This is a genomic window from Leifsonia shinshuensis (assembly GCF_031456835.1).
In the GTDB taxonomy this organism is placed as follows: Bacteria; Actinomycetota; Actinomycetes; order Actinomycetales; family Microbacteriaceae; genus Leifsonia; species Leifsonia shinshuensis_C.
The window spans coordinates 1178632-1405123 of sequence record NZ_JAVDVK010000001.1 but is presented as its reverse complement, the minus strand read 5'-3'; the positions used below and the strand labels follow the sequence as shown (position 1 = coordinate 1405123).

The 226492-nt window shown below is 70.8% G+C and carries 219 protein-coding genes, 1 other RNA gene, 1 pseudogene and 2 riboswitches (2 of these 223 running past the window's edge); of the genes and pseudogenes, 148 read left to right on the top strand and 73 right to left on the bottom strand.

Features of this window, described 5'->3' with window-relative positions:
• Window positions 1-1001, top strand: partial view of a cellulase family glycosylhydrolase gene (locus J2W45_RS06870; protein ID WP_310130119.1) — the 3' portion only. 940 nt of this gene lie to the left of the window's left edge; 1001 of the gene's 1941 nt are visible here — the last part of the coding sequence; the start codon falls outside the window, past its left edge; it ends in the stop codon at window positions 999-1001.
• Between the two features lie 190 nt (window positions 1002-1191).
• Window positions 1192-2244: a hypothetical protein gene (locus J2W45_RS06865; protein ID WP_310130116.1), complete on the top strand. Its 1053-nt coding sequence runs from the start codon at window positions 1192-1194 to the stop codon at window positions 2242-2244.
• A 16-nt stretch (window positions 2245-2260) separates the two neighbouring features.
• Here the strand turns inward: J2W45_RS06865 and J2W45_RS06860 are convergent, their stop codons facing one another.
• On the bottom strand, window positions 2261-3736 hold the full coding sequence (locus J2W45_RS06860) for a helix-turn-helix domain-containing protein (RefSeq protein ID WP_310130112.1): 1476 nt from the start codon (window positions 3734-3736) through the stop codon (window positions 2261-2263).
• 122 nt (window positions 3737-3858) lie between these two features.
• Between J2W45_RS06860 and aceA the strand changes: the two genes are divergently transcribed.
• Together aceA and aceB are read left to right on the top strand one after the other, a co-directional pair.
• On the top strand, window positions 3859-5184 hold the full coding sequence (gene aceA, locus J2W45_RS06855; RefSeq protein WP_310130107.1) for an isocitrate lyase: 1326 nt from the start codon (window positions 3859-3861) through the stop codon (window positions 5182-5184).
• 50 nt (window positions 5185-5234) lie between these two features.
• The gene (aceB, locus tag J2W45_RS06850; RefSeq protein WP_310130104.1) at window positions 5235-6896 is read left to right on the top strand and encodes a malate synthase A; all 1662 of its coding nucleotides are present in this window, start codon (window positions 5235-5237) and stop codon (window positions 6894-6896) included.
• A 13-nt stretch (window positions 6897-6909) separates the two neighbouring features.
• Here the strand turns inward: aceB and J2W45_RS06845 are convergent, their stop codons facing one another.
• The 12 genes from J2W45_RS06845 to J2W45_RS06790 all read right to left on the bottom strand — a co-directional run bounded on the left by J2W45_RS06845 (window position 6910) and on the right by J2W45_RS06790 (window position 18857).
• Window positions 6910-7275, bottom strand: a complete 366-nt coding sequence (locus J2W45_RS06845; protein WP_310130103.1) for a DUF488 domain-containing protein — start codon at window positions 7273-7275, stop codon at window positions 6910-6912.
• 35 nt (window positions 7276-7310) lie between these two features.
• Window positions 7311-8240 (bottom strand): PfkB family carbohydrate kinase, encoded by a 930-nt coding sequence (locus J2W45_RS06840; protein ID WP_310130102.1) that lies wholly within the window; start codon window positions 8238-8240, stop codon window positions 7311-7313.
• Entirely contained in the window at window positions 8233-9267 is a 1035-nt protein-coding gene (locus J2W45_RS06835; protein WP_310130097.1) for an ADP-ribosylglycohydrolase family protein, read from the bottom strand. The genes J2W45_RS06840 and J2W45_RS06835 overlap by 8 nt, the downstream gene beginning before the upstream one ends.
• Window positions 9264-9833: a peroxidase-related enzyme gene (locus J2W45_RS06830; RefSeq protein WP_310130093.1), complete on the bottom strand. Its 570-nt coding sequence runs from the start codon at window positions 9831-9833 to the stop codon at window positions 9264-9266. Before J2W45_RS06830 ends, J2W45_RS06835 begins: the two co-directional genes overlap by 4 nt.
• Before the next feature lie 126 nt (window positions 9834-9959).
• Window positions 9960-11453: an MDR family MFS transporter gene (locus J2W45_RS06825; protein WP_310134948.1), complete on the bottom strand. Its 1494-nt coding sequence runs from the start codon at window positions 11451-11453 to the stop codon at window positions 9960-9962.
• Window positions 11454-11595: 142 nt separating this feature from the next.
• Complete coding sequence (locus tag J2W45_RS06820) at window positions 11596-12372, bottom strand: PRC and DUF2382 domain-containing protein (protein WP_310130090.1); 777 nt, start codon at window positions 12370-12372, stop codon at window positions 11596-11598.
• An 81-nt stretch (window positions 12373-12453) separates the two neighbouring features.
• Window positions 12454-13122 (bottom strand): hypothetical protein, encoded by a 669-nt coding sequence (locus J2W45_RS06815; RefSeq protein ID WP_310130088.1) that lies wholly within the window; start codon window positions 13120-13122, stop codon window positions 12454-12456.
• A gap of 127 nt (window positions 13123-13249) precedes the next feature.
• Window positions 13250-14410 carry a cysteine desulfurase family protein gene (locus J2W45_RS06810; protein WP_310130086.1) on the bottom strand — a complete coding sequence of 387 codons (1161 nt, stop codon included), beginning with the start codon at window positions 14408-14410 and terminating at the stop codon, window positions 13250-13252.
• A complete protein-coding gene (gene nadC, locus J2W45_RS06805; protein WP_310130084.1) occupies window positions 14407-15261 on the bottom strand; it encodes a carboxylating nicotinate-nucleotide diphosphorylase in 855 nt (284 codons plus the stop codon). The genes J2W45_RS06810 and nadC overlap by 4 nt, the downstream gene beginning before the upstream one ends.
• The gene (nadB, locus tag J2W45_RS06800; RefSeq protein ID WP_310130082.1) at window positions 15255-16841 is read right to left on the bottom strand and encodes an L-aspartate oxidase; all 1587 of its coding nucleotides are present in this window, start codon (window positions 16839-16841) and stop codon (window positions 15255-15257) included. The genes nadC and nadB overlap by 7 nt, the downstream gene beginning before the upstream one ends.
• A gap of 1 nt (window position 16842) precedes the next feature.
• Window positions 16843-18138, bottom strand: a complete 1296-nt coding sequence (gene nadA, locus J2W45_RS06795) for a quinolinate synthase NadA (RefSeq protein ID WP_310130079.1) — start codon at window positions 18136-18138, stop codon at window positions 16843-16845.
• Window positions 18135-18857, bottom strand: a complete 723-nt coding sequence (locus J2W45_RS06790) for an NUDIX hydrolase (protein ID WP_310130075.1) — start codon at window positions 18855-18857, stop codon at window positions 18135-18137. Before J2W45_RS06790 ends, nadA begins: the two co-directional genes overlap by 4 nt.
• 320 nt (window positions 18858-19177) lie before the next feature.
• On the opposite strand from J2W45_RS06790, the gene J2W45_RS06785 reads away from it, so the two are divergent.
• The 4 genes from J2W45_RS06785 (at window position 19178) to gcvP (ending at window position 24363) form a co-directional block, all read left to right on the top strand.
• Window positions 19178-19528, top strand: coding sequence for a hypothetical protein (locus J2W45_RS06785; protein ID WP_310130072.1), 351 nt, complete (start codon window positions 19178-19180; stop codon window positions 19526-19528).
• A gap of 69 nt (window positions 19529-19597) precedes the next feature.
• Window positions 19598-19692, top strand: a riboswitch (glycine riboswitch).
• Between the two features lies 1 nt (window position 19693).
• A riboswitch (glycine riboswitch) is annotated at window positions 19694-19795 on the top strand.
• Window positions 19796-19860: 65 nt separating this feature from the next.
• Complete coding sequence (gcvT, locus tag J2W45_RS06780; RefSeq protein WP_310130069.1) at window positions 19861-21054, top strand: glycine cleavage system aminomethyltransferase GcvT; 1194 nt, start codon at window positions 19861-19863, stop codon at window positions 21052-21054.
• Window positions 21055-21056: 2 nt separating this feature from the next.
• Window positions 21057-21431: a glycine cleavage system protein GcvH gene (gene gcvH / locus J2W45_RS06775; RefSeq protein WP_310130066.1), complete on the top strand. Its 375-nt coding sequence runs from the start codon at window positions 21057-21059 to the stop codon at window positions 21429-21431.
• A gap of 16 nt (window positions 21432-21447) precedes the next feature.
• Window positions 21448-24363, top strand: coding sequence for an aminomethyl-transferring glycine dehydrogenase (gene gcvP / locus J2W45_RS06770; RefSeq protein ID WP_310130062.1), 2916 nt, complete (start codon window positions 21448-21450; stop codon window positions 24361-24363).
• Window positions 24364-24478: 115 nt separating this feature from the next.
• On the opposite strand, the gene J2W45_RS06765 is transcribed toward gcvP, so the two are convergent.
• Window positions 24479-25273 (bottom strand): CPBP family intramembrane glutamic endopeptidase, encoded by a 795-nt coding sequence (locus J2W45_RS06765; protein WP_310130060.1) that lies wholly within the window; start codon window positions 25271-25273, stop codon window positions 24479-24481.
• 248 nt (window positions 25274-25521) lie between these two features.
• On the opposite strand from J2W45_RS06765, the gene J2W45_RS06760 reads away from it, so the two are divergent.
• The 3 genes from J2W45_RS06760 to J2W45_RS06750 all read left to right on the top strand — a co-directional run bounded on the left by J2W45_RS06760 (window position 25522) and on the right by J2W45_RS06750 (window position 30044).
• Window positions 25522-27312, top strand: coding sequence for an ABC transporter family substrate-binding protein (locus J2W45_RS06760; RefSeq protein ID WP_310130058.1), 1791 nt, complete (start codon window positions 25522-25524; stop codon window positions 27310-27312).
• 189 nt (window positions 27313-27501) lie between these two features.
• The gene (locus J2W45_RS06755; RefSeq protein ID WP_310130054.1) at window positions 27502-29034 is read left to right on the top strand and encodes an ABC transporter permease; all 1533 of its coding nucleotides are present in this window, start codon (window positions 27502-27504) and stop codon (window positions 29032-29034) included.
• Window positions 29034-30044 (top strand): ABC transporter permease, encoded by a 1011-nt coding sequence (locus J2W45_RS06750; protein ID WP_310130049.1) that lies wholly within the window; start codon window positions 29034-29036, stop codon window positions 30042-30044. The genes J2W45_RS06755 and J2W45_RS06750 overlap by 1 nt, the downstream gene beginning before the upstream one ends.
• 29 nt (window positions 30045-30073) lie before the next feature.
• Here J2W45_RS06750 and J2W45_RS06745 read toward each other — a convergent pair whose 3' ends face one another.
• Complete coding sequence (locus tag J2W45_RS06745) at window positions 30074-30700, bottom strand: PH domain-containing protein (protein ID WP_310130047.1); 627 nt, start codon at window positions 30698-30700, stop codon at window positions 30074-30076.
• A gap of 50 nt (window positions 30701-30750) precedes the next feature.
• On the opposite strand from J2W45_RS06745, the gene J2W45_RS06740 reads away from it, so the two are divergent.
• The 3 genes from J2W45_RS06740 (at window position 30751) to J2W45_RS06730 (ending at window position 35227) form a co-directional block, all read left to right on the top strand.
• Window positions 30751-32613: an ABC transporter ATP-binding protein gene (locus J2W45_RS06740; protein WP_310130045.1), complete on the top strand. Its 1863-nt coding sequence runs from the start codon at window positions 30751-30753 to the stop codon at window positions 32611-32613.
• 107 nt (window positions 32614-32720) lie between these two features.
• Window positions 32721-34646 (top strand): translational GTPase TypA, encoded by a 1926-nt coding sequence (gene typA, locus J2W45_RS06735; RefSeq protein ID WP_089909748.1) that lies wholly within the window; start codon window positions 32721-32723, stop codon window positions 34644-34646.
• A gap of 116 nt (window positions 34647-34762) precedes the next feature.
• Entirely contained in the window at window positions 34763-35227 is a 465-nt protein-coding gene (locus tag J2W45_RS06730; RefSeq protein WP_310130043.1) for a hypothetical protein, read from the top strand.
• 36 nt (window positions 35228-35263) lie between these two features.
• On the opposite strand, the gene efeB is transcribed toward J2W45_RS06730, so the two are convergent.
• From efeB to efeU, 3 genes are read right to left on the bottom strand one after another with little or no spacing between them, the layout of a single operon-like run.
• Entirely contained in the window at window positions 35264-36601 is a 1338-nt protein-coding gene (gene efeB, locus J2W45_RS06725) for an iron uptake transporter deferrochelatase/peroxidase subunit (RefSeq protein WP_396427072.1), read from the bottom strand.
• A 4-nt stretch (window positions 36602-36605) separates the two neighbouring features.
• Complete coding sequence (gene efeO / locus J2W45_RS06720) at window positions 36606-37787, bottom strand: iron uptake system protein EfeO (RefSeq protein ID WP_310130042.1); 1182 nt, start codon at window positions 37785-37787, stop codon at window positions 36606-36608.
• Window positions 37788-37831: 44 nt separating this feature from the next.
• A complete protein-coding gene (gene efeU / locus J2W45_RS06715) occupies window positions 37832-38695 on the bottom strand; it encodes an iron uptake transporter permease EfeU (protein WP_310130041.1) in 864 nt (287 codons plus the stop codon).
• Between the two features lie 97 nt (window positions 38696-38792).
• Between efeU and J2W45_RS06710 the strand changes: the two genes are divergently transcribed.
• From J2W45_RS06710 to J2W45_RS06690, 5 genes are all read left to right on the top strand, one after another.
• Window positions 38793-39182 carry a DUF6113 family protein gene (locus J2W45_RS06710; RefSeq protein WP_310130039.1) on the top strand — a complete coding sequence of 130 codons (390 nt, stop codon included), beginning with the start codon at window positions 38793-38795 and terminating at the stop codon, window positions 39180-39182.
• 38 nt (window positions 39183-39220) lie between these two features.
• Complete coding sequence (fdxA, locus tag J2W45_RS06705; protein ID WP_310130037.1) at window positions 39221-39541, top strand: ferredoxin; 321 nt, start codon at window positions 39221-39223, stop codon at window positions 39539-39541.
• Window position 39542: 1 nt separating this feature from the next.
• Window positions 39543-40661 carry a succinyldiaminopimelate transaminase gene (gene dapC, locus J2W45_RS06700; protein ID WP_310130036.1) on the top strand — a complete coding sequence of 373 codons (1119 nt, stop codon included), beginning with the start codon at window positions 39543-39545 and terminating at the stop codon, window positions 40659-40661.
• A 214-nt stretch (window positions 40662-40875) separates the two neighbouring features.
• On the top strand, window positions 40876-42147 hold the full coding sequence (locus J2W45_RS06695) for a citrate synthase (RefSeq protein WP_310134943.1): 1272 nt from the start codon (window positions 40876-40878) through the stop codon (window positions 42145-42147).
• A 72-nt stretch (window positions 42148-42219) separates the two neighbouring features.
• On the top strand, window positions 42220-44832 hold the full coding sequence (locus J2W45_RS06690; protein WP_310130035.1) for a penicillin acylase family protein: 2613 nt from the start codon (window positions 42220-42222) through the stop codon (window positions 44830-44832).
• Window positions 44833-44916: 84 nt separating this feature from the next.
• Here the strand turns inward: J2W45_RS06690 and J2W45_RS06685 are convergent, their stop codons facing one another.
• Window positions 44917-45540, bottom strand: coding sequence for an SACE_7040 family transcriptional regulator (locus J2W45_RS06685; protein WP_310130034.1), 624 nt, complete (start codon window positions 45538-45540; stop codon window positions 44917-44919).
• A gap of 117 nt (window positions 45541-45657) precedes the next feature.
• Here J2W45_RS06685 and J2W45_RS06680 point away from each other — a divergent pair, with 117 nt between their 5' ends.
• From J2W45_RS06680 to J2W45_RS06645, 8 genes are all read left to right on the top strand, one after another.
• Window positions 45658-47265: a carboxyl transferase domain-containing protein gene (locus tag J2W45_RS06680; RefSeq protein WP_310130032.1), complete on the top strand. Its 1608-nt coding sequence runs from the start codon at window positions 45658-45660 to the stop codon at window positions 47263-47265.
• Between the two features lie 5 nt (window positions 47266-47270).
• Complete coding sequence (locus J2W45_RS06675) at window positions 47271-49400, top strand: acetyl/propionyl/methylcrotonyl-CoA carboxylase subunit alpha (RefSeq protein ID WP_310130030.1); 2130 nt, start codon at window positions 47271-47273, stop codon at window positions 49398-49400.
• 35 nt (window positions 49401-49435) lie between these two features.
• On the top strand, window positions 49436-50641 hold the full coding sequence (locus J2W45_RS06670; RefSeq protein ID WP_310130028.1) for an acyl-CoA dehydrogenase family protein: 1206 nt from the start codon (window positions 49436-49438) through the stop codon (window positions 50639-50641).
• A 70-nt stretch (window positions 50642-50711) separates the two neighbouring features.
• A complete protein-coding gene (locus tag J2W45_RS06665; RefSeq protein ID WP_310130027.1) occupies window positions 50712-51473 on the top strand; it encodes a CoA transferase subunit A in 762 nt (253 codons plus the stop codon).
• Window positions 51470-52117 (top strand): CoA transferase subunit B, encoded by a 648-nt coding sequence (locus J2W45_RS06660; protein WP_310130026.1) that lies wholly within the window; start codon window positions 51470-51472, stop codon window positions 52115-52117. Before J2W45_RS06665 ends, J2W45_RS06660 begins: the two co-directional genes overlap by 4 nt.
• Window positions 52117-52659, top strand: a complete 543-nt coding sequence (locus J2W45_RS06655; protein WP_310130024.1) for a MaoC family dehydratase — start codon at window positions 52117-52119, stop codon at window positions 52657-52659. The genes J2W45_RS06660 and J2W45_RS06655 overlap by 1 nt, the downstream gene beginning before the upstream one ends.
• Before the next feature lie 35 nt (window positions 52660-52694).
• A complete protein-coding gene (locus tag J2W45_RS06650) occupies window positions 52695-53528 on the top strand; it encodes an HpcH/HpaI aldolase/citrate lyase family protein (RefSeq protein WP_310134940.1) in 834 nt (277 codons plus the stop codon).
• Between the two features lie 341 nt (window positions 53529-53869).
• Window positions 53870-55012: an aldo/keto reductase gene (locus J2W45_RS06645; protein WP_310130022.1), complete on the top strand. Its 1143-nt coding sequence runs from the start codon at window positions 53870-53872 to the stop codon at window positions 55010-55012.
• Window positions 55013-55389: 377 nt separating this feature from the next.
• Here J2W45_RS06645 and J2W45_RS06640 read toward each other — a convergent pair whose 3' ends face one another.
• Window positions 55390-55974 carry a TetR/AcrR family transcriptional regulator gene (locus J2W45_RS06640; RefSeq protein WP_310130020.1) on the bottom strand — a complete coding sequence of 195 codons (585 nt, stop codon included), beginning with the start codon at window positions 55972-55974 and terminating at the stop codon, window positions 55390-55392.
• Between the two features lie 138 nt (window positions 55975-56112).
• Between J2W45_RS06640 and J2W45_RS06635 the strand changes: the two genes are divergently transcribed.
• Both J2W45_RS06635 and J2W45_RS06630 read left to right on the top strand, forming a co-directional pair.
• A complete protein-coding gene (locus tag J2W45_RS06635; protein ID WP_310130018.1) occupies window positions 56113-57471 on the top strand; it encodes a M16 family metallopeptidase in 1359 nt (452 codons plus the stop codon).
• 39 nt (window positions 57472-57510) lie between these two features.
• A complete protein-coding gene (locus J2W45_RS06630) occupies window positions 57511-58113 on the top strand; it encodes a histidine phosphatase family protein (protein WP_310130017.1) in 603 nt (200 codons plus the stop codon).
• A gap of 21 nt (window positions 58114-58134) precedes the next feature.
• On the opposite strand, the gene J2W45_RS06625 is transcribed toward J2W45_RS06630, so the two are convergent.
• Window positions 58135-58629, bottom strand: coding sequence for a GNAT family N-acetyltransferase (locus tag J2W45_RS06625; protein WP_310130015.1), 495 nt, complete (start codon window positions 58627-58629; stop codon window positions 58135-58137).
• A gap of 68 nt (window positions 58630-58697) precedes the next feature.
• On the opposite strand from J2W45_RS06625, the gene dapB reads away from it, so the two are divergent.
• Both dapB and J2W45_RS06615 read left to right on the top strand, forming a co-directional pair.
• A complete protein-coding gene (dapB, locus tag J2W45_RS06620; RefSeq protein ID WP_310130014.1) occupies window positions 58698-59504 on the top strand; it encodes a 4-hydroxy-tetrahydrodipicolinate reductase in 807 nt (268 codons plus the stop codon).
• Window positions 59501-59956 (top strand): tetratricopeptide repeat protein, encoded by a 456-nt coding sequence (locus J2W45_RS06615; RefSeq protein ID WP_310130013.1) that lies wholly within the window; start codon window positions 59501-59503, stop codon window positions 59954-59956. Before dapB ends, J2W45_RS06615 begins: the two co-directional genes overlap by 4 nt.
• On the opposite strand, the gene J2W45_RS06610 is transcribed toward J2W45_RS06615, so the two are convergent.
• Together J2W45_RS06610 and J2W45_RS06605 are read right to left on the bottom strand one after the other, a co-directional pair.
• A complete protein-coding gene (locus tag J2W45_RS06610; RefSeq protein WP_310130011.1) occupies window positions 59953-60849 on the bottom strand; it encodes a TIGR01777 family oxidoreductase in 897 nt (298 codons plus the stop codon). The two genes, J2W45_RS06615 and J2W45_RS06610, sit on opposite strands and share 4 nt — an antisense overlap.
• A 13-nt stretch (window positions 60850-60862) precedes the next feature.
• On the bottom strand, window positions 60863-61288 hold the full coding sequence (locus tag J2W45_RS06605; RefSeq protein ID WP_310130010.1) for an OsmC family peroxiredoxin: 426 nt from the start codon (window positions 61286-61288) through the stop codon (window positions 60863-60865).
• Between the two features lie 178 nt (window positions 61289-61466).
• Here J2W45_RS06605 and dapA point away from each other — a divergent pair, with 178 nt between their 5' ends.
• The 13 genes from dapA (at window position 61467) to dapF (ending at window position 75399) form a co-directional block, all read left to right on the top strand.
• Window positions 61467-62444, top strand: a complete 978-nt coding sequence (gene dapA / locus J2W45_RS06600; RefSeq protein WP_310130008.1) for a 4-hydroxy-tetrahydrodipicolinate synthase — start codon at window positions 61467-61469, stop codon at window positions 62442-62444.
• Between the two features lie 82 nt (window positions 62445-62526).
• Complete coding sequence (locus J2W45_RS06595; protein WP_310130006.1) at window positions 62527-64203, top strand: ribonuclease J; 1677 nt, start codon at window positions 62527-62529, stop codon at window positions 64201-64203.
• A gap of 65 nt (window positions 64204-64268) precedes the next feature.
• On the top strand, window positions 64269-64760 hold the full coding sequence (locus J2W45_RS06590) for a GNAT family N-acetyltransferase (protein WP_310130005.1): 492 nt from the start codon (window positions 64269-64271) through the stop codon (window positions 64758-64760).
• A gap of 69 nt (window positions 64761-64829) precedes the next feature.
• Window positions 64830-67709 (top strand): FtsK/SpoIIIE family DNA translocase, encoded by a 2880-nt coding sequence (locus J2W45_RS06585; protein WP_310130003.1) that lies wholly within the window; start codon window positions 64830-64832, stop codon window positions 67707-67709.
• A gap of 5 nt (window positions 67710-67714) precedes the next feature.
• Window positions 67715-68338 (top strand): CDP-diacylglycerol--glycerol-3-phosphate 3-phosphatidyltransferase, encoded by a 624-nt coding sequence (pgsA, locus tag J2W45_RS06580; RefSeq protein WP_310130001.1) that lies wholly within the window; start codon window positions 67715-67717, stop codon window positions 68336-68338.
• Window positions 68325-68834 carry a CinA family protein gene (locus J2W45_RS06575; protein ID WP_310130000.1) on the top strand — a complete coding sequence of 170 codons (510 nt, stop codon included), beginning with the start codon at window positions 68325-68327 and terminating at the stop codon, window positions 68832-68834. The genes pgsA and J2W45_RS06575 overlap by 14 nt, the downstream gene beginning before the upstream one ends.
• A 158-nt stretch (window positions 68835-68992) precedes the next feature.
• On the top strand, window positions 68993-69304 hold the full coding sequence (locus J2W45_RS06570; protein WP_310129998.1) for a helix-turn-helix domain-containing protein: 312 nt from the start codon (window positions 68993-68995) through the stop codon (window positions 69302-69304).
• Window positions 69305-69388: 84 nt separating this feature from the next.
• The gene (locus J2W45_RS06565) at window positions 69389-69613 is read left to right on the top strand and encodes a DUF3046 domain-containing protein (RefSeq protein ID WP_310129996.1); all 225 of its coding nucleotides are present in this window, start codon (window positions 69389-69391) and stop codon (window positions 69611-69613) included.
• 174 nt (window positions 69614-69787) lie between these two features.
• Entirely contained in the window at window positions 69788-70861 is a 1074-nt protein-coding gene (gene recA, locus J2W45_RS06560; protein WP_310129995.1) for a recombinase RecA, read from the top strand.
• Window positions 70862-71132: 271 nt separating this feature from the next.
• Entirely contained in the window at window positions 71133-71771 is a 639-nt protein-coding gene (locus J2W45_RS06555; protein ID WP_310129994.1) for a regulatory protein RecX, read from the top strand.
• A 121-nt stretch (window positions 71772-71892) separates the two neighbouring features.
• Complete coding sequence (miaB, locus tag J2W45_RS06550) at window positions 71893-73536, top strand: tRNA (N6-isopentenyl adenosine(37)-C2)-methylthiotransferase MiaB (RefSeq protein WP_310129992.1); 1644 nt, start codon at window positions 71893-71895, stop codon at window positions 73534-73536.
• Between the two features lie 23 nt (window positions 73537-73559).
• Entirely contained in the window at window positions 73560-74510 is a 951-nt protein-coding gene (miaA, locus tag J2W45_RS06545) for a tRNA (adenosine(37)-N6)-dimethylallyltransferase MiaA (protein ID WP_310129990.1), read from the top strand.
• Window positions 74511-74520: 10 nt separating this feature from the next.
• Entirely contained in the window at window positions 74521-75399 is an 879-nt protein-coding gene (dapF, locus tag J2W45_RS06540) for a diaminopimelate epimerase (protein WP_310129989.1), read from the top strand.
• Between the two features lie 111 nt (window positions 75400-75510).
• Here the strand turns inward: dapF and J2W45_RS06535 are convergent, their stop codons facing one another.
• Window positions 75511-76122, bottom strand: a complete 612-nt coding sequence (locus J2W45_RS06535) for a class I SAM-dependent methyltransferase (protein ID WP_310129988.1) — start codon at window positions 76120-76122, stop codon at window positions 75511-75513.
• 65 nt (window positions 76123-76187) lie between these two features.
• On the opposite strand from J2W45_RS06535, the gene hflX reads away from it, so the two are divergent.
• The 4 genes from hflX to J2W45_RS06515 all read left to right on the top strand — a co-directional run bounded on the left by hflX (window position 76188) and on the right by J2W45_RS06515 (window position 81782).
• Complete coding sequence (gene hflX / locus J2W45_RS06530; RefSeq protein ID WP_310129987.1) at window positions 76188-77735, top strand: GTPase HflX; 1548 nt, start codon at window positions 76188-76190, stop codon at window positions 77733-77735.
• Window positions 77736-77975: 240 nt separating this feature from the next.
• Entirely contained in the window at window positions 77976-78956 is a 981-nt protein-coding gene (locus tag J2W45_RS06525; protein ID WP_310129984.1) for a methylenetetrahydrofolate reductase, read from the top strand.
• On the top strand, window positions 78953-81301 hold the full coding sequence (gene metE, locus J2W45_RS06520) for a 5-methyltetrahydropteroyltriglutamate--homocysteine S-methyltransferase (protein ID WP_310129982.1): 2349 nt from the start codon (window positions 78953-78955) through the stop codon (window positions 81299-81301). The genes J2W45_RS06525 and metE overlap by 4 nt, the downstream gene beginning before the upstream one ends.
• A 133-nt stretch (window positions 81302-81434) precedes the next feature.
• Entirely contained in the window at window positions 81435-81782 is a 348-nt protein-coding gene (locus J2W45_RS06515) for a metallopeptidase family protein (protein WP_310129980.1), read from the top strand.
• Window positions 81783-81789: 7 nt separating this feature from the next.
• Here J2W45_RS06515 and lexA read toward each other — a convergent pair whose 3' ends face one another.
• Window positions 81790-82467, bottom strand: a complete 678-nt coding sequence (lexA, locus tag J2W45_RS06510; protein ID WP_310129979.1) for a transcriptional repressor LexA — start codon at window positions 82465-82467, stop codon at window positions 81790-81792.
• Between the two features lie 246 nt (window positions 82468-82713).
• Between lexA and J2W45_RS06505 the strand changes: the two genes are divergently transcribed.
• The 11 genes from J2W45_RS06505 (at window position 82714) to J2W45_RS06455 (ending at window position 92856) form a co-directional block, all read left to right on the top strand.
• Window positions 82714-83094 carry a LysM peptidoglycan-binding domain-containing protein gene (locus tag J2W45_RS06505; protein ID WP_396427071.1) on the top strand — a complete coding sequence of 127 codons (381 nt, stop codon included), beginning with the start codon at window positions 82714-82716 and terminating at the stop codon, window positions 83092-83094.
• Between the two features lie 61 nt (window positions 83095-83155).
• Complete coding sequence (locus J2W45_RS06500; RefSeq protein ID WP_310129976.1) at window positions 83156-84301, top strand: histidinol-phosphate transaminase; 1146 nt, start codon at window positions 83156-83158, stop codon at window positions 84299-84301.
• Window positions 84298-84900 (top strand): imidazoleglycerol-phosphate dehydratase HisB, encoded by a 603-nt coding sequence (hisB, locus tag J2W45_RS06495; RefSeq protein WP_310129974.1) that lies wholly within the window; start codon window positions 84298-84300, stop codon window positions 84898-84900. Before J2W45_RS06500 ends, hisB begins: the two co-directional genes overlap by 4 nt.
• Window positions 84897-85538, top strand: a complete 642-nt coding sequence (gene hisH, locus J2W45_RS06490; RefSeq protein WP_310129972.1) for an imidazole glycerol phosphate synthase subunit HisH — start codon at window positions 84897-84899, stop codon at window positions 85536-85538. Before hisB ends, hisH begins: the two co-directional genes overlap by 4 nt.
• 70 nt (window positions 85539-85608) lie before the next feature.
• Window positions 85609-86355: a bifunctional 1-(5-phosphoribosyl)-5-((5-phosphoribosylamino)methylideneamino)imidazole-4-carboxamide isomerase/phosphoribosylanthranilate isomerase PriA gene (priA, locus tag J2W45_RS06485; RefSeq protein ID WP_310129971.1), complete on the top strand. Its 747-nt coding sequence runs from the start codon at window positions 85609-85611 to the stop codon at window positions 86353-86355.
• Entirely contained in the window at window positions 86339-87286 is a 948-nt protein-coding gene (locus J2W45_RS06480; RefSeq protein WP_310129969.1) for an SseB family protein, read from the top strand. The genes priA and J2W45_RS06480 overlap by 17 nt, the downstream gene beginning before the upstream one ends.
• A 24-nt stretch (window positions 87287-87310) precedes the next feature.
• On the top strand, window positions 87311-87529 hold the full coding sequence (locus tag J2W45_RS06475; RefSeq protein WP_310129967.1) for an SCO4848 family membrane protein: 219 nt from the start codon (window positions 87311-87313) through the stop codon (window positions 87527-87529).
• Between the two features lie 4 nt (window positions 87530-87533).
• The gene (locus J2W45_RS06470) at window positions 87534-88100 is read left to right on the top strand and encodes an HhH-GPD-type base excision DNA repair protein (RefSeq protein WP_310129965.1); all 567 of its coding nucleotides are present in this window, start codon (window positions 87534-87536) and stop codon (window positions 88098-88100) included.
• Window positions 88101-88396: 296 nt separating this feature from the next.
• Complete coding sequence (locus tag J2W45_RS06465) at window positions 88397-91804, top strand: TM0106 family RecB-like putative nuclease (protein WP_396427070.1); 3408 nt, start codon at window positions 88397-88399, stop codon at window positions 91802-91804.
• 114 nt (window positions 91805-91918) lie between these two features.
• Window positions 91919-92323 (top strand): helix-turn-helix transcriptional regulator, encoded by a 405-nt coding sequence (locus J2W45_RS06460; RefSeq protein WP_310129961.1) that lies wholly within the window; start codon window positions 91919-91921, stop codon window positions 92321-92323.
• A gap of 110 nt (window positions 92324-92433) precedes the next feature.
• The gene (locus J2W45_RS06455) at window positions 92434-92856 is read left to right on the top strand and encodes a VOC family protein (RefSeq protein ID WP_310129959.1); all 423 of its coding nucleotides are present in this window, start codon (window positions 92434-92436) and stop codon (window positions 92854-92856) included.
• Between the two features lie 12 nt (window positions 92857-92868).
• Here J2W45_RS06455 and J2W45_RS06450 read toward each other — a convergent pair whose 3' ends face one another.
• Genes J2W45_RS06450 through J2W45_RS06440 form a run of 3 tightly spaced genes read right to left on the bottom strand, consistent with a single transcriptional unit; the run spans window position 92869 to window position 95437 of the window.
• Complete coding sequence (locus J2W45_RS06450; RefSeq protein ID WP_310129957.1) at window positions 92869-93768, bottom strand: sucrase ferredoxin; 900 nt, start codon at window positions 93766-93768, stop codon at window positions 92869-92871.
• Window positions 93765-95171 carry a cupin domain-containing protein gene (locus J2W45_RS06445; protein ID WP_310129955.1) on the bottom strand — a complete coding sequence of 469 codons (1407 nt, stop codon included), beginning with the start codon at window positions 95169-95171 and terminating at the stop codon, window positions 93765-93767. The genes J2W45_RS06450 and J2W45_RS06445 overlap by 4 nt, the downstream gene beginning before the upstream one ends.
• The gene (locus J2W45_RS06440) at window positions 95171-95437 is read right to left on the bottom strand and encodes a BatC protein (RefSeq protein ID WP_310129953.1); all 267 of its coding nucleotides are present in this window, start codon (window positions 95435-95437) and stop codon (window positions 95171-95173) included. Before J2W45_RS06440 ends, J2W45_RS06445 begins: the two co-directional genes overlap by 1 nt.
• Window positions 95438-95660: 223 nt before the next feature.
• Between J2W45_RS06440 and J2W45_RS06435 the strand changes: the two genes are divergently transcribed.
• Genes J2W45_RS06435 through J2W45_RS06425 form a run of 3 tightly spaced genes read left to right on the top strand, consistent with a single transcriptional unit; the run spans window position 95661 to window position 98328 of the window.
• On the top strand, window positions 95661-96608 hold the full coding sequence (locus J2W45_RS06435) for a MetQ/NlpA family ABC transporter substrate-binding protein (protein WP_310129952.1): 948 nt from the start codon (window positions 95661-95663) through the stop codon (window positions 96606-96608).
• Window positions 96608-97672 (top strand): methionine ABC transporter ATP-binding protein, encoded by a 1065-nt coding sequence (locus J2W45_RS06430; RefSeq protein WP_310129950.1) that lies wholly within the window; start codon window positions 96608-96610, stop codon window positions 97670-97672. The genes J2W45_RS06435 and J2W45_RS06430 overlap by 1 nt, the downstream gene beginning before the upstream one ends.
• Window positions 97669-98328: a methionine ABC transporter permease gene (locus J2W45_RS06425; protein ID WP_310129948.1), complete on the top strand. Its 660-nt coding sequence runs from the start codon at window positions 97669-97671 to the stop codon at window positions 98326-98328. Before J2W45_RS06430 ends, J2W45_RS06425 begins: the two co-directional genes overlap by 4 nt.
• Before the next feature lie 25 nt (window positions 98329-98353).
• On the opposite strand, the gene J2W45_RS06420 is transcribed toward J2W45_RS06425, so the two are convergent.
• Window positions 98354-99628, bottom strand: a complete 1275-nt coding sequence (locus tag J2W45_RS06420) for a citrate synthase (protein WP_310129947.1) — start codon at window positions 99626-99628, stop codon at window positions 98354-98356.
• 9 nt (window positions 99629-99637) lie between these two features.
• Between J2W45_RS06420 and J2W45_RS06415 the strand changes: the two genes are divergently transcribed.
• Window positions 99638-100810, top strand: a complete 1173-nt coding sequence (locus J2W45_RS06415; RefSeq protein WP_396427069.1) for a citrate/2-methylcitrate synthase — start codon at window positions 99638-99640, stop codon at window positions 100808-100810.
• Window positions 100811-100823: 13 nt separating this feature from the next.
• On the opposite strand, the gene J2W45_RS06410 is transcribed toward J2W45_RS06415, so the two are convergent.
• Window positions 100824-102374: a bifunctional phosphatase PAP2/diacylglycerol kinase family protein gene (locus J2W45_RS06410; RefSeq protein WP_310129942.1), complete on the bottom strand. Its 1551-nt coding sequence runs from the start codon at window positions 102372-102374 to the stop codon at window positions 100824-100826.
• Between the two features lie 56 nt (window positions 102375-102430).
• Between J2W45_RS06410 and J2W45_RS06405 the strand changes: the two genes are divergently transcribed.
• Both J2W45_RS06405 and J2W45_RS06400 read left to right on the top strand, forming a co-directional pair.
• Window positions 102431-102874: a hypothetical protein gene (locus J2W45_RS06405; RefSeq protein ID WP_310129941.1), complete on the top strand. Its 444-nt coding sequence runs from the start codon at window positions 102431-102433 to the stop codon at window positions 102872-102874.
• Between the two features lie 119 nt (window positions 102875-102993).
• Window positions 102994-104277 (top strand): MFS transporter, encoded by a 1284-nt coding sequence (locus J2W45_RS06400; protein ID WP_310134936.1) that lies wholly within the window; start codon window positions 102994-102996, stop codon window positions 104275-104277.
• 21 nt (window positions 104278-104298) lie between these two features.
• Here the strand turns inward: J2W45_RS06400 and J2W45_RS06395 are convergent, their stop codons facing one another.
• Window positions 104299-106791 carry an ATP-dependent DNA ligase gene (locus J2W45_RS06395; protein WP_310129939.1) on the bottom strand — a complete coding sequence of 831 codons (2493 nt, stop codon included), beginning with the start codon at window positions 106789-106791 and terminating at the stop codon, window positions 104299-104301.
• A gap of 88 nt (window positions 106792-106879) precedes the next feature.
• Here J2W45_RS06395 and ku point away from each other — a divergent pair, with 88 nt between their 5' ends.
• Both ku and J2W45_RS06385 read left to right on the top strand, forming a co-directional pair.
• Window positions 106880-107839, top strand: coding sequence for a non-homologous end joining protein Ku (ku, locus tag J2W45_RS06390; RefSeq protein ID WP_310129937.1), 960 nt, complete (start codon window positions 106880-106882; stop codon window positions 107837-107839).
• Entirely contained in the window at window positions 107836-108807 is a 972-nt protein-coding gene (locus tag J2W45_RS06385; RefSeq protein ID WP_310129935.1) for a DNA topoisomerase IB, read from the top strand. Before ku ends, J2W45_RS06385 begins: the two co-directional genes overlap by 4 nt.
• Before the next feature lie 11 nt (window positions 108808-108818).
• Here J2W45_RS06385 and J2W45_RS06380 read toward each other — a convergent pair whose 3' ends face one another.
• Window positions 108819-110237, bottom strand: coding sequence for an MFS transporter (locus tag J2W45_RS06380; protein ID WP_310134935.1), 1419 nt, complete (start codon window positions 110235-110237; stop codon window positions 108819-108821).
• A 313-nt stretch (window positions 110238-110550) separates the two neighbouring features.
• Here J2W45_RS06380 and J2W45_RS06375 point away from each other — a divergent pair, with 313 nt between their 5' ends.
• Window positions 110551-111462 (top strand): sigma-70 family RNA polymerase sigma factor, encoded by a 912-nt coding sequence (locus tag J2W45_RS06375; protein ID WP_310129933.1) that lies wholly within the window; start codon window positions 110551-110553, stop codon window positions 111460-111462.
• A gap of 87 nt (window positions 111463-111549) precedes the next feature.
• On the opposite strand, the gene J2W45_RS06370 is transcribed toward J2W45_RS06375, so the two are convergent.
• Window positions 111550-111891: a DUF7882 family protein gene (locus J2W45_RS06370; RefSeq protein ID WP_310129932.1), complete on the bottom strand. Its 342-nt coding sequence runs from the start codon at window positions 111889-111891 to the stop codon at window positions 111550-111552.
• Between the two features lie 92 nt (window positions 111892-111983).
• On the opposite strand from J2W45_RS06370, the gene J2W45_RS06365 reads away from it, so the two are divergent.
• Window positions 111984-113513 carry an SDR family oxidoreductase gene (locus J2W45_RS06365; RefSeq protein ID WP_310129930.1) on the top strand — a complete coding sequence of 510 codons (1530 nt, stop codon included), beginning with the start codon at window positions 111984-111986 and terminating at the stop codon, window positions 113511-113513.
• Here J2W45_RS06365 and J2W45_RS06360 read toward each other — a convergent pair.
• Window positions 113452-114120 (bottom strand): MarR family winged helix-turn-helix transcriptional regulator, encoded by a 669-nt coding sequence (locus J2W45_RS06360; RefSeq protein ID WP_310129928.1) that lies wholly within the window; start codon window positions 114118-114120, stop codon window positions 113452-113454. The two genes, J2W45_RS06365 and J2W45_RS06360, sit on opposite strands and share 62 nt — an antisense overlap.
• A 73-nt stretch (window positions 114121-114193) precedes the next feature.
• On the opposite strand from J2W45_RS06360, the gene J2W45_RS06355 reads away from it, so the two are divergent.
• The 6 genes from J2W45_RS06355 to J2W45_RS06330 are packed head-to-tail and all read left to right on the top strand — an operon-like array spanning window position 114194 to window position 119462.
• On the top strand, window positions 114194-115327 hold the full coding sequence (locus J2W45_RS06355; protein WP_310129926.1) for a polyprenyl synthetase family protein: 1134 nt from the start codon (window positions 114194-114196) through the stop codon (window positions 115325-115327).
• The gene (locus J2W45_RS06350; RefSeq protein ID WP_310129924.1) at window positions 115324-116310 is read left to right on the top strand and encodes a phytoene/squalene synthase family protein; all 987 of its coding nucleotides are present in this window, start codon (window positions 115324-115326) and stop codon (window positions 116308-116310) included. The genes J2W45_RS06355 and J2W45_RS06350 overlap by 4 nt, the downstream gene beginning before the upstream one ends.
• On the top strand, window positions 116307-117899 hold the full coding sequence (gene crtI, locus J2W45_RS06345) for a phytoene desaturase family protein (protein ID WP_310129922.1): 1593 nt from the start codon (window positions 116307-116309) through the stop codon (window positions 117897-117899). Before J2W45_RS06350 ends, crtI begins: the two co-directional genes overlap by 4 nt.
• The gene (locus J2W45_RS06340; RefSeq protein ID WP_310129921.1) at window positions 117896-118267 is read left to right on the top strand and encodes a lycopene cyclase domain-containing protein; all 372 of its coding nucleotides are present in this window, start codon (window positions 117896-117898) and stop codon (window positions 118265-118267) included. The genes crtI and J2W45_RS06340 overlap by 4 nt, the downstream gene beginning before the upstream one ends.
• Window positions 118264-118587 carry a lycopene cyclase domain-containing protein gene (locus tag J2W45_RS06335; protein WP_310129918.1) on the top strand — a complete coding sequence of 108 codons (324 nt, stop codon included), beginning with the start codon at window positions 118264-118266 and terminating at the stop codon, window positions 118585-118587. Before J2W45_RS06340 ends, J2W45_RS06335 begins: the two co-directional genes overlap by 4 nt.
• On the top strand, window positions 118551-119462 hold the full coding sequence (locus tag J2W45_RS06330; protein ID WP_396427068.1) for a prenyltransferase: 912 nt from the start codon (window positions 118551-118553) through the stop codon (window positions 119460-119462). The genes J2W45_RS06335 and J2W45_RS06330 overlap by 37 nt, the downstream gene beginning before the upstream one ends.
• A gap of 28 nt (window positions 119463-119490) precedes the next feature.
• Here J2W45_RS06330 and J2W45_RS06325 read toward each other — a convergent pair whose 3' ends face one another.
• The gene (locus tag J2W45_RS06325; RefSeq protein ID WP_310129915.1) at window positions 119491-119871 is read right to left on the bottom strand and encodes a glyoxalase superfamily protein; all 381 of its coding nucleotides are present in this window, start codon (window positions 119869-119871) and stop codon (window positions 119491-119493) included.
• Window positions 119872-120020: 149 nt separating this feature from the next.
• Between J2W45_RS06325 and J2W45_RS06320 the strand changes: the two genes are divergently transcribed.
• The 3 genes from J2W45_RS06320 to J2W45_RS06310 all read left to right on the top strand — a co-directional run bounded on the left by J2W45_RS06320 (window position 120021) and on the right by J2W45_RS06310 (window position 122686).
• A complete protein-coding gene (locus J2W45_RS06320; RefSeq protein WP_310129913.1) occupies window positions 120021-120968 on the top strand; it encodes a DnaJ domain-containing protein in 948 nt (315 codons plus the stop codon).
• Window positions 120969-121239: 271 nt separating this feature from the next.
• Window positions 121240-122184: an Ig-like domain-containing protein gene (locus tag J2W45_RS06315; RefSeq protein ID WP_310129912.1), complete on the top strand. Its 945-nt coding sequence runs from the start codon at window positions 121240-121242 to the stop codon at window positions 122182-122184.
• Window positions 122185-122296: 112 nt separating this feature from the next.
• Window positions 122297-122686: a VOC family protein gene (locus J2W45_RS06310; RefSeq protein ID WP_310129911.1), complete on the top strand. Its 390-nt coding sequence runs from the start codon at window positions 122297-122299 to the stop codon at window positions 122684-122686.
• Window positions 122687-122714: 28 nt separating this feature from the next.
• Here J2W45_RS06310 and J2W45_RS06305 read toward each other — a convergent pair whose 3' ends face one another.
• Window positions 122715-123008, bottom strand: a complete 294-nt coding sequence (locus J2W45_RS06305; protein WP_310129910.1) for a hypothetical protein — start codon at window positions 123006-123008, stop codon at window positions 122715-122717.
• A gap of 96 nt (window positions 123009-123104) precedes the next feature.
• On the opposite strand from J2W45_RS06305, the gene J2W45_RS06300 reads away from it, so the two are divergent.
• Window positions 123105-123938: a DUF1295 domain-containing protein gene (locus tag J2W45_RS06300; RefSeq protein WP_463675610.1), complete on the top strand. Its 834-nt coding sequence runs from the start codon at window positions 123105-123107 to the stop codon at window positions 123936-123938.
• On the opposite strand, the gene J2W45_RS06295 is transcribed toward J2W45_RS06300, so the two are convergent.
• Entirely contained in the window at window positions 123860-124366 is a 507-nt protein-coding gene (locus J2W45_RS06295; RefSeq protein WP_310129905.1) for a hypothetical protein, read from the bottom strand. The two genes, J2W45_RS06300 and J2W45_RS06295, sit on opposite strands and share 79 nt — an antisense overlap.
• 32 nt (window positions 124367-124398) lie before the next feature.
• Between J2W45_RS06295 and J2W45_RS06290 the strand changes: the two genes are divergently transcribed.
• The 7 genes from J2W45_RS06290 (at window position 124399) to J2W45_RS06260 (ending at window position 128644) form a co-directional block, all read left to right on the top strand.
• Window positions 124399-124881 (top strand): hypothetical protein, encoded by a 483-nt coding sequence (locus tag J2W45_RS06290; protein ID WP_310129903.1) that lies wholly within the window; start codon window positions 124399-124401, stop codon window positions 124879-124881.
• A gap of 1 nt (window position 124882) precedes the next feature.
• Window positions 124883-125281 carry an RNA-binding S4 domain-containing protein gene (locus tag J2W45_RS06285; RefSeq protein ID WP_310129901.1) on the top strand — a complete coding sequence of 133 codons (399 nt, stop codon included), beginning with the start codon at window positions 124883-124885 and terminating at the stop codon, window positions 125279-125281.
• Window positions 125281-126129, top strand: a complete 849-nt coding sequence (locus J2W45_RS06280) for a DUF72 domain-containing protein (protein WP_310129899.1) — start codon at window positions 125281-125283, stop codon at window positions 126127-126129. The genes J2W45_RS06285 and J2W45_RS06280 overlap by 1 nt, the downstream gene beginning before the upstream one ends.
• Before the next feature lie 9 nt (window positions 126130-126138).
• Window positions 126139-126771, top strand: coding sequence for a CDP-alcohol phosphatidyltransferase family protein (locus tag J2W45_RS06275; RefSeq protein ID WP_310129897.1), 633 nt, complete (start codon window positions 126139-126141; stop codon window positions 126769-126771).
• Window positions 126764-127270: an FHA domain-containing protein gene (locus tag J2W45_RS06270; RefSeq protein WP_310129896.1), complete on the top strand. Its 507-nt coding sequence runs from the start codon at window positions 126764-126766 to the stop codon at window positions 127268-127270. Before J2W45_RS06275 ends, J2W45_RS06270 begins: the two co-directional genes overlap by 8 nt.
• A complete protein-coding gene (gene ftsR, locus J2W45_RS06265) occupies window positions 127270-127959 on the top strand; it encodes a transcriptional regulator FtsR (protein WP_310129894.1) in 690 nt (229 codons plus the stop codon). The genes J2W45_RS06270 and ftsR overlap by 1 nt, the downstream gene beginning before the upstream one ends.
• 133 nt (window positions 127960-128092) lie before the next feature.
• The gene (locus tag J2W45_RS06260) at window positions 128093-128644 is read left to right on the top strand and encodes a MerR family transcriptional regulator (RefSeq protein WP_310129892.1); all 552 of its coding nucleotides are present in this window, start codon (window positions 128093-128095) and stop codon (window positions 128642-128644) included.
• Between the two features lie 142 nt (window positions 128645-128786).
• Here the strand turns inward: J2W45_RS06260 and J2W45_RS06255 are convergent, their stop codons facing one another.
• Complete coding sequence (locus tag J2W45_RS06255; RefSeq protein ID WP_310134934.1) at window positions 128787-129596, bottom strand: ParA family protein; 810 nt, start codon at window positions 129594-129596, stop codon at window positions 128787-128789.
• A 79-nt stretch (window positions 129597-129675) separates the two neighbouring features.
• Here J2W45_RS06255 and J2W45_RS06250 point away from each other — a divergent pair, with 79 nt between their 5' ends.
• The 4 genes from J2W45_RS06250 to J2W45_RS06235 all read left to right on the top strand — a co-directional run bounded on the left by J2W45_RS06250 (window position 129676) and on the right by J2W45_RS06235 (window position 136023).
• Window positions 129676-133080: a pyruvate carboxylase gene (locus tag J2W45_RS06250; protein WP_310129891.1), complete on the top strand. Its 3405-nt coding sequence runs from the start codon at window positions 129676-129678 to the stop codon at window positions 133078-133080.
• Between the two features lie 109 nt (window positions 133081-133189).
• Window positions 133190-134551 carry a MinD/ParA family ATP-binding protein gene (locus J2W45_RS06245; RefSeq protein WP_310129890.1) on the top strand — a complete coding sequence of 454 codons (1362 nt, stop codon included), beginning with the start codon at window positions 133190-133192 and terminating at the stop codon, window positions 134549-134551.
• Between the two features lie 110 nt (window positions 134552-134661).
• Window positions 134662-135153 (top strand): peptide deformylase, encoded by a 492-nt coding sequence (gene def / locus J2W45_RS06240; protein WP_310129888.1) that lies wholly within the window; start codon window positions 134662-134664, stop codon window positions 135151-135153.
• Window positions 135154-135177: 24 nt separating this feature from the next.
• On the top strand, window positions 135178-136023 hold the full coding sequence (locus J2W45_RS06235) for an NAD-dependent epimerase/dehydratase family protein (protein WP_310129885.1): 846 nt from the start codon (window positions 135178-135180) through the stop codon (window positions 136021-136023).
• Window positions 136024-136081: 58 nt separating this feature from the next.
• Here J2W45_RS06235 and J2W45_RS06230 read toward each other — a convergent pair whose 3' ends face one another.
• The gene (locus J2W45_RS06230) at window positions 136082-136318 is read right to left on the bottom strand and encodes a hypothetical protein (protein WP_310129884.1); all 237 of its coding nucleotides are present in this window, start codon (window positions 136316-136318) and stop codon (window positions 136082-136084) included.
• Between the two features lie 126 nt (window positions 136319-136444).
• Here J2W45_RS06230 and J2W45_RS06225 point away from each other — a divergent pair, with 126 nt between their 5' ends.
• Entirely contained in the window at window positions 136445-137131 is a 687-nt protein-coding gene (locus tag J2W45_RS06225) for a hypothetical protein (RefSeq protein ID WP_310129883.1), read from the top strand.
• Window positions 137132-137144: 13 nt separating this feature from the next.
• On the opposite strand, the gene J2W45_RS06220 is transcribed toward J2W45_RS06225, so the two are convergent.
• Complete coding sequence (locus J2W45_RS06220; RefSeq protein WP_310129882.1) at window positions 137145-138968, bottom strand: AMP-dependent synthetase/ligase; 1824 nt, start codon at window positions 138966-138968, stop codon at window positions 137145-137147.
• 144 nt (window positions 138969-139112) lie between these two features.
• On the opposite strand from J2W45_RS06220, the gene J2W45_RS06215 reads away from it, so the two are divergent.
• The 3 genes from J2W45_RS06215 (at window position 139113) to J2W45_RS06205 (ending at window position 142217) form a co-directional block, all read left to right on the top strand.
• The gene (locus J2W45_RS06215) at window positions 139113-140063 is read left to right on the top strand and encodes an ROK family glucokinase (protein ID WP_310129881.1); all 951 of its coding nucleotides are present in this window, start codon (window positions 139113-139115) and stop codon (window positions 140061-140063) included.
• 27 nt (window positions 140064-140090) lie between these two features.
• Window positions 140091-140780: a lysophospholipid acyltransferase family protein gene (locus J2W45_RS06210; RefSeq protein WP_310129879.1), complete on the top strand. Its 690-nt coding sequence runs from the start codon at window positions 140091-140093 to the stop codon at window positions 140778-140780.
• Between the two features lie 108 nt (window positions 140781-140888).
• The gene (locus tag J2W45_RS06205; protein ID WP_310134933.1) at window positions 140889-142217 is read left to right on the top strand and encodes a class II 3-deoxy-7-phosphoheptulonate synthase; all 1329 of its coding nucleotides are present in this window, start codon (window positions 140889-140891) and stop codon (window positions 142215-142217) included.
• 111 nt (window positions 142218-142328) lie between these two features.
• Here J2W45_RS06205 and pknB read toward each other — a convergent pair whose 3' ends face one another.
• Window positions 142329-144230: a Stk1 family PASTA domain-containing Ser/Thr kinase gene (pknB, locus tag J2W45_RS06200; protein ID WP_310129877.1), complete on the bottom strand. Its 1902-nt coding sequence runs from the start codon at window positions 144228-144230 to the stop codon at window positions 142329-142331.
• An 86-nt stretch (window positions 144231-144316) separates the two neighbouring features.
• Window positions 144317-145438 carry a lytic transglycosylase gene (locus J2W45_RS06195; RefSeq protein WP_310129875.1) on the bottom strand — a complete coding sequence of 374 codons (1122 nt, stop codon included), beginning with the start codon at window positions 145436-145438 and terminating at the stop codon, window positions 144317-144319.
• 151 nt (window positions 145439-145589) lie between these two features.
• Between J2W45_RS06195 and J2W45_RS06190 the strand changes: the two genes are divergently transcribed.
• The gene (locus J2W45_RS06190; RefSeq protein ID WP_310129874.1) at window positions 145590-145931 is read left to right on the top strand and encodes an Rv2175c family DNA-binding protein; all 342 of its coding nucleotides are present in this window, start codon (window positions 145590-145592) and stop codon (window positions 145929-145931) included.
• 15 nt (window positions 145932-145946) lie between these two features.
• On the opposite strand, the gene J2W45_RS06185 is transcribed toward J2W45_RS06190, so the two are convergent.
• Complete coding sequence (locus tag J2W45_RS06185) at window positions 145947-147077, bottom strand: polyprenyl synthetase family protein (RefSeq protein ID WP_310129872.1); 1131 nt, start codon at window positions 147075-147077, stop codon at window positions 145947-145949.
• A gap of 78 nt (window positions 147078-147155) precedes the next feature.
• Between J2W45_RS06185 and J2W45_RS06180 the strand changes: the two genes are divergently transcribed.
• From J2W45_RS06180 to dnaE, 21 genes are all read left to right on the top strand, one after another.
• The gene (locus tag J2W45_RS06180) at window positions 147156-147536 is read left to right on the top strand and encodes a DUF3040 domain-containing protein (RefSeq protein ID WP_310129871.1); all 381 of its coding nucleotides are present in this window, start codon (window positions 147156-147158) and stop codon (window positions 147534-147536) included.
• A 239-nt stretch (window positions 147537-147775) separates the two neighbouring features.
• Window positions 147776-148207, top strand: coding sequence for a division/cell wall cluster transcriptional repressor MraZ (mraZ, locus tag J2W45_RS06175; protein WP_310129869.1), 432 nt, complete (start codon window positions 147776-147778; stop codon window positions 148205-148207).
• 117 nt (window positions 148208-148324) lie between these two features.
• Window positions 148325-149311, top strand: coding sequence for a 16S rRNA (cytosine(1402)-N(4))-methyltransferase RsmH (gene rsmH, locus J2W45_RS06170; RefSeq protein WP_310129868.1), 987 nt, complete (start codon window positions 148325-148327; stop codon window positions 149309-149311).
• A complete protein-coding gene (gene ftsL / locus J2W45_RS06165) occupies window positions 149308-149964 on the top strand; it encodes a cell division protein FtsL (protein WP_310129866.1) in 657 nt (218 codons plus the stop codon). Before rsmH ends, ftsL begins: the two co-directional genes overlap by 4 nt.
• A 17-nt stretch (window positions 149965-149981) precedes the next feature.
• A complete protein-coding gene (locus J2W45_RS06160; RefSeq protein WP_310129864.1) occupies window positions 149982-151724 on the top strand; it encodes a peptidoglycan D,D-transpeptidase FtsI family protein in 1743 nt (580 codons plus the stop codon).
• 26 nt (window positions 151725-151750) lie between these two features.
• Window positions 151751-153295, top strand: coding sequence for a Mur ligase family protein (locus tag J2W45_RS06155; protein WP_310129863.1), 1545 nt, complete (start codon window positions 151751-151753; stop codon window positions 153293-153295).
• The gene (locus J2W45_RS06150; RefSeq protein WP_310129861.1) at window positions 153296-154738 is read left to right on the top strand and encodes a UDP-N-acetylmuramoyl-tripeptide--D-alanyl-D-alanine ligase; all 1443 of its coding nucleotides are present in this window, start codon (window positions 153296-153298) and stop codon (window positions 154736-154738) included.
• Window positions 154735-155850 carry a phospho-N-acetylmuramoyl-pentapeptide-transferase gene (mraY, locus tag J2W45_RS06145; RefSeq protein WP_310129859.1) on the top strand — a complete coding sequence of 372 codons (1116 nt, stop codon included), beginning with the start codon at window positions 154735-154737 and terminating at the stop codon, window positions 155848-155850. Before J2W45_RS06150 ends, mraY begins: the two co-directional genes overlap by 4 nt.
• Window positions 155847-157412 (top strand): UDP-N-acetylmuramoyl-L-alanine--D-glutamate ligase, encoded by a 1566-nt coding sequence (murD, locus tag J2W45_RS06140; protein WP_310129857.1) that lies wholly within the window; start codon window positions 155847-155849, stop codon window positions 157410-157412. Before mraY ends, murD begins: the two co-directional genes overlap by 4 nt.
• A complete protein-coding gene (gene ftsW, locus J2W45_RS06135) occupies window positions 157375-158655 on the top strand; it encodes a putative lipid II flippase FtsW (protein ID WP_310129855.1) in 1281 nt (426 codons plus the stop codon). The genes murD and ftsW overlap by 38 nt, the downstream gene beginning before the upstream one ends.
• Window positions 158652-159722: a UDP-N-acetylglucosamine--N-acetylmuramyl-(pentapeptide) pyrophosphoryl-undecaprenol N-acetylglucosamine transferase gene (locus J2W45_RS06130; protein WP_310129854.1), complete on the top strand. Its 1071-nt coding sequence runs from the start codon at window positions 158652-158654 to the stop codon at window positions 159720-159722. Before ftsW ends, J2W45_RS06130 begins: the two co-directional genes overlap by 4 nt.
• A 66-nt stretch (window positions 159723-159788) precedes the next feature.
• Window positions 159789-161234 (top strand): UDP-N-acetylmuramate--L-alanine ligase, encoded by a 1446-nt coding sequence (gene murC / locus J2W45_RS06125; RefSeq protein ID WP_310129853.1) that lies wholly within the window; start codon window positions 159789-159791, stop codon window positions 161232-161234.
• A 139-nt stretch (window positions 161235-161373) separates the two neighbouring features.
• A complete protein-coding gene (locus tag J2W45_RS06120; protein ID WP_310129851.1) occupies window positions 161374-162294 on the top strand; it encodes a cell division protein FtsQ/DivIB in 921 nt (306 codons plus the stop codon).
• Window positions 162295-162437: 143 nt separating this feature from the next.
• Window positions 162438-163616: a cell division protein FtsZ gene (ftsZ, locus tag J2W45_RS06115; protein WP_310129849.1), complete on the top strand. Its 1179-nt coding sequence runs from the start codon at window positions 162438-162440 to the stop codon at window positions 163614-163616.
• A complete protein-coding gene (locus tag J2W45_RS06110; RefSeq protein WP_310129848.1) occupies window positions 163582-164283 on the top strand; it encodes a YggS family pyridoxal phosphate-dependent enzyme in 702 nt (233 codons plus the stop codon). The genes ftsZ and J2W45_RS06110 overlap by 35 nt, the downstream gene beginning before the upstream one ends.
• 64 nt (window positions 164284-164347) lie before the next feature.
• Window positions 164348-164875 carry a cell division protein SepF gene (locus J2W45_RS06105; protein ID WP_310129846.1) on the top strand — a complete coding sequence of 176 codons (528 nt, stop codon included), beginning with the start codon at window positions 164348-164350 and terminating at the stop codon, window positions 164873-164875.
• Window positions 164876-164949: 74 nt separating this feature from the next.
• Window positions 164950-165246 carry a YggT family protein gene (locus tag J2W45_RS06100; protein ID WP_310129844.1) on the top strand — a complete coding sequence of 99 codons (297 nt, stop codon included), beginning with the start codon at window positions 164950-164952 and terminating at the stop codon, window positions 165244-165246.
• Window positions 165247-165392: 146 nt separating this feature from the next.
• Window positions 165393-166208 carry a DivIVA domain-containing protein gene (locus tag J2W45_RS06095; RefSeq protein WP_310129842.1) on the top strand — a complete coding sequence of 272 codons (816 nt, stop codon included), beginning with the start codon at window positions 165393-165395 and terminating at the stop codon, window positions 166206-166208.
• Between the two features lie 31 nt (window positions 166209-166239).
• Window positions 166240-166848 (top strand): signal peptidase II, encoded by a 609-nt coding sequence (gene lspA, locus J2W45_RS06090; RefSeq protein ID WP_310129841.1) that lies wholly within the window; start codon window positions 166240-166242, stop codon window positions 166846-166848.
• A complete protein-coding gene (locus tag J2W45_RS06085; RefSeq protein WP_310129840.1) occupies window positions 166848-167768 on the top strand; it encodes an RluA family pseudouridine synthase in 921 nt (306 codons plus the stop codon). The genes lspA and J2W45_RS06085 overlap by 1 nt, the downstream gene beginning before the upstream one ends.
• 24 nt (window positions 167769-167792) lie before the next feature.
• Window positions 167793-171308: a DNA polymerase III subunit alpha gene (gene dnaE, locus J2W45_RS06080; RefSeq protein WP_310129838.1), complete on the top strand. Its 3516-nt coding sequence runs from the start codon at window positions 167793-167795 to the stop codon at window positions 171306-171308.
• A gap of 83 nt (window positions 171309-171391) precedes the next feature.
• On the opposite strand, the gene J2W45_RS06075 is transcribed toward dnaE, so the two are convergent.
• A complete protein-coding gene (locus tag J2W45_RS06075; protein ID WP_310129834.1) occupies window positions 171392-171922 on the bottom strand; it encodes a flavin reductase family protein in 531 nt (176 codons plus the stop codon).
• Window positions 171923-171982: 60 nt separating this feature from the next.
• Between J2W45_RS06075 and hisD the strand changes: the two genes are divergently transcribed.
• The 3 genes from hisD to J2W45_RS06060 are packed head-to-tail and all read left to right on the top strand — an operon-like array spanning window position 171983 to window position 174851.
• Window positions 171983-173293 carry a histidinol dehydrogenase gene (hisD, locus tag J2W45_RS06070; protein ID WP_310129833.1) on the top strand — a complete coding sequence of 437 codons (1311 nt, stop codon included), beginning with the start codon at window positions 171983-171985 and terminating at the stop codon, window positions 173291-173293.
• A 16-nt stretch (window positions 173294-173309) separates the two neighbouring features.
• Window positions 173310-173780: a transcriptional regulator NrdR gene (gene nrdR, locus J2W45_RS06065; protein ID WP_310129832.1), complete on the top strand. Its 471-nt coding sequence runs from the start codon at window positions 173310-173312 to the stop codon at window positions 173778-173780.
• Window positions 173781-173807: 27 nt separating this feature from the next.
• Window positions 173808-174851, top strand: coding sequence for a quinone-dependent dihydroorotate dehydrogenase (locus J2W45_RS06060; RefSeq protein ID WP_310129829.1), 1044 nt, complete (start codon window positions 173808-173810; stop codon window positions 174849-174851).
• Here J2W45_RS06060 and J2W45_RS06055 read toward each other — a convergent pair.
• Window positions 174819-175778, bottom strand: a complete 960-nt coding sequence (locus tag J2W45_RS06055; RefSeq protein ID WP_310129828.1) for a ribonuclease HI family protein — start codon at window positions 175776-175778, stop codon at window positions 174819-174821. The genes J2W45_RS06060 and J2W45_RS06055 overlap by 33 nt on opposite strands.
• A 1-nt stretch (window position 175779) precedes the next feature.
• Entirely contained in the window at window positions 175780-176373 is a 594-nt protein-coding gene (locus J2W45_RS06050) for a DUF3043 domain-containing protein (RefSeq protein WP_310129826.1), read from the bottom strand.
• Between the two features lie 41 nt (window positions 176374-176414).
• Here J2W45_RS06050 and J2W45_RS06045 point away from each other — a divergent pair, with 41 nt between their 5' ends.
• From J2W45_RS06045 to J2W45_RS06025, 5 genes are all read left to right on the top strand, one after another.
• Entirely contained in the window at window positions 176415-177881 is a 1467-nt protein-coding gene (locus J2W45_RS06045) for a dipeptidase (protein ID WP_310129824.1), read from the top strand.
• 77 nt (window positions 177882-177958) lie between these two features.
• Entirely contained in the window at window positions 177959-178315 is a 357-nt protein-coding gene (gene erpA / locus J2W45_RS06040) for an iron-sulfur cluster insertion protein ErpA (protein ID WP_064109297.1), read from the top strand.
• Between the two features lie 169 nt (window positions 178316-178484).
• A complete protein-coding gene (gene ctaC, locus J2W45_RS06035; RefSeq protein WP_310129821.1) occupies window positions 178485-179384 on the top strand; it encodes an aa3-type cytochrome oxidase subunit II in 900 nt (299 codons plus the stop codon).
• Window positions 179385-179393: 9 nt separating this feature from the next.
• Window positions 179394-181142, top strand: coding sequence for an aa3-type cytochrome oxidase subunit I (ctaD, locus tag J2W45_RS06030; RefSeq protein ID WP_310129820.1), 1749 nt, complete (start codon window positions 179394-179396; stop codon window positions 181140-181142).
• 2 nt (window positions 181143-181144) lie between these two features.
• On the top strand, window positions 181145-181567 hold the full coding sequence (locus tag J2W45_RS06025; RefSeq protein ID WP_310129818.1) for a cytochrome c oxidase subunit 4: 423 nt from the start codon (window positions 181145-181147) through the stop codon (window positions 181565-181567).
• A 299-nt stretch (window positions 181568-181866) separates the two neighbouring features.
• Here J2W45_RS06025 and J2W45_RS06020 read toward each other — a convergent pair whose 3' ends face one another.
• The 5 genes from J2W45_RS06020 to ctaE all read right to left on the bottom strand — a co-directional run bounded on the left by J2W45_RS06020 (window position 181867) and on the right by ctaE (window position 187026).
• On the bottom strand, window positions 181867-182682 hold the full coding sequence (locus tag J2W45_RS06020) for a putative RNA methyltransferase (protein ID WP_310129817.1): 816 nt from the start codon (window positions 182680-182682) through the stop codon (window positions 181867-181869).
• Between the two features lie 113 nt (window positions 182683-182795).
• Window positions 182796-184412: a cytochrome bc1 complex cytochrome b subunit gene (gene qcrB, locus J2W45_RS06015; protein WP_310129816.1), complete on the bottom strand. Its 1617-nt coding sequence runs from the start codon at window positions 184410-184412 to the stop codon at window positions 182796-182798.
• Complete coding sequence (gene qcrA, locus J2W45_RS06010; protein ID WP_310129814.1) at window positions 184409-185476, bottom strand: cytochrome bc1 complex Rieske iron-sulfur subunit; 1068 nt, start codon at window positions 185474-185476, stop codon at window positions 184409-184411. The genes qcrB and qcrA overlap by 4 nt, the downstream gene beginning before the upstream one ends.
• Window positions 185477-185518: 42 nt before the next feature.
• Window positions 185519-186358 carry a cytochrome bc1 complex diheme cytochrome c subunit gene (gene qcrC / locus J2W45_RS06005; RefSeq protein ID WP_310129812.1) on the bottom strand — a complete coding sequence of 280 codons (840 nt, stop codon included), beginning with the start codon at window positions 186356-186358 and terminating at the stop codon, window positions 185519-185521.
• Window positions 186359-186381: 23 nt separating this feature from the next.
• Window positions 186382-187026 carry an aa3-type cytochrome oxidase subunit III gene (gene ctaE, locus J2W45_RS06000; RefSeq protein WP_310129810.1) on the bottom strand — a complete coding sequence of 215 codons (645 nt, stop codon included), beginning with the start codon at window positions 187024-187026 and terminating at the stop codon, window positions 186382-186384.
• Between the two features lie 132 nt (window positions 187027-187158).
• Between ctaE and trpD the strand changes: the two genes are divergently transcribed.
• From trpD to dhaM, 4 genes are read left to right on the top strand one after another with little or no spacing between them, the layout of a single operon-like run.
• A complete protein-coding gene (gene trpD, locus J2W45_RS05995; protein ID WP_310129808.1) occupies window positions 187159-188208 on the top strand; it encodes an anthranilate phosphoribosyltransferase in 1050 nt (349 codons plus the stop codon).
• 23 nt (window positions 188209-188231) lie between these two features.
• Window positions 188232-189230: a dihydroxyacetone kinase subunit DhaK gene (dhaK, locus tag J2W45_RS05990; protein ID WP_310129807.1), complete on the top strand. Its 999-nt coding sequence runs from the start codon at window positions 188232-188234 to the stop codon at window positions 189228-189230.
• Between the two features lie 52 nt (window positions 189231-189282).
• Entirely contained in the window at window positions 189283-189915 is a 633-nt protein-coding gene (gene dhaL, locus J2W45_RS05985; RefSeq protein ID WP_310129805.1) for a dihydroxyacetone kinase subunit DhaL, read from the top strand.
• Entirely contained in the window at window positions 189912-190628 is a 717-nt protein-coding gene (gene dhaM / locus J2W45_RS05980) for a dihydroxyacetone kinase phosphoryl donor subunit DhaM (RefSeq protein ID WP_310129803.1), read from the top strand. The genes dhaL and dhaM overlap by 4 nt, the downstream gene beginning before the upstream one ends.
• Before the next feature lie 33 nt (window positions 190629-190661).
• Here the strand turns inward: dhaM and J2W45_RS05975 are convergent, their stop codons facing one another.
• On the bottom strand, window positions 190662-191165 hold the full coding sequence (locus tag J2W45_RS05975) for a GNAT family N-acetyltransferase (RefSeq protein ID WP_310129801.1): 504 nt from the start codon (window positions 191163-191165) through the stop codon (window positions 190662-190664).
• A gap of 2 nt (window positions 191166-191167) precedes the next feature.
• On the bottom strand, window positions 191168-192466 hold the full coding sequence (locus J2W45_RS05970; protein ID WP_310129799.1) for an aspartate aminotransferase type Ic: 1299 nt from the start codon (window positions 192464-192466) through the stop codon (window positions 191168-191170).
• Between the two features lie 63 nt (window positions 192467-192529).
• Between J2W45_RS05970 and J2W45_RS05965 the strand changes: the two genes are divergently transcribed.
• Complete coding sequence (locus J2W45_RS05965) at window positions 192530-193174, top strand: DUF1345 domain-containing protein (protein WP_310129797.1); 645 nt, start codon at window positions 192530-192532, stop codon at window positions 193172-193174.
• Window positions 193175-193177: 3 nt separating this feature from the next.
• On the opposite strand, the gene J2W45_RS05960 is transcribed toward J2W45_RS05965, so the two are convergent.
• Window positions 193178-193660, bottom strand: coding sequence for a dihydrofolate reductase (locus J2W45_RS05960; RefSeq protein WP_310129795.1), 483 nt, complete (start codon window positions 193658-193660; stop codon window positions 193178-193180).
• Window positions 193657-194463, bottom strand: coding sequence for a thymidylate synthase (locus J2W45_RS05955; protein WP_310129793.1), 807 nt, complete (start codon window positions 194461-194463; stop codon window positions 193657-193659). The genes J2W45_RS05960 and J2W45_RS05955 overlap by 4 nt, the downstream gene beginning before the upstream one ends.
• 59 nt (window positions 194464-194522) lie before the next feature.
• Between J2W45_RS05955 and J2W45_RS05950 the strand changes: the two genes are divergently transcribed.
• The 4 genes from J2W45_RS05950 to rnpB all read left to right on the top strand — a co-directional run bounded on the left by J2W45_RS05950 (window position 194523) and on the right by rnpB (window position 198903).
• Entirely contained in the window at window positions 194523-196730 is a 2208-nt protein-coding gene (locus J2W45_RS05950) for a purine-cytosine permease family protein (RefSeq protein WP_310129791.1), read from the top strand.
• Window positions 196731-196824: 94 nt separating this feature from the next.
• Window positions 196825-197643, top strand: a complete 819-nt coding sequence (locus tag J2W45_RS05945) for a Nif3-like dinuclear metal center hexameric protein (protein WP_310129789.1) — start codon at window positions 196825-196827, stop codon at window positions 197641-197643.
• Window positions 197644-197731: 88 nt separating this feature from the next.
• Window positions 197732-198466 (top strand): zinc ribbon domain-containing protein, encoded by a 735-nt coding sequence (locus tag J2W45_RS05940; RefSeq protein ID WP_310129787.1) that lies wholly within the window; start codon window positions 197732-197734, stop codon window positions 198464-198466.
• A gap of 67 nt (window positions 198467-198533) precedes the next feature.
• Window positions 198534-198903: RNase P RNA component class A (gene rnpB / locus J2W45_RS05935), an RNA gene on the top strand.
• Window positions 198904-198907: 4 nt separating this feature from the next.
• On the opposite strand, the gene J2W45_RS05930 is transcribed toward rnpB, so the two are convergent.
• From J2W45_RS05930 to map, 4 genes are read right to left on the bottom strand one after another with little or no spacing between them, the layout of a single operon-like run.
• Window positions 198908-199627: a response regulator gene (locus tag J2W45_RS05930; RefSeq protein ID WP_310129786.1), complete on the bottom strand. Its 720-nt coding sequence runs from the start codon at window positions 199625-199627 to the stop codon at window positions 198908-198910.
• Window positions 199624-202167, bottom strand: a complete 2544-nt coding sequence (locus J2W45_RS05925; RefSeq protein WP_310129785.1) for an ATP-binding protein — start codon at window positions 202165-202167, stop codon at window positions 199624-199626. Before J2W45_RS05925 ends, J2W45_RS05930 begins: the two co-directional genes overlap by 4 nt.
• A gap of 5 nt (window positions 202168-202172) precedes the next feature.
• Window positions 202173-203006, bottom strand: a complete 834-nt coding sequence (ppgK, locus tag J2W45_RS05920; RefSeq protein WP_310129783.1) for a polyphosphate--glucose phosphotransferase — start codon at window positions 203004-203006, stop codon at window positions 202173-202175.
• A gap of 29 nt (window positions 203007-203035) precedes the next feature.
• The gene (map, locus tag J2W45_RS05915; protein ID WP_310129781.1) at window positions 203036-203902 is read right to left on the bottom strand and encodes a type I methionyl aminopeptidase; all 867 of its coding nucleotides are present in this window, start codon (window positions 203900-203902) and stop codon (window positions 203036-203038) included.
• A gap of 12 nt (window positions 203903-203914) precedes the next feature.
• Here map and J2W45_RS05910 point away from each other — a divergent pair, with 12 nt between their 5' ends.
• Window positions 203915-204124 carry an SPOR domain-containing protein gene (locus tag J2W45_RS05910; RefSeq protein ID WP_285116406.1) on the top strand — a complete coding sequence of 70 codons (210 nt, stop codon included), beginning with the start codon at window positions 203915-203917 and terminating at the stop codon, window positions 204122-204124.
• On the opposite strand, the gene panB is transcribed toward J2W45_RS05910, so the two are convergent.
• From panB to J2W45_RS05895, 3 genes are read right to left on the bottom strand one after another with little or no spacing between them, the layout of a single operon-like run.
• A complete protein-coding gene (gene panB, locus J2W45_RS05905) occupies window positions 204121-204972 on the bottom strand; it encodes a 3-methyl-2-oxobutanoate hydroxymethyltransferase (protein WP_310129778.1) in 852 nt (283 codons plus the stop codon). The two genes, J2W45_RS05910 and panB, sit on opposite strands and share 4 nt — an antisense overlap.
• A gap of 46 nt (window positions 204973-205018) precedes the next feature.
• Window positions 205019-205405 carry a type II toxin-antitoxin system VapC family toxin gene (locus J2W45_RS05900; RefSeq protein WP_310129777.1) on the bottom strand — a complete coding sequence of 129 codons (387 nt, stop codon included), beginning with the start codon at window positions 205403-205405 and terminating at the stop codon, window positions 205019-205021.
• A complete protein-coding gene (locus J2W45_RS05895) occupies window positions 205402-205662 on the bottom strand; it encodes a hypothetical protein (RefSeq protein ID WP_310129776.1) in 261 nt (86 codons plus the stop codon). Before J2W45_RS05895 ends, J2W45_RS05900 begins: the two co-directional genes overlap by 4 nt.
• A 102-nt stretch (window positions 205663-205764) precedes the next feature.
• Here J2W45_RS05895 and glnA (J2W45_RS05890) point away from each other — a divergent pair, with 102 nt between their 5' ends.
• Window positions 205765-207102: a type I glutamate--ammonia ligase gene (gene glnA, locus J2W45_RS05890; RefSeq protein ID WP_310129774.1), complete on the top strand. Its 1338-nt coding sequence runs from the start codon at window positions 205765-205767 to the stop codon at window positions 207100-207102.
• A gap of 10 nt (window positions 207103-207112) precedes the next feature.
• Window positions 207113-210139: a bifunctional [glutamine synthetase] adenylyltransferase/[glutamine synthetase]-adenylyl-L-tyrosine phosphorylase gene (locus J2W45_RS05885; protein ID WP_310129771.1), complete on the top strand. Its 3027-nt coding sequence runs from the start codon at window positions 207113-207115 to the stop codon at window positions 210137-210139.
• Window positions 210140-210205: 66 nt separating this feature from the next.
• Here J2W45_RS05885 and J2W45_RS05880 read toward each other — a convergent pair whose 3' ends face one another.
• Window positions 210206-211441, bottom strand: coding sequence for an RNA polymerase sigma factor (locus tag J2W45_RS05880; protein ID WP_310129769.1), 1236 nt, complete (start codon window positions 211439-211441; stop codon window positions 210206-210208).
• A 37-nt stretch (window positions 211442-211478) separates the two neighbouring features.
• Window positions 211479-211907, bottom strand: coding sequence for a YciI family protein (locus J2W45_RS05875; protein WP_310129768.1), 429 nt, complete (start codon window positions 211905-211907; stop codon window positions 211479-211481).
• 178 nt (window positions 211908-212085) lie between these two features.
• Here J2W45_RS05875 and J2W45_RS05870 point away from each other — a divergent pair, with 178 nt between their 5' ends.
• The 5 genes from J2W45_RS05870 (at window position 212086) to J2W45_RS05850 (ending at window position 214532) form a co-directional block, all read left to right on the top strand.
• Window positions 212086-212562 carry a hypothetical protein gene (locus tag J2W45_RS05870; protein ID WP_310129767.1) on the top strand — a complete coding sequence of 159 codons (477 nt, stop codon included), beginning with the start codon at window positions 212086-212088 and terminating at the stop codon, window positions 212560-212562.
• Window positions 212563-212632: 70 nt separating this feature from the next.
• Window positions 212633-212914 (top strand): type II toxin-antitoxin system RelE/ParE family toxin, encoded by a 282-nt coding sequence (locus tag J2W45_RS05865; protein WP_310129765.1) that lies wholly within the window; start codon window positions 212633-212635, stop codon window positions 212912-212914.
• A 5-nt stretch (window positions 212915-212919) separates the two neighbouring features.
• On the top strand, window positions 212920-213234 hold the full coding sequence (locus J2W45_RS05860) for a HigA family addiction module antitoxin (RefSeq protein ID WP_310129763.1): 315 nt from the start codon (window positions 212920-212922) through the stop codon (window positions 213232-213234).
• 514 nt (window positions 213235-213748) lie between these two features.
• Complete coding sequence (locus J2W45_RS05855) at window positions 213749-214177, top strand: hypothetical protein (RefSeq protein ID WP_310129762.1); 429 nt, start codon at window positions 213749-213751, stop codon at window positions 214175-214177.
• Window positions 214178-214196: 19 nt separating this feature from the next.
• Window positions 214197-214532, top strand: a complete 336-nt coding sequence (locus tag J2W45_RS05850) for a helix-turn-helix domain-containing protein (protein ID WP_310129760.1) — start codon at window positions 214197-214199, stop codon at window positions 214530-214532.
• Here the strand turns inward: J2W45_RS05850 and J2W45_RS05845 are convergent.
• Window positions 214529-215122 carry a hypothetical protein gene (locus J2W45_RS05845; protein WP_310129758.1) on the bottom strand — a complete coding sequence of 198 codons (594 nt, stop codon included), beginning with the start codon at window positions 215120-215122 and terminating at the stop codon, window positions 214529-214531. The two genes, J2W45_RS05850 and J2W45_RS05845, sit on opposite strands and share 4 nt — an antisense overlap.
• A 115-nt stretch (window positions 215123-215237) precedes the next feature.
• Window positions 215238-215354, bottom strand: a pseudogene (locus tag J2W45_RS18420) (helix-turn-helix domain-containing protein); the annotation flags it as partial.
• Between the two features lie 170 nt (window positions 215355-215524).
• On the opposite strand from J2W45_RS18420, the gene J2W45_RS05840 reads away from it, so the two are divergent.
• From J2W45_RS05840 to J2W45_RS05830, 3 genes are all read left to right on the top strand, one after another.
• Window positions 215525-216028 (top strand): Z-ring associated ZapG family protein, encoded by a 504-nt coding sequence (locus tag J2W45_RS05840; RefSeq protein ID WP_310129756.1) that lies wholly within the window; start codon window positions 215525-215527, stop codon window positions 216026-216028.
• Window positions 216029-216350: 322 nt separating this feature from the next.
• Window positions 216351-217010, top strand: a complete 660-nt coding sequence (locus J2W45_RS05835) for a hypothetical protein (protein WP_310129754.1) — start codon at window positions 216351-216353, stop codon at window positions 217008-217010.
• Between the two features lie 307 nt (window positions 217011-217317).
• Window positions 217318-217521, top strand: coding sequence for a hypothetical protein (locus tag J2W45_RS05830; protein ID WP_310129752.1), 204 nt, complete (start codon window positions 217318-217320; stop codon window positions 217519-217521).
• A gap of 42 nt (window positions 217522-217563) precedes the next feature.
• Here J2W45_RS05830 and J2W45_RS05825 read toward each other — a convergent pair whose 3' ends face one another.
• Together J2W45_RS05825 and J2W45_RS05820 are read right to left on the bottom strand one after the other, a co-directional pair.
• Entirely contained in the window at window positions 217564-217695 is a 132-nt protein-coding gene (locus J2W45_RS05825) for a hypothetical protein (RefSeq protein WP_310129750.1), read from the bottom strand.
• A 98-nt stretch (window positions 217696-217793) separates the two neighbouring features.
• Window positions 217794-218588 (bottom strand): hypothetical protein, encoded by a 795-nt coding sequence (locus J2W45_RS05820; RefSeq protein WP_310129749.1) that lies wholly within the window; start codon window positions 218586-218588, stop codon window positions 217794-217796.
• Between the two features lie 101 nt (window positions 218589-218689).
• Between J2W45_RS05820 and J2W45_RS05815 the strand changes: the two genes are divergently transcribed.
• A complete protein-coding gene (locus J2W45_RS05815; RefSeq protein WP_310129747.1) occupies window positions 218690-219370 on the top strand; it encodes a tyrosine-type recombinase/integrase in 681 nt (226 codons plus the stop codon).
• Window positions 219371-219386: 16 nt separating this feature from the next.
• Here the strand turns inward: J2W45_RS05815 and glnA (J2W45_RS05810) are convergent, their stop codons facing one another.
• On the bottom strand, window positions 219387-220811 hold the full coding sequence (glnA, locus tag J2W45_RS05810; RefSeq protein WP_310129745.1) for a type I glutamate--ammonia ligase: 1425 nt from the start codon (window positions 220809-220811) through the stop codon (window positions 219387-219389).
• 172 nt (window positions 220812-220983) lie between these two features.
• Here glnA (J2W45_RS05810) and J2W45_RS05805 point away from each other — a divergent pair, with 172 nt between their 5' ends.
• Complete coding sequence (locus J2W45_RS05805; RefSeq protein ID WP_310129743.1) at window positions 220984-221406, top strand: RDD family protein; 423 nt, start codon at window positions 220984-220986, stop codon at window positions 221404-221406.
• 314 nt (window positions 221407-221720) lie between these two features.
• Window positions 221721-222053 carry a hypothetical protein gene (locus J2W45_RS05800; protein ID WP_310129741.1) on the top strand — a complete coding sequence of 111 codons (333 nt, stop codon included), beginning with the start codon at window positions 221721-221723 and terminating at the stop codon, window positions 222051-222053.
• Window positions 222054-222165: 112 nt separating this feature from the next.
• Here J2W45_RS05800 and J2W45_RS05795 read toward each other — a convergent pair whose 3' ends face one another.
• From J2W45_RS05795 to lipB, 3 genes are all read right to left on the bottom strand, one after another.
• The gene (locus J2W45_RS05795) at window positions 222166-222861 is read right to left on the bottom strand and encodes a DUF4191 domain-containing protein (RefSeq protein WP_310129740.1); all 696 of its coding nucleotides are present in this window, start codon (window positions 222859-222861) and stop codon (window positions 222166-222168) included.
• A gap of 62 nt (window positions 222862-222923) precedes the next feature.
• The gene (gene lipA, locus J2W45_RS05790; RefSeq protein ID WP_310129739.1) at window positions 222924-223913 is read right to left on the bottom strand and encodes a lipoyl synthase; all 990 of its coding nucleotides are present in this window, start codon (window positions 223911-223913) and stop codon (window positions 222924-222926) included.
• On the bottom strand, window positions 223910-224569 hold the full coding sequence (gene lipB / locus J2W45_RS05785) for a lipoyl(octanoyl) transferase LipB (protein WP_310129737.1): 660 nt from the start codon (window positions 224567-224569) through the stop codon (window positions 223910-223912). Before lipB ends, lipA begins: the two co-directional genes overlap by 4 nt.
• Before the next feature lie 460 nt (window positions 224570-225029).
• On the opposite strand from lipB, the gene J2W45_RS05780 reads away from it, so the two are divergent.
• Complete coding sequence (locus J2W45_RS05780; RefSeq protein ID WP_310129735.1) at window positions 225030-226265, top strand: hypothetical protein; 1236 nt, start codon at window positions 225030-225032, stop codon at window positions 226263-226265.
• Between the two features lie 4 nt (window positions 226266-226269).
• Here J2W45_RS05780 and sucB read toward each other — a convergent pair whose 3' ends face one another.
• A protein-coding gene (gene sucB, locus J2W45_RS05775; RefSeq protein WP_310129734.1) for a 2-oxoglutarate dehydrogenase, E2 component, dihydrolipoamide succinyltransferase crosses the window boundary here: on the bottom strand, window positions 226270-226492 show its final stretch. Its footprint extends 1346 nt past the window's final position; the window shows 223 of its 1569 coding nt (coding positions 1347-1569); its start codon lies beyond the right edge, outside the window; its stop codon occupies window positions 226270-226272.

Genomic DNA, 226492 nt, shown 5'->3' with positions numbered 1-226492 from the left:
TCACCGACCGGCACGGCAACCCCAAGCCGCCGCTGCGGGAGCTCGCCCGCTTCGCCGCGGATCTCGCGGCGATCGACCTGCCGTCGGTGCGTCGCGCGCCGGTCGACGCCGCGCTGGTGGTGCCGTCGCACCTGGCCGAGGACTACCCGTTCACCCAGGAGGAGGAGCGGGCGCACATCGTGGCCACGGGGGAGCAGGCGTATGTCGCCGCGCACGAGGCGCACATCCCCGTCGCCGTCGTGCGCGAGAAGGAGGACGGCGGCCTGCCGACCGGGTACGGGCTGTACCTGCTGCCGTCGGTCAAGCAGCTGTGTGCCACCTCGTGGCAGCAGCTCGTCGCGCTCGCGCGCGACGGGGCGACCGTCTACGCGTCCTACTCGCACGGGCCGAGCGGTGTGCAGCGCGGACCGTGGTGGGCGCACACCGAGGAGCTCTTCGGCGTGCGGATGGACAGCGCCTACGGACTCGCCGAGCCGGTGACGGACGACACCGTCGTGCTGCGCTTCACCGAGGCGTTCGGACCGTTCGCCGCGGGCACGGAGCTGCGGTTCGCCGCGGCCGGCAACGAGAACGGGCGCACGTACCTCCCGGTGCGCGCGACCTCCGGCCGGGTCGTCGCGGTGGATGCGCACGGGCGCCCCGCGATCGTGGTCGCCGACCACGGGGCCGGACGGGCGGTGCTGTGCGCGTATCCGCTCGAGTTCTTCGCGTCCGCCCGGGCGCGGGTGAACCCGGAGCAGACCTGGCGGCTGTACGACGCGCTCGCCGAGGTGGCGGACGTGGAGCGGGATGTCCGGCTGGACGACCCGCGCGTCTTCACCGACACGCTGGTGCACGAGGACGGCCGCCGCTTCGTCTTCTTCGTGTCGCAGCACGAGACGCCGGTGACGATCACGGCGTCCGTCGCCGGAGGCGAGCTCCGCACCCTCGACGGCGACCCGTCCGCCGCGATCGACCTGCCGCCCTACGGCGTCGCGCTCCGCCTCCTCGCCCTCGACTGACCCGCGCCCCCGTCCCCTCCGCCCTCGCTCTCGCCTCCGCCCTCCGTCGAGTACACGAAAAGTGCACGCTTCACCGGCGTGTCGCGTGCACTTTTCGTGTACTCGACGGAGGGGGAGGGGCGGGATGCGCGGGGCGCGTCATAAGGCGGGGCGCGGGTGCGTCTGGGTGGGTGTGCAGGAAATACTCTCGATGGACGTGTCCCCGGTCGTCGCGCGGTTGCGCGCGGCCACGGCCGAGAAGCTCGCGCTCGGCGCCGCGGCCGCGGCGGCGCTCGTCGCCGCCGGCGTCGCGCTCCTGGTGTTCCTGATCGGCGACCATCGCCTCGACATCGCGGGGGACCGGTCCGTCGGGCAGGTCACCGCGATCGCGGGGGCGGCCGCCACGGCGCTGGCGTACGCCGGCGGACGGGTCGCGGTGCTCCGCTCCCCGCACGTCGGTCCCCGGCTGGAGCACCGCAGTCGCAGCGCGTTCGCGGTCGCCGTGTTCGAGACCGCTGCGGTGGCCCTCGCGCACGCCCTCGTGATCGGGCTGGTCTGGACGATGGCCGCCGACATCCTGTCGCGCAGCTTCGCCGAAGCGCCCGTCTACGCGCTCGAGGCCGTCGCGATCGTCGGTCCGGCCGTCGGCCTCAGCGCGTACATCGCCTTCTCCTCAGCGGTGCACATGACGCCGATGCTGCTCTCGTCGGTGCTCACCGTGTTCCTCACGGTCGGCGCGATGACATCGATGCTGACCGCATCGGACCGCTTCTGGTGGAAGGAGAACCTGAGCTCCCTCGGAACCCACCTCGACCTCTCCGGCCTGACCTTCAACGCGACGCTGGTCGTGGCCGGTGTGCTGGTGACGGCCATGGCACGCATGTCCACCCTCCACCCGGGCCGCTTCCTGACCCGCGGCGAGATCCTGGTCCGGGTCGCGCTGATCGCCCTCGGCGTGCTGCTGGCCTGCGTCGGCCTCGTGCCCGTCAACGTTTCCGTGCTCATCCACAACACGGTGGCGACCGGGATGGCCGTGGTGTTCTGCGCGCTCGCCGTCGGGATCCGGTGGGCCCTCCCGCGGATGCCGTTCCTCTTCGTGGCGATGGGCTGGGCGATCGTGGCGGCCATCGGCGTCTCCGCGGTGCTGTTCGCGGTCGGCTACTACAACCTGACCGCGGTGGAGCTCGTCGCGTCCCTCGCCATCTTCGCCTGGATCATCGTGTTCCTGCGGGTGTTCGGCGCGCTGCAATCCGACGCCGCATAGAACCGCCGCAACCACCTCAGGATGCGGGCGCGTGGCGGTCGAGGAACGCGTACACCTCGGTCGCGTCGACGCCGGGGAACGTCCCGGTCGGCAGGGCCGCGAGCAGTGACGTGGGCGTCCGCGCGGCCGGCCACGCCATCCCCTCCCACCGCTCCGCGAGCGCTCCCGGCGGGCGGCGGCAGCACGACTCGTCCGGGCACCGCGACACCGCGCGGTTCGGCGTCTCCCGGCCGCGGAACCACTTCACGTGGGCGAACGGCACGCCGACGCTGACCGAGTAGTCGCCCTCCTTGGCCTTCTCGACCCGTGACGTGCACCAGAACGTGCCGGTCGGCGTGTCTGTGTACTGGTAGTACGGGCTGAACCGGTCGGCCACGTCGAACACCGTCCGCGCCGTCCAGCTGCGGCACACCGGCGTCCCCTCGACCGCGCCGAGCGCATCCGACGGGAACACGACCGCGTCGTTCTCGTACGCCTTGATGATGGTGCCCGACTCGTGCACCTTCATGAAGTGCACCGGGATGCCGAGCCGCGCGGTCGCCAGGTTGGTGAACCGGTGCGCCGCGGTCTCGTAGGTGACGGCGAAGGCGTCGCGGAGGTCCTCCATGGAGATGCGCCGGAAGTTCTTGGCCTCGCTGAGGAAGGCGACCGCATCCTTCTCCGGAAGCAGCAGCGCCGCGGTCAGATAGTTGGTCTCGATGCGCTGCCGCAGAAAATCGGCGTAGTTTCGCGGCTCGTCGTGGCCGAGCACGTGCGAGGCGAACGCCTGCAGGATGGGGGAGCGGGAGTCGCGCGACGGCGACTGCTCGGTCGGCAGGTAGATGCGCCCGTTGCGCCGGTCCGTCACCGAACGGGTCGAGTGCGGCAGGTCGCCGACGTAGTGGAGTGCGTAGCCGAGGTGGTCGGCCATGTCCGTCACCGTCTGGTGCGAGACCGGTCCGCCGGTGTGGCCGACGGCGCCCAACAGGTTCGCCGCTATGGCCTCCAACTCGGGGAAGTGGTTGTCCCGCGCGCGCATGGTCGCGCGCAGCTCCGCGTTGGCCCGGCGCGCCTCCTCGGGAGTCGCCGCGCGCTCGCGGTGCAGCCGCTCGACCTCCTGATGCAGGGCCAGGATGGCCTGCAACGTCGCGTCGGGCACGGTGCGGCCGACGCGCACCGGGTCGATCCCGAGGGAGGCGAACACCGGTCCGCGCTGCGCCCGCTCGACCGCGATCTCGAGCGCCGCGCGCTCGTCGGGCGCCTCGGGGGCGAGCAGGTCGTCGACCCTCACGTCGAGCGCGGAGGCGATCGCGCGCAGCAGCGCCAGCCGCGGTTCCCGGTTGCCGTTCTCGATGGTGGAGACCTGCGAGGGCGCGCGGTCTACCGCCGCGGCCAGCGCCTCCAGGGTCAGCCCGCGCTGCTGACGGAAGGCGCGGATGCGGCGGCCGAGCGTGAGCGCGTCGGCCGCGGGGCGGTCGTCCTGCACGTCCTCGATGACGGTCATGCTCGCCATGCTGACACTCCGGGGAAGTTCTGGCAAACAGAAGAACGGGCGTATTTCTGTCGACCGATCCGGTCGGGAGGCCTTCCAGCGGGCGAAGGATCGAGGCAACCGATCGACCGATGGAGGTCCCGATGAGCACCCCGAACCGTCCCGAGAACAGCGCCCGCCCGGGCGACACCACCCAGACGGCCGCCGAGCTGCAGCTCGAGTGGGATGCCGACCCGCGCTGGTCCGGCATCCGCCGCGACTACACCGCCGACGACGTCGTCGCCCTGCGCGGCCCGGTCCGCGAGGAGCAGACCCTCGCCCGCCGCGGCGCCGACCGTCTCTGGGAGCTGACCCAGCGCGACAGCACCACTGACGACCCGCGGTGGGTCGCGGCGCTCGGCGCGCTGACCGGCAACCAGGCCGTGCAGCAGGTGCGCGCCGGGCTCGAGGCCATCTACCTTTCCGGCTGGCAGGTCGCCGCCGACGCGAACCTCTCCGGCCAGACCTACCCCGACCAGAGCCTGTACCCGGCGAACTCCGTCCCGGCGGTGGTCCGCCGCATCAACAACGCCCTGCTGCGCGCCGGCCAGATCGAGGGAACCGACGGAGCGGTGAGCGACTGGATGGCGCCGATCGTCGCCGACGCCGAGGCCGGCTTCGGCGGCCCGCTGAACGCCTACGAGCTCATGCACTCTATGATCCAGGCGGGCGCCGCAGGCGTCCACTGGGAGGATCAGCTCGCCAGCGAGAAGAAGTGCGGGCACATGGGCGGCAAGGTGCTCATCCCGACCGGGCAGCACATCCGCACCCTCAACGCCGCCCGTCTGGCCGCCGACGTCGCCGGGGTGCCGACGATCGTCATCGCACGCACCGACTCCCTCGCCGCGACCCTGCTGACGAGCGACCACGACGAGCGCGACCGTCCGTTCCTCACCGGGACGCGGACGGCCGAGGGTTTCTACGAGGTGCGGAACGGCATCGAGCCGGTCATCGCCCGCGGGCTGGCCTACGCCCCGTACGCCGACCTGCTGTGGGTGGAGTCGGCCGAGCCCGACCTGGAGCTCGCCCGCCGGTTCGCGGAGGCGGTGCACGCCGAGCATCCCGGCAAGCGGCTGGCGTACAACTGCTCGCCGTCGTTCAACTGGCGCAGCCACCTCGACGACGCGACCATCGCCCGATTCCAGCGGGAGCTCGCCGCGATGGGATACGCCTTCCAGTTCATCACGCTGGCCGGGTTCCACGCCCTCAACCACTCCATGTTCACGCTCGCCCGGGACTACCGCGCCCGGCAGATGAGCGCGTACGTCGACCTGCAGGAGGCCGAGTTCGCCTCCGAGGCCGACGGCTACACCGCCACCCGCCACCAGCGGGAGGTCGGCACCGGGTACTTCGACCGCGTGGCGACCGCGCTCAACCCCGACAGCGCGACGCTCGCCCTGGTCGGCTCCACCGAGGAGCACCAGTTCTGACCGGGCCGTTCGGCACACGAACCGGCTCTCACACCTGAAGGAGACGCATCATGATCGAGATCACCGGGCCGCGCGACGCCGCGACCGACACCATCCTGACGCCGGAGGCCCTCGCCTTCGTCGACCACCTGCACCAGACCTTCGCGGCGCGCCGGCAGGAGCTCCTGGCGGAGCGCGCCCTCCACCGGGCGCAGGCCGGCAACGGCCGCGACCCGGGCTTCCTCAGCAGCACGGCCGCCGTCCGCGAGGACGAGCACTGGCGCGTCGCCGGGGCGGGGCCGGGCCTCGAGGACCGGCGGGTGGAGATCACCGGCCCCACGGATCCGAAGATGGCCATCAACGCCCTCAACTCCGGCGCGCGTGTCTGGCTGGCCGACTTGGAGGACGCGACGAGCCCGACCTGGGAGAACATCGTCGGCGGCCAGTGGACGCTGCACGACGCCGTGCGCGGACGCCTCGCCTTCACGAGCTCCGAAGGCAAGCAGTACCGGGTCACGACGCCCCAGGAGCACACGCCGACGATCGTGATGCGGCCCCGCGGCTGGCACCTGGTCGAGAAGCACCTGGCGTTCACCGACCGGGCCGGGCGCACCGCTCCGGCCAGCGCGTCGCTCACCGACTTCGGTCTGTACTTCTGGCACAACGCCCAGGCCCTGGTGGATGCGGGGCGCGGCCCGTACTTCTACCTCCCGAAGCTCGAATCGCACCGCGAGGCGCGGCTGTGGAACGACATCTTCGTCTTCGCCCAGCAGCGCATCGGGATGCCGGTGGGCACCGTGCGCGCGACCGTGCTGATCGAGACGATCCCGGCGGCCTTCGAGATGGAGGAGATCCTGTTCGAGCTGCGCGACCACTGCGCGGGCCTCAACGCCGGACGCTGGGACTACATCTTCTCGATGATCAAGACGTTCCAGGGCCGCGGGCGCCGGTTCGCGTTCGGCGACCGCGACGGGATCACCATGACGGTCCCGTTCATGCGGGCGTACACGGAGCTGCTGGTGGCGACCTGCCACCGGCGCGGAGCCCACGCGATCGGCGGCATGAGCGCGTTCATCCCGAACCGGCGCGACCCGGAGGCGACCGAGCGGGCGCTGCAGCGGGTCGCCGAGGACAAGCGGCGCGAGGCCGGGGACGGCTTCGACGGGACGTGGGTGGCGCATCCCGACCTCATCCCGACCGCGCTCGCCGAGTTCGACGCCGTGCTCGGCGACCGGCCGAACCAGGTCGCGCGGCGCAGGGACGACGTGCACGTGACCGCCCACGACCTGCTGCGCGTCGATGGCGCGGCAGCCACCGTGACGGATGCGGGGGTGCGGTCGACCGTCTCCGTCGCCCTCCGCTACATCGAGGCGTGGCTGCGCGGGACGGGCGCCGTCGCGATCGACGGGCTGATGGAGGATGCGGCGACCGCGGAGATCTCGCGCTCGCTGCTGCGGCAGTGGATCGACAACCGCGTCGTGACCGTCGAGGGGACGGCCGTGGATCGGGTGTCCGTGTCGCGCATCCTCGACGAGGAGCTCGACCGGCTGGATGCCGACGGCACCCGGTTCGCGGACGCCGCCGAGCTGCTGCGGGAGGTGTCGCTGGGGGAGGAGTTCCCGACGTTCCTCACCATCCCCGCGTACGCGCGGTTCCTGGTCGACGGTCCGCAGAACGCGGACGCCTCGGTAGGCGCTGCGTCGGGTGGGGCGGAGCTGCCGCTCGCCGGCTGATCCGGGCCGCACGTCACGGGTGGTGCTCGAGGAAGTCCTCGAGCACCTTCCCGTGGTTCAGCTCCAGATCGCGGACCCCCACCAGGAACGTCACCAGCGGATGCGCCGCGAGCAGTTCCCGGAGCTCGTCGACCGCCGGGTTCGTCGCCAGCTCCTGCTCGTAGCGGGCGCGGAACTCGTCGAACACCTCCGCCTCGCCGGACGGGGACGGGTCGCGGTGGAACCAGCGCCGCAGCTCCGTCGAGGGGGCTACGTCTTTCAGCCACACATCCACGGCGGCCCGCTCCTTGGTGAGCCCGCGCGGCCAGAGCCGGTCGATCAGGATGCGGAACCCGTCGTCGGGGCTCGGCGGGTCGTACACGCGCTTCACGGTGATCATGTGAACTCCTCGGATGCGGCTCGGATGTCGGTGCCTCAGTGCGTGTCGAGCAGGGCGTCCGTCTCGGCGGCCGTCGGCGCCGTGGCGGGGCCCGGACGGGTCACGGCGATGGCCGCGGCCGCGTTCGCCCGGCGGGCGGCGTCGACGGGTGCGTCGCCGCGGGCGAGCGCCGCAGCGAGCACGCCGCCGAAGGCGTCGCCCGCCCCGGTCGTGTCGACGGCCGTCACCGGGAACGCGGGCAGGTGCGCGGGCGCCGGATCGCCGGTGGCGACCCAGCAGCCGGACGCTCCGTCACGGACGACGGCGACCGCGCCGTCGCGGAGCATCCCGCGCAGGGCGCCCGCGGCGGGGGCGGGATGGGCGTGGGCGCGCAGCAGGCGCGCCTCGCGGGCGTTCGCGCTGAGCACGTCGGTGCGGCGCAGCACGGACTCCAGCAACTCGGGGTCGAGGGATGCCACGAGCGGGGACGGGTCGAAGACCACGCACGCCTCCGGCGGCAGTTCCGCCAGCCAGCCCGCGACGGCCGGACCCGCGGACGCGTGCGCGAGGCTGTAGCCGGAGACGTACACGACGTCACCGGGGCGCGGACGTACGGTGTCGAGATCGGCGCGCGACAGCATCCCCTCGGCGCCGGCGGCCGTGACGAACGTGCGCTCGGCATCGTCGTCGACGAGGACGACGCAGTAGCCGTTGTCCGCCGTCTCGAGCGGAGGGTTCGTCACAGAGATCCCCTCGCGCCAGAGGGCCTCGGCGACGACCTCGCCGAACGGGCCGCTGCCCGAGCGGCCGGCGAAGACGACCTCCGCCCCGTCGCGGGCGGCGGCCGCCATGACGTTGAAGCCTCCGCCTGCGACCATCCGGGCGCCGGACGCGAGGATGTCCCCGCCGCGTTCGGGCAGAGCGCCCACCCGCAGCAGGAGGTCCACCACGACCGTGCCGGTGTAGAGCACGCGCCCGTCAGGCATGACGCCTCCGCACCCGCAGCAGGCCGTCGACCAGCGGTTCGAGGTCGAGCGCATTGACGCGACGTACCGTGTCGAGCGCCGTGCGCGGCCAGTCGGCGGCGCCGGTCGCGCCGAGGACCGCCCCCGCCATCGCGGCGATGGTGTCCGTGTCGCCGCCGAGGCTCGCGGCGCGGCACAGCGTGTCCCACGCGGCGTCGGGGTCGGGATGGGCGGGGTCGCCGTTCGCCGCCGTCACCGCGACGAGCGCCAGGGCGGCCACCACCGACTCCTGGGCGGCGACGGAGGTGCCGATCACGTCGGCGAGGGCGTCGTCCTGGCTGCGCGGGTCGAGCCCGAGCAGGTGGGGGACCGCCCACTCGAGCCGCGCGGCGATGTCGCCGCCGGCGACCCAGTGGCCGCGGCGCGCCCCTTCGCGGGCGGCCGCGACGGCCACGTCGAGAGCCTCCGGCGTCTCCGCTCCGTCCACTCCGGCGCTGACCGCCGCACCGACGGCCGCCGCGCCCGCGATGCCGATCCCGGTGTTGTGGGTCAGGGCGCTGACCGAGACGACCGCGTCGACGAACGCGCGGAGCGGTTCGACGGGCACGGCGATGCCGACCGGCGTGATCCGCATGGCGGCGCCGTTCGTCGCGCCGAAGCGTCCCGCCTCCTCGGGCGGCATGCCGTCCTGCAGCCGCTGCAGCGCCGCGCGGGTGCTGGGGCCGAGCAGGTCGAGGGAGCCGCGCGCCTCCATGGTGCGCTCCCAGCCGAGCAGCTCCGCCGCGAGGACGCCGGGACGCACGCTGCCGTCGCCGTCGATCAGCAGCCGGGCGAGCAGCACGGCCTGCTCGGTGTCGTCGGTGATCGAGCCGGCAGGCATCTCGGCCGCGATCTGCTGGTGCGGCCCGGCGGCGACGAGTCCGCGGATCCGCCCGTGGTCGGCGGCGATGCGCTCGCGGGACATCGACTGCGTGGGCATGCCGAGCGCGTCCCCGAGGGCCAGCCCCTGGAGCGCGGCGAGCGCGCGGGCGCGCGCCGTGTCCCTCACAGCGGCGCCAGCAGTGCGCCGCGGAGCCGATCGCTGACGTCCGCCGGCACGTCGACGGCGGCGCCGAGCGCCTGGATGGCCCGGCTGAAGTAGTTGCGCGCTGCCGCGGCGAGGGTGATGTCGACGATCTCGCGGTCGGTGAAGCCCAGGTCGCGCAGGCGAGCCGTGTCGGATTCCGTGATCGTGTGCGCCTCGGTGCTGATCTTCTCGGCGTACTCCATCATGGCGACCTCGGCCTCGCTCAGGCCGGCGTCGTGGTAGTCGCGGGCGATGCGCTCCAGCTCGTCCACATCCATGAACGTGAGGCACTTGTGCCCGTGCGCGAGCCGGCAGTGGGTGCTGTGCAGCGCTTGGGCCGCCGCGAGCGTGACCAGTTCGTAGCGGCGCTTGCCGAGGTTCGGAGTGATGGTGCGCATCAGGTCCTCGAAGGCCCGGAACGCCTCCGGGTTCATGCTCATCACCCGGGTGTAATCGGCGACGTATCCGTGGTCTTCGAGGTCTTCGGCGTAGAGCTCGGCGACCTCGCCGGTCGCTTCGGACGGTTCGACGGTGCGGATGTAGGACACAGTGCCTCCTTGCGTTCGGTCGCCCCCATTGTGCCGCTGCGACCCCGCCGGGAGCCAGCGGCCCGGCCGTCGGCGACGTCCGCGTCAGCGCGCGTGGGTCCGCGCGCGTGGGTCAGTGCGCGTGGGTCAGTGCGCGAACGCCGCCTCCGCGGGGACGTCCGCCGGCTTGCGGATGAAGAAGGAGCCGACCACCGCGAACAGCGAGATGATCGCCCCCGCGACGAAGGCCGCCCGGATCCCGCCCGCCTGCGCCGCATCCACCGATGCCCCGCCGCTCGCCAGCGCGGTCGCCTGCAGCGTGAGCACCGCGATCAGGAGCGCAGTGCCCGCCGCGCCGCCGACCTGCTGGATCGTGCCGAGGATCGCGCTGCCGTGGGAGTACAGGTGCGGCGGAACCGCCCCGAGGCCCGCCGTGAACAGCGGGGTGAACATCATCGCGAGCCCGAGGCTCATGGTGACGTGCGCCGCGACCACCATGCCGACGGGCGTGTGCTCGGTGACCATCGTCAGCGACCAGAGCACCAGGCTGACCAGGATGGAGCCCGGAACGACCAGCACGCGCGGGTCGAAGCGGTCGTAGAGCCGCCCGACGAACGGGGCCGCGAGTCCCATGATCAGGCCGCCCGGAAGCAGGATGAGGCCCGTCGCGAGGGTGTCGAGGTGCAGCACGTGCTGCAGATAGAGCGGCAGCACGATGATCACGCCGAACATGGACGCCGTCGTGATCGCCATGAGCACGATCGAGACGGTGAAGATCGGGAACTTGAAGGTGCGGAGGTCGAGCAGTGCGCGGTCGGAGCGCTGCAGGATGAGCTGCCGCGTGATGAACGCCGCGAGACTGAGCACGCCCACCGTGAGCGATCCCCACAGCATCAGCGGGCTGGCGGCAGAGCCCCCGGACTCGCCGGAGAGCGTCAGCCCGTACACCAGTCCGCCGAAGCCGAATGCGGACAGGATCACGGACAGTACGTCGATGCGCACCTTCTGCGTCTCGGTCACGTTCTCGACGAAGCGCATGCCGATCAGCAGCATGACGAGTGCGATCGGGAGCACGATCAGGAAGATCCAGCGCCAGGCGAGGAAGTTGAGGATCAGGCCCGAGATCGTCGGGCCGACCGCGGGTGCGACCGAGATGACGATCGAGACGTTGCCCATGGTGCGTCCGCGGAGCGCCGGCGGCACCAGCGTCATGAGCGTCGTCATGAGCAGCGGGATCATGATGGCCGTGCCCGAGGCCTGCACCACGCGGGCGGCGACGAGCACGCCGAAGCCCGGCGCGAGGGCGGCGGACAGCGTGCCGAGCGAGAACAGCGACATGGCCGCGATGAACATCTGCCGCGTGGTGTAGCGCTGCAGCAGGATGCCCGTGATCGGGATGACCACGGCCATCGTCAGCATGAAGGCAGTCGACAGCCACTGGGCAGCGAGGGCGTCCACGTGGAGGTCGTCCATCAGCTTCGGGATGGCGACGGTCATGATCGTCTCGTTGAGGATCACGACGAACGTGGCCGCCAGCAGCAGCCAGATCACCCGCTGGTCGCGGGGGGCGATGCGCGCGGGCCCCGCCGACGCTGAAGGCGCGGCGCTGCGGTCGATCGCCACGGCGTCGACGGAAGGCACTGGTGAGGTCTTCTCAGTCACCGGTCCACAGTATCGGCGGCCGCCGACATCGTGGGTGTCGTCCGTGTGAACTGTGGAGAAGTTCGCTGAGCGCAGAAAAGGGGAGGGCGCCCGACGGACGCCCTCCCTCTCTTCGCGACGATCAGACGCCGGAGCCGCGCCCCTCGCCCTCCACGTCGATGCGCTCCTTGCGCACATCCTCGTTCACCGTCTCCGTGCCGGTGACCGTCTCGGAGTCGAGGCGCACGCGCTCGACCGGCACGGTCTCCTTGTCGACCACGGGACGCTCCTCGTGCAGGACGACCTCGTGCTCCTCCTCGCTGAGCTCCGGACCGTCCAGGGCCTCTCCGACGTTGGCGTCCGTGATGGGCTCGCGCTCCACCCGGACCTCCTCGCGGGTGACCGGCACCTCCACCTGCTGGTTCTCGGTGACGACGTACTTCCGCAGTCGTGCCCGGCCGGTCTCGACCCGCTCGGTGCCGACGTCGAGCCGCTCCTCGGAGCGCGTCATGGCGTCGTCGGTGTTCGGACCGGACGTGTCGTGACCCGCCCCGGCGGTGGTCGCCGTTCCGGTCGTGGCGTCCGCAGTGCCGAGGCCGGAGGTCGTGCCGTTCCCGCGGTAGTACGAGTAGAGCTGCTCCTCCTCCTGGGGGCTCAGCTCGGCGTCGTCCTCGATGCGCGGCGCATCCTTCACGACCGCCTTCTCGAACGGCACGCGGAGCCCGTCCGGCTCTTCGACAGCGTCGTCGAGAGGCACGAAGCTCTCGGAGGTGCCGAACAGGCCGGTCCGCACCGACGCCCAATTCGGCCGGCCGGTGGACGGGTCGACGTAGATCTGTCCGACGCTCCCGATCTTGTCCCCGTCGCGATCGATGACCTTGGTCCCGATGAGTGCGGCGATGTTGTTCTCGTTGATCATGTGGTTCTCCTCGTGTGCTTGTGCCCGCCGCGGCGAGCTTCTGCCCCGCTCGTGCGGTCCCGTCTCCGGGACTCGCCGTGCCTAGCGACCGAGTCCCACCCGGTCGACACGACGGTGGTAGCGCATGCCCGCGATTCCGCCCAGGATGGCGCCCCCGAGGCTGACGACCGCGACGATGATCGCCGTGATGACGCCCGTGAGGGTCACCGATCCTTCGGTGAGGGGGATGCGCGGGAAGCTGTTCAGGGTGCCCAGCACGTTGTACTGGCTGCCGAGGACCAGGCTGAGCACGGCCACGACGACCGCGATGATGACGGCCCACAGCCAGACGGCGATGCCCTGCTTCGCGCCGTCGAACCGGGCCATGCGCCCGGCGACGTAGCCGCCGCAGTAGTAGGCGACGAACAGGATGACGGCGAGCGCGATCGCACCGATGATGCCGACGGTGGAGGCGTTCTTGTTGGCCTGATCGACCGCGTTGTCGGTGTCTCCGCCGGAGGCTCCGAGGCCCACGGCCGCACCGGCCGCCGCGACGATCGCCGTGAGCAGGACGGCTGTTCCCGTTGCGGTGAGCCAGCCGAAGAAGGCGGAACCGAACTTCATCCCGCCGAACTCGCTCTTCTCCCGCTCCAGCACGTCGTTGCGGAGCGTGTGGGTCCGGTCCACGGGAACGGCGGCGCCCGTCGAATCCCGGTCGTAGACGGCGTCACCGGGCTCCCGGTGTTCGGCTGCCGGCGTCGGCTCGGTCATGATGTCCTCTTCCCTGGTCGCCCGCGGATGCGGGGCTCTCGGTTGGGGAGGACGGTAGGCGGCGCGCAGAGGCGGGCACAGACGGTTGATTTACGGGGGATACCGGAGGACTCTGACGCCTGCCGCCCTAGTGCGCGCCGCGGGGTCCGTCGCCGAGCCGGCTCACTGCGCGGACCGCCTCTCCGACCGCCGGCCCCACCGCGGCGAGCCGCTCCGCCGTGACGTCCGGACCCCAGGAGAAGCGGACCGCGGTACGCGCCACATCCTCCGGGTAGCCGAGCGCGAGCAGCACGTGCGAGGCGTCCTCGCTGCCCGCCGCGCACGCCGACCCGCTGGAGGACACGACACCGCGGCGCTCCAGCTCCAGCAGCACGGCCTCGCCGTTCACGCCCGGGAACACGAAGGACGCCGTGCCGGGGAGCCGCTCCGTCGGGTGCCCGGTCAGCTCCGCTCCCGGCGCCTCCGCAAGGACCGCCGCGACGAACGCGTCCCGTGCCGCCGCGGCCGCCGCCGCGCGCTCCGCGAGTCCGTCCGCGGCCAGTCGTGCGGCCGTCGCCAGGCCCACCGCCCCCGCCACGTTCTCCGTGCCGGAGCGCCGCCCGCGCTCCTGACCGCCGCCGTGCAGCACCGGCTCCAGGGGGATGCGCCCCCGCACGAACAGCGCGCCGATGCCTTTCGGGGCGCCCAGCTTGTGGCCCGAGACGCTCAGCGCATCCACCCCCAGGGTCCCGACGTCGAGGGGCAGCCAGCCGGCCGCCTGCACCGCGTCGGTGTGGAACGGGATGCCGTGCTCGTGCGCCAGAGCCGCGAGCTCGGCGACCGGTTGAACCGTCCCGACCTCGTTATTGGCCAGCATGACCGACGCCAGCGTCGTGTCGGGCCGCAGGGCCGCCGCGAAATCGTCGGGGGCGACGAGCCCGTCGCGGCCGACCGGCACGAACGTGACCGAGAAGCCGTGCAGCCGCACCAGGTGGTCGACCGACTCCAGCACGGCCTCGTGCTCGATCGGGGTGGTGACGACGTGGCGTCCGCGCGGGTTCGCCAGGGCGATTCCCTTGACGGCCAGGTTGTCCGCCTCCGTCCCGCCCGACGTGAAGACGACCTCGGAGGCGCGGCAGCCGAGCCACGCGGCCACGGCCGCGCGGGCGTCCGCGAGCGCGCGGGCCGCGGACTCGCCGACGCCGTGGTGGCTGGACGGGTTGCCGAAGTCCCCGGTCAGGTACGGCCACATCGCCTCCAGCACCTCCCGGCGCACCGGGGCGGTGGCTGCCGCGTCCAGGTAGATCACTCGACCACCACGTCGAGCCCCAGGTCGAGCGAGCGGACGCTGTGCGTGAGCGCGCCCGACGAGATCACGTCGACCCCGGTCTCGGCGATGTCGCGGACGGTGGCGAGGCTCACATTGCCGCTGGCCTCGACGATCGCCCGCCCCGCGATGAGCGCGACGCCCTCGCGCAGCTCGTCGAGGGAGAAGTTGTCCAGCATGATCGTGTCGACGCCGGCGGCGAGCACCGGCTCGATCTGGTCGATCCGGTCGACCTCGACCTCCAGGTGGGTGGTGTGCGGCAGCTGCTCGCGCACCTGGCGCAGGGCGTCCGTGAGCGACAGCCCGGTCTGGGCGGTGAGCACGGCGAGGTGGTTGTCCTTGGCCATCACCGCGTCCGAGAGCGAGTAGCGGTGGTTCCTTCCGCCGCCCGCGCGCACGGCGTGGCGTTCGAACGCGCGGAGTCCCGGCGTCGTCTTGCGGGTGTCCACGATGCGGGCGGAGGTGTGCGCCACCTCCGCGACGAAGGCGGCGGTGAGCGTCGCGATCCCGCTCATCCGCTGCACGAAGTTGAGGGCGACGCGCTCGCCCTGCAGCACCGACCGGGCCGGCCCGGTCACGGATGCCAGGGTGTCCCCGGCCGCGAAGGCCGTGCCGTCGGCGACGCGCAGGTCCACGTCGACGGCCGGGTCGGTGAGCGTCATCGCCGCGGCGAACACCTCCCCGCCGGCGAACGTGCCCGGCTCGCGGGCCACCAGGTGGGCGGTCGCGGTCGCGGACTCCGGGATGAGCGTCTGGCTCGTGATGTCGCCCCACGGCGCATCCTCGGTGAGGGCCGCCTGGACGACGGTGTGGATGATCTGGCGGGTCAGCATGCTGCGGGCACCTCGAGTCGGGTCGGCTGCGAACGGTCGGCGCCGATGCCGGGGAGCGCAGCGCCGGGGAGGACGGTGTGGACGGGCGCACCCTCGTCAGGCAGCGGGAAGTCGGAGCGGAAGTGCGCGCCGCGCGACTCCTCCCGGCGGAGCGCCGCGGCGACGACGAGGCGGCCGAGGGTGAGGAGGTTGGCGTCCTCACCGGGCTCCGGCAGCTGCGTCGCGGCGAGCTCGGCCGCGGCCGCCTCCAGCTGGGCGCCGTCACGGTGCAGCCCGGCGGACTGCCACAGCAGTTCGGCGAGTCGCGCACGGTCGAAGCGCCGGGATGCGGCGGTGGTCGTCTCGGAATCGGGGAGCGTTGCGATCGCGCCCTCGCGCATCCACTCGGGCGTCTCCGTCCACGGTGCGTCGATGGCGCCGGCGGCCCGGTGCGCGAACACGAGGCCCTCCAGCAGCGAGTTCGACGCCAGGCGGTTCGCGCCGTGGGTGCCCGTGCAGGCGACCTCTCCGACCGCGAACAGTCCGGGCACCGTCGTCCGGCCCTCGACATCCGTCGCGACGCCGCCCATGGCGTAGTGCGCCGCCGGTGTCACCGGGATCGGCCGGCGGCCCCAGTCGTACCCGGCGGCGCGGGTGGCGGCGTCGATGGTCGGGAAGCGGCGCGCCAGGAAGGCGCCGCCGAGCGCCGTCGCATCCAGCAGCACCGGACGTCCGCCCTGCGCCGCCATCTCCACCGCGATGCCACGGGCCACCACGTCGCGCGGGGCGAGTTCGGCATCCGGATGCACGTCGGTCATGAAGCGCTCGCCGCGGGCGTTGCGCAGCACCGCGCCCTCGCCGCGAACGGCCTCCGAGACGAGGAACGCCCCGGCGCCGGCGGGCGCGGACGCCGTGTAGAGGGCGGTGGGATGGAACTGCGTGAACTCCAGGTCGGCCAGCGCCGCGCCGGCGCGCCAGGCCGCGGCGACGCCGTCCCCGGTCGCCACCGCGGGGTTCGTCGTGTGCGCGTACAGCCGCCCCCAGCCTCCGGTGGCCAGCACGACCGCATCCGCATCCAGCTCGACCGCCCGGTCGTCGATGCGCAGCGCCACGCCCGTCGCGTGCCCGTCGCGCACCAGGACGTCGGCGAGGAACGCCCGCTCGACGATCGCGATCCCGGCCGCGCGGACTGCGGCCACGAGCGCCCGCTCCAACTCCGCCCCTGTCGCGTCGCCGCCCGCGTGCAGCACGCGGGCCGACGAGTGGGCGGCCTCCAGCCCGCGGGCGAAGCCGTCGCCGTCGCGGTCGAAGGCGGCGCCCAGCGCGATCAGTTCGCGCACGCGCTCCGGGCCGTCCGCGCACAGCGCCTCGACCGCCTCCCGGACGTTCAGGCCCGCCCCGGCGCGCAGCGTGTCGGCGACGTGGGCCGCCACGCTGTCGTCCGGGAAGAGTGCCGCGGCGATCCCGCCCTGCGCGTAGCGGGTGCTGCCGTCGCTCAGCGCGGCCTTGGTCACGATCGCGACCGCGTGCCCGAGCGCGTGCGCCCGCAGCGCGGCCGTGAGACCGGCGATGCCGCTCCCGACGACGACCACGCGGCTCATGTCACGCCGCCATCGTGGTGTCGGGCCGCGCGGCGAGCATCCGCTCCAGGGCCACCCGTGCGGGCGCGGCGACCGTCTCGGGAACCGCCACCTGGTTCACGACCTCGCCGCGCACCAGTGCCTCCAGCACCCACGCGAGGTAGCCCGGGTGGATGCGGTACATCGTCGAGCACGGGCAGACGACCGCATCGAGGCAGAAGATGGTGTGCTGCGGGAACTGCGCCGCCAGCCGCTGCACCAGGTTGATCTCGGTGCCGATCGCGAACGTCGACCCGGCCGGCGCCGCCTGGATCGCCTTCACGATGTAGTCGGTCGAGCCGTACTCGTCGGCCGCATCCACCACATCCATCGGGCACTCGGGGTGCACGATCACGCGGACGCCCGGGAACTCGGCCCGCGCGTGCTCGATCTGACCGACCGTGAAGCGCTTGTGCACCGAGCAGAAGCCGTGCCAGAGGATGACGCGCGCGTCCTGCAGGGTGGACGCGTCGGTGCCGCCCCAGGCCTTGCGCGGGTTCCACAGCGGCATGCGCCCGAGGGGCACGCCCATCGCCTTCGCGGTGTTGCGGCCCAGGTGCTGGTCGGGGAAGAAGAGGACGCGCTGCCCGCGCTCGAACGCCCACTCCAGCACCGTGGCGGCGTTGGAGGAGGTGCACACGATCCCGCCGTGCTCGCCGCAGAACGCCTTGAGCGCCGCCGACGAGTTCATGTAGGTGACCGGGATGACCGGCACGCGGCCGTCCGCATCCGGTTCGGTGCCGTACAGCTCCTCCAGCTGCTCCCAGCACTCCTGCACCGAGTCGAGGTCGGCCATGTCGGCCATCGAGCATCCGGCCGCCAGGTTGGGGAGGATGACCCGCTGGTCCGGGCGGGACACGATGTCCGCCGTCTCCGCCATGAAGTGGACGCCGCAGAACACGATCGCCTCGGCCTCCGGTCGCGCCTTCGCCGCGTTGGCCAGCTGGAACGAGTCGCCCACGAAGTCGGCGTACTGCACGACCTCGTCGCGCTGGTAGAAGTGGCCCATCACGGCCACCCGGTCGCCGAGGGTCTGCTTGGCGGCGCGGATGCGGTCGCCGAGCTCCTGGGCGGAGGCGGTGCGGTACTCCTCGGGCAGCTCGCCCTGCCGCGGCGCGTCCGCCGGGATGGGGTCGCCGAGCGAGGCGCCGGGCCCGTACGAGGGCGCCAGCCGGTCGAACTCCCAGGGGGCGTCGGCGAGCTCCGGCGTGCAGGTCTCGCCGTCGAGCTGGCCCGACGCGATCAGCCGGATGGTGGTGTCGACCGAGGCGATGGTCATGCGCTTCTTCCTTCGAACGGATGCTGCTGGCGGGGGAGCGGCCCCGCGTCGGCGAGGTCGATGGTGTCGTTGTAGCGGTACAGCCGCGGCGGCCGGTGCGGAGTGCCGGTCAGGTACTCGTCGGTCGCGACGACGGTGCCGGACGCCTCGATGGTGCGGCGGAAGTTGGCGGGATCGAGGGGCCGGCCGAGCACGGCTTCGTGCACGCCGCGCAGCTGGGCCAGCGTGAAGCGCTCGCCGAGGAAGGCGAGGGCGATCCGCGAGTACTCCATCTTGGTGCGGAGCCGCCAGAGCGCGTACTCGACGATGACGTTGTGGTCGAAGGCGAGCTGCGGCAGCTCGTCGGCCGGGAACCAGCGCACGTTCTGCCCGACGCTCGCGCGCTCGGCCTCGTCGCTGCGCACCAGCGCCCAGTACACGACGGACACGACGCGCTCCGCGCCGGGGGAGCGGTCCGGGTCGCCGAACGCGTACAGCTGCTCCAGGTAGCTCGGCGTGAGCCCGGTCGTGTCGTCGAGGGTGCGCGCGGCGGCGTAGGCGAGGTCCTCCCCGACGCGCAGCGGGCCGCCCGGCAGCGCCCAGCGCCCGTCGAACGGCTCGCGGATGCGGCGCACGAGCGGCAGCCACACCTGGGGGACTCCGCCGGTCTCGTCATCCGACCGCAGCGCGAAGATGACCGTCGACACAGCGAGCTTCGCGCTTTCGTGCTGTTCGGCCATGGTCACCCTCCGTCCCTAAGAGTCAACATTACCTTAACTTCGCAACCATCTTAGTGTCACCACAACCCGAACACCAAGCGCTACGTCTCGTCGGGTCGCGATTTGTGCCAAATCGCGGTTATGCGCCCGCCATAACCACGATTTGGCACAAATCGTGCGGGGGATGGGGCAGCGGGGGAGGCGGTGGAGCGGCCCGGAGTTATGAAAGTAATTTCGTGCTACATAAAGGTCTCCACTCGGATAGGTTGCGACTGAAGCCTCGGTCTTCCACGCCATGCCGCTCGGCCCGAAGTTCCGTCGCTATCGAGAGGAGTCCCGGAATGCCTGACGACGACATCGACTACGAAGCGCTCATCGCGGAGCTGACCGACCCCGATAAGCCGCTGACCCCGACCGGCAAGGCACTCTACGGCGAGGAGGCCGCGCGCGCCGGTCGCGAGATGCTGCTGCGAGAGTACGGCAGCGAGGAAGCGCTCGAACCGGCCCTGAAGCCGGGTCGGCCCGGTCTGGGGTCTGCGGGCGACGGCCCGTCGCCGACCGTGCGGGCCCGCGTCTCCCGGCATGACTTCGATGAGCTGGCGAAGCTCAAGGCGCGCACCGGCCGCACGGAGGCCGATCTGCTGCGCGAGGGCGTCCACCTGCTCCTGGAGCGCTACAAGACCGCGAGTTGACCGGCAGGCGAGCGCCCGCATCCGGAACCGGATATGCTGGCCGGACATCCAACTGAATACCGGGCCAACGAGGTCGATGCGGGAGAGCCGGGCGCGCGAGCGGACGGCACCGAAGGAGCAATCCTCCCCGACAATCTCTCAGGTACGCGTACCGCATCGGACTGGCCACTCTGAAAAGCAGGACGGCGCCCGCCGTCCTCGCCCACGGTGAAAGCCACGCTCCTCACGGGACGCGGTGAAACTCTCAGGCCGGATGACAGAGGGGGAGTTCTTCCCGGGAGCGGTCACGCTCCCGCAGCCCCCGGCCGCTCGGCCGGCGAATCGGAGAACTCATGACCTCGCAGCAGAGCCAGCCGTCCGACCGGCAGACCGGCGAACGCACCTCCCCGCTCCACGACGCGCACAGCGCGGCCGGCGCCTCCTTCACCGACTTCGCCGGCTGGCAGATGCCGGTCCGCTACTCGTCCGACCTGGCCGAGCACCACGCGGTGCGTACCGCCGCCGGGCTCTTCGACCTGTCGCACATGGGCGAGATCGTGCTCATCGGCCCGGAGGCCGGGGAGGCGCTCGACTACGCCCTCGCGGGCCGGCTGTCGGCCCTCGCCGTCGACCAGGCGAAGTACAGCCTCCTGCTGTCCCGCTCGGGCGGCATCATCGACGACCTCGTCGTGTACCGCACCGGCGACGACCGCTACATGGTGGTGGCGAACGCGTCCAACCGGGATGCCGTGGCCCAGGAGCTGCGCGACCGCACCGCGCCGTTCGACGTCGAGGTGTTCGACGAGTCCGACGACATCGCGCTGATCGCGGTGCAGGGTCCCGCCGCCCTCTCCGTCCTGCTCGCGACCGCCGGCCTCTCCGCCGACGCCGGAGCGCTGGGCGGCGCCGACTTCGGCGAGCGCCTCTCGGCCCTCAAGTACTACTGGTCGCTCCCGGCCGAGTTCGAGACGCATCCCGTGCTCATCGCCCGCACCGGCTACACCGGCGAGGACGGCTTCGAGCTGTACCTGGCGCCCGACAACGCCCGCGCCCTGTGGGATGCGCTGCTCGAGGCGGGCGCCGCCCAGGGCCTCGTCCCGGCCGGTCTCGCCAGCCGCGACACCCTCCGCCTCGAGGCGGGGATGCCGCTGTACGGCCACGAGCTCGGCCTCGACACCATGCCGGCGCAGGCGGGCCTGGGCCGGGTCGTGAACCTCGCCAAGGAGACCGACTTCGTCGGCCGCGCCGCCAGCGAGGAGGGCCCCGACGCCGAGGCCCGCGTGCTCGTCGGGCTGGTGGGCGAGGGCAAGCGCGCCGCGCGCGCCGGCTACCCCGTGTACGCGAAGGACGTGGCCGACGGCGAGGACGCCGCGGTGGGCGTCGTCACCTCCGGCGCGCTGTCGCCGACGCTGGGCGTCCCCATCGCGATGGCCTACGTGGCCCCGCAGCTCGCCCGCGAGAACACCGTGCTCCATGTGGATGTGCGCGGCACGCGCCTCCCGTTCACCGTCACCGCCCTCCCCTTCTACAGCAGAAAGAAGCGCTAGCCATGGCCGCAGAACGAGACCTGAAGTACACGCCCGAGCACGAGTGGCTCCTGGTCGAGGGCGACGTCGCGACCGTCGGCATCACCTCCTACGCCGCCGAGAAGCTGGGTGACGTGGTGTTCGTCGAGCTGCCCGAGGAGGGCAGCGACGTGACCGCCGGCCGCGTGGTCGGCGAGATCGAGTCGACGAAGTCGGTCGGCGAGCTGTTCGCGCCGGTCGACGGCGTCGTCGCGGAGGCGAACTCCGCCGTCGTCGACGCGCCCGAACTGGTCAACTCGGACCCGTTCGGCGAGGGCTGGCTCGTCAAGGTCCGCTTCAGCGCCCTGCCCGACAACCTCCTGAGCTACGACGAGTACGCCGCCCTGACCGGCGAGTAAGGTTCCGACCCCTCACATGACCGACCTCTTCCCGACGCGTCACATCGGCACCGATGGCGACGCGCAGAGCACCATGCTGTCCGCGATCGCCGCGGCGGCCTCCCGTGACTGGAGCTCCGTCGAGGAGCTCGTCACCGCCGCCGTCCCCGAATCGATCCGCGTCGACGGCGACCGCACCCCGGCGCTCCCCGCGCCGCTGGGGGAGCGGGCCGCCCTCCGCGAGCTCCGCGCCATCGCCGCGCGCAACACCGTCAACCGCAGCCTCATCGGCCTCGGCTACTACGGCACGATCACCCCGGCGGTGATCAAGCGCAACGTGCTCGAGAACCCGGGCTGGTACACGGCGTACACGCCCTACCAGCCGGAGATCTCGCAGGGGCGCCTCGAGGCGCTGATCAACTTCCAGACGATGGTCTCCGACCTGACCGGGCTGGACACGGCCAACGCGTCGATGCTCGACGAGGGCACCGCGGTCGTCGAGGGGATGCTGCTTGCGCGCCGCGCATCCAAGGCGAGGTCCGCACGCTTCGTCGTCGACGCGGACACCTTCCCGCAGACGCTCGCCCTGCTGCGCAACCGCGCGGACGCGGTCGGGATCGAGCTGGTCGTGCTAGACCTGGCGTCGTTGCCGTCCGACGCCCCCGAGCTGTCGGACGCGTTCGGCCTGTTCGTGCAGTACCCGGGCGCCTCCGGGCGGGTCTGGGACCCGTCCGCCGCCATCCGCACCGCCAAGGACGCGGGCGCCGTCGTGGTGGCCGCCGCCGACCTGCTGGCGCTGACGCAGCTGCGCAGCCCCGGCGAGCTCGGCGCCGACGTGGCGGTCGGCACCAGCCAGCGCTTCGGCGTCCCCATGGGCTTCGGCGGCCCGCACGCCGGCTACATGGCTGTCCGTAAGGGCCTCGAGCGGCAGCTGCCGGGCCGTCTGGTCGGTGTGTCGCAGGATGCCGTCGGCAAGCCCGCGTACCGGCTCACCCTGCAGACGCGCGAGCAGCACATCCGCCGCGAGAAGGCGACCTCCAACATCTGCACCGCTCAGGTGCTGCTCGCCGTGATGGCCGCGATGTACGCCGTCTACCACGGACCGGCGGGCCTGCGCGCGATCGGGAGCCAGGTGCACCTGTCGACCGTCGCCCTGGCGGACGCCCTGCGCGAGTCCGGCGTCGAGGTCGTGTCGCGTTCGTTCTTCGACACGCTCCAGGTCGAGGTGGACGACGCCGCCACGGTCGTGCGCCGCGCCCACGAGCGCGGATTGCTGCTGCACGTGACCGACGCGGGACTCGTCTCGCTGAGCGTTGACGAGGAGTCGGCCGCCGACCTGCGCGACGGCGTCTTCCCGCTCGCCGAGCTGATCGAGGCGCTCGGCGGCACGGTCGAGGGCGAGGCGGTTCTGCCGGCCGCGACCGAGGCATCCTTCGACCCGGCGCTCGTCCGCGAGTCCGCCTACCTCAGCCACCCGGTGTTCAACACGCATCACAGCGAGACCGCGATGATGCGCTATCTGCGCCTGCTGCAGGACCGCGACTACGCGCTCGACCGCGGCATGATCCCGCTCGGCTCGTGCACCATGAAGCTGAACGCGGCGACCGAGATGGAGGCCGTCACCTGGCCCGAGTTCGCGGCGCTGCATCCCTTCGCCCCCGCCGCGGACGTCGCCGGCTCGCTCGAGCTGATCGACCAGCTCGAGGGCTGGCTGGCCGACGTCACCGGCTACGACACGGTCTCCCTGCAGCCGAACGCCGGCAGCCAGGGCGAGCTCGCCGGGCTGCTCGCGATCCGCGGGTACCACCGCTCGCGCGGCGACCTGCAGCGGACGGTGTGCCTCATCCCGCAGTCCGCCCACGGCACGAACGCGGCATCGGCCGTGCTCGCCGGCATGAGCGTCGTGGTCGTCGCCACCGACGAGCTCGGCAACGTCGACCTCGACGACCTGCGCGCCAAGATCGCGGACCATGCGGACACGCTGGCCGCGCTGATGATCACCTACCCGTCGACGCACGGCGTCTACGAGCACGAGGTCGTGGCCATCACGCAGGCGGTGCACGACGCGGGCGGCCAGGTGTACGTCGACGGCGCGAACCTCAACGCGCTGCTCGGCTACGCGCGGTTCGGGGACTTCGGCGGCGACGTCAGCCACCTCAACCTGCACAAGACCTTCTGCATCCCGCACGGCGGCGGCGGACCGGGCGTCGGCCCGGTCGCGGCCAAGGCGCACCTCGCGCCGTTCCTGCCCGGGCACCCGCTCGCGCAGGACGCGACGCACCCGCTCGCCGGCGGCGGCCGGGTCGAGCACGGCGGCGCGCCGGTCTCGGCGGCGCCGTACGGCAGCCCGAGCATCCTGCCGATCAGCTGGGCGTACGTCCGGATGATGGGCGCGGAGGGGCTGAAGGATGCGACCGGTGCGGCCGTGCTCGCGGCCAACTACGTCGCCGCGCGGCTGCGGGAGCACTTCCCGGTGCTCTACGCGGGCGAGGACGGGCTGGTCGCGCACGAGTGCATCCTCGACCTGCGTCCGCTCACCGAGCGCACGGGGGTGACCGTCGACGACGTGGCCAAGCGCCTGATCGACTACGGCTTCCACGCGCCCACCATGTCGTTCCCGGTCGCGGGCACCCTCATGGTGGAGCCGACCGAGAGCGAGGACCTCGCGGAGCTCGACCGTTTCGTGGCCGCGATGATCGCGATCCGCGCCGAGGCCGACGCCGTCGCGGCGGAGGACTGGCCGTCCGACGACAACCCGCTCCGCAACGCGCCGCACACCGCGGAGGCCGCCGTCGCATCCGACTGGAGCCACCCGTACTCCCGCGAGCAGGCCGTGTACCCCGTCCCGGCCCTCGTCCGCGCGAAGTACTGGCCTCCCGTGCGCCGCATCGACCAGGCCTACGGCGATCGCAACCTTTTCTGCGCCTGCCCCCCGACCGAGGCCTTCGCCTAGCCGCACCCCCACCGTCGAGTACACGAAAAGTGCACGGAATCGCCCCGATTTCGTGCACTTTTCGTGTAGTCGGCGAAGGGGCCGACGGAGGGGGAGAGCCTGAGAGCGGAGCGGGTCAGGCGAAGATGGCGGGCCAGAGGGCGACGGCGAGGGGGTAACCGACGAACGAGACGATGTCGATGATCGTGTGCGCCACGACGAGCGGCATCACGCGGCCCCAGCGGGTGTAGCACCAGCCGAAGACGACGCCCATGATCGCGTTGCCGACGAACGGGCCGAAGCCCTGGTACAGGTGGTAGCTGCCGCGCAGGACGGCGGCCCCGAGGATGATCATCCATGTACCCCACCCGAGCTGCCGCAGCCGGGTGAACAGGTAGCCGACGACGATCACCTCCTCCTGCAGCGCGGCCCGCAGGGCGGCGAGGATGAGCACCGGCACCGTCCACCAGTGGGCGTTCAGCGTGGAGGCTTCCACCGTCACGGTCAGGCCTAGGATGCGGCCCAGGGCGTAGAAGAGGATGCCGGGGATCCCGATCACGAGGAAGAGCAGCGCCCCGCCGCCCAGGTCGCGCGCGGGACGAGTCAGGTCGAGCCCGATCCGGCGGAAGCCGCTGCGCTGCGGCTGCCAGAGCAGGTAGATCACCAGCGCGACCGCGAACAGCGGGAACAGGTTGCCCAGCACCTGGTACAGGAAGTCGAAGACCTCCCGGCTGGACTGGCTGGGATTGACCTCGGCCTTCTGCTGCGACAGCGGCGTGCTCTGCGTCGCGCGGTCGACGATCGTGATGACGGAGTAGATCGCGGACTGCCCGAGCGAGAGCCCGAGGACGATCGCGACCTCCCACCAGAGCCGCGGCCGGGACTCCCGTGGAACAGCGACCTCGGCCGACCAGGTGCGCGTCTCGCTCATGGGGACATCCTGCCAGCCCCGCCGTCCCGCCGGCGTCACCGCCAAATGGATGGATCGTTGCATTGCACGGCCGAATCCATCGTTTTTGTGCGCTTCGCGCAGGAATCCGCCGACTGAGTTACCACTATGTAACGTTTTCCCGACCTGTTTTGCAATCGCTGGCGACGATACCTAGGGTCATTCTTATCCCGCGCGGGACAGGCACTCTCGCACGCCTGCACCGTCGCACACTTCGCACAGGAGGAACATTGCACATCAACGGAAGAAGGGTGAGGTACGCGGTCAGCGCGGTCGCCGTCGCAGGCGTCGCAGCACTCGCACTGTCGGCCTGCACCACGTCCGGCAGCACCAGCACCTCGTCCGCTGCCAAGGGCGGCACCGTGACGGTTGCGGTCGTCAACGACTTCACCTCGTTCAACTCGCAGACGCCTCAGGGCAACCTGGACACCAACGGCCAGGTCGGCTACCTGAACGGATCGTACGGAACCGGTTTCCAGTACATCGACAACAACTACAAGATCGTGCACGACGACAAGTTCGGCACGTTCGAGAAGACCTCGGACGACCCGCTGACCGTCAAGTACACGCTCAACAAGGACGACAAGTGGTCCGACGGCCAGCCCGTCACCGCTGACGACATGATCCTCGCCTGGGCGATCGCCTCCGGTCACTACGACTCGGCGAAGTTCGACGACGAGGGCAACGTCTCCAGCGGCACGCAGTACTTCCAGATCGCAGGCTCGACCGCCGGCGTCGACGCCACCGACTTCCCGACGGTGAGCAACGACAACCGCACGATCACCCTGAAGTACGAGACCCCCTACGTGGACTGGGAGCTCGTCAACCCGATCGCGCAGCCCGCGCACATCGTCGCCAAGAAGGCGGGCCTCTCCTCGGCCGCCGACCTGACGAAGCTGCTCAAGGGCCTGCCGAAGGGCGACCCGGCCAACCCGGCGCCGGCCGACCCGACGCTGAAGAAGGCGGCGGACTTCGTCAACACCGGCTACGACGTCACGGCGTTCCCGACCGACAAGGACCTGCTGGTCTCCTCCGGCCCGTTCGTCGTCTCGTCGTGGACCCCGGGCCAGTCGCTCACGATGACCCCGAACAAGTACTACGCCGGCGGTCTCAAGCCGAACGTGGACAAGATCGTGTTCCGCATCATCCCGGACGCGAACGCCCAGGTCACCGCTCTCCAGAACGGTGAGGTCGACATCATCAACCCGCAGGCGTCCGCCGACACGATCACCGCGCTCAAGCAGACCAGCGCGAAGATCCTGACCGGTGCGCAGGCGTCGTACGACCACCTCGACCTGAACTTCGGCTCGCCGGTCTTCGCCGACGCGAAGGTCCGTGAGGCGTTCCTGAAGACGATCCCGCGTCAGCAGATCCTCGACTCGATCGTCACCCCGGTCGACTCGAAGGCCAAGGTCCTGGACTCGCAGATCTTCCTGCCGAACCAGGAGCAGTACGAGGGCAGCGTCAAGCAGAACGGCTCCGACAAGTACAGCAAGGTCGACATCGACGGCGCCAAGGCGCTCCTCGCCGGTGCCACCCCGACCGTGCGCATCCTGTACAACACGAACAACCCGAACCGTGTCGACGAGTTCCAGTCGATCCAGGCCTCGGCCGCCAAGGCCGGCATCAAGGTCGTCGACGCCGGCTCGCCCGACTGGAGCAAGCTGCTCCCGGGTGGCGACTACGACGCCTCGCTCTTCGGCTGGATCAGCCCGGGTGCAGGCACCACGCAGCTGCCGCAGGTGTTCGCCTCGCAGGGTGGCGGAAACTACAACCGCTACACCGGCACCAACGACCTGGCGCTCAAGTCGCAGACCACCCTGGACAAGGATGAGCTGACGAAGATCGAGTACCAGATCGACAAGAAGGCCTTCGCCGACGCGTACGGCCTGCCGCTCTTCCAGCTGCCGGGTGTCTTCGCGACCACCTCGCGCGTGCAGGGCGTGAAGTACAACGGCGGGCAGTCCGGCCCGTTCTGGAACTTCTGGGAGTGGACCGTCAAGTCGTCCTCCTCGAAGTAACAGCTCCGTAAGCGAGAGTGCCCGGGTGAACCCCGGGCACTCTCCTGCGGCGGGGCGTCGGTTCAGGCCGGCGCCCCGTATCATGTAGTCGGTGGACGCGATCCGTCCGCCCCGTGAGATACGCGCCTGGCGGCACCCCCTCCGCCGCACCCCCGATCGGCGCGTCCTGTCAGTGAAGGTTTTGAACCTATGGCGAGTTTCATCCTGAGGCGCCTCCTGGTCTCAGTACTCATCATCATCGCCGCTTCGTTCCTGATGTACATGCTGGTGGCCTACAGCGCCGACCCGCTCCAGGACCTGCGAAGCAGCAATTCCCCCAACAAGACGCAGCTCATCAACGCGCGCATCCAGCTCCTGCAGCTGGATGTGGTGCCCCCGCTGCGCTGGCTCCTCTGGCTCGGCGGCGCCGCCAAGTGCCTCATCCCGTTCGCCAACGCGTGCGACCTCGGTTCCACCATCTCCAACGCGAAGGTGACCGACATCCTCCCGCAGGCGCTCGGTTCGACGGTGCAGCTGGTCACGGTCGCCCTGATCCTCGCGATCCTCCTCGGTGTCACCATCGGCATCGTCACCGCCCTGCGGCAGTACAGCGGACTCGACAACGTCGTCACGTTCCTCAGCTTCTTCCTGTACTCGCTCCCGGCGTTCCTCGTGGCGGTGCTCCTCAAGGAGTTCGTGGCCATCGGCTTCAACAACTTCCTGGCGCATCCGGTCATCCCGTGGTGGGTCGCGCTGATCATCGGCATCGTCGCCGGCCTGATCTGGCAGTCGTTGATCGGCGGCGACCGGCGACGGCGGCTCATCACCTTCGTCGTCTCCACCGTCGCGACGGCCGGCGTGCTCCTGCTGATGTCGGTGATGAACTGGTTCCTCTTCCCGGGCCTCGGCCCGGTGGTGATGATCATCCTCATCGGCGCGACCGTGATCGGCACCACGGCGCTGATCTCGGGCCTGCAGAACCGGCGCGCCCTGATCGCCGCGGGCATCACCGGCGCGGTCAGCCTGGTCTGCTACTTCGCGCTGCAGCCGCTGTTCGACGTCTCGACCGTCGGTACCATCGTGATCCTCGCGATCGTGTCGATCATCGTGAGCCTGGCGATCGGCTGGTTCGTCGGCGGGTACGACCGCGGCCAGAACATGCGCATCGCCGTCATCGTGGCGATCGTGTCCGGCTTCTTCATCATCGTCGACCGCTTCATGCAGGCCTGGCCGCAGTACTTCCAGGACACCAACGGCCGCCCGATCGCGACCGTCGGCTCGTCCACGCCGGGCCTCGACGGCGACATGTGGGTGACCGGGCTCGACACGTTCACGCACCTGCTGCTGCCGACGATCGCGCTGCTCCTGATCTCGTTCGCCTCCTACACGCGCTACTCGCGGGCCGGGATGCTCGAGGTGCTCAACCAGGACTTCATCCGCACCGCGCGCGCCAAGGGCCTCCCCGAGCGCACCGTCGTCGTGCGGCACGCCTTCCGCAACATGCTCATCCCGATCACGACCCTCGTCGCCTTCGACGTGGGCGCCCTGCTCGGTGGTGCGATCATCACCGAGAAGGTGTTCGCCATCCCCGGCATGGGGTCCCTGTTCAACCTGGGCCTCAGCCGCGGTGACCTCAACCCGGTCATGGCGTACTTCCTCGTGATCGCGGCGATGGCCATCCTGTTCAACTTCCTGGCAGACCTCGCGTATGCCGCCCTCGACCCGAGAGTGAGGGTCCGCTGATGTCCACCGACACCCGTATCGCCGACGAGCTGCAGGCCCCTTCGGCTCCGCCCGTGAGCCAGGGCAAGCTCATCTGGAAGCGGTTCCTCTCGAACAAGATCGCCGTCGCCAGCGCGGTCCTGTTCATCCTGATCCTGATCTTCTCGATCTCCGCGATCGGCCTCGGCCCGATCCACGGCTGGTGGAAGTACACCTACACCGAGCTGAACGACCAGGTGCAGCAGGGCGCCCCCACGTGGGAGCACCCGTTCGGCCAGGACCGCATCGGCAAGGACTACTTCGCCCTCACGATGCGCGGCATCCAGAACTCGATCCTCGTCATGATCGTGCTCGGCCTGATCGCGAGCGTCGTCGGCGTCGTCGTCGGCGCCGTCGCGGGCTACTTCCGCGGCGTGGTCGACGCGATCCTGATGCGCATCACCGACGTCTTCATCGTCATCCCGGCGCTGGTGATCGGCTCGGTCGTCGGCCACATCTTCGGCGGCCTCGGCGCGTTCTTCCTGGCGCTCATGCTCGGGTTCTTCTCGTGGATGGGCATCGCCCGACTCGTGCGCGGCGAGTTCCTGTCGCTGCGCGAGCGCGAGTTCGTGGAGGCGGCCCGTGTAGCCGGCGCCTCGGACAGCCGGATCATCTTCAAGCACATCCTGCCCAACGCCATCGGCGTGGTCATCGTGGCCTCGACGCTGATCATGGCCTCGGCCATCCTGCTCGAGACCGCGCTGTCGTACCTCGGCTACGGCATCCAGCCGCCGGACGTGTCGCTGGGCCTCCTGATCAGCTCGAACCAGTCGGCGTTCCAGACGCGGCCGTGGCTGTTCTGGTGGCCGGGTGCGTTCATCGTGACGCTCGCGCTGCTGGTCAACTTCGTCGGCGACGGTCTGCGCGACGCGTTCGACCCGCGCCACCGCCGGTTCAACCTGCGCAAGATGCGCGAGCAGGAGCCGGAGGAGGGCGAAGGCGACGGCGGTACGCCGCGCACGGGAGCAGCCCTCGCGGAGGACGTGCTGTGACGCTCGGCACCGTCGCGCTGCTCCCGGCCTCAGGCCAGGAGCAGGGCGGCGACGCTGCCGGCCGCGAGCAGCACCAGCGCGATCAGCGACGCGACGTGCCAGCGGATGCCGACCGGCGTCTCGTCGGCCCGTCCGGCCTCGATCGCGCCCGACTCCTGCAGGTCCGCCCAGCGGCGGCGCACCACTTCGGCGGCGGCTCCCGACTCGGTGGCCAGCAGGTCGCCGGGGCGGCGCAGGCTGTCGTCGACGCTCGGCCGGCCGACGCGGCCCTTCGTCTCGGTGCGGGTCGCGCGGAGCGTGCGGGTCGTCCCGGGAGCGGGCGCGGACCACACCGGGAACTTGCGGCCCGGCGTGTAGAGCGTGAGCGCGTACTTGGTGTCGACGGCGATCAGCGCCTCCCACGGGATGCTCACGGTCTGCGTCACGTTGACGAGCGTCAGTCCCTCGTCGGCCACGACGAGCAGCGGGCGCCACAGCATGGCCCAGGCGATGAAGGCGAACAGCGCGACCGGCACGATGTAGAGCAGCCGGGCGTCGTGGACGCTGACCAGCAGGCCGACGGTCAGGGCGGCAGCGGCCGCCCAGATCAGAACGGCAAGGACCCGGTTGAACCGGGACACGAAAACCTCGCGTCCGGCGGGGGAGACGTAGGGCATGGGTCCATGCTCTCATCCCGCCGGAACGCCCCCGAAAGGAACCACGAATCATGACCGAGACCACAACGGGTCGGGCGACGGCCGCGACCGGCGGCCCCGTCCTCGAGGTGACCGGCCTCTCCGTCGACTTCGGTGTGGACAACATGTGGGTGCCCGCCGCGAAGGACCTGAACTACCAGATCAAGGCGGGCGAGGTGCTCGCGATCGTCGGTGAGTCCGGCTCCGGCAAGAGTGCGAGCTCGATGGCGATCCTCGACCTCCTGCCGAAGAACTCGCGCGTCCGCGGATCGATCAAGCTCGACGGGCGCGAGCTCACCGGGCTCAGCCAGCCGCAGATGCGCCGGGTGCGCGGACGCCAGGTCGCCGTGATCTTCCAGGAGCCGATGACGGCGCTGAACCCCGTCTACACCGTCGGCTTCCAGATCGTCGAGACGCTCCGCATCCACTTCGGGATGTCGCCGCACGAGGCGAAGGAGCGCGCGCTCGAGCTGCTCGCCATGGTCGAGCTGCCGGACCCGAAGAAGGCATTCAACTCGTACCCGCACCAGCTCTCCGGCGGCCAGCGCCAGCGCGCGATGATCGCCCAGTCGATCTCGTGCGATCCGAAGCTGCTGATCGCCGACGAGCCGACCACCGCGCTCGACGTGACCGTGCAGGCCGAGATCCTGGAACTGCTGCGCAGCCTCCGCGACCGCCTCGACAGCGCGATCCTGCTGATCACGCACGACATGGGCGTCGTCGCCGACCTCGCCGACAACATCGTGGTCATGCGCAAGGGCGACATCGTGGAGGCCGGGACGGTCGCCGACGTGTTCGCCGAGCCGAAGCACCCCTACACGATCGCGCTCCTCGACGCCGTGCCGCACCTCGGCCAGCGCGAGGACGAGGAGATCGATACGACGGCCGCCCTCGCCGCCGGGACCGAGCACCCCGACGCCTCGTTCACCGAGCGCATCCGCGCCAACGAGCGCGCCGCTCAGGCGGAGCACGAGAAGGCCGAGATGGACAAGCGCCAGGTCGTCGTCGACTTCCGGGATGTGGCCATCGAGTACCCGAAGCACGGACGCGTCCCCGCGTTCCGCGCCGCGAGCAACATCGACCTCAAGATCCACGAGGGCGAGGTCGTCGGTCTGGTGGGCGAGTCGGGCTCCGGCAAGACGACGCTCGGCCGCGCCGCGATCGGGCTGCTGCCCATCCACTCGGGCCAGCTCGTGGTCGCCGGGCAGGACATCAGCAACGCCGGCCGCGACGAGATCCGCAAGCTGCACCGCAACGTGGGCATCGTGTTCCAGGACCCGTCGTCGTCGCTGAACCCGCGCCTCCAGATCTCCGACTCGATCGCCGAGCCGCTGCGGCTCGCGAAGGGCCTGAAGGGGGCGGAGCTCTCCAAGGAGGTCGACCGCCTGCTCGACAGCGTCGAACTGCCGCGCGCCTACCGCAGCCGCTTCCCGCACGAGCTGTCCGGCGGCCAGAAGCAGCGCGTCGGCATCGCCCGCGCGCTGTCGCTGAAGCCGCAGGTGCTGATCGCCGACGAGCCGACCAGCGCGCTGGACGTGTCGGTGCAGGCGCGTGTGCTTCAGCTGATGCAGACGCTGCAGAAGGAGATGAACTTCGCCTGCCTGTTCATCACCCACGACCTCGCGGTCATCGACGTGCTGGCCGACCGCATCGCCGTGATGCACCACGGCCGCCTGGTCGAGGTCGGGACGCGGGATGAGATCCTGCGCTACCCGAAGGAGGCGTACACGCAGCGCCTGCTCGCAGCCGTGCCGCTCCCGGACCCGGAGCAGCAGCGCGCCCGCCGCGCCCTGCGCCTGGAGCTGCTGGCCGCAGGCGCCGACGAGACGGGCGCCGTGCCGGCCGTGCCGCAGGAGCCGCAGCAGCCCGAGCCGCCCGTCGCGCAGGGGCTGTAACAACTGGGCTGTAGCTCGCTGACAGCGGACTCAGGAGAAGGGGAGCGGATCCACGATAGAATGGACCGTTCCCCTTCTTCCTTCTGACGAGAGTCGAGTCCTTAAGCATGTCCGAGAACGCCGTCGCCCGCCGCGATGATCTGCGCAATGTCGCAATCGTCGCCCACGTCGACCACGGCAAGACCACGCTGGTCGACGCCATGCTCAAGCAGACCAACTCCTTCGACGCGCACGCGCACGTCGAGGAGCGGGCCATGGACTCCAACGAGCTGGAGCGTGAGAAGGGCATCACGATCCTCGCCAAGAACACGGCGATCTCGTACAAGGGCAAGCACGCCCCGAACGGCCCCATCACCATCAACGTGATCGACACTCCGGGCCACGCCGACTTCGGCGGCGAGGTCGAGCGCGGCCTGTCCATGGTCGACGGCGTCGTGCTGCTGGTGGATGCGTCCGAGGGCCCGCTGCCGCAGACCCGCTTCGTGCTGCGCAAGGCGCTCGAGGCGAAGCTGCCCGTCATCCTCGCGGTCAACAAGACCGACCGCGGCGACGCCCGCATCGACGAGGTCGTCGGCGAGAGCCAGGATCTGCTCCTCGGCCTCGCGAGCGACCTCTCCGACGACGTGCCCGACCTCGACCTCGACGCCATCCTCGACGTCCCCGTGGTCTACGCGTCCGGCCGCGCCGGCGCCGCCAGCCGCAACAAGCCGGCCAACGGCGAGCTGCCCGACAACGACGACCTGGAGCCGCTGTTCGAGGCGATCCTGGAGCACATCCCGGCGCCGAGCTACGACCCCGAGGCCCCGCTGCAGGCGCACGTGACCAACCTCGACGCCTCGCCGTTCCTCGGCCGTCTCGCGCTGCTCCGCATCTTCAACGGCACCCTCAAGAAGGGCCAGACCGTCGCCTGGGTGCGCCACGACGGCGACGTGCACAACGTGCGCGTGACCGAGCTGCTGATGACGAAGGCGCTCGACCGCTACCCGGCCGAGTCCGCAGGCCCCGGCGACATCGTCGCCGTCGCCGGTTTCGCCGACATCATGATCGGCGACACCCTGGCCGACCCCGACGACGTCCGTCCGCTTCCGGCCATCCACGTCGACGAGCCCGCGATCTCGATGACCATCGGCACCAACACCTCCCCGCTCGTCGGCAAGGTGAAGGGCCACAAGCTGACCGCCCGCATGGTGAAGGACCGCCTCGACCGCGAGCTCGTCGGCAACGTGTCGCTGCGCGTGCTCGACATCGGCCGTCCGGACGCGTGGGAGGTGCAGGGCCGCGGCGAGCTGGCGCTGGCCATCCTCGTCGAGCAGATGCGCCGCGAGGGCTACGAGCTGACCGTCGGCAAGCCGCAGGTGGTCACCAAGAAGGTCGACGGCAAGACGTTCGAGCCGTACGAGCACCTGACCATCGACGCCCCCGAGGAGTACCTCGGCGCGATCACGCAGCTGCTCGCCGCCCGCAAGGGCCGCATGGAGAACATGGCGAACCACGGCACCGGCTGGGTCCGCATGGAGTTCATCGTGCCGTCGCGCGGCCTGATCGGCTTCCGCACCGAGTTCCTGACCACCACCCGCGGCACCGGCATCGCGAACGCGATCTCGCACGGCTACGACGAGTGGGCCGGTCACATCGTGACCCGCAGCAACGGCTCGATCGTGGCGGACCGCGCCGGCGTGGTGACCCCGTTCGCCATCATCGCGCTCCAGGAGCGCATGACGTTCTTCGTGAACCCCACGGAGGAGGTCTACGAGGGCATGGTGATCGGCGAGAACTCGCGCGCCGACGACATGGATGTGAACATCACCAAGGAGAAGAAGCTCACCAACATGCGCTCCTCCACGGCCGACACGTTCGAGTCGATGACGCCGAGCCGTCAGCTCACGCTGGAGGAGTCGCTGGAGTTCGCCCGCGACGACGAATGCGTCGAGGTGACTCCGGAGGCCGTCCGCATCCGCAAGGTCGAGCTCGACGCGACCGCCCGCGGCCGTGCCGCCGCGCGCCTCAAGCGCCAGGACGCCGCGGCCGTCTGACGCCCGCACCCGTCATCGAGGGGTCGCGACACGCCGTTATGGCACATCCATAACGGCGTGTTGCGGCCCCTCGTTCGTGCACGCACGGGTGGGTGGGCGTCCGGGAGAATGAACGTATGAAACGTCGCCTCGCCCTGCCGCTCGCCGCCGTGCTGCTCGTCGCCGCAGCCCCCGCGCTCACCGCGTGCAGCTTCCAGAGCGTGGTGAAGGATGTGTCCGGCGGCAACGTCGACGTCGGCGGCACGTCCATCCCCACCGACTTCCCGAAGGACGTGCCGCTCGCGAGCGCCGACGTCGTCTTCGCCGCCGGCCTCGGCTCCGGCGACGACAAGGTGTGGAACGTGACGGTGAAGGTCCCGGACGGCGAGGCGTACAGCTCGATCGAGAAGCAGCTCACCGACGCCGGGTTCAGCGGCGACTTCGGCGCCCGCGGCGCGAACGGGGGAGGGACGGGCACGTTCAGCAACGGCTCCTACGGCGTCCTCGTCGTCGTCACGGACGCCGGGAGCAACGGCTGGGTCGCCAACTACTCCGTCTCGAAGGGCAAGGCGCCGAGCCCGACGCCGACCGCCGGCTCCTGAGCGGATCGCGGCACAGCGGCGAACCGGGCTCCGCGACTACGCGAACAGCCCCGCCCCGACGAACGACCCCTCGCTCGCGCCCGGCGGCACCGCGAACACGCCCGACCCGACGTGGCGGACGTACTCGTTCATCAGGTCGTTGGCGGCGAGCCGCTGCTGGATCGGGATGAACTGCATGCGCGGGTCGCGCTGGAACGCGATGAAGAACAGCCCGGCGTTGAGCCGCCCGAGCTCGTCGTTGCCGTCGACGAAGTTGTAGCCGCGCCGCAGCAGCTGCGCCCCGCCGTTCATGGTGGGATGCGCGAGCCGCACGTGCGAGTCGGGGTCGATCTTGGTGCCGCCGTCCTTCGCCAGCGCGAGGAAGTTCGGCGCGGTGAACTCGGTGCCGCCGGAGAGCGGTGCGCCCTCGCCCTTGTCGCGGCCGATGATGCGCTCCTGCTCGCCGAGCTGCTGCCGGTCCCAGGTCTCGATGACCATGCGGATCTTGCGCGCGACGAGGTACGAGCCGCCGTGCATCCACTCGGCGCCGTCCGCCCGCGATGCCCACACCTGGTCCTCGACGACCGACTGGTCCTCGGACTTGATGTTGGCCGTGCCGTCCTTGAACCCGAAGAGGTTGCGCGGCGTGGCCTGCGCCCGCGAGGTGGACGACGTACGGCCGAAGCCGAGCTGCGACCAGCGGATGGCGGCGCGGCCGAACGCGATGCGCGAGAGGTTGCGGATGGCGTGCACGGCCACCTGGGGGTCGTCGCTGCACGCCTGCACGCACAGGTCGCCGCCGCTGATCGCCTCCTGGAGCGCGTCACCGGGGAACCGGGGGAGGTCGACGAGCGCTTCGGGGCGGCGCGACGCGATCCCGAACCGGTCCTGCCCGGTCGCGGTGCGGAACAGGCTCGGGCCGAAGCCGAACGTGAGCGTCAGGCCGCCGGGCGGGAGGTCGAGCGCCTCGCCGGTGTCGTCCGGCGGGGCGTCGGAGGGGCCGGACGCCGGGCCGTACTTCCCGGCGGGGCGGCCCTGCGTCATCCGCGCGGCCGCGACCGTCCAGTCCTGCAGCAGCTCCTTCAGGCCCTCGCGGTCGAGGCCCGGCGAGACGTCGAAGGAGGCGAAGTGGAGGCGGTCCTGCGCGGGAGTGGTGATGCCGGCCTGGTGGGCGCCGTAGAACGGGTAGGTGGCGGAGGCCGTGGTGGTCGCCCCGAGCACGGTGCGGTCGGCGGCGACCCCCGCGCCGATGCCGGCGAGACCGGCCCCGACCGTCACGCCGGCGAGCCCCAGCATGCCGCGGCGGGACAGCCCGCGGCGCCCGGAGTCGTGCGCGGTCTGCTCGGTCGCGGCGCTCTGGGGGCCCGCGGCGTCGTCGGTCGGGTGGTCGGTCACGCGGCTACTTGACGATGATCGAGGTGAGGCGGCTGAGCGGCTCGCTCAGCGCGTTCACCTGGTCGGACAGCTGCTTCACCTGGTCGGTGCTCAGCTCGGTGTAGCTGACGAAGCCGTCGCCGGACTTGTACTGGGCGAGCGTCGTCGCGATCGTCGTGAATTCGGTGTCGAGCTTCGAGACCACGTCGGCGCCCTGGCTGCCCTTCTTCGCCGCGATGTCGCGGACGACGCCGTACGCCACCTGGGCGCCCTCGAGGTTGGCCTGGAAGTCCTGCAGGTCGGTGTGCGAGAAAGCCTCCTCCTCGCCCGTGATCTTGGAGCCGGCGACCTCCTCCATCAGCCCGATCGCCCCGTTGGAGATCTGGTCGATGGTGAGGGTGAAGTCCTTGGCGTGCACGAGGTCGTACAGCTTCTGCGTGTCCGAGACGAGCTGATCGGCGAGCTGCGTGCGCGTGGCGGCGTCGGCCGGCGTGTACCCGGCGGGAGCCCACAGGTCCTTCTCGATGCGGTGCCACCCGGTCCACTGCTGGCCCTGCGCCAGGTCCGCCTCGCGGAGGTCGAGCGCCGGGTCGAGGTCGCCGAACTGCTCCGCGGTCGGCTCGATGCGCTCGTAGTAGGAGCGGGCGCTCGCGTACTGCGCGCGGGCGGCCGCCAGGTCGCCGCCGGAGTAGGCGGCGGCGAACGACTTCGTCGCGGTGAGGAGGGCGCCCGCCTGATCCTTCACGTAGCCGGTGTAGTTGCCGACGGCCTGGGACACCTGGGCGCTCTCGCTCTGCGAGACCGTGCGGCCGGATCCCTTGGTCACGGTGAAGGCCGCGACGTGGGCCGGGTCGCCGACCATGCCCTTCCGGCAGGCCGAGAAGTAGTCGCCCTCGGCGAGCTGCACGACATAGTTGACCGTGGTGCCCGGCCCGATGTTCTCCTTCTCGCCGACGATGCGCAGCTTGTCCTCCGCGAGCAGCTCGAACTCGTTGACGTCGCTGCCGGTGTTGGTCACCTGGAAGGTGATCGGGCCGGCCTCGGCGGTGTTCGTCGAGACCGTGCACTTGCCGTCGCTGAGCGTGACCGCGATCGCCTCGGCGGTGGCGTCGGCCTTGTTCGGAACGCATCCCGTGAGCGCGAGGGCGAGCGCGGCGGCGCCGGCCAGGGATCCGGTGACGGCGGCGAGCGGACGGAGTCGGGGCATGGAGGTGCTCTGCTTTCTGGTGGGACGGCCGGAGGGCGGGGGAGTCAGGACGCGATCGGGGCGTGCGCGGCCGTGGCGGGGGTCTTCGCCGGGGCGGCGGGCCGGGCGGATGCGCGGTGCTGGCGGACGTAGAAGTAGCCGACGACGGCGAGGTAGGCGATCCAGGCGAACACCTGGAGCCAGGTCGGCGACGGGTTGAAGTTGACGATGCCGGCGGCGAGGGTGCCGTACCAGCTGGAGGAGGGGATGAGGCCGCTGATGTCGTAGGCGTGCGCTTCGCCGCCCGGGATGAGGCCGGCCTCCTGCAGGTCGCCCAGGCCGTAGGCGAAGACACCGGCGGCGACGAGGATGAGGAACGCGCCCGTCCAGGTGAAGAACGCGCCGAGGTTGATCTTGACCATGCCGCGGTAGAGCAGGAAGCCCAGCACCGCAGCGGTCAGGAGGCCGAGGATCGCGCCGACGGCCGGCTCCCACGTCCCGCCGGTGCTGGCGACGGTCGCCCAGACGAACAGCGAGGTCTCGATGCCCTCACGGCCGACGCTGAGCATCGCGAGCAGCACGACGCCCCAACCGGCGCCCACGAGAGCCGAGTCGAGCCGGCTGTGCAGGGTGGACTTCATGGTGCGGGCGGTCTTGCCCATCCAGAACACCATCCAGGTGACGAACCCGACCGCGACCAGCGAGAGGGAGCCGCCGAGGATCTCCTGCGCCTGGAAGCTCATCCCGTAGGGGCCCCAGGTGAGCGCCGCGCCGATGGCCAGCGGCACCACGAGGGCGATCCCGACGCCGATCCACAGTTTGGACAGCACGTCCGTCCGGCCCAGTTTGACGACGTAGGCGATCAGGATGGTGACGATCAGCGCCATCTCGAGGCCTTCGCGGAGGCCGATGAGGTAGTTCGCGAGCACGGGGGACCTTGTCGGTGTGGGGGATGAGGTTGGTAAGGCTAACCTTACCCATCGAGACTAAATCAGGACCCTGCGAGTGTCCAGTTAGGATGCGAGAATGCTCAGCCGGATCGTCAGCGCCGTCCTGCTCGTCCTGACGGGCGCCGTGTTCGGCGTGATCGGGACGATCGCCCACCAGGCCTCCGTGACGTGGGGGGTCACCATCCCGCTCGGGCTCATCGGCGCGCTCGCCGCCTTCGCCGCCCTGCTGACCGGGCTCCGCCTCCTCGGCCACAGCCGGCTGCCCGCCCTGCTCGCCGCGCTCGGCGCGATCGCCGTCATCCTGCTCTTCACCCAGCAGAGCGCGGGCGGCTCGGTGCTCATCCCGAACAACCTGGCCGGGCAGGTCTGGCTGGTCGGCACCATCCTCATCGCGGCCATCGCCATCGCCTGGCCGGACGTGCGCGGACACCGCCCGACGGACGCCGCTTCGCGCGCGACGGCATAAGCTAGCAGGGTAGCTCTCGTGAAGGGATCCGAACCACTGTGACCTATGTCATCGCTCTCCCGTGCGTCGATGTGAAAGACAGGGCCTGTATCGACGAATGCCCGGTCGACTGCATCTACGAGGGCGAACGGTCGCTCTACATCCACCCGGACGAGTGCGTCGACTGCGGGGCCTGCGAGCCCGTCTGCCCGGTCGAGGCCATCTACTACGAGGACGACCTGCCCGAGGAGTGGAAGGACTACTACAAGGCGAACGTCGAGTTCTTCGACGACATCGGCTCGCCCGGCGGCGCCTCGAAGATCGGCGTGATCCAGAAGGACCACCCGGTCATCGCCGCGCTGCCCCCGCAGGCACACTGAAATGCCGCTCCAGGAGCTCCCGGACTACCCCTGGGATCTCATGGCGCCGTACGCCGAGCGGGCGAGGTCGCACGCAGACGGCGTCGTCGATCTGTCCATCGGCTCGCCGGTCGATCCGACGCCCGACCTGATCCGGGAGGCGCTGGCCGCGGCCACGGACGCGCACGCGTACCCGCAGACCGTCGGCACGCCGGCGCTCCGCGAGGCGATCGTGGACTGGTTCCAGCGCCGCCGCGGCGTGCGCGGCCTGACCGTCGAGAACGTCCTGCCGACCATCGGCTCCAAGGAGCTGGTGGCCCTGCTGCCCTTCATGCTCGGGCTTGGGGAGGGCGACACCGTCGTGCACCCGCGCGCCGCGTACCCGACCTACGCCATCGGCGCCGCGATCGCGGGCGCGACGGCGCTGGCGAGCGACGACCCGGCCGAGTGGCCGGAGGGCACGAAGCTCGTCTGGCTGAACTCCCCGGGCAACCCGGACGGCCGCATCCTGACCGTGCACGAGCTGCGCGCGGCCGTCGCCCGCGCCCGCGAGCTGGGCGCCTACATCGCCAGCGACGAGTGCTACGCCGAGCTCGGCTGGGAGGCGCCGTGGGATGCGGAGCGCGTGCCGAGCATCCTCGACCCGCGGGTGATCGGCCAGGACCGGCGGAACGTGCTCGCGGTCTACTCGCTCAGCAAGCAGTCGAACCTCGCCGGGTATCGCGCCGCCTTCGTGGCCGGCTGCCGGCAGATCATCGAACGGCTGGTGAACGTGCGGAAGCATGCGGGGCTCATGCTCCCGGCGCCGCTGCAGGCGGCGATGGTCACGGCCCTCGGCGACGAGGAGCACGTGGAGGCGCAGAAGGCCCGGTACCGGGCCCGCCGCGAGGCGCTCAAGCCGGCGCTCGAGGCCGCCGGGTTCCGCGTCGACCGCAGCGAGGGCGGCCTCTACCTGTGGGCGACGGAGGGACGCGACGCCTGGGACAGCATCGGACGGCTCGCCGACCGCGGCATCCTCGCCGGGCCCGGCCACTTCTACGGCGACTTCTACCCGCAGCACGTCCGGCTGTCGCTGACGGCGACCGACGAGCGGATCGCGGCGGCCGCAGACCGGCTGCGCGGCTTTGGAGACTCCCTCTAACGGCATCCGCGGGCCTTTGCCCGATGCCACAGTTGTCGCCCGCGTTCGTTAGGCTGTATCGGCAGGCCCGACTAGCGGACGGCTCTGTCGCAGCGCTGCCACACCCGGCGCGCGCACGAATCACCAGCCATGAGGCGATATCCCACCAGGAGGCGTTGTGAGCGGACTCGGCACCGAGAGCACCGGCACCGAGAGAGCGGCGGCCGAGACCGAGCTGGCGACCGCGTCGCTCAGCTACCCGGGCGGCACGGCCGAGTTCCCCATCCGGCCGAGCGTCGACGGCGCGTCGAGCATCGACTTCTCGTCGCTGACCAAGCAGACCGGGCTCACCAGCCTCGACTACGGCTTCGTCAACACGGCGGCCACCCGCTCGTCGATCACCTACATCGACGGCGAGCAGGGCATCCTGCGCTACCGCGGCTACCCGATCGAGCAGCTGGCCGAGAAGTCGACCTTCCTCGAGGTGGCGTGGCTGCTGATCCACGGCGAGCTGCCGTCGGAGACCGAGCTGGCCGACTTCGACGAGCGCATCCGCCGTCACACGCTCCTCCACGAGGACCTGCGCCGTTTCTTCGACGCCCTGCCGCACGACGCGCACCCGATGTCGGTGCTCTCGAGCGCGGTGTCGGCCCTGTCGACCTTCTACCAGGACTCGCTCAGCGTCAGCGACCCGGAGCAGGTGGAGCTGTCGACCATCCGGCTCCTCGCCAAGCTGCCGGTGATCGCCGCGTACGCGCACAAGAAGAGCCTCGGCCAGGCGTTCCTCTACCCGGACAACTCGCTGAGTTTCGTCGACAACTTCCTGCGCCTCAACTTCGGCACCCTCGCCGAGCCGTACGAGGTCAACCCGGTGCTGTCCCGCGCCCTGGAGCGCCTGCTCATCCTGCACGAGGACCACGAGCAGAACGCCTCCACCTCGACGGTGCGGCTGGTCGGCTCCACCCAGGCGAACCTGTTCGCGTCCGTCTCGGCCGGCATCAACGCCCTCTACGGCCCGCTGCACGGCGGCGCCAACGAGGCGGTGCTGCAGATGCTCGCGGGCATCCGCGACTCGGGCGAGAGCGTCCAGAAGTTCGTGGAGCGGGTCAAGAACAAGGAGTCCGGCGTCAAGCTGATGGGCTTCGGTCACCGCGTCTACAAGAACTTCGACCCGCGCGCCAAGCTCGTGAAGCAGTCCGCCGACGAGGTGCTCGAGGCGCTCGGCGTGCACGACCCGCTGCTCGACATCGCCAAGGAGCTCGAAGAGGTCGCGCTCGCGGACCAGTACTTCATCGACCGCAAGCTGTATCCGAACGTCGACTTCTACACGGGCGTCATCTACAAGGCCATGGGCTTCCCGACCCGGATGTTCACGGTCCTGTTCGCCATCGGCCGCCTCCCGGGCTGGATCGCCCACTGGCGCGAGATGAACCTCGACCCGCAGACGAAGATCGGCCGCCCGCAGCAGCTCTACGTCGGTTCGCCGGAGCGCACGCTCGACCGCTGATCCCCGGGTCGGAGATCGACCGGTCGGCGCGCTACGCTCCTGAGTGACGGCGCAGCCCGACGAAGGAGCGATGTGGGCGACGACACCCCTCGGCTGAGACGGCACCATCGGGTTCTGCGAGCGGTGGGCGTCGTGCTCGCGGTGCTGCTCGTCATCCTCGTCGTCGCGGGCGGCGTGGGCGTCTGGACGGTCACGCGCTCCTTCCCGCAGACCTCCGGGTCGGTGGATGTGCCGGGTCTCACGAAGCCGGTGACGGTGACGCGCGACAGCGCCGGGGTGCCGCAGCTCACCGCATCCACCGCCGACGATCTGTTCCGCGCGCAGGGCTACGTGCACGCGCAGGACCGCTTCTGGGAGATGGACTTCCGGCGCCACGTCACGGCCGGCCGGCTCTCCGAGCTGTTCGGCGCGAGCCAGGTGCCGACGGACACGTTCATCCGCACGCTCGGCTGGCGGCGCGTCGCCGAGCAGGAGGTGAAGCTGCTCGACCCGACCTCGCTGCGCTATTACCAGGACTACGCGGACGGGGTGAACGCGTACCTGAAGCGGCACTCGGGCGCCGAACTGTCGCTCGAGTACGCGGTGCTCGGGCTGCAGAACCCGTCGTACCGTCCTGCGCCCTGGACGCCGGCGGACTCCGTCGCCTGGCTCAAGGCGATGGCCTGGGACCTGCGGTCGAACCTCGAGGACGAGATCGACCGGGCGCTGCTCGCGACGAAGCTGAAGCCCGAGCAGATCGCCGAGCTCCACCCCGGCTACCCGTACAGCAGCCACCCGACGATCACCGACCAGGGCGGCGGGAACCCCCGCACGGTCACGCCGGAGAGGTCGCCGGATGCGATCGCGTCGGATGCGTCGGCGTCGCCGCCGTCCGGGCCGGACGCGACGGCGGACCCCGCGTCGTACGCCGCCCAGCTGGCGCAGGTGGCCGAGAGCGTGGACGCGCTTCCGCAGCTGATGGGACCGGCGGGCGACGACATCGGCTCGAACTCGTGGGTGGTCGCCGGCGCGCACACCGCGAGCGGCAAGCCGCTGCTCGCCAACGACCCGCACCTCGGCGCCGCCCTGCCGTCGGTCTGGTACCAGATGGGCCTGCACTGCGCGACGGTCGGACCGGAGTGCCCGTTCGACGTCGCCGGCTTCAGCTTCTCCGGTTTCCCCGGCGTCATCATCGGCCACAACGACCGCATCGCGTGGGGGTTCACCAACCTGGGCCCGGATGTCGCAGACCTGTTCGTCGAGAAGGTCACGGGCGACACGTACGAGTACGACGGCGCGCAGGTGCCGCTGGAGAAGCGCACCGAACGCATCCGGGTCGCGGGCGGGAAGGATGTCGTCATCACCGTACGGTCGACGCGGCACGGACCGATCGTCACCGACATCGGCGACGCCTACGCCGTCATCGCGAAGGACCAGGCCGGGAAGCTCGGCGTGCCTGCCCCGAAGTACCAGCTCTCGCTGGCGTGGACGGCGCTCACGCCGGGAACCACGGCCAACGCCATCTTCGCGTTCGACACCGCCCGAGACTGGACCGCCTTCCGCGCCGCCGCCCAGCAGTTCCAGGTGCCGTCGCAGAACCTCGTCTACGCCGACGTGGACGGGCACATCGGCTACCAGGCGCCCGGCCTCATCCCCGTCCGCGCCGCGGGCGACGGCACGATGCCGGAGCCGGGATGGACGAGCCGCTACGGCTGGACGGGCACCATCCCGTTCGATCAGCTGCCGTCGGTGTTCGACCCGCCCTCCGGCTACATCGTCACCGCCAACAACGCGGCCGTCGGCCCCGGTTTCCCGGTGCTGATCACGGCGGACTGGGACCACGGCTACCGCGCGAACCAGATCGAGGTGCGCCTGGCGGGGCTGCTCGCGGGCGGCCGGGAGGTCACCGGCGCGGACATGTCGGCGATCCAGGCCGACACGTACGACGCGAACGCCGCGAACCTCGTGCCGGTGCTGCGGGCGGTCGCGGCGAAGCCGGACGCGTCCACCGACCTGCAGCAGGCCGCCCGGCTGCTCGACGGCTGGGACTACCGCGACCGGGGCAGCAGCGCCGCGGCCACCTACTTCGCGGTCTTCTGGAAGGAGCTGCTGCACGACGCATTCGCGCGCAAGATCCCGGCGGCCACGGCGCCGACCGGAGGCGACCGCTGGTTCGCCGTGGTGGAGTCGCTGCTCTCGCAGCCGGACTCGTCGTGGTGGGCGGACTCCGACCTCGGCACCACCGACCGCGACTCGATGATCGCCTACGCCGCGGGGAAGGCCTGGGGTGAGACGCGCCGCCTGCTGGGCGGCGACCCGGCGGGCTGGCGCTGGGACAGCCTCCACACGCTGACCTTGACGAACGCCAGCTTCGGCGAGTCGGGGATCGCTCCGATCGAGTGGCTGTTCAACCGGGGCCCGTGGCATGTCGGCGGGGGCTCGAGCGTGGTGGATGCGACCGGCTGGGACGCGACGGCCGGCTTCGCCGTCGAGCGGGTGCCGTCGATGCGCATGGTGGTGGACCTCGCCGACTTCGACCGGAGCACGTGGATCAACCTGACCGGCGCCTCCGGGCACGCGTTCGACGCGCACTACACCGACCAGACGGACCTCTGGGCGACCGGCCGCACACGGCCGTGGCCGTTCACGCCCGCCGCGGTGACGAAGGCGGCCGACCAGACGCTGACGCTGCGCCCCGGGCGCTGAGCGGCGCCGCGCCGCGACCATTCGTGCCGAATGCCGGCTTGCGGCGCCGGGAGTGAGGATTCGTGCCGAATGTCGGCCCTGCGGTCACTCCGAGGTGAGGGCGGCCCAGGCCATCCGCTCGAGCACCGGGCGGACGGCGTCGGGCGCGACGTGGGCGGAGCCGACGCGCGCGGTGTGCGGAGTCGAGTTCAGGAGGCCGAAGGTGCCCTGCACGCGCACGCGCAGCTCGTCGTCGGCGAGGGCGGGGTGCAGCTGGCCGAGCACGCGCATCCACACCTCGACGTAGCGGCGCTGCAGCCGGCGGACCTGGCGTCGCGCCGAGTCGGGCAGGGCGTCGAGGTCGCGGTCCTGCACGCGGATCGTGTCCGGCTCGCCGAGGGCGAAGTCGATGTGGAAGCCGATCAGCGCGCGGAGGGCCGCCTCGGCGTCCGGGTCGGCGCCCGAGACGTCCTCGCCGCCGGAGAGCAGCCGCTCGCTGACTCCGACGAGGAGCGCTTCGAGCACCGCCTGCTTGGACGAGAAGTGGCGGTAGACCGCGGGCCCGCTGACCCCGACGGCCGAGCCGAGGTCTTCGATCGAGACGCCGTTGAACCCGCGCTCGGCGAACAGCGTCGCCGCTGCCTCGAGCAGCGCGGCGCGCCGGTCGGCCTTGGCCTGGCTGCGCTGCGTCGGCCGCTCGAGGGGCTCGGCGGGTTCGGTCTGGGTCATCGTCCTCGATGGGGTCGGGCCGCCCGGGAGGCGGTGCTGGACTTTTCGGTTAATGAACACTAACCTAAAACCGAGTTAGTGACCACTAACCGACTGTCGATGACGACACGGAGCAGTATGCCGACCCTGACCAGCGAGGCGTCCGCCACGGACGCCCGGTTCGAGCAGAACGACGTCGACCAGCGCGAGCTCGTCGCCGACCTCCGGCGGCGGCTGCAGGTCGCCGCGGCGGGCGGCCCGGAGCGCGCCCGCGAACGCCACGTCGCACGCGGCAAGCTCCTGCCCCGCGACCGCATCGACGCGCTGCTCGACGAGGGGAGTCCGTTCCTCGAGCTGGCGCCGCTGGCCGCGACCGGGATGTACGGCGACGAGAGCCCCGCCGCCGGCGTGATCGCCGGGATCGGCCTCGTCGCCGGCCGCCACGTGATGATCGTGTGCAACGACGCCACGGTCAAGGGCGGCACGTACTACCCGATGACCGTGAAGAAGCACCTGCGGGCGCAGGAGGTCGCGCTCGAGAACCGGCTGCCCTGCATCTACCTGGTCGACTCCGGCGGCGCCTTCCTGCCGATGCAGGACGAGGTGTTCCCGGACCGCGACCACTTCGGCCGCATCTTCTACAACCAGGCGCGGCTGTCCGCCGCGAAGATCCCGCAGATCGCCGCCGTGCTCGGCTCCTGCACCGCGGGAGGCGCCTACGTGCCCGCGATGAGCGACGAGACGGTGATCGTCCGCAACCAGGGCACGATCTTCCTCGGCGGGCCGCCGCTCGTGAAGGCGGCCATCGGCGAGATCGTCACCGCCGAGGAGCTGGGCGGGGGCGACCTGCACGCGCGGACCTCCGGCGTGGTCGACCACCTGGCCGAGGACGACGAGCACGCGCTCGCCATCGTCCGCGACATCGTCGCGACGCTCCCGCCGCCCGCTGAGCCGGCCTGGCAGGTGCTGCCCGCGACCGCGCCCGCCGCCGACCCGGACGAGCTGTACGGCGTCGTCCCGGTCGACGTGCAGGCGCCCTACGACGTGCACGAGGTGATCGCGCGGATCGTCGACGGCAGCGGGTTCGAGGAGTTCAAGCCCGATTACGGCACGACGCTCGTCACCGGGTTCGCGCGCATCCACGGCCACCCGGTCGGCATCGTCGCCAACAACGGCGTGCTGTTCAGCGAATCGGCCCTGAAGGGCGCGCACTTCATCGAGCTGTGCGACCAGCGCGGCATCCCGCTACTCTTCCTGCAGAACATCAACGGCTTCATGGTCGGCCGCGACTACGAGGCCGGTGGCATCGCCAAGAACGGCGCCAAGATGGTCACCGCGGTCGCCACCACCCGCGTCCCCAAGCTGACCGTCGTGATCGGCGGCTCGTTCGGGGCGGGCAACTACTCGATGTGCGGCCGCGCGTACTCACCGCGATTCCTGTGGATGTGGCCCGCCGCGCGCATCTCGGTGATGGGAGGCCAGCAGGCGTCGAGCGTGCTGGCCACGGTCAAGCGCGACCAGCTGGAGGCGCGGGGCGAGGACTGGTCCGCCGAGGACGAAGCCGAGTTCCGAGCCCCGATCGCCGCCCAGTACGAGGAGCAGGGCAACCCGTACTACTCCACCGCCCGGCTCTGGGACGACGGCGTGATCGACCCGGCCGACACCCGCACGGTGCTCGGGCTCGCCCTCGACGTGATCGCGCGCTCGCCGCTCCCCGACACGGCCTTCGGCCTCTTCCGGATGTGATCCCCGTGACCAGGACCCCCTTCTCCACCGTGCTCGTCGCCAACCGCGGCGAGATCGCGTGCCGCGTCATCCGCACCCTGCAGCGGCTCGGCATCCGCTCGGTCGCCGTCTACAGCGACGCGGACCGGGACGCCCCGCACGTGGCGCTCGCCGACGTCGCCATGCGCATCGGTCCCGCTGCGGCGCGCGAGAGCTACCTCGACGTCGACGCCATCGTGGAGGCCGCGCGGCGCACCGGCGCCGAGGCCGTGCATCCCGGCTACGGGTTCCTCTCCGAGAACCCCGCGCTCGCCGAGGCGTGCGAGCGGGCGGGCATCGTGTTCGTCGGACCCGGCGTGCACGCGCTCGAGGTCATGGGCGACAAGATCACCGCGAAGCACGCGGTCGCCGAGTACGACGTGCCGACCATCCCGGGCATCGCGGAGCCGGGTCTGGGCGACGACGACCTGATCGCGGCGGCGGAGCGGATCGGGTACCCCGTGCTCGTCAAGCCGTCCGCGGGCGGCGGCGGCAAGGGGATGCAGGCCGTGCGCTCGGCGGACGAGCTGCCGGAAGCGCTGCGCGCCGCCCGGCGCGTCGCCGCCGCGGCGTTCGGCGACGACACCCTGTTCCTCGAACGGCTCGTGTCGTCGCCGCGGCACATCGAGGTGCAGGTGCTGGCCGACCGCCACGGCGGGATCGTGCACCTCGGCGAGCGGGAGTGCTCGCTCCAGCGCCGTCACCAGAAGGTGATCGAGGAGGCGCCGTCCCCGCTGCTCGACGAGACCACCCGAGCGCGCATCGGCGAGGCCGCGTGCCGCGTCGCGGCCAGCGTCGGCTACACGGGGGCCGGGACCGTCGAGTTCCTGGTGTCGGCCGAGTCGCCGGACGAGTTCTTCTTCATGGAGATGAACACGCGGCTCCAGGTCGAGCATCCCGTCACAGAGTTGGTGACCGGGCTCGACCTGGTGGAGCAGCAGCTGCGGATCGCCGCGGGGGAGCCGCTGTCGTTCGGGCAGGCCGATGTGCGGCTGCACGGGCACGCCGTCGAGGCGCGCGTCTACGCGGAGGACCCGGAGCGCGGCTTCCTCCCGGCGGCAGGGCGCGTGCTCGCCCTCCGCGAACCGTCGGGAGAGGGCATCCGCGTCGACAGCGGCATCGCCGCCGGCGTCCCGATCGTCACCGACTACGACCCCATGCTCGCCAAGGTGATCGCCTGGGGCGACGACCGCGACCAGGCGCTCGCGCGGCTGCGCGGCGCGCTCGCCGCCACGAGCATCCTCGGCTCGGTCTCGAACGTTTCGTGGCTGGCCGACCTGGTCGCGGACGACGACGTGGTCGCCGGGCGGATGGACACCACGCTGATCGACCGCCGGTTCTCCGAGCGCGCGCCCACGGCCGCGAGCGAGGACGAGTTGGTCGGCGCAGCGCTGCTGGCCCACCACGATCGGTCGCAGGAGTCCGCCGCGGTCGCTCCGCTGTGGGCGGCGCCCACGGGATGGCGGCTCGGCCGCCCGCGCCCGGTGCGCTACGACGTGGACGGCGTCACCGTCACGGTCGAGGGGCCGCCCGAAGCGGCCCGCGTCGCCATCGCGGACGGGGACGCGCGACCGGCCGCGCTCCGCCTGCGCGACCCGCAGCATCCCGGCGAGCCCGCCGTCGCCCTGCTCGACCTCGACGGCCGCACGCTGCGCTTCGACGTCGCCCGCGACGGCGCGACCGTGTGGCTGGCGCGCGACGGACGCGCCCGCCCGCTGCGCCTGCGCGACCGGGCCACCCGGCTCGCCGAGCGGCTCGCCGCGCTCGACCGCGGTGACGCGGCTGCGCATCCCGAGCTCCGCTCGCCCATGCCCGGGACGGTCGTCGCCGTGCCGGTCGAGGGAGGCGCACGGGTCGCGGCCGGGGACACCGTCGTCATCGTCGAGGCGATGAAGATGGAGCACCGCCTGGTCGCGCCCGTCGCGGGCACCGTGACCGTGCACGTCGCCCCCGGCGACCTGGTGCGGCTCGACCAGTTGGTCGCCCGGGTCGACGCGGACGACGACGCCGCCGACGACGCCACCGCCGATGACGCCACCACCGACATCCCCACCACCGATGTGCCGCCCCAGGAGGCGGACGCGGAGCCGGCACCACCGGCCGCCGCACAGCGATAGGCCCCACGAGAGCCACAGGAAGAGACAGGAATCCGATGACCATGCAGATGGACCGCCCGGCCGACACCGAAGTGGCCGGCTTCGAGCTCACCGACGAGCAGCGCCGCCTGCGGGACGAGGTGCGCGACTTCGCGGACACCGTCGTCGCCCCCGCCGCGTACGAGTACGACACCAAGCGCAGCCTGCCGTACGACATCATCGCCGAGATGGGCCGGATGGGCCTGTTCGGCCTCCCCTTCCCGGTCGAGTACGGCGGACAGGGCAAGGACTACCTGTCGCTGTGCCTCGCGGTCGAGCAGCTCGGCCGCGTCGACCAGTCCATCGGCGTCACCCTGGAGGCCGGCGTCGGCCTCGGCGCGATGCCGATCTTCCGCAGCGGCTCCGAGGAGCAGAAGCAGCAGTGGCTGCCCATGCTCGCGAAGGGGGAGGCGCTCGCCGGCTTCGGGCTCACGGAGGCCGAGGCGGGGTCGGATGCGTCCGGCACCAAGACGACGGCGGTGTTGCGCGACGGCGAATGGGTGATCAACGGCACCAAGCAGTTCATCACCAACTCCGGCTCCGAGATCACGCGGCTGGTCACGATCACCGCCGTGACCGGCGAGGAGCGCCGTGCCGACGGGTCGATCAAGAAGGAGCTCTCCGCGATCATCGTCCCGTCCGGGACGCCCGGCTTCGTCGCCGAGCCCGTCTACGACAAGGTCGGCTGGCACACCTCCGACACGCACCCGCTGACGCTCACCGACGTGCACGTCCCCGCGAAGAACCTGCTGGGGGAGCGCGGTCGCGGCTACGCCAACTTCGTCCAGACCCTCGACGAGGGCCGTGTCGCGTTCGCCGCCCTCTGCACGGGTGCGGCGCAGGGCTGCCTGGAGGAGGCCATCCGCTACGCCAAGAGCCGCAATGTCTTCGGCCGGCCGATCGGCTCCAACCAGCACATCGCCTTCAAGATCGCGCGTATGCAGGCCCGCGTCCACACCGCCCGCCTCGCCTACTACGACGCGGCCTTCAAGCTGATGGCCGGCCGGCCGTTCAAGATGGAGGCCTCCATCGCCAAGCTGGTCGGCAGCGAGGCGGCCATGGACAACGCCCGCGACGCGACCCAGATCTTCGGCGGCTACGGGTTCATGAACGAGAACCCGGTGGCGCGGCACTACCGCGACTCGAAGATCCTGGAGATCGGCGAGGGCACGAGCGAAGTGCAGATGCTGGTGATCTCGCGCGCGCTGGGCTTCAGCGCCTAGCCTGGACCGGCGCGGCCCGCAGGCGGACCTCCGCCCGCGGGCCGCGCGACCTCGACGAGGAGGAGGACGGATGATCGACAAGACGGTGGCGACGGCCGCGGAGGCGGTCGCCGACATCCCGGACGGCAGCACCCTGGCCGTCGGCGGATTCGGGCTGTGCGGCATCCCGAGCGCGCTCATCCAGGCGCTGCTGGAGTCGGGGACGACCGACCTGGAGGTCGTGAGCAACAACTGCGGTGTGGACGACTGGGGTCTCGGGCTGCTGCTCGCCGAGCACCGCATCCGCAAGATGATCAGCTCGTACGTCGGCGAGAACAAGGAGTTCGCCCGGCAGTTCCTCTCCGGCGAGCTGGAGGTGGAGCTCACTCCGCAGGGCACGCTCGCCGAGAAGCTCCGCGCGGGGGGCGCCGGCATCCCGGCCTTCTACACACCGGCGGGCGTCGGAACGCAGATCGCCGTCGGCGGCCTGCCGCGCCGCTATGCGCCGGACGGGTCGGTGGCGGTCGCCAGCGAGCCCAAGGAGGTGCGCACCTTCGACGAAGCCGAGTACGTGCTCGAGCACTCGCTCCGGCCGGAGTTCGCGCTGGTGCACGCGGCGAAAGGCGACCGGCACGGCAACCTCGTCTTCCACGCCGCGGCCATGAACTTCAACCCGCTGGCCGCGATGGCCGGCCGCATCACCATCGCCGAGGTGGAGGAGCTGGTCGAGCCGGGCGAGCTCGACCCCGGCCAGGTGCACTGCCCGGGCATCTTCGTGCAGCGCGTCGTCCACGCGCCCGACGTGGAGAAGCGGATCGAGCGGCGCACCGTCGCCGGAGGGAGCGCACGATGAGCCTCACCCGCACCGAGCTCGCCGCGCGCGTGGCGAAGGAGCTCCGCAACGGCCAGTACGTCAACCTCGGCATTGGGATGCCGACGCTCATCCCGAACTACATCCCGGAAGGCGTCGAGGTCATCCTGCACTCGGAGAACGGCGTGCTCGGCGTCGGCCCGTACCCCGCCGACGACGCCGTCGACCCGGACCTCATCAACGCGGGCAAGGAGACCGTCACAGTGAACCGCGGCGCCGCCTTCTTCGACTCGTCGCTGTCGTTCGGGATGGTGCGCGGCGGCCACGTCGACCTGGCCGTGCTCGGGGCGATGGAGGTGTCCGAGACCGGCGACCTCGCCAACTGGATGATCCCCGGCAAGATGGTGAAGGGGATGGGCGGCGCGATGGACCTGGTGTTCGGCGCGAAACGGCTCATCGTCATGATGGAGCACGTCGACAAGGAGGGGCGGACGAAGATCCTGCGCGAGTGCACCCTCCCGCTCACCGGCACCGGATGCGTGGACCGGATCATCACCGACCTCGCCGTGATCGACGTCACCGACGACGGGCTGGTGCTGCGCGAGACCGCGCCGGGTGTGACGGTGGATGAGGTGGTCGCGGCGACCGGAGCGCCGCTCCGCGTGGACCTGGAGGAGGCGGCCTGATGCGCGAGATCGAGCAGCGCGGGCTCTACTACGAGGAGTTCGAGCCGGACACGCGTTACCTGCACCGGCCGGGCCGCACGGTGACGGAGGCCGACAACGTCCTCTTCACCACCCTGACGATGAACACGCAGGCGCTGCACCTGGACGCCGCCTGGTCGGCCCGCCAGCCGTTCGGGGAGCGGCTGGTCAACTCCATGTTCACGCTGGCGACGATCGTCGGCGCCTCGGTGACGCAGCTCACGCAGGGCACGATCGTCGCGAATCTCGGCTTCAGCGAGGTGAGCTTCCCGCATCCGCTGCACCACGGCGACACGCTGTACTCGGAGACGGTCGTGCTGGCCAAGCGGCTGTCCGCATCCCGCCCCGGCCAGGGCATCGTGACGCTGGAGCACACCGGGCGCAACCAGGACGGGGTGATCGTCGCGACGGCGACCCGCCAGGTCATGGTGTGGTGCCGGGATGCGGCGTCGGTGCCGTCGGACCCGGCGCGCGACGCGGACGCCCTCGACCCGGGCGCGGCGGAGCCGGACGGGATCCTGTGACGGGGGAGGGGGCTGCGTTCGTCGCGGGCAGGGGCGTGCCGGGCGCGGATGGGCCGGGCGCGGCGCGGCCGTTCCCGTGGGGGCCGGCGCTGCTGTTCTGCCCGGCCGACCGGCCCGAGCGGTACGCCAAGGCGCTGGAGCGCGCGGATGCGGTGATCCTCGACCTCGAGGACGCCGTCGATCCCGTCCGGCGCGCGGACGCCCGGGAGGCGCTGGTCGCGTCGGACCTCGACCCGTCGCGGGTGATCGTCCGTGTCAATCCCGCGAGCAGCGACGACCACGCCGCCGACCTCTCGGCACTGGCAGCCACCCCCTACCGCGCCGTCATGCTCCCGAAGGCCGAATCGGCCGCCGACCTCGCGGCCCTCGACCGCTACGACGTCATCGCGCTGTGCGAGACGGCCGCCGGAGTGCTCGCGGCACCCACGCTCGCTCGGCAGCGGTCCGTTCTTGCACTGATGTGGGGCGCGGAGGACCTCGTCGCCTCGCTCGGCGGAACCTCCAGCAGGCACGCGGACGGGACGTACCGCGATGTCGCCCGCCACGCGCGGTCGTCGGTGCTGCTCGCGGCGGCCGCCGCCGGCATCCACGCCGTCGACACGGTCCATCTCGACATCGCCGACCTGGCCGGTCTCGCGGCCGAGGCGGAGGATGCGGTGGCCGTCGGATTCGCGGCGACCGCGTGCATCCACCCCGGTCAGGTGGAGACGATCCGCGCCGCGTACCGGCCCGATCCGGACGAGGTGGAGGCCGCCCGCGCGCTGCTCGCGGCGGCCGAAGAAGCGGGCCGGGGAGTGTTCCGGTACGACGGCCGGATGGTCGACGGACCGGTGCTCGCGCACGCCCGGGCGGTGCTCCGCCGTTCGTGATGAAACTGTGACCAAGGTTTCCTCCGAGGTTCACCCGTTTCGTCCTTCCCACGTCGGTGGCATGACGTAATCTGCAAGTGTTCACTAGGGAATCGAACGGTCTCGAATCGATTCGAGTGAGCACTGAGGACGAGGCGAGACGGGTACGTCGGGGAGGGGGAGAGATGCCACAGCTGCTTCCCCTGCGCCTGCTCGAGTCGGTCGGGTTGCGGAGTTCGGAGAGCCGGCGGGCTGCGGCTGCGGCGGCCGCCGTGTCCGCATCCGCTGATGCCGACGCGTCGGCGGTCGACGCTGCGTCTGTTGCCTCCGCGCCTTCGGCCGCGTCTGTTGTCGATGGCGTCGTGGCCGATTCCGCTGCCGCGGCTGCCGCGGCTGCCGCGGCTGCCGCTACCGATGTCGCCGCGGCCGGTTCCGCCGCCGCGTCCGCACCGACTCGGACGGTCGCCCGCCGGAAGGCCCCGGCGGCGCCCTCGCGGCGCGAGCTGGCCCGCTCCGGCACGGCCGAACCGCCGACCGGCGTGATCGACGTCGACCCGGCGATCGAGAGCACCGGCCCGCTGTCCATCATCGCCAAGCGCCGCATCGGCGAGAGCGACATGGCCGTGTACCCGCTGTCGCTGGGCGCGAGCGTCTTCGGCTGGACAGCCGACGGCGACACCTCGTTCGCCATCCTCGACCGCTTCGCCGAGCTCGGCGGTGACTTCATCGACACCGCCGACAGCTACGTCGGGGGCCGCAGCGAGCTGCTGATCGGTTCGTGGATGCGCGAGCGCGGCAACCGCGACCGCGTCGTCGTCGCCACGAAGGTCGGACGCCACCAGGAGAACCCCGGCCTCGGCTCCGTCAGCATCGTCCGCGCCGTGGAGGCGTCGCTCGAACGGCTGAAGACGGACCACATCGACCTGCTGTACTTCCACGACGACGACCCCGAGACGCCGCTGGAGGACAGCCTCGCGACGGCCGAGTGGCTGATCGAGAGCGGCAAGGTGCGCTACCTGGCCGCCTCGAACTTCAGCGCGGACCGCCTGATCGAGGCTCGCATCCTGGCGTCCGCCGGTCTGCCGAAGTTCGTCGCCATCCAGAACCAGTACAACCTGATGCACCGCACCGAGTTCGAGAGCGCGCCGCGGATCGTCGCCGCCGCCCAGGGTCTCGCCGTGATGCCGTACTACGCGCTGGCGAACGGCTTCCTGACCGGCAAGTACCGCACAAAGAGCGACCTGACGGCCGGCGCCCGGAGCGTCCGTGCGTCCGCCTACGTGAACCGTCGCGGCCAGCGCGTCCTGGCCGTGCTCGACCGCATCGCCGCCGAGCACCGCGTCGCCCCCGCGAGCATCGCGCTCGCCTGGCTGCTCGCCAAGCGCACCATCGTCGCCCCCGTCGCGAGCGCCAGCCGCCCCGACCAGGTGGACGCCCTGATGGCCGCCGCCGGCATCCGCCTCACCCGCTCCCAGATGCTCGACCTCGACCGCGTCTCCGAGTAGCGCGCCCGGCGCCGCGCCCCGCCGCGCCCTCGCCGCGCCCGCGCCGCCGCTGGCGCGTCTGCGCCCGTCCGTAACGTCTGCGCCCGCGCGCCGCGCCGCACACGTTCCGCGACGCCGCAGTCGCGCCGCGCCGCGCATCCCGGTCCGCCGTCTCGCGGCGCATCCCGCGATCGCGGGGCTCAACACGCCGTTATGCGGCGGCCGTAACGGCGTGTTGCGACCCCTCGTTCGCGCTGCGGAGGAGCGGCGGACGCTCTGGCAGCGTGGGCGCCCGTACGTCACGTGTGCGGCCGCGCGACGGCGCGCAGACGTGACGCAGCACCGCAGTCAGCAGCGCGGGCGGCGGGCGGCGGGCAGCGGCGGCAGCGCCGCGGGCCCTACGCCTCGCCGAGGATGCGGTCGAGCGCGCGGTGCAGGGCGGCGCCCGCCGCGATGGGGTCGCCGACGTAGCCGCCGGCGAGGGCGCCGTCGCGGGCGAGGATGAGGTCGTCGGCCGCGTCGCCCGGGCGGGGGTGCCCGATCTGGCGGAACAGTTCCTCGATGCGGTCGGCGTACCAGTCGCGGTGGGCCGTGACGGCGACGCGCACCGGGTCGGTCTCGTCGGAGAACTGGGCGGCGGCGTTGATGAAGGGGTCGCCGTGGAAGCCGGGGCGGACCGCCTCGTCGTTGATCGCATCCACCAGGGCGCGGGCGATGTCGCGCGGGTCCTGGTACTTCGTCTCCGCCTCGGCGAACCACTCGCGCACCTGACGGTCGCGGCCCTCGACGTAGGCGATGATGAGCAGGTCCTTCGAGCGGTAGTGCTTGTAGAAGGTGGCCTTGGTGACGCGGGCTCCCGCGATGATGCGGTCGACGCCGACCGTGTGGATGCCCTCCTGGTAGAAGAGCTCGTCGGCCGTCGCGAGGATCTTGACCTTCGACGGCGCGGGCGGCCGGATGGTCGCTCGGGCACTTACGACCATCCGGACGACTCCTTCTGCTGGGGGAGGCGATAGCGCCTCCGGGCTGCGTGTGATCCGAGTATACAGTAGACAGAAGAGTCTGTTTGTCCTCTTTTTCTCAGGCGGGGCCCGGCGGCCCGCTGGCGTAGGGTGGAGGGGATGAACAGCGCAGTCGACCTTCCCCTCGGTGTGGCCGACCTGACGTTCGCCGCATCCGGCGAGGCTCTCGTCCGCCGGACCATCCTGCCGAGCGGCGTCCGCATCCTCAGCGAGCAGGTGCCCGGCGCCCGCTCCGCGACCCTCGGCTACTGGGTCGCCGTGGGCTCCCGCGACGAGACCGACGGCACGCCGGGGCATCCCGGATCCCTCGGCTCCACCCACTTCCTCGAGCACCTGCTCTTCAAGGGCACGCGCACGCGCACGGCGCTCGACATCGCGGTCTCGTTCGACTCGGTCGGCGGGGAGCACAACGCGATGACGGCCAAGGAGTACACCTGCTACTACGCCAAGGTGCAGGACCGCGACCTCGCCATGGCCGTCGAGGTCATCGGCGACATGCTGACCTCGTCGGTGCTCGACCCGGCTGAGTTCGAGAACGAGCGCGGCGTTATCCTCGAAGAGCTCTCGATGGCGGAGGACGACCCGGGCGACGTCGCGAACGAGCGGATGTTCCAGGCCGTGCTCGGAGCGCATCCCCTCGGCCGGCCGATCGGCGGCCGCCCCGACACCATCCACGCCGCGACGCGCGACGGGGTCTGGGAGCACTACCGCGCCAACTACCGGCCTCAGGATCTGGTGGTCACCGCCGCGGGAGCCGTCGACCACGACCTCCTGGTCGCGGGTGTCGAGAAGGCCCTCGTCTCCGCCGGCTGGGATCTCGACCTCGCCGCGCAGCCGGTGGACCGCCGCGCAGGCGGCGCCGCCGAGATCACGCGCGGCAGCGCGATCGTGACCGTGCAGCGTCCGACCGAGCAGGCCAACCTCTTCGTCGGGATGCCCGGCATCATCGCGACCGACGAGCGCCGCACCACGATGAGCGTGCTCAACTCGGTGCTGGGCGGCGGGATGTCGAGCCGGCTGTTCCAGGAGGTGCGCGAGCGTCGCGGCCTCGCCTACGCCGTCTACTCGTTCTCCGGCTCCTACTCCGACGCCGGCGTCTTCGGCCTGTATGCCGGATGCGCCCCCGCGAAGGCGCGCCAGGTCACCGAGCTGATGCTCGACGAACTTCGCCGCCTCGCCTCCGACGGTGTGACGCCCGACGAGCTGCGCCGCGCGGTCGGCCAGCTGTCCGGGGGCGCCGCGCTCGCGCTGGAGGACTCCGACACCCGCATGTCCCGGCTCGGCCGGGCCGAGATCACCCTGGGCGAGTTCGCCGACCTGGATGAGAGCCTCCGCCGCCTGCACCTCGTCACCGCCGACGATGTGCGCGACCTCGCCGCCGACCTGGCGGGACGGCCGGTCTCCGTCGCCGCGGTCGGGAGCGTGACCGACGACGTGTTCGCCGGTCTCGCTCCCTGAGCCGCCCCCTTCTGTTCCGTCTTCCGAAAGGTCCCATCCGTGCCCCACTACCTCTACCTCGTGCGCCACGGCGAGCAGCAGGATGCCGAGCACGGCCTGCCGGACGGCCCGCTCTCGCCGCGCGGCAAGCGCCAGGCGCAGCTCATCGCCGAGCGGCTCAGCGGCATCCCGTTCACCTCGATGTACCACTCGCCGCTGAACCGCGCGGCCGAGACGGCCGCGATCATGGCGGAGCGGATGCCCGCGCTCGAGCCGCAGCCGTCCAGCCTGCTGTTCGACTGCATCCCGTCGGGGCCGACGCCGGACATGCCGAAGGCGTTCGAGTCGTTCTTCGGTCCGGTCACCGAGGCCGAGATCGAGGCCGGGCGGGCGCAGATGGACGACGCCGTCCACGAGTTCCTCACCCCGGCGATGGGCGACCGGCACGACCTGCTGGTGACGCACAACTTCGTGATCGGATGGTTCGTTCGGCACGTCTTCGACGCCCCGGACTGGCGCTGGCTGGGTCTCAATCAGGCCAATTGCGGTCTCACGATCATCCGCGTGCGCTCGGCGAAGCCCCCGGTGCTCGTCGTGCACAACGACCTCGGGCACCTGCCCGTCGAGCTGCGCACCGGACTGCCGGAGCTCCAGCCGGTCTAGGCCCGGAATGGCCGCGCGGCGCTACGCGAGCCGCTTGCGGAACCAGTCGGTCGCGTTCGGATTGTCGTTGTAGGGCTGGATGCTCTCATAACCGTGGGACCGGTAGAGGCCGCCGGCCGCCTCCAGGCTCGAGTTGGTGTCGAGCACGACCTCGGTCGCGCCGAAGCCGCGCGCCCGCTGCTCCAGCTCGGAGAGGATCGCCCGGCCGTAGCCGTTGCCGCGACGGGCGGGCGCGACCCACAGGTGCTTGATCTCGTAGCGGACGATCGGCGCGGCGTCCTCGGTCTCCGCGAGCGGCACGCGCAACTCGCGGACGCCGCCGCAGCCGACCTCCACGCCCTCGTCGTACGCCAGCAGGAACACCCCGTTCGGCGCCACGAACTGGCCCGGGTCGGGGAAGGCCGTGCGGTACGCGCCCTGCACTGAGGGGAAGGTCTCGGCGCGCTCGGCGAAGTAGTCGGAGAGCATCCGGTGGGCGGTCGCGTCGGTGACGGCGACGTCTGCGAAAGACACCATCGACCCAGGGTATAGCCGCCCCACCGGTCACGGCGTGAAGGCGCAGCCCCGACGGTAGGCTGGGGGACGTGAGCATTCGCGTGGCCGTCGCCGGAGCGACTGGAAAACTGGGAAGCGTGGCGGTGCGCCTGATCGAGCAGGCCGACGACCTGGAGCTGGTGGCCCGGCTCGACTCCCGCTCACCCCTCGACGACATGCTCGGCGCCGACGTGCTGGTCGACATGACCCTGCCGCAGGTGAGCCCGGGCATCGTCGCCTTCGCCGTCGACCACGGGCTCAACGTCCTGGTCGGCACCTCCGGCTGGTCGGCGGACCGCATCCTCGACCTGGAGCGCCGCGTCGCCCAGCACGAGGGCCGGGGCGCGGTCGTCATCCCGAACTTCTCGCTGGGATCCGCTCTGGGAACGGCGTTCGCGACCGTTGCCGCGCGGTTCTTCGACTCGATCGAGATCGTGGAGATGCACGGCGCCGGCAAGGTCGACTCGCCCTCGGGCACCGCGGTCCGCACGGCCGAGCTCATCGGAGCAGCCCGCGCCGCGAAGGGGCCGGTGGAGGCGCCGCACTCGGACCAGCGGGCCCGCGGCCAGCAAGTGGCCAGCGTGCCCATCCACAGTCTCCGGATGCGCGGCGCGGGCGCCCAGCAGCAGGTGATCTTCGGCGGTCCGGGGGAGCAGCTGACCATCCGCCACGACGCCACCGGCGGCGAGGCGTACGAGCGCGGCATCCTGCTCGCGCTGCGTGCCGCGGCGACCGCGACCGGGGTGACGGTCGGCCTCGACAAGCTCATCGACCTCGGTATCGCCGAGCCGAGCGGCGAGCCCCCGCGCCCGACCGTGCGCGACGCCGGCGACGACGGCACCGACCCCACGCGATGAGGAACCGCCTCGCCGCGCTGCTGATGGCGCTGCTGCTCCTGGTGTACCTGGTGCTGGTGACCCAGCGCGCCGTGCTGCTGATCGCGACCGGGGAGCCGGTCGGCGTCGCGATGGGGATCGCGCTGTTCGTGCTGCCGGTGATCGCCGCGTGGGCGATCGGCCGGGAGCTGCTGTTCGGGATGCGCACCGAGCAGCTGGTGAAGCGGCTCGACGCCGAGGGCGGTCTGCCGGTCGAGGACCTGCCGACGCGGGCGAGCGGCCGGCCGTTGCGGGATGCGGCGGACGAGCAGTTCCCGCAGTACCGCGCCGAGGTGGAGGCTGCGCCCGAGAGCTGGCGTGCCTGGTTCCGGCTGGGGCTCGCCTACGACGCCTCGGGGGACCGGCGACGAGCTCGCGAGGCGCTGCGCCAGGCCATCCGGCTGGAGCGCGCGGAGGCGAAGGCGGCGCGCTAGGCCGCGCGCACCTCCACGAGCCGGTCCATCGCATCCTGAACGGTCTCGTCGCGGAAGACGAAGCCGTCGTCGAGCAGCTTGCGGGGCACGACCAGCTGGTCGGCGAGCAGCAGCTCCCTGCCGGCGTCTTGCAGGGCGAGCTCGATCGCGAACCGCGGCACGGGGACGAAGTACGGCCGCCGGACCGCTTCCGCCAGCGCTCGGACCAGCTCGCCGGCCGTCGCCGGTGTCGGTCCGGCGATGTTGACCGGCCCCTCGAGCGCGGAGCCGAGCAGGTGCACGATGGCCGCGGCCTCGTCGTGCAGGCTGACCCAGGGCCAGTGCTGACGGCCGCTCCCCAGCGGACCGGCCAGCCCCGCCTTCGCGATCGGGAGGAGCGGCTTCATCGCCCCGCCGCGTCCGACGACGACGCCGGTCCGGGCGAGCGCGACGCGCGTCGCGGAGGGCGCGAGCCGGGCCGCCGCCTCCCACGCGTCCACGACGTCGGACAGGAAGCCACGGCCCTTGCCTGCGGCCTCGGTGAGCTCCTGGCCCGGCCGGTCACCGTAGTAGCCGACCGCCGAACCGCTGACGAAGACGGCGGGCGGGCTGTCGGCGCGGCGCATCCCGTCGGCGAGGGTGCCGGTCGCCTGCAGGCGGGAGGAGAGGATGCGGCGCTTGGTCGCGCGCGTCCACGGCAGGTGCTGCAGCGAGGCCCCCGACAGGTTGATCACACCGTCCGCCCAGTCGAAGAGGGCGCTGTCGACGGTCCGGGCCGCCGGGTCCCAGCGGAACTCGTCGGGGGCGGACGGCTCGCGGCGGACGAGCCGCCGCGCCTCGTGACCCGCCTCGGCGAGCTGCGCGCGCAGCTCGCCGCCGATCATGCCGGACGCGCCGGCGAGCAGCACCTTCATGGCCGGGCGGCGATCAGGCGAGCGTCGCGTCGAGGGTGATCGGGATGCCGACCAGGGCGCGCGAGACCGGGCAGGTGCTCTTGGCCTCGTCGGCCAGCCGCTGGAAGTCGTCCTCCGAGAGGCCGGGCACGGTGGCCGTGACCCGCAGGTGGCTGCCGGTGATGCCCTGGGCCGGGTCGAAGGTGACGGCGGCGCTCGTCCGGATGCTCTCCGGCGCGTTGCCGAACTGCGCCAGCACGTTGGAGAACGCCATGGAGAAGCAGGCTGCGTGCGCGGCTCCCAGAAGCTCTTCGGGGGTGGTGACCTCGGCGCCGCCCTGCGAACGCGCCTTCCAGTTGACGGCCAGCTCGGCGGCGTGGGACGAGTCGAGGGTGACCGTGCCCGATCCGCTCGTCAGATCGCCGTTCCAGACGGTGGTGGATTCGCTGGTGACTGCCATGGAGACCTCCTCGAGACGCCGGGCCGCCGTGTGCGGCCGGGCGCGACCCACACTACTGACGGGCCCCGACACCGTCACCCCGTGCTGGCCGGATTCCCCACAGGTACGCAGTTACGCCCTCTTTCCACAGACATGGCGGAAGTGTCGCCCCGCGACGGCGAACCGATAGCCTGGTGCCATGTCATCCCCCGCGAACCCGTTCGGCCAGGTGCTCGTCGCCCTGGTCACACCGTTCACCGCCGACGGCGAAGTGGACTGGGCCGCGGTCGAGAAGCACATCGACGACGTCATCCAGGCGGGCGCCGACGGCATCGTCGTCACGGGCACCACCGGCGAGACGTCGACGCTGACCGACCCGGAGAAGCTGCGGCTGGTCGAGGTCGGCAAGTCGGTGGCCGACGGGCGCGCCAAGATCATCACCGGCGGCGGCTCCAACGAGACGGCGCACGCCATCCAGCTCTACCAGCAGAGCGAGAAGGCCGGGGCGGACGGCGTCATGGTCGTCACCCCGTACTACAACAAGCCGACGCAGGCGGGCATCCTGACCCACTTCCGGATGATCGCCGACGCGACCGACCTGCCGGTGATCCTCTACGACATCCCTGGCCGCACGGGCGTGCCGATCCGCTACGAGACCATCCTCCGCATCGCCAAGCACCCCAATGTCCTGGCCATCAAAGACGCGAAGGGCGACTTCAGCGAGGTCAGCCGCGTGCTCAACCAGACCGACCTGATGTACTTCTCGGGCGACGACGCCAACGTGCTGCCGCACCTGTCGATCGGCGCGAGCGGCCTGATCGGGGTCACCGCAAACATCGCGGCGACTCCGTACCGGCAGATCGTCGACGCGGTCAACGCCGGCGACCTCGCCACCGCGACCGCCGCCCACAAGAAGCTCGAACCGCTGGTGCGCGCGGTCATGACCCACGTGCCGGGCACCGTCGCGGCCAAGTACATCCTCCACGGCCTCGGCCGCATCTCCAGCCCGCGCGTGCGACTGCCGCTCGTGGGCCCGGAGGAGTGGGAGGCCGCCCAGATCGAGGACGAGCTCGACCTGGTGAAGGACATCCCCGGCGTCGACTTCTCGAACTTCCGTCCCGACCGCAACGCGGCCGCGGGCGGCGCGCTCCCGAAGATCGCCGGGACCACTCGCTGACCGCCGCCGCGGGCGGCTGAAGACATTCGCGGGAGCACGAAGCCCCGCACCCACACGCAGAAACACAGAAAGAGGAGGGCACATGCCCAATCCCGTCGCCGAGCCGCCCGCGCTCGAGCCAGGAACGCTCCGCATCATCCCGACGGGCGGTCTCGGCGAGATCGGCCGCAACATGACCGTCTTCGAATACGAGGGCAAGCTGCTCATCGTCGACTGCGGCGTGCTGTTCCCCGAGCAGGACCAGCCCGGGGTCGACCTGATCCTCCCCGACTTCGCCCCGGTCCGCGACCGGCTCGACGACGTGGTGGGCGTCGTGCTCACCCACGGGCACGAGGACCACATCGGCGCCGTTCCCTACCTGCTGAAGCTCCGGCGCGACATCCCCCTGATCGGCTCCGGCCTGACCCTCGCGCTCGTGGAGGCGAAGCTCAAGGAGCACCGCATCCAGCCGTACACCTTCACGGTGAAGGAGGGACAGGTCGAGCAGCTCGGCCCGTTCTCGCTCGAGTTCGTCGCGGTCAACCACTCCATCCCCGACGCGCTCGCGGTCGCCATCACCACGCCCGCGGGCGTCGTGCTGCACACCGGCGACTTCAAGATGGACCAGCTGCCGCTCGACGACCGGCTCACCGACCTCCGTGCGTTCGCCCGGCTGGGGGAGAAGGGCGTCGACCTCTTCCTCGCCGACTCGACCAACGCCGACGTTCCGGGGTTCACCCCGCTGGAGCGCTCGATCGGCCCGGTGCTCGACACGGTCATCGCCCGCGCCCCGCGCCGGGTGATCGTCGCGAGCTTCTCCAGCCACGTGCACCGCGTGCAGCAGGTGCTCGACGCCGCCGCCGCGAACGGCCGCCGGGTGGCACTCCTCGGCCGCTCCATGGTGCGCAACATGACGATCGCCGCCGAGCTCGGGTACCTCAAGGTGCCGGAGGGCGTCCTGATCGACTACAAGAAGGCGGCCGACCTCCCGGACGACGAGATCGTCTACATGTCGACGGGCTCGCAGGGCGAGCCGATGGCCGTCCTGGCGCGCATGGCGAACCTCGACCACCAGATCGAGGTCGGCCACGGCGACACCGTCATCCTCGCCTCCAGCCTGATCCCGGGCAACGAGAACGCGGTGTACCGCGTCATCGACGGCCTGACCAAGCTCGGCGCCAACGTGGTGCACAAGGGCAACGCCAAGGTGCACGTCTCCGGCCACGCGGCCGCGGGCGAGCTGCTCTACTGCTACAACATCCTGAAGCCGCGCAACGTGATGCCGGTGCACGGCGAGTACCGTCATCTGGTCGCCAACGCCCGGCTCGCCATGGACACCGGCGTGCCGGAGGAGAACACGATCCTCGCCGAGGACGGCTCGGTCGTCGACCTCCGCGACGGCGTCGCCCGCGTGGTCGGCCAGCTCGACCTCGGCTTCGTCTACGTCGACGGCTCCAGCGTCGGCGAGATCACGGACGCCGACCTCAAGGACCGCCGGATCCTCGGCGAAGAGGGCTTCATCTCCATCATCGTCGTCGTCGAGGCGGCCTCCGGGCGCATCGTCACCGGGCCCGAGGTGCACGCGCGCGGCTTCGCGGAGGACGACGCGGTGTTCGACGACGTCAAGCCGAAGATCGCCGCCGCGCTCGCGGAGGCCGCGCACAACGGCGTCCGCGACTCGCACGCGCTGTCACAGGTCGTGCGCCGCACCGTCGGCCGCTGGGTGAACACCAGCTACCGCCGCCGTCCGATGATCGTGCCGCTCGTCATCGAGGCGTAGCGGGCGCTGCGGGCGTCCGGCCGGACGTAACCCGCCGGAAACACGGAGGCGCGTAGCGTTCGTGCATGAACGCGTTCCGCATCCGCCCGGCCGTCGGCCAGGATGCCCGCGTGCTGGCGGACATGCTGGTCGAGGCCGCCAACTGGAACCCGGTGCGCTCCCGCACGCGGGTCACGGTGATGGAGGACCCGACCGTCCTGCACTACATCGCCGGCTGGCAGCGTCCCGGCGACTTCGGCTGTGTGGCCGAGGACGCCCGGGGAGTGGCGGTCGGTGCGTGCTGGGCGCGGCTGTTCCCCGCCGACCGGCCGGGCTACGGATTCGTGGCGCCCGGGGTGCCCGAGCTGACCCTGGGCGTCTACCCGCCGTGGCGCGCGCAGGGCGTCGGGCGGGCGCTGCTCCGCGAGCTCTCCCGGGAGGCGGCCGCCCGCGGTCATGCCCGGCTGAGCCTGAGCGTCGAGCGCGAGAACTTCGCGCAGCGGCTCTACGTCAGCGAGGGGTTCGTGACGGTGGCCGCGGGGGAGCGCTCCGACACGATGGTGCGCACAGTCCGCTGACGGAGCGGATTTTCCACATGCAGGCGCGGGATCCGCGCGATGACAGGGGCACGACGTACCGTTGAGCCCATGGCCACGAGCACCAAGTCGAGTTCCCGCGCCCGGAACTCCGGCCGCGGCGGATCGACCGCGCGCAAGCCGGCGTCGAAGACCGCGCAGCAGAAGACGGTCGCGTACCCGGCGGCCGACGCCGGTCCGAGCCCGCTCATCCGCGCCTGGATGGGGCTCGCCCACCTGACCGGCGCCGCCTTCCGCGCCCTCGGTCCCGAGAAGCTGAGCAAGGAGGAGCGGCGCGACGGCTTCCCGTTCTTCCTGGTCCTGCTCGCGATCGCCGGTGCGGTCGTCGAGTGGTTCCTCATCAACGACCAGGTCGCCCGCACGCTCGACGCCTGGACCTTCGGCGGCCTGTTCGGCCGGGTGGCGTTCGCGCTGCCCGTCGTGATGGTGCTGTTCGCCGCCTGGCTCTTCCGCCATCCCAGCTCGGTCCACGACAACACGCGCATCGGCATCGGCCTCAGCATCCTGCTGCTCATGGTCTCCGGGCTGTGCCACCTGTTCAGTCCGCATCCGTCGCCGAGTGACGGGATGGCGGCCCTCGCACAAGCGGGCGGCGTGCTGGGGTGGCTCATCGCCGCGCCGCTCTCGCTGGTGATCACGCCGTACGGCGCGGGCGCCGTGGTGATCCTGCTCCTCATCCTGAGCCTGTTCATCATCACGAAGACCCCGCCGAACAAGCTCCCCGCCCGCATCCGGGAGCTGTACGCCTATCTCTTCGGCGCGCAGCTGCCGACGGAGGAGGAGCGCCAGGAGGCCAAGGCAGCCGCCAAGGAGAACACCTCCAAGCAGGTGGAGCTCGACGGCCTCGATGACGACGAGCCGGAGGCCCAGGGGAATCTGCCCTGGTGGCGGCGCAACAAGTCCCAGCGCGAAGAGGACCCGGAGTTCGACCCCGCGGCCGACGGCCTCACCGACGTGTTCGGCACGCCGCAGCGCGGCAAGGGCGAGTTCGCCACGCCCCTCGAGCCCGACCCGTCGAGCGACCACTACAACACCGAGGTGCTCAGCGAGCTCGCCCACGCCGAGGATGCGCTGCAGCGCTTCACCGGGGAGCAGCCGCCGACCGCCGTCGCACCGCTGCCCTCGCCGGGCGTCCCCGGCGCCGGTGCGGTGCTGCCCGGCTTCCAGGCCGGCGCCGACGATTTCGACGAGGAGGCGGCGGCCCCGGCCCTTCCGCAGCCCGCCGCGCCCTACAACCTGCCGTCCGCATCCATGCTGTCGGCGGGAACCCCCGCGAAGACCCGCTCGGGCGCCAACGACGAGATCGTCGCCGCCATCACCGAGGTGCTCACCCAGTTCGGTGTGGATGCGAAGGTGACGGGCTACTCGCGCGGCCCGACAGTGACCCAGTACGAGATCGAGCTCGGACCGGGCGTGAAGGTCGAGCGCGTGACGGCGCTCAGCAAGAACCTGTCGTACGCGGTCGCGAGCAACGAAGTCCGCATCCTGTCGCCCATCCCGGGCAAGAGCGCCATCGGCGTCGAGATCCCGAACACGGATCGCGAGATCGTCTCCCTCGGCGACGTGCTCCGCTCGCCGGCGGCCACCAAGAGCGTCCACCCGATGACCATCGGCGTCGGCAAAGACGTCGGTGGCGGCTACGTCGTCGCCAACCTCGCCAAGATGCCGCACCTCCTGGTGGCCGGCTCGACCGGCTCCGGAAAGTCCAGCTTCGTGAACTCGATGATCACGAGCGTCCTCATGCGGGCGAAGCCGTCCGAGGTGCGGATGGTGCTCATCGACCCGAAGCGCGTGGAGCTGACGATCTACGGCGGCGTCCCGCACCTGATCACCCCCATCATCACGAACCCGAAGAAGGCCGCGGAGGCCTTGCAGTGGGTCGTGAAGGAGATGGACATGAGGTACGACGACCTGGCGAGCTTCGGCTTCCGCCACATCGACGACTTCAACCGCGCCGTCGTCAACGACGAGATCGTCCTCCCGGCCGGCAGCGAGCGGAAGCTAAAGCCCTACCCGTACCTGCTGGTCGTGGTGGACGAGCTCGCCGACCTGATGATGGTCGCCCCGCGCGACGTCGAGGACTCGATCGTGCGCATCACGCAGCTCGCACGCGCATCCGGCATCCACCTCGTGCTCGCGACGCAGCGGCCGTCGGTCGACGTCGTCACCGGCCTCATCAAGGCCAACGTGCCTTCGCGCCTTGCGTTCGCCGTTACGAGCGTCACCGACTCGCGGGTCATCCTCGACCAGCCCGGCGCCGACAAGCTGATCGGGCAGGGTGACGCCCTGTTCCTCCCGATGGGCGCCTCCAAGGCCGTGCGCGTGCAGGGCGCGTGGGTGAACGAGGAGGAGATCCAGAAGGTCGTCGAGCACGTCACCCGCCAGGCCCGGCCCGAGTACCGGCAGGACGTCACCGCCGGAGCGGAGAAGAAGCAGATCGACTCCGACATCGGCGACGACCTGGAGCTGCTGCTCGCCGCGGCAGAGCTCGTCGTGTCGTCGCAGTTCGGGTCCACGTCCATGCTGCAGCGCAAGCTCCGCGTCGGCTTCGCCAAGGCGGGCCGCCTGATGGACCTGCTCGAGTCGCGGGAGATCGTGGGCCCGTCCGAGGGGTCGAAGGCCCGGGATGTGCTGGTGACCGCCGAGCAGCTGCCGCAGGTGCTCGCCCGGCTGCGCGGCGAGGAGCCGCCGGCGCAGGCGTCCGCTGCTCCGTCGGGTGCCACGTCCAGCGCTTCTGCGGCCGCTTCGTCGGTCGCGGGCGGAGCTGTCGCCGGCGGAGCCGTCGGCGCGGTGCCGGGCCCCGCCTCCGGCTACGAGGACGACGACCACGACCGCTACGGAGTCGATCCTGTGGCGGAGATGACCGCGGGCTATCCTGAGGTCGAGGGCGACTCCGACGAGGACGCCTGGCAGCTGACCGACAGGGAGTAGACCGCATGTCGGTGCCCGAAACGCCCCCGCCCGCAGCGGCGGACGGCGGATCCCCGCGCGTGAGCAACTGGAACCTGCCCAACGCGATCACGGTGGTGCGCATCCTGCTCGCCCCCCTCTTCGTGTGGATGCTGCTGGCGGACGACGGGCAGGACGGCTGGCTGCGGTGGGCCGCCGCCGTGCTCTTCATCGTCGCGATCGCCACGGACGGCGTGGACGGTGCGCTCGCGCGGCGCAACGGGCTGGTGACCGACCTCGGCAAGCTGCTCGACCCCATCGCCGACAAGGTGCTGACCGGCGGCGCCCTCATCGCCCTGTCGATCCTCGGCGAGCTGCCGTGGTGGGTGACGGTCGTCATCCTGGTGCGCGAGGTCGGCATCACGATCTACCGGTTCGTCGTCATCCGTCAGGGCGTCATCGCCGCCTCCCGCGGAGGCAAGATCAAGACCATCGTGCAGTCCGTGGCGATCTCGTTCGCGCTGGTGCCGCTCTGGACGGTCTTCGGCGACTGGATCTACTGGGTTGACGGTGTCCTCATGACGGCCGCTGTCATCCTTACCGTCTGGACCGGATTCGACTACCTCTGGCAGGCGTGGAAGGGCCGGAGGGCGAAGCGTGCCCTCGCCTGACGGCACCGCGTCCACGGTCGCCGTCGTCCGCGCCCTCATCGACCGCGGGCTGAGCGTGGCGGTGGCGGAGTCGCTGACCGGGGGGCTGCTGACGGCGGAGCTCACCAGCGTGCCCGGTGCGTCCGCCGTGGTGCTCGGGGGAGCGGTGGTCTACGCGACCGAGCTGAAGCACACGCTGCTGGGGGTGGACGGTGCCCTGCTCGATGCGGAGGGCCCGGTGCACCCGGAGGTGGCGCGCCAGCTGGCGGCCGGGGTGCGGGGGCGGCTGGCCGTCGGCGGTCGTCCCGCCGACCTCGGCGTCTCGACGACGGGCGTGGCCGGCCCGGACCCGCAGGGCGGGCGGCCGGTCGGGACTGTGTTCGTCGGCGTCTCGTCGTCGACCGGGACGCGCGCGGTGGCGCTCGAGCTCTCGGGGGACCGCGACGCCATCCGCCGCCGGACCGTTCGGGACGCGGTCGCGGCGCTCGCGGACGAGCTCGGCATAACGGCTGGTTGAAGATGGCGTATTACCGCGGGAATACGCGGTGTTTCGGTCTCGTTACACCTGCTGCATTCACAAGAAAAGCCCAGTAGCCCTCGATATCGTGAAGCTCAGGGATGCGGTACATTCGTATCCCATCGATACGTCGGCAGGGATAGAGAGGGAGGCTCCGAATGATTCTTGTACGTCAGGAAATCGGCGACGTGCTCAGGGACTTCCGCCTGCAAAAGGGTCGTACGCTCCGTCAGGTCGCGAGCAAGGCGAGCGTCGCGCTCGGATACCTCAGCGAGGTCGAGCGCGGACAGAAGGAGGCGTCGAGTGAGATCCTCGCCTCCGTCGCAGACGCGCTGGAGACGCCGGTCTCGGTCATCATGCGCGAGGTCGGGGACCGCATCGCGGTTCTCGAGGGCCTCGAGCCGGTGATCCCGGACACGGTTCCGGACGAGTTCGTCCAGGCGATGGACACGGACCTGGTCGCCCGCTGATTCCGAACAGACTCGAGGACGCCCCGCCCAGCGCGGGGCGTCCTTCGTTTTCCCCCTTCGTCTTCTTACCCGAAGTAAGGACCCATGAAGCTCAGTGAGTTCCAGCGCGCCGTCTCGGACGAGTTCGGCAGCTCCTACGGTCAGACGCTGCTGACCGACCTCGTACTCGGCGAGCTCGGGGGTCGCACGGCCAACGAGGCCATCGCCGCGGGACTGTCCCCGCGGGAGGTCTGGATCGCGCTGTGCAAAGAGACCGGCGTACCCCAGTCGCGCTGGTACGGCGCCGGGAAGCCCGCGCCCAAGCGCTGATCCCGGCCTGCGACACGCCGGTTCCGCTCTCTCGAAGATATGTTCGGAACTGGCTACACTTCTTCACAACGGCAGTCGAAAACCGGTTGTCCACAGATCGCGCGTCCCTCGCTTCAGTGTCGGACGTCACTCCTAGAGTCGAACCGTAGCGAAGCCCACGAAGGAGAACCGCAAATGCCATCACCCGCAGACCGCGAGAAGGCCCTGGAGACAGCCCTCGCGCAGATCGACCGTCAGTTCGGCAAGGGCTCCGTCATGCGACTGGGCAGCGACGAGCGCGCCCCCGTCGAGGTCGTCCCCACCGGATCGATCGCCCTCGACGTCGCGCTCGGCATCGGCGGCCTCCCGCGCGGCCGCATCGTCGAGATCTACGGTCCGGAGTCGTCCGGTAAGACGACCCTGACCCTCCACGCGATCGCCAACGCCCAGCGGGCCGGTGGCATCGCCGCCTTCATCGACGCGGAGCACGCGCTCGACCCCGAGTACGCCCGCAAGCTCGGCGTCGACATCGACGCCCTGCTGGTCTCCCAGCCCGACACGGGTGAGCAGGCGCTCGAGATCGCCGACATGCTCGTCCGCTCCGGCTCCATCGACCTCATCGTCATCGACTCCGTCGCCGCCCTCGTGCCGCGCGCCGAGATCGAGGGCGAGATGGGCGACTCGCACGTCGGTCTGCAGGCCCGCCTCATGTCGCAGGCGCTCCGCAAGCTGACCGGTGCGCTCAGCCAGACGAACACCACGATGATCTTCATCAACCAGCTGCGTGAGAAGGTCGGCGTGTTCTTCGGCAGCCCCGAGACCACGGCCGGCGGTAAGGCGCTCAAGTTCTACGCCTCCGTGCGACTCGACATCCGTCGCATCGAGACGCTGAAAGACGGCACCGACGCGGTCGGAAACCGCACGCGCGTCAAGGTCGTCAAGAACAAGATGGCGCCGCCCTTCAAGCAGGCCGAGTTCGACATCCTGTACGGCGTCGGCATCTCCCGCGAGGGCAGCCTCCTCGACTTCGGTGTCGAGCACACGATCGTCAAGAAGTCGGGTGCCTGGTACACCTACGAGGGCGACCAGCTCGGTCAGGGCAAGGAGAACTCGCGCAACTTCCTGATCGCCAACCCGGACATCGCCGCCGAGATCGAGCAGAAGATCAAGATCAAGCTCGGTATCGTCGCCGACCCGAACGCGGTGGCCGAGGCCCCGTCGAACGTCGGATCGATCGAAGACAAGCTGCAGGCCCGTAAGGGCGCCTGACGGTGCCCGACACCTCCCGGAGGAGCCTCGCGTGGTCGTGAGATTCCCGTCGTCGCCCGACGGCGGAACAGGCGAAGACTTGGCGCACGGATCGTCCCGCGAGGGGGCGGCCGGCGCGGGTGACGCAGCTGAGGAGACGGAGCGTCTGGCTCCGGTCACCCCGCTGCGTCGCCCGAGCGCCGGCGCGGACTCCTCACGGCGGCGTTCGGGTGATGACCACCCGTCGCGGAGGAGTGCCCGTGCTCGCGGGGATTCGCCGGTCGCCGAGCCGGTGGAGTTTCCGACGCCGGCGAACGGCGGTTCCAGCGGCTCCCGCGAGCCGAGCGGCGCCGGAGCCGGAGGGTGGAACAACACGTGGGGCGCGGAGCCGCAGGCGCCCGCGCCCGTGGTCGAGGAGATCGACGAGGAGACGGAGCGTCAGACCCGCAAGACGACGGGTCTCGCCATCCGGCAGCTGGCTCGGCGCGGCATGTCGCGCTGGGAGCTCGAGCAGGTGCTCACCCGGCGCGAGATCGCGCCCGAGGTGTACGGTCCCGAACTCGACCGGCTGGAGGCGATGGGCGTGATCGACGACGCATCCCTCGCCGTCTCGCTCGCCTTCACGCAACACAGCCGTAAGGGGCTGGGCCGGACGGCGATCGAGCAGGAGCTGAAGCGCCGGCACATCGATCCCGAGCTCATCGAGGCGGCGCTGGCCGACATTGGCCAGGATGACGAACTCGAGCGGGCGACGGAACTCGCGATCAAGCGCATCGGGCAGCTCTCCTCGTATGACGACGAGACGGCGCGGCGGCGGCTGCACGGGTTCCTCGCGCGCAAGGGCTACGCCTCCGACGTGGTTCGACAGGCCATGGACGCCGCCTTCGCGGGGCGACGGTCGCGTGGGGGATCGGGCGTGCGCTTCCAGTAGCCGCCGCCGGCGGGGCGCATCCGGCCGGGTGCATCCTGTCAGGCACAGCCGGGCGGGTGCGCCACGTAGGCGCCGATCATGTCGTCGCGCGCGACCTCGAAAACGTAGACTGGTCGCCATCATGAGCATCGTCGAACAGCGCAGCGTCATCGAGCCCTCCGAGGCGGCGGTCCGGCCCGACGGCCGAGCGCGCACGTACGAGGTGCGCACGTTCGGCTGCCAGATGAACGTGCACGACTCCGAGCGGCTCAGCGGGTCCCTCGAAGCGGCCGGCTACGTCCCCGCGAACGGCGACGAGGCCGACATCGTGGTCATCAACACGTGCGCCGTCCGCGAGAACGCCGACAACAAGCTCTACGGCAACCTCGGCCACCTCGCCAACGTGAAGCGGCGGCACGAGGGGATGCAGATCGCCGTCGGCGGGTGCCTCGCCCAGAAGGACAAGAACGTCATCCTCGAGAAGGCGCCCTGGGTCGACGTCGTCTTCGGCACCCACAACATGGGCTCGCTGCCCAGCCTCCTTGAGCGCGCCCGGCACAACGACGCCGCGGAGATCGAGATCCTCGAATCGCTCGAGACGTTCCCGTCCACCCTGCCGACCAAGCGCGACTCCTCCTACTCCGGATGGGTCTCGATCTCCGTCGGGTGCAACAACACGTGTACGTTCTGCATCGTCCCGTCGCTGCGCGGCAAGGAGAAGGACCGCCGCCCGGGCGACATCCTCGCCGAGATCCAGGCGCTCGTCGACGACGGCGCCATCGAGGTGACGCTGCTCGGGCAGAACGTCAACTCCTATGGCGTGGAGTTCGGCGACCGTCAGGCGTTCAGCAAGCTGCTCCGCGCCGCCGGTCAGATCGAGGGCCTGGAGCGCATCCGCTTCACCAGTCCGCACCCGGCGGCCTTCACCGACGACGTCATCGACGCCATGGCGGAGACCCCGAACGTCATGCCGCAGCTGCACATGCCGCTGCAGTCGGGCTCCGACCGCATCCTCCGCTCGATGCGCCGCTCGTACCGCTCCGAGAAGTTCCTCGGCATCCTCGACCGCGTGCGCGCCAAGCTGCCGGACGCCGCCATCAGCACCGACATCATCGTCGGCTTCCCCGGCGAGACCGAGGAGGACTTCCAGGAGACGCTCCGCGTCGTCGAGGCCGCGCGCTTCGCCTCCGCCTTCACCTTCCAGTACTCGATCCGCCCCGGCACCCCGGCCGCGACGATGGCGGACCAGGTGCCGAAGGAGATCGTCCAGGACCGCTACGACCGGCTGATCGCCCTGCAGGAGCGCATCTCCCTCGAAGAGAACCAGGCGCTGATCGGCCGCGAGGTCGAACTGCTCGTCGCCAACGGCGAGGGACGCAAAGACGCCGACACCCACCGCCTCAGCGGCCGGGCGCGCGACAGCCGGCTCGTCCACTTCGAGGCGCCGGCCGGATCGGACGTGCCGCGTCCCGGCGATGTGGTCACCGTGCGCGTGACGCAGGCTGCGCCGCACTACCTGATCGCGGACTCGTCCGACGGAGCGCCGCTCCGCATCCGCCGCACGCGTGCGGGCGAGGCGTGGGACCGCGCCGAAGCCGAATCCTGCGCCGTCCCGTCGCACGGATCGGCCGGGGCAGCATCCGGCGGTCGTGTGTCTCTCGGGCTGCCCGAGCTGCGCGTCGGGCTCCCGGCGCCGCTCACCCTCACGCCGCGCACCCGCGAGCCGCTCACGTCGCCCGGCGTCGGAACGATGCCGATCTACGACCCGACGGACGGGCAGCGCTGAGCGCGGCACCGCCAGCCGATCCGGTGCAGTCCGTCCCGCTGGTCGCGATCGTCGGACCCACCGGCACCGGCAAGACCGACCTCTCGCTCGCCCTCGCCCGGGCGCTCAAGGAACACGGGCGCGCCGCTGAGGTGGTCAACGCGGACGCCATGCAGCTGTACCGAGGGATGGACATCGGCACGGCGAAGCTGCCGCAGACGGAGTGGGGCGGCATCCCGCACCACCTCTTCGACGTGCTCGACGTGACCGACGAGGCCACCGTGGCGCGCTACCAGCCCGAGGCCCGCGCGACGATCTCCGACATCCTCGATCGGGGCGCCGTGCCGCTGCTGGTGGGCGGATCCGGGCTCTATGTCTCCAGCGTGATCTTCGACCTGCAGTTCCCGGGCACCGACCCGGAGCTGCGGGCGCAGCTGGAGGCGGAGCTCGCCGAGCATGGACCCGGGATGCTGTTCCAGCGGCTGGCGGAACTCGACCCCGACGCGGCCCGGCGGATCGGGTCCCGGAACGGCCGCCGGATCGTGCGCGCCCTCGAAGTTGCGCAGCTCACCGGAACGTCGGTCAGCGGCGCTCTGCCCGAGGAGCCGCGCCCGTGGCACGAGCCGACCGTCGTGATCGGGCTCGCGGCGCCACGCGACGAACTCGTCACCCGCCTCGACGCCCGCGTCCAGGGGATGTGGGACGCCGGCCTGCTCGGAGAGGTCACCAACCTCATACCGCGGGGACTCGACCGCGGCGTGACCGCCCGGCGCGCCATCGGTTACGCCCAGGCCCTGGCGGAACTGCGGGGCGAGCTCGAGCGCGACGACGCCATCGCGCAGACCCAGCAGCTGACGCGCCGCTACGCGCGGAGACAGGTCAGCTGGTTCAAGCGCTACCCGGGCATCCACTGGCTCGACTACGACGACCCGCGGCTGGTCGAGACCGCGCTCGCGCTGGTGGATGCGGCGAGCCGCCCTGCCGCCGATCGCTAGGCTGGTGCGCATGGCGACCATCCACTTCACCAAGGGTCAGGGCACCGGCAACGACTTCGTGCTGTACTCCGACCCGGACGGGCGCCTGCCGCTCACTCCCGCGCAGATCGCCGAGATCTGCGACCGGCACTTCGGTGTCGGTGCCGACGGGGTGATCCGCGCGGTGCGGTCCGAGCACGTCGCCGACGGTGCCGCCGCCCTGGCGGAGGACGCCGACGCCACCTGGTTCATGGACTACTACAACGCGGACGGCTCGCTCGCCGAGATGTGCGGCAACGGCATCCGCGTGTACGTCCGCTACCTGCTCGAGACCGGCCTCGCCGAGCTTCCCGAGGGCGGCACGCTCTCCGTCGGCACGCGGTCCGGCGTGCGCGACGTGCAGCGCAGCACCAACGGCTTCCAGGTGGACCTCGGCCGCTGGGACCTCGCCGGCGGCGAGCCGCTCGTCCGGGCGAAGGAGCTTCCCGTCGCACGCCCGGGGCTGGGCATCGACATGGGCAACCCGCACGTCGTTGTCGCCGTCGCGGACGACTCCGAGCTCGACGCCGCCGACCTGTCGTACATCCCGCACCTCGAGCCCGCGCCGGAGCACGGCGCGAACGTCGAGTTCGTCGTGCCGCACGACCCGCTCGTCGTGGACGGCGTCGGCCGCATCCGGATGCGCGTGCACGAGCGCGGCAGCGGCGAGACGCTCTCCTGCGGCACGGGTGCTGCGGCCGCGGCCCTCGCGGTCCGCTACTGGGCCGGCGAGGGCGCCCCGAACCAGTGGCGCGTGGATGTGCCCGGCGGCACCGTGGGCGTCCGCATGTTCCCGACCGAGGACGGCGAGCACGTCGGCCTCTCCGGCCCCGCCGAGCTCGTCTTCACCGGCACCCTCGACCTCGCCTGACCTACCCCCCGCCGTCGAGTACACGAAAAGTGCACGCGACGCGCCGTCGAAGCGTGCACTTTTCGTGTACTCGACGGAGGGACGGAACCGAGGGAGCGAGGACGGCGCGGGTCAGGAGTGCGCGCGGGCGCGCAGCACGCGGAAGCCCTTGGCGGTGGCGGCGCGGGTGATCGTCAGGTCCGGGAAGGTCGTCTGCATCCAGCGGTGCAGCGAGTCGCTGCCGAGGTTGCGCTGGACGACCAGCCACGCGTCCGAGCCGGGCTCGAGGCGGGGCAGCCAGCGCTCCAGGATGTTGTGCAGCTCGTTCTTGCCCACGCGGATCGGCGGATTCGACCAGATCGTGGTGAATCGGACGTCATCGGGAAGATTTTCCGGCGTCACCGGGTTTACATTGGTGAGGCCGAGCTTCTGCGCATTCCTGCGCACCACATCCAGCGCTCGGTTGTTGACGTCGACGGCCCAGACCGTCGCATGAGGGGATTCGAGAGCAAGTGTGAGAGCCAGCGGCCCCCAGCCACAGCCGAGGTCGAGAAGCTGACCTCCGGGCGGTGGTGAGGGCACATGGTCCAGCAGCACTCGCGTACCCGTGTCCACGCGCTCGGGGCTGAAGATCCCGTTGGCCGTCACCAGCTCGTACGTCTGTCCGGCCAGGCGTGCGGTGAGCGGCCGCAGGTTCAGCTCGCTCTCCGGCGCCGGGGAAAAGTAGTGATCTCCGCTGGCCATAAGCAGACCGTACAGGACACAGAAGTACAAGACGAACTAGGGTTGACCCGGATCAGGGGAACTGAATGACTGATAACACCGATATCCGCGAACACGACGCCGACGACGTGGTCGCACGCGTGCTCGCGACCGAGCAGAGCCGCGCATCCGTCACGCTTTTCGGCGGCGCGACGTCCTCGCGCGCCCAGGCGCTGCAGAGCGACGCCGACGAGGGCGGCTTCCACGACGGCGAGCAGTTCGACCGTGAGGAGCGCGCGGCGCTGCGCCGCGTCTCCGGTCTCTCGACCGAGCTGCAGGACGTCACCGAGGTCGAGTACCGGCAGCTGCGCCTCGAGAACGTCGTGCTGATCGGCGTGTACTCGCAGGGCTCCCTGCAGGACGCCGAGAACTCGATGCGCGAGCTCGCGGCACTGGCTGAGACGGCCGGGGCCGTGGTTCTCGACGGGATGCTGCAGCGCCGTCCGCACCCGGACGCGAGCACCTACCTCGGCCGCGGCAAGGCGGAAGAGCTTGCCGGAATCGTGGCCGCTCTCGGCGCCGACACCGTGGTGGCCGACACCGAGCTCGCGCCGAGCCAGCGCCGTGCGCTGGAGGACGTGGTGAAGGTGAAGGTGATCGACCGCACGGCCGTGATCCTCGACATCTTCAGCCAGCACGCCAAGAGCCGCGAGGGCAAGGCACAGGTCGAGCTCGCGCAGCTCGAGTACCTGCTGCCGCGTCTGCGCGGCTGGGGTGAGTCGATGTCCCGCCAGGCCGGTGGCCAGGTGGGTGGCGCGGGAGCCGGAATGGGCTCGCGCGGTCCCGGTGAGACGAAGATCGAGCTGGACCGTCGCCGCATCCACTCGCGCATGGCCCGTCTGCGCAAGCAGATCGCCGGCTTCAAGCCGGCCCGCGAGGCGAAGCGCGCCAACCGCACCCGGCACTCCGTGCCGTCCGTCGCGATCGCCGGCTACACCAACGCCGGCAAGTCCAGCCTGCTGAACCGCGTGACGAAGGCCGGCGTGCTGGTCGAGAACGCGCTGTTCGCGACGCTGGATGCGACGGTGCGCCGCTCGGTGACCGCCGACGGCCGCCTGTACACGCTGGCGGACACCGTCGGCTTCGTGCGCAACCTGCCGCACCAGCTGGTGGAGGCGTTCCGCTCGACCCTGGAGGAGGTCGCCGACTCCGACGTCATCCTGCATGTGGTCGACGGCTCGCACCCGGACCCGGCGTCGCAGCTGGCGACGGTGCGCGACGTCATCGGCGAGGTGGGCGCGCGCGGCATCCCCGAGATCGTGGTCTTCAACAAGGCCGACCTGATCTCGGCGGACGACCGGCTGGTGCTGCGTGGCCTCGAGCCGGGCGCCATCTTCGCCTCCGCCCGCACGGGCGAGGGCATCGACGAGGTGCTCGCCGCCATCGCGCGGCTGCTGCCCGACCCGTCCCTCGAGGTGGAGCTGGTGGTCCCGTACGACCGCGGCGACCTGATCTCGGCCCTGCACGAGCGCGGCCGGGTCATCTCCACCGAGTACGTGGAGGAGGGCACCCGCGTGACCGCACGGATCATGCCGGAGTACCACGCGGCGTTCGAGCCGTTCGAGGTGACGAAGACCGACAGCGCGACGGCGTAGCCGCCGGACGGCGACGCGGCGGGAGACCGCAGCGGACGAGGCCGGACGGGATCGATGTGTCGAACCATGACACGGACGATTCCGTCCGGCCTTTCGCGTTGCTAGATTTCCAGACAACCGCAGCGGGCGACCGCTGACGTGGTGCGACAGCCGAGCCCGGCACCCGCCCGTGCGATCCCGCACTGTGCTTACACAGTGCGCGGGTCGTCCCGTGCCGCTGTCCGACCATTCGAGGAGCCCATGAGCTGTACCGAGGCCCGGTACTCCTTCGAGCTGTACCCTCCCCGCAACGAGCGCGCCGCCGCTGCGCTGCCGGCCACCATCGACCGCCTCGCGGCAGTGCGGCCCGACTTCATCTCGGTGACGTTCGGGGCCGGCGGCTCGTCGCGCACGGCGTCACTGGAGGTGCTCCGCTACATCCTGGAGCACACCGACGTGAGCCCGATGGCGCACCTCACCTGCGTCGGCTCCTCCACGGAGGAGGTCAACCGTCTGATCCGCGAGTTCCTCGACGCGGGCGTGCGCCGGTTCCTGGCCGTCCGCGGCGACCCGCCCGTCGGGCTGCCCGAGGGCGAGGACCCGATCGGCGACATCCGCACGACCGCGGAGCTGGTGCAGCTCATCCACCGTGTTCAGGCCGAGCGCGTGCCGTACGGCGAGCTTCCGGTGCCCGGTCTGCACGCCCGGGCCGTGCTGGAGCACCGCGAGCACGTGCAGATCGCCGTCGCCGCGTTCCCGAACGGGCATCCGTCGTCACGATCCGTGTCGCAGGACATCGACGCCCTGCTGGCGAAGCAGGCGGCGGGCGCGAACCTCGGGATCACGCAGCTGTTCTTCCACGCCGAGGACTACTTCCACTTCACGCAGCGCGCCGCCGAGGCCGGTGTGACTTTCCCCATCCTGCCCGGGATCATGCCCGTCACGAGCCCCGCGCGGCTGAAGCGGATGCTCGAGCTCAGCGGCGAGGACCTCCCCAGCGACCTCGCGATCGAGCTGGAGGTCGAGCCCACCGACGAGGGCCGCCGTGAGATCGGCATCGCCTGGGCGGCCCGGCTGGCGCAGCGCCTGCTCGACGGCGGCGCCCCCGGCCTCCACCTGTACACGTTCAACCAGCACGAGGCGGTCCTGTCCGTGCTGGACCGGATCGGCGCGCTCGCTGACGCGGACCGCCCTGCACGCCCCACCCCCGAGAAATCGGCCACCGAAAAGGAACCAGCATGACCGACACCACCCGCGCCGCCTTCCCGGCGGGCACGATCATCGGCTACCCGCGCATCGGCCGCCGCCGCGAGCTGAAGAAGGCCGTCGAGGCGTTCTGGGCGGGCAGCATCACCGCCGACGAGCTGGAGCAGACCGCTGCCGGCCTCCGCTCCGCGACCCGCGAGCGTCTCGCGTCGCTCGGCCTCGGCCGCACCGACGCGTCCATCCCGGAGAGCTTCAGCTACTACGACCAGGTGCTGGATGCGGCGGTCACTGTCGGCGCGCTGCCCGGGCGGTTCGCCGGGCTGGCGGGCGCGGACGGCTCCGTCGACCTGGCCGGCTACTTCACGATCGCCCGCGGCGAGGGGGAGAACCCGCCGCTGGAGATGACGAAGTGGTTCGACTCGAACTACCACTACCTGGTGCCCGAGATCGGCCCGGAGACGGACTTCCGCCTGGCCTCCGACCGCGTCGTCCGCGAGTTCGAGGAGGCGCGTGAGGCGGGCTTCGTGACCCGCCCGGTCGTCGTCGGACCGGTCACCTTCCTGCTGCTCAGCAAGCCGAGCGACGACGCCCCGGAGGGCTTCCGCCCGCTCTCGCGCCTGGCCGACCTCCTGCCGGTCTACCGCGAGCTGCTCGCCCGTCTGGCGGCCGCCGGCGCGCCGTGGGTGCAACTGGACGAGCCGGCCCTGGTGAGCGAGAGCATCGACGAGCCGCGGGATGTGGTGCTCGCCGCCGTGAGCACCACCTACGCCGACCTCGGCTCGGCGGCGGAGCGGCCCGCGATCTTCGTCGCGGCGCCCTACGGCAGCCTGGACGACGCCCTCGCGCCGCTCGCGGCCAGCCCGGTCGAGGCGATCTCCCTCGACCTGGTGCGGGGGAGCATCCCCACCGGTCTCGACGCGGCCACGGCCTCCGCCCTCGCGGGCAAGACCCTGGTCGGCGGCGTGATCGACGGCCACAACATCTGGCGCGGCGACCTCGAGGCGGCCTTCGGCAAACTGACCGAGCTGCTGTCGCTGAGCCCCGACGTCGCGGTCTCGACCTCCACCTCGCTGCTGCACGTCCCGCACGACGTGGACGACGAGCCGGACCTGGATGCGCGACTCAAGACGTGGCTCGCGTTCGCCGACCAGAAGGTCGCCCAGGTGGCGGTGCTCGCCCGCGGACTCGTCGACGGTCACGAGGCCATCCAGGACGAGCTCACCGCTGCGACCGCGGCCCTCGCCGACCGCGCGTCGGCGCCCGGCGTGCGCGTCCCCGCCGTGCGGGAGCGCGAGGCCGCCCTCACCCGCGCCGACTTCCGTCGCGGCGACTACACCGCCCGCCAGGCGGCGCAGGACGAGGCGCTCGGCCTGCCGTTCCTCCCGACCACCACGATCGGCTCGTTCCCGCAGACCGCGGACATCCGCCGGTCGCGCGCCCAGCTGGCGAAGGGCCTCATCACCGAGGCCGAGTACCTGGGCCGGATGCGCGACGAGATCAAGCGGGTCGTCGACCTGCAGGAGGAGATCGGCATCGACGTCATCGTGCACGGCGAGCCCGAGCGCAACGACATGGTGCAGTACTTCGCCGAGAACCTGGACGGCTTCGCGGTGACGCAGAACGGCTGGGTGCAGTCGTACGGCTCGCGCTGCACGCGCCCGTCGATCCTCTGGGGCGACGTGTCGCGTCCGGCGCCGATCACGGTCGACTGGTCGGCGTACACGCAGAGCCTCACCGAGAAGCCGGTCAAGGGGATGCTGACCGGGCCGGTCACCATCCTCGCCTGGTCGTTCGTGCGCGACGACCAGCCGCTGGGCGAGACCGCCCGTCAGGTCGCGCTCGCGCTCCGCGACGAGATCGCCGACCTCGAGGCCGCGGGCATCCGCGTCGTGCAGGTCGACGAGCCCGCCCTGCGCGAGCTGCTGCCGCTGAAGAAGTCGGCGCAGGACGAGTACCTGGAGTGGTCGGTCGGCTCGTTCCGGCTGGCGACCTCCGGCGTCGCCGACCGCACGCAGATCCACACGCACCTCTGCTACTCGGAGTTCGGCGTGGTGATCGACGCGATCCGCAACCTGGATGCCGACGTCACCAGCATCGAGGCCGCGCGGAGCCGCATGGAGGTCGTGCACGACATCCAGCGGTCCGGGTTCGAGCACGGCATCGGGCCGGGCGTGTACGACATCCACTCGCCGCGCGTTCCGTCGGTCACCGAGGTCACCGAGCTGCTGGAGACGGCGCTGAGCGCGATCCCCGGGCGTCAGCTCTGGGTGAACCCGGACTGCGGGCTGAAGACCCGCGGCTACGACGAGACGGTCGCGTCGCTGCGGAACATCATCGAGGCCACGCGCGGAGTGCGGGAGCGGGCGGCGGTCACCGCCTGACGTTCCCGTCATCAGCAGAACGGCCGTCGGCCCCGGTACGCGCACAGCGAACCGGGGCCGGCGCCGTTTCCGGCATCGCCTGTTTCGGCCACCCGGCGTGTGAGGATGGGCGCATGGTGCGGCGGTGCCGGCGATGAGGATCGCGGACGACGAGTTCGAGCGGATGGTCGGCGAGATCTTCGACGAGCTGCCGGACGACATGGTGGGGCCGTTGGAGAACGTCGCCATCCTGATCGAGGACCAGCCGCCGAGCGCGCGCCCGCGGCTGTTCGGGCTGTACAGCGGGCGGCCGCTGACGCGGCGGTCCGTCTACGGGTTCGGGGAGCTGCCGGACCGGATCACGCTGTTCCGCAACAACCTCGAGGCGTCGAGCTCGAGCGTCGAGGAGTTGCGGGCGCGCGTCCGCGTCACCCTGGTGCACGAGATCGGGCACTACTTCGGGCTGTCGGACGACCGGCTTCGCGAACTCGGCTGGGCCTGACTCCTCGTCAGACCGCGCGGAGGACCGCGACGACCTTGCCGAGGACGGTGGCGAAGTCGCCCAGGATCGGCTCGAAGTTGGAGTTGCGGGGCAGCAGCCAGGTGTGGCCGTCGCGCTGGCGGAAGACCTTCACCGTGGCCTCCTCGTCGAGCATCGCCGCAACGATGTCGCCGTTCTCCGCCGTGTTCTGCGCGCGGACCACGACCCAGTCGCCGTCGCAGATGGCCGCGTCGATCATGGACTCGCCGACGACCTTCAGCATGAACAGCTCGCCGTTGCCGACCAGCTGGCGGGGGAGCGGGAACACCTCGTCGACCTGCTGCTCCGCGGTGATCGGGATGCCGGCGGCGATGCGGCCGACGAGCGGCACCATGGCGGCGTCGCCGACGGGCGTCTGGTTCTCGTAGTCCGGGGTCGGGCCCGACGACGGCAGGTCGATGAGGATCTCGAGCGCGCGCGGACGGTTCGGGTCGCGACGCAGGTAGCCGCTCAGCTCCAGCTGGTTCAGCTGGTGGGTGACCGAGGAGAGGGAGGAGAGGCCGACCGCGTCGCCGATCTCGCGCATGCTCGGCGGATAGCCCCGCTGGCTCACCGAGCGCTGGATCACGTCGAGGATCGCGAGCTGCTTGTCGCTGAGGTTCTTCCGGCGGCGGGTGCCCCCGCGGGCCTGGTTCTCGTTCGACACGGGCGTCCTCTCCTGGCGTCGGCGTCGTCCGGGGGTGCTCCCGGTACGAATGTCGGTGGTCCCTGATCTGATGTCCTCAGACAGTCGAAACTGTATCCGCGTCGGAAGGGGAAGACAAACATGTGTTCGAGTGTGTCGCGAACTTCGTCCCTGAATTCCTCGTCCGAGGGCGCCTTGCGGATTCAGACATTCGAAGATACATTCGGAACACAGCTTCGCACCCGCGAGTCTGAGGAGGTCACGGCCATGAGTGCAGTACTGATGAGCGAGTCGGTTCCCGCCCTGCGTGCGGTCCCGCCCCTGCCCGAGGGCGCCCGCGTCCGACTGCGCCTCACCCGTCGCGGCCGCGCGGTCCTGTCCGCACTCGTCGCCCTTCCCCTCGTCATCGGCGCACTGGTCTTCGCCCTCAACGGCGGCGGAGCGGTCGCGAACGGCGAGCAGACCCACGTCAGCTTCCAGTACGTGACGGTCGAGTCCGGCGACTCGCTCTGGTCGGTCGCCGAGCGCGTGGCCCCGAACGCGGATCCGCGCGACGTGATCGCCGACCTCGTCTCGCTCAACGGCCTCGAGTCCGCGGTGGTGTCGCCCGGCCAGCAGCTCGCGATCCCGGCGAAGTACGCGCACTGAGCGCGCGCGAGCGGCCCGTCATCGGGCGTAGCGCATCCATCGCCCTGGCTACGATTGAACGGTGACTTCTCTCTCCGAGCTGCCGATCCGCGACGACCTCCGTGGTCGTTCGCCGTACGGCGCGCCTCAGCGTCCGGTTCCCGTCGCGCTCAATGTGAATGAGAACACGCATCCGGTGCCCGAGGACGTCGCCTCGGACATCGTCGCTCGCGTCGCGGCCGCCGTCGGCGGAGTCAACCGGTACCCGGATCGGGAGTTCACCGAGCTCCGCGAGGCGTTCGCCCGCTACCTCGGGCACGACCTCACGCCGGAGCAGATCTGGGCGGCCAACGGCTCGAACGAGGTGCTGCAGCACATCCTTCAGGCGTTCGGCGGTCCGGGGCGCACGCTGCTCGGCTTCGCCCCGACCTACTCGATGTACCCGCTGCTCGCGGCCGGGACCGGCACCGAGTACCTGGCGGGCACCCGCGACGCGGACTACGAGCTCACACCGGAGACGGCCGCGTCGCAGATCCGCGACCTCGACCCGGACATCGTGATCCTCTGCTCGCCGAACAACCCGACCGGCACGCCGCTCGGCATCGAGACGATCGAGGCGGCGTACGCCGCCGCCCGCGGCATCGTCGTCGTCGACGAGGCCTACGCCGAGTTCCTGCCCGACGGCGTGCCGTCCGCGCTCACCCTGCTGCCGGGCCGACCGCGCCTCCTGATCTCGCGGACCATGAGCAAGGCGTTCGCGTTCGCGGGCGCCCGCGTCGGCTATCTCGCCGCCGACCCGGCCGTGGTCGACGCGCTGCGGCTGGTCCGCCTCCCGTACCACCTGTCCGCACTCACGCAGGCGGCGGCGCTCGGCGCGCTCGCCCACGCGGACGAGATGCTGGCCACCGTCGGCGAGATCCGCACACAGCGCGACCGGCTCGTCTCCGAGCTGCGCCGCCTCGGCTACACGCCGCACCGCTCGGGCAGCAACTTCGTGCTGTTCGGGGGTATGAGCGACCCGCAGGCGACTTTCGAGGCGCTGGCCGAGCGCGGCATCCTGATCCGGGATGTCGGCATCCCGCACCACCTGCGGGTCACCGCCGGGACGGAAGCCGAGACCACCGCGTTCCTCGAGGCGCTGGCCGCGCTCGGGCGTCCGGGCGCCGCCGCGGCGGAGGATGAGGCGCCGGAGCGGTCGCAGGGCGCCCCGGTAGACTCGGACCTATGACGAATCGCGCCGCCACGGTCACGCGGGAGACGAGCGAGTCGAGCATCGAGCTGAGCCTCGACCTCGACGGCACCGGCACCTCCGACATCCAGACGAGCGTCCCGTTCTACGACCACCTGCTGACCGCGTTCGCCAAGCACTCGCTCACCGATCTGCGCATCCGCGCGACCGGCGACACCGACATCGACGTGCACCACACGGTGGAGGACGTCGGCATCGTGCTCGGGCAGGCCATCCGGCAGGCCCTGGGCGACAAGTCGGGCATCTCCCGCTACGGCGACGCGCTCGTTCCGTTGGACGAAGCGCTCGTGCAGGCGGTCGTCGACATCTCGGGCCGCCCCTACCTCGTGCACAGCGGCGAGCCCGCCGGCTTCGAGCTGCACCTGATCGGCGGGCACTTCACCGGGTCGATGGTCCGTCACGTCTTCGAGGCGATCTCGTTCAACGCCGCGCTCACCACGCACATCACCGTGATCGGCGGCCGCGACCCGCACCACATCGCGGAGGCCGAGTTCAAGGCGTTCGCCCGTGCGTTCCGCCAGGCGAAGGCGCTCGACCCGCTGATCAGCGGCATCCCCTCGACGAAGGGCGCGCTGTGACCGACGGGCGCGCTCCGAAGGTCGTCGTCTTCGACTACGGGTCGGGCAACGTCCACTCGGCCGTCAAGGCGCTCGAAGCCGCAGGCGCCGACGTGGAGCTGACCGGCAACCGCCGCCGCGCGCAGGAGGCCGACGGCCTGCTGGTCCCCGGTGTCGGTGCGTTCACCGCCGTCGCCGAGGCGCTGCGCGCCTCGCACGGGGACGAGGTCGTCGACCGGCGCCTCGCCGGAGGGCGGCCGGTGCTCGGCATCTGCGTCGGGATGCAGGTCATGTTCGACCGCGGAGTCGAGCACGGCATCGAGACCGAGGGGCTGGGGGAGTGGCCGGGCACGGTCGACCTCCTGCGTGCCGACGTGGTGCCGCACATGGGCTGGAACACGGTCCGCGCCCCCGAGGACTCCACGCTGTTCGCCGGCCTCCAGGACGAGCGGTTCTACTTCGTCCACTCCTACGCAGTGCAGGACTGGACGCTCGCCCCCGAACCGCCGTTCCCGTCACCTGTGGTGACGTGGGCCGACCACGGCACGCCGTTCGTCGCCGCCGTCGAGAACGGACCGCTGAGCGCCACGCAGTTCCACCCGGAGAAGTCCGGGCAGGCCGGGCTGCAGCTGCTGCGCAACTGGGTCCGCTCGCTCTGACCGCGGCGGCTGCCCGCAGCATCCCACCGCCCCATCCCGTCCGCAGCGCCGGACCGACACGAGGAACCACATGACCGACTTCATCAGCACGCCCCGGCTCGTCCTGCTCCCCGCGGTGGATGTCGCCGACGGCAAGGCCGTCCGGCTCACCCAGGGCGAGGCGGGTAGTGAGACCAGCTACGGCGACCCGGTCGACGCGGCCGCCGAGTGGGCGGACGCGGGTGCGGAGTGGATCCACCTCGTCGACCTCGACGCGGCGTTCGGCCGCGGTGAGAACCGGTCGCTGCTGAAGCGCGTCATCCACCAGGTGCACGGCGTCAGCATCGAGCTCTCCGGCGGCATCCGCGACGATGCGTCGCTCGAGCAGGCGCTCGAAGCGGGCGCGACGCGGGTCAACCTCGGCACGGCGGCGCTGGAGAACCCGGAGTGGGCCGCCAGCGCCATCAGCACCTACGGCGAGGCCATCGCCGTCGGCCTGGATGTGCGCGGCACAACCCTGGCAGCGCGCGGCTGGACGCGCGAGGGCGGCGACCTCTGGGAGGTGCTCGCACGCCTCGAAGACGCCGGCTGCGCCCGCTACGTCGTGACCGACGTCACCAAGGACGGCACGCTGCGCGGCCCGAACCTCGACCTGCTGCGTGAGGTGCTCGACCGCACCGAGCGTCCGGTCGTCGCCTCCGGCGGCATCTCGAACCTCGACGACATCGCGGCGCTCCGCGAGTTGGTGCCGCTCGGGCTCGAGGGCGCGATCGTCGGCAAGGCGCTCTACGCGGGCGCGTTCACCCTGCCCGAGGCGCTGGATGTCGCGGGACGCTGACCGCGGCGACCAGGCCGATCCGTCGGGCCGCTCGGCGGGCGACGGGGACGCTGCCCGCGAGCGCGCGGAGCAGGCCACGGACGCGGGGCCGACCGCCGCGGGGCCGACCGCCGCGGGGCCGACCGCCGCACGCCCCAGCGAGACCGGGGCCGCGCGTCTCGCCGGCTTCGCCGCCTCCCTCGCCGATTCGGCGGGTCAGCCGTGGGAGGGCCGCTCCTTCGATGACAACCCGTTCGGCGACGACGACGGCACGGCGCCTCCGGCCCTGCTGGGCGCCCTGGTGGCCTTCCGGGCGGGGGACGCCGGCGCCGAGGCGGTCGTGGATGCGCTGCGCGAGTCCCGGCTGCTGATCCCGCTGATGGCCGAGCTCGGCGAGCACGAGGAGAACGCCGCAGGTCTGCTCGTCGACAAGTCGCAGGAGCTCTCGATCGTGACCGTGGCGGGTCCCGACGGGCGCACGGTGCAGCCCGTCTTCTCGTCGGTGACGGCGCTGCAGACCTGGAACCCGTCGGCCCGGCCCGTGCCGGTCGAGGGCCGGCGCGCCGCCCTGGCGGCCGCGGCCGAGGGGACCGAGCTGATCGTGCTCGATCCGACGTCGGAGACCGAGTTCGTGCTCCGGCGCCCGGCGGTGTGGGCCGTCGCGCAGGGCACCCGGTGGCTGCCGAGCGACCGCGATCCCGAGGTCGAGGCGGCGTTCCGCGCATCCATCGGTTCGGAGCTCGGCGTGCATGACGTCGAACTCGTGTCCGGCGACCCGCAGAGCCGGCTCGCCGGGGAGGAGCTCGTGGTCCGGCTGGCCCTCGCGGCGGGCCTCACGCGCGAGGAGCTGGACGCCATCCTGGCGCGCCTGGCGCAGCGCTGGGCGGCGGACGACGTGATCGCCACCCGCGTCGACTCGCTGCGGGTGCAGCTCGTCGCGTCCGGCGGCTGAGCCCCGGCTTAGGCTGGACGCATCATGACCGTTTTCGCCGCCATCGTGCTGTTCCTCAATGCGCTGTTCAACGTCTTCGCCTGGCCGCGGTTCTTCGCGCGGGTCCGCAAGGACGCACGCGCCCGGGACGCGGCGGGGCGCGCGACGCCGTTCCTCGTCGTGCACGGCGTGCTGCTCGGCGTCGCCGTGCTGCTGGCGGTGCTGTCCGCAGTGGCGGGCGTCCTGCTGCTGGTGGCAGGCTGAGGCCATGGCACTGAACATCACCGGCGACGCCGAGGCCGACGCCCTGCTCGACGAGTCTCCGTTCGCTCTGCTGACCGGGATGCTGCTCGACCAGCAGGTGCCGATGGAGACCGCATTCGCCGGTCCGGCGAAGCTGCGCGACCGGCTGGGCGCTCTCGACCCCGCCACGGTCGCCGGCATGGACCCGGACAAGCTCGCCGAGGTGATGAAGCAGAGCCCCGCCGTCCACCGCTTCCCGGGGTCCATGGCCGGCCGGGTGCAGGCGCTCGCGGCGGCGATCGTCTCCGACTGGGGAGGCGACACCGCGGCGATCTGGACGCAGGGCGATCCGGACGGCGCCGAGGTGCTTCGCCGGCTGAAGGCACTCCCGGGATTCGGCGAGCAGAAGGCGAAGATCTTCGTCGCCCTGCTCGGCAAGCAGAAGGGGCTCCAGGCTCCGGGATGGGAGCAGGCGGCCGGCGATTACGGAACGCCCGGCTACCGCTCCGTGGCCGACATCGTCGACGCCGACTCCCTCACGCGCGTGCGGGAGCACAAGCGGGCGGCGAAGGCGGCGGCCAAGGGGCACTGACGGCGAACGGTGCGGATCTTCCCGTGCGAATCCCTCCACAGGCGGGGACGCGCGGGTGAGGCCGGACCGATCCTGTGGACGGCCACCTGCTGTCGGTGGTCGCCGATACTCTCGGAGTACCGGGTCGACCCCGGTCGGCTGATGCGAGAAGGGAGGCCGCCGTGTTCCTGCTCGACGGAGTGATCGTCACCAGCGCCAGCGACCTCACCGAGGCCTCGAAATGCGAGTTCGCCTTCCTGCGCGCGCTCGACGTGAAGCTCGGCCGCCTCGAGAAGACCGAGGAGATCGAAGACCCGATGTACGTGCGGTCGTCCCGGATGGGCGACGAGCACGAGCACCGCATCCTCGAGCGGTACCGGGAGCGGTTCGGCAGCGGCGTCGCCGAGATCGAGCGGCCGGCCCAGCTGACGGCGGACTCGCTGGCCGAGGCGGTCAGGCAGACGGCGGCCGCATTCGCGTCCGGTGCTGACGTCGTGTTCCAGGCGACGTTCTTCGACGGTGGTTTCGTGGGATTCGCCGACTTCGTGGTCCGGCTCCCCGACGGGCGCTACCGGGTCCAGGATTCCAAGCTCGCCCGCAGCGCGCGCGTGACCGCCCTGCTGCAGCTCGCCGCCTATGCCGACCAGCTGCGCCGGATGGGGGTGGATGTCGACGAGACCGTCGAGCTGCTGCTCGGCGACGGGTCGGTGAGCGAGCACGCGCTCCACGACATCGAGCCGGTCTACCGCAAGCGGCGGGCACGGCTGCTGTCCATCATCGAGCAGCACGTCGCCGACGACGGTCCGGTCGCGTGGGGCGACCCGCGCTTCACGGTCGACGGGCGATGCGACACCTGCGACGCCGAGGTGCAGGCCACGCGTGACGTGCTCCTCGTGGCGGGGATGCGCGTGACGCAGCGCGAGCACCTGCTGGCCTCCGGCATCGCCACCATCGACGCTCTCGCCGCGTCGACCGAACCGGTCGACGGCATCCCGGATGGGACGCTCGACGGACTGCGCGAGCAGGCGCGACTGCAGCTGCAGGCGGTGCCCGACAGTCCGCCGCCCGTGCGCGTGTTCAACGCGCCGGTGCTCGCGGTGCTCCCGGAGCCCGACCCGGGCGACCTGTTCTTCGACTTCGAGGGCGACCCGCTCTACACCGAGGGCGCGGGGGAGCGCTGGAACCTCGACTACCTGTTCGGGATGGTCGACCAGGAGGAGGAGTTCACCGCCTTCTGGGCGCACGACTTCGCGGCGGAGCGGGTGGCGCTCGAGGCGTTCCTGGCGTTCGTGCGGGAGCGGCGGGAGCGGTTCCCGCGCATGCACATCTACCACTACGCGGCGTACGAGCAGACGCACCTGCTCGCGCTCGCCGCTCGGCACGGGGTCGGCGAGGAGGAGGTCGACGCGCTGCTGCGCGAGAACGTGCTGGTCGACCTCTACCCGCTGGTGCGCAAGGCCGTCCGCGTCGGGTCGCGGTCGTACTCCATCAAGAAGCTGGAGCCGCTCTACATGGGCGACGAACTCCGGCAGAGCGAGGTGACGAACGGCGCAGACTCGATCACCGAGTACGCCAACGCCCGCGATCTCATCGCTCTCGGCCGGCTCGACGAGGCCCAGCCGCTGCTCGATGCACTCGGGGAGTACAACCGGTACGACTGCGTCTCGACCCTGCGGCTGCGCGACTGGCTGCTCGCCCGCGCGGCCGAGAACGGCATCCCCATCGGCGCCGCTCCGGCGGAGGAGGCCGAGCTGTCGCCGGACGAGTCACCGCTGCGCGCGGGCCTCCTCGCCTTCGCCGGTGACCCCCTCGACCCGCACCGATCGGGCGACCGGCAGGCGATGGCGCTCGCCGCGGCCGCGATCGACTTCCACCGGCGGGAGCAGAAGAGCTTCTGGCAGTCGCACTTCGCCCGGCTGATCCAGCCGATCGAGGAGTGGGCCGAGACGCGCGACGTGCTGGCGGTGGAGACCGCCGTCGTGCTGCGTGACTGGTATCTCGACGAGGGTCAGCGGGTCGAGCGTCGCGAACTGCTGCTCACCGGGCAGTGGGGAGCAGGCAGCTCCGTGCGTGTCAGCGAGCGGACAGGGCCGTACCTGCTGTACGAGTACCCCGGCCCGTTCCGGCAGCCGCGGGCGCAGCCGGGTGCGCGCGCAGCGCGCACGGTCGCCGTCATCGAGGCGCTCGACGACGGGTCGGTCGTGGTGCGCGAGACCCTGCCGCCGGAGGTTCCGCCGTACCGCGATCTGCCGGGCGCCCTGACGCCGGCGGCACCGCCCGACTCCCGGCGTCTCGCCGAGGCCATCCGCGAGTGGGGGACCGCACTGCTGATCGCCCGCCACCACGAGACGTGGCCGGTGGATGCGACCGTCGACCTGCTGCGCCGGACGCCGCCGCGAACGCGCTCCGGTGCGCTCGTGCCCGACCCGACCGCCCTCGGCGGCGACGGCGACGGACGGATCGACGCCGTCGTGGCGAGTCTCCTCGACCTCGACCGCTCGTATCTGGCGGTCCAGGGGCCGCCCGGGACGGGCAAGTCCCACCTGGGCGCCCACGTCATCGCCCGGCTGGTCGCCGACCACGGGTGGCGCGTCGGGGTCGTCGCCCAGTCGCACGCGGTCGTCGAGAACCTGCTCGACCGCGTGGTGGATGCGGGGCTCGACGCCACGATGGTCGGCAAGACGCCGAGCGCGAGCTCGGGTGCGGGCGCCGGCGCTCCCTCCGACGAGCCGGGCGAGGCCGCCGAAACGGTCCACCGGTTCACGGCGCTCCCGACGAACGGACACCTCGAGTTCGCCGGTGCCAACGAAGAGCGCGGCTTCGTGCTCGGCGGCACGGCGTGGGACTTCGCGAACGCCGCGCGCGTCCCGCGCGGCAGCCTCGACCTGCTCGTGGTGGACGAGGCGGGCCAGTTCTCGCTCGCGTCGACGATCGCGATCGGGGTCGCCGCGAAGAACCTGCTGTTGCTCGGAGACCCCCAGCAGCTGCCGCAGGTGAGCCAGGGGCGGCATCCCGAACCGGTGGACGGGTCGGCGCTCGGCTGGGTGAGCGACGGGCACGACGTGCTCCCGCCGGAGCTCGGCTACTTCCTCGCCGAGACGCGGCGGATGCACCCGGACCTGGCCGCGGCCGTCTCGCGGCTGTCGTACGAAGGCAAGCTCCGTGCGCACGAGTGCGCGGCCGAGCGCGAGCTGGGCGGCGTCATGCCGGGCCTCCACCCCGTGCCCGTGCTGCATGTCGGAAACTCGACCGCGTCGCCGGAAGAGGCCCGTTCCGTGGTGGAGCTCGTCGACGATCTCCTCGGCCGGTCGTGGAACGACCCCGCCGCCGGTCGTGACGACTCGCCGCTGGGGGAGGACGACATCATCGTGGTCACCCCGTACAACGCGCAGCTGGCCGAAGTGCGCGCTCTGCTCGACGCCGCCGGGCACCGCGGGGTCCGGGTCGGCACGGTGGACAAGTTCCAGGGCCAGGAGGCCGCCGTCGCGATCGTCAGCCTGGCCGCGTCGTCGGCCGTCGACGTCCCGCGCGGGATGTCGTTCCTGCTGATGAAGAACCGGCTCAACGTCGCGATCTCGCGCGCCAAGTGGGCGGCCTACCTGGTCCACTCGCCGGAGCTGACGGAGTTCCTCCCGACGACGCCGGCGGGAGTGGGCGAGCTGAGCGCGTTCATCCGGCTGGTGGAGGGCGCGGACGAGACCGCCAGCCTGCCGGTCGGGTCCTGACGCTGGCTCGCCGTTGCCGGGGTCCGGCCTGGCGGACGGCCCCGCCACCCGCCTGGGTTCCGGCCTCGTGGACGGGCCTGCCGCCGCGCTGGGGGCCGGTGTTACGCTCGACGCGTGTCACCGGAGGAGCTGCAGACGCTCGCGCACCTGCGCCGCGCACGGGACCTGATCGATCGCGACTACGCCAAGCCGCTCGACGTCCCGACGATGGCGGCGCGCGCGTTCATGTCGCCGGCGCACTTCTCGCGGCAGTTCCGCGCCGCCTACGGCGAGACGCCCTACAGCTACCTCATGACGCGGCGCATCGAACGGGCGATGGCGCTGCTCCGCGGCGGCATGAGCGTCACCGACGCGTGCATGACGGTCGGCTGTACCTCGCTCGGCTCGTTCAGTTCGAAGTTCACCGAGGTGGTCGGGATGACGCCGACGCAGTACCGCAGGCGCGAGCACGCGGCCGTCCGCGCGATGCCGGACTGCATCGCCAAGCAGCGCACCCGTCCCGTCCGGTCGCGCGCCTGAGACGTCGGCGGCCGGTGCCGAAAGTGCGCACAACCGGCACGTGCACCGACTTCTCCACAGAAAGCAGTTTTGGAGAAGCGACGCCGGGCCGCCGTTCCTAGAGTCGACTCATGACCGTTTCACTCCAGTACTCGCAGATCACCGTCCTCGACCCCGAGGAGTCGCTCGCGTTCTACCGCGACGCCCTCGGGCTCGACGTCATCCAGGATGTCCGCTCCGGCGAGCACCGCTGGATCACCCTCGGCGTCGCCGGAGACGACGGCGCCGCCGTCGTGCTCAGCGATCCGCACGCCGGCCGCTCCCAGGCCGACGGCGACGCCCTCCAGGAGCTCGTCGTCAAAGGCTCGATGAGCCCGATCGTGTTCCGCACCGACGACCTCGACACCGCGTTCGAACGCGTCCGCGCGGCCGGCGCGGAAGTGCTCCAGGAGCCGATCGACCAGCCGTGGGGGCCGCGCGACTGCGCTTTCCGCGACCCGTCCGGCAACATGGTGCGCATCCTGCAGTCGGCACCCGCGACGCAGAACGCCTGACGCCCGGCGCTGTCAGGCCGGGTCCACCGACACGGGCACGAACTCGCGCACCGGGTGGGCGATCGTCGCGGCGCAGGTGCTCAGCAGCGGCTCCGACAGGCGTTCGCCCACCTCCACGGTGAGCGTCTCGTCGCCGTGGCGGAGGTCGACGCGCCAGCCGTGCGGATGCGGATGCTCGTCGAGCACGCGGAAGGCGTCGATCCGATCGTCGCCGGTCGCGGTGCGGGCGAACGCCTCCGCCGCCTGGGCGACCGTCGTCAGGGCGGTGCGTCCGCGCAGCAGGCCCGGGACCACCCGTCCCTCCGCGTGCCGCTCCACCACCGTCTCGACGTCCTCCGCGAGCACCCGGCCGTAGAGGAGGCCGTGCGGGAAGGCGATCATCGTCGCGGCGAACCGGTCGCCACCGAGGTGCGAGCACTCCCACGTCAGCTCCGGATGGGTGGCGGCCAGCGCCTCCACCACTGGGCGGCCGCGCACGGCGCAGCACTGGTCGTGGCGGGCGTGGGTGCAGACGGCGTAGATCGGCGCGTCGCTCGGCTCGCCGGCGCTGCCGTCGAGCGGGAGCGTCAGCAGCTCGGCGGGGTCGTCAACGCGACCCCAGCGGATGGACTCGCGACCCGGACGGCAGTCGACCAGCGCCCAGCGCCACGACGACTGGTCCCGGCGTTGCGGAGCGCGCAGCCGGGTACGCCGGATCGCGAGGGGGCGCATCCCGGCCTCCTCGGCGCGCGAGACGATCGCGGCGCCGAGGGCCGGGTCCAGGTCGGAGTCGAAGAACGCGTGGCGTCCCCAGCCGCTCTCGATCTCGACGAGCAGCCAGCGCTCGCCGAGACCGGCCGTGCCCGGCAGCGGGTCACCCCGCCCGATGGCCCGGTCGCTGCACGGCAGCCAGCCCGGGACGGTGTCCGTCACGTGGCGGTCGCGGTTCCGAAGTCGGCGGTCGCGCTGCGCTCGCCGTCCGACGAGACGCCCGCCTCGTCGGCCGGGTCCACGTCCGCGAACTCGGCACCGAGGTCACCGGCGTCGGCACCGCCCGCACCGGCGTCGGCAGCGCCGACACCGCCAGCGCTCAGAGCCCCCACGACGACCCCCTCCCGCAGCAGCCGCCGCGCCACCACGACGGCCGACCGCTCGTCCAGCGGCAACTCTCCGACCGCCACCGGCCGGCCGTCGAGCAGCCGCTCCACGGCCTCCCGCGCGGCGATCGGCAGCGCGATCTTCTTCGTCGGGAGCCGCACCGTCACCGTCTCGACCTCCACGGTCACGTCCGCGTCGAGCCCCGGACGTGCGCGCACCAGCGTCGACGGCCCGATCGTCTCCGCGGTCGCGATGGTCGCGAGCGGACGGACGGGCGCCGGAGGCGAGTCCGCGCGCCGGCGGCGCCGCAGGCGGTCGGCGACCGCGGCCGCGACGTCCGCACGGGCTGCCGGATCCGCCAGCGCCTCCACCAGGGCGTCGACCGTCTCGCCGACCACCGCGGCCACCGCCTCCGCGTCCGACGGATCGAACCCCAGAGGCAGGGACGCCCGCAGCGCGCTCGTGTCCGCGGCCCGGGCCACCGCCTCCCGCACGACGTCGTGCCGCGTGTACGCCGCGACGCCGATCGTCAGGTGCACGGAGACGCCGCCGAGCGCCTCCGCCGAGTGGATCCAGCCCCGCGGCAGGTACAGCGCGTCGCCGGGCCGGAAGGTCTCGTCGATCGCGGGCGTCTCCTGGGCGCGCGCCGCGACCTCCTGCCGGTGGTCGCTCCACGGCTGGTCGCGCAGCGGGTCCGGGTGCACCGGCTCGTGGATGCGCCAGTGCTTCTCGCCCGCGATCTGCAGCACGAACACGTCGTGCACGTCGTAGTGCGGGTCGAAGCCGCGCGAGGACGCCGGCGTGATGTACGCGTTCACCTGCGCGGGATGCCCGAGCTCCGCCGCCAGGCGCCGGGAGAACTCCGCGATCGCGGGCCAGGTGCGGTGCAGCCCTTGGAGCACGAGGGTGGCGCCGTCCGCGAACTCGGCCAGCACCTTCGCCGAGTCGAGCTGGTCGCCCACCTCGGCGCCGAAGCCGCCGGGGCCGGTGAACCGGGACGGCGGCAGCACGTCGCCCTCCTTCGCCATGCGCACGAACGGCGTCCGCAGCGCGCGGGACGAGACCAGCTCATCCACCGCATCCGTGCTGAACAGGTCCGAGAAGTCGCGGGGCAGGTCCGCCGCGCGCGTGAACACCGGGCGCCGTCCCCAGTACTCCGCGGCGAAACGCTCGCGATCGACCGGCACGCAACGCGAAAGCGCGGGCCGGTCGCCCGGCCCGCGCCCATCCGTCGTCATCAAGCGGACCCGTCGGCTCCGCCGTCGTGCCCGCCCGCATTGGCGCCGCCATCGGCCGGCCCCTCGCCGCCCGAACCGGCCGAGCCGTCCGCTCCGCCGTCGTGGCCTCCGGGGTTGGCGCCGCCGTCCGCGGGGCCCTCGCCGGTGCCGCCGGCCGAGCCGTCGGCTCCGCCGTCGTGGCCGCCCGGGTTCGCTCCGCCGTCCGCGGGGCCCTCGCCGCCGCCGACCGCGTCGGTGCTGATGTCGTCGTCGTTGATGTCGCTCATGCTTCTCCCGTCGTTCCGTCACGCTCGATGCGTCGCCGTGCGTCCCGCACGCCGACGAGCTTCACACTACGCGCGGCCCCGTCCCGTCGTAAGAGCGGCCGGGTGAACGCGAGGCGTCACATTTCGCAAGACGTTTTGACCCGCTGGGCCGCTCGGGGGAGGCTCGTTGTGGCCGCCGACAGTGCCGGCCCACCCCACCACCACCTTCACGAGAGGCACAGCCATGTCCGACGCCACCCCGTCCACCCCCGCGCTGCCGGAGAAGCCGAAGCGCTCCCGCACCGGCTGGTTCGTCGGCATCGGCATCGCCGTCGTGGCCGTCATCGTCGCCGTCGTGCTGGTGGTCGTGAACCTGACCGGCTCCGGAGCCGCGACGGCCAAGACCGTCACCGTCAAGATCGGCACGACCGAGGCGTCGTCGCCGTACTGGGGCGTGCTCAAGAAGGAGGCGGCGAAGGAGGGCATCGACATCCAGACCGTCAACTTCCGCGACTACACCCAGGCCAACCCGGCGCTCGCCGACGGCCAGCTCGACCTGAACCTGTTCCAGCACCTCCAGTTCCTGGCGAACTACGACGTGCAGGCCAAGCAGGACCTCGTGCCGATCGGCGCGACGCTGGTCGTCCCGCTTCCGCTGTACTCGATCAAGCACAAGAGCCTGAAGGACATCCCGCAGGGCGGGACGATCGCCATCCCGAACGACGCCACCAATCAGGCGCGCGCCCTGCTGGTGCTGCAGAAGGCGGGACTGCTGAAGCTCAAGAACGGCGGCAGCACCCTGGCGACCCCGGCTGACATCGACGCCTCCGCGTCCAAGGTGACGGTCATCCCGGTGGATGCCGCCCAGACGGCTCCCGCGCTGAGCTCCGCCGACGGCGCCATCATCAACAACAACTTCGCGCTCACCGCGGGCATCGACCCGAAGTCGGCGCTGTTCCAGGACGACCCGAAGTCGTCGACCGCCGAGCCGTACATCAACGCCTTCGTCGCCCGCGCCAAGGACAAGGACAACAAGACGTACCAGAAGGTCGCCGAGCTCTACCACACCAAGGCCGTCACGGATGCGGTGCTCGCGGAGTCGAAGAACACGGCCGTGATCGTCGACCGTTCGTCGTCCGACCTGATCGGCATCCTGGACAAGCTGAAGAAGACCATCCAGGCGGCCCAGTAGTGGCAGACCGCACGACTGACCGGACCGGTCGCGACACCGATGCGCCGATCATCGAGTTCCGCGGCGTCACCAAGAGCTTCGGCTCGGGTGACGCCGCGGTCCCGGCGGTCGACCGGCTCGATCTGACCATCGGCCGCGGCGAGATCTTCGGCATCATCGGCTACTCGGGCGCGGGCAAGAGCACCCTCGTGCGGCTCATCAACGCGCTCGAGCATCCGACCGCCGGCTCCGTGATCGTGGACGGACGCGACCTCACGACCTTGAAGGAGCGCGAGCTCCGCCGGGTGCGGGCGGGGATCGGGATGATCTTCCAGCAGTTCAACCTGTTCCGCTCGCGCACGGTGTTCGGGAACGTCGCGTACCCGCTCAAGGTGGCGGGATGGCCGGCCGACGACCGCAAGAAGCGTGTCGCCGAGCTGCTGGCCTTCGTCGGTCTCACCGATAAGGCGTGGAGCTACCCCGACCAGCTCTCGGGCGGCCAGAAGCAGCGGGTGGGCATCGCCCGCGCGCTCGCGACCAACCCCGACATCCTGCTCGCCGACGAGGCGACGAGCGCGCTCGACCCGGAGACCACCTCCGACGTCCTCGCCCTGCTGAAGCGCGTGAACCAGGAGCTGGGCGTCACCATCGTGGTCATCACGCACGAGATGGAGGTCGTCCGCTCCATCGCCGATCGCGTCGCCGTGCTCGACGCCGGCCGGGTGATCGAGACAGGGAGCGTGTTCGAAGTGTTCTCGGCGCCGCGCACCCCGACGGCGCAGCGGTTCGTCGGCACGGTGCTGCGCAACCAGCCGGGGGAGTCCGACATCGAGCGGCTCCGCGGCAAGCACAGCGGGCGGATCGTGTCGGCCCGCATCCACGACGACGGCCGCCTGGGCTCGGTGCTGTCGGACGCGGTGGGCCGCCACAACGTCCGCTTCGAGATCGTCTACGGCGGCATCTCCGCGCTGCAGGGCCGCTCGTTCGGCAGCCTGACCCTGGAGTTGCTCGGTGAGCCCGCCGACGTGGATGCGCTGATCGCCGACCTCCGCACCGTCACCGAGGTCGAGGAGGTGGCCGCATGACCGACTGGTCGACCCTGTGGCCCGTGTACCTGCAGTCCATCGGGCAGACGCTGTGGATGGTCGTGGCGACGCTCGTGCTCGGCGGCATCCTGGGCCTGGCGCTCGGCGTCCTGCTCTACACCACCCGCCGCGGCGGCCTGCTGGAGAACCGGACACTGTCCACCGTGCTCAACGTGCTGGTCAACTTCATCCGGCCCATCCCGTTCATCATCTTCATGACCGCGATCGCGCCGCTGACGCAGCTGGTGCTCGGGACGTTCCTCGGCACGCCGGCGGCCATCTTCCCGATGACGATCGCCGCCACCTTCGGCATCTCCCGCATCGTGGAGCAGAACCTGGTGACCATCGAGCCGGGCGTGATCGAGGCGGCGCGGGCGATGGGTTCGAGCCCGTGGCGGATCATCACGACGCTGCTGATCCCGGAGGCGCTCGGTCCGCTCATCCTGGGCTACACCTTCATCTTCGTCGCGATCGTCGACCTGTCGGCCATCGCGGGAAGCATCGGCGGCGGCGGCCTGGGCGACTTCGCGATCTCGTACGGGTACCAGCGCTACAACTGGGCGGTGACGTGGATCGCCGTGATCACGATCGTCGTGCTGGTGCAGGCCGCGCAGTTCCTCGGCAACTGGCTGGCGCGGAAGGCGCTGCGGCGCTGAGCGGCGCCCCGCTCGTCGGCCCGGCTCACGGCCCCGTGTAGCGCCCCACCGGCCGCAGCCGCAGCGGCGCCCTGCCGTACTCGTCGAGGGCGTGCACCAGCCAGCCGACCGTGCGCGCGGTGGCGAACACGACCTCCCCGGCGTCGTCCGCCATCCCGCACGCGAGAGTGACGGCGCCGAGTGCGAGGTCGACGTTCGGATGCGCGCCCGTGCGGTCGCGCATGACGCCGGCCACGGAGTCCACCGCGTCGACCACCTCCGCGTGCCGCCCGCTCTCGGCGAGCATCCGGAGGAGGATGCGCGCCCGCGGATCGCCCGCGGGGTAGAGCGGCTGCCCGAATCCGGGCACGGGTCCGTGCGTGGTGAGGACGGAGTCCGATACGACGCGGGCGGGGTCCTCCCCGGCGGCCACCCGGGCCAGCAGCCGGTGGGCGGCGCGGCTGGCGTTGCCGTGCAGGGGCGAGTCGAGGGCGCCCAGTCCCGCGACGACGACGCCGTAGGGCGTCGCGCGGGCCGACGCCGCAGCGCGGGCGGCCAGCGTCGAGACGGCGATGTCGTGGTCGAGGAGCAGCACGACGGCGGCGTTGAGCAGCGCCAGATCGGCATCGTCCGGCGGGGTGGGCGCCAATCGGGCGAACAGCCGCTCCGCGAGCGAACCCCGGGATGCGAGCGAGGCCGCGTCCGTGCCCGGTCCCGCGCCCGGCGAACGCAGCGGCAGCACCTCCACCATCCCCGCGACCAGCCGCTCCCCGGCGGTCGCGACCACGGACGGGTCGAGGGAGGCGCGCAGCGGGTCCGCGGCAGCGAGGGCGGTGACCGCCACCAGCTGACGGTCCCGGTCTCCCGCGGCCGCGGGGAGGGCCGCGCCGGCCGCGCGAGCGGGCTCCAGGTCTGCGGCCGGCGCCAGCCTCGCCTCGGGGTCCCACTCGCCGGTGAGCGCCCAGTGCGCCACGGTCTCGAACGGCTCGGTCGCCAGCTCGTCGACCGGCCGTCCGCGGTACGACAGCTCTCCGTCGTCGATGAGCGCGAACCCGGTCTCGATCACCATCAGGGGCGAGCCCTCCGAGCGGGCGGCGGCGCCTGGACGCCGTTGGCGCGAGGCCGCGAACCGCTCCACCTCGAGCGGATCGAAGGTCGAGCCGTCCGCGGTCCGCTCGCGCGACAGCCGACCGCGCGCGACGTAGGCGTAGAGGGTCTCGAGCTTCACGCCGAGACGCTCGGCCGTCTGGTCGGCGGTGAGGCGGGGGAGCGCATCCATATTGATCCGATCAACGTTGACGAGCGATTCGATCCAGTTCACCATACCGGTATGGACAGGATGGACGACACACTCATCGACGTCCCCCGCGGCCTCACCAACGTGGTCGCGGCGCGGACCGCTCTCGGTGACGTGCGCGGGCACGAAGGCTTCTACCACTACCGGCAGTACTCGGCGGTGGATCTGGCGCGCGAGCGCACCTTCGAGGAGGCGTGGTACCTGCTCCTGTTCGGCGAGCTGCCGACGGCCTCCGAGCTGGACGACTTCCGCGCCCGGATCGTCACCGCACGCCGCATCCCGGACGAGGTGCGCCCGCTGCTGCCCGCGATCGCCCGCCTCACGGCCGGCGGCGACGCGCTGGCCGGCCTGCGCATGGCGCTGACGGCGGTGGCCGCCGCGGATCGCGTTCGGCCGCTCTACGACGAGACGCCGGATGCGCGGCTGGAGGACGCCATCCGGGTCGCCGCGGTGACGCCGGTGCTGCTCGCGACCCTCCACGCGCTCGCCGACGGACGCGAACCGCTGCCGCCGAGGGACGACCTGGGTCACGTCGCCGGCTACCTGCACCTGGTGACCGGGCGCATCCCGACCGCCCAGGAGGAGCGCGCCCTCAGCGCCTACATGACCGCCGCGATCGACCACGGCTTCAACGCCTCCACCTTCACGGCACGGGTGATCGCGTCCACCGGCGCCGACCTGACGTCGGCCGTCGGCGGGGCGCTGGGGGCGCTCGGCGGTCCGCTGCACGGCGGCGCCCCGAGCCGCGCGCTCGACACCCTCGACGAGATCGGCACGCCCGACCGCACCGACGAGTGGGTGCGCCGCACCCTCGCCGAGGGCGGACGCGTCATGGGGTTCGGCCACGCCGTGTACCGCACGGAGGACCCGCGATCGCGCATGCTCCGCGAGTTCGCCGAGGGCTTCGGCGGTCCCCGGGTGGCGTTCGCCGTCCAGGTGGAGCGGCGGGTGCAGCAGCTGCTGGCCGAGCTGAAACCGGGACGCGAGCTGCACACCAACGTCGAGTTCTACGCCGGGGTGGTGATGGAGCTGTGCGGTGTGCCCCGGTCGATGTTCACCCCGACGTTCGCCGCCGCGCGCGTCGTCGGCTGGACCGCGCACATCCTGGAGCAGGCTGCCGACGGCAAGATCCTCCGGCCGTCGTCGCGCTACACGGGTCCGGCTGCGCCGCAGCCGCTGCCCGCGCGGGTGCCGGCCGCGTCCTGACGGTGGCCCGGCCTCACGCCGGAGGCGAGTAGACCCGCAGAGCGGAGGCGCGCATCCGGAGCCTCAGTCGCTTAGGCTCGCCCGGCGTCTCGGTCGACGCCTCGCCGTCGTGCGCGTAGCCGGGGTCGTCCCCGTCGGCCTCGATGGTGATCTCCTCGACCGTCCGCGCGTCGAGCGCGGGCGGACCCTGCAGGAACGGCAGGCGCGCGACCAGCGCGTCGGCCCGTCCGCCGAAGGCGAGCGCGACGGCGCCGCGGGTGCGCGGACGGCCGCCGGCGAACAGGATGCGCACGTCGAGCAGGTGGTCGTCGAGCCTGCGCCGCTCGATGGGGGCGACGGCGACCGGGTAGTAGCGGTCCACGCCGACGAACACCGACCACACCGCGCGACGCTCCCCGTCGATCCGCACCTGCAGCGGGTCGCCGCGGCGGATCACGCGGATCGCCGCCAGCAGTGCCGCGATCGGCTTGCCGAGCCGCTTCTCGTGCTTCTCGCGCTCCTCGACGAACGACGGGTAGAGGCCGACGGAGGCGGTGTTCAGCACCGTGACCTCGTGCCCGTCGCCGAACTGCAGGTCGGCGACGTCGACCTCCCGGCCGTGTCCTGCCGCGAGGGCGGAGAGGGTCGCGTCGACGCTGTCGAGCAGGGCCGCCTTGGCGAAGTGGTTGAACGTCCCGCCCGGGAAGACGACCAGCGGGAGGTCCTCCGCCAGCGCCTGCTGCGCGACGGCGGAGACCGTCCCGTCCCCGCCGTAGGCGCCGAGCACCGTGGGCGGCCGCTCGGAGCGGAGCTCGCGGCCGATCAGCTCGGCGATGTCGTCGCCGTCCTGAAGCTCGTGGATGCGCGCCTGCGGCAGCTTCTCGCGCAGCAGCGGACCGGCCTCCGGCCGGCCGAGGCCGCGCCCGGAGCCCGGGTTGACCACGACGAACACGCCCTCGCCGGTGTCGGTGGCCGGGAGGTCGACCATCCGCGCGGTGGGCGGATCGCGGGGGACCGTGCGCTTGAGCGCCGGCACGGCGGCCTTGAGAGCGAGCGCCGCGCCCGCGCCGATGGCCGCGCCGCCCGCGACATCCGACAGCCAGTGCGCGCCGGTGTGCAGGCGCGAGTAGCCGACCCCGGCCGCCAGCGGCGCCAGGGCGGCGCCCGCGGCAGGCCACTCCAGTGCGACCCCGGTGGCGAAGGCGGCGGCGCTCGCGGTGTGACCCGACGGGAAGGACGGCGAGGTCGGCGTCCGCTGCAGGCGGCGTGACACCGGGATGGACGTGAGCGCCGGGCGTTCGCCTCCGACCAGCCGCTTGCCGACCAGGTTCGCGACGAGGCTGGCGAGCCCCAGGGACGCCAGCCCGCGCGCTGCGGCACGCGGACGGCCCAGCGCGACGAGCACCGCGGCGACCGCGAACCACAGCTTCCCGTGGTTGGCCGCGCGGGTCAGCCCCCGCCAGAAGCCGTCGACCGCGGGGCCCGTCGTGCGTTCGTTCACCCGTGCGGCGACCTGCGCATCCAGGCGCCGGATGCGGGCGGGGAGCGGGATCCGAGAGCGTGCTCGGCGACGGGATGCGGCCATGCCGCCCAATCTACGCCGCGGGTCCGGGGCGCCTCCGCTGCGCTAGGATCGACGGCGTGAGCACGCACGTCATCTCCCAGCCCAACGAGCACCAGCGCGAGGTCGTCGGAAGCGACGAGCAGGGCACGCTCGTCCGCAGCCTCAGCACCACCCTGCCGACCGCGCTCGGCAACCTCCTCGCCACCCTCGTGGTGCTGGTGTCGCTGGTGGTCGGCATCTGGAGCCTGGTCGCGACGTGGACCGGCAACGCCGACTCGTTCCTCCCGTTCTTCCAGGTGACCGTCGCGGCCACCGTGGTGTCGCTCAACGCGCTCTACGCCCGCCGCACGTTCAGCTACGTGATCACGCTGATCGGCGCCATCCTCTGGCTCTGGGTCTCGGTCACGCCGTTCACCCCCTTCTTCCAGGTGCTGCTCCAGGCGATCACGGTGACGATCATGCTGGCGGGCGTGGTGCTCTCCACCGCGGCCGTCCGCCTCAGCAAGCAGCCGCGGTTCTGAGCGGGGACCCGGCGGACCGTACCGCCGACCCCTTGGCGCCGGCCGACCCGCTGGCGCCGGACGCCGACCCGAGCGCGCAGCGCGACCCGCTCGAGGCGCCGCCCGCGCGTCGGCGGCACATGGTCGACCTGTCGCCGCTGCGCGAGTCGCCGGCTTTCGCCCGGCTGTGGATCGGCGGGGCGATCTCGGGCATCGGGTCGCAGATGACGATCGTCGCGGTCGGCCTGCACATCTTCGACCTGACCCATTCGACGCTCGCCGTGTCGCTGGTGGCACTCTTCGCCCTGGTGCCGATGATCGTGTTCGGGCTCTACGGCGGTGTGCTCGCTGACGCGTTCGACCGCCGCAAGGTGGCTCTGGTGACCGCCGTCGTCGCGTGGCTCTCGACCGCGTGCCTCGCGCTGCTCGCCTGGGCGCACATCCCGGTCGTCTGGCCGCTCTACGTGCTCACCACCATCAACGCCGTCGCCGGCGTGATGATCGGCGCGACGCGTCAGGCGATCACTCCGCGGCTGCTGCCGACGCGGCTGCTCCCGGCCGCCAGCGCGCTCGGCGGCATCAGCATGGGCGTCATGGTGACCGTCGGACCGGCGCTCGCCGGACTGCTGGCGGCGACCGTCGGCATCCCCTGGACCTACACGGTGGATGCGGTGCTCTTCACCGCCGCGTTCCTCGGCATCTTCACCCTCCCCGCCATCGTGCCGGAGGGGGAGCGGCAGGGCGCCGGGCTCGCCTCGGTGCTCGAGGGGCTGCGCTTCCTGCGCACCGCCCCCAACCTCAGCATGACCTTCGTGCTCGACGTGATCGCCATGACCTTCGGCCAGCCGCGCGCGCTGTTCCCGGCCGTCGGCGCCCTGCTGATCGGCGGGGGACCGCTGACCGTGGGCATCCTCACCGCGGCCGGCGCCGTCGGCACGCTCCTGTCGAGCGTGTTCTCGGGCAGGCTCGGCGGGGTGCGGTGGCAGGGGCGCGCGGTCGGGCGGGCGATCATCGTCTACGGCGCGAGCATCCTCGGCTTCGGCGTGGTGCTGGCGGTCGTCGCGCTGACCGGCACGGCGGGCGGGGGAGCGTCCTTCGCAGAGGCGAACCTCCCGGCTCTGCTGGCCGCGACCGTGCTGCTCGCGGCTTCGGGCGCGGCGGACAACGTGAGCTCGATCTTCCGGATGACGATCCTCCAGGCATCGGCGCCGGACGTGATGCGCGGCCGACTGCAGGGCGTCTTCACGGTCGTCGTCACCGGCGGCCCGCGCCTCGGCGATCTCTACATCGGCATCCTCGCGCTCACCGGCGCGCTGTGGTTCCCGCCGCTGCTCGGAGGGCTGCTGATCGTGGTGCTCGTCGCCGTGATCGTGCGGGTGCAGGGCAGCTTCCGCCGGTACGACGCGCTGGCGCCGACCCCGTAGCGCCCGTGGGCGCCGCGGCGCTCAGCTCTCGCGCACGACCTGGTCCGGCCGCTTGTCCGGGCGCAGCCCGCGCCACGACGGCTGCCGAAGCCGGCCCGGCCCGGTCCACTCGGCGAACTCGACCTCGCCGACGATGTCCGGCCGCACCCAGTGCGCTCCGCGCGCATCCGCCGACGGCACCCCCTCCAGCGGGCTGGTCTTCCGCTCGTGGCGGGCCAGCTTCGCCGTCAGATCGTCGAGCGCGCGGTCGCTGAAGCCGGTGCCCACCTTGCCGACGTAGCGGAGTGTGTCGCCGTCCGGGATGCCGAGCAGCAGGGCGCCGATCGTGTTCGCCCGGCGCCCGTTGCCGGGCGTCCAGCCGCCGATCACGACCTCCTGCGTGAGGTGGTGCTTGATCTTGATCCAGGAGCGGGAGCGGCGCCCGGTCGCGTAGGTGCTGTCGCGGCGCTTGGCCATCACCCCTTCGAGCCCCAGCTCCTTGCTGGAGGCGACCGCGTGCGCGAGGTCGCCGTCGAACGCGGGCGGCACCTGCACCGGGTCGCCGCGGCCCGGCTGCAGCACCTCCCGGAGCAGCTCACGGCGTTCGTCGTACGGGTCCTTCGTGTGCGACGTCCCGTCGACCTCCAGCACGTCGAACACCATGTAGTGGGCGGGCGCTCGGTTGAGGGCGGACTGGACGTCGGCCGGACGGGTGAGTCCCATCCGCGTCTGCAGCAGCCCGAAGTCGGGGCGCCCCTTGGGGTTGAGGGTGACGATCTCGCCGTCGAGGACGAGGTCGTGGTCGCCGGCGAGGCCGACCAGCCCGGCGAGATCGGGGTAGGTGACCGTCACGTCGTTGCCGTTGCGCGTCGTGAGCCGCAGCTGTCCGCCGCGGATCTCCGCCACCGCCCGGATGCCGTCCCACTTCATCTCGAACGCCCACTCGTCCTCGTCCGAGATGTCGGCCGCGGAGCCCAGGGTGGCGAGCATGGGGGAGACGGGGGTGCCGGAGGGGCGCTCGGCCGCGGACGGGCGCTTGACGCCGCGCTCCGCCTTCGCGGGCGCCTTCGCCTTAGCCGGCGTCTCCGCCTTCGCCGATGCCTTCGCCGGCGCCTCCGGCTGCGCCGCCTCCGCATCGTCGAGCTTCATCCGGTGGATCAGCCAGTTCTTGTCGTCGCCCCCTTGAGCCGTGCGGATCAGGGCGAACTTCTGCGGCACCCCGCCCAGACCGCCGTCCGGCTGGCCGTGCAGCGTCGCGATGACCTCGTCGTCGCGCCACTTCTCCAGGTCGTAGTCGCCGTGGTCCCAGATGTCGACGTGCCCGGCGCCGTACTCGCCGTGCGGGATGTCCCCGGCGAAGCTCCCGTACTCCAGCGGGTGGTCCTCGGTGTGCACGGCCAGGTGGTTCTGCTTCGTGTCGGTCGGCGTGCCCTTCGGCAGCGCCCAGCTGACCAGCACCCCGTCGTTCTCGAGCCGGAAGTCCCAGTGCAGGCGGCGGGCGTGGTGCTCCTGGATGACGAACGAGCGTCCGTCGCGCGCGGCCGGCCGCTCGGCGGGCACGGGTTCCGGCGTCTTGCCCGCATCGCGCATGGAGCGGTACGTGGAGAGCCGGTCCGGTTCCGACGCGTGCGCGCCCGCGCCGTGCGCGTCGAGGTCGGCCAGGAGGTCGCCGCGGCGCTTCACGCGCTGCATGACCTCGCGGTAGTCGAGGTGCCGCAGATCCTTCGACGCGAGCTCGCGCCAGGTGCGGGGGGCCGCGACGGTCGGCTGGAACCGGCCGCGCAGCGAGTACGGCGCGATCGTCGTCTTGGCCCCGTTGTTCTGGCTCCAGTCCACGAGCACCTTGCCGGCCCGCAGCGACTTCTTCATGTCGCTCACGACGAGGTCCGGGTGGTCCGCCTCCAGCGCCCGCGCCAGCTCGTGCGCGACGGCCGAGATGCGGTCGCTGGTCTGCGAACCGTCGAGCGCCGCGTAGAGGTGGATGCCCTTGGAGCCGGAGGTCACCGGGTACGGCTCCAGCCCCATGTCGGTGAGGATGGCGCGCGCCAGGCGGGCGACCTCCGCGGAGTCCGCGAGGGTGACGCCCTCGCCGGGGTCGAGGTCGAGCACCAGCCGGTCGGGGTTGCCGCGCTCGCCGCGGCGGTCGACGCGCCACTGCGGCACGTGGATCTCGAGGGACGCGATCTGCGCGAGCCAGATCAGCGTCGCGCGGTCGTTCACCAGCGGGTAGGTGTTGGTGCTCGTCTTGTGCGTGACGGCCGCCTGCTTCACCCAGTCCGGGGTGGATGCGGGGTCCAGGTTCTTCTGGAAGAACACCTCCGCCGGGTCGTCCGGCGTCCCGACGCCGTGCACCCAGCGCTTCCGGGTGGCGATCCGGTCCCGCACGTGCGGGATCATCGCCTCGGCGACGGCGTTGTAGTACCCGAAGATGTCGGCCTTCGTCGTCCCGGTCTCGGGGTACATGACCTTGTCGAGGTTGGTCAGCTTGAGGCGGCGGCCGTCGATCTCGACGACCTCGGAGTCCTGGGCGGCCATAGCCACACGGTACGCCCGGGGCGCCCGGTTCCGGTGCATTCCCTGATCGATGCTTGAAAAGGGGCTGATCCCCGGACACGATGGGCTCATGAGGGCCATTTGGACGGGCGCCATCACCTTCGGACTCGTGAACGTCCCGGTGAAGGTGTACAGCGCAACTGAGGATCACGACGTCCCACTGCACCAGGTGCACGACGAGGACGGCGGACGCATCCGCTACCAGCGACGCTGCGAGATCGACGGCAAGGTCATCCCGTACGAGCACATCGCGAAGGCGTACGAGTACGGCGAGCGGACGGTGATCCTGACCCCGGAGGACCTCGCGTCGCTCCCTTCGGAGCGCAGCCGCGAGATCGACGTGGTGGAGTTCGTGCCCAACGACCAGCTCGACCCGCTGATGTTCGACCGCAGCTACTACCTGGAGCCCGACTCCAAGTCGCTGAAGGCGTACGCCCTCCTGCGCAAGACGCTGGAGGACGAGGAGCGGACCGCGATCGTCGAGTTCGCCCTCCGCCAGAAGACGCGGCTCGCCGCACTGCGGGTGCGCGGCAACGTCCTCGTGCTGCAGACGCTCCTGTGGCACGACGAGATCCGCGAGGCGGACTTCCCGTCGCTCGACCAGACGCCGCGCATCTCCGACCGCGAGCTCCAGCTGTCCAGCGCCCTGATGGAGAGCTTCGCCGGCGACTTCGAGCCGGAGAAGTTCAGCGACGAGTACCAGGAGGAGCTCCGCAAGCTGATCGACGCGAAGCTCGAGGAGGGCGACAGCGTCGACACCGCCGCCACCTTCGGCGAGGAGGAGGAGGCGAAGAAGGGCGGAGGCGAGGTGATCGACCTGATGGAGGCGCTGCAGCGCAGCGTCGAGCGGAGCCGGTCGTCGAAGTCGTCGTCGTCGTCGAAGACCTCGTCCTCGAAGTCGTCGTCGTCGAAGTCCGCCTCGAACGCGTCGGAGAAGAAGCCCGCCGCCCGCAAGACGTCCTCCACCTCCAGCTCCTCGACCACGACACGTAAGGCCCCGGCCAAGAAGTCTGCGAAGAAGCCCGCGTGACGCGCCTCAAGCGCAGCAACCCGTCCGGTCCCGGCTACCACCGGACGATGACGGACAAGGGGCCGGTGTACGAGGACGAAGCGGGCAACCGTATCGTCGACGAGCGCGAGCTGGAGCGCATCCGCTCGCTCGTGCTGCCGCCCGCCTGGCAGGACGTGTGGATCTCGCCCGACGCGCGCGGGCACATCCAGGCCGTCGGCACCGACCAGGCCGGACGGCGCCAGTACCGGTACCACGACGCGTGGCGCCTCAACCAGGACCGCCTCAAGTTCGAACGCGCCGCACAGCTCGCCGAGACCCTGCCGTCGGCCCGGCGCAAGGTGACGATGGACCTGCGCGAGGAGGGCTTCGGCCGCGACCGCATCCTGGCCGCCGCCTTCCGGATCATCGACCTCGGCAGCGTGCGCATCGGCAGCGAGGAGTACCTGCACGCGAACGGCAGTCGCGGGCTGACCACGCTGCTCTGCCGGCACGCCGTCATCGACGGCGACGACATCACCCTGACGTTCCCCGCCAAGTCGGCGCAGAAGTGGACGAGCACCATCCGCGACACCGACCTCGCCGAGCTGCTGCGCCAGGTCCAGGCGCTCCGCGGTCAGCGCTCGCGGTTGCTGTCGTGGAAGGACCGCACCTGGCACACGATCCGTCCCGCCTCGCTCAACGAGTACATCCGCCGCCAGACCCGTGGCGAGTTCACCGCGAAGGACTTCCGGACGTTGCACGGCACCATCGTGGCGGCGGAAGCGCTCGCCGACCTCGGCGTCGCCGGCAGCGACTCGCAGCGGAAGAAGCGGGTCAGTGCGGCGGTGAACGAAGCCGCCGCGGCGCTCGGCAACACTCCGGCGATCGCCCGCAACAGTTACATCGACCCGCGCATCTTCGACCGTTACCGCAACGGCGAGGTCATCGACACCTCCGGCGGACGCGCTCCCGAGCCCGCCCTGCTGGAACTCCTCGCAGACGAATAGCCGACCCCGCCTCAGCGCGTGGGCCGCTGGGCGGGGGTCTCCGACGAGAGCGGCGCCGCGATGTCCTCGAGCGACTTGCCTTCCGCGTCGACACCGAGGAACAGCTCCACGAGCCCCGCGGCGATCATGAGTCCGGCGCCGATGTAGTACCCGATGGCGACCGCGTGACTGCCGCTCTCGATGAGGCGGCCGAACAGGATGGGCCCGGTGATGCCACCGATCGCGGTGCCGATCGCGTAGAAGAAGGCGATCGACATCGCGCGGGTCTCCATGGGGAAGATCTCGCTCACCGTCAGGTAGGCGCTGCTCGCGCCGGCCGACGCGAAAAAGAACACGACCATCCAGCACGCCGTCAGCCAGAAGGCGTCGAGCAGGCCCGCGTCGAACATGATCGCGGTCCCGACGAGCAGCACGCCGCTGCCCACGTACGACAGCGTGATCATGAAGCGCCGACCGACCGAGTCGAACAGGCGACCGAGCAGCAGCGGGCCGAGGAAGTTGCCGATCGCGATCGGGACGAGAGCCCACGGGGCCACATCGTCCGGCACATGCAGCAGCTTCGTCAGGACCAGCGAGTAGGTGAAGAAGACGGCGTTGTACAGGAACGCCTGGCCGATGAACAGCGACAGCCCGAGCGTGAACCGCTTCGGATACCGGGTCACGGCCGTGCGCACGATCTCGCCGAAGCCGGTCGAACGGCGCTGGTGGATGGTGATCCCCTTGTCGTCCGGCACGGTCGCGAGGCGCTCGTGCGTCTGCTCCTCGATGTCGTGCTCGATCGTGCCTACCAGCTCTTCCGCATCCTCGTCGCGGCCGTGGATGAACATCCACCGCGGCGACTCTGGCACGTTGCGGCGCACCAGGAGGATGACCAGACCGAGCACGGCACCGAGGCCGAACGCGATGCGCCAGCCGATGTTCGGGGGGAAGATCGCGGTGTTCAGGAGGAAGACGGTCAGCACGGCGCCGAAGGCGGTGCCGAGCCAGTACGAGCCGTTGATGGCGAGGTCGACCAGTCCGCGGCGTCGTGCCGGGATGAGCTCGTCGATCGCCGAGTTGATCGCTGCGTACTCGCCGCCGATGCCCGCCCCGGTGAAGAACCGGAACACGAAGAACATCCACGGAGTGACCGAGAAGGCCGTCAGCACCGTCGCCAGCAGGTAGAGCCCGAGGGTCAGGATGAACAGCTTCTTCCGGCCGAAGCGGTCGGTCAGGTAGCCGAACACCAGCGCGCCCGTACAGGCGCCGGCCACGTAGATGGCCGCGGCCAGACCGACTTGGGCGGTGGTGAGCCCGAGGCCGCTGTCCGGTTCGGTGAGCCGGCTGCCGATGGCGCCGACGATGGTGACCTCGAGACCGTCGAGGATCCAGACGGTGCCGAGGCCGACGACGACGAGCCAGTGGAACTTCGACCACGGCAGGCGGTCCAGCCGCGCCGGGATGGTCGTGCGGATCGTCTTCAGCGACGATGCGCTCTGCGATGAGGAAGAAGTCTGCGCACTCACTCGGCAGACTGTATTGGGCCTGTGCGTCGCCCCATAGAGCCTTGACAAACGCGGTTTTGTGCGCTTTGCGAACGGCTAGCCTACGCGATGCGCAACTGTCAACCCCTTGTTGGGAGGAGGGGGGCATTGCTTATCGTGGCTAACGACCGGGAGGACTCCACAAGAGCCCGAACGGACACCCGAACTGAGAGCACCAACGGCTGTGCCCGTGAGTACACGGGCTGAATGGGATGACACGATGACGACGCTCGAAGTGACCAACGACCCGGTACGCGACTACCTGAACGCGATCGGCCGCACCCGCCTCCTGACCGCCGACGAGGAAGTCGCGCTGGCCAAGCGGATCGAGGTGGGAGTGCTGGCCGGGGAGCGCCTGGCGGTCCGCCCCGGACTGACGCCCCGCGAGAAGCGCGAACTGCAGTACCTCGCCGATGACGGCAAGCGTGCGTTCGAGCGCTTCATCGAGGCCAACCTGCGCCTGGTGGTCAGCATCGCCAAGCGCTACGCCGGCCGCGGGCTGCCGGTGATGGACCTGATCCAGGAGGGCAACCTCGGCCTGGTGCGCGCGGTCGAGAAGTTCGACTACCGCACCGGAAACAAGTTCTCCACGTACGCCACCTGGTGGATCCGCCAGTCCATCCTGCGCGGCATCGCCGACACGGCCCGCCTGATCCGCATCCCGGTGCACACCGTGGAGAAGATCGACAAGCTGGACCGCATCCGCCGCGACCTCGGCGGAGAGCTCGGCCGCACGCCCACCCTGGAGGAGATGGCCGAGGCGTCGAACCTCGACCCCGCCGAGGTGCACAAGCTGCAGATGAGCGACTCCGAGACGGTCTCGCTGGCCGTGCCGGTCGGCGAGAACGAGGGCGCCGAGCTCGGCGACCTGATCGAGGACGACGACTTCCCGGGCCCGCCGGAGGCCGTCGAGGTGGAGTTCCGCCACCGCGACCTCGAGGAGCGCCTCCGCGAGCTGCCGCCCCGCGACGCCAAGGTGGTGCGCATGCGCTTCGGCCTCGACGGCCAGAAGCCGATGACGCTCGACGAGGTGGGCGAGGTCTACGGCATCACCCGCGAGCGCGTCCGCCAGCTGGAGACCCGCAGCCTCAAGCGCCTGCGCTGCCCGGAGCTGCTGGAGTACCTCCGCTGACACCGGCAGCCTGACGACCGGGAAGGCCCCGCACCCAACGGTGCGGGGCCTTCCTCTGTTCGCGGTCGTCTCGGGATGCGGCAGCGGTCAGCGGCCGACGCCGGAGTCCGCATCCACCTCGTCGGCGCCGAGCGCTCCGATCTCCTCGGTCAGCTGCAGGCCCTGCGAGCTGTTCGACGACAGCGTCAGCTGCTCGAGCCACGCCTTGTTGATGCGCGGCGGGCGGCCTCCGCTGTAGCGGAACAGCAGGGGGATGGCCGGGTCGATCCAGATGGCGCTGCGGCCGTCGCCCACGCTCTGCTCGTCGCGCCAGGAGAAGAAGAACCCCTCCTTGCGACGGAGCTTCAGCCCGATCACGATCTGCAGGTGCGCCAGGACCCGGTCCTCGAAACCGATCTCGGTGGTCCCGCCGTAGATGAGCTTGCCCATGACGAAAAACGTACCTGACGTTCAGGGAATCCCCGTACCGGCGTTCGCTGCGCGAACACCGTTTCGCCGGGAGGCGGGCGTAGGGTACGGCCATGTCTCCCTCACGCGTCCTGGTCACCGGTGCGACCGGCTACATCGGCGGGCGGCTGGTGCCGCGGCTGCTGGCCCGCGGCCACACGGTGAGGGTGCTGGCGCGCTCGCCGCAGAAGCTGACCGACGTGCCCTGGGCGGGCGACGTGGAGGTCGTCGAGGGCGACCTGCACGATCCCGCCGCCGTCGAACGGGCGGTGGCGGACGTCGACGTCGTCTACTACCTCGTGCACTCGATGCGGGCGCGTGGCGACTTCGACGAGGAGGAGGCGGACGCCGCGCGGACCGTCGCCGGCGCGGCCCGCGCCGCCGGGGTCCGGCGGATCGTGTACCTCGGCGCGCTGCATCCCGACGGCGAGCTCTCGCGTCACCTGCGCTCCCGCGTCGCCGTGGGACGCATCCTGCTCGACTCCGGAGTGCCGACGATCGTGCTGCAGGCCGGCGTGGTGATCGGTTCGGGATCGGCGTCGTTCGAGATGATCCGGCACCTCACCGAGGTGCTGCCCTACATGCCGGCGCCGCGCTGGGTGCGGAATCGCATCCAGCCGATCGCCATCCGCGACGTGCTGCACTACCTGCTCGCCGCCGCCGACCTGCCCCCGGAGGTGTCGCGTGTCTTCGACATCGGCGGCCCGGACATCCTGCGCTACGGGCAGATGATGAACGCCTACGCCTTGGAGGCGGGCCTTCCGCAGCGGCCGATCGCCTCCCTCCCGGTGTTCACCCCCTGGCTGGCGTCGCAGTGGGTGAACCTGGTGACGCCCATCCCGCGCAGCCTGGCCGTGCCGATCATCGAGTCGCTGCAGTACGACTGCGTGATGCGCGACCACGACATCGACGCGGTCATCCCGCCGCCGCCCGAGGGGCTGACCGGCTACCGGCGATCGGTCCGGCTCGCTCTGGCGCGGGAGCGCTCCGGCGATGTGGAGACCAGCTGGCAGGACGCCTCGGTCGCCGGCGCCCCCAGCGACCCGCTGCCGAGCGACCCGGACTGGTCGGGGCACACGGTGTACACCGACCTGCGCGAGCGCGAGTCCACGGCCGACGCCCAGCTGCTGTGGCGGGTGGTGGAGGGGATCGGCGGCGAACGCGGCTGGTACTCCTTCCCGCTCGCCTGGGCGCTGCGCGGCTGGGCGGACAAGCTGGTCGGCGGCGTCGGGCTCCGCCGCGGGCGGCGCGACGCCGACCACCTCAACACCGGCGACGCCCTCGACTGGTGGCGCGTGGAGCGGATCGAACGGGGGAGGAGCCTGCGGCTGCGCGCCGAGATGCGGGTGCCCGGGCGCGCGTGGCTCGAGCTGTCGGTGCGGCCGCGGGAGGGCGGCGGCTCGGAGTACCGCCAGCGCGCGGTGTTCTTCCCGCGCGGACTCTCCGGCCGGCTCTACTGGTTCGCGATCCTGCCGTTCCACGGGATCGTGTTCAACGGGATGGCCAACCGCATCGTCTACGAGGCGGAGCACCCGAAGGCGGCTAGCCGCGTGACGCGTCCGGAGCCGTCTCCGCGGCCGGAAGAGCGGTCGACTCCGGCGTAGCCGGAAGCGGCTGCTCCTGCAGCGGTTCCGCCGCCAGTGGTTCCGCGGCTTGGGCCAGCGTCGTCGCGCTCAGGTCCTGGAGGAAGCGGGTGACGGTCTCGCGGTCCTTCGGGCTGAGCGAGCGCACCACCTCGAAGCGGCGGGCGTGCTGCAGGCCCATGGTCCGGCGCACCTCGCGGTGCGTCTCCGGCGTGATCTCGACGGTGACCGCGCGGCGGTCGGTCGGGTGCGGCCGGCGCTCGACGTGCCCGGCCCGCTCCAGGCGGTCCAGCAGCTTGGTGGTGGATGCGGTGGAGATGTGGAGGTGGTCGGACAGCGCTCCGGCAGTCACGGGCACCCCGCTGTTCATCGACGCGATGATGTAGCGCAGCGCCCGCATGTCGGTCTCGTTGAGCTTCATGTGCGTGCGGGAGGCGAAGCTCAGCCGCTGGTCGGCGTCGCGCCACTCGCGCATCGCGGCGAGCAGCCGCACGATCTGCGCCAGCTCCTCCTCGCTGAGGTCGTCGTGCCGGACGAGCTCCTGGCGTGGGTCGATGATCCGGGGGTCGGTGAGGGATGCGGAGATGCGTCGAGCGTCGCTGTGCGCGTCGTCCCTGGCCGGAGTCATGCCGACATCCTATTCCTGAATGTAAGAAGCGTGCTAAGTTATTTGCTACCCAAGCTAGACAAGGGAGCCCGGCATGACACAGCTGCACCCCGAAACACGGACTCCCGTCGAGCGCGGCCTGGCCCGCGGAGCGCGGACTCCCGCCGCGGCATCGACCATCGACGCGGCGCTCGCCGAGGTCGAATCCCGGCTCTCCGGATTCTTCGCCGCCCGCATCTCCTCCGCCGCCGCATACGCGCCCGCGTACCGCACGCTGTGGGAGAGCGCGCGCGACGCGGCCGACGGCGGCAAGCGCATCCGCCCCCGCTTCGTCCTCACCGCCTTCCGCGGACTCGGCGGCACCGACGACGACGCGGCCTGCACCGCCGCGGTCGCCTACGAACTGCTGCACACCGCCTTCCTGCTGCACGACGACGTCATCGACGGCGACACCATGCGGCGCGGGCGCCCCAACGTCGTCGGCGCGTTCGCCTCCGACGCCACGTCGCGCGGCGTGGAATCCGTCCGTGCCCGCCGCTGGGGCGAGGCCGGCGCCATCCTCGCCGGAGACCTGCTGCTGCACGCCGCCGCCTCGGTTCTCGCGCGCGTCGACGCCGACGAGTGGACGCGGGAGCGGCTGCTCGAGATCCTCGACCACGGCGTCTTCGTCACCGCGGCCGGCGAGCTGGCCGACGTGGCGCTCGCCGAGCGGATGGGGCCGGAGTCGCCGTCGCTGGACGACGTGCTGGCCATGACCGAGCACAAGACGGCCGCCTACTCCGTCGCCGGACCGCTCATGACCGGCGCGCTCCTGGCCGGCGGCGGCGAGGACCTCCTGGCGCCGCTCGCCGAGTACGGCCGCCTGGTCGGCATCGCCTTCCAGCTCGGCGACGACCTGCTCGGCGTCTTCGGCAGTGAGGACGTGACCGGCAAGAGCATCGTCAGCGACCTGCGCCAGGGCAAGGAGACCTCGCTCATCGCATTCGCGCGCGGCACCGCCCGCTGGGAGGACGTCACCCCGTCGCTCGGCCGCTCCGACCTCGCCCCGCACGAGGCCGCGCGTCTGGCGTCCGTGCTCGAGGAGTGCGGCGCCCGGGCGTTCGTCGAGCGCCTGCTGGCCGACCACGTCGACCGCGCCATCGCGCTGCTGCAGAGCCCATCCATCCCGGCCTCGCTATCGCAACCCCTGACCGACGTGGCACGCTCGTGTATCGGGAGGATCGCATGACTCGCGCACCGGAAGCCCCGGCGGGCACACCGCCGACCGACCTCACCACCTACACCGGTGCGGCGCACGCCGGTGCGGCCACCATCATCCACGCGTACTCGACCTCGTTCGGGATGGCCACCCGCCTGCTCTCGCAGCGCATCCGCCCGCAGGTCGAGGACGTCTACGCCCTCGTCCGGGTCGCCGACGAGATCGTCGACGGCGCCGCGGCCGAAGCCGGCCTCAGCGTCGACGACCAGCGCGAGCTGCTCGACGCCCTGGAGGCGGACACCGAGCGGGCGATGCGCACCGGTTACAGCGCCAACGTCGTGGTCCACTCGTTCGCCGTCACCGCCCGTGCGTCGGGCATCGGGGTCGACCTCACCCGTCCGTTCTTCGCCTCCATGCGCCGCGACCTCAGCCCGGTCGACTTCAGCGCGGACGAGCTGCGCGACTACGTCTACGGCTCCGCCGAGGTCATCGGGCTGATGTGCCTCAAGGTGTTCCTCGCCGACGCGCCCGTCCCGGACGACGTGCGGCTCCGGCTCGAGGCGGGCGCCCGGCGGTTGGGCGCGGCCTTCCAGAAGATCAACTTCCTGCGCGACCTCGCGGTCGACTGGTCGGAGCTCGGGCGCAGCTACTTCCCGGGCATCGACCCGGCTCGCCTGACCGAGCGGCAGAAGCTGGCGCTCGTCGTGGACATCGACTGCGACCTCGGGGCCGCCGCCGACGTCATCCCGGAGCTGCCGGGCAACTGCCGGCGCGCGATCACCGCGGCGCACGGCCTGTTCTCCGAGCTGAGCGACCGCATCCGCGCGACGCCCGCGTCCGAGCTGCTCACCCGCCGGGTGAGCGTGCCGACGCGGGTCAAGCTGGCCATCCTCGCCCGCGCCACCGCGGCCGCCGCCGTGCCGCGCGGTTCCGCGTCGGCGGGACGCGTCGCCGCCATCGTCCCCGCCTCGGCCGCCCGGCCGGAGGCGCACGACGCCGGGCCGACATCATGACCGGGCAGCGCGTCGTCGTCGTCGGCGGCGGCATCGCCGGCCTCGCGACCGCGGCGCTGCTCGCGCGCGAGGGCTACGCCGTCACCATGCTGGAGCAGAACCGCACGCTGGGTGGACGCGCGGGGTCCTGGGAGCACGACGGCTTCCGCTTCGACACAGGGCCCTCCTGGTACCTGATGCCGGAGGTCTTCGACCACTTCTTCCGGCTGATGGGCACCTCGACCGCCGAGCAGCTCGACCTGGTCACGCTCGACCCCGGATATCGCGTCTTCTCCGAGGACGGCCGCCCTCCGCTCGACATCCGCGCCGACGGCGTGGCCAACCGCGCCGTGTTCGAGAACGAGGAGCCGGGGGCCGCCGCGGCGCTCGACCGCTACCTGGCGGGCGCCGAGGACACGTACCGGATGGCGGTCGACCGCTTCCTCTACTCGACCTTCGCGGACCTGCGCCCGCTGTTCGCTCCCGACCTGCTCCGCCGGCTCCCGCGCCTGGCCCGGCTGCTGCTGGAGCCGCTCGACCGCTACGCGGCGGGCTTCGTCCAGGACAACCGCCTCCGCCAGGTGCTCGGCTACCCGGCCGTCTTCCTGGGCACCTCGCCCGGCAAGGCGCCGAGCATGTACCACCTGATGAGCCACCTCGACCTCGACGACGGCGTCCGCTACCCGCTGGGCGGCTTCACCGAGCTGATCGACCGTATCGCGGCACTGGCCGAGGAGGCCGGCGCCCGCATCGTCACGGGTGCGCGGGTCACGGCTATCCGCACCGCGCAGGACGGCAAGCGAGCCCATGCCCGCGGAGTGGACTACCGGGATGCGGCGGGCGCGCAGCACACGCTCGACGCCGACATCGTCGTCTCCGCCGCCGACCTGCACCACACCGAGACCCAGTTGCTCCCGCCGTCGCTGCGGACGCATCCGGAGAACGCGTGGGAGCGGCGCGACCCGGGCCCCGGCGTCGTGCTCGCGTACCTCGGCGTGCGCGGTCGGCTGCCGCAGCTGACGCACCACAACCTGTTCTTCACCACCGACTGGGAGGCCAACTTCCAGACGATCTACGGCCCCGACCCGGGCATCCCGGACCCGGCGTCCCTGTACGTCTGCATGCCGAGCGAGACCGACCCGGAGGTCGCCCCGGAGGGGTACGAGAACCTGTTCGTGCTCATCCCCGTGCCCGCCGATGTCTCGCTCGGCGCGGGCGGGATGGACGGCGCGGGCGACCGGGCGATCGAACGAGCCGCGGACGCCGCGATCCGGCAGATCTCCGCGTGGGCGGGCATCCCGGACCTCGCCGACCGCATTGTGCTGCGCCGCACCGTGGGCCCGGAGGACTTCGCCTCCGAGTTCAACGCGTGGCGCGGCGGTGCCCTCGGGCCTGCGCACACGCTGCGCCAGAGCGCCTTCTTCCGGCCCGGCAACGCCTCGAAGAAGGTCGACGGCCTGCTGTACGCCGGGTGCTCGACCATCCCCGGCATCGGCCTGCCGATGTGCCTGATCAGCGCGGAGCTCGTGGTCAAGCGGCTCCGCGGGGACGGCAGCGGCGGCCCGCTGCCCGAGCCGCTCCCGACGCCCCAGGCGGAGCGCGTGTCGTGAGCATCGTCTACCTGGCGTGCCTCCTGGTCGCGCTGGGGGCGATGGTGCTGCTCGACGCGCGGTTCCGGCTGGTGTTCTGGCGGGATGCGCGGCGCGCGACCATCGTGCTGGCGCTGGGCCTGGTGTTCTTCCTGGCGTGGGATGTCGCGGGCATCGCCCTCGGCGTGTTCGAACGCGGCGGCTCCCGGTTCATGACCGGCATCGTCGTGGCGCCCGAGCTGCCGCTCGAGGAGGTCTTCTTCCTGCTCTTCCTCTGCTATCTGACGCTCGTGCTGATCTTCGGCGTCCGCCGGCTGCTCGACCGGCCCGCGCCCGGGAGCACCGACGCCGTCGACGCGTCGCCCGTCCGGCGGGGGAGCGGCGGATGACCTACCTCCTGCTCAGCCTGGTCTTCCTCCTCGTGGCGGCGGCCGTGCTGGCCGTCGCGCTCGCCCTGGCGCCGGACCGCGCCCGGCTGGTGCGCCGCTGGTGGGCCCCGGTCCTCATCGCTGGCGTCGTCGTGCTGGTGCTGACCGCCGTCTTCGATAACGTCATGATCGTGGCCGGATTCATGACCTACGCGGATGCGCACATCGCCGGCGTGAAGCTGGGGCTCGTCCCGGTGGAGGACTTCGCGTACCCGCTGGCGGCGCTCCTCCTGCTGCCCGCGCTGTGGCTGCTCACCCGCCGACGCGGGAGCAGGTCGTGACCGCCGTGGCTCCGGCCCCGTTCCGGCAGCTGCTGCTGGTCTCGCGCCCGCTCAGCTGGATCAACACGGCCTTCCCGTTCGCCGCCGCGTACCTGCTGACGACCGGCCGGATCGATGTCACCTTCGTCGTCGGCACGGTGTTCTTCCTCATCCCGTACAACCTGGCGATGTACGGGATCAACGACGTGTTCGACTATGAGTCCGACCTGCGCAACCCGCGCAAGGGCGGCGCGGAGGGCGCACTGCTCGACCGCTCCTCCCACCGGAGGACGCTGATCGCCGCCGTGGTCACCACGGTCCCCTTCGTGATCTACCTCGTCGCCGTCGGGTCGCCGCTCTCCTGGCTGGTGCTCGCCGTCTCGCTGTTCGCCGTCGTCGCGTACTCGGTGAAGGGCCTGCGGTTCAAGGAGATCCCGTTCCTCGACTCGGTGACCTCCAGCACCCACTTCGTGAGCCCCGCGCTGTACGGCCTGGTGCTCGCCGGCGCCGTGTTCACGCCCGGCCTCTGGCTGGTGCTGCTCGCGTTCTTCCTGTGGGGGATCGGCAGCCACGCCTTCGGTGCGGTCCAGGATGTCGTGCCCGACCGGGAGGGCGGCATCTCGTCCGTCGCGACCGCCATCGGAGCGGCGGCGACCGTCCGGCTGGCGATCGCCGCCTGGGCGCTCGCGGGCGTCGCGATGCTGTTCACGCCGTGGCCGGGCCCGCTGGCCGCGGTGCTCGCCCTGCCCTACATCGCGACGGCCGCCCCGTTCTGGTCGGTTCCGGACGAGCGGGCGAGCGAGGCGAACCGCGGCTGGCGGCGCTTCCTCTGGATCAACTACGCCTGCGGGTTCCTCGTCACGCTGCTGCTCATCCTGTACGCGTCGCTGCGCTGACCCGGTCCGGGATGCGCGCGCCGCTGCGCTAGTCGCGCTTCGGAAGCTGCTGCAGCGTCCAGGCGTTGCCGTCGGGGTCGGCGAAGTCGACGAAGCGGCCCCACGCGAGGTCGGCGACTCCGCGCGCCTCGATGCCGCGCTCGGTGAGGTGCGCGAGGGCGGCGTCCGCATCCGGGACCACGATCTGCAGGCCCTTCATGGTGCCCGGGGTCATGTCGGTCAGCCCCTGGCCGAAGGCGATGGAGCACGCCGACCCGGGAGGGGTCACCTGCACGAAGCGCAGCTCGGGCGAGACCCGCTGGTCGTGGTCCGCGTTCCAGCCGAGCGCGTCCACGTAGAACGCCTTCGCCCGGTCGACGTCGGTGACGGGGAGGATGATGAGCTCGATGCGCCAGTCGCTGATGGTCATGATCGGTGCCTTCCTGTTCGGTGTGACTCCAGGCTACGAGCGCTTGCGGTCAGGTTCCGGCCGCAATTGGAATTCGGCGATTTCGCGGATCGGCGCGCTAGGGTCGTAAATCCCACCGGCCCACTGGAACCGAAAGCGATCACCGCGCGATGAGCGACTCACCGGCCTCGCCCACCCCGTACGAGGTGCTGGGCGTGCGCCCGGACGTCAGTCACGACGACCTCCGCCGTGCCTACCGTCGGCTGCTCCGCGAGACGCACCCGGACACCGGCGGCACCGCCGCCGCGTTCCAGGCCGTCCAGCACGCCTGGGAGCTCATCGGCGACCCCGAGGACCGCGCCCGGTACGACCGCGGCGAGAGCATCACGGTGGATGCGGTGGCCGGCGACTCGGCGGGCGGCGGTTTCAGCGCGACCGTGCACACCTCCCGCGCCGGCTCGGGCGGACCGTCCGTGCGCGCCCGCAGCTACGGGCACCCGGGCGGTCGCGCCCGCGAGCGCTTCCTCGGCCTCATGCGCGAGTGGATGGGGCGCGGCACCGACGACCGTGATCCGTACGACCCGGCGCTCGTGCGCTCCGCGCCGCTGGAGATCCGGCGGCTGCTGGCGGAGGCGCTCGCCGAGGAGGCGACGGCCCGGGCCGTCACCGGGCTCGGGATCGGCTTCACGATCTGGAACGACGTGGCCGTGCATCCCAGCACCGACGCCAAGCTCGACCACATCGTGCTCGGGCCGGCCGGGCTGTTCGCGGTCCGCTCCGCCGACTGGGGAGCACCGGTCAAGCTCGCGAAGGGCGACCTCGTCGGCCCCGGCATCGCGCCGGACGAGGAGCCGTTCCACGACCTCTACCACGCGGCGAAGAGCTTCGGCCGCCAGGCGGGCGTCCGCTTCACCGGCCTCATCGTCGTGGTGCCGGACGCCGACCTCGACGTGCCGTTCGACGTCATCCGCCGCGGCCGGCTGAACGGCGCCATGGTGGTCCGCCGCTCGCTGCTGCCGCGCGTGCTGCGCGACGGCGCGAACGCCGCCGGACGGGAGAGCGTCGACCGAGCGTTCGAACTGCGCGTGCGCCTCCAGGAGGCCGTGCGCTTCGTCTGAGCGTCGCAGAAGCGCAGCTCTCGGCTCGTCTGCTGGGCGGCGACCTCGCAGCGACTGGCACCCAAGATGCACATGGGTGAGCACTACGGGTGCGAATTCCCTGGGAAGCCCTTTGCGGTCGTCATCCCGCCCGCCCGGCCGCGTCTCTAACAGTGCGAGCACCCCCAGGTGGAGTGCTCTTCTTCGACCCAGGGAAACGAACCCTTACCCCGTCATCGCGAGTAGCGCACCACTTCTCTCTCGCTGACCAGCCCTCCGGAAAGGAACCACCATGGGCATCAGACCCACCCGACGCAAGCTCCTCGGGGCTGGAGCAGCCACACTCGCTGCAGCAGCCCTCGCCATCGGTGTCGCCGGCCCTGCCAGCGCCGCGACCTCGATCAACGGTGGCACGACCACCGGCGGAATCGGGGCGCTTTCGGTGACTCCGTCAGCGCCCGCCACCGATTTCTCCCAGCCGGGCACGCTCGGCACGCTCTCCTTCCGGCCTTACGACGTAGCGTCGCCAGGCGGCCGGGTCGATTTCGTCGTCGGCGACACGCAGACGTGGAGGATCACCCTTCCCGCGGGAATCGAATTCGGTGCCACAGCGTGCGACTGGCGCAACCAGCCGGGCGCCTTCTTCGACATGTCATGCACCCTGTCTCCAGACAGGAAGGTCTGGACTCACAGTTACCGATACAAGGTGGACACCCCAGGATCGAACTTCTCTCCCGGCGCATCCACTGAAGCGGCGCGAACCAACCTTCCGGTCGTCACCACCGGCCCGCTGTCGGGTAAGGTACTCGGCACCTACACGGCATACGCAGGCCTCTCCAACGGGGCACCCAGCGCGAGCTTCAGCTTCGATGCCCCTGGACCGGTCGAGAACCTGAACGCAACCGGTCCGGACGGGACCGGCGAGTACACCCTGGAAGGTACCGGCGAAGCCGGCGCGACGGTGACCATCACGGACGACAACGGCGCTTTGTGGACAACCCCCGTAGACCCCGATGGTACGTGGAAAAGGAAGCTGCCGACGACCGTGAAGCCTCCGCTGACGATCACGCAGACGTTGGACGGTCTCACCTCCACGCCGGTGACCTACGACACCGAGCCGCTGCCGATCATGAATCCGGCTGTGGCTCTGGGTGTGCTTGCCCTGGCGGGCGCCGTCGTGGGTGGCACCGTGCTCGCTCGTCGCCGGCGCGCGGCGACCGCTACCGCCGCCGTCTGATCTCACCACTCTGCAGCCGCCCGGCGAATCTCGCCGGGCGGCTGCTTCGTCTGAGCCTCACGGGAGCGCAGCCTCTAGACGCGGCCGCTCCAGCACGAGCAGAGTGGACGCCATGGTCACCCCACTCGACATCTTCAGCGGCTTCAGCGTGAACGACCTCGCCGCGGCGAAGTCCTTCTACGGCGAGACGCTCGGTCTCCGCATCTCCGACGGCCCCATGGGCAACCTCGACCTCGAGCTCCCCGCCGGTGGTCTCGTGTTCATCTACCCGAAGGACGACCACGTGCCCGCGACCTTCACGATCCTCAACCTCGTGGTCGACGACATCGACCGGGCGGTGGACGACCTCAACGCGAAGGGCGTCGCCACCGCGATCTACGACGACCCGGCGCTGCCGACCGACGCCAAGGGCGTGCTCCGCGGCCGGTCGCAGAACCGCGGCCCCGACATCGCCTGGTTCCGCGACCCCGCGGGCAACGTGCTCTCGGTCCTGCAGGAGTGACGCCGTCCCTTGAGACGGCGGCAGGGGATCAGGCGCGCGATCCGTCGCTGTCGTCGAGGTCCCAGGAGGAGCCGCGCGGGTCCGACACGTCCTCGGTCGACCGGGGGATGGTCGATACGAGCCGGTAGGTGGCCTCCTCCGGCCATCGGCGTTCGTCGGCCAGCTCGAACACCTCGAAGGCGGACGCGCCGGCGAAGTCGGCGGGCACGCGGATGCGGTTCGGGGGCACATCCACTTCGGTCGGCAGCGTCAGGACGCGCGGCACCTGTCCATCGTCTCGCAGCAGCACCGCCCGGAACGTCCGGGCCTGGAAATCGGACACGTCAGTACGGTAGGCGCTTCCCGCACCCGCGTCGAGCGGAATACGGGAATTCCCCGGTGCGCATTCGACGGACACCCAGCGCCCTAGGATGTGCCTGTGGAGCCCTTCATCGTCTGTCTGTGGATCCTCGCCGCCGTCTGCGCGGCGACGTGGGTGCTCTCGCTCATCACGGGGGAGCACTCCTGGGTCGACCGCATCTGGTCGATCGTGCCGGTCGTCTACGTGTGGGTCTTCGCCGGAGCGGCGGGGCTCGCGGATGCGCGCCTCGACCTGATGGCGGTGCTCGTCACGCTGTGGGGTGCGCGCCTCACCTTCAACTTCGCGCGGAAGGGCGGCTACGCGCCCGGCGGCGAGGACTACCGCTGGGAGGTGCTGCGCGGCCGGATGAAGCCCGCCGCCTTCCAGCTGTTCAACCTGTTCTTCATCGTCATCTACCAGAACGTCCTGCTGCTGCTGATCGCCCTCCCCGCGTGGACGGCGTACCAGCACCGCACGCCGCTGTCCGCGCTCGACATCGTGCTCGCCGTCGTCTTCCTCGGCCTTCTCGTCGGCGAGACCGTGGCCGACCAGCAGCAATGGCGGTTCCACCAGTGGAAGAAGGCGGAGACGGCGGCCGGCCGGACCCCGGAGCCGCGCTTCCTGCAGACCGGATTGTTCCGCTACTCCCGTCACCCCAACTTCTTCTTCGAGCAGGCGCAGTGGTGGGTCGTATTCCTCTTCGGCTGCGCCGCCGCCGGCTCGGTGCTGCAGTGGACCGTGATCGGCCCGCTGCTGCTCACCGGGCTCTTCATCGGCTCCACGGTGTTCACCGAGAGCATCTCGCGCTCCCGGTACCCGGAGTACGCCGAGTATCAGGCGCGCACGTCGCCGGTGGTGCCCTGGTTCCCGGGCCGCGGGAACACCGCCCGCATGTGGTCCGAGTCGAGGTAGTCGGCCACGCCGATCAGGATGAGGCTGAACACGATCTGCTCGGTCACCATCCACAGCGGGTACAGGCCCGGGATCGCGGCGATCACCAGCGTGACGACCGGGAAGATCTTGGCGAACAGCCGGAGGCGCGAGTACGCCCAGTAGTAGCCCTTCTGCGCCCGCCACGAGAAGTAGAACAGCGTGACCGTCATCCCGAGCACGATCACCGACCGCATCCACACCGGGAACGCCACGGTCACCCCGTCCAGCGTCAGCACGACGGCGACGACGACGGCGGACAGCCCGATCACCAGCTCGGCGGCGAGCAGCCAGCCGACCACCGCGAAGGCGCGCCGCGTGCGCGGGTGCGCGCGGCCCTCGTCGGGCACGGTGTAGGCGGCGTGGCGGCCTCCCGCGATGCGGTCGAGCCGCGCGAGGAGAGTTTCCATGCAATCACGGTAACCCGGGCTACGGTGGGAATATGTCGTGCATCCGCTTCAACACCCCCGCCCAGCGCCAGGCCATGCGCAGCCAGCGGCCGGCGATGCTCACCGCCGAGGAGGCCGCGGCGCTGCACCCGGCGCCGGAGATGACGGAGAGCAAGCTCCGCCGCCTGCGCCTCCTCGCCGCCGACCCGAACCCCAAGATCCGCGAGGCGGTCGCGAGCAGCTACCACACCCCGGAGGACCTCTTCCTCAGGCTCGCTCGGGACCCGGACGAGGGCGTCCGCGGCTGCGTCGCGAAGAACGAGGCGACCCCGTGCGACATCCTGCGGATGCTCGCCGACGACCGGTCGGAGACCGTGCGCGGCTGGGTGGCGGTCAACTACTTCGTGCCGGCGGATGTGATGGAGAAGCTGGCGAACGACCGCAGCCGCACCGTCCGCGGCCTGGTGAAGTGGAAGGCGTCCCTGTCGGAGGACGCCGTGGAGCCTGCCGCGGCGAAGGCCCCCGCGGCGGTCTGACGTGCCCGGCACACCGGCGGCGGGCCCGCAGGGCGCGAGCTCCAGCGTCCGCGTCGACTCCTGGGCGTGGGCCGTCCGCCTGTTCAAGACGCGGTCGGCGGCGTCGGATGCGTGCAAGGCCGGCCACCTCAAGGTCAACGGCGAGCGGGCGAAGCCGGCCACGCCGGTCCGCGTCGGCGACGAGGTCCGCGCCTTCGCCGGCGGCACCGAGCACATCTACATCGCGCGGCGCCTCATCGTGAAGCGCGTCGGGGCGGCGATCGCGGCGGACTGCTTCGAGGACCGCACCCCGCCTCCGCCGCCGCGCACCGAGACCCCGGCGACCGTCACCCGCGAGCGCGGCGCCGGCCGGCCCACCAAGCGGGAACGCCGGCTGCTGGACCAGCTCCGGGGCCGCTGATGGCGCTCGCGCGCATCGGGATCTCGGGATGGACGTACGCGCCGTGGCGCGGCGTCTTCTACCCGCCCAAGCTGCCGCACCGGCTCGAGCTGGAGTACGCATCCGAGCGGCTGGACTCCATCGAGATCAACGGTTCCTTCTACTCGCTGCAGCGCCCCTCCAGCTACCGCACCTGGGCCGAGCACACCCCCGAGGAGTTCGTGTTCGCGGTCAAGGGCGGCCGCTACATCACGCACATCCTGCGACTGAAGAACGCGCGGACCGCCGTCGCCAACTTCTTCGCGTCCGGAGTGCTGGCGCTGGGACCCAAGCTTGGCCCGCTGCTCTGGCAGCTGCCGCCGACCCTGCAGTTCGACGCGGAGTCGGTCGACGCGTTCCTCGGGATGCTGCCGCGCACCACCACCGAGGCCGCGGCGCTGGCCGGGGAGACCACCCTCGACGAGGACCGGACGCACACGGCCGCCGGCGCCGAACGGCCGCTGCGGCACGCGGTCGAGGTGCGCCACACCTCCTTCGACGTCCCGGAGTTCGCCGAGCTCGCCCGCCGCCACGGCGTCGCGATCGTGCTCGCCGACACCGCCGGGCGCTATCCCGTGATCCGCACGCTGACCGCGGACTTCGCGTACATCCGCCTGCACGGGGACGAGGAGCTCTACACCAGCGGCTACACCGACGAGTCCCTCGACCGCTGGGCCGCGGAGCTCGGAGAGGTGCTGGAGAACGGGATGGACGTCTACGCCTACTTCGACAACGACGTGAAGGTCCGGGCGCCCTACGACGCCATGGGACTGCGCGACCGGCTCGCCGCCTGGACGCCCCGTCCACACGCGCTGGGAGACGCTCACTAGACTCGGAACGTGGAGGGTGGCAGCGCGGTCGTGAGTTCGCGGGTCTGGACGGTCCCGAACGTCCTCAGCTTCTTCCGCCTCGCACTGGTCCCGGTCTTCCTGTGGCTCATCGTGGCGGGGGAGGACGGGCTCGCCCTGCTCGTGCTCGTCGTCTCCAGCATCACCGACTTCCTCGACGGCTGGCTGGCCCGGCGGCTGCACCAGGTGTCCCGGCTCGGGCAGCTGCTCGACCCGGCCGCCGACCGGCTCTACATCTTCGCGGCCCTGATCGGCCTCTGCTGGCGCGAGGTCATCCCCTGGTGGCTGTTCCTCGTGATCATCGCGCGGGATGTGATGCTCGCCGTCCTCGGTGTCATCCTGGCCAACCACGGCTTCGGCCCGCTCCCCGTGCACCACCTCGGGAAAGTGGCCACGTTCTGCCTGTTCGTGGCCCTCCCGCTGCTGATGCTGGGGGAGGCGTTCGCCCCGATCGCGCCGTTCTCGCTGCCCCTCGGCTGGGCCTTCGCGCTGTGGGGCGCCTTCCTCTACTGGTGGGCCGGAGTGGTCTACATCCGGGAGACCGCGCGCGTCATCCGACTTCCGGCCGATGACAGGGGCGCTCCATCGGATACGCTGGACCGCAAGGAGGTTGACGGTGCCTGAAGACATTGACCCGAACGCTGCAGCCGGCGGAGCCGACGACGCCGCCCGGAACCCCCTGCGGGACGCGGCGGGCAACGAAGACACGACCGCGCGGTTCGGCGAGGAATTCATCTCGAAGATGTACCCGTCGGGCGAGGTGTCGCCGGAGGAGCAGGAGGCCATCGCCGCCCTGCCGTCCGGTTCCGCCCTGCTGATCGTGCGGCGCGGCCCCAACGCGGGCGCGCGGTTCCTCCTCGACGCCGACGTTACCTCCGCGGGCCGCCACCCGAACGCCGATATCTTCCTCGATGATGTGACCGTGTCGCGTCGTCATGCGGAGTTCACGCGCCGTGGCACCGCCTTCGAGGTGCGCGACCTGGGGTCGCTGAACGGCACGTACTACGACGGCGTCCGCATCGAGAGCGCGCAGCTCGCCGACTCCGCCGAGGTGCAGATCGGCAAGTTCCGCCTCACGTTCTACGCGTCGCGTCACGACCTCGCCGCAGCGGCGAACGGCTAGTGGCCCGGCCGGCACAGCGTGCCGCCGGCGACGCTCCTGCCCTTCTCAGCATCGGCCAGGTCCTCGCGCGGCTCACGCCCGAGTTCCCCGACCTGTCGTCGTCGAAGCTGCGCTTCCTCGAAGAGAGGGGCCTGGTGTCGCCCGCCCGCACGGCGTCCGGCTACCGCAAGTTCTCCCCGGCCGACGTCGACCGGTTGCGCGCCGTGCTCGCCATGCAGCGCGACCACTACCTCCCGCTGAAGGTCATCAAGAAGTACTTCGCCGACCTGGATGCGGGGCTCGACCCGGCGTTCCCCGGCACCGTGCCCGCCGGATCCATCCTCGGGTCGCGGCACTACCGTCGTGACGAGCTGCTGCGCGAGGCCGGCGCCGACGCCGAGCTGCTCCAGGATGCGGTGAGCGCCTCCCTGCTCCCCGCCGCCGACGTGTACGGCGACGAGGCTCTGACCGTCCTGCGCGCGCTGGCGGAGCTCCGCCGCAGCGGCATCGAGCCGCGGCACCTCCGCGGGTTCCGCGCGGCCGCGGAGCGCGAGATCGGCCTGATCGAGACGGCCCTCGTCCCCATCGCGCGCCGGAACGACGTCAGCAGCAAGGCCCGCACGGCTGAGCTCGCCCGCGAGATCGCGGCGCAGCTGGATGTGGTGCGCGGCAGCATCATCCGCTCCTCCATCGCACGGCTGCGTCCGTGACGCGGCTCCCCGGCCTCGACACGCCGGAACCGAAAGAGCGGATGTCGTTGCCCGGCGACCGCCGCATGGGTACCGTGGATGAAGCGGCGCGGTTGCGACGCGCGATCCACTACCCGGGTGAGAGGCGAACATCATGAGCGAACTGAGTCGTGACGACGGTGTCGCCCGCTACGACCTCGGACTCCTGTTCACCGACGGCCTCCCCGAGATGGACGACGTGAACGGCTACCGCGGAGCGGTCGCCGCCCGCGCCGCCGGGATCTCCTACCGCCAGCTCGACTACTGGGCCCGCACCGGACTGGTCGAGCCGACCGTCCGCGGCGCCGCCGGCTCCGGCTCGCAGCGCCTGTACGGCTTCCGCGACATCCTCGTGCTCAAGCTCGTGAAGCGCCTCCTCGACACCGGCATCTCGCTGCAGCAGATCCGCACCGCGGTGAACCAGCTGCGCGAGTCGGGTGTCAGCGACCTCGCCCAGACGACGCTCATGAGCGACGGCGCGAGCGTCTACCTCTGCACCTCCAACGACGAGGTCATCGACCTCGTCAGCCGCGGCCAGGGCGTCTTCGGCATCGCGGTCGGCAAGGTCCTCCGCGAGGTCGAGTCGAGCCTCGTCGAGCTGGACACCCAGTCCGACGCCATGGACGAGCTCGCCGCCCGCCGCGCCGCCCGCACCCGCGCCTCCTGACGCGCTCCGCGCGTCCCGCGCGTCCCCTCTCGGGGTCTCCGGTCTCCTGAGCGTTCCGCCCACCGTCGAGTACACGAAAAGTGCACGCGGCGCGCCGTCGAACCGTGCACTTTTCGTGTACTCGACGGTGGGGCGGGGGAGCTCAGGACTGGACGGTCGCGTACTCGCCGAGGCGGGCGGTGCGCAGCACGCGCTCCAGCAGCAGGTCGAAGTTGTGCGCCATCTCCTGCGCGCTCTCGCCCGGCCAGACGTGCAGCGGCTTCGCCGCGCCCTGCGCCTGCTGCAGCGACGTGCGCTCCGGCAGCTGAGGGGAGAGCACGAGCGGACCGAACATGTCGCGCAGCTCCTTGATGCGGAACTGGTGCTCCAGCGACTGGACGCGCGCGCGGTTCACGATGATGCCGAGCGGCTGGAGGCGCGGCGACAGACCGCGGCGGATCTCCTCGATCGCGCGCAGCGCGCGGTCGGCGGCGGCCACCGAGAACAGGCCGGGCTCCGTCACGACCGCGACGCGGTCGCTGGCCGCCCAGGCCGTGCGGGTCAGCGCGTTGAGCGACGGTGCGCAGTCGATGAGCACGAGCTCGTAGTCGTGCTCGACGTTGGCGAGCGCCTCCTCGAGCTTCCAGATGTCGCGGATGCTCGGGTGCGGGCCGTCGAAGTTGATGGCGGACGGGCTGCCGATCATGACGTCGATCGTGCCGCTGCGGCCCTTCGTCCAGCCGGACGGGGCGATCGCGGCGCGGACGATCTTCTCCTTGGGGGAGGCGAGCACATCCGCGACGTTGAGGTGGCCGGCGACCTGGATGTCCATGCCGGTCGACACGTCGGATTGGGGATCGAGATCGACCACCAGCGTCCGCAGGCCTTTGGCGAACGCCGCCGACGCCAGCCCGAGCGTCACCGTCGTCTTTCCGACACCGCCCTTGAGGGAGCTAACGCTGAGTACGTGCACGAGAGCCACGTTACCTTCACTAGTCTTAGAGAACCTAACCGTTTGCTGTGTGGTGTCGACCCCTGCTCGAAAGGTCCCCATGTTCCGAAAGATCCTCGTTGCCAACCGCGGTGAAATCGCCATCCGAGCCTTCCGGGCCGCGTACGAGCTGGGTGCTCGCACGGTCGCCGTCTTCCCCTACGAAGACCGCAACTCGATGCACCGGCTGAAGGCGGACGAGGCCTACCAGATCGGCGAGCCGGGCCACCCCGTCCGCGCCTACCTGGACGTGCAGGAGATCATCCGCGTCGCGCAGGAGTCGGGCGCCGACGCCATCTACCCCGGCTACGGTTTCCTCTCGGAGAACCCCGAGCTGGCCGAGGCCGCCCGCGCCGCGGGCATCGCGTTCATCGGCCCGCGCGCCGAGGTCCTCGAGATGGCCGGCAACAAGGTGACCGCCAAGGAGCACGCGATCGCCGCGGGCGTCCCGGTGCTGAAGTCCACCCCGCCGTCGCGCGACATCGAGGAGCTGCTCGCCGGCGCCGACGAGATCGGTTTCCCGATCTTCGCCAAGGCGGTCGCGGGAGGCGGCGGTCGCGGGATGCGCCGGGTCGCCACCAAGGCCGACCTGCGCCCCGCGCTCGAGGAGGCAATGCGCGAGGCCGACAGCGCCTTCGGCGACCCCACCATGTTCCTGGAGCAGGCCGTGCTCCGCCCGCGTCACATCGAGGTCCAGATCCTCGCCGACGGCACCGGCGAGACCATGCACCTGTTCGAGCGCGACTGCTCCGTGCAGCGCCGCCACCAGAAGGTCGTCGAGATCGCACCGGCGCCGAACCTCTCCGAGGACATCCGCCAGGCGCTGTACCGCGACGCGGTCGCCTTCGCCCGCTCCATCAATTACGAGAACGCCGGGACCGTGGAGTTCCTGCTCGACACCGCGGGGGAGCGCGCCGGCCAGCACGTGTTCATCGAGATGAACCCGCGCATCCAGGTCGAGCACACCGTGACCGAGGAGATCACCGACGTCGACCTCGTCCAGTCGCAGATCCGCATCGCCGCCGGCGAGACGCTCGCCGACCTCGGCCTCAGCCAGGAGACCGTGCACATGCGCGGCGCGGCGCTGCAGTGCCGCATCACCACCGAGGACCCGACGGCGAACTTCCGTCCGGACACCGGCAAGATCACGACGTACCGCTCGCCGGGCGGCGCCGGCATCCGCCTCGACGGCGGGACGATCAACCCGGGCGCCCAGATCAGCCCGCACTTCGACTCGATGCTCGCGAAGCTGATCTGCCGCGGCCGTGACTTCCCGGCCGCCGTGCTGCGCGCCCGCCGCGCGCTGGCCGAATTCCGCGTGCGCGGCGTCGCCACGAACATCCCGTTCCTGCAGGCCGTCATGGAGGACCCGGACTTCATCGCCGGCAACGTCTCCACCTCCTTCATCGAGGAGCGTCCCGAGCTGTTCAAGGGCCGCGCCTCCAAGGACCGCGGCACCAAGGTGCTCAACTGGCTCGCCGACGTCACGGTCAACCAGCCGAACGGCCCGCGCCCGCTGAGCGCCGACCCGGCCGAGAAGCTCCCGAAGATCGACCTCTCGGTCCCCGCTCCCGCGGGGTCGCGTCAGCGCCTGCTCGAGCTCGGCCCGGCCGGCTTCGCCGAGGCGCTGCGCGCCCAGAAGTCGCTGGCGGTCACCGAGACGACGTTCCGCGACGCCCACCAGTCGCTGCTCGCGACCCGCGTCCGCACCCGCGATCTGCTCGCCGTCGCGCCGTACGTCGCCCGCATGACGCCGGAGCTGCTCTCGGTCGAGGCGTGGGGAGGCGCGACCTACGACGTCGCCCTCCGCTTCCTCGGCGAGGACCCGTGGGAGCGCCTGGCCGCGCTGCGCGAGGCCCTGCCGAACATCAACATCCAGATGCTGCTGCGCGGCCGCAACACCGTCGGCTACACCCCGTACCCGACCCAGGTGACCGACGCGTTCGTGCGCGAGGCCGCATCCACCGGTGTCGACATCTTCCGCATCTTCGACGCGCTCAACGACGTGTCGCAGATGCGCCCGGCCATCGAGTCCGTGCTCGCCACCGGCTCGTCGATCGCCGAGGTCGCCGTCTGCTACACCGGCGACCTGCTCGACCCGGCCGAAGACCTGTACACGCTCGACTACTACCTGCGCCTCGCGGAGCAGATCGTCGAGTCGGGCGCGCACATCCTCGCCATCAAGGACATGGCCGGCCTGCTGCGCCCCAGCGCGGCCGAGAAGCTCGTCTCCGCGTTCCGCGAGCGGTTCGACCTGCCCGTCCACGTGCACACGCACGACACCCCGGGCGGTCAGCTCGCGACGCTGCTCGCGGCGTCCCGCGCCGGTGCCGACGCGGTGGATGTGGCCAGCGCCCCCATGGCCGGCACCACCAGCCAGCCCAGCGCCTCCGCCCTCGTCGCCGCGCTCGCCCACACCGAGCGCGACACCGGCATCTCGCTGAGCGCGGTCGAGGACCTCGAGCCCTACTGGGAGGCGGTCCGCCAGGTCTACCGGCCGTTCGAGTCGGGCCTGCCCGGTCCCACCGGCCGCGTCTACAAGCACGAGATCCCGGGCGGCCAGCTCTCCAACCTGCGCCAGCAGGCGAAGGCGCTGGGGCTCGCCGAGGACTTCGAGCTGGTGGAGGACATGTACGCCGCGGCCAACCGCATCCTGGGCCGCATCCCCAAGGTGACCCCGTCGTCGAAGGTCGTCGGCGACCTCGCCCTGCACCTGGCGGCCGTGAAGGCCGACCCGGACGACTTCGCCGAGAACCCGCAGAACTACGACATCCCCGACTCGGTCGTCGGCTTCATGGCCGGCGAGCTGGGCGAGCTGCCGGGTGGATGGCCGGAGCCGTTCCGCACCAAGGTGCTGGCGGGCAAGACGGTCAAGGTCGGCGTCGAGGACCTCTCGGCGGACGACGCGTCGGCCCTCGAGGGCGACAGCGCCGAGCGCCGCGCCACCCTGAACCGGCTGCTGTTCCCCGCCCCGACCCGGATCTACGAGCAGATGCGCGAGCTCTTCGGCGACCTCTCCGTGGTCGACACGCTCGACTACCTCTACGGTCTGGCGCAGGGCGGAGAGCACGTCATCGAGTTCAGCCGCGGCGTCCGCCTGTACATCGGGCTGGAGGCCATCGGCGAGGCGGACGAGAAGGGCATGCGCACGGTCATGACCACGCTCAACGGCCAGCTGCGGCCGGTGTTCGTGCGCGACCGCAGCATCGTCGTCGAGTCGAAAGCGGCCGAGAAAGCGGACACGGCCAAGCCCGGGCAGGTCGCGGCGCCGTTCTCGGGCGTGGTCACCCTCCAGGTGAACGTCGGCGACGCGGTCGCCGCCGGCCAGGCGGTGGCCTCGATCGAGGCGATGAAGATGGAGGCGGCGATCACCGCACCGGTCGCCGGAACCATCGAGCGGCTCGCCATCCCGAAGACCCAGCAGGTGGATGCGGGCGACCTGATCGTGGTCATCCAGCCCTCCTGAAACGGCGCCGTCCACCGGCCCCGTGACCGTCCCGCCGCCGCTCCGGCGGCGGGACGGCCTACAATGACGATTCGCGGGACCCGCCCGCAGCAGAAGGAGAACGCACGCCGTGGCGAATGGTCATGACGCCGACACCCCCGAGCCGCGCTCGCCGCGCGAGCTCGTGCCGGCCGACGACGAGCTGACGCCGGCCGACGCCTTCCAGCCGGTCCCGTCGCTCGAGGTCGACTCCACCCTCAGCATCGCCGTCGACCTCCCGCCGGCGCCCCCGCCGGAGATCCCGGAGGACGAGGCCGCCGTGGCGATCGACGAGGTCCCGGTCGACCCGGGCTTCGTCGCCTCGCCCACCGAGCCGACGACCATGTCGGTCGCGATCGTCGCCTCGCGCCTGGCGACCACCCCGCCCGAGGCCGCCGACGGCGCGGACGCGACCCGCGCCGCGGACGGCCCCGACGCCGCGCCGCTTCCGGCCGGCGAGCCGTACGCCGGCTCCCGCCGCGACCGCCTGCGCGGCGAGCACTCCACGCAGCCGGAGCCCGCCGCGATGCTGACCGCCGACCGCCTGCTCGAGGTCAACCGCAAGACGCGCCCCGGCCCCGAGGGCCCGTGGCAGCGCTTCGTCTACAACGTCACCTTCCGGACCGTGAACCTGGGCGACTCGGCCAAGGTGCGCGCGCGCAAGGAGCTCGACCACCGCATCCAGAAGCACTTCGAGGGCGGCGCCCGCTTCGTGCCGGTGCTCACCCGCAAGGGCGGCGTGGGCAAGACCACCGTGACCACGCTGCTCGGGATGGCGCTGGCCTCCGCCCGCGAGGACCGCATCATCGCGATCGACGCCAACCCGGACCGCGGGACGCTCTCCGAGCGGGTTCCGAGGCAGACGCGGTCGACGGTGCGGGACGTGGTGCACAAGGCCGCGAGCATCGGCGGCTTCACCGACTTCTCCTCGCTCGTCTCGCGCGACGAGACGCGGCTCGACATCCTCGCGTCGGACACCGACCCGATGCTGTCCGAGGCGTTCGACGAGAACGACTACAACGTCGTCGCCGACCTCTCGGCCCGGTTCTACTCGATCGTGCTCACCGACTGCGGCACGGGCATCGTCCACTCCGTGATGCGCGCGACGCTGCAGCGCGCCGACTCGCTGGTCATCGTCTCCGGCGGCAGCGTGGACGAGGCGCGGCTCGCCTCCGAGACGCTCACCTGGCTCGAGGCGAACGGCTACGGCGACCTGGTGCGCAACGCCGTCGTGGCGCTGAACACGGCGACGCACGCCACCAACCTGGTGAAGCTCGAGGAGATCGAGGCGCACTTCCGGTCCCGGGTGCGCGAGATCGTCCGTGTCCCGTACGACCCGCAGCTCGCCGCCGGTTCCGTGGTGTCGTGGAAGGACCTCAAGCCGCTGACGCGCCTCTCGGCGCGGACGCTGGCGGCCCTCGTGGTCGAGGGTCTCCCGGCGGAGCGCGACTGAGGACACGTCCGAACTGTTGACCTGCCTCTCCGCCCTGCCGACCGATCCGCCCATCCGCTGACCCGCCCATCCGCTGACCCGCCCATCCGCCCGTTCATCGAGGAGTACCCGTGACCGAACGCCAGATCCGCCTGTTCGGCGACCCCGTGCTGAAGACGCCGTCCGACCCGATCGGGGAGATCGACGACGGCGTGCGCGGACTGGTCGAGGACCTGGTGGACAGCGTGCTCCCTCCGGGACGCGCCGGCGTCGCCGCACCGCAGATCGGCGTGAACGAGCGGGCCTTCAGCTACAACGTGGACGGCGAGGTCGGCTACGTGATCAACCCCGTGCTCGCCGAGGTGTCGGGGGAGCCGGAGCTGGTCGACGAGGGCTGCCTGTCCGTTCCCGGGCTGTGGTTCAAGACGCTGCGCTACCCGTTCGCGCGGGTGACGGGCATCGACCTGGACGGCAACCCGATCGAGGTGTCCGGCACCGGCGTGCTCGCGCAGGCGCTCCAGCACGAGACCGACCACCTCGACGGCGTGCTCTACCTGGACCGGCTCGACAAGGAGAGTCGTCGCGAGGCGATGAAGCAGGTCCGCGAGTCCGACTGGTTCTAGCCGCGTCCGCCTAGACTGGGCGGTATGCGAATCGCGGTCACCGGAGGATCGGGCAAGCTCGGACGCACTGTCGTGCGCGAGCTGCGGAAGACAGGGGACGAGGTCATCTCCCTCGATGCGGCGGGGGAGCGTGGTCCCGGCTTCGTCCGGGTCGACCTGACCGACTTCGGCCAGACGATCGACGCCATCCTCGGCGTGAACGACAAGCACGACGGCTTCGACGCGATCGTGCACCTGGCGGCCATCCCGGCGCCGGGCATCCTGAGCGACGTCGCGACGTTCCACAACAACATCCGCGTCACCTACAACGTCTTCCAGGCGGCGCGTCGCGCCGGAATCCGCAACGTCGTCTACGCGTCGTCGGAGACCGTCCTGGGCCTGCCCTTCGACGTGCCGCCGCCGTACATCCCGGTGGATGAGGACTACCCGGCCCGACCGGAGAGCACCTACTCGCTGGTGAAGCACCTCGAGGAGCAGATGGCGATCGAGCTGGTCCGCTGGGACCCGGCGCTGAAGATCGTCGCGCTGCGCTTCTCCAACGTGATGGACCCGGAGGACTACGCCGCCTTCCCCTCCTTCGACGAGGACCCGCGCGCACGCAAGTGGAACCTGTGGGGCTACATCGACGCGCGCGACGGCGCCCAGGCCATCCGCCGCGCCCTGGAGTGGGACACGACCGGCTTCGACCGCTTCATCATCGCGGCGGCCGACACCGTGATGAGCCGCCCCAACGACGAGCTCGTCGCCGAGGTCTTCCCCGGCGTCCCGCTGAAGCGCGACCTCGGCGTCAACGACACCCTCCTCTCGATCGACAAGGCCCGCCGCGTCCTCGGCTACGCCCCCGAGCACTCCTGGCGCGACGAGGTCTGACCCGCCCCGCGCCGGCGGGCTGGGGCACGATTTGTGCCAAATCGTGGTTATAGCGCGCTCAGAACCACGATTTGGCACAAATCGTGCGACTGATGGGGGTGTGGAGAGGGCGCTTGTCCACAGGTTTGCCGGAACGCCGCGCAGCGCACGACACCTTCAGCACCATGGAGGGAAGCGCACTCCACAACCACTGCCGCGGCCGCTGGTCGGCGTCCCGTTCACTGTCGCGCACGCGCGGCGCTATGGCGTCGACGAGCTCCGCCTGCGCGCACGCGACATCCACCATCCGTTCCACGGCGTCAACCTGTCGAGCGCTCCCGGAGAGCTCCAGGAGCTCTGCCGGGCGTACCTCCCCGTGATGCAGGCGGGCGCGTACTTCAGTCACACCACCGCGGCCGCTCTGACGGGCATTCCTCTTCCGATGGATGCGCACGGCCATCCCCTGCATGTGTCGGTGCGCTCTCCCCGTACTGCGTCGCAGGGCAAGCGAGTCACCGGGCACAGCCTGCGGACGCTCCGCGGGGCCACCGTCGATGGCCTGCCGATCAGTGCGCCGGCGCACGTCTGGTGTCAGCTCTCGGGGATGATCGCGCCCGAGGATCTCGTCGCCGCGGGCGACTACCTTGTCGGCGCCCGCTCGCGGCCGGCTCGGGTCACGATGGAGGAGCTGTCGGCGCTCTCGGCCGACGTGCACCGGACGAAGGGCGGAAAGGCGCGTGCGTGGGCTCTTCCGCGCATCCGCTCCGGGGCCGATTCGAGGCCCGAGACGCTGCTTCGCCTGCTCCTCGACGAGCTCGGCGCGGGGGAGTTCGCCGTCAATCAGCCGCTCGTGCTCGACGGCGGGACCGTGACCCTCCATCCCGACCTCGCACTGCCGTCGGAGCGCATCGCGTTTGAGTACGAGGGCGACGGCCACCGGGTGGACCGACGCCAGTGGTTCCTCGACATCAGACGGCACGAGCTGCTGGAGGCCGCGGGCTGGCGCGTCGTCCGCGTGACGGCCGACGACCTCTTCCGCGATCGCGACGCCCTCATCGCACGCGTTCGACGATTTGTGCCAAATCTCGGTAATGCGGCGCGCAAAACCACGATTTGGCACAAATCGTGAAGCAGGCAGTGCCTCAGTGCGCCAGCGAGAAGCCCTCCGTGCGGGGGTTGTCGCTGTAGATGCCGTCGATGACGTCGGCGAAGTCGGCCAGGATGACGTTGCGCTTGATGCTGAGCTTGGGCGTCAGGTGCCCGCTCGCCTCGCTCAGCTCGGTCGCGAGCACCACGAACTTGCGGACGCTCTCGGCGCGCGAGACGCCGGCGTTCGCGTGGTCGATGGCCCGCTGGATCTCCGCGTGCACGGCCGGGTTCACGGACGCCTCGGCGAGCGTCATGTCCTTGTCCTCGCCGTTGTTCGCCAGCCAGGTCGGCAGCATCTCGGTGTCGAGGGTGACCAGCGCCGAGATGAACGGCTTCTGGTCGCCGACGACGATGACCTGCGAGACCAGCGGGTTGGCGCGGATGGGGTCCTCAAGCGCGGCGGGGGAGACGTTCTTACCGCCCGCCGTGACGATGATCTCCTTCTTGCGGCCGGTGATCGTGAGGAAGCCGTCCGCGTCGAACGACCCGAGGTCGCCGGTGCGGAACCAGCCGTCGTCGAACGCGGCCGCGGTCGCCTCCGGGTTCTTCCAGTACTCCTTGAACACGTTGATGCCGCGCACCTGGATCTCGCCGTCGTCGGCGAGGCGGAGGTCGACGCCCGGCAGCGCGGGGCCGACGGTGCCGATCTTGAAGGTGTCGGGACGGTTCACGGTCGCGGGCGCCGTCGTCTCGGTGAGGCCGTAGCCCTCCAGGATCTTGATGCCGAGGCTGTGGTAGAAGTGCCCGAGGTGCGAGCCCAGTGGGGCGGAGCCGGAGACGGCGAACTTGACCCGGCCTCCGAGCGCCGCGCGGAGCTTCGAGAACACCAGCCGGTCGTAGAGCGCGAACTTCAGCTTGAGCCCGAACGGCACCGAGCCGGCCTCGACGGCCTTCGAGTGCTCGACGGCCACCTCGGCGGCCGCCCGGAAGATCTTGCCGCGACCGCCGGCCTCGGCCTTCTGCTCGGCCGAGTTGTAGACCTTCTCGAACACGCGCGGCACGGCCAGGAGGAACGTCGGCTTGAAGCTCGCGAGCGCGGGCAGCAGCTGCTTGGTGTCGGCCTGGTGGCCGACCTTGACGCCGCCGGTGACGCACAGCACGGCGATGAAGCGCGCGAACACGTGCGCGGTGGTGATGAAGAGCAGAGTGGATGCTCCGTCCTGCACGACCTCCTTCAGCGCCTCGGCCGAGTTGCGCGAGAGCTCGACGAAGTTGGAGTGGGTGAGCACGCATCCCTTCGGGCGTCCCGTCGACCCCGAGGTGTAGATGAGCGTCCCGATGTCGGCGCCCGTGGCGATACGGCGGCGGCGCTCGATCTCCTCGTCCGGAACGTCGACCCCGGCGGCGGCCAGCTTGTCGAGGTCGCCGAGGTGCAGCTGCCACACGGTCCCGACCAGCGGGAGCTCCGGGTGGACCTCGTCGAAGCGCGCGTGCATCTCCGCGTTCTCCAGGAACACCGCGATGGCTCCGGAGTCGGACATGTTCCACTGGATCTGCGTGGGGGAGGAGGTCTCGTAGATCGGCACCAGCACCGCGCCGGCGAACCAGGTGGCGAAGTCGATCAGCGTCCACTCGTACCGGGTCTTCGACATCAGCCCGATCTTGTCGCCGGGCTGGATGCCGGCCGCGACCAGTCCCTTCGCCAGCGCGATCACCTGGCGGTGGAATTCGGCGGCCGTGACGTCCCTCCAGCCGTCGCCGTCCGGCAGGGCGAACAGCGGCAGGTCCGGGGTCTCGGCCACCCGCTGCACCAGCAGATCGGTGGCGTTGGCCTCCGGGTCGGCGGGGACGACGACGGGCGTTTCGATCACATTCACGGTAGCTCCCTCGGTACCGGGCGGGCGGGCGTCCGGCCGAATGGCTTCGGCCGGAAGGGTTGATTACACTCTAGATGGTCCTGCCGGGGGCCACTCGCGCCCCGGGGGCCGCATCCCCCGCCCCATCCCGCAGGAAGGCACCACGTGCACGCGATCGGCATCGACATCGGTGGGACCAAGATCGCGGGGGCCGTCGTCGACGAGCTCGGCGTGATCGTCCGCGAGGACCGGGTCCCGACCGACGCCAGCCGTCCGGAGGAGATCGAGAACGCCGTCGTCGAGATGATCGAGCGGCTGTCCGACGGTCCGGAGGAGATCGCCGGTGCGGGCGTCGCCGCCGCGGGCTTCATCGACGCCGCGCAGTCCACCGTCTACTACGCCCCGAACATCAACTGGCGGCACGAGCCCTTCCGCGAGAAGCTCGAAGCGCGCATCGACCTGCCCGTGCTGATCGAGAACGACGCGAACGCGGCCGGATGGGCGGAGTTCCGCTACGGAGCGGGCCGCCTGGTCTCCGACATGGTCGTCCTCACCATCGGGACGGGCGTCGGCGGCGCGATCGTCAGCAACGACCGGCTGTTCCGCGGCGGCTTCGGCGCCGGCGCCGAGATCGGGCACATGCGCGTCGTCCCCGGCGGCCTGCCCTGCGGCTGCGGCGCCCACGGCTGCATCGAGCAGTACGGCTCGGGACGCGCGCTGCAGCGGATGGCGAACGAGCTGGCGGACGCCGGCGGCATCGGCCAGGGCCTCGCCGACGTGCGCGCCCGCACCGGCATCCTGACGGGCGCCGACATCAGCGCCCTCATCACCGCGGGCGACCCGGGCGCCCTGGCCGCCCTCCGGCAGTTGGGGGACTGGCTCGGCCAGGCCTGCGCGAGCCTCGGCGCCATCCTCGACCCGCAGCTGTTCGTGTTCGGCGGCGGCGTCGCCCAGGCGGGCGAGCTGCTGCTCGAGCCGATCCGGCAGGCGTACCTCGAGAACCTCCCGGCCCGCGGGTTCCATCCCGAGCCCGAGTTCGCGATCGCCGAGCTCGTCAACGACGCCGGCGTCGTGGGAGCCGCCGACCTGGCGCGGCTCCACGCCTCCTCGATCTGAGCGCCCGGCGGGGATAGGCTTCGAGCGATGTTCTACTGGCTGATGAAGTACGTGGTCGTGGGGCCGTTGCTCCGCGGCATCTTCCGGCCGTGGGTCGTGGGGCTGGAGAACATCCCGGCCGAGGGTGCCGTCATCCTGGCGAGCAACCACCTCTCGTTCATCGACTCGATCTTCCTGCCGCTCGAGGTCGACCGGCACGTGTCGTTCCTCGCGAAGAGCGACTACTTCACCCGCCGCGGGTTGAAGGGATGGGCGACCAAGGCGTTCATGAACGCCACCGGCCAGCTGCCCATCGACCGCTCGGGCGGCAAGGCCTCCGAGGCGTCGCTGAACACCGGCCTCGCGGTGCTGGCCCGCGGCGAGATCCTCGGCATCTACCCTGAGGGCACGCGCAGCCCGGACGGCAAGCTCTACCGCGGCCGCACCGGCGTCGCGCGCATGATCCTGGAGGCCGGTGTCCCGGTCGTCCCGGTGGCGATGGTGGACACGGCCAAGATCATGCCGATCGGCACGCGTCTGCCGAAGATCGGCCGCATCGGCATCATCATCGGGGAGCCGCTCGACTTCTCCCGGTTCGACGGTATGGAGGGCGACCGCTTCATCCTGCGCTCGGTCACCGACGAGATCATGTACGAGCTGCAGCGACTGGGCGAGCAGGAGTACGTGGACGTGTACGCGACGACCGTCAAGGAGAAGCGGGCGACGCTGTCACAGTAGGACGGCCCCGAAGGCTTTCGCGGTAGGCTCGGATATCCCATCCATCCCGAGTGAGCGGAAGACCCAGTGCTACAGACCACCGATCCCGTCGTGCGACCTGACGAGTCCGTGATCGAGGGCCTGGAGTATTGGCGCACCCTTCCCATCAAGCAGCAGCCGGCGTGGCCGGACCCGGAGGCGGCCGCCGCCGCGTCCGCCGAGATCGCCACGCTGCCGCCGCTCGTCTTCGCGGGCGAGGTCGACCAGCTCCGCACCCGGCTGGCGCGCGCCGCCGAGGGCGAGGCGTTCCTGCTGCAGGGCGGCGACTGCGCCGAGACCTTCGCCGGGGCCACGGCGGACGCCATCCGCAACCGCGTCAAGACGGTGCTGCAGATGGCGGTCGTGCTCACGTACGGCGCCTCCGTCCCGGTGATCAAGATGGGCCGCATGGCCGGCCAGTTCGCCAAGCCGCGCTCGAGCGACACCGAGACCCGCAACGGCGTCACCCTTCCCGCGTACCGCGGCGATATCGTCAACGGCTACGACTTCACCCCGGAGTCCCGGCAGGCGGACCCGCGGCGGCTGGTGCAGGGGTACCACACCGCCGCCTCAACGCTGAACCTCATCCGCGCCTTCACCCAGGGTGGTTTCGCCGACCTGCGCCAGGTGCACAGCTGGAACAAGGGTTTCGCCGCGAACCCGGCCAACCAGCGCTACGAGGGCCTCGCCCGCGAGATCGACCGTGCCATCAAGTTCATGGAGGCGGCGGGCGCCGACTTCGACGAGCTGAAGCGGGTGGAGTTCTACTCCAGCCACGAGGCGCTGCTGATGGACTACGAGCGGCCGATGACCCGTATCGACTCCCGCACGGGCACCCCGTACAACACGTCCGCGCACTTCGTCTGGATCGGCGAGCGGACGCGCGACCTCGACGGCGCGCACGTCGACTTCCTGTCGCGGGTGCGCAACCCGATCGGCGTGAAGCTCGGCCCGACCACGTCGCGCGACGACATGCTGCGCCTGATCGACAAGCTCGACCCGGAGCGCGAGCCCGGCCGCCTGACGTTCATCACGCGCATGGGCGCCGGGACGATCCGGGATGCGCTGCCCCCGCTGCTCGAGGCGATCAAGCGGTCCGACGCCAAGCCGCTGTGGGTCACCGACCCGATGCACGGCAACGGGCTGACGACCCCGACCGGCTACAAGACGCGTCGCTTCGACGACGTCGTCGACGAGGTGAAGGGCTTCTTCGAGGCGCACCGCGCCGCGGGGACCAACCCCGGCGGCATCCACGTCGAGCTCACCGGCGACGACGTGACGGAGTGCCTGGGCGGGTCCGAGCACATCGACGAGGCCACCCTCGCGACGCGCTACGAGTCGCTATGCGACCCGCGCCTGAACCACATGCAGTCGCTGGAGCTGGCGTTCCTGGTCGCCGAGGAGCTGTCCCAGGCCTGATCCCTGGCCCGAGCCCTCATCGAAGGGTCGCAACACGCCGTTATCCGCCACGGATAACGGCGTTTTGCGTCCCCTGGATGTCGGAACCGGCCGGACGCCGGCCGGAACCGGTCAGAACCCGGCGAAGTTGACCGTGATGGTCGAGCCCTTGGGCTGTTGCGTCCCGGCGGCGGGCGAGATCTTGGAGACCACGAACGCCGGCGGTGCGACGTCCGCGATCGCGCTGTACTTGAGCTTGAAGCCCGCGTCCGTCAGCGCCTTCTTGGCGTCGGCCCAGCTCTTCCCGACGACGTCGGGGACGGTGACCGGCTCGGGGCCCTTCGACGTCTCCAGCAGCAGCGTGTCGCCCGGACGCACCGGGTCGTGCTGCGGCTGCGCCGAGATGACGTCGCCCTCGGCGACCGTGTCGCTGTAGCTCTGCGGGCCGGCGGAGGTCAGCAGCCCGACCTTGCCGAGGATGGCGGAGGCGTCGGAGACGGACTTCCCCGCCACGTCCGGGATGGGGCCCGCCGAGACGACGAGGTTGACCGCGGCCGCCTCGAAGTACTGCCCGCCGCCGGAGATGTCCGCACCGGTGTCGGCCCGGGTCGCTGAGATGACGGTGTCGGCCGGAACCTTCGCGTCGAACTGCTTCGCGATGTCGCCCACCTTGGCGCCGGCGCCCGTGATGGCGCTCTTGGCCGCATCCGTGCTCTGACCGGCGAGAGCGGGGATGGTGATCGGCTTGGGACCCTGCGAGATGCGGAGCGTCACCTTGCTGCCGCGCGCGGCGGGGATGCCGGCCGCCGGGTCGGTGCTCGACACCATCCCCTTGGCGACGGTGACGCTGTACTCGGGCGCCTGCGCAGCGGTGAAGCCCAGCTTCTGCAGTTCGGCGGTGGCGGCGTCGGGCGTGGCGTTGACGACGTTCGGGACCGCGACGAGCGAGCCGGGGCCGGAGCCGAAGTACCAGCCGGTGCCGGCGGCGACCCCGGCGAGCAGGATGACGAGCGCGAACAGCCACCAGCCCTTCGAGCGGCGCTTGGTGGCGGCGGCGCTGAGCGTGGCCGTGGCCGCGGGCGTGCTCGAGGCGACCTGCTGGCGGATGGCGGGGTTGATGATCTGCGTGTCGCCGTCGTCGAGATCGAGGGCGGGCGGCAGCACCATGGTCGGCTGCAGCACCGCCACGCCGCGCAGCGACTTCTCCGCCTCGAGCAGGCGGTCGAGCATCTCGCGGGCGTCGCGCGGCCGGCGCTCCGGGTCCTTCTCGGTCGCCCACAGCACGAGCTCGTCGAGCTCGGCGGGGACGGCCGGGTTCTTCGCGCTCGGCGCCGGGACCGCGTCGTTGGCGTGCTGGTACGCGATCTGCATCGGCTGCTCGCCCTGGAAGGGCTGCTGGCCGGTCAGCATCTCGTACATCATGATGCCGAGCGCGTAGATGTCGCTGCGGGCGTCGGCGACGCCGCGCGTGACGAGCTCGGGGGAGAGGTAGGCGATCGTGCCGAGGAGCGCCTGTCCGGTCGCGGTGTTCGCGCTCGCGGCCCGGGCGAGGCCGAAGTCGCCGATCTTGATGCGGCCGTCGTCGGCGAGCAGCACGTTCTCGGGCTTCAGGTCGCGGTGGACGATCCCGGCCTTGTGCGCGGCCGCGAGACCGGAGAGCACCGCCTCCATGATGTCGATGGTCTGCTCGGGCGTGAGCTTGCCGTAGTCCTTGAGCAGGTCGCGCAGCGTGATGCCGGGCAGGTACTCCATGACCAGGTACGCCATGTCGGAGTCCTGGCCCTGGTCGAAGACGTTGACGACATTGGGATGCGCGAGCCGCGCCGCCGAGCGCGCCTCCTGCACGAAGCGGCTCTTGAAGGTGGAGTCGTCGGCCAGGTGGCCGTGCATGATCTTGATGGCGACGCGCCGCTCCAGGCGGAGGTCGGTGGCCAGGTAGACGGTGGCCATGCCACCGCGGGCGATCCGCGAGCGCACCTGATACCGGCCGTCGATGAGACGGCCGATCATCGGGTCGGTCTGGCTCGTGGTCACGAATCGAGTCTAGGGAAAGAGCCGAGGTGGAACCCGGCAAAACACCGGAGGACGCGACGGCTGTGACCCGGCTGTGACATTCGCGCTCAGCCGAGCTGGGCGAGCCAGGCCCGCGCGGACGTCTCCCATTTCGCGTAGGCGTCGGGGAAGGCGGAGAGCTGCACGGCCTGTGCGGCCTGCGTGACGGTCATGCCGGACCAGCCCGGGATGTCGAGGAGCCCGCGCGTGCGCCCGGGGTTGGGGTTCCCGCGGCCGCCGTAGAAGGCGAGCGTCGCGCGGGTCGGGTCGAGCACCTGGTCGGGCGTGCCCCAGCCGGTGCTCGGCCGCTGCTGGAACAGGCCGAGCGAATCGCGGTCGCCATAGCGGACATTGCGCAGGCCGGACTCCTGCGCGGCGGCGGCGAGGGCGATGACGATGCCCTGGTCCGGGACGCCCTGCTGCCGCCCGATCCGGATGATCAGCTGCGCGTTCGCGCGCATCTCGTCGCTGAGCGCCACGACTTTTCCGGCTGCCGCCTGGGGCAGCGGCGCGGGCGCGACCACCGGCGCCGCAGCGACGGGCGCGGGAGCGGACGGGGTGTTCAGCGCCGCCGTCGTCATGCCCGGGATGCGGATCTTCTGACCGGGGAAGATCAGGCTGGATGCGCTGAGGCCGTTGGCGGCGAGCACGGCCCGGGTCGTGACGCCGAAGCGCCCGGCGATGCCGCTGACGGTGTCGCCGCGCGCGACCGTGTACGTGGTGGTGGCCGCCTGCGGGGCGGCGGGAGCGGGGGCCGGAGCCGCGGGGGCTGCCGGCGCCGGAGCCGGAGCCGCGTGCGCCGGTCCCGCCAGCGCGAGCACCTGGCCGGGGAAGATGAGGCTCTTCCAGCTGAGACCGTTCATCGCCAGGACGGCCGCCGTGGACAGTCCGAAGCGGGCGGCGATGCCGGAGACGGTGTCGCCGGACTGCACCCGGTACGCGGCGGGCGCGGCGGCGACGGAGGTGCGCGCGGGGGAGGCCGCGGAGTCGTGGGCGATCGTGCTCACGACGGTGGAGCGCTGCAGCGCCGTGACCTCGCCGGTGTCGTCGGCATGGTCGGTGGCGCGCTGCTCCGGTGCGGCGGCCTGGGCCGGGGTGACGAGGTTCAGGGTGACCGCGAGCGAGCTGGCGACGGCGATCGGCACGGTGCCCAGCATCCCGCGGATCCTGCCGGTGTCTGTCAGAGCCATGGGATCCCCCTGTTCGAGTGACACGACGACAACCCACGGTGTCACGGAACGGTTAAGGAGTCAACAGAAGTGACGGATGTGACACGAGTTCACATGATCGTAACAATCGGGACGGCGTGCGCGCCGGCACGAGTCATGGCACGCTGGAGGGGTGAGCGAGCACGTCCAGACCACGGAATGGTTGACCGTCCCCGACCTCGTCGAGCAGTTGGGCCTGAGCGTGAGCCGGGTCCGTCGTCTCATCGAGGACCGCCACCTCGGCGCCAAGCGCATCGACGGGGTCCTCAAGGTCCCCGCGCTGTTCCTCAAGGACGGCCAGCCGCTGAGCGAGCTGCACGGCACGCTGATCGTGCTGGCCGACGACGGCTTCAGCGACGACGAGGCGGTCGACTGGCTGCTCGAGCCGGAGGAGAGCCTGGGCACCTCGCCGATCGAGGCGCTGCGGGCCGGCCGCAAGGCGGAGGTCCGCCGCGTGGCCCAGGCGCTCGCCTGATCGCGTTCGTCCGCCTCAGGCGCTGCGGCGCGTGACGGTCACGGCGAGGTCGCGCAGCTGCGCCTTCGCCGATGCGCCGAGCGGCGCCGACTCGAGCGCCTCGATCGCCCGGTCGACGTTCTGGGCGATCATCCGCTCCACGATGTCGACGGCGCCGGACTCCCGGATCGTCAGCTGCATCGTCCGGATCTGCTCCGGCGTCAGGTCCGGGTCGCCGAGCAGTTCGTCCAGCGTCGCGCGGGCGCCGGAGGGGATGGCCTGGCGCGTGAGCGCGATCAGCACGGTCCGCTTGCCCTCGCGCAGGTCGTCGCCGCTCGGCTTGCCGGTGACGTCGGCGTCCCCGAACACACCGAGCAGGTCGTCCCGCAGCTGGTAGGCGATGCCGAGGGGGAGCCCGAAGCGGCGCAGCGCGTCCAGCTGGCCGATCGTCGCCCCGGCGAGGCTCGCACCGATGAGCAGCGGCGACTCGATGGAGTACTTGGCCGACTTGTAGACGATGACGCGCTCGGCGCGCGCCAGCTGGTCGGAGTCGGGGCGGCCGGCCCACCCGATCTCCTCGAAGATGTCGAGGTACTGCCCGGCGGTCACATCCAGCCGCATCCGGTTGAACTCGGCGCGGGCAGCGCGCCGGGCCGGTGCGCTGACGAGCTGCGTGAGGCCCTCGTCGAACAGCTCGTCGCTCAGGATGAGCAGCAGATCGCCGAGGAGGGTGGCCGCGCCGGTGCCGAAGGCGGGACCGGATCCTTCCCACCCCTCGCGGTCGTGCAGCGCCTCGAACCGCTTGTGCGCGGCGGGCGCGCCGCGGCGGGTGTCGGAGTTGTCGATGAGGTCGTCGTGCACGAGCGCCGCTGCGTGGAACAGCTCCAGGGAGCTGGCGACCGAGACGACGGCGTCGAGCGCGCCGCCCGCGGTCACCGCGTTCGCGTCGGAGCCGTCTGCCGGCTCGTCGCCCGCGGTGCGCACCGACTGCCATCCCCAGAAGCAGAACAGGGCCCTGAAGCGCTTGCCGCCGCTGAGAAAATCCCTTGAGAACGCCGCGACGGGAGAGAGCTCATCGGCGATCGAGACGAGAATAGAGGCGCGCGCATCGAAGAATCCATCGATTCTGGACTGGATGAGGTCGACGAATCGGATGCTTTCAGACACACGCCTAGCCTAGCCAGACCGGCGAGGCTAGAATCAGGCTCACTTAGCCTCGAACCCGCCAGAAAGAGGGGGAATCGGATGCCGCTTTCGGAACATGAGCAGCGCCTCCTCGAAGAGATGGAACGCAGTCTCTATCAGAACGACGCAGACTTCGTAGCGAAGGTCGGAGGCAAGAGGGCTCGCCCCGCCTACCGGTCCATCGTGCTCGGCATCCTGCTCGCCGTCGTGGGCGTCGTCGTCCTCGTCGTCGGCGTGTGGTTCCGGCAGCCGCTCGTCGGCATTCTCGGCTTCATCGTCATGTTCGCCGGCGTCCTGGTGGCCATCGCCCCGGGCAAGCGCATCGCGGTCGAGCCGGGCGCTCCCGAGCCGAAGGGCGCGAAGGCGCGCGGCGGCCAGCCGGGCTTCATGGACCGCATGAACGACCGCTGGGACAAGCGCAACGACGGCGGAGAGGGCTGACCCTCCACTTCGCTCCACAGACTTCCTGACGAAGGGCCGATCTCCGGATCGGCCCTTTTTTCATGCCCGCTGCTGATCCCTGTCGCTCCATTTCCCTCCACCCAGTCTTCCCGCGTGATTTCGGGGCTCCACGTGCCCAGTTCGGGGCAATCTGGCCGCAAAGCAGTGTTTTGTGGATGAGAGTGGAGTAAAGTGGAGGCACACCGCAACCTGGGCCGGGAGAGTGGGGGTGGCAGCCGATGTTCCTCGGTACGCATGCCCCCAAACTCGACGAGAAGGGGCGCATCATCCTCCCGGCGAAATTCCGGGATGAGCTCGCGTCCGGCCTCGTCCTCACCCGTGGCCAGGAGCACTGCGTCTACGTCTTCTCGCAGCGCGAGTTCGAATCGCTCCACGAGAAGATCCGTCAGGCGCCGGTGACGAGCAAGCAGGCCAGGGACTATCTGCGCGTCTTCCTCTCGGGGGCGAGCGCCGAGGTCCCCGACAAGCAGAACCGCGTGACCATCCCGGCCGCGCTCCGCTCGTATGCGGGACTGGATCGCGACCTGGTCGTGATCGGCGCGGGCAGCCGCGCGGAGATCTGGGACGCCACCGCCTGGGAGACCTACCTGGCCGAGCAGGAAGCGGCGTTCGCGAGCACGGAGGAGGAGGTGATCCCGGGACTCTTCTGAGGCCCGCGTCCCTGACGCCGGACTCCCAGCCATACGCCCTGACACCACTTCCCCGGTGTCAGGTCGGGATGGATGGGGATCCGGAACCAGGAGCGGGGCCCCGGCTCCCGAAACGTCATGAACGACAACGAGCGCATCCACACCCCGGTCCTCCTCGAGCGCTGCATCGAGCTGCTCGCACCGGCCCTCACCAAGCCCGGAGCCGTCTTCGTCGACGCGACGCTCGGGATGGGCGGCCACTCCGCCGGCATCCTCGAGCGCTTCCCGGAGGCCACCCTGGTCGGCCTCGACCGCGACCCCGAGGCCCTGGCCATCGCGGGGGAGCGGCTGGAGCGCTTCGGTCCGCGCGTCCACCTCGTCCACACCGTGTACGACGGCATCCGCGAGGCCGTGGAGGGACTCGGATTCGAGGCCATCGACGGCGTGCTCTTCGACCTCGGCGTGTCGTCGCTGCAGCTCGACCGGGTGGAGCGCGGCTTCTCGTACTCGAAGGACGCACCCCTCGACATGCGGATGGACGGCACGAGCGAGCTGACCGCGGAGACGGTCCTGGCCGAGTACTCCGAGGCCGACCTGCGCCGCATCTTCCGCGACTACGGCGAGGAGAAGCTCGCCGGACGCTACGCCGCCCGCATCGTGGAGGCGCGCGAGCGCGAGCCGCTGGAGCGTTCCGGCCAGCTCGTGGATCTCATCGTGAAGGCGACCCCGGTCGCTCTCCAGCGTCAGGGGCACCCGGCCAAGCGCGTCTTCCAGGCGCTGCGCATCGAGGTCAACCAGGAGCTCGCGGTGCTGCAGCGGGCCATCCCGGCGGCCATCGACGCCCTCGCGGTCGGCGGACGGATCGTCGTGGAGGCGTACCAGTCGCTCGAGGACCGCATCGTGAAGCGCGAGTTCCAGGCCCGCTCGACCTCCAGCGCCCCCGCGGGCCTGCCGGTCGAGCTGCCCGAGCACCGGCCCGAGCTGAAGCTCCTGATCCGCGGGGCCGAGCTCGCGGACGACGACGAGAAGGCCGCCAACCCCCGGGCCACCCCCGTGCGGCTGCGCGCCGCCGAGCGGGTCCGCCCCGCGAACACCAGCACCGATCAGACGAGGAGGCGCCCGTGAGCACCACCCTGGCAGAGGCCGTTCCGGCGCCCGCCCGCAAGCGGCCCGCCGCACTGTGGCACGGCGGCGCGCTCCCGGCTCCGGTCGAGGAGCCGGCGCGCACCCACCTCGAGGTGGTCCCGACCCGGTCGCAGCGCCGGGCCCGCCCGCGGGCGCTCTACGCGGCGATCGCGGTCGGCACGCTGCTCGTGATCGTCGTGGCGCAGCTCCTGCTCAGCATCGGCATCTCGCAGGGCGCCTACCAGCTGAACGCACTGCAGGCCCAACAGAACCAGCTGCAGCGCTCCTACCAGGCGGTCTCGGAGGACCTCAACCGGGTCTCGTCGCCGCAGAACCTGGCGGCGAACGCGAACGCGCTCGGGATGGTGTCCAACAGCAACCCTGCCTACCTCCGCCTCTCCGACGGCGCGGTGCTCGGCGCCCCGCTGCCCGCGAACGGCGCGGCCGGAACGGTGACCGGCACGCAGGGCAACCTGGTGCCGAACTCGCTGCTCGCCGGGGTGCCCCTGGTGACCCAGGCGCAGCAGCAGGCGAATTCCTCCACAACCGCCGGACAGGCTGCGAATTCCACGACTCCGGGTGCCGCTACCGCGCCCACGACGGCCCCGACCGTACCGTTGCAGGGAGCGTTGCCGACCCCGGTGACGCACTGACGACGGGACGGGCGCGCATGGTCAGCAAGAAGATGCTGCGGCGGAGGACCGCCGTGACGGTGCTCGCCGTCGCGGCCTCCGTCGGCATCCTCGGAGCCAAGCTCGTCGACATCCAGGTCGTCCGGGCGGACGAGCTGCAGCGGCAGTCGGTCAACGCCAAAGAGGTGTCGACCCCGCTGCTCGGCAACCGCGGCGACATCGTCGACAGCGACGGCACCGTGCTCGCCACGACCATCTACACGTACACCGCGGCGGCATCGCCGAAGGACGCCATTGCCGGCGGCCGGGAGAAGATGGTCGAGGCGGCGGCGAAGATCGGCGCCCTCACCGGGCAGGGCGGCGACGCGGTCGTCGCGCTGATCGACGCGGCGCTGAAGGAGAACCCGAAGTCGCAGTACGTGCTGATCAAGTCGGGGATGGACGTCGCCACCTTCGACAAGCTCGACAAGCTCCCGTACCCGTGGCTCACCTTCACGAAGAAGCAGGCGCGCAGCTACCCCAACGGCGCCGTCGCGGGCAACCTGATCGGCTTCCTCTCCCAGGGCGGCGACTCGGGTCTCGAAGAGAGCGAGAACGGGTGCCTCGCGGGACAGGACGGCGAGGAGACGTACCAGCGGGGAGCCGACGGCGTCGCGATCCCGGGCAGCACGGTCGTGCAGAAGCAGGCCAAGGACGGCGGGACGCTCAAGCTCACCATCGACGGCGACCTGCAGTGGTTCGCCGAGCAGACGCTGGCCCAGCAGGTCGGCGCCACGGGCTCGAAGTTCGGCTTCGTGACCGTCGCCGAGGCGAAGACCGGCAAGATCAAGGCGATCGCGCAGTGGCCGGCGCTCGACCCGAACAACATCGACGCGACGGACCCGTCGTACTGGCGCCTGCAGTCGCTGACCGACCCGCGCGAGCCGGGCTCGACGTTCAAGGCGCTGACGGCGGCCATGCTGATCGACCAGGGCAAGGCGACGCCCACATCTCAGGTGCTCGCCCCCTACTCCTGGAAGTCGGGCAACGGGGCCGACCTGCACGACTCCGGGTACCACGACCCGCTGCGCCTCACGCTGACGGGCGTGCTGATGATGTCGTCCAACACGGGCATGTCGCAGCTCGGGCGGGCGCTCAGCGACCAGACGCGCTACGACTACCTCAAGAAGTTCGGGATCGGCGATCCCACCGGCCTCCCGTACCCGAACGAGTCCTCCGGCGAGCTCCACCCGGTGAAGGACTGGGACGACCAGACCAAGTACGCGACCATGTTCGGCCAGGGCGTCTCGGCGACCCAGCTGCAGATGGTCGACGCCTACCAGGCGCTCGCCAACGGCGGCACGCGCATCCCGCTGTCGCTGGTGGAGGGCTGCCAGCACCCGGACGGGTCCGTCACGGACGTGCCGAACACCAAGCCCACGCCGGTCGTCTCGGCCCAGGCGGCCGCCACGACGCTCGGGATGATGGAGTCGGTCGTCACCGACGGCGAGCTCAAGAAGCAGCTGCAGATCCCGGGCTACCGCATCGCCGCCAAGACCGGAACGGCCCAGCAGCCGGACGGCAAAGGCGGGTACCTGCCCTCGTACTACGTCTCGGTGATGGGCGTCGCTCCGGTGGACGATCCGCAGTACGTCGTTTCGGTCAACCTCGGGTTCCCGACTACCATTACTTCGTCGGCAGCCGCCGCTCCGCTGTTCCACACGATCATGAGTCAGGTGCTGAAGACCTACCGGGTGAAGCCGTCGACGACGAGCCCGGCGGGCTATCCGCCCTACTACTAGAAACACCCCTACTGAAAGTGAGCCTCGTGACAGGACCGGCGCCCTCTTCTCTGCGCCCCGAGCATCCCGTCGCCCGCCCGCTCGCCCAGCTGGTAGCGGAGTTCGGGCTGGATTGCCGCGGCGACCTCGACGGCGTCGAGGTGACCGGTGCTGCGCTGGCGAGCTCCGCCGTCGAGCCCGGCGACCTCTACGTCGGCGTGCCCGGACGCAACGCGCACGGCGCCACCTACGCGGCGGCCGCGGCCGAAGCGGGAGCGGTGGCCGTGCTCACCGACGAGGAGGGCGCGGCGCTCGCGGCCGACTCCGGCCTGCCCGTCATCGTCACGCCCGACCCGCGTGCGGCGCTCGGCGCCGTCTCGGCGTGGATCTACCGCACCGATGAGAACTCGGCGACCCTCTTCGGCGTCACCGGCACCAACGGCAAGACCAGCGTGGTGTACCTGCTGAACGCCATCCTCGGGCAGCTCGGGGTCGTATCCGGCCTCAGCTCGACGGCCGAGCGACGCATCGGCGACACCGTCATCACGAGCAAGCTCACGACGCCGGAGGCCAGCGAGCTGCACGCCCTGCTGGCCCGCATGCGCGAAGAGGGCGTCCGCGCCGCCGCGATCGAGGTGTCGGCGCAGGCGCTGAGCCGTCACCGCGTCGACGGCATCGTCTTCGACGTCGTCGGCTTCACCAACCTGAGCCACGACCACCTCGACGACTACGCCGCGATGGACGACTACTTCGCCGCGAAGCTCGAGCTCTTCCAGCCGGACCGCGCCCGCCGCGGCGTCGTCACCGTCGACTCCGACTGGGGCCGTCAGCTGGTGGAGCGCTCGCGCATCCCCGTCGCCACGCTGTCCAGCTCCCCAGGCTCCGACGCCGAGTGGATGCTGACCGTCACGGAGGAGACGCTCACCCGCACCGCCTTCGCGCTCGAAGGCCCGGACGGCCGCCGCCTCGAGACGAGCATCCCGCTGCTCGGCGCCTACAACGCGTCCAACGCCGCGCTCGCCATCGTCATGCTCGTCGAGTCGGGCTACGACCTCGACGCGATCGGTGCCGCGCTGGAGCGCGACGGCGGGATCGACGCGTACATCCCGGGTCGCGCGGAGCGCCTCTCCGGTGACCGCGGACCGGTCGTCTTCATCGACTACGGCCACAGCCCCGACGCCTTCCTCTCGATGCTCAGCGCGCTGCGCAAGGTGACCGACGGCCGGATCGTCATGGTCTTCGGCGCCGACGGCGACCGCGACACCACCAAGCGCACCGACATGGGCGCGATCGCCGCGCGCGGTTCGGACGCCGTGGTGATCACGGACTTCCACCCGCGCTGGGAGGATCCGGCCACGATCCGCGCCGCGCTGCTCGACGGCGCCCGCACCGCCGTGCCCGACCTGGAGCTCTACGAGGTGCCGGACCCGCGTGCCGCCTTCCGCACCGCGCTCTCGCTCGCCGGCGAGGGCGACGTCGTGCTGTACGCCGGCCCCGGCCACGAGGACTATCAGGAGGTCGCCGGTCAGCGGCTGCCGTACTCCGCCCGCGAGGATGTGCGTCTCGCCCTGCGAGAGGCCGGGTGGCTGTAGATGATCGCCCTGACTCTGGCCGAGATCGCCGCGGCCACGCGCGGCACGCTGCTGCTCGACGGCGTCGTGCTGCCCGATGGCACCCCCGCGACCCCGGAGACCGTCATCACCGGGCTCTCCACCACCGACTCCCGCGAGGTCGTGCCCGGCACGGTGTTCTTCGCCAAGCCCGGAGAGGTGACCGACGGCCACCTCTTCGCCCCGCAGGCCGTGGAGGCCGGCGCGGCGCTGGTCGTCGTCGACCACGCTCTCGACCTCCCGGTGCCGCAGCTGCTCGTGGAGGACACGGTGGTCGCGCTCGGCGACCTCGCGACCGAGGTCATCGCCCGCGTCCGCGCGCTCGGACTCCTGAAGATCGTGGGCATCACCGGCTCCAACGGCAAGACCACGACCAAGAACCTGCTGCGCGCCGTGCTGGAGCAGGTCGGACCGACCATCGCGCCCCGCGCCTCGTTCAACAACGAGGTCGGCGCCCCGGTGACGATGATCCAGGTGACCGAGGAGACCCAGTTCCTGGTCGCCGAGATGGGCGCCAGCGGCATCGGCGAGATCGCGCGCCTGGTGCGCATGGCCCGCCCGGACGTCGGCGTCGTGCTCAAGGTGGGCCTCGCCCACGCCGGCGAGTTCGGCGGCATCGAGAAGACGCTCCAGGCGAAGACCGAGATGGTCATGGACCTGCTCGACTCCGACGTCGCGGTGCTGAACATCGACGACCCCCGCGTCGCCACGATGGCCGGCAAGACCGTCGCGCGGGTGCTGTGGTTCGGACTGGACGAGCGCGCCGACGTGCGCGCCACCGACATCGTGTCCGATCGCCGGGGCACCTCCTTCACGCTGCACCTCCCGCCGCGCGACGGGGGAGAGGGCGCCTCGCGCCCGGTGCGCTTCCAGGTGCTCGGCGAGCACCACGTCATGAACGCCCTCGCCGCAGCGGCCTCGGCGCACGTGCTCGACGTCGACATCGACACGATCGTCGCCGCGCTCCAGACCGTGAAGACGGCGGAGCGGTGGCGGATGGAGGTGCTGGGCAACAGCGACGTGACGGTCATCAACGACGCCTACAACGCCAGCCCCGACTCGATGGCCGCCGCGCTCAAGACGCTGGCGCAGATCGCCGAGCCGTCCGGCCGGACGATCGCCGTCCTCGGCGAGATGAGCGAGCTGGGCGAGTTCTCGGGCGAGGAGCACGACCGCATCGGCCTGCTCGCGGTCCGGCTGGGCATCAACCAGCTCGTCATCGTCGGCCCCGAGGCCCGCCGCATGCACATCACCGCGATCAACGAGGGCTCGTGGGACGGCGAATCGCTGTACTTCGAGACCCAGGACGACGCCTTCGAGCACCTGTCCGGTGCGCTCCGTCCGGGCGACACCGTGCTGGTGAAGTCGTCCAACTCGGCCGGGCTCCGCTTCCTCGGCGACCGACTGGGAGAATCCTTCTCGTGAAAGCCCTGCTGACCTCCGGTGCGCTGTCCATGGCGTTCACGCTGTTCCTGACGCCGCTGTTCATCCGGCTGTTCCGCCGCCTGCAGTGGGGCCAGTTCATCCGCGACGACGGCCCGCAGAGCCACCACGCGAAGCGCGGCACCGCCACGATGGGCGGCATCGTCGTCATCCTGGGCACGCTGTTCGGCTACTTCACCGCGCTCCTGCTCACCGGCGACGGGACCAGTGTGTCCTCGTTGCTGGTGCTGTTCCTCATGGTGGGCCTCGGCGTGGTCGGCTTCATCGACGACTTCCTCAAGACCCGTCGCGAGCGGAGCTTGGGGCTCACCGGCTGGGCGAAGGTGGCCGGCCAGGTCATCGTCGCGACCGTGTGGGCGTTCCTCGCGATCCGCTTCCCGAACGGCAACGGCTACACGCCGGCGACGATGACGGTGTCGTTCATCCGCGACCTGCCCGCGATCGACTTCGGCTCGATCACCAAGTTCGGCGTCATCGGCGTGCTCGTCGGCTACGGGCTCTACCTGATCTGGATCAACTTCCTGGTCGCGGCGACCTCGAACGGCGTGAACGTCACGGACGGCCTCGACGGGCTCGCGTCGGGCGCCTCGATCCTCGCCATCGGCGCCTACATCATCATCGGCTTCTGGCAGTCGATCCAGTCGTGCGCGAACGTCAAGCTGAGCGTCGAGAACGTCGCCAAGTGCTACGACGTGCGCGACCCCTTCGACCTCGCCATCGTGGCGACCGCCATCGTCGGCGCCGTGGTCGGCTTCCTGTGGTGGAACACCTCGCCGGCGCAGATCTTCCTCGGGGACACCGGCTCCCTGGCGCTCGGCGGCGCGGTCGCCGCCCTCGCCATCCTGAGCCGCACCGAGCTCCTGCTGGTGCTCATCGGCGGCATCTTCGTCATCGAGGCCGGGTCGGTGATCGTCCAGCGGGCGTACTTCAAGCTGACGCACGGCCGCCGCATCTTCCTGATGAGCCCCATCCACCACCACTTCGAGCTGAAGGGGTGGGCCGAGGTGACGGTCGTCGTCCGGTTCTGGATCATCGGCGGCCTGCTCGTCGCCGCCGGTGTGGGCTCCTTCTACCTGGAGTGGCTGGCCACATGAGCGACACCGGCAACGACGCGCTGCAGCAGCGGCTGACGGGACTCACCAGCTGGTACTCCGACTGGACCGGCCTCCGGGTCGCCGTGTACGGCCTCGGCGTCACCGGGTTCTCGGTGGCGGACACCCTCGCCGAGCTCGGCGCGGAGGTGCTCGTCGTGGCGTCCTCGGCCGACGAGGAGCCGCGGATGCTGCTGGAGGTCATCGGCGCCGAACTGGTCGAGCAGGCCGACCTGAGCGCTCCGCCCGCACGGCTCGCGGAGTTCGACCCGGAGCTCGTCATCGCCTCGCCCGGCTTCCACTGGGACCACCCGCTCCTCCTCTGGGCGCAGCAGCGCGGCACCGCCGTCTGGGGCGACATCGAGCTGGCGTGGCGGCTGCGCGACAAGGTCGCGCGCCCCGACGGCGCCGAGGGCCCGGCGGACTGGATCTGCGTCACCGGCACGAACGGCAAGACCACGACGGTGCAGCTGACCGCCACGATGATCCTGGCGGGCGGCAACCGCGTTGCGCCGTGCGGCAACATCGGCGTCCCCGTGCTCGACGCCATCCGCGACCCGGAAGGGTTCGACGTGCTGGTCGTGGAGCTGTCCAGCTACCAGCTGCACTGGGTGAACCGAAACGCCGGGGGAGAGCTGTCCCCCTTCTCGGCCGCCTGCCTCAACATCGCCGACGACCACCTCGACTGGCACGGTTCCCTCGAGGCGTACATCGCGGCGAAGGCAAAGGTGTACGACAACACGCAGGTCGCCTGCGTCTACAACAAGGCCGACGCCACCACCCTGCGGATGGTCGAGGAGGCCGAGGTCATCGAGGGCGCGCGTGCGATCGGCTTCGGCCTCGGCGTGCCCGGCCCCAGCGACTTCGGGATCGTCGACGGCATCCTGTGCGACCGCGCGTTCCTGGAGGAGCGCCGCAACACCGCGATCGAGCTGACCACGCTCGACGAGCTGAACGAGGCGGGGCTCGCCGCGCCGCACGTCGTGGCCAACATCCTGGCCGCCAGTGCGCTGGCCCGCTCGTGGGGCGTGGAACCGCAGACCATCCGCGACGTCCTGACGGCGTTCCGGCTGGATGCGCACCGCATCGAGCTGGTGCGGGCGCAGGCGGGAGTGAACTGGGTCGACGACTCCAAGGCCACCAACCCGCACGCGGCGGATGCGTCCCTCCGGGCGTACCCGTCGGTCGTCTGGCTGGTGGGCGGTCTGCTCAAGGGCGTGGACGTCGACGACCTCGTCGGCAAGCACGTCGGCCGCCTGCGTGGCGCGGTGCTGATCGGCGTCGACCGGGAGCCGCTGCGCGCGGCATTCCGGCGACACGCGCCGGACCTTCCCGTGCTGGAGGTGGAGGCCGACGAGACTGATCAAGTCATGCCGACGGCGGTGCGGCTGGCCGGCGGTCTCGCCCGCGAGGGCGACACCGTGCTGCTGGCTCCGGCGGCGGCGTCGATGGACCAGTTCGCGGACTACGCAGAACGCGGCCGCCTGTTCCAGACGGCCGTCCACGAGTACTTGGGAGGTGAGGCGGATGACGACGAGCCCGCCTCGCGCTCCGGGCAGGACTGACCGGACCCCCAGCACCGGCCGGCCTCACAGCACCGCGCGTCCCGAGACCCCGACCCGCCTGGGCGCGCTCACCACGCGCATCCAGCTCGGCCGGTCGATGACGTCGGAGTCGGCGAACTACTTCCTGCTGCTGGGCGTCACCCTCTTCATGGTGGTCTTCGGTCTCGTCATGGTCCTGTCGTCGTCGGCCGTGGAGTCGCACAACGACAGCGACAACTTCTTCTCGCGCTTCTGGTCGCAGGGCGCCTACGCGCTGGTCGGCCTGCCGCTGATGTTCGTGGTGTCCCGCATCCCACGCACGTTCTGGAAGAAGTCGATCTGGTTCTTCCTCGCGGCGGCCTGCTTCCTTCAGGTGCTGGTGCTGCTCACGCCGCTCGGCATGGAGATCGGCGGCAACCGCAACTGGCTCAAGATCGGCTCCCTCACGGTGCAGCCGTCGGAGGCGATCAAGCTGGCGCTCGTCGTCTGGCTGGGCGTCGTGCTGGCCCGCAAGCGGGACGTGCTCGACCAGTGGAAGCACGTCGCCATCCCCGTGGTCCCGGTGGCCGGTGGAGCAGTCGCCCTGGTGACCCTCGGCGGCGACCTCGGCACGACCATGATCATGGCGGCCCTCATCCTGGGCGCCCTCTTCTTCGCCGGGGTGCGGCTGCGCTACCTGGCGACCGGCGTCGTGTTCGTCGCCATCGCGGCCGTCATCGTCGCCATGTCGAGCGCCAGCCGGCTCGGGCGCATCGCCGCGCTCTTCGGCGGCTCCAGCGCGGCCAACCCGGACGTCAACTGGCAGATCGACAACGGCTTCTACGCGCTCGCCTCCGGCGGCGTGTTCGGGGTGGGCCTCGGCAACTCGCACTCGAAGTGGTCGTGGCTGCCGGCGGCCGATACCGACTTCATCTTCGCCATCATCGGCGAGGAGCTGGGGCTGATCGGCGCGGTCGTCGTGCTGCTGCTGTTCGTGCTGCTCGCGGTCGTGTTCCTGCGGATCATCCACGCGTCCACCGACCCGTTCGCGCGGGTCACGACGGCGGCGATCATGGTGTGGCTGATCGGCCAGGCGTTCGTCAACATCGCGGTGGTGCTGGGCGTGATCCCCGTGCTCGGCGTACCGCTCCCACTGATCTCTGCGGGTGGGACTGCGATGATCAGTTCCATGATCGCCATCGGAATCGTGCTGTCGTTCGCGCGCCAGTCGCACCGCGACTCGCTCGCCACCCAGGATGCCGACCGGGCGGGTGCCCGCCGGTGACGCGCTACCTGCTGGCCGGCGGTGGGACCGCGGGCCACGTCAATCCGCTGCTCGCGGTCGCCGACCGGCTCCGCCGCGATGACCCCGACGCCGAGGTGCTCGTGCTCGGCACGAAGGAGGGTCTGGAGGCGCGGCTGGTGCCCCAGCGCGGCTACGAGCTCGCGACCATCCCGAAGCTGCCGTTCCCGCGCCGCCCGAACGCCGCCGCACTGCGCTTCCCCGGTGAGTACCGGCGCGCCATCGGTACCGTGCGCGACCTGATCCGCGATCGCTCGATCGACGCCGTCGTGGGCTTCGGCGGGTACGCCGCTGCTCCCGCCTACTCCGCCGCGCGCAAGGAGGGCGTCCCGCTCGTCCTGCACGAGGCGAACGCGCGGCCCGGCCTGGCCAACCGCCTCGGCGCGCGCTACACGCCGTGGGTGGGCGTCGCGTTCGGAGGCACGCCGCTTCCGCACGCCCGCTTCGTCGGGATGCCGCTGCGGGTCGAGATCGAGCAGCTCGACCGAGCCGCGGCGCGTCCCGCGGCGGCCGCCGAGTTCGGGCTCTCCGCCGACCGGCCGACCCTGCTCGTGACCGGCGGCTCGCTCGGCGCCCGTCGCATCAACCAGACCATCGCCGCGCGCGCTGCCGAGCTGACCGCCGCGGGATGGCAGGTGCTGCACATCCAGGGCGGCCGCGGCGAGATCGCCGACCCCGGCATCGCCGGCTACCGCCTGCTCGAGTACTGCGACCGGATGGATCTGGCGCTCGCCATCGCCGACCTGGCCGTGGCGCGCGCGGGCGCCGCCACTGTGTCCGAGTTCGCCGCGCTCGGCGTCCCCGCCGTGTACGTGCCGTTCCCCATCGGCAACGGCGAGCAGCGCTACAACGCCGCCGGCGTCATCGCCGCGGGCGGCGGGATGCTCGTGGACGACGCCGACTTCCAGCCCCCGTGGGTGGATGCGGAACTGCTCCCGCTGCTCGCCGATCGTGAGCGTGTGGCCGACATGGGCCGCCGTGCGGCATCCGCCGGGGTCCGGGACGGGTCGGACCGCATGGTCGCGCTCGTCCGGAGCGCCCTCGGCTGATCCGCGCCTCGACCGCGTAGCCTCATACTTGATGGAGTCCTTCTCGCGTAACCGAAAGCTGCACCCGTGACGATCAAACCCGACCTCACCCTCGCCCTCCCGGAGGAGCTCGGAAAGCTCCACTTCGTCGGAATCGGCGGCTCCGGGATGAGCGGCATCGCCCGGCTGTTCCTCGAGTCCGGATACACGGTGACCGGCTCGGACGTGCGCCACTCCGCCAACATCGACATGCTGCGCGGGCTCGGCGCCACCGTCGCGATCGGCCACGACGCGGCCAATGTCGGTGACGCCGACACGCTCGTCGTCACCGGCGCCCTGTGGCAGGACAACCCCGAGTACCAGCTGGCCCTGGCGAAGGGCCTCCCGGTGCTGCACCGGTCGCAGGCGCTCGCCTGGCTGATCAACCGCTCGCGGTTGGTCGCCGTCGCCGGCGCGCACGGCAAGACCACCTCCACCGGCATGATCATCACCGGGCTGCTCGGCCTCGGCGAGGACCCGAGCTTCGTGAACGGCGGCGTCATCGCCTCCCTCGGGAAGAGCTCGCAGACCGGCACCGGCGAGCTGTTCGTCGTGGAGGCCGACGAGTCGGACGGCTCGTTCCTGCTCTACGACACCGCGGTCGCGCTGATCACCAACGTGGACCCCGACCACCTCGACCACTACGGCTCGCTCGAGGCCTTCGAGGACGCGTTCGTCACTTTCGCGCGCGAGGCCGACGAGTTCGTCGTGGTGTCGTCCGACGACCCCGGCGCCGTCCACGTCACCAACCGGTTGCGGGAGCAGGCGCCGGAGAAGCGCATCGTCACGTTCGGCGAGGCGGAGGATGCGGAGGTCCGCGTCCACTCGATCGTCACCGACGGCCCTGTCGCCTTCACGCTCCGCTACCAGGGCGCGGACTACTCCGCCCGGCTGCGGGTGCCCGGCCGGCACAACGCCATCAACGCGGGCGGCGCCTTCGCCGTGCTGACGGGTCTGGGCTTCGAGCCCGCCGCGGCCCTCGCGGCGATCGCCGAGTTCGGCGGCACCGAGCGTCGCTTCGAGCTGCACGGAACGGTCGGCGGTGTGAGCGTCTACGACGACTACGCGCACCACCCGACCGAGGTCGCCGCCGCCCTGTCCGCCGCTCGCACGGTCGTCGGCGACGGGCGGATCATCGCGGTGCACCAGCCCCACCTGTACAGCCGCACGCGCCTCTTCGCGAAGGAGTTCGCCGAGACGCTGGAGCGCTACGCCGACGAGACCGTCGTGCTCGATGTGTACGGCGCGCGCGAGGACCCGGAGCCCGGCGTGACCGGCGCACTGGTCGCCGACCGCTTCGAGCATCCCGAGCACGTCGCGTTCATCGCCGACTGGCAGCAGGCGGCGGACCACACGGCTCAGATCGCGCGCGAGGGCGACTACGTCATCACCCTCGGCTGCGGCGACGTGTACCGCATCGTGCCTCAGCTGCTCGACGCCCTGCGGCGCGAGCACCCGGAGAACGCCGCCGCGTCGGCCGCCCGCGCGGAGTGACGGGGACCCATCGGTGAAGCGTCCCCAGGGTCACGACCGGACGGCCGTTCCGGCCGCGCCGGCCGCGCCCGCTGCGCGGCGCGAGTCCGGCGATGGGTCCGCGCGGCCTGAGCGCGCGTCCCGACGGCCGGTCGGGACGGTGACCGAGCCCATCCCGGTGCTCGCGCCGCCGACGGGAGCCGGGCACACCAGCGCGCGCAGCGACAGCGGCCCGCGGCCGGACACGGCCGGTCGGCCCGAGTCCACCGGTCGCCCCGACACATCCCCGTACTCGCGCCTGCCCAGCAACCGCGAGATCGACAAGGCCCTCCGTGCCGCCCGGCGGGAGCGCAAGCGCGTGGAGCGCGGCGAGGTGCGTCGGTTCACGAAGCGTTCGCGTCGCCGCAGGCTCGCCTGGCTGGCCGCGGCGGGCGTTGTCGCCGCGCTCGTGCTGGCGGTCGTGCTCGTGGCGTACTCGCCGCTCCTGGCGCTCCGGCACATCCAGGTCGTCGGCACGTCCCGGCTGGATGCGACCACGGTGGAGAAGAAGCTCTCCGACCAGCTGGGCACCCCGCTCCCGCTGCTCGACCAGGCGGGCATCTCCAGCGACCTGGCCGCGTTCCCGCTCATCCGCAGCTACACGGTCGAGAGCCACCCGCCGGACTCGATCGTCGTGCGCGTGGTCGAGCGGCAGCCGGTCGGCGTCATCCAGCGCGGCGGAGCCTTCACCCTGGTGGATGCGGCCAAGGTGCCGATCTCGAGCAGCGAGAAGCGACCGGACGGGTTCCCGCTCATCGCGGCCGGAGGCGGCGCGGCCGACGTGGATGCGGACTCCGGCTTCGCCGCGGCCGCCGGGGTGCTCAGCGCCCTGCCTCCTGCGGTGCTCGCGCAGGTGGACACGATCTCGGCGAAGACGAAGGACGACGTGAGCTTCACCCTGCGGGGGAGCGGTGCGACAGTGGTCTGGGGCAGCGCCGAGGACTCGGGCCTCAAGGCCGCGGACCTCGAGGCGCTGCTGAAGAGCGCGAAGGGATCGTCCCGTTACGACGTCTCCTCGCCGCACAGCGTGACGACGGGATAGGCGCGTTTGGGCCGGACTTTTCCGACACGCGGCCCGGGTTCCCCGGGCGGGGCGTGCGCGCACCTAACGTCGGATCGAGAATTGCATACTCAGCAAGACTTTAAGCCTCAACTTGAGGTTGAGGGTTCCCGTGGAGGCCGGACGTGACAGCACAACAGAACTACCTCGCCGTGATCAAGGTCGTCGGCATCGGCGGAGGCGGCGTCAACGCCGTCAACCGCATGATCGAGCTCGGCCTCCGCGGCGTCGAGTTCATCGCCATCAACACGGACGCGCAGGCGCTGCTCATGAGCGACGCCGACGTCAAGCTCGACGTCGGCCGTGAGATCACCCGCGGTCTCGGCGCAGGCGCCGACCCGGAGGTCGGACGCCGCGCGGCCGAGGACCACGCCGAGGAGATCGAGGAGGCGCTCGCGGGCGCCGACATGGTCTTCGTCACGGCGGGCGAGGGCGGCGGCACCGGCACCGGCGGCGCGCCCGTGGTGGCGCGCATCGCCAAGTCGATCGGCGCGCTGACCATCGGTGTCGTCACCAAGCCGTTCTCCTTCGAGGGCAAGCGCCGGCAGCAGCAGGCCGAGGCGGGCGTCCAGCGCCTGAAGGAAGAGGTCGACACCCTCATCGTGGTGCCGAACGACCGGCTGCTGGAGATCAGCGACCGCGGCATCAGCATGCTGGAGGCGTTCTCCACCGCCGACCAGGTGCTCCTCGCCGGTGTCCAGGGCATCACGGACCTGATCACCACGCCGGGCCTGATCAACCTCGACTTCGCCGACGTCAAGTCGGTCATGCAGGGCGCGGGCTCCGCGCTCATGGGCATCGGCTCGTCGCGCGGCGCCGACCGCGCCATCAAGGCGGCCGAGCTGGCCGTCGCGTCCCCGCTGCTCGAGGCCTCGATCGACGGCGCGCACGGCGTGCTGCTGTCCATCCAGGGTGGATCGAACCTCGGCATCTTCGAGATCAACGACGCCGCCCGGCTGGTGCAGGAGGCGGTGCACCCGGAGGCGAACATCATCTTCGGCGCCGTCATCGACGACACCCTCGGCGACGAGGTGCGCGTGACGGTCATCGCGGCCGGGTTCGACGGCGGCGAGCCGAACTCGCGGCCGGCGGCGGTCGACGCGCGCCGGGCGAGCTTCGTGGAGGCCGGCTCCGAGCAGTCCCAGGTGCAGTCCTCCGCCGAGGTCGAGGCGGGCGAGATCCCGGCCCCGGCGACGGAGACCTGGCAGACCGGCGAGAACCCGGTCGCCGAGACCGCACCGCAGAAGGACCCGGCGTTCGACGACGAGAATGACGACCTCGACATCCCCGACTTCCTCAAGTAACGGTCTGGCCGAGCGGCTCGCCGCGGTCCGGGAGGGCGTCGCCGACGCCTCCCGGGCCGCGGGCCGTCGCCCGGAGGAGCTCACCACCATCGTCGTGACGAAGTTCCACCCGGCGTCGCTGGTACGCGAGCTGGCCTCGCTCGGCGTCCGCGACGTGGGGGAGAACCGCCACCAGGAGGCGCAGGAGAAGGCGGCCGAGCTGGCCGACCTCGACCTGACCTGGCACTTCGTCGGCCAGCTGCAGAGCAAGAAGGCCCGGCAGGCGCGCCGGTACGCCTCCGTCATCCACTCCGTCGACCGCACGTCGCTGGTGGATGCGCTGGCCTCCGACGAGTCCGACGTCGACGCGTTCGTCCAGCTCAACCTCACCGACGACCCCGGGCGCGGGGGAGTCGCCGACCGCGACCTCGAAGCACTGGTCGAGCACGTCCTGGAGACGCCCGGCCTCCGCCTCCTCGGCGTCATGGCCGTCGCTCCGCTGGGCGAGGAGCCCGCGCGCGCCTTCGAGCGCGTGCGCGCGGCGTCCGACCGCGTCCGTGCGCTCGCGCCCGGCGCGACGGCGATCTCGGCCGGGATGTCGCAGGACTACCGCGAGGCGATCGCGGCGGGCGCGACACACCTTCGCATCGGGACCGCCATTACCGGGAATCGGCCGGAGCTTCGTTAATCTCGAAGCAAGAGTTCGAAACGCGTGGCGAGGCGTCGGCGCGCAGGTCTGTACGGAGGAAGCGATGGCCAACCCGCTGAAAAAGACGATGGTCTACCTGGGCCTCGCCGACGAGGAGCTGGAGTACGAGGAGCAGCCGCAGGAGCAGGCGCACAGCCAGCCCCGCCGCGAGACCCCGGTGCACACCCCGGCCGCGTCGCCGGTCCAGGCCGTCCCCCATCCCGCTCCGGTCGCCCCCGCGGCCGGCCGCGCTCCGGTCACGCCGCTGCGCAAGTCGTCCACCGCACGGAATGCATCGGTACAGGAAATGAACGAGATCCTCACGGTCCACCCCCGCCAGTACCGCGACGCGCAGGCGATCGCCGAGTCCTTCCGCGAGGGGATCCCGGTGATCATCAACCTCTCGCAGATGAGCGAGGGCGACGCGCGCCGGCTCATCGACTTCGCGAGCGGCCTCTCACAGGGCCTCTACGGCAAGATCGAGCGGGTCACCCCCAAGGTGTTCCTGCTCTCCCCGAGCCACGTCGTCGTCTCCGGCGAGCACGGCGGACAGGACGCCGAGGTCGACGCGTCCTTCTTCGCGCAGGCCTGACCCCAGCATCCGACGCTCGAAGCGCATCGGCACCCTCACAGGGGAGCCGGTGCGCTTTCGTCCATACTGGGTAGGTGTTCGTCGTCTCCCTTGTCGCGACTGTCCTCTATTACGCGCTGCTCATCTACTTCTTCGTCCTCTGGGCGCGCTTCGTGCTCGACCTGGTGCGGGTCTTCGCGCGTCAGTGGCGCCCCCGCGGCTTCGGGCTGGTGCTCGCCGAGTCGACCTACGTCGTTACGGACCCGCCCATCCGCTTCTTCCGCCGGATCATCCCGCGGCTCTCGATGGGGCCGGTCGCGATCGACTTCGGCTGGAGCCTGACGATGCTGGTCGTGATCATCGGCTTGTACGTCACCCTGAATTTCCGCTGAGCGTCGCTCCGGGTCCGGCCGCGGCGCCCGTTGTATCGTTGACGAGCCGGCGCGACCGTGCGGCGGAGTGCGCGACCGCCGTCCGCTTTGCTAGCGTTGGCTGCACGCGTTCCAGTTCCAATTTCACGATCTAAGGGTGGCTTGCCATGGCGCTGACTCCGGAAGATGTAGTCAACAAGCGGTTCCAGCCGACGAAGTTCCGCGAGGGCTACGACCAGGACGAGGTCGACGACTTCCTCGACGAGGTCGTCGTCGAGCTGCGTCGCCTGAACCAGGAGAACGACGAGCTCAAGCAGCGCCTCGTCGCCGCCGACTCGCGCATCGCAGAGCTGCAGCGCAGTGGCGGACAGGGTGCCCCGGCCGCAGCGGCCGCTCCCGCGGCGCAGGCGGACAACGCCGAGACCGAGCGCCTGCAGCGCGAGAACGAGGAGCTCAAGCAGCGCCTCGCCCAGGCGCAGCAGGAGGCCGCTCAGGCCAAGCAGCAGGCGCAGGCCGCGCCCGCGTACCAGGCCCCGGCCGACGACGCGAACGACCCGAACGCCACCAACAACCTGCTCCAGCTCGCGCGCCGTCTCCACGAGGAGCACGTGCGCGAGGGCGTCGAGAAGCGCGACCAGCTCATCGCCGAGGGTCACGCCACCGCCGCGCGCATCGTGGCCGAGGCGGAGTCGAAGCAGCGTGCGCAGATCAGCGCGCTCGATCAGGAGCGCACCGGCCTGGAGCGTCGCATCGACGAGCTGCGCACGTTCGAGCGCGACTACCGCAAGGGCCTCAAGAGCTACATCGAGGGCCAGCTCCGCGACCTCGACGCGCCCGTGCAGGGCGGCGGCCAGAACGCGGGCGCGCGCTCGGCCGCTCCCGTGAGCGCTGGAAACGCCGTCCCGGCCCCGGTCCCCGCCGGCGGATCCGACGACTCGAGCAACCAGGGCCAGCCCCCGGTCTTCCCCGGCTTTGGAGGCTGAACCCTCCCGGCCCAAGGTCAGCATCAGGGCCTTGGCGGTCCTGGCAGTGGTCGCGCTGTGCGTGTACCTCATCGATCAGATCGCCAAGGTCCTGGTCGTGTCGAACCTCTATGAGGGCCAGCAGCTCGAGGTCCTGGGCCAGCTGCTCCAGTTCCACTTCGTCAAGAACGCCGGCGCCGCCTTCTCGATCGGCAGCGGCTCCACCTGGATCTTCTCCATCGTCGGGATCGGGGTTCTCGGCTTCGTCATCTGGTACGCGCCGCGCATCCGGTCGACCGCCTGGGCGGTGCTGTTCGGTCTGCTGCTCGGCGGACTGCTCGGCAACCTGACGGACCGCCTGTTCCGCGAGCCCGGTTTCGGGGTCGGCCATGTCGTCGACTTCCTGCAGATCCCGCTGCTCCCGGCCATCTTCAACCTGGCCGACGTGGCGATCGTGTCGAGCATGGTGCTGTTCCTCATCCTCACCCTGCGCGGTGTGGGGCTGGACGGCAAGCGCACGGACGACGAGGGCCAGGACGACGACGCGACGGACGCGGACGCCGAGGCGGAAGCCGCCGACGCCGACGCGGCGGCCCCGGCGGCACCGGCCGCCCCCGCCGCTCCGGCCGCCGACCCGCGCGACGACAAGCCGCAGAGCTAGTGGAGTCGCGCAGCTTCCCCATCCCGGACGGGCTCGAGGGCTCGCGCGTCGACGCCGGCCTCGCGAAACTGCTCGGCTTCTCGCGCAGCTTCGCCGCCGAGATCGCCGAGGCGGGCGGGGTGACCGTCGACGGCCGCGAGGCCGGCAAGTCCGACCGGCTGAGCGCCGGCTCGTGGCTCGAGGTCACCTGGCAGCCGAAGTCCGACGTCGAGATCGTGCCGATCGCCGTGCCGGAACTCACGATCGTGCACGACGACGACGACATCGTGGTCATCGACAAGCCGGTCGGCGTGGCCGCGCATCCCTCGGTCGGCTGGGAGGGACCCACCGTCCTCGGCGCGCTGGCCGCGGCCGGCTTCCGTATCTCGACGTCCGGCGCCGCCGAGCGCGCGGGCATCGTGCACCGTCTGGATGCGGGCACCAGCGGTCTGATGGTGGTCGCCAAGTCGGAGCGCGCGTACACCGCGCTCAAGCGCGCCTTCCACGACCGCACGGTCGAGAAGATCTACCACGCCGTGGTCCAGGGCCACCCCGACCCGCTCACCGGGACGATCGACGCGCCGATCGGCCGGCACCCCCGGTCCGACTGGAAGTTCGCCGTCGTCGCCGGCGGCAAGCCCTCGGTGACGCACTACGAGACCATCGAGGCGTTCCCGTCCGCCAGCCTGCTCGAGATCCACCTGGAGACCGGGCGCACGCACCAGATCCGGGTGCACATGGCGGCGCAGCGGCACCCCTGCGCGGGCGACGCGATGTACGGCGCCGACCCCGTCCTGAGCGCGAAGCTCGGTCTCACGCGGCAGTGGCTGCACGCCGTCCAGCTCGCGTTCGACCACCCGGCGTCGGGGGAGTGGGTCACGTTCACGACGACCTATCCGGCCGACCTGCAACACGCGCTGGACGTGCTCCGAGAGTCGTAGGTCCGACGTAGGCTGGTGTCACTCATGAGCGACTCCTTCGTCCACCTCCACGTCCATAGCGAGTACTCGATGCTCGACGGCGCGGCGCGCGTCAAACCCCTCATCGAGGCTGCGGCCGCGCAGGGTATGCCGGGCGTCGCGGTCACCGACCACGGCAACATGTTCGGCGCGTTCGACTTCTGGCGCACGGCCACCGACGCGGGGATCAAGCCCATCATCGGCACGGAGGCGTACCTCACCCCGGGCACGCACCGCACCGACAAGACCCGCATCCGGTGGGGCGACGGCGGCGGCGACGACGTGTCGGGCTCCGGCGCGTACACGCACATGACGATGCTCGCGGCCACCACCGAGGGCATGCACAACCTGTTCCGGCTGTCGTCGTACGCGTCGATGGAGGGCTACTACTTCAAGCCGCGCATGGACCGGGAGCTGCTCAGCCGGTACTCGAAGGGCATCATCGCCACCACCGGCTGCCCGTCCGGCGAGGTGCAGACCCGGCTGCGGCTCGGTCAGTACGAGGCGGCGCGCGACGCGGCCGCCGAGTTCCGCGACATCTTCGGCCGTGAGAACTTCTTCGCCGAGATCATGGACCACGGCCTCGGCATCGAGCGCCGCATCATGTCCGATCTGATCCGTCTGGCGAAAGACCTGGGCCTGCCGCTCGTCGCGACCAACGACCTCCACTACACGCACGCCGCCGACGCGAAGAGCCACGCGGCCCTGCTGTGCGTGCAGTCCGGCTCGACGCTCGACGACCCCAACCGCTTCAAGTTCGACGCCGACGAGTTCTACCTGAAGACGCCGGAGCAGATGCGCCAGCTCTTCCGCGACTACCCCGAGGCGTGCGACAACACGCTCGCGATCGCCGAGCGCTGCGACGTGCGCTTCGACACCGCGGCGAACTACATGCCGCGCTTCCCGGTGCCCGAGGGCGAGACCGAGCAGACCTGGTTCGTCAAGGAGGTCGAGAAGGGCCTGGAACAGCGCTACCCGAACGGCATCACGCCCGAGGTGCGCAAGCAGGCCGACTACGAGATCGGCGTGATCTCGCAGATGGGCTTCCCGGGCTACTTCCTCGTCGTCGCCGACTTCATCAACTGGTCGAAGCGCAACGGCATCCGCGTCGGCCCGGGCCGCGGCTCCGGCGCCGGCTCGATGGCCGCGTACGCGATGCGGATCACCGACCTCGACCCGCTTCAGCACGGGCTCATCTTCGAGCGCTTCCTCAACCCGGACCGCGTCTCCATGCCCGACTTCGACGTCGACTTCGACGACCGCCGCCGTGGCGAGGTCATCAAGTACGTGACCGAGAAGTACGGCTCGGAGCGCGTCGCCCAGATCGTCACCTACGGCACGATCAAGGCGAAGCAGGCCCTCAAAGACTCGGGCCGCGTCCTCGGCTTCCCGTTCTCGATGGGCGAGAAGCTCACCAAGGCGATGCCGCCGCCCGTGATGGGCAAGGACATCCCGTTGACGGGCATCTTCGACAAGGACCACCCGCGCTACAAGGAGGCCGTCGACATCCGGGCGGTCGTCGAGACCGACCCCGAGGCGAAGACCGTCTTCGACACCGCGCTCGGCCTCGAGAACCTGAAGCGCCAGTGGGGCGTGCACGCCGCGGGCGTCATCATGTCGTCCGACCCGCTGATCGACATCATCCCGATCATGAAGCGGGAGCAGGACGGCCAGATCGTCACCCAGTTCGACTATCCGGCCTGCGAGTCGCTCGGCCTCATCAAGATGGACTTCCTGGGGCTCCGCAACCTCACGATCATCAACGACGCCCTGGACAACATCCGCGACAACCGCGGAGAAGAGCTCGTGCTCGAAGACCTGGAGCTCGACGACCGACCCGCGTACGAGCTCCTGTCACGCGGCGACACGCTGGGCGTGTTCCAGCTCGACGGCGGGCCGATGCGGTCCCTCCTACGCCTGATGAAGCCGGACAACTTCGAGGACATCTCGGCGCTCATCGCGCTGTACCGCCCGGGCCCGATGGGCGCGAACTCCCACACCAACTACGCGCTGCGCAAGAACGGGCAGCAGGCGATCACGCCCATCCACCCGGAGCTCGCCGAACCGCTCGCCGACATCCTCTCCACCAGCTACGGCCTCATCATCTACCAGGAGCAGGTGATGGCGATCGCGCAGAAGGTCGCCGGCTTCTCGCTCGGTCAAGCAGACATCCTGCGCCGCGCGATGGGCAAGAAGAAGAAGTCGGAGCTGGACAAGCAGTTCGAGGGCTTCTCGCAGGGCATGCAGGCCAACGGCTACTCGATGGATGCGGTCAACAAGCTGTGGGAGATCCTGCTCCCGTTCTCCGACTACGCGTTCAACAAAGCGCACTCGGCCGCGTACGGCGTCATCTCGTACTGGACCGCGTACCTCAAGGCGCACTATCCCGCGGAGTACATGGCCGCGCTGCTCACCAGCGTGGGCGACTCCAAGGACAAGATGGCGCTCTACCTCAACGAGTGCCGCCGGATGGGCATCAAGGTACTGCCGCCGGACGTCAACGAGTCCAACCTCTACTTCGCCGCCGTCGGCGAGGACATCCGCTTCGGCATGGGCGCCGTCCGCAACGTCGGCGCGAACGTGGTCGAGGGCGTGCGGGAGGCGCGCGAGAGCAAGGGGCGCTTCGAGTCGTTCCACGACTTCCTGAACAAGGTCCCCATCCACGCGGCCAACAAGCGCACGGTGGAGTCGCTGATCAAGGCGGGCGCGTTCGACTCGCTCGGCCACACCCGGCGGGCGCTCGTCGAGGTGCACGAGGATGCGGTGGAGTCCGCGGTCAAGATCAAGCGCAACGAGGCCAACGGCGACGTCGGCTTCGACTTCGACAGCCTGTGGGGCGAAGACGAAGTGTCGCAGACGCAGCACCACATCCCGCAGCGCCCGGAGTGGGCCAAGCGCGACAAGCTGGCCTTCGAGCGCGAGATGCTCGGCCTCTACGTGTCCGACCATCCCCTCGCCGGGCTCGAGCTGCAGCTGGCGAAGCTGGCGAGCACGGGCATCGCCGAGCTGGTCGCGTCGGAGAACATCCAGGACGGCGAGACGGTCACCATCGCCGGCCTCGTGACGAGTGTGCAGCATCGCGTCGCCAAGGCCTCGGGCAACCAGTACGGGATGATCCAGGTCGAGGACTTCGGCGGCGAGCTCACGGTCATGTTCATGGGCAAGGCGTACCAGGAGTACTCGCACGCCCTGCAGGGCGACGCGATCGTCGTGGTGCGCGGCCGGGTGAGCCTGCGCGACGACGGCATGAACCTGCACGCCTTCTCGCTCATGACGCCCGACCTCGGCCAGGCGAACGACACCGGTCCGTTGACGATCACGATGCCCGACCAGCGCGCCACCACCGACACGGTGATGTCGCTGAGCGAGGTGCTGTCGCGGCACCCGGGTGAAAGCGAGGTGCGCCTGCGCCTGGTCAAGGGCCAGGTCGCGCGCGTGTTCGAGGTGCCGAAGCCGGTCACGGTGAGCGCCGACCTCTACGGAGAGCTGAAGGGACTGCTCGGGCCGAACTGCCTGGTCTGATCCGGCGTCGGCGTCGGATGGGTCAGCGACGGGTGGGTCAGCGTCGGATGGGTCAGCGCCGGGTGGTCAGCGACGGGTGGTCGTCAGACCGCCGTGCCGGGGCGCCAGTACGTGCGCTCGTGGTAGACGAGCGGCGCGTCGTCCTCACCGAGCTCGCCCTGCTCGATCTGCACGATGACGACGGCGCTGTTGTGCACCTGGACCCGCTCGAGGATGCGGCCGACCATCCACGCGGTGGTGTCCTTGATCACCGGCAGCCCGTGCGGTCCGCGGAACCAGTGGTCGCCGAGGAAGCGCTGCTGGTTGTCGCCGGAGAGGATCTGCGCCACCCCGCGGTTCCGCACGCCCAGGGTGTGGATGACGACGCGGTCCGTCTCGGCGATCGCGGGCCAGCTCGACGCCGACAGCGCCATGTTGAAGGTCGCCAGCGGGGGGACCGCCGCGAGCGACGCCAGCGAGGTCGCGGTGAAGCCGACCGGAGTGCCGTCCGGCGTCTGCGCGGTGACGATCGCCACCCCGGCCGCGTGGCGGCGGAACGTCTGCCGGAAGGCCGCGAGATCGGGGGTCGCGTCGGTGACCGTGCCGTCGGTGGGGTCGGGGGATGCGCTGTTCATACTGTGTGTTACAAGCTCCAGTCGGGCTGGAAGATTCCGTATCGGTAGGCTGGTGTGGCCATGATCCAGACCATCGACCTCCGCGGCGTCCAGCCTACCCGTGCCGCCTTCCAGCGCCTGGTGCCCCGTCCCGTCGTGGACGTGCAGGCGGCCGTCGCCGTCGCGTCCGACCTGATCGCCGACGTCCGGGAGCGCGGCGTGACCGCACTCCGTGACCAGGCCGAGCGGTTCGACGGCGGCGCCCCCACGTCGCTGCGCGTGCCGCAGGAGGAGATCGACGCAGCGGTCGCCGCCCTGCCGGGGACGGTGCGAGCGGCGCTGGAGGAGGCCATCGCGCGCGTCCGCGAGGCCACGGCCGCGCAGGTCCCGCCGCCCGCCGAGACGGTCATCCGCCCGGGCGCGACCATCGTGCAGCGCTGGGAGCCGGTCGAGCGGGCCGGCCTGTACGTGCCGGGCGGCAAGGCCGTCTACCCGTCGAGCGTCGTCATGAACGCCGTGCCCGCGCAGGTCGCGGGTGTGCGATCCGTCGCCCTGGTGAGCCCGCCGCAGCGCGAGTTCGGGGGAGCGGTCCACCCGGTCATCCTGGGCGCCGCGGGTCTGCTCGGCATCGACGAGGTGTACGCCATGGGCGGCGCGGGCGCGATCGGCGCCCTGGCCTTCGGCGTCGAGGAGCTGGCTCTCGACCCGGTGCAGGTCATCACCGGTCCCGGCAACATCTACGTCGCCGCCGCCAAGCGCGTCGTCCGGGGACAGGCGGGCATCGACTCCGAAGCGGGGACCACCGAGATCCTGGTCATCGCGGACGACACGGCCGACGCCGGATACGTCGCGGCAGACCTGGTGAGCCAGGCCGAGCACGACGAGGCCGCCGCCTCCCTGCTGGTCACCGACAGCCCGGCCTTCGCGGACCGCGTCGTCGCCGAACTCGACCGGCTCGCCGGCGCCACCAAGCACGCCGAGCGCGTGCGGACCGCCCTCGGCGGCCCCCAGTCGGCCGTCGTGCTGGTCGACGACCTCGCCGCCGCCGCCGCGTTCAGCAACGCCTACGGTCCCGAGCACCTCGAGCTGCAGACGGCGGACCCGGATGCGCTGCTCGCCGACATCCACAACGCCGGCGCGATCTTCCTCGGGCCGACCTCGCCGGTCAGTCTGGGGGACTACCTCGCCGGTTCGAACCACGTGCTGCCGACCGGCGGGCAGGCCCGCTTCTCGCCGGGACTCGGCGCCTACTCGTTCCTGCGGCCGCAACAGGTCGTCCGCTACGACCGCGAAGCGCTCAGCGAGGTGGCCGACCGGATCGTCGCCCTCTCCACGGCCGAGGACCTCCCCGCCCACGGGGAAGCGGTCACCCAGCGGTTCCTCACCCGCTGAGCGATAGAATCCCTCCATGTTCTGCCCCTTCTGCCGCCACCCCGATTCGCGCGTGATCGACTCGCGGACGAGCGACGACGGGCTCTCGATCCGTCGCCGCCGGCAGTGCCCGGAGTGCGGACGCCGCTTCTCCACCACCGAGACGGCCAGCCTCAGCGTGATCAAGCGCAGCGGGGTCGCGGAGCCGTTCAGCCGCGAGAAGATCGTGCTGGGTGTGCGCAAGGCGTGCCAGGGCCGCCCGGTCACCGACTCCGACCTCGCCGTGCTGGCGCAGAAGGTCGAGGAGACCATCCGCTCGACGGGCGCGTCGCAGATCGAGGCGAACGACATCGGGCTCGCCATCCTGCCCGAGCTCCGCGAGCTCGACGAGGTGGCGTACCTCCGCTTCGCGAGCGTCTACCAGGGCTTCGACTCCCTCGACGACTTCGAGGAGGCCATCCGCTCGCTGCGGCTGGCGCACCAGCCGGAACCGGTGGACGCGCCGTAACCGGTCGGCCTGTATTCTCAGACCGGCATGTATCGCGCACTCTTCGACCTCGTCCTGTCCCGGCTCGACCCCGAGCGGGCCCATCACCTCGCCTTCGTGGTGATCCGCGCCCTCCCGGCGCTGGGTCTCGGCGGGCTCGCTCGCCGGTTCACCGCGCCCGACCCGTCGCTCGCCGTGGAGGCGCTCGGCCTGCGGTTCGACTCGCCGTTCGGCGTCGCCGCGGGCTTCGACAAGGACGGTGAGGGGGTTCTCGGCCTCGGCGCCCTCGGCTTCGGCCACGTCGAGGTGGGCACCATCACCGCCCGGCCGCAGCCGGGCAACGACAAGCCGCGGCTGTTCCGCCTGATCCCGGACCGCGCGGTCATCAACCGGATGGGCTTCAACAACCACGGCGCCGGCGCGGCCGCGAACCGGCTGCTGCACGTCCGCCGCGCCCGGCAACGTCCCGTGCTCGGCGTCAACATCGGCAAGTCGCGCGTGGTCGCCGTCGAGGACGCCACGGCCGACTACCTGACCAGCGCCCGCGCCCTCGCGCCGGTCGCCGACTACCTCGTCGTCAACGTCAGCTCCCCGAACACCCCCGGGCTGCGCGGGCTGCAAGAGCTCGACCTCCTCGCGCCGCTGCTCCGGGCGGTCGCCGAGGTCGCGGGGGAGACCCCGCTGCTGGTCAAGATCGCCCCCGACCTCACCGACGAGCAGGTGGAGCGGATCGCGCGGCTGACGGTCGAGCTCGGGCTCGCCGGCATCATCGCGACGAACACGACGATCTCCCGCGAGGGACTCCTGACCGACCCCGCCGTCGTGGAGGCCGCGGGCGCCGGGGGACTCAGCGGCGCCCCGCTGGCGGCGCGCTCGCTCGAGGTGCTGCGCCTCATCCGCGCCGTGGTGCCGCCGGAGCTGTGCGTCATCTCCGTGGGCGGCGTCGAGACCGCCGAGCATGTGCAGGAGCGGCTGGATGCCGGAGCGACCCTGGTGCAGGGCTACACCGCGTTCCTGTACCGCGGACCGCTGTGGGCCCGCGAGATCAACCGCGGCCTGCTACGCCTCCGGCGTCCCCTGGTGGAAGCGTAGGCGCCAGCGGCCCGAGGAGCGCACCCAGAGGGAGCTGCGCAGGGTCGCGCCGCGCGCATCCGTCGTCCGGGCGGTGAGCAGCAGCGCATCCTGAGCCACGCGGTCCACACCGAGCACCTCGATGCCCGCGGCCGGCGCGTCGTCGACCGCCAGCTCGGAGATGATCGCGTCACGCGCCCAGAGCCGGCCGGAGCGTCCGATCTCCTCGAAGGAGGGGTGCAGCAGTTCGGCCAGCCGCGAGGCGTCTGAGCGGACGGACGGCTCGACGAGTTCGCGCTCCAGGCGGGCGACGATCTCCTCGTCGGTCTCCTCCGCCGTGAGGGTGTCGAAGAGGTCGAGTTCGAGGGCCTCGTCGGCCAGTGCCGCGGGTGCGGTCGCCACGGGCGCCGAGGATGCGGTGAACGACGGCTCGCCGCTCGGGACGCCGGTCGCCTGCTCGACGCTGGTCGCCTGCTTCGCGCCCGGGTCGGGCCAGCCCGGGCCGATCGGGATCGGGTCGCCCTTCTGGTAGGCCACCGCCACGGCGCGCGCACGGTCGTCGGCCGCCTCGTTGAGTTCGTGGCCGGCGTGGCCCTTCACCCATTCGAAGCGGTACGTGCGCCCCTGCAGGCCGCGATCGAGCCGCTCGAGCAGCTCGCGGTTGAGGACGGGAGCGCCGTCGGCCTTGCGCCAGCCCTTCCGCTTCCAGCCCGGCATCCACTTGGTCACCGCGTTGATGACGTACTGGCTGTCGCAGAAGATGTGCAGGTCCTCGCCGAGGTGCGCCGTCGCCTCCAGGAGGTCGATGACGGCCATCAGCTCGCCCTGATTGTTCGTGCCGTGCGGCCATCCACCCGCCGACCAGTGGTCGTCGTCCACGTACCAGGCCCAGCCGGCCGGGCCCGGGTTGCCCAGGGCGGAGCCGTCCGCCGCCGCGACGATCGTCACGTCAGCTCGGGAACTGGCCGCGCTTGACCTGCGGCTTCGGCAGGCGCATCACCCGCAGCTGCAGGGCGCGCATCGCGCCGTACCAGCGCAGGCCGCGCTCGACCTTCGTCGCGCCGAACTTCTCGCCGACGCGGCGCCGGATCAGGAAGCCGAGCACCACGCAGTCGATCACCGCGACCGCGAAGAACCCCCAGAGGGCGAACAGCCCGTAGACCTGCATGGCCGGCCACGGGAGGAAGGTCAGCACGATGACGATCAGCATCACGGGGATGAGGAACTCGCCGATCGAGAACCGGGCGTCGACGTAGTCGCGCACGTAGCGACGCTGCGGGCCGCGGTCGCGGGCGGTCAGATAGCGGTCGTCGCCGGCGGCCATCCCGAGCCGTGCCTTCTCGCGCGCCTCCGCCTGCTTCTGGCGGGCGACGCGGGCGGCCTCCTTGCGGTCCGTGGGCACGAGCGGGCGCTTGCGCGCGGCCTCCTGCTCACGGCGCGAGGGCGTCGGAGCGCCCTTGCCCTGCTTCAGACGGGCGGCCGTCTCTTCGGGGGTCTCGGCGACGGGCGTCTCCGCCTCGGCCGGGTTCTGTCGCTTTGCCAACTTCGAGCCTTCGCTTGTGGGGTCCGCTTAAGATTACCCGCATGACAGACAGCCAGCAGACCCCAGTTCCGCCCACCGACGCGCCGACCGAGGGCCCTGCGGCGACCGTGACCTCCGCGGCCGACGAGCAGGCGGTCCGCGCTGCGGTCGAAGCGGGCATCCCCTCGGCCGTCGCCGACCTCTCCCAGCTCGTCCGTATCCCCTCGGTGTCGTGGTCCGCCTTCGACCCGGAGAACGTCCGCCGCAGCGCCGACGCCGTCGCCGCGCTGCTGACGGAGACCGGGGTCTTCGACCGCGTCGAGGTCAAGCAGGCGCCGATCGGGGACAGCGGCACGCTCGGCCAGCCCGCCGTGCTCGCCACCCGCGCCGCCCGGAACGGCCGGCCCACCGTCCTCCTCTACGCGCACCACGACGTGCAGCCCGAGGGCGACGAGGCGAACTGGGACACTCCGCCGTTCGAGCCGACCGTGCGCGGCGACCGCCTCTACGGCCGCGGCGCCGCCGACGACAAGGCCGGCGTGATGACGCACGTCGCCTCCGTCCGGGCGCTGAAGGAGACCTTCGGCGACGACCTCGAGGTCGGGCTCGCCGTCTTCATCGAGGGGGAGGAGGAGTTCGGCTCCCGCTCGTTCTCCTCGTTCCTCGCGGAGAACCAGGACGCCCTGCGCGCCGACGCGATCGTGGTCGCCGACTCGGACAACGTCGACGTCGACACCCCGGCGCTCACCGTGTCCCTCCGCGGAAACGTCACGTTCCGCCTGACGGTGTCGACGCTCGAGCACGCGTCGCACTCCGGCATGTACGGCGGGGCGGCGCCGGATGCGATGCTCGCGATGGTCAAGCTGCTCGCCACCCTGCACGACGAGAAGGGGGCGGTCGCCGTCGAGGGCATGACCTCGTACACGGACGCCGCCGAGCCGCCCGCGTTCAGCGAGGAGCAGCTGGCCGAGGACGCCGCGTTCCTCGACGGCGTCACCAGCATCGGCACGGGGCCGGTGCTCTCGCGGATGTGGTCGCAGCCGACCATCACCGTCACCGGGATCGACGCACCGAGCGTGGCGAACGCTTCCAACACCCTCCTGCCGAGCGTCGCCGTGCGGATCAGCTCGCGCGTCGCGCCCGGCCAGCCCGCCCGTGAGGCGTACGAGGCGCTCGAGCGCCACCTGCGGGCGCACGCGCCGTTCGGCGCCCACATCGCGATCGACGACGTCGACCTGGGCGACCCGTTCCTCGTCGACACGGCCGGATGGGCGGCGACCGAGGCCAAGCGGGCGATGACCGACGCGTGGGGCGCGGAGGCGGTCGAGACCGGGATCGGCGGCTCCATCCCGTTCATCGCGGACCTGGTGAGCGACTTCCCCGAGGCGCAGATCCTCGTCACGGGTGTGGAGGACCCGGACACGCGGGCGCACAGCCCGAACGAGTCGCTGCACCTCGGCGTGTTCAAGCGGGCGATCCTCACCGAGGCGCTGCTGCTGGCCCGGTTGAACGGCCGCAGCGGATCCTGAGCGGATTTCCGGCTGGGCGACGTACAATCGACGCAGATTTCTTTCCGGAGTCCGAACCATCCTTTGTGAGGAGCCCCATGACCGACACAACGCTGACCGCGACCAAGGCCCACGGAGTCGGCCTGACCGACACCGCGGCATCCAAGGTCAAGAGCCTGCTCGAGCAGGAGGGCCGCGACGACCTGCGTCTGCGTGTCGCCGTCCAGCCCGGTGGATGCTCGGGTCTGATCTACCAGCTGTACTTCGACGAGCGCATGCTCGACGGGGACGCGACCGTCGACTTCGACGGGGTGGAGGTCATCGTCGACAAGATGAGCGTTCCGTACCTCGACGGGGCCACGATCGACTTCGAGGACACGATCCAGAAGCAGGGTTTCACCATCGACAACCCCAACGCGACCGGCTCCTGCGCCTGCGGCGACTCGTTCCACTGAGCCTCCGCGGAGGGCCCTTCGAGGCCGTCATATAACACAGGAATCCACATCGGGCCGCCCCTCTCGGGGCGGCCCTTTTGTTCGGATCAGGGTGTCAGTCGGAGTAGGGTAGACACAGCCACATACAGTTGCATGTGAACTGTCCCAGTAGTCACTCGAAAGGTCACCGGTGCGTCACAATCGCCGTCTCCGATGGGCTGCCATCCCGATCGCCGCGACGCTCGTCGTGGCGCTCGCGGGCTGCACTCAGGCCCAGCTGCACGGATTCCTCCCGGGCTTCGTCGCGGGCGAGCCGCCCGTCACGAACCACACCGAGCGCATCAGCGGCCTGTGGGTGACGAGCTGGATCGTCCTCCTGATCGTCGGCATCGTCGTCTGGGGGCTCATCCTCTGGGCGGTCATCGTCTACCGCCGCCGCAAGGGCCAGACCGGCCTCCCGGTGCAGTTGCGCTACAACATGCCGATCGAGATCTTCTACACGATCGTGCCGCTCATCCTGGTGCTCGGCTTCTTCGCCTTCACCGCCCGTGACCAGGCGGCGATCGAGAAGCCCTACGCGGACCCGGACCTCAAGATCCAGGTCTATGCCAAGCAGTGGGCGTGGGACTTCAACTACGTGACCGACAACGTCTACGACCCGGGCATCCAGGTGCAGCCGGACGACAACAGCGCGACCCCCGGCTCCGTCCAGGAGGGCGAGGTCCCGACCCTGTACCTGCCCGAGAACAAGAAGATCACGATCCAGCTCGACTCGCGCGACGTGATCCACTCCTTCTGGGTCCCCGCGATGCTCTACAAGAAGGACGTCATCCCGGGCAAGACCAACTACATGTACTTCGAGACGACCGGCCGCACCGGCACCTTCGTGGGCAAGTGCGCCGAGCTCTGCGGCGAGTACCACTCCGCGATGCTCTTCAACGTGAAGATCGTGTCCCAGGCGCAGTACGATGCGCACATCCAGAGCCTGAAGGACCAGGGCTACACCGGTCAGCTGGGCTCCGAGTACGACCGCAACCAGAACCTGCCGGGAAGGGGAGCCCCGTCGGGCCCCCAGGGCGGCAACGAGTAGGACGCACTGATGACGACGACAGCACCGGCACCGGGAGCCACCACCGCCCCGCGGCCCGCGCCTACGTTCCTCACCGCGAACGGTGTGGAGCGCAAGGGCAACATCCTCGTGAACTACATCACGTCGACGGACCACAAGACGATCGGGTACATGTACCTGATCTCGTCGTTCGTGTACTTCCTCATCGGCGGCGTGATGGCGCTCATCATCCGCGCCCAGCTGTTCGAGCCGGGCCTGCAGGTCGTGCAGACCAAGGAGCAGTACAACCAGCTCTTCACCATGCACGGCACGATCATGCTCCTCATGTTCGCGACGCCGCTGTTCGCGGGCTTCGCCAACGTGCTCATGCCGCTGCAGATCGGCGCCCCCGACGTCGCCTTCCCGCGACTCAACGCGCTGGCCTACTGGTTCTACTCGTTCGGCTCGCTGATCGCGGTCGCCGGCTTCCTCACCCCGCAGGGTGCCGCCTCGTTCGGATGGTTCGCCTACGCGCCGCTGTCGAGCACGACGTTCTCACCAGGGCTCGGCGGAAACCTCTGGGTACTGGGCCTCGGCCTCTCGGGCTTCGGCACCATCCTCGGTGCGGTGAACTTCATCACCACGATCATCACGATGCGCGCGCCGGGCATGACCATGTTCCGGATGCCGATCTTCACCTGGAACACCCTCGTCACGTCGATCCTCGTGCTGATGGCCTTCCCGGTGCTGGCCGCGGCCCTCTTCGCCCTCGCCGCCGACCGCGTCTTCGACGCTCACATCTACGACGCCGCCAACGGCGGTGCCCTGCTGTGGCAGCACCTGTTCTGGTTCTTCGGCCACCCCGAGGTCTACATCATCGCGCTGCCGTTCTTCGGCATCGTGTCCGAGATCTTCCCGGTGTTCAGCCGCAAGCCGATCTTCGGATACAAGACGCTGATCTACGCGACGATCTCGATCGCCGCCCTGTCGGTCACCGTGTGGGCGCACCACATGTACGTCACCGGCTCGGTGCTGCTGCCGTGGTTCTCGCTGATGACGATGCTCATCGCGGTCCCGACCGGCGTGAAGATCTTCAACTGGGTCGGCACGATGTGGCGCGGCTCGCTGACGTTCGAGTCGCCGATGCTGTGGTCGATCGGCTTCCTGATCACCTTCACGTTCGGTGGTCTGACCGGTGTCATCCTGGCGTCCCCGCCGCTCGACTTCCACGTGTCGGACACCTACTTCGTGGTCGCGCACTTCCACTACGTCGTCTTCGGAACGGTCGTCTTCGCGATGTTCGCCGGCTTCTACTTCTGGTGGCCGAAGTGGACGGGCAAGATGCTCAACGACCGGCTGGGCAAGTGGCACTTCTGGCTGCTGTTCATCGGCTTCCACACGACGTTCCTCATCCAGCACTGGCTGGGCGTGGTCGGCATGCCGCGACGCTACGCGACCTACCTGCCGTCCGACGGTTTCACCTGGATGAACCAGGTCTCGTCGATCGGCGCGGGCATCCTCGCGATCTCGATGATCCCGTTCTTCGTGAACGTGTACCTGACGGCGCGCAACGCCCCGAAGGTCACCGTGAACGACCCGTGGGGCTACGGCCGCTCGCTCGAGTGGGCGACCAGCTGCCCGCCGCCGCGGCACAACTTCACGTCGATCCCGCGCATCCGTTCGGAGTCGCCGGCGTTCGACCTGAACCACCCCGAGGCGGGCATCCCGATCGGTGTCGGTCCCGCGAAGGACGCCCCCGACGCCCCCGTGCACGACGTCGCGAATGACGAGGTGAAGTAACAATGCGCGCCAATGCCATCCTGTTCTGGATCCTCTCGGCATTCTTCGTCCTGTCCGCGGTGGTCTACACGCTGTGGAACCTGCTCGACGAGTTCCACCGCAACGTGGAGTGGGTCGGAACCGTCGGCATGCTCCTCGCCGCCGTCCTGTCCGCCTTCATCGCGTTCTACGTCGGCCGTTCGCACGCCTCCCAGGGCGGCGAGCTGCCGGAGGACCGCCTCGACGCGAACATCGACGACGGTGACCCGGAGCTCGGTCACTTCAGCCCGTGGAGCTGGTGGCCGATCGCCCTCGCCTTCGGCGCCGGCCTGGTCATCCTCGGCCTCGCCGTCGGCTTCTGGATCTGCTACATCGGCGTCGCCTTCAGCCTCATCTGCATCGTCGGCTGGGTCTACGAGTACTACCGCGGCTACTTCGCCCGGTAACCCGCACCTCCACCGACCCGCGCACACGAGGGCCGCCTCCCCCGGGAGGCGGCCCTCGCTGCGTCTGCGGGCGGCCGCTGGCAGCGGGCGCTCCGGCATGCCGGAGCCGCACGGCACGACGGTGACTGCTGCTGTTCGTCACGTGTGCGCGTGCGCGCGCGGGGGCAGACGTTCCGAAACGCAGCAGTCACGGCACGTCACGCCGCGCGCAGGTAACGAAGGGTCGCGACACGCCGTTATGGCGCGGCGATGATGGCGTGTTGCGACCCCTCGTTCGGGCGCGACAGGCGGCGGCGTCGTCAGCGGCGCGTGAGGCGCAGGACGTCGACGGACACGCGGGTTGCGTCCACCTCGGTGGATGCGGCAGCCGCGCTGGCGGCGTGGCGGGCGGACGGGCCCATGCCCACGAGAGACCGGAGGAGGGCGTCCGTGAGCGCGAGGTCGTACGCGACCGATTCGCGCCCCAGGAGGGCGTACAGGGGCTCTGCGGCACGGATCACGTCGTCCGCCTTGTCGCCGGGGATGTCGAGCATGGTTCCCGCGGCGCGGAGCGAGCCGAGGTGGTCGGCGCGCGGCACGACGACGACCAGGACGCCGTCCGGGGCGAGCACGCGGTGGAACTCGGGCAGGTTGCGCGGGGCGAAGACGTCCAGCACGGTGTCCGCGACCGCCGAGCGCACGGGGAGCGGGCTCCACGTGTCAGCCACCAGGCCGTCCGTCCGGTCGGAGGCGCGCACGGCGCGGGCGACGGCCTGGGGGGAGAGGTCCATGGCGAGGCCCGAGCGTGACGGGTCGGCGCTGAGCGCCGCGCGCTGGTAGTAGCCGGTGCCCGCGCCGGCGTCCAGGATGCGCGTGCCCGTCGTCGCTGCGGCGACGGCGTCGGCGATGGGGGAGTAGGCGCCGCCCTCCAGCACCGCGTCGCGCGCGTCGAGCATCTCGGCCGTGTCGCCGAGGTGCTTCGAACCGGGCCCGAGGAGCGACACGAAGCCCCGCTTGTTCACGTCGTGCCGGTGACCGTTCGCGCACCCGAGCGTGAGCCGGTCGACGGGCACCAGGTCGGCCGCGCACACGGGGCAGCGGAGCCAGGCGGCGAGCCGCGGCAGGTCCAGGGCCATGGAGGGTTCTCCGGGAGTTACGCGAGCGTGAAGAGCTCAGCGGGCGGAAGAGCGAGAGAAACGACGAACGCCGGCGCGATGGTTCGCGCCGGCGTTCGTCGGAGGGATGGCCGTCAGTGGCTGTCGTGGCTCGACTCGAGCTCGCCGCGGGTCGGCGGCACGAGACGGTCCTCGAAGAACCAGCGGGACAGTCCTGCGCGCACCCGGTTCGCGGCGGTGATCTTGCCGCGGCGGTTCGGGCGGAGCATCAGCGGCTCGTAGGTCTCGAAGGAGACGAGACGCCAGCGCTCGTAGTCGCTCAGCTGCTCGTGCACCTCGATGAACTCGCCGCCGGGCAGCTTCACGATGCGGCCGCTCTCGTACCCGTGGAGGGCGATCGAGCGGTCCTTCTTCTGCAGGGCCAGGCAGACGCGCTTCGTCACCACGTAGGCGATCAGCGGGCCGAGGAACAGCAGCGCCTGGAGGGTGTGGATCACGCCCTCCATCGTCAGCTTGAAGTGCGTCGCGATGAGGTCCGAGCTCGCCGCCGCCCAGAAGACGGCGTAGAACGTGACACCCGCCGCGCCGACCGCGGTGCGGGCGGCCGCGTTGCGCGGGCGGTCCAGGATGTGGTGCTCGCGCTTGTCGCCGGTGATCCAGGCCTCGAGGAACGGGTAGAACATGACCGTCACGATGAACAGACCGAGGATCGCCACCGGGATGATGATGTTGAACGACCAGGTGCGGTCGAGCCACACGAACTCCCAGCCCGGCGGGACGAGACGCAGCGCGCCGTCCGCGAAGCCGATGTACCAGTCTGGCTGGGTACCCGCCGACACCGGGGACGGGTCGTACGGGCCGTAGGTCCAGATCGGGTTGATGGTGAACAGCGATGCGAGCAGCACCACGACACCGAACACGATGAAGAAGAACCCGCCGGCCTTGGCGGCGTACACCGGGAGGACCGGGTAGCCGACGACGTTGCCCTGCGTGCGACCGGGAGCCGCGTACTGCGTGTGCTTGTGGATGACCACGAACATCAGGTGCAGCGCGATGAACGCGACCACGAGCGCGGGCAGCAGCAGGATGTGCAGCGTGTACAGACGGCCCACGATCGCCGTTCCCGGGAACTCGCCGCCGAAGAGGAGGAACGAGATCCAGGTGCCGACCACCGGGAGGCCCTTGATCAGACCGTCGATGATGCGGAGGCCGTTGCCCGAGAGCAGGTCGTCCGGGAGCGAGTAGCCGGTGAAGCCCTCGGCCATCGCGAGGATGAACAGCACGAAGCCGATGACCCAGTTGAGCTCACGCGGCTTGCGGAACGCTCCCGTGAAGAAGATGCGGAGCATGTGCAGGCCGATGGCCGCCACGAACAGCAGCGCCGCCCAGTGGTGGATCTGACGAACGAGCAGGCCGCCGCGCACCTCGAACGAGATGTTCAGCGTGGACTGCATGGCGGAGGACATCTCGATGCCCTTCAGCGGCACGTACGAGCCGTTGTAGGTCACCTCCGCCATGGAGGCCTGGAAGAAGAACGTCAGGAAGGTGCCCGACAGCAGGATCACGATGAAGCTGTAGAGCGCGACCTCGCCGAGGAGGAAGGACCAGTGGTCGGGGAAGATCTTGCGACCGAACTCCTTGACGGCGCCTGAGATGCTGGTGCGGTCTTCGAGGTAGTTCGCGGCTGCTGCCGTGAACCCGCCCTTCTTGACCGTCGTCGTTGCCGCGGGTGCGGCGGTCGTGGTGCTCAATGGCGCTCCCAGAAGCTCGGGCCGACGGGCTCGTGGAAGTCACTACGGGCGACCAGGTAGCCATCGGCGTCGACGGTGATCGGCAGCTGCGGCAGCGGCCGCTTCGCCGGTCCGAAGATGACCTGCGCTTCGTGCGTGATGTCGAACTGCGACTGGTGGCACGGGCAGAGCAGGTGGTGGGTCTGCTGCTCGTAGAGCGCCACCGGGCACCCGACGTGCGTGCAGATCTTGGAGTAGGCGACGATGCCGTCGTAGTTCCAGTTCTCACGGCCCTTGGAGACGTGCAGGTCCTCGGGCTTGAGGCGCATCAGGAGCACGGCGGCCTTGGCCTTCTGCTCCAGCATGTCCGGGGCCTCGTTCAGACCCTCGGGGATGACGTGGAAGGCGCTGCCGAGCGTGACGTCGGAGGCCTTGATCGGGGTGCCGGTTGGGTCGCGCGTGAGGCGCACGCCCTTGGCCCACATGGTCTGGGAGAGCTCCTCGACCGGGTCGATGTTCTCGGGCGCGAGGCCGCGGAACAGGACGACGGCGGGGAGGGGGAACGCGATCAGCGCACCGATGAGGCTGTTGCGCACCAGGGTGCGGCGGCTGAAGCCGGACTCCTCGTCGGCCTGGCGGAAGATCTCCGCCGCGCGCTCGGTGGTCGCCTCGCTGCCCCGGACGGGGTGACGGAGGTCGACGCCCTCCTTCTCGTGCATGAGCGCCTTGCCCCAGTGGACGGCGCCGATTCCGATGGCGAGGAGGGCGAGTGCGCCGCCGATGCCGATGAACAGGTTGTTCAGGCGCACCGAGCCCGGGTCGCCGTCGACGATCGGGAAGGCCATGTACGCGGCGACCGCCCAGATCGAACCCGCGATCGACAGGTAGAAGAGCGTGTAGACGGTGCGCTCGGCGCGCCGCTCCTTGCGCGGGTCGAGGTCGGTGACGCGCGGTCGGTGCGGCGGGAATCCCGGGTTCTCGACCGCGTCGCGGATGATCACCGCGGTGCCGGGGTCGCCGGTCCGGCGCTCCTCAGACGAACGCGCGGGCGTCAGCTCGTGACCGCCGTTGTCGTCCTGTGCCATTGCTCTCCTTCTTACGCTGTGTCGTGCCTGATGCGGTGCCGGCTAGTTGCTCTTGGCCGTGATCCACACGGTGAGGGCGACGATCGCGCCCAGACCGAAGATCCAGAGGAACAGGCCCTCGGCGACGGGGCCGAGGTTGCCCAGCTCGAAGCCGCCCGGGGAGGGGTTGTTCTGGATGTACTTCAGGTACGTGATGATGTCGGCCTTGCCCTGCGGCGTGATGTTGAGGTCGTTGAACACGGGCATGTTCTGCGGACCGGTCACCATGGCCTCGTAGATGTGCTCGGCGCTGACGCCGGTGAGCGGCGGGGCGTACTTGCCCTCCGTGAGCGCACCGCCGGCGCCGGCGACGTTGTGGCACATCGCGCAGTTGATGCGGAACAGCTCGGCGCCGTGGGCGGCGTCGCCCTTGCCGTCGAGGTACTTCTGCTCCGGGATGGACGGCCCCGGCGCGAGCGAGGCGACGTAGTCGGCCAGCGCCTTGACCTGGTCGTCGGTGAACTGGACCGGCTTCTCCTGCGCCTGCGGGCCCTGCATCTGCATGGGCATGCGGCCGGTGCCGACCTGGAAGTCGACGGCCGCGGCGCCGACGCCGATGAGGCTCGGCGCGACGGAGGTGCCCTGGGCGTCGAGCCCGTGGCAGGTGGCGCAGTTGGCCTGGAACAGCTTCTTGCCCTCGTCCACCGAGCTCTGGCTCGCGGCGGCGACCTGCGGCTCGTCGGCGGATGCCGTGGTGGTGGTGAACGCGGCGTAGGCGCCGCCGGTCAGGCCCAGGCCGATGGCGAGGAGCGCGACGGTGGCCAGCGGGTGACGACGGCCGGCCTTGCGCGCGGGCTTCGCCTTCCGGGCCGGCTTGGCGGTGCTGGGGGTGTGCGGACGCATGGGGTGAAGAACGCTCCTGTTTCCTATCGGATGATGTAGATGACCGCGAACAGCCCGATCCACACGACGTCGACGAAGTGCCAGTAGTAGGAGACCACGATGGCGCTGGTCGCCTCCTTGTGGCCGAAGATCTTGACCGCGAACGCGCGGCCGATCACGAGCAGGAAGGCGATGAGGCCGCCCGTGACGTGGAGGGCGTGGAAGCCCGTCGTCAGGTAGAACGCCGAACCGTAGGCGTTCGAGCTGAGCGAGATGCCCTCGGAGACCAGGGTGGCGTACTCGAGCACCTGGCCGGAGACGAAGACGGCGCCCATGAGGTAGGTGAGGGTGAACCACTCGACCATTCCCCAGCGCCAGAACTGCAGCAGGCCGCCCGTTCGGCGCGGCTGCATGCGCTCGGCGGCGAACACGCCGAACTGGCAGGTGACCGAGCTCAGCACCAGGATCAGCGTGTTGGTCGCCGCGTACGGGATGTTGAGGTGCTGCGTCTCAGCGGCCCACAGATCCGGCGACGTCGACTTGAGGGTGAAGTAGATCGCGAACAGGCCCGCGAAGAACATCACCTCCGAGCCGAGCCAGACGATCGTGCCGACGGCCACGACATTGGGCCGGTTGATCGCCGGCGCACTCGCTGAGGGAGAAAGGGAGGTGCTCGTCACGTAACCCATTATGGCTGAAAAGAACCCATGGTTTTCCCACCCAGGGGGCTTGAATCGACCGGATTTCCGGTTAGGACAGCCTCAGTGGGCGCCCGGCGGCCGGTATCGCCGTGGCGTGTCGCCCGCCGATAGGATCGCAGCATGGTCCACACGCAGTCCTGGTCGTCCGTGCTGACGTCTCTCCTGGCCGGGGAGCACCTGAGCGTGGCGGACGCGGCGTGGGCCATGGACCAGGTCATGACCGGCGAGGCGACGGACGCCCAGCTGGCCGCGTTCCTCATCGCCCTGCGGGCCAAGGGGGAGACCGTCGACGAGATCGTCGGCTTCCGCGACGCCATCCTGGATCACGCCGTCCCGCTGGATGTCGACCCGATGGCCCTCGACATCGTGGGCACCGGCGGCGACCGGTTCGGCACCGTGAACGTCTCGACCACCGCGTCCATCGTCGCCGCGGCCGCCGGCGTCCCCGTGATCAAGCACGGCAACCGCGCCGCGAGCTCCTCGTCCGGGTCGTCGGATGTGCTGGCCGCGCTCGGCATCGACCTCACGCTGTCCGCCGATCGGGTGGCGGAGGTGCTGTGCGTCGCCGGGATCACCTTCGCCTTCGCGAGCGCCTTCCACCCCGGATTCGCCCACGCCGGCCCGGTGCGGGCGCAGCTCGGCGTCCCCACCGTCTTCAACTACCTCGGCCCGCTGTGCAACCCGGCGCGGCCCGAGGCGTCCGCGGTCGGCGTCGCGACGCTCGACCGCATCCCGCTCATCGTCGGGGTGTTCCAGACCCGCGGGGCGACCGCGCTGGTCTTCCGCGGCGACGACGGGCTCGACGAGCTGTCGACCACCGGTCACAGCCACGTCTGGGAGGTCTCCCGGGGCCTCGTCACCGAGCACGACATCGATCCGCGCGACCTGGGCATCCCCCGGGCGCGGATCGACGACCTGCTCGGGAAGGACGCCGCGTACAACGCGGCGGTCGTGCGTGCCGTGCTCGCGGGTGAAGAAGGCCCCGTGCGCGACATCGTCCTGCTCAACGCGGCGGCCGGGCTCGTTTCCTACGAGCTCGCGTCCGACCCGTCGAGGGTCCAGGTGTCCATCCTGGATCGATTCCGTTCGCAAATGGCGGTCGCGGCTCAGGCGATCGACTCCGGGGCTGCGGCCGCGAAGCTCGACGAGTGGGTGGCGGCGACGCACTGACAGCAGTGGAAGGAAGGGTTTCGATGAAGAAGCTCATCAACGACGTACCCGACGTCGTGACCGAGTCCCTCGCGGGGTTCGGCCGGGCTCACGCCGACATCGTGAAGGTGTCGCAGGATCCGAAGTTCGTCTCCCGGGCCGACGGCCCCGTACAGGGCAAGGTCGGTCTGGTCAGCGGAGGCGGCAGCGGTCACGAGCCCCTCCACGCCGGCTTCGTCGGCAAGGGGATGCTGGATGCCGCCGTGCCGGGCGAGGTCTTCACCTCGCCGACGCCGATGCCGATCGTCGAGGCCACCAAGGCCGCGGACGGCGGAGCGGGCGTGCTCCACATCGTGAAGAACTACACCGGCGACGTCCTGAACTTCGAGACGGCGGCCGACCTGGTCGGCGCCGAGGGCATCACCGTGCGGTCCGTCGTCACGAACGACGACGTCGCCGTGCAGGACTCCCTCTACACCGCGGGCCGCCGCGGCGTCGCGGGCACGGTGCTCGTCGAGAAGATCGCGGGGGCCTCGGCCGACCGCGGCGACGACCTCGACGCCGTGACCGCCATGGCGGAGCGCGTGAACGCGAACGTCCGCTCGATCGGCCTCGCGCTGACCGACGGCACGGTCCCGCACGCCGGCGAGCCGGGCTTCGTGCTCCCCGAGGACGAGATCGAGTTCGGCGTGGGCATCCACGGCGAGCCGGGCCGCGAGCGGATCAAGCTGGAGCCCGCCGACCGCCTGGTCGACCGGATGATGGACGCGATCCTCGCCGACCTGTCCTTCGACGGCTCCCCGGTGCTGCTGTTCGTGAACGGGATGGGCGGCACCCCGCTGTCCGAGCTCTACATCCTGTTCCGGCGCGCCGCCGAGGTGCTCGACGAGCGCGGCATCACTCTCAGCCGGTCGCTCGTGGGCAACTACGTGACCTCGCTGGAGATGCAGGGCGCATCCATCTCGCTGCTGAAGCTGGACGACGAGCTGACCGAGCTGTGGGACGCGCCGGTCCACACGGCCGCTCTGCGCTGGGGCCTGTAACCGCCCGCGAGGGACCGGCGAAGCTGCACACGACAACGACAAGGAGGCGTCGATGACGCTGGACACGAACTGGGTGAAGGCGTGGATCTCCGCTGCGGCGGACTCCATCGGCGAGCACAAGCAGGAGCTGAACACGCTCGATCGCGAGATCGGCGACGGCGACCACGGCGAGAACATGGACCGTGGACTGCGCGCGTCGGTGGCGGCGCTGGAGAAGCTGCCGGACGACGCGACGCCGAACGCGGCGCTGCGCTCGGTGGCCATGACCCTGATCTCGACGGTCGGCGGCGCGTCCGGCCCGCTGTACGGCACCGCGTTCCTGAAGGCGGCGGAGCCGCTGGGCGACGCGGCGACGGTCGACGGGGCGGCCCTCGTGGCCGCCCTGGCGGCGGCGCGGGACGGGATCGTGTCCCGCGGCAAGGCCGAGCCCGGCGACAAGACGATGATCGACGCCTGGACGCCCGCAGTGGATGCGGCGCGCGCGGCTCAGGAGTCCGGGGCGTCCGCTCCGGACATCCTGACCGAGGCGGCCGACGCGGCGGAGGAGGGCGCGGTCGCCACCGAGCCGCTCGTCGCCCGCAAGGGCCGTGCCAGCTACCTGGGCGAGCGCTCGGCCGGGCACCGGGATCCGGGCGCCCAGTCGACCGCTCTGCTGCTGCGCGCGGCAGCCGGGGCGGCGGAATGAGCGAGCGGGTCGGCATCGTCTTCGTCTCGCACAGCGAGCAGATCGCGGCGGGGATGGTGCAGCTGGCCGGTCAGATGGCCGGCTCGGTGCGCCTCGTCGCCGCGGGAGGGACGGACGACGGCGGGATCGGCACCAGCTTCACGAAGGTGATGTCCGGGGTGTCGGAGGCCGACGGCGGTGCAGGGGTCGTGGTCGTCAGCGACCTGGGCTCCGCGCTCCTGACGGCCGAGACCGTGCTGGACATGCTCGACGACGACCAGCGCGCCCGGGTGCGGGTGGTCGACGTGCCGTTCGTGGAGGGCGGCGTCGCCGCGGCGGTCGCCGCGGAGTCGGGCGCCGACCTCGACGCGGTCGCGGCCGCGGCCCGGGGCGCCGTGGACGCCTGGGCCGGGGATGCGACCGGCGGCGCTGCCGGCGAGGTCGCGCCCGCGGCGGAGGAGGGTAGCGCCGCCTCCGGGCCGTACGAGCGCGAGGTCGTCGTCCGTAATCCCGAGGGGCTGCACGCCCGCCCGGCCGCGGAGTTCGTGAAGCTCGCGAACACGTTCCCGGTGAAGGTGACGGTCAACGGCAAGGACGCGAAGAGCCTCCTCGGCATCATGTCCCTCGGCCTGACCGCCGGGTCCACCGCGCGCATCGCGACGGAGGACGCCGACGGCCGCGCCGCGGTGGACGCGCTCGCCGACCTGGTCGACACCGGCTTCGGCGAGGTCTGACCCGGGGCCCGGCGCCGGGAAGGTAGAAACGGCTCAGACGAGCGGGAGAGCCATCTCCCGCTCGTTCGCCGTGCGGTCGAGCGGGTACGGCTGCGTCCGCCCGGTGAACACGAAGCCGCGGCGCAGGTAGGAGCGGATGGCCGGCCCGTTGTCCTCGTGCACCTCCAGCAGCAGCCGCTCGCCGCGTCCCCGCGCCCAGTCGATGACGGCGTCGAGGAGGGCGTCCGTGATGCCGTGCTCGCGGCCGCGCCACTCCGGGCTCACGTACACACCGACCAGGTACGGGTCGTGCGACGCGGCCGACTGGTAGCCGCCCATGCTGCCGAGCCAGCGTCCGTCCTCGGCGACCGCCGCGAAGAGGCGCGAGGTGGCCGAGGTGTTGGACGCGCGGCGCCTCCAGTGCTCGTCGGGATGCGTCCTGGCGTGCTCCAGCGTCTCCAGGAACGCGATCGGCGTGTCCTCGAGCATCTCGAAGCGCAGGGCGCGGTACGCCTGCCAGTCGTCCTCGGTGCTCGCGCGGACGACCCAGCCCGTCATCGTCAGTCCCGGTCGGCGAGGAGAGTCTCGGCCTCGGCGAGCAGGATGGCCGTGCACAGGCCGCCGAGGGCGGCGGTCAGCTCGTCGAGCGACGGGAAGGTCGGGGCGATGCGGATGTTGGCGTCGCGCGGGTCCTCGCCGTAGGGGAAGGTGGAGCCCGCGGGCGTCACCGCGATCCCGGCCTCCTTCGCCAGCTGCACCGCCCGCTTGGCGGAGCCGTCGGCGACGTCGAGGCTGACGAAGTAGCCGCCCTTCGGCGCGTTCCAGCTGCCGGCGCCCCAGGGGGACAGCCGCTCGCGGAAGACCTCGTCCACGGCGGCGAACTTCGGCTCCAGGATGGCGCGGTGCTTCTCCATGTGCGCCGTCAGGCCGTCCGCGTCCTTCAGGAACAGGGCGTGGCGAAGCTGGTTCAGCTTGTCCGGTCCGATGCTCTGCGCGGCCGAGTTGTGCTGGAACCAGGCGATGTTCGCCGGGGACGCGCCGAAGAAGGCGACGCCGGATCCGGGGAAGGTGACCTTGGAGGTGGAGGCGAAGATGAGCGGACGGTCGGGGTTTCCCGCCTCGGCGGCGAGCGTGAGCACGTCGATCGGCTCCGGACGGTCGTCGGTGAGGTGGTGGACCGCGTACGCGTTGTCCCAGAACAGGCGGAAGTCGGGGGCCGCGTCGAGCGACACCAGCGCGCGGACGACCTTCTCGCTGTAGACGGCGCCGGTCGGGTTCGAGTACACCGGCACGCACCACATCCCCTTGATGCTGTCGTCGGCGGCGAGCAGCGAGGCGACCGCCTCGATGTCGGGGCCGTCGTCGTTCATCGGGACGGGGATCATCCGGATGCCGAAGCGCTCCAGGATGGTGAAGTGGCGGTCGTACCCGGGCACGGGCGCGAGGAAGCTGATCGACTGGTTGGCCCACGGCAGGTCGCCGCCGGGGACGCCGTGGATCAGCGCCTGTGCGATCGTGTCGTGCATCACGGTCAGGCTGGCGTTGCCGAGCGCGAGCAGCTGCGCGACGGGGACGCGCAGCGCGCCCGAGAAGATCTCGCGCAGCTCCGTGAGCCCGTTCGGGCCGCCGTAGTTGCGGAGGTCGGTGCCCGCCGCATCCCGGTAGGCGCCGTCGGGCAGGTGCAGCAGGTCGTTCGACAGGTCGAGCTGGTCGGCGGACGGCTTCCCGCGCGTGATGTCGAGCGAGAGGCCCGCGGCCTTCAGCTCGTCGTAGGCGCGCGCGAAGGAGGAGTGCGCCTCGCGGAGCGCTGCGGTGTCGAGGTCGGCCAGGGGAGAGGGCGAGAGAGCTGCGGTGGTCACGTGATCGATCGTACCGGCGGTGCGTGCCCGTCTGCTCGGCCGACGTGTGCGAGCATCCGGTGTGTGACCGACGAACTGCACAGCGGCCGTGGACGCACGGCGGCGAAGATGACGACCGCTTTCGCCGCCGGGGTGGTCGTCGGCGTCACCGTCGGCCTGGTCAACGGGTGGCACTACGCGATCATCGCGGGGTGGGCGGCCGCGTGCCTCGTCTACATCAGCTGGGTGTGGATCGCGGTGTGGCGCCTGGACTCCGCGGCGACGAAGAGCCACGCCACGCTCGAGGACCCGGGACGCCGGACGGCGGATTTCGTGCTGCTGCTCGCGGCGGCGGCCAGCATCCTCGCGGTGGTGTACATCCTGGTCGACGCCAAGCACCTGAGCGGCGGCAAGCAGCTCGGGGTCGCGCTGCTCGCGGTCGTGAGCGTCGCGCTGTCGTGGACGCTCGTCCACACCCTGTACGCGCTGCGCTACGCCCGCATGTACTACCGGAAGGGCGGCGGGATCGACTTCAACCAGAAGGAGCCGCCGCGCTACAGCGACTTCGCGTACCTGGCGTTCACGCTCGGGATGACGTTCCAGGTGTCGGACACGGACATCAGCAGTTCGTACATCCGCCGCGCTATCCTGCGGCACACCCTGCTGTCGTACGTCTTCGGAACGGTGATCGTGGCGGCGACCGTGAATCTGGTGGCCGGGCTCGGCTGAGGCCTACCGCGTGTAGGTGAGGAAGCGGTACCGGGTGCCGTTCGCGGCGGTCGCCCATTCGCCCGCGTGCACCGTCCATCCCTCGCCGGGCTCGGGGGCGCGGGTGTCGCCCGGCACCTCGAGGTCGATCTCCGTGACCTCCAGCCGATCCGCGAGCGGAAGGGTCTGCCGGTAGAGCTCGGCGCCGCCGATCACCCAGACGGTGGAGGCGTCACCGGCCGCGGCGAGGCCCTGCTCGACCGCGTGCGCGACCTGCGCGCCGTCCGCGTTCCAGTCCGGCTGCCGGGTGACGACGACGTTCGCGCGCCCGGGCAGTGGGCGGAAGCGCTCGGGAAGCGACTCCCAGGTGCGCCGGCCCATCACGACCGGGTCGGTGCCGGTCAGATCGCGAAAGCGCTTCAGATCCTCCGGGAGGTGCCACGGCATCCCGCCGTCGGCGCCGATCACGCGGTCGCGGGCCTGCGCCCAGATCAGCGCGAGCGTCATACGGCGACCGCTGCGCGGATGGCCGGGTGGTGCTGGTAGTCCTCGACCACGAAGTCCTCGAAGCGGTAGTCGAAGATGCTGTCCGGCTTCCGGGCGAACCGCAGCCGCGGTGCGGGATACGGGTCGCGCGTGAGCTGCTCCTCCACCTGCTCGAGGTGGTTGTCGTAGATGTGGACGTCGCCGCCCGTCCAGACGAACTCCCCGGGCTCCAGGCCGACCTGCTGGGCGACCATCATCGTCAGGAGCGCGTAGCTCGCGATGTTGAAGGGGACGCCGAGGAACATATCGGCGCTGCGCTGGTACAGCTGGCAGGAGAGGCGGCCGTCGGCGACGTAGAACTGGAAGAAGGCGTGGCACGGGGCGAGCGCCATGTCAGGGATGTCCGCGACGTTCCAAGCGGAGACGATGATGCGGCGCGAGTCGGGGTCCGTGCGCAGGGTGTCGATCACCTGCTGGATCTGGTCGATGTGGCGTCCGTCCGGCGCGGGCCACGACCGCCACTGCACGCCGTACACCGGGCCGAGCTCGCCGCGCTCGTCGGCCCACTCGTCCCAGATCGTCACGCCGTTCTCGCGCAGCCACCCGACGTTGCTGTCGCCGCGCAGGAACCAGAGCAGCTCGTACGCGATCGACTTGAAGTGGACGCGCTTGGTCGTGATGAGCGGGAAGCCCTCGGCCAGGTCGAACCGCAGCTGGCGGCCGAACACGCTGCGCGTGCCGGTGCCGGTGCGGTCCGATTTATGCGCGCCGTTCGCCAGCACGTCGCGGAGCAGGTCTTCGTACGGGGTGGGGATCGCGCTCACGCTCCGATGCTACTTGCCGGGGCTCTCGAACGGGGCGCGCCGCGTCGTAGTCTGGCGTCATGGACGGCACAGCGCGCGGCGAGCGGCACAGCGACGACGAGCTCGCCGGTGTGCTGGAGGAGGAGGTCGCGCGCATCACGTCGGCCATCCCGATCGTCGTGCCGCGGGCGACGGCCGCGCCCGGCACGCAGTCGGCCCGCGACGGGGGATCGGAAGAGGACGCTGCGGCGGACTCGGAGGCCGACACGGATGCGGTCGCCGACGGCGACGCCGATGCCGATGCCGATGACGAGGCTGCGGCGGATGGCTGGGCCGGGCCGCCCACCGAGCGGATCAGCTTCGACGACCTCCCGGTGCGACGCGCCCCGACCGGGCCGGAGCCGACGTTCAGCGAGTGGGTGGCCACGGCGGCCATCCCGATCCAGCGTCCGGCGGGTGAGAGCGTGGCCGGGACCGAGCCTGTGCCCGCGGCCGAGCCTCAGCCACGCGCCGCGTCGGTGCCGCGCGCCGAGCCCGAGACGCTCGCGGAGGCGGTCAGCCCGCCGACCTTCCGTCCCGTCGCCCGTGCCGAGCCGCTCGACCTCGTGCCGCCCGAGGCGGCGCCGCGCGACTCCGAGCCGGTGCCCGTGCTGCCCGTCGCGCCGTCGGTCGCGCTGATGGCACCGGTCGTACCGGATGAGGCGCACACCCCGGATGCAGCGGCCCCGGCCGACGCGACCGCCGCCCCGGATGCCGAGCCACCACTCGAGGACGACGCCGCGCATCCGGTCGCAGACCCGGACGAGCACGACGTCCCTCGCGGCCGCCACACCCGGATCAGCCTCCTCACCCCTGAGGAGGCGGACCTCGAACCGACGCCGCTCGACCAGCGGGTGGGGCGCGCATCCCGGATGTTCTGGCTCTGGTTCGCCGGCACCTCCTCGCTCATCAGCGTCGGCGTCGGCGCGACCCTGTTCGTTCTCGGCCTCAGCCTTCGTCAGCTCCTCGTCGCGACGCTCGTCGGCGTCGCCCTCTCCTTCCTCCCGCTCGGGCTCGGCACGCTCGCCGGCAAGTGGAGCGGGCAGCCGACGATGGTGGTGTCGCGGGCGTCGTTCGGGATGCGCGGCAACCTCATCCCGACCGTGCTCGCCCTGCTCGTGAAACTGTTCTGGGGCTCGGTGCTGCTGTGGCTGGCGGGTTCCGCCGCCGGATCGCTGACGGCCGCCGAGGGGTGGGCGGGGGATGCGGCCGGCGCGACGGTGACCGCGCTGATCGTCACGATCGCGCTCGCCGTGCTGATCGCGTACACGGGCTACCGCCTGGTGGCGCGGGTACAGCTGGTGCTCACCATCGCGTCGGCCGTGCTGATCGGCCTGATGGTGATGGCGACCTGGCGGCACGTGGATGTGGCGCGCGCGCTCGCGGTGCCCGACGCGTTCTGGACGCACGTCGTCACCGGGGCCGTGCTGGTCTTCAGCTACGTCGGGCTCGCGTGGGCCATGAGCAGCGCGGAGGTGGCCCGGTACCAGCGGCCGCTCTCGTCGGGCGGCGCCGCGATGCTCTGGGCGACGTTCGGCGCGGGCGTACCTCCGTTCATCCTCGTCTCCTACGGCGGCCTGCTCGCCGCCTCGCAGCCCGGGATGGCCGGCGCGCTCGCGAGCGACCCGGTCGCGGCGCTGACCATGCTCGGGCTGCCCGCCTGGTACCCCGTGCCGCTGCTGCTCGCCGTCGGGCTGTCGCTGATCTCCGCGCTGGTGCTCACCGTGTACTCGGCCGGATTCACGCTCGACGCCGCGGGCGTCCGCCTCGGCCGCCGCTGGAGCACCGTCGTCGCGGGGGCGGCGATCGCGATCGTCGGCGCCGTGCTGGCGGCCACGGTCACCGACCTCGCGTCGGTCGTGCGCGGGGTGCCGACCGCCCTCTCGGTGCCGGTCGCGGCCTGGGTGGGCATCTTCTCGGGCGAGATGATGCTGCGGACGCGGCGATTCCATCAGCAGTCGCTGCTCGCCCGGGGCGGCGTCTACCCGGACTGGCGCTGGACCAATGTCGCGCTGCTCGTTGTGGCGACGGTGGTCGGGCTCGGTGCGATCAGCTCGCCGCTGCCGTGGCTCGCCTGGGAGGGCTACCTGTTCCGGCTGGTCGGGATCGACCCCGGCGCCGGCATCGGGACGAGCAACATCGGGGTGGTGGCCGCCCTGGCGATCGGGCTGTTCGGCGCGCTCGTCTCCGCGGCGCCGGCCATCCGGGAGCAGGAGCAAGCGGAAGAGGCGGGGCGTCTGATCGCCTGATCGGCGGCCGGCGGATTCCTCCACAGCCGGAGCGTTCTCCACAGAACCGATCCGGCAGGGTCGGCGCGAATCGGCATCCCGTAGGCTGATCGACGTGCCTCACACCCTCGCCTCCGTCCGCGACACCGTCGAGCAGCTCTGGCCGCTCGCCGGTGCCGAGAGCTGGGATGCGTCCGGCCTGGTGGCCGGAGATCCCGAGGCCACGATCGAGCGCATCCTGCTCGCCGTCGATGCCGTCGCGGCGACCGTCGACGAGGCCGTGGACACGGGTGCAGACCTGCTGATCGCGCACCACCCGCTGCTGCTCCGCGGGGTCACCACGGTGGCGGAGGACCGCTACAAGGGTGCGCTGCTGGCCCGCCTCATCCGGGAGGACGTGGCGCTCTACGCCGCGCACACGACGGCGGACGTGGTCGCCGACGGCACGAGCGACGTGCTCGCCGCGCGTCTCGGGCTGCGCGACGCGCGTCCCATCGCCCCGGCGGCCGACGGCGTCACCGGCATCGGTCGGGTGGGCGACCTGGCGCAGCCCACCACCCTGGGCCAGCTCGCACGGGCCGTCGCCGACCTGCTCCCGCCGACCGCCGGGGGAGTGCGCGCCGCCGGCGACTACCACCAGCCCGCGACCAGGGTCGCCGTCTGCGGCGGCGCGGGCGACTCCCTGCTCGGTACGCCCGCCGTGCGCGAGGCGGACGTCTACATCACCGCTGACCTGCGGCACCATCCCGCTTCGGAAGCCCGGGAGCAGGCGGTGCTCGGTGGGGGCCCGGCTCTGCTCGACGTCTCGCACTGGGCGAGCGAGTGGCTCTGGCTCGACACGGCCGCCGAGAAGCTCCGGGAGGCGCTGCCCGGCGTGGAGGTCGCCGTCAGCGAGCTGCGCACCGATCCGTGGGACTTCGCGATCCTGCAATGAGCGCCATCGACCCGATCACGCGCCGGGCGACACGCCTGTACGCCGTCACCCCGCATCCCGACACCTCGCACGAAAGAAGCACCGCATCGTGAAAGCCAGCCCCGCCGATCAGAACGAGCTCCTGCGCCTGCAGTCCGCGGACACGCGCCTGGCGCAGCTCGCACACGCCACCAAGAACCTGCCTCAGGCCGTCGAGCTGACGAAGCTGCAGCCCGAGATCGAGGCCCTGCGTGCCCGGTGGATCGCCGCGACCGGCGAACTGGAGGACGCCCGGGCGGAGCTGAAGCGCGTCGAGTCGGATGTCGAGATCGTCGAGGCGCGCGTCAAGCGCGACAGCGACCGCGTGCAGCAGACCTCCTCGGTGAAGGACGTGCAGGCGCTCGAGGCGGAGCTGGCCTCCCTCGCCAAGCGCAAGGACGACCTCGAGGAGATCGAGCTCACCGTCATGGAGCGCGTCGAGACGCTGGAGGAGGCGCTCGCCGCCGTCGAGGCGGAACGCGCGGAGCTCGACGGCCGGGTCGCCGCGCTCGAGGCGCAGCGCGACGAGGAGGCGGGCAAGCTCGACGCGCAGCGCAAGGCGGCCGCGGCCGACCGGGCCACGATCGCCGAGGCGCTCCCGGCCGACCTCATCGAACTGTACGAGCGGCAGCGCGCGCGGTACGGCATCGGGGCGGCCGCGCTCGTCCGCGGCGTCTCGCTCGGGTCGAACGTGAAGCTCACCGAGTCCGACCTCTCCGAGATCCGCCGCGCGGCGGCCGACGACGTGGTGCTCTGCCCGGACAGCGGCGCCATCCTCGTGCGCGGGGAGGACTCCGGGCTCTGACCGGCCCAGGGCGTCCGACGTCCAGCGACCGGCTCCGGAGGCGCCTGCGCTAGGGTTGAGGCCGGAATGGGTCGGCAAGACGGTCGCGTCGGTCCGCGTCAGCGGGCCGCCGAGGAACGTCCGGGCTCCGCAGAGCAGGGCGGTGGGTAACACCCACCCGGGGCAACCCGCGAGAAAGTGCAACAGAAAGCAGACCGCCGGGGACGCGAGTCCCCGGTAAGGGTGAAACGGTGGTGTAAGAGACCACCAGCGGCCGGGGTGACCCGGCCGGCTGGGTAAACCTCGCCCGGAGCAAGGTCGGACAGGGGACCATGAGGCTGCTCGTCTCGTCCCCGGGTAGACCGCTGGAGGGCGGCGGTGACGTCGTCCCGAGATAGATGGCCGTCCGCGGTGCTTCGGCACCGTGACAGAACCCGGCGTATCAGCCGGCCCATTCCCTTCTCACGGCGCAGGCGCGGCGGCCTCAGCGTCGCCGTCGGGCGTGAACCGGTAGCCCATCCCGGGCTCGGTCAGCAGGTAGCGCGGGCGTGACGGCTCCGGCTCCAGCTTCTTCCGCAGCTGCGCGAGGTACAGCCGCAGGTAGCCGGTGTCCTTCGTGTACTGCGGTCCCCACACCTGGGTCAGCAGCGACTGCCGCGTGACCAACCGCCGCGGGTTGCGCAGCAGCACCTCGAGGATCTGCCACTCGGTCGGCGTCAGCCGCACCGGGTGCACCGCGCCGTCGTCCCCACGGCGGGTGACCTGGCGGGCGGCCAGGTCGACCGTCACGTCCCCGAAGGCGACGACCGGCTCGTCCGTGGCGGACGTCTGCCGGCGGGTGAGGGCGCGGATGCGGGCCAGCAGCTCGTCGGCGGCGAAGGGCTTCGTGACGTAGTCGTCCGCTCCCGCGTCGAGCGCATCCACCTTGTCGCCGGAGCCGGTGCGTCCCGAGACGACGAGGATGGGGACGCTGCTCCAGCCGCGCAGTCCCTCGATCACCTCGATGCCGTTCAGCTGCGGCATCCCCAGGTCGAGCATCACCAGGTCCGGATGCTCGTCCACGGCGACAGACAGGGCCTCCGCGCCGGTGCGCGCGGTGAGCACGTCGTAGCCGCGGGCGGCGAGAAGGATGCGCAGGGCGCGCAGGATCTGCGGGTCGTCGTCCGCGATCAGGATCTTCACTCGTCCCCCTTCGCCGCCGGCAGCGACACGACCATGGTGAGGCCGCCGCCGGGAGTGTCCTCGACGTCGAGCGTGCCGCCCATCCCCTCGACGAAGCCCTTCGACAGCGCGAGGCCGAGCCCGATGCCCGAATCGTTGTCCGTGTCCGACAGGCGCTGGAACGGCGCGAACACCGCCTCCCGGCGCTCGGCCGGGATGCCGGGTCCGCGGTCGACGACCCGCAGCTGCACCGTGCCCGCGAACTCGCTCGCTGCGAGCACCGGGCGGGCGCCCTCGGGGCTGTAGCGGAGGGCGTTGCCGAGCAGGTTCACGAGCACCCGCTGCAGCAGCACGCCGTCCGCCAGCAGTGGCGGCACGTCGGGGGAGAGGTCGAGCTCCACGTCGCCCGGCCCGACGCCCAGTTCGTCGAGGGCGGGCAGGATCACGTCGTCGAGCTCCGTCGGGGCGAGGGACACCGCGAGCACGCCCGCCTGCACCCGGCTGGCGTCGAGCAGGTCGGTGACGAGCCCGGCGAGTCCCTGGAGGCTGTCCTCCGCCGTCTCGAGCAGCGCCTCCCGGTCCTCGTCGCTCAACGTCAGATCCGACTGGCGGAGCGTGGTGACCGCGGCGGTCGCGGCGGCGAGCGGACGCCGCAGGTCGTGCCCGACAGCGGCGAGCAGGGCCGTGCGGACCCGGTCGGCTTCCGCCAGCGGGGCGAGCTCCGCGGCCGCCGCGGTGAGCTCGCGGTGCTCCAATGCCGCCTCCAGCTGCGCGACGATCGCCGACAGGAGCCGTCGGTCCCCGGCCTCGAGGTCGCGGCCGCGCAGTTCGAGGAAGACCCGGCCCTCCGGGCCGCCGCGCGCCTCGCCCGCGCGCGACTCCTGGCCGGTCCGCACCGGCAGCCGCTGAGCCGGTTCCGACAGCGGTGCGTCTCCGTCGCTCGCGAGCACCTCATCCGCGCCGTCCGCCCCGTGCAGCACCAGCCGCACCCCACCGAGCCCGAAGGCCTCGCGGGTGCGGGTGACCAGCGCTTGCACCGCATCCTCGCCGCGGATCACCCCGCCGGCGACGGTCGCCAGCAGCTCCGCCTCGGCCGCCGCCCGCAGCGCCGCCCGCGACCGCCGCGCGGCTTGGTCGACCACCAGGCTGACCAGCGCCGCGATGATGACGAACAGGATGAGCGCCAGCAGGTGCAGGGGCTCCCCGACGGTGATCGTGTAGAGCGGGTCGACGAAGAAGAAGTCGAGGGTGAGCCCCGACAGGAGCGCGGCGAACAGCGCGGGCCAGATGCCGCCGACGAGCGCGACCACGACGACGAGCAGCTGGTAGCTGAGCACGTCCGCCGTCATCGACTCCCCGGAGCGGACGCTCGTCAGCAGCAGCGTCAGCAGCGGGCCCCCGATGAGGGCGAGCAGGAAACCGTAGACCCGGCGCCGCACCGTGAGCCCTCCGCGCGGCCGGGGGAGCGAGAACCGGCCGCCGGCGCGCGCGTGCGACACGATGTGCACGTCGATGTCGCCGGATTCGCGGATCACGGTCGCGCCGATCCCCGGCCCGGTCAGCAGCGCCGACAGCCGGCTCCGCCGCGAGACGCCGATCACCAGCTGCGTGGCGCTCTCGCCGCGTGCGAACTCGACCAGGGCGCGCGGGATGTCGTCGCCGACCACCTGGTGGTAGCTCCCGCCCAGCTGCTCCACGAGCGCGCGCTGATTCGCCAGCACCCCGGGCGCCGCCTCGCGGAGGCCGTCCTGGCTGCTCACGTGCACCGCCAGCAGCTCGCCGCCCGAGCTGCGGGCCGCGATACGCGCGCCGCGGCGCAGCAGCGTCTCGCCCTCCGGTCCGCCGGTCAGCGCGACGACGACGCGCTCCCGGGCCTCCCAGGTGCCCGCGATGCCGTGCTCGGCTCGGTACTGCTGCAGGGCGCTGTCCACCTCGTCGGCGAGCCACAGCAGCGCGAGCTCGCGCAGCGCGGTCAGGTTGCCGAGCCGGAAGTAGTTCGAGAGGGCCGCATCCACCCGGGCCGCGGGGTAGACGACACCCTCGGCGAGCCGGTCGCGCAGCGCCTGCGGCGCCAGGTCCACCAGCTCGATCCGGTCCGCCCGGCGCAGCACCGCATCCGGGATGGTCTCCCGCTGCGGCACGCCCGTGATCTGCTCGACCACGTCGTTCAGCGACTCGATGTGCTGGATGTTGACCGTCGAGATGACGTCGATCCCCGCATCCAGCAGCGTCTCCACGTCCTGCCAGCGCTTGTCGTGGTCGGAGCCGGGCGCGTTCGTGTGCGCCAGCTCGTCCACCAGCGCGACCTGCGGATGCCGGGCGAGCACCGCATCCAGGTCCAGCTCGCTGAGGGTCACGCCGCGGTGCTCCACCAGCCGTCGCGGCACCACCTCCTGCCCGTCGAGGAGCGCCGCCGTCGCCGCGCGGCCGTGCGTCTCCACGACCGCGACCACCACGTCGGTACCCAGCCCGCGCAGCCGCTCGCCCTCTTCGAGCATGGCGAACGTCTTGCCCACGCCGGGCGCCGCGCCGAGCATCACCCGCAGGCGGCCCCGAGGCATCCTCGTCAGGCCGGAGTGGGCGCGGGCACGTCGTCGGGCGTGCCCACCTCGCCGCTGCGACCGCGCTCGCCGCGCTCCCGGCGCTCGCCGCGGACCGCGAGGGCCGCAGCGCCCAGGATGCCCGCGTTGTTGCGGTGCACGGCCGGCACGATCGGGGTCTTGAGCTTCAGCAGCGGCAGGAACTCCTGGTAGTTCTTCGACACTCCGCCGCCGACGATGAAGAGGTCCGGCGTGAACAGGAACTCGACGGTCGAGTAGTACTTCTGCAGGCGCTTGGCCCACTTCTCCCAGCTGAGGTCCTCGCGCTCCTTGGCGGAGTAGGCCGCGCGCGACTCCGCGTCGTGACCGTCGATCTCCAGGTGGCCGAGCTCGGCGTTCGGGATGAGGATGCCGTCGTAGATGAGCGCGGACCCGATTCCCGTGCCGAGCGTGGTCATGATGACCAGGCCGTCCTTGCCCTTGGCCGCGCCGAAGCGCGTCTCGGCGTACCCGGCGGCGTCGGCGTCGTTGACGAAGTGGATGTCGCGCCCGAGAGCCTTCTCGAACAGGTTCTCGGCGTGGAGGCCGATCCAGTCCTTGGCGACGTTGGCGGCCGAGAGGGTGACGCCGTGGCTGACGATGGCGGGGAAGCAGACGCCGACCGGCGCGTTCGGCTCCTCGGCCGCCAGCTGTGCGACGATCTCCTTCGTCGTCTCCACGATGTCGTCGGGCTTGCCGCCGGCCGGGGTGGGCAGCTTGACCCGGTCGCTGAGGAGCTCGCCGGTCGACAGATCGACCAGAGCCCCCTTGATCCCCGTGCCGCCGATGTCGATGCCGATCGCGTGCTTCTGCGAAGTCATGCTCCGAATCTACCGCGCCCGGCGGCCCGTCAGGCGAGGGTGAGGATCTCGGCCCCGCGCTCGGTGACGACGAGTGTGTGCTCGAACTGCGCGGTGATGCTGCGGTCGCGGGTGACGACGGTCCAGTCGTCGGCCCACATCTCCCACTCGTGCGTGCCCAGCGTCAGCATCGGCTCGATGGTGAACACCATCCCGGGCTCCATCACGTCGTCGTAGGCGGGGGCCGCGTCGTAGTGGGGGATGATGAGGCCCGAGTGGAAGGACGCCCCCACGCCGTGGCCGGTGAAGTCGCGCACCACGCCGTAGCCGAACCGCTTCGCGTACGACTCGATGGCGCGCCCGATCACGTTGACCTGACGACCGGGTGCGACCGCCTTGATCCCGCGGTTGAGCGCCTCGCGCGTGCGCTCGACGAGCTGGGCGACCTCCTCGGAGGCGGTCCCGGCGATGAAGGTCTGGTTGCTGTCCCCGTGGAAGCCGTTCTTGAAGGCGGTGATGTCGATGTTGACGATGTCGCCGTCCTCCAGCACCGTGTCGTCGGGGATGCCGTGGCAGACGACCTCGTTGACGGAGCTGCAGATCGACTTGGGGTAGCCGCGGTACCCGAGGGTGGAGGGGTAGGCGTCGTGGGCGAGCAGGAACTCGTGCCCGATCGCGTCCAGCTCCTCGGTCGTCACGCCCGGACGCACCGCCGCGCCGACCGCCTCGATCGCCTGCGCGGCGATCCGTCCGGACTCGCGGATCAGCTCCACCTCGTCGGGCGTGTACACGTCGCCGCGGGTGGCCGGCGCCGGTCCCGGACGGCCGACGTACTCCGGCCGCGGGATGCGGCTCGGCACCGGGCGCATCGCGGTGACGCGGCCGGGGATGAGGTGACCGGCGGAATCCTTGGGCATACGATCAACTCTATGACGAGCGACGAGTACGGCATCAAGCAGGACGCCGAGCACAAGTACTGGTACAACATGAAGACCGGCGAGGTCGAGCAGGGCTTCCTGTCACCCGCGCCGAACCGCGTGGGCCCGTTCGACACCCGCGAAGAGGCCGAGCACGCGCTCGAGAAGCTCCGCGAGAACTCCGCCAAGTGGGCCGAGGAGGACGCGGCGGACAACCGCTAGAAGCTGTGTTCCTGGGTGGGGAACGCCCCGCCCTGCACGTCCGCCTTGTACGCGCGGGCCGCATCCGCGAGCACGGTCTTCAGGTCGGCGTACTGCTTGACGAACCGTGGGACGCGACCGGTCGTGAACCCGGCCCAGTCCGTCCACACCAGCAGCTGACCGTCGACGTGGGGACCGGCGCCGACACCGACGGTCGGGATGCGCAGCTCCTCGGTGACGCGCTTGGCGACGTCGGCGGGGACCATCTCCAGCACGACCGCGAACGCTCCCGCGTCCTCGACCGCGTGCGCGTCGGCGAGCAGGTCCTCCGCGGCCTGGCCGCGCCCCTGCACAAGGTGGCCGCCGAGGCCGTGCTCGCTCTGCGGGGTGAAGCCGATGTGCGCCATGACCGGGATGCCCGCATCCACGATGCGGCGGATCTGCTCCGCGCTGCGGCGGCCGCCCTCCAGCTTGACGGCGTGCGCGCCGGTCTCCTTCATGAAGCGGACCGCGGTGTGCAGCGCCTCCAGCGGACCCGTCTCGTACGAGCCGAACGGCATGTCCGCGACCACGAAGGCCCGCTTGACCGCTCCGGCGACCGCGCGCGTGAGCGGGATCAGGTCGTCGACCGTCACCGGGAGGGTGGTGTCGTAGCCGAGCACGTTGTTGCCGGCCGAGTCGCCGACCAGCAGGAAGTCGATCCCGGCCTCGTCGAAGATCTGCGCCGTCAGCATGTCGTAGCTGGTCAGCCCGGTGAACGGCGCGCCCTCCTCCTTCGCCGCCTGGAAGTGGCGGGTGCGCACCCGCTTCAGCGCCTGCATCGACGATGTCGTGGGATGGACGGAGGGCACCGGTGACTGCTCACTCATGCGGCCAGTCTAGTGACGGCGCGGGTGCCGGCGGCGGGTGCCCGGCTCAGACGGGCACGGGCTCGTACAGACCCCGCGTGGATGCGGCGGACGCCAGCTGCTTGTCGAAGGTGATGAGCCGGATGTCGTTGCCGACAGCCAGGGCGAGGGCGCAGGAGTCGGGCATGCGCAGTCGGTGCTTGGCCCTGATACGCGCCAGCAGGAGTGGTCCGTTCGGACCGAGGGACGTCGGTATCACCCCGAAGCGCTGAAAGTCTTCGAACGCCTCGACGCCGACGCCCGCCCGCTCGGGATTGACGAGCGCCTCCGCCAGGTTGACCGGATGGACGAGGTACCGGGTTCCGACGGCGAACGCCTCCACGGCCGCAGGGTGGTGGGCGTCGTCCGGGTCGAGCAGGGCGATCAGCACTCCCGCATCCACGGCGATGGTCACTCGGGCCAGCCCTCGCGGATCGAGTCGAGGCTCTCGGTGAAGACGCCCCGGTACCTGGCGCTCATCCGCTCCAGCTCCGCGCGGCGTTGCTCGGTCTCCATCCTGCGGTCGTCGCGGACGCTCCTCTCGCCTTCCTCGATGAGGTGGAGGAGGAGCTTGCCGTCCGAGTCGTCGGACCACCGCTCCCGCGCCACGTCGATGGCGCGCTGAACCTGCGGGGTGTGCGTGATCTGGGTGCGGGCGAGCTGCGTCGGCATGCGGGAAGTGTACCACCGCACGTCCCGGTGTTGCACCGCTGGATTGCGCGGTCCCTGCACCCCGCAGCCAGTAGTCTGGGAGCGGCCGAGGAAAGGGGCAGGATGGACAAGCAGCGCGACTTCGTTCTTCGCACGATCGAGGAGCGTGGCGTCAAGTTCGTGAGGCTGTGGTTCACCGATGTCGTGGGCACCCTCAAGTCCGTCGCCATCGCCCCGGCCGAGGTCGAGGGAGCGTTCAGCGAGGGCCTCGGTTTCGACGGGTCAGCCATCGAGGGCCTGACTCGCGCCTACGAGTCCGACCTGCTCGCCCTGCCGGATGCGACGACGTTCCAGATCCTGCCGTGGCGCGGAGAGGTCGACCCGACCGCGCGCATGTTCTGCGACATCACCACGCCCGACGGCCAGCCCGCCGTCTCCGACCCGCGCAACGTGCTCAAGCGGACGCTCGAGAAGGCGGCCGACCGCGGCTTCACCTTCTACACGCATCCCGAGATCGAGTTCTACCTGCTCAAGTCGTCGGCGTTCGGCGAGGAGGGCCCCGAGCCCGTCGACTCCGCCGGCTACTTCGACAACGTCCCGGGCGGCACCGCGCACGACTTCCGCCGCCGGTCGGTGCGGATGCTCGAAGACCTCGGCATCTCGGTCGAGTTCAGCCACCACGAGGCGGGACCAGGCCAGAACGAGATCGACCTGCGCTACGCCGACGCGCTCACCACCGCGGACAACATCATGACGTTCCGCACGGTGATCAAGGAGGTGGCGATCGAGCAGGGCGTGTACGCGACCTTCATGCCGAAGCCGCTGCAGGGCCACCCGGGATCCGGCATGCACACCCACATGTCGCTGTTCGAGGGCGACACCAACGCCTTCTTCGAGCCGGGCGCGCAGTACCAGCTCTCCAAGATCGGCCGCCACTTCATCGCGGGTCTCCTGCGGCACGCGCCGGAGATCACCGCCGTCACGAACCAGTTCGTCAACTCCTACAAGCGGCTGTGGGGCGGCGACGAGGCGCCCAGCTTCGTCAGCTGGGGCCACAACAACCGGTCCGCGCTGGTGCGCGTCCCCCTGTACAAGCCGAACAAGGGGCAGAGCTCGCGGGTCGAGTACCGCGCCATGGACTCCGCGGCCAACCCGTACCTCGCGTTCTCGCTGCTGCTCGCGGCGGGCCTCAAGGGCATCGAGGGCCAGTACGACCTCCCGCCCGAGGCCGAGGACAACGTGTGGGCGCTCTCCGACGGCGAGCGGCGCGCACTCGGCTACAGCCAGCTGCCGGCCAGCCTCGACCACGCCATCTCGCTGATGGAGGAGTCCGAGCTGGTCGCCGAGACGCTGGGGGAGCAGGCGTTCAACTACGTGCTGCTCAACAAGCGCCGCGAATGGTCGGAGTACCGCGCTCAGGTCACCCCCTACGAGCTGCGGACCAACCTCGAGATCCTCTGACCCGCACGTCGTGACGCGGCAGCAGCAGCTCTCCCTCACCTCCCTGGCGCGCGCCGGGTTCGTGGGGTTGAGTTCGGTCCGCGACGAGCTGGACCAGCTCGCGGAGCAGACCGGCCTCGACGGGGAGTCCCTGCTCGCGGCGATCTCGGTCGCCGCCGACCCGGATACGGCGCTCGCCGCCGCCCTGCGGCTGCTGCGCCAGGCCCCCGAGCAGGCGGCCGCTGTGCTGCGCTCGGAGGTGGATGCACGCCGGCTGTTCCGGGTCATCGGCGCGTCGGAGGGCGTCGCGGAGTTCTTCCTGCGGCAGCCGGCGCAGCTGACCGCGCTCGCGCATCCCATCGACGCCCTTCCGACCGCGGACGAGGTCCGCGACGACCTCCTCGACGCGGTCGGTGCGGTGGACGGCGTCGCGGCCGCCGACGACGAGAGCGCGTGGACGGCCCTCCGCATCCGCTACCGCCGCCGGCTCGTGCAGCTGGCGAGCTTCGATCTCGCACAGGACGACCCGGTGGCTGGCTTCGACCAGGTCGCCGCGGCGCTCAGCGACCTGGCGGCCGCGGCGCTGGAGGCGTCGCTCGCCGTCGCCCGCCGGATGGCCTCCGGCACCGGACCCGGCCGCTTCCGGGAAGACCAGGTGCGCGCCACCCCGCTGGCCGTGATCGGGATGGGCAAGGCAGGCGCCCGGGAGCTCAACTACCTCAGTGACGTCGACGTCATCTTCGTGACCGAGGGTGTCGAGGACGCCGGGCTGGAGCCGGGCCGGGCCGTCGACATCGCCACGCGGCTCGCGATGCTCACCATGCGCGGCATCCACGAGCCGGCCATCGAGCCGGGGCTGTGGGAGGTCGATCCGAACCTGCGGCCCGAAGGCAAGGACGGCGCGCTCGTCCGCACCCTCGACTCCCACATCGCCTACTACGACCGCTGGGCGAAGGGCTGGGAGTTCCAGGCGTTGCTGAAGGCGCGGCCGCTCGCCGGCGACCAAGCGCTGGGCGACCGCTATGTCGAAGCACTGGCGCCGAAGGTGTGGAGCAGCGCCTCCCGCGAGAACTTCGTCGAGTCGGTGCAGCGGATGCGCGAGCGCGTCACCGACCACATCCCCGACGACGAGGTGCACTACCAGCTGAAGCTCGGGCCGGGCGGCCTGCGCGACGTCGAGTTCACCGTCCAGCTGCTGCAGCTCGTCCACGGCCAGACCGACGACCAGGTGCGGCAGCGCGACACGCTCTCCGCCCTCGCCGCGCTGGCGGCGCAGGGCTACATCGGGCGCGAGGAGTCGGCGATGTTCTCGCAGGACTACCGCGCGCTGCGCCTGATGGAGCACCGGCTCCAGCTGCGGAGGCTGACCCGCACGCACCTCATGCCGCGCGACGAGGCGGACGTGCGCATCCTGGCCCGTGCGACGGGCCTCGCCCCGAACGCCGACCAGCTGCTCGTCACCTGGAACGCGATCAAGCACCGCGTGCGCGGACTGCACGAGCGGCTGTTCTACCGGCCGCTGCTCAGCGCCGTCGCGGCCACGCCGGCCGACGACGCCCGCCTGGCCGGGGGAGCGGGCCTCACGAGCGCCCAGGCGGAGGCCCGGCTCGCGGCCATCGGCTTCCGCGACCCGCGCGGCGCGCTCGCGCACATCGCCGCGCTCACGTCCGGCGTGTCGCGGCGGGCGACCATCCAGCGCCACCTGCTCCCGGTGATGCTGCAGTGGTTCGCCGCCGGTCCGGACCCCGACTACGGACTCCTCACCTTCCGCCGGCTCAGCGAAGAACTCGGCAGCACGCACTGGTACCTCCGGATGCTGCGCGACTCCACGGGCGCCGCCGAGCGACTCACGCGCATCCTGGCCGGATCGCGCTTCGCCGGCGAGCTGCTCGGCAGCATCCCCGAGTCGGTCGCCTGGCTGGAGTCCGAGGACGAACTGCGCCCACGGCCCGCGGCGCTGCTCCGCGAGGAGACGGCCGCGATCCTGGCGCGGCACGAGTCGGTCGACACCGCCGCGGTCGCCCTGCGCGCCATGCGCCGGCGCGAGATCCTGCGACTGGCCGTCTCCGGCATCCTCGGCTTCGCCACTATCGAGGAGCTCGCCCACGGCCTCAGCGACGTCACCGAGAACACCATCGCCGGCGTGCTCCAGGCGATCCGCGCCTCCCGCGACGACGCCGACCAGCTGGAGTTCGCCGTCATCGGGATGGGCCGGTTCGGTGGACGCGAGCTCGGCTTCGGCTCCGACGCCGACGTCATGTACGTGTTCCGTCCACTCGCCGCGGAGCAGGAGGCCGCGAACCGGAGCGCGCTCGCCATCGTCTCCGAGCTGAACCGGCTCACGGAGGACAACCGCCTCCCGCTCGACCTCGACATCGGCCTGCGGCCGGAGGGCAAGAACGGTCCGCCCGTCCGCTCGCTCGAGTCGTACCGCGCCTACTACCGCCGCTGGTCGCTGACCTGGGAGGCGCAGGCGCTGCTGCGCGCCCGGGGCGTCGCGGGGGATGCCGCGCTGCTCGCGGACTTCGAGCAGCTCGCCGACGAGGTGCGCTATCCGTCCGCCATCGGCGAGCAGGAGGTGCGCGAGGTGAAGCGCATCAAGGCGCGCGTCGAGAACGAGCGGCTCCCGCAGGGCGCCGACCCGTCGCGGCACCTCAAGCTGGGCCGCGGCTCGCTGAGCGACGTGGAGTGGTTCGTCCAGCTCATCCAGCTTCAGCACGCCGCCGCCGTCCCCGACCTGCGGACACCGTCGACGCTGGATGCGCTGGCCGCGGCGACCGCGCACGGTTTCGTCTCCGAAGAGGACGCCGCACGGCTCCGGGACGCCTGGGTCTTCGCCTCCCGCACCCGCTCGGCCATGACCCTCTGGACGAACAAGACCGCCGACGTGCTGCCGGCCGACCGCGTCGCCCTCGACGGGGTCGCGCGGCTGCTGGAGTACCCGCCGGGGTCGGCCAGCCGCCTGGAGGAGGACTACCTGGCGGTGACGCGGCGTGCGCGCGCGGTGTTCGAGCGCGCGTTCTACGGGTTGCCGCAGCGGCCGGCGACCACCGCGTAGCGGGGCCGGCTAGCGCGGCCGGCTAGCGGGATCCTGGGTCGCACCGTGCGCGGAGCCCGGCCGGCGTCAACCGTGGCGCAGCCGGTCGGCCTTGTCGAGCAGCACCTGTCGTTCGCGCTCATTCCCGGCGAGCCGGGCGGCCGTGGTGAGCTCGGCCGCCGCCTCCTCTGTGCGCCCCAGCTGGGCGAGCAGCTCACCGCGGACGCTCGGCAGCAGGTGCGATCCGCTGAGCGCACCGCGCGCGGCGAGCTCGTCGGCGATGAGCAGGGCGTTCGCGGGCCCCGTCGCCATGGAGACCGCCGCCGCGCGGTTGAGGTCGACGACCGGGCTCGGCGCGATGCGTCCGAGCGCTTCGTAGAGCAGCACGATCCGGTCCCAGTCCGTGCGCTCCGCGCTCGGCGCGAGCGCGTGTACTTCCGCGATCGCCGCCTGCAGCGCGTACGGCCCGCGCCCCCGGCCGAGCGCGTCCGCCTGCGCGAGCGCCGCCCGTCCGCGCTGGATCTGCGAGCGGTCCCAGCGCGTGCGGTCCTGCTCGGTGAGCAGCACCGGCGACCCGTCCGGCCGGGTGCGCGCGGGGAACCGCGCGGCCTGGAACTCCATCAGCGCGACCAGTGCGTGCGCCTCGGGCTCGCGGGGGAGCAGCGCGGCGACCATCCGGCCGAGCCGGAGCGCTTCGTTCGCGAGGTCCGCGCGCATCCACTCGCGCCCGGACGTCGCGGCGTACCCCTCGGTGAAGACCAGGTACACGACGCTGAGCACCCCGGCGAGCCGCTCCTTCCACTCGGCCGGCTCGGGGGCGGCGAACGGGATGCGCGCCGCCTGGATGGTCTTCTTGGCCCGCACGATGCGCTGCTGCATCGTCGCGACCGGGACGAAGTACATCCGCGCGATCTCCCCTGTGCTGAGGCCCGCAACGATTCGCAGGGTCAGCGCGACCTGCCCCTCCCGGGAGAGTGCGGGATGGCAGGCCGTGAAGACCAGCCGCAGCACGTCGTCGTCGATCGGCTCCCAGGCATCCTCGACGGTCTCCTCCAGCGCGGACGCCATCGCCCGGTACCGGTCGTCGAGCCGTTCGCGGCGGCGCCAGTGGTCGATCGCCCGGCGCTTCGCGACTGCGGTCAGCCAGCCGCCGGGGTTCGCGGGCACGCCATCCCTCGGCCACTGCTTAAGCGCCTCCACCAGCGCCTCCTGGGCGAGATCCTCGGCGAGGCCGACGTCGCCGGTCGCCTTCGCCAGGGTCGCGACGACGCGCGCCCCGTCGATGCGCCAGACGGCGTCGACCCTCGCCGGGATGTCGTTCATGGTCCGCTGAATCCGTCCTGCCCTCGGCGCCGACGGCTCACGCCTTCTTGGCGGCCTCCCGCCATTCGGCCTCCTTCTGCAGGTACTCGTTGTCGGCGTAGGCGGCGAAGTCGCTCTCGTCGGTCACGCGCCGCACCTCCAGCTTCGACCCCGGGCCCAGCGGGCACCGGCTCGCCCACTCGGCGGCCTCCTCCTTCGAGCTGACCTCGAGGATCCAGAAGCCGTTGAACAGCTCGTGCGTCTCCCCGTAGGGGCCGTCAGTGATGGCGGGAGGATTCGACGAGAAGTCGACCACGAACCCGGTCTCGGCGACGTCGTCCGCGAGCCCGTCGCCCGCCAGCAGCACGCCGGCCGCGATCAGCTGCTCGTTGTACTGACCCATCCGGGTGATGACCTCGTTGAAGTCCATCTCCTCGTAGGCCTCCTTGGCCGCGTCGTTCGAGCGCATGATCAGCATGTACTTCATGGGAGTCTCCCTCACGTCCGGGGTGCTTCGGACGCACCCTCCTACCATCGTGTCGAACGGGGGAGGGAAAGGTCGACAGGGGTCGCGAAAAAAGTTCCGGAACGGCGAGAGGGCCGCATCTTCTCACGCACGGTCTCCTGCGATCCCGCCTCGCGGCGCCCGCTGGTAGCCTGCCGATGTGACCGTCTACCAGATCGTCGGGACGTGGGTGCAAATAGCCGGCGTGCTGGTCGCGCTCTTCGGCCTCGGCAGCACATATCGACGGTATGCGACTCGAGGCACACTCAAGAGGGTCGCAAAGGACCTGGGGCGGCGGATAGCGCAGACCATCAACCCGAAGTGGCGCCGCGGCCCACGTCTGCGCGTGAGTGGGGCAGGTGCTTGGGGCACCGAAGTTGACGACCGCAGCTATGAACTGCCGCACGATACCGACCAAGCACTTCAGATGCTGGCGAGCTACATCCAGCAAGACCGGGCGATGCTCCTCATCGCCAAGTCAGAGTCCGGCCACGCACTTCGCGAACTGGACGGCATGGACGCTCGGCAACGTCATATCGTCGAGGCAGGGGTACGCGATTTTGCCCTCGGAGGCATAGCCATCACCGCATTCGGCCTTATCGTCACAGCGATCGGCATATTCCTAACCCTTTTCTAGCGAGCTAGAACGCCCAGCCTCGTTGCCACATCACGCTTGACGTTATTAACGCCCCGCGTTACTATGGAGCATGCTCCACTCCTTCGCCGATCGTTTCACGGAGGAGGTGTGGTCCGGTCTCCCGGTGAAGCGGTTCGGCCCGGATGTCCGTCGAATCGCCCGCCGCAAGCTCGCCATGCTGAACGCGGCGGCCGATCTCAACGACTGTCGGGTACCGCCGGGAAACCGGCTCGAGAAGCTGAGCGGCGACCGCGCCGGCCAGTACAGCATCCGCATCAACGACCAATACCGCATCTGCTTCCGGTGGACGAGCGGCGGCCCAGAAGCCGTCGAGATCGTCGACTACCACTGAGAGCGATGGACGAACGAGCAGGGGAGGATCCGATGGCCGACTTCATCACACCGGGCGAAGTGCTGTACGAGGAGTTCATGGTGCCCCTCGGCCTGACCAAGTACGCGCTGGCGAAGGCGCTCCATGTCCCGGCCCAGCGGATCGGCGACATCGTCGCAGGCAAGAGGGCCATCTCGCCCGACACCGCGTTGCGGCTGGCACGCGCCTTCGGCACCACCGCGGAGTTCTGGCTCAACCTGCAGGCGCACTACGACCTGGAGCGCGCACTGGAGGCCCACGCCGCCGAGTTCGACGAGATCCGTCCGCTCGTCGCCGTGTGATCACTCGGTACGACCAAACGGCGAGAGGGCCGCATCCCGTGCGGGATGCGGCCCTCTCGTGCTGCGGGAGCGCTCGGCTCAGACGCCGTAGTACAGCTCGTACTTCAATCAAACGCTCGGCGGCCATTGGCTCTGCCTGTTTACCCCGGTCAGAAGCCAATTCCGTGATTGGCCGCTGTTGGCGGCCATAATACGCTGGCGGTAGTCCTGCGGACTAACTGCGGACTGCATGCGTTGTTCCCTTCGCGGTCAAAATCCGTTGACCCGGCCGCTTTGAATCAGATTCGACAGAGTGTCGGCGTCCTCGTATTGATGCTCGGAGTCACCCACTACGTGCCATCCCCTTTCGCCCCTCATGACGTGGCCAATCATCCGGTCCGTCGTCCACATCTCGCTTGTTCCGTCTGGCAGTCTGATCAATTCGTAGGTGAGAGCCATAGGTGCACCATAACAACAGGACGGAGGGGGCTCGCGACGCTTCCATGAGCCCGGTCGGCGTCACTATCGTGACGATATGGAGCCGACAACCGCATTTGTTATGGCATTGCTTGCGCTGATTGTTTCTCTTGTTGCCGCTGCCGCGTCGGTGACCACGTTGACCCGTTCGATCGTCTATCGCCCAAGACCACAGCTGGAATTCGACAGCAGATCGAGACTGCGAGTCCTTGAATCGGGTCTACACGAGAGTCGACATGTTCGCGCCATCAACCAAGGTATGGGCGTAATGCGCGACGTGGAGTGGTGGGGCGTCCACCAACACTCGGGATCGGGGAGCGCGGTTCTCAGTAGTAAGACGACGCTCGAGCAAGGCGAAGCGATTTCAGCAAGTGTTGAGGTGACTCCGCAATCGAAGTGGAAGTCTGATATGTACTTTGAACTGAGGTGGAGGGCCGAGCCGGACTTCCGCAAGATCAAATCGCGAGCGCTGCTTTCAGATCAGTAGGCCGACGTACGATTCCGGCATGCAGATCACCGAAGAGCGTTTACGTCAGATTATTCGCGAAGAACTGCGGGCAGTCCTCAAACCGGCGGACGAGGAGCCGGTGGCAATCGAAGAGTTGGCCGCCTACCTTAAGTTGTCCACCTACACTGTGGCCCAGAAGGCGCACTGGGGGTACATCCCCGGCTTCAAGGTCGGTCGCGAATGGCGGTTTTACATCAGCGAAGTATTGGCTGCCCTGACGCCGCCGTCAGTTGTAGACCCCTGGCAGCAATCTCCGCGCTCCGAGGCGGGTCGTCGCGCAGCCATCACAAGGCGGCGCAACGCCGCGGCAGCGAACAGCAACGGTCGTGACTAAGGGATCTCATCTGTGCGTTCCTCCGCAGGGTATTTCAGCACATCCGTTGCGGACTTTTCGAAGGGTTTGTAGTTGTAAACCTGTCTTAGTCGCCAGCCGACCGGACCCGTCTTACCCCAGAAGTCGACCGTGATCACGTCGGAACCCTTAATCGTCGGGAAATCGCCCGGTATGGCCACAACCTTCGCGTGCCCCGCGGACTCGAACGCTGCACTGAAGTCACTTTGTCCTTGCCGGCCATCGCGCAAGTTCCATCTCATAACGGCTCGATCCATCTTCGGCTCGACTAAGCGGTGACCGATCATGACTCCAAACTTGCCCTCCACCCGAACAAGCAAGACCTCAAGAGCGGGGCGTCCAGCCAAACTCAAAGCGCGCAGTGCGTCTCGCGCAGTGGCTGAACTCTGTTGTGCAGAAAGAAACGCTGCGAAAGCCGAGACGCCAGCACCCACCGCAGCCAGCGCCGTGAACAACGCAGTGATCAGATTGCCGTCAAGCTTGTAAGTCTTAACCGCCCAGTAGCCGCCAACGATGAAGGCAGCAGAAAAGACCACTGCGGCCACCGCCCACCATGTCCAACGCTTACGCACCGCCTGAGAATATCCGACTCCTGAAACACAAACCGAGTTCCCATCACTGTCCGAAGGCGTGACGCGATGTAGCGCCCCTCGCGCGTTCCGACGAAGGGGGGCTGGGGGAGGGGTGTCAGTCGCTGTCGAGGTAGCGGTAGACGGTCGCCCTGGACACGCCAACGGCACGCGCTATGTCACCTGCCGACAGGCCTTGTGCTTTCAGGGTGCGCACCTTTGCTGCTGCCTTGGCGTTGACCTTGCTCCCATGCGTGGATGGTAGCGCAGTGGCGACCCTTAGCTAGGGCTGGACGGTCGCCGCTCCGGGAGCTGGTGAACAAAGTGAGGAAGACTCTAGAGTTGCGGCCATGAGAAATTCACCGCTGAGGCAACCTCGGCGCTATGTGAAAGCGGGAGGCCAAGATGACAACCAGGGACGAGTGGCGAATTGCCCTCATTGGGTTCGCCGGAACAGTTATCGGCGCGGTGTCGGTCCTAGCTGGAACTGTGATTTCCTCCAACCTTCAGGACGTTCATGATCGGACTGCCAAGCTCGAGCAGCAACGGGAGAAGCTGTTCGATGAGCTGCTGGACTACGGGAACGACTATGGCTGGGCTTCCATCGCCGCTCAAAATTATCTTGAGGCCGGCCATACGGACCAAGAGCTTCTGGGCAACGAAGCGTTGATGTCGAGGTATTTGAAGGCGCGCCATGACTTCAAGACCAGCGTCAATCAGATGTCGGTGTATGGAACTTCCGATGCCTGGCAACGGGCCGAAGAACTGTATAAGGCACTGCCGCCGATCGGCGGCGACAAGTACGTCTACACGTTCAATTACGGTGAATATGACTTGGCCTATGGCGGTGTCCTTTCCGAGTACTGCCAAGAGGCGCAGCCCGACCGCAAGGACTGCGATTCGCGCTGATTCGAACGTATGTTCTAATGAATTGCGTGACACGACCAAAGCCAATTCGCTACGACAGGGACACCTGGCTAGTCATGCGCGACGACCCTGGGGTCCCGAATGCCGTGATCCGCCGCTACACGGACAAGAGCGGCAAAGACAGCTACTTGGTCGTCAGGTGGCACATTGATCCCGCCGAACGACGTCTCATGGCTGTGTGTGAATCGCTCGAGCGCGCCGACGACCTAGTGCGATACGACAGCCGCACGTCGCACGGCTACTGGGATGGCCCACCGAACCCGCATCCGGCCGGGTAGAGGCCCGGTGTTGCTACGCTCACGGTATGTTGGGGGATTGGATAGTCGCTGTCTGGACCGCAGTCGTCGAGTTCCTCAGTCGCGTCGCACACTCCGCCAACGCTGCAGCCTGGTTTTCCGCGGTGGGGACGGTAGCCGCGGTGTTCGTATCGCTCTACCTAATTCGGCAACAAAACCAGCTGCGTGCTAGGGAAGCGGCCGAGAGGGAGAGGCGCCAGGCTCGCGCTGTCCACATCAGCTACCCGATCTTCGACGGCATCGAAGGTGACCGTTACTACAAGTTCGACCCGTACAAGCCTGAGAACATACCACCTGGCATCCAACTCGTGTATTGGACCAGCACAATCGCGAACGCTAGCGACGACGCAATCTCGAACGTATCCGGGCGTATTGCCAGCGTCGACGAGGAGGCGTTTTCGTATCTCCCAGACGGCGGCGACTTCCTCGCCCACGAGGTGGTAGCGCGGTTACTCCCCGGCGAAAAGCTAAGAATCACCCTAAAGCTCAGGATGGATCTGACGCGCGAGACCGGCTACAACAATCGAGGCGACCTGGAATTCGCCACCTACCTGCAATTCACCGATGCTGAAGGCCGCGTCTGGAACCGTGACCCCCGAGGTCAGCTCAATGCGGGGCCGGCCAAGATTCGGTTGCCGGGCGAGCCGCGAGTGCGTGTGATCGATTGAGCTAATCACCAACGGCTCGGGCGATGCCCCGCTGGACAAACCCAACAGTCTCAAACGTCGGCCACTGATTTTCCGACGTGAGCCACAACTCTTCGTAAGCCGCACAACTCATGGGTAAACGCACGATTGAGGGCAGCGCCCCTCCAAGTCGCGGGAAGTCGGCCCACTCGTCGCCTTCGACCCGGCGAAGCAGGGAACGGCTGAATCCATTGATGCCCGCCACGTGCTGCACACTAGGCGGCATGCGGGCGTAGCGGAAAGACACCCCCGCTAGGTTTTGCCATAGGCCCGCGCTACCGTCGCCAGCATGTGGAAGCTTTACATCGGCGGAGTCCTGGTCGGAAATGCGACTACGCATGCGGCCATGGAGCGCATGACCCAGACTTTCAGAGAGATCATCGCAAGCGGTGGCGGTTGGCACGATCTTCAATACCCGCTAGGTGACGGAATTGGAACGAACCGCATCTTTCTCAATGCGGCGTCGCAGATCCTATTTCTAGAGGCGGATTGAGTTTCACCGCGCCGCAAGCGACGTGCCGGAAAGGATTGGCTGTCACGGCCCGATCGGCAGGATGATCGGCTTACCGGCCTGGCCGTCAGACATGAGCGCGTTCGCGGGACCGAGCGAATAGGTGACGCCGGCGATTGAGACGCCCGGGATGTTGGTTGCCCCTTCCACGGTCACCATCAGAGGCGAAACCTGGGTGATAGTGCACGGAGCCACATAAAGGTGGGCTCGTTTCACAGGGTTGGTCAACTCGTGTACCAGCGGATTGCGTAGCATCACCACGTCCTTCCGGCGTTGAGTTGTTGTGCCGCCTGGCTGAACAACCGCTGGCCGCCCTGCTCGACCTGGACCTGGATGAACTTTGTGAGGTCTACGCCGTTGGAACTGACATAGACGTTCACCGGGGCTTGTGCCGCGCTAGCGCCCGCCTGCCGATTCGCAATCTGTGCAATCTGCATTGGGCGGGCATTACTGTTGATCGCCTTCAACAACATCCGGTTGTTCGACGCCTGCCCATACCGATTGGAAATGATCTCTTCCAGCGGCGCCAGCATCGCCGGCACTGAGTCCACCCACGAGACGCCCGAACCCGGGACCGTCAGGCCAGTTGCAGCGTGAAGGGGGATCGTGCCTCCGTCGCGGAAGCCGACGTTTCCGCGACCCGGTGCGCCCGCAGGAGCGTTCACCACAGCGTCCACAAAGACGGTCTTCCCGTGCAGGTAGTTGATCCACTGCTGCAAACCGATGACCTTGTTCTTCGCGTCATCAAGGCCGCTGACCTGAACCGCCGTCGAAACGTTCTTCGGAATCAAGCCGTACTGGTCCGTTAGGTTGTTCGCCTGATCCGCCGTAGCACCGGCAGCAATCGCAGCGTTGATGAACGCCTGCCGCGCCGACGCCATATTCGCCGTCAACACGTCCGTCGACGTGCCAGCCTTCGCCTGCGCTGCAATCAACGACGTAGCGGCGGACGCAATATCGTTCAGTGCACCCATGTTGCGACGGCCTGAGTCCGTCGTCACATCGAGGCCCTTGCCATACTCCTTCGTCGTCGCGACGGCCTGTGCCACCGACGAGTTGTACTGAATATTTGCCTGTGACGCATCAAGGTTGACTTGACCCAGCCCAGGCAACTGCTGAGACAGCTTGTCTGTTGCGTCCGCGGGACGCCGTGCACGACGGCATCGTGCCCCGATCCCCGGTAAGTCGGCGCACCTCGCCAGGTGCGGCAAAGCAACGCCCCTACGTCGCCCCCACAGCGCAGATCTGGGCACTCCACAACGCGCTGCCCGAGCACTTTCGCCCCGTCATCCTACTAGGCGCCTTCGCCGGCCTCAGAGTGGCGGAGATCGCCGCTCTGCGAGTCTCCGACGTCGACTTCATGCGCGGAATCATCTCACCGGCGATTCAGTATCCGGCCGAGCCCCTCAAGACCGATATGTCCAAGACGCCGATCCCGATTCCTCAAGAGGTAGCGCTCGAGCAGAACAGGATCCCGGTGCAGTGGGGGAGCAGCACACTCGTCGTCGGCGCCTATGGCCGCCCCGTCGCGCCCTACACAATCGAGACGGCGTTCAAACTCTCACGCACCACCGTCGACGGCGTGACTGAGGGCTTCCAAATCCACGACCTGCGGCGCTACTACGCGTCACTGCTCATAGCCGCCGGCCTCGACATCAAGACAGTCCAGGCTCGACTACGGCACGCCTCGGCGAAGACAACGCTGGACACGTACGGGCACATGTGGCCAGACAAAGACGAGTCCGCACGAGCCGCGGTGTCGGCCGCTTACGCGGACCGTCCTGCAACTCGTGCGGACTCTTTGCGGACTGACAAGGCGTCAGCCAAATGAATCGCTGGGACCCAGCTCAGACGCCGTAGTACAGCTCGTACTCGAACGGGTGCGGGCGCTGCGCGAGCGGCTTGATCTCCTTCTCGCGCTTGTACTCGGTCCACGTCTCGATGAGCTCCGGGGTGAACACGCCGCCCGCGGTGAGGAAGTCGTGGTCGGCCTCGAGCGCGTCGAGGGCCTCGCCGAGCGACGCCGGCACCTGCGGGATGTTGCGCGCCTCCTCCGGCGGGAGCTCGTAGAGGTCCTTGTCGACCGGCTCGTGCGGCTCGATGCGGTTCTTGATGCCGTCGAGGCCCGCCATCAGCTGCGCGGCGAAGGCGAGGTACGGGTTGCCGGAGGCGTCTGGCGCGCGGAACTCGATGCGCTTCGCCTTCGGGTTGCTGCCCGTGATCGGGATGCGGATCGACGCCGAGCGGTTGCCGGCCGAGTAGACCAGGTTGACCGGGGCCTCGAAGCCGGGGACCAGGCGGTGGAACGAGTTCACCGTCGGGTTGGTGAAGGCGAGGACGGCCGGGGCGTGCTTGAGCAGGCCGCCGATGTACCAGCGCGCGATGTCCGACAGGCCGCCGTAGCCGGCCTCGTCGTAGAACAGCGGCTTGCCGTCGTTCCACAGCGACTGGTGCGTGTGCATGCCCGAGCCGTTGTCGCCGAACAGCGGCTTCGGCATGAACGTCGCCGTCTTGCCCCACTCGTTCGCCGTGTTCTTCACGATGTACTTGAACTTGAGGATGTCATCCGCCGCGTGCACCATCGTGTCGAAGCGGTAGTTGATCTCGGCCTGGCCGCCGGTGCCCACCTCGTGGTGCGCGCGCTCGAGGATGAGTCCGGCCTCGATCAGCTTCAGCGAGATGTCGTCGCGCAGGTCGGCCTGCTTGTCGACCGGGCTGACCGGGAAGTAGCCGCCCTTGTACGGGGTCTTGTTGCCCAGGTTGCCGCCCTCTTCGACGCGACCGGAGTTCCAGGCGCCCTCCTCCGAGTCCACGGAGTAGAAGCTCGAGTTCTGCTTCACCTCGTAGCGGACGTCGTCGAAGATGTAGAACTCGGCCTCCGGCGCGAAGTACGCGGTGTCGGCGATGCCCGTGGAGGCGAGGTACTTCTCCGCCTTCTTGGCGACCTGGCGCGGGTCCTTCGCGTAGATCTCGCCGTTGCGCGGGTTGTAGATGTCGAACACCATGATCAGCGTGCGCTCGGCACGGAACGGGTCGATGTAGGCGGTGGAGACGTCCGGGATGAGCTGCATGTCGGACTCGTGGATCGACGCGAAGCCTCGGATCGAGGAGCCGTCGAAGAGCTGGCCGACGGAGAAGAACTCCTCGTCGACGGTAGCGGCGGGGATGTTGAAGTGCTGCTGCACACCGGGAAGGTCGGTGAAGCGGATATCAAGGAACTTGACGTCGGTGTCCTTGATGAACTTGAGCACCTCGGAAGAATCACGGAACATGCAGACGACTCCCAATGGCTTTGCGGGTGACCGGACTGCGCGTGCAGCCCACTCCTCCACGGTAGGGGGAGGCCGTTTCCCCGGGGTGACGCAAATGTTTCGGGCATGTTACGGGTACCCCGGGCCTGTATCCGCACAGGATGCGCTCCGCGCGGCTCGATAGACTCAGCCGGTGCCGCAGAACTCCGCCAGCCGCCCCGGCGACGTCGCCCCTAGCCGTTACCCGGGGGAGCGGCTCGGCCTCCCCGAGTCGGGCCCGCGGTCGGTCGGCCGCGTCGGCCGTCGCATCGGCGCGATCGCGGTCGACTGGGCCATCGCGTCGTTCCTGTCGTTCGCGTTCTTCCGCTACGACTCGTGGGCGACGATCGGCCTCTTCGCCCTGCTGCAGGTCATCTTCATCCCGACGATCGGCGGCAGCATCGGCCACCGGGTGTTCGGGATGCGGGTCGTCGCCCTCCGCGGAGGCTGGGTCGGCGTGTGGCGGCCGGTGGTGCGTACGGTCCTGCTCTGCCTGGCGATCCCCGCCCTCGTCTGGGACTCCGACCAGCGCGGCTTCCACGACAAGGTCGCCGGCACTGTCCTCATCCGCGCGTAGCCGCGAGTTCTCCACAGCTTCGCTTCCGCACCCCCTCTCCGCTTCGCATCTCCGTAGGCTCGACCCCACTGAGACGGGGAAGGAGCGGACATTGTGGGTCGGAGGCCGGTGCATCCGGATAAGCACATCGAAGCCGTCATGAGGAGCTGCGAACGACAGGGGTGGCTGTTCGTGAAAGGGCGCAAGTATTACAAGGGACGCTGTCCGTGCGGATCGCATCTCAAGACGGTCCATCTGACGCCGAACAGGTCGTACGTGGTGAATCTGGAGCGATACTTCACGCGGTTAGACTGCTGGAGACGGGAGGAGCGACGATGAACGGATATCACGTCCAGGTGGCGGTCGAAGCATCGAGCCCCATGGAGCACTTCGAGTCGCTCTTCGACGCCGTCGCCGATGCGTTCGCCGACTGCGCAGACATCATGAACGCCGACGTGTCGGCCGACCTGCGCACCCGCACCCTCACTTTCGAGATGGATGTGGAGACCGAGACCGAGGTCGACGCTCTGGAGAGCGCTCTGGTCGCCGTCCGGACCGCGCTTCACGCGTCCGGCGGCGCGACGGCCGCGTGGGAGGATCACTTCCGGATGCTGCGGCAGACGATCGAAGTGCCCGCGCTGGATCAGCCGGGGATGCTCCAGGCCTGACGGCTCTGTGGGTGGGCGCGATCGCGGCCCCCATCGAGTACACGAAAAGTGCACGGATTCGCGAGGAATCCGTGCACTTTTCGTGTACTCGACGGAGGGAGGGCCGACCGGGTCAGCGGGCGCGCTGCGCGCGGACCTTCATCGGGTCGATGCCCTTCGGGATCGGCATCTGGTTCTCCATCGACTGGAGCCGGTTGCTGATCGCCAGGACCTCGGCCTTCGTGAGGGTCGGCTTGATCTTCGCCAGGGTGCGCGGCACCTTGTGCAGCGGCACGGAATCGGCATCCGGTCCGACGGTGATGATCGTGACCGGGACGTTCGGGAGGACGCGGTTCACCTTGCGGCGCTCCTCGTCGACCATGCGCTTGGTGCGGGTGGCCGGTCCCTCGCTGATGAGCACGACGCCGCCGCGGCCGGTCGCCCGGTACACCGCATCCTGCGTCTTCCCGTTGACCGCGACCGGCATCTCGGATCCGCGCCAGCTGCGCTTCAGCGAGGAGCGCAGCACGGCGCCCACGGCGCCCGGCTGGCCCTCGATCTGCGAATACGCCGCCCGCTCGGCACGGCGACCCAGGATGATGAGCGCGATCAGGACGCCGGCGAGCACGCCCGCGACGATCCAGAGGATCATCGTGAAGACGTTGCCGCCGGAGAGGAACACCGCCAGGAGCACGCCCGCGATGATCGGCAGGACAGCCCCGAGGAGGATGTAGAGGACCGCGCGGTCGTCGTACCGGCGGGTCATCTGGAACACCTGCCACATCTGCTTCAGACGGCCGGGCTCCTTGGTGGACTTGTCCTTTGCCATAGCTCCAAGGATACCGGCTCGGCGGCGTTCCAGATGACCCGTTCGCTGCGAGGAGAGGGCTCTCAGGAGACCGCCTGCGCGAAGCCGAGCGTGGCGTCCGCGAGGTGCCGCAGCTCGTCCGGCACCGGCCGTCCCTTCGCCTGCATGGACTGGGCCCACAGCCGTCCCGCCCGGTACGACGACCGCACCAGCGGCCCGGCCAGCACGCCGAGGAAGCCGATCTCCTCCGCCTCCTGCTTGAGCTCCACGAACTCGTCCGGGTGCACCCAGCGTGCCACCGGGAGGTGACGGGGACTGGGCCGCAGGTACTGCGTGATCGTGATGATGTCGGTCCCGGCGTCGTGGAGGTCGCGCAGCGCGGTGCTGATCTCGTGCCGCTCCTCGCCCATCCCGAGGATGAGGTTCGACTTCGTGATCAGTCCGGCAGCACGCCCCTGCGTGAGCACGTCCAGCGAGCGCTCGTAGCGGAAGGCGGGGCGGATGCGCTTGAAGATGCGCGGGACGGTCTCCACGTTGTGCGCGAACACCTCCGGGCGCGCCGAGAACACCTCGCCGAGGTGCTGCGGGTTGCCGGAGAAGTCGGGCACCAGGATCTCGACGCCGGTTCCGGGGGACTGGCGGTGGATCTCGCGGATCGTCTCCGCGTACAGCCACGAGCCCTCGTCCTCCAGGTCGTCGCGGGCGACACCGGTGACGGTGGCGTACCGAAGACCCATCCGCTGCACGGACTCGCCGACGCGGCGCGGCTCGTCCCGGTCGAACTCGGCGGGCTTGCCGGTGTCGATCTGGCAGAAGTCGCATCGGCGGGTGCACTGCGAACCGCCGATGAGGAACGTCGCCTCCCGGTCCTCCCAGCACTCGTAGATGTTGGGACAGCCCGCCTCCTGGCAGACGGTGTGCAGCTCCTCGGACTTCACCAGGTTCTGCAGCTGGCGGTACTCCGGCCCCATCTTCGCCTTGGTCTTGATCCACTCGGGCTTGCGCTCGATCGGCGTCTGGGCGTTGCGGACCTCGAGGCGCAGCATCCGGCGCCCCTCGGGAACGGCGCTCACGCGACGGCCTCCGCTGCGGTGAACTCCAGGTCGAAGGCGTCCATGACCAGCGGCGCGACGTCCTGCGGCGTGACGGTGCGACCGAGCACGCGCGAGATCGTGGTGACTCCTGCGTCGCGGATGCCGCAGGCGACGATCCGGTCGTAGGCGTCCAGGCTGTTCGAGCAGTTGAGCGCGAAGCCGTGCATCGTGACGCCTTCGGCGACGCGGATGCCGATGGCGGCGATCTTCTCCTCGCGGGTGGCCCCGGGGTTGTGCTCCGGGAGCATCCACACACCGGACCGGCCCTCGACCTGAACACCGGTGACATCGAGGCGGGCGAGCACGTCGATGAGGACGCGTTCGAGTGCCCGGACGTAGCCGACGACGTCGATGGGGTCGTGGAGGCGGAGGATCGGGTACCCCACGAGCTGTCCCGGCCCGTGCCAGGTGATCTTGCCGCCACGGTCGACGTCGACGACGGGGGTCCCGTCGGTCGGGCGTTCGTCCGGAGCGGTCCGCTTGCCCGCGGTGTACACGGGGGCGTGCTCGAGGAGGATGACGGTATCGGGCGCCCGGCCTGCGACGACAGCGGCGTGCAGGGCACGCTGCTGCTGAAGGGCCTCGAGATACGGCACGGAGTTGGCGCTTAGCCCCGTGACGTCATACGTGGTCACGTCGTCAGTCTATGCGCGCGCGGTCCGCCCGCTCGCAACGTCAGGTTCGTACACAGGCTGGCGTTGCGGCGAGTTGTCCACCGATCCGCACCGGGCCGGCACTCGGGGATTGCGGATCCGTTGGGATGGTCTCGTGACACCGATCGCCCCGTCCTCCCGTTCCCTGCCCGCCTCCGCGGACGAGCTCCGCGCTATCGCGGTCGCCCTTGCGCGCCGGGAGGGTTGCACGGTCGAGCCGCCCGACGCCGACCCGCCGCCCCGCGAAGGATCCCCGCCGGAAGCGCGTGTCGTCGTGTCCGGAGGCGGCCTGCCGGGTCGGTGCCTGCTGCGTGTGCGTGAGCGCCGGCCGGGCGTCGCGTCTCGCGATGTGGACGTCCGCCGGGCCGCCGCGAGCGAGCATGTGCTCGGTGTGGTCAGAGAAGTCCCCCTGCTTCGCATACGCGGCCGAGAGGTGGATGCGGTGCTCCTCGAGCACGCCGGAGGCGGGGGAGTCGACGTGGTTCTGGCGCGGGCGACCGGTGTGCGATCGGGGGAGGCGGCGACCCTGATCCTCGGCGCGGCGGCCGGCGTCGAAGCGCTCCATCGCGCGGGATGGGCGGCGCCGGACCTCGACAACGCGTCCGTCGTCCTCGCCGACGACGGGCGCCCGGCGCTCGACGGGCTGGACCGCATCCGCCCGCTGGATGCCGAGACGGCCGTCGCGGATGCGGAGGCGTTCCATGCCTGGGCGCGTCGACTGTGCCTGCGGGTGACCGACGGGTCCGGGATGCGGCTGCTCGCGGCTGTCGAGGCCGGGTTGCGTCAGGGGCGGTGGTCGGCCGTGGAGGCGGCCGTTCTGGCGGTGGCGTCGCCGGAGCCGGTTCGGCGCAGCAGCCGCGGAGTCGCAGGGACGGAGGTGGCGGTGACGGCGGGGACGGGGTCCGGCGCGCCGAGGGGTGTGGTCGGCGCACTCCCGGCCGGACGCCAGATACCGCGCCGTGAGCACGGCAGCGGGCTTACCAAGACGGCCGCGGCCGCGATGACGGCGCTCGACGGAGAACCGGTCCGCGTTCTGACGCGCTGGCTCGGCTCGTGGGCCCGCAGGCGACCGGCCCTCGTGGCGAGTGCGCTCGTCCCGGTCGCTCTCGCTGTCGCCGTCATCGTCCTGGTGCCGTCGACGTCGGCAGGGAGCGCATCGGCCGCGGGGTCGCCGGCATCCGTGCACTCGACAGCATCCGCGTCGGCATCCCGATGGCCGGCCACCTCGTCGCCGACGGCTCAGCCATCGACGACAGCCCTATCGTCGCCCGAGCCGACGGCGCGACCGTCGGCGACAGCCGTGTCGTCGCCCGAGCCGACGGCTGCCGTGACCACGGCGCGTCTGGATGCTGAGGACCCGGTCGTCGCCGCGCAGGCGATCCTCGACCGGCGGCATGCGTGCTTCGCCGGCGGCACCGGTCGGGAATGCCTCGAGGCCGTGGTCGAGGCCGGTGCGGCGCTGCTGGAGCACGAACTCACGGCGCTCGAAGCCGGCCGGACGGCTGCCGCCTCAGCCCGCGACTACGCCGGGGCCCGGGTGGAACTGGTGGAGCGCTGGGGGGATGCCGCTCTCGTCGGCGTGGCGCCGGATCGCGCGCTGACGCCGAAAAGCGAACCGGCCTCGCTCCTGCTGGTGAGGGGCGAGGCCGGTTGGCGGCTACGGGCGGTGTTCCCGTGACGGGTCAGATCCCGAGGTTGCCCTCGAAGTTGCCGTCCTCGAGGCGGTTCTTGACGGCGACCAGGAAGCGGGCGGCGTCCGCGCCGTCGACGATGCGGTGGTCGTACGACAGGGCGAGGTACACCGTGGAGCGGATCGCGATCGAGTCCGTGCCGTCGGCCGAGATGACGACCGGCTTCTTGGTGACGATGCCGGTTCCCAGGATGGCCACCTGCGGGAGGAACACC

What these genes read in the sequence shown, in the direction of transcription:
- J2W45_RS06865 (WP_310130116.1), top strand. Translation starts at nt 1,192, where the DNA reads ATGGACGTGTCCCCGGTCGTCGCGCGGTTGCGCGCGGCCACGGCCGAG.
- J2W45_RS06860 (WP_310130112.1), bottom strand. Translation starts at nt 3,736, where the DNA reads ATGGCGAGCATGACCGTCATCGAGGACGTGCAGGACGACCGCCCCGCG.
- aceA (WP_310130107.1), top strand. Translation starts at nt 3,859, where the DNA reads ATGAGCACCCCGAACCGTCCCGAGAACAGCGCCCGCCCGGGCGACACC.
- aceB (WP_310130104.1), top strand. Translation starts at nt 5,235, where the DNA reads ATGATCGAGATCACCGGGCCGCGCGACGCCGCGACCGACACCATCCTG.
- J2W45_RS06845 (WP_310130103.1), bottom strand. Translation starts at nt 7,275, where the DNA reads ATGATCACCGTGAAGCGCGTGTACGACCCGCCGAGCCCCGACGACGGG.
- J2W45_RS06840 (WP_310130102.1), bottom strand. Translation starts at nt 8,240, where the DNA reads ATGCCTGACGGGCGCGTGCTCTACACCGGCACGGTCGTGGTGGACCTC.
- J2W45_RS06820 (WP_310130090.1), bottom strand. Translation starts at nt 12,372, where the DNA reads ATGATCAACGAGAACAACATCGCCGCACTCATCGGGACCAAGGTCATC.
- J2W45_RS06815 (WP_310130088.1), bottom strand. Translation starts at nt 13,122, where the DNA reads ATGACCGAGCCGACGCCGGCAGCCGAACACCGGGAGCCCGGTGACGCC.
- nadC (WP_310130084.1), bottom strand. Translation starts at nt 15,261, where the DNA reads ATGCTGACCCGCCAGATCATCCACACCGTCGTCCAGGCGGCCCTCACC.
- nadB (WP_310130082.1), bottom strand. Translation starts at nt 16,841, where the DNA reads ATGAGCCGCGTGGTCGTCGTCGGGAGCGGCATCGCCGGTCTCACGGCC.
- nadA (WP_310130079.1), bottom strand. Translation starts at nt 18,138, where the DNA reads ATGACCATCGCCTCGGTCGACACCACCATCCGGCTGATCGCGTCGGGC.
- J2W45_RS06790 (WP_310130075.1), bottom strand. Translation starts at nt 18,857, where the DNA reads ATGGCCGAACAGCACGAAAGCGCGAAGCTCGCTGTGTCGACGGTCATC.
- J2W45_RS06785 (WP_310130072.1), top strand. Translation starts at nt 19,178, where the DNA reads ATGCCTGACGACGACATCGACTACGAAGCGCTCATCGCGGAGCTGACC.
- gcvT (WP_310130069.1), top strand. Translation starts at nt 19,861, where the DNA reads ATGACCTCGCAGCAGAGCCAGCCGTCCGACCGGCAGACCGGCGAACGC.
- gcvH (WP_310130066.1), top strand. Translation starts at nt 21,057, where the DNA reads ATGGCCGCAGAACGAGACCTGAAGTACACGCCCGAGCACGAGTGGCTC.
- gcvP (WP_310130062.1), top strand. Translation starts at nt 21,448, where the DNA reads ATGACCGACCTCTTCCCGACGCGTCACATCGGCACCGATGGCGACGCG.
- J2W45_RS06765 (WP_310130060.1), bottom strand. Translation starts at nt 25,273, where the DNA reads ATGAGCGAGACGCGCACCTGGTCGGCCGAGGTCGCTGTTCCACGGGAG.
- J2W45_RS06755 (WP_310130054.1), top strand. Translation starts at nt 27,502, where the DNA reads ATGGCGAGTTTCATCCTGAGGCGCCTCCTGGTCTCAGTACTCATCATC.
- J2W45_RS06750 (WP_310130049.1), top strand. Translation starts at nt 29,034, where the DNA reads ATGTCCACCGACACCCGTATCGCCGACGAGCTGCAGGCCCCTTCGGCT.
- J2W45_RS06745 (WP_310130047.1), bottom strand. Translation starts at nt 30,700, where the DNA reads ATGCCCTACGTCTCCCCCGCCGGACGCGAGGTTTTCGTGTCCCGGTTC.
- J2W45_RS06740 (WP_310130045.1), top strand. Translation starts at nt 30,751, where the DNA reads ATGACCGAGACCACAACGGGTCGGGCGACGGCCGCGACCGGCGGCCCC.
- typA (WP_089909748.1), top strand. Translation starts at nt 32,721, where the DNA reads ATGTCCGAGAACGCCGTCGCCCGCCGCGATGATCTGCGCAATGTCGCA.
- J2W45_RS06730 (WP_310130043.1), top strand. Translation starts at nt 34,763, where the DNA reads ATGAAACGTCGCCTCGCCCTGCCGCTCGCCGCCGTGCTGCTCGTCGCC.
- efeO (WP_310130042.1), bottom strand. Translation starts at nt 37,787, where the DNA reads ATGCCCCGACTCCGTCCGCTCGCCGCCGTCACCGGATCCCTGGCCGGC.
- J2W45_RS06710 (WP_310130039.1), top strand. Translation starts at nt 38,793, where the DNA reads ATGCTCAGCCGGATCGTCAGCGCCGTCCTGCTCGTCCTGACGGGCGCC.
- dapC (WP_310130036.1), top strand. Translation starts at nt 39,543, where the DNA reads ATGCCGCTCCAGGAGCTCCCGGACTACCCCTGGGATCTCATGGCGCCG.
- J2W45_RS06685 (WP_310130034.1), bottom strand. Translation starts at nt 45,540, where the DNA reads ATGACCCAGACCGAACCCGCCGAGCCCCTCGAGCGGCCGACGCAGCGC.
- J2W45_RS06680 (WP_310130032.1), top strand. Translation starts at nt 45,658, where the DNA reads ATGCCGACCCTGACCAGCGAGGCGTCCGCCACGGACGCCCGGTTCGAG.
- J2W45_RS06670 (WP_310130028.1), top strand. Translation starts at nt 49,436, where the DNA reads ATGACCATGCAGATGGACCGCCCGGCCGACACCGAAGTGGCCGGCTTC.
- J2W45_RS06665 (WP_310130027.1), top strand. Translation starts at nt 50,712, where the DNA reads ATGATCGACAAGACGGTGGCGACGGCCGCGGAGGCGGTCGCCGACATC.
- J2W45_RS06660 (WP_310130026.1), top strand. Translation starts at nt 51,470, where the DNA reads ATGAGCCTCACCCGCACCGAGCTCGCCGCGCGCGTGGCGAAGGAGCTC.
- J2W45_RS06655 (WP_310130024.1), top strand. Translation starts at nt 52,117, where the DNA reads ATGCGCGAGATCGAGCAGCGCGGGCTCTACTACGAGGAGTTCGAGCCG.
- J2W45_RS06640 (WP_310130020.1), bottom strand. Translation starts at nt 55,974, where the DNA reads ATGGTCGTAAGTGCCCGAGCGACCATCCGGCCGCCCGCGCCGTCGAAG.
- J2W45_RS06635 (WP_310130018.1), top strand. Translation starts at nt 56,113, where the DNA reads ATGAACAGCGCAGTCGACCTTCCCCTCGGTGTGGCCGACCTGACGTTC.
- J2W45_RS06625 (WP_310130015.1), bottom strand. Translation starts at nt 58,629, where the DNA reads ATGGTGTCTTTCGCAGACGTCGCCGTCACCGACGCGACCGCCCACCGG.
- J2W45_RS06615 (WP_310130013.1), top strand. Translation starts at nt 59,501, where the DNA reads ATGAGGAACCGCCTCGCCGCGCTGCTGATGGCGCTGCTGCTCCTGGTG.
- J2W45_RS06610 (WP_310130011.1), bottom strand. Translation starts at nt 60,849, where the DNA reads ATGAAGGTGCTGCTCGCCGGCGCGTCCGGCATGATCGGCGGCGAGCTG.
- J2W45_RS06605 (WP_310130010.1), bottom strand. Translation starts at nt 61,288, where the DNA reads ATGGCAGTCACCAGCGAATCCACCACCGTCTGGAACGGCGATCTGACG.
- dapA (WP_310130008.1), top strand. Translation starts at nt 61,467, where the DNA reads ATGTCATCCCCCGCGAACCCGTTCGGCCAGGTGCTCGTCGCCCTGGTC.
- J2W45_RS06595 (WP_310130006.1), top strand. Translation starts at nt 62,527, where the DNA reads ATGCCCAATCCCGTCGCCGAGCCGCCCGCGCTCGAGCCAGGAACGCTC.
- J2W45_RS06590 (WP_310130005.1), top strand. Translation starts at nt 64,269, where the DNA reads ATGAACGCGTTCCGCATCCGCCCGGCCGTCGGCCAGGATGCCCGCGTG.
- J2W45_RS06585 (WP_310130003.1), top strand. Translation starts at nt 64,830, where the DNA reads ATGGCCACGAGCACCAAGTCGAGTTCCCGCGCCCGGAACTCCGGCCGC.
- pgsA (WP_310130001.1), top strand. Translation starts at nt 67,715, where the DNA reads ATGTCGGTGCCCGAAACGCCCCCGCCCGCAGCGGCGGACGGCGGATCC.
- J2W45_RS06570 (WP_310129998.1), top strand. Translation starts at nt 68,993, where the DNA reads ATGATTCTTGTACGTCAGGAAATCGGCGACGTGCTCAGGGACTTCCGC.
- J2W45_RS06565 (WP_310129996.1), top strand. Translation starts at nt 69,389, where the DNA reads ATGAAGCTCAGTGAGTTCCAGCGCGCCGTCTCGGACGAGTTCGGCAGC.
- recA (WP_310129995.1), top strand. Translation starts at nt 69,788, where the DNA reads ATGCCATCACCCGCAGACCGCGAGAAGGCCCTGGAGACAGCCCTCGCG.
- miaB (WP_310129992.1), top strand. Translation starts at nt 71,893, where the DNA reads ATGAGCATCGTCGAACAGCGCAGCGTCATCGAGCCCTCCGAGGCGGCG.
- dapF (WP_310129989.1), top strand. Translation starts at nt 74,521, where the DNA reads ATGGCGACCATCCACTTCACCAAGGGTCAGGGCACCGGCAACGACTTC.
- J2W45_RS06535 (WP_310129988.1), bottom strand. Translation starts at nt 76,122, where the DNA reads ATGGCCAGCGGAGATCACTACTTTTCCCCGGCGCCGGAGAGCGAGCTG.
- hflX (WP_310129987.1), top strand. Translation starts at nt 76,188, where the DNA reads ATGACTGATAACACCGATATCCGCGAACACGACGCCGACGACGTGGTC.
- J2W45_RS06525 (WP_310129984.1), top strand. Translation starts at nt 77,976, where the DNA reads ATGAGCTGTACCGAGGCCCGGTACTCCTTCGAGCTGTACCCTCCCCGC.
- metE (WP_310129982.1), top strand. Translation starts at nt 78,953, where the DNA reads ATGACCGACACCACCCGCGCCGCCTTCCCGGCGGGCACGATCATCGGC.
- J2W45_RS06515 (WP_310129980.1), top strand. Translation starts at nt 81,435, where the DNA reads ATGAGGATCGCGGACGACGAGTTCGAGCGGATGGTCGGCGAGATCTTC.
- J2W45_RS06505 (WP_396427071.1), top strand. Translation starts at nt 82,714, where the DNA reads ATGAGTGCAGTACTGATGAGCGAGTCGGTTCCCGCCCTGCGTGCGGTC.
- hisB (WP_310129974.1), top strand. Translation starts at nt 84,298, where the DNA reads ATGACGAATCGCGCCGCCACGGTCACGCGGGAGACGAGCGAGTCGAGC.
- priA (WP_310129971.1), top strand. Translation starts at nt 85,609, where the DNA reads ATGACCGACTTCATCAGCACGCCCCGGCTCGTCCTGCTCCCCGCGGTG.
- J2W45_RS06480 (WP_310129969.1), top strand. Translation starts at nt 86,339, where the DNA reads ATGTCGCGGGACGCTGACCGCGGCGACCAGGCCGATCCGTCGGGCCGC.
- J2W45_RS06475 (WP_310129967.1), top strand. Translation starts at nt 87,311, where the DNA reads ATGACCGTTTTCGCCGCCATCGTGCTGTTCCTCAATGCGCTGTTCAAC.
- J2W45_RS06470 (WP_310129965.1), top strand. Translation starts at nt 87,534, where the DNA reads ATGGCACTGAACATCACCGGCGACGCCGAGGCCGACGCCCTGCTCGAC.
- J2W45_RS06465 (WP_396427070.1), top strand. Translation starts at nt 88,397, where the DNA reads ATGTACGTGCGGTCGTCCCGGATGGGCGACGAGCACGAGCACCGCATC.
- J2W45_RS06455 (WP_310129959.1), top strand. Translation starts at nt 92,434, where the DNA reads ATGACCGTTTCACTCCAGTACTCGCAGATCACCGTCCTCGACCCCGAG.
- J2W45_RS06445 (WP_310129955.1), bottom strand. Translation starts at nt 95,171, where the DNA reads ATGACGACGGATGGGCGCGGGCCGGGCGACCGGCCCGCGCTTTCGCGT.
- J2W45_RS06440 (WP_310129953.1), bottom strand. Translation starts at nt 95,437, where the DNA reads ATGAGCGACATCAACGACGACGACATCAGCACCGACGCGGTCGGCGGC.
- J2W45_RS06435 (WP_310129952.1), top strand. Translation starts at nt 95,661, where the DNA reads ATGTCCGACGCCACCCCGTCCACCCCCGCGCTGCCGGAGAAGCCGAAG.
- J2W45_RS06425 (WP_310129948.1), top strand. Translation starts at nt 97,669, where the DNA reads ATGACCGACTGGTCGACCCTGTGGCCCGTGTACCTGCAGTCCATCGGG.
- J2W45_RS06415 (WP_396427069.1), top strand. Translation starts at nt 99,638, where the DNA reads ATGGACAGGATGGACGACACACTCATCGACGTCCCCCGCGGCCTCACC.
- J2W45_RS06410 (WP_310129942.1), bottom strand. Translation starts at nt 102,374, where the DNA reads ATGGCCGCATCCCGTCGCCGAGCACGCTCTCGGATCCCGCTCCCCGCC.
- J2W45_RS06400 (WP_310134936.1), top strand. Translation starts at nt 102,994, where the DNA reads ATGGTCGACCTGTCGCCGCTGCGCGAGTCGCCGGCTTTCGCCCGGCTG.
- J2W45_RS06395 (WP_310129939.1), bottom strand. Translation starts at nt 106,791, where the DNA reads ATGGCCGCCCAGGACTCCGAGGTCGTCGAGATCGACGGCCGCCGCCTC.
- ku (WP_310129937.1), top strand. Translation starts at nt 106,880, where the DNA reads ATGAGGGCCATTTGGACGGGCGCCATCACCTTCGGACTCGTGAACGTC.
- J2W45_RS06375 (WP_310129933.1), top strand. Translation starts at nt 110,551, where the DNA reads ATGACGACGCTCGAAGTGACCAACGACCCGGTACGCGACTACCTGAAC.
- J2W45_RS06370 (WP_310129932.1), bottom strand. Translation starts at nt 111,891, where the DNA reads ATGGGCAAGCTCATCTACGGCGGGACCACCGAGATCGGTTTCGAGGAC.
- J2W45_RS06365 (WP_310129930.1), top strand. Translation starts at nt 111,984, where the DNA reads ATGTCTCCCTCACGCGTCCTGGTCACCGGTGCGACCGGCTACATCGGC.
- J2W45_RS06360 (WP_310129928.1), bottom strand. Translation starts at nt 114,120, where the DNA reads ATGACTCCGGCCAGGGACGACGCGCACAGCGACGCTCGACGCATCTCC.
- J2W45_RS06355 (WP_310129926.1), top strand. Translation starts at nt 114,194, where the DNA reads ATGACACAGCTGCACCCCGAAACACGGACTCCCGTCGAGCGCGGCCTG.
- J2W45_RS06350 (WP_310129924.1), top strand. Translation starts at nt 115,324, where the DNA reads ATGACTCGCGCACCGGAAGCCCCGGCGGGCACACCGCCGACCGACCTC.
- crtI (WP_310129922.1), top strand. Translation starts at nt 116,307, where the DNA reads ATGACCGGGCAGCGCGTCGTCGTCGTCGGCGGCGGCATCGCCGGCCTC.
- J2W45_RS06335 (WP_310129918.1), top strand. Translation starts at nt 118,264, where the DNA reads ATGACCTACCTCCTGCTCAGCCTGGTCTTCCTCCTCGTGGCGGCGGCC.
- J2W45_RS06325 (WP_310129915.1), bottom strand. Translation starts at nt 119,871, where the DNA reads ATGACCATCAGCGACTGGCGCATCGAGCTCATCATCCTCCCCGTCACC.
- J2W45_RS06320 (WP_310129913.1), top strand. Translation starts at nt 120,021, where the DNA reads ATGAGCGACTCACCGGCCTCGCCCACCCCGTACGAGGTGCTGGGCGTG.
- J2W45_RS06315 (WP_310129912.1), top strand. Translation starts at nt 121,240, where the DNA reads ATGGGCATCAGACCCACCCGACGCAAGCTCCTCGGGGCTGGAGCAGCC.
- J2W45_RS06310 (WP_310129911.1), top strand. Translation starts at nt 122,297, where the DNA reads ATGGTCACCCCACTCGACATCTTCAGCGGCTTCAGCGTGAACGACCTC.
- J2W45_RS06295 (WP_310129905.1), bottom strand. Translation starts at nt 124,366, where the DNA reads ATGGAAACTCTCCTCGCGCGGCTCGACCGCATCGCGGGAGGCCGCCAC.
- J2W45_RS06290 (WP_310129903.1), top strand. Translation starts at nt 124,399, where the DNA reads ATGTCGTGCATCCGCTTCAACACCCCCGCCCAGCGCCAGGCCATGCGC.
- J2W45_RS06280 (WP_310129899.1), top strand. Translation starts at nt 125,281, where the DNA reads ATGGCGCTCGCGCGCATCGGGATCTCGGGATGGACGTACGCGCCGTGG.
- J2W45_RS06260 (WP_310129892.1), top strand. Translation starts at nt 128,093, where the DNA reads ATGAGCGAACTGAGTCGTGACGACGGTGTCGCCCGCTACGACCTCGGA.
- J2W45_RS06250 (WP_310129891.1), top strand. Translation starts at nt 129,676, where the DNA reads ATGTTCCGAAAGATCCTCGTTGCCAACCGCGGTGAAATCGCCATCCGA.
- J2W45_RS06235 (WP_310129885.1), top strand. Translation starts at nt 135,178, where the DNA reads ATGCGAATCGCGGTCACCGGAGGATCGGGCAAGCTCGGACGCACTGTC.
- J2W45_RS06225 (WP_310129883.1), top strand. Translation starts at nt 136,445, where the DNA reads ATGGATGCGCACGGCCATCCCCTGCATGTGTCGGTGCGCTCTCCCCGT.
- J2W45_RS06210 (WP_310129879.1), top strand. Translation starts at nt 140,091, where the DNA reads ATGTTCTACTGGCTGATGAAGTACGTGGTCGTGGGGCCGTTGCTCCGC.
- J2W45_RS06195 (WP_310129875.1), bottom strand. Translation starts at nt 145,438, where the DNA reads ATGGCTCTGACAGACACCGGCAGGATCCGCGGGATGCTGGGCACCGTG.
- J2W45_RS06180 (WP_310129871.1), top strand. Translation starts at nt 147,156, where the DNA reads ATGCCGCTTTCGGAACATGAGCAGCGCCTCCTCGAAGAGATGGAACGC.
- mraZ (WP_310129869.1), top strand. Translation starts at nt 147,776, where the DNA reads ATGTTCCTCGGTACGCATGCCCCCAAACTCGACGAGAAGGGGCGCATC.
- rsmH (WP_310129868.1), top strand. Translation starts at nt 148,325, where the DNA reads ATGAACGACAACGAGCGCATCCACACCCCGGTCCTCCTCGAGCGCTGC.
- J2W45_RS06160 (WP_310129864.1), top strand. Translation starts at nt 149,982, where the DNA reads ATGGTCAGCAAGAAGATGCTGCGGCGGAGGACCGCCGTGACGGTGCTC.
- J2W45_RS06150 (WP_310129861.1), top strand. Translation starts at nt 153,296, where the DNA reads ATGATCGCCCTGACTCTGGCCGAGATCGCCGCGGCCACGCGCGGCACG.
- murD (WP_310129857.1), top strand. Translation starts at nt 155,847, where the DNA reads ATGAGCGACACCGGCAACGACGCGCTGCAGCAGCGGCTGACGGGACTC.
- ftsW (WP_310129855.1), top strand. Translation starts at nt 157,375, where the DNA reads ATGACGACGAGCCCGCCTCGCGCTCCGGGCAGGACTGACCGGACCCCC.
- J2W45_RS06110 (WP_310129848.1), top strand. Translation starts at nt 163,582, where the DNA reads ATGACGACCTCGACATCCCCGACTTCCTCAAGTAACGGTCTGGCCGAG.
- J2W45_RS06105 (WP_310129846.1), top strand. Translation starts at nt 164,348, where the DNA reads ATGGCCAACCCGCTGAAAAAGACGATGGTCTACCTGGGCCTCGCCGAC.
- J2W45_RS06095 (WP_310129842.1), top strand. Translation starts at nt 165,393, where the DNA reads ATGGCGCTGACTCCGGAAGATGTAGTCAACAAGCGGTTCCAGCCGACG.
- dnaE (WP_310129838.1), top strand. Translation starts at nt 167,793, where the DNA reads ATGAGCGACTCCTTCGTCCACCTCCACGTCCATAGCGAGTACTCGATG.
- J2W45_RS06075 (WP_310129834.1), bottom strand. Translation starts at nt 171,922, where the DNA reads ATGAACAGCGCATCCCCCGACCCCACCGACGGCACGGTCACCGACGCG.
- hisD (WP_310129833.1), top strand. Translation starts at nt 171,983, where the DNA reads ATGATCCAGACCATCGACCTCCGCGGCGTCCAGCCTACCCGTGCCGCC.
- nrdR (WP_310129832.1), top strand. Translation starts at nt 173,310, where the DNA reads ATGTTCTGCCCCTTCTGCCGCCACCCCGATTCGCGCGTGATCGACTCG.
- J2W45_RS06060 (WP_310129829.1), top strand. Translation starts at nt 173,808, where the DNA reads ATGTATCGCGCACTCTTCGACCTCGTCCTGTCCCGGCTCGACCCCGAG.
- J2W45_RS06045 (WP_310129824.1), top strand. Translation starts at nt 176,415, where the DNA reads ATGACAGACAGCCAGCAGACCCCAGTTCCGCCCACCGACGCGCCGACC.
- erpA (WP_064109297.1), top strand. Translation starts at nt 177,959, where the DNA reads ATGACCGACACAACGCTGACCGCGACCAAGGCCCACGGAGTCGGCCTG.
- ctaD (WP_310129820.1), top strand. Translation starts at nt 179,394, where the DNA reads ATGACGACGACAGCACCGGCACCGGGAGCCACCACCGCCCCGCGGCCC.
- J2W45_RS06025 (WP_310129818.1), top strand. Translation starts at nt 181,145, where the DNA reads ATGCGCGCCAATGCCATCCTGTTCTGGATCCTCTCGGCATTCTTCGTC.
- J2W45_RS06020 (WP_310129817.1), bottom strand. Translation starts at nt 182,682, where the DNA reads ATGGCCCTGGACCTGCCGCGGCTCGCCGCCTGGCTCCGCTGCCCCGTG.
- qcrA (WP_310129814.1), bottom strand. Translation starts at nt 185,476, where the DNA reads ATGGCACAGGACGACAACGGCGGTCACGAGCTGACGCCCGCGCGTTCG.
- qcrC (WP_310129812.1), bottom strand. Translation starts at nt 186,358, where the DNA reads ATGCGTCCGCACACCCCCAGCACCGCCAAGCCGGCCCGGAAGGCGAAG.
- ctaE (WP_310129810.1), bottom strand. Translation starts at nt 187,026, where the DNA reads ATGGGTTACGTGACGAGCACCTCCCTTTCTCCCTCAGCGAGTGCGCCG.
- trpD (WP_310129808.1), top strand. Translation starts at nt 187,159, where the DNA reads ATGGTCCACACGCAGTCCTGGTCGTCCGTGCTGACGTCTCTCCTGGCC.
- dhaK (WP_310129807.1), top strand. Translation starts at nt 188,232, where the DNA reads ATGAAGAAGCTCATCAACGACGTACCCGACGTCGTGACCGAGTCCCTC.
- dhaL (WP_310129805.1), top strand. Translation starts at nt 189,283, where the DNA reads ATGACGCTGGACACGAACTGGGTGAAGGCGTGGATCTCCGCTGCGGCG.
- dhaM (WP_310129803.1), top strand. Translation starts at nt 189,912, where the DNA reads ATGAGCGAGCGGGTCGGCATCGTCTTCGTCTCGCACAGCGAGCAGATC.
- J2W45_RS05975 (WP_310129801.1), bottom strand. Translation starts at nt 191,165, where the DNA reads ATGACGGGCTGGGTCGTCCGCGCGAGCACCGAGGACGACTGGCAGGCG.
- J2W45_RS05960 (WP_310129795.1), bottom strand. Translation starts at nt 193,660, where the DNA reads ATGACGCTCGCGCTGATCTGGGCGCAGGCCCGCGACCGCGTGATCGGC.
- J2W45_RS05950 (WP_310129791.1), top strand. Translation starts at nt 194,523, where the DNA reads ATGGACGGCACAGCGCGCGGCGAGCGGCACAGCGACGACGAGCTCGCC.
- J2W45_RS05925 (WP_310129785.1), bottom strand. Translation starts at nt 202,167, where the DNA reads ATGCCTCGGGGCCGCCTGCGGGTGATGCTCGGCGCGGCGCCCGGCGTG.
- ppgK (WP_310129783.1), bottom strand. Translation starts at nt 203,006, where the DNA reads ATGACTTCGCAGAAGCACGCGATCGGCATCGACATCGGCGGCACGGGG.
- map (WP_310129781.1), bottom strand. Translation starts at nt 203,902, where the DNA reads ATGCCCAAGGATTCCGCCGGTCACCTCATCCCCGGCCGCGTCACCGCG.
- J2W45_RS05910 (WP_285116406.1), top strand. Translation starts at nt 203,915, where the DNA reads ATGACGAGCGACGAGTACGGCATCAAGCAGGACGCCGAGCACAAGTAC.
- panB (WP_310129778.1), bottom strand. Translation starts at nt 204,972, where the DNA reads ATGAGTGAGCAGTCACCGGTGCCCTCCGTCCATCCCACGACATCGTCG.
- J2W45_RS05895 (WP_310129776.1), bottom strand. Translation starts at nt 205,662, where the DNA reads ATGCCGACGCAGCTCGCCCGCACCCAGATCACGCACACCCCGCAGGTT.
- glnA (WP_310129774.1), top strand. Translation starts at nt 205,765, where the DNA reads ATGGACAAGCAGCGCGACTTCGTTCTTCGCACGATCGAGGAGCGTGGC.
- J2W45_RS05880 (WP_310129769.1), bottom strand. Translation starts at nt 211,441, where the DNA reads ATGAACGACATCCCGGCGAGGGTCGACGCCGTCTGGCGCATCGACGGG.
- J2W45_RS05875 (WP_310129768.1), bottom strand. Translation starts at nt 211,907, where the DNA reads ATGAAGTACATGCTGATCATGCGCTCGAACGACGCGGCCAAGGAGGCC.
- J2W45_RS05865 (WP_310129765.1), top strand. Translation starts at nt 212,633, where the DNA reads ATGCTCCACTCCTTCGCCGATCGTTTCACGGAGGAGGTGTGGTCCGGT.
- J2W45_RS05860 (WP_310129763.1), top strand. Translation starts at nt 212,920, where the DNA reads ATGGACGAACGAGCAGGGGAGGATCCGATGGCCGACTTCATCACACCG.
- J2W45_RS05855 (WP_310129762.1), top strand. Translation starts at nt 213,749, where the DNA reads ATGGAGCCGACAACCGCATTTGTTATGGCATTGCTTGCGCTGATTGTT.
- J2W45_RS05850 (WP_310129760.1), top strand. Translation starts at nt 214,197, where the DNA reads ATGCAGATCACCGAAGAGCGTTTACGTCAGATTATTCGCGAAGAACTG.
- J2W45_RS05840 (WP_310129756.1), top strand. Translation starts at nt 215,525, where the DNA reads ATGACAACCAGGGACGAGTGGCGAATTGCCCTCATTGGGTTCGCCGGA.
- J2W45_RS05835 (WP_310129754.1), top strand. Translation starts at nt 216,351, where the DNA reads ATGTTGGGGGATTGGATAGTCGCTGTCTGGACCGCAGTCGTCGAGTTC.
- J2W45_RS05830 (WP_310129752.1), top strand. Translation starts at nt 217,318, where the DNA reads ATGTGGAAGCTTTACATCGGCGGAGTCCTGGTCGGAAATGCGACTACG.
- glnA (WP_310129745.1), bottom strand. Translation starts at nt 220,811, where the DNA reads ATGTTCCGTGATTCTTCCGAGGTGCTCAAGTTCATCAAGGACACCGAC.
- J2W45_RS05800 (WP_310129741.1), top strand. Translation starts at nt 221,721, where the DNA reads ATGAACGGATATCACGTCCAGGTGGCGGTCGAAGCATCGAGCCCCATG.
- J2W45_RS05795 (WP_310129740.1), bottom strand. Translation starts at nt 222,861, where the DNA reads ATGGCAAAGGACAAGTCCACCAAGGAGCCCGGCCGTCTGAAGCAGATG.